The 168,056-nt window shown below is 65.7% G+C and carries 183 protein-coding genes and 2 pseudogenes; 92 read left to right on the forward strand and 93 right to left on the reverse strand.

Features of this window, described 5'->3' with window-relative positions:
- The 7 genes from dnaB to NS1_RS17005 form a co-directional block, all read left to right on the forward strand.
- Positions 1-1,243, forward strand: a 1,243-nt coding sequence (dnaB, locus tag NS1_RS16975; protein ID WP_062985788.1) for a replicative DNA helicase, incomplete at its 5' end; no start/stop codon positions are given.
- A 250-nt stretch (positions 1,244-1,493) separates the two neighbouring features.
- Positions 1,494-3,518: a cutinase family protein gene (locus NS1_RS16980; RefSeq protein WP_062985790.1), complete on the forward strand. Its 2,025-nt coding sequence runs from the start codon at positions 1,494-1,496 to the stop codon at positions 3,516-3,518.
- Positions 3,519-4,219: 701 nt separating this feature from the next.
- Positions 4,220-4,534, forward strand: coding sequence for an HNH endonuclease family protein (locus NS1_RS41695; protein WP_373864342.1), 315 nt, complete (start codon positions 4,220-4,222; stop codon positions 4,532-4,534).
- A gap of 683 nt (positions 4,535-5,217) precedes the next feature.
- Complete coding sequence (locus tag NS1_RS16990; RefSeq protein ID WP_157125251.1) at positions 5,218-6,882, forward strand: ParB/RepB/Spo0J family partition protein; 1,665 nt, start codon at positions 5,218-5,220, stop codon at positions 6,880-6,882.
- Positions 6,879-7,835: a ParA family protein gene (locus NS1_RS16995; RefSeq protein WP_084503786.1), complete on the forward strand. Its 957-nt coding sequence runs from the start codon at positions 6,879-6,881 to the stop codon at positions 7,833-7,835. The genes NS1_RS16990 and NS1_RS16995 overlap by 4 nt, the downstream gene beginning before the upstream one ends.
- The gene (locus NS1_RS17000; protein WP_062985796.1) at positions 7,832-8,317 is read left to right on the forward strand and encodes a hypothetical protein; all 486 of its coding nucleotides are present in this window, start codon (positions 7,832-7,834) and stop codon (positions 8,315-8,317) included. The genes NS1_RS16995 and NS1_RS17000 overlap by 4 nt, the downstream gene beginning before the upstream one ends.
- 38 nt (positions 8,318-8,355) lie before the next feature.
- Positions 8,356-9,729 (forward strand): hypothetical protein, encoded by a 1,374-nt coding sequence (locus NS1_RS17005; RefSeq protein WP_062985797.1) that lies wholly within the window; start codon positions 8,356-8,358, stop codon positions 9,727-9,729.
- 317 nt (positions 9,730-10,046) lie between these two features.
- On the opposite strand, the gene NS1_RS41700 is transcribed toward NS1_RS17005, so the two are convergent.
- Entirely contained in the window at positions 10,047-10,352 is a 306-nt protein-coding gene (locus tag NS1_RS41700; RefSeq protein WP_255284569.1) for a hypothetical protein, read from the reverse strand.
- Between the two features lie 15 nt (positions 10,353-10,367).
- Between NS1_RS41700 and NS1_RS17010 the strand changes: the two genes are divergently transcribed.
- On the forward strand, positions 10,368-12,029 hold the full coding sequence (locus NS1_RS17010; protein WP_255284570.1) for an ADP-ribosyltransferase: 1,662 nt from the start codon (positions 10,368-10,370) through the stop codon (positions 12,027-12,029).
- An 87-nt stretch (positions 12,030-12,116) separates the two neighbouring features.
- Entirely contained in the window at positions 12,117-12,287 is a 171-nt protein-coding gene (locus tag NS1_RS40835; protein WP_169812789.1) for a hypothetical protein, read from the forward strand.
- 249 nt (positions 12,288-12,536) lie between these two features.
- Here the strand turns inward: NS1_RS40835 and NS1_RS17015 are convergent, their stop codons facing one another.
- The gene (locus tag NS1_RS17015) at positions 12,537-13,451 is read right to left on the reverse strand and encodes an aminoglycoside phosphotransferase family protein (RefSeq protein ID WP_062985798.1); all 915 of its coding nucleotides are present in this window, start codon (positions 13,449-13,451) and stop codon (positions 12,537-12,539) included.
- Positions 13,448-14,854: a helix-turn-helix domain-containing protein gene (locus tag NS1_RS17020; RefSeq protein WP_218019936.1), complete on the reverse strand. Its 1,407-nt coding sequence runs from the start codon at positions 14,852-14,854 to the stop codon at positions 13,448-13,450. The genes NS1_RS17015 and NS1_RS17020 overlap by 4 nt, the downstream gene beginning before the upstream one ends.
- Before the next feature lie 288 nt (positions 14,855-15,142).
- On the opposite strand from NS1_RS17020, the gene NS1_RS17025 reads away from it, so the two are divergent.
- The 11 genes from NS1_RS17025 (at position 15,143) to NS1_RS17075 (ending at position 26,274) form a co-directional block, all read left to right on the forward strand.
- Positions 15,143-16,507 carry a nucleotide sugar dehydrogenase gene (locus tag NS1_RS17025; RefSeq protein ID WP_255284571.1) on the forward strand — a complete coding sequence of 455 codons (1,365 nt, stop codon included), beginning with the start codon at positions 15,143-15,145 and terminating at the stop codon, positions 16,505-16,507.
- A complete protein-coding gene (locus tag NS1_RS17030; RefSeq protein ID WP_255284572.1) occupies positions 16,504-17,475 on the forward strand; it encodes an NAD-dependent epimerase/dehydratase family protein in 972 nt (323 codons plus the stop codon). The genes NS1_RS17025 and NS1_RS17030 overlap by 4 nt, the downstream gene beginning before the upstream one ends.
- Positions 17,463-18,212 carry a polysaccharide deacetylase family protein gene (locus NS1_RS17035; protein WP_084503788.1) on the forward strand — a complete coding sequence of 250 codons (750 nt, stop codon included), beginning with the start codon at positions 17,463-17,465 and terminating at the stop codon, positions 18,210-18,212. Before NS1_RS17030 ends, NS1_RS17035 begins: the two co-directional genes overlap by 13 nt.
- Positions 18,209-19,435: a glycosyltransferase family protein gene (locus NS1_RS17040; RefSeq protein WP_062985804.1), complete on the forward strand. Its 1,227-nt coding sequence runs from the start codon at positions 18,209-18,211 to the stop codon at positions 19,433-19,435. The genes NS1_RS17035 and NS1_RS17040 overlap by 4 nt, the downstream gene beginning before the upstream one ends.
- Positions 19,432-20,619: an N-acetylglucosamine-6-phosphate deacetylase gene (locus NS1_RS17045; RefSeq protein ID WP_169812790.1), complete on the forward strand. Its 1,188-nt coding sequence runs from the start codon at positions 19,432-19,434 to the stop codon at positions 20,617-20,619. The genes NS1_RS17040 and NS1_RS17045 overlap by 4 nt, the downstream gene beginning before the upstream one ends.
- Positions 20,616-21,716, forward strand: coding sequence for a Gfo/Idh/MocA family protein (locus NS1_RS17050; protein ID WP_084503789.1), 1,101 nt, complete (start codon positions 20,616-20,618; stop codon positions 21,714-21,716). Before NS1_RS17045 ends, NS1_RS17050 begins: the two co-directional genes overlap by 4 nt.
- On the forward strand, positions 21,713-22,462 hold the full coding sequence (locus tag NS1_RS17055) for a 5-deoxy-glucuronate isomerase (protein ID WP_062985807.1): 750 nt from the start codon (positions 21,713-21,715) through the stop codon (positions 22,460-22,462). Before NS1_RS17050 ends, NS1_RS17055 begins: the two co-directional genes overlap by 4 nt.
- A 69-nt stretch (positions 22,463-22,531) precedes the next feature.
- Positions 22,532-23,299 carry an SDR family oxidoreductase gene (locus tag NS1_RS17060; RefSeq protein WP_062985811.1) on the forward strand — a complete coding sequence of 256 codons (768 nt, stop codon included), beginning with the start codon at positions 22,532-22,534 and terminating at the stop codon, positions 23,297-23,299.
- A gap of 61 nt (positions 23,300-23,360) precedes the next feature.
- Positions 23,361-24,482 (forward strand): glycosyltransferase, encoded by a 1,122-nt coding sequence (locus tag NS1_RS17065; RefSeq protein ID WP_062985812.1) that lies wholly within the window; start codon positions 23,361-23,363, stop codon positions 24,480-24,482.
- A gap of 116 nt (positions 24,483-24,598) precedes the next feature.
- Positions 24,599-25,642, forward strand: coding sequence for a phosphotransferase enzyme family protein (locus NS1_RS17070; RefSeq protein WP_062985813.1), 1,044 nt, complete (start codon positions 24,599-24,601; stop codon positions 25,640-25,642).
- A gap of 221 nt (positions 25,643-25,863) precedes the next feature.
- Positions 25,864-26,274 (forward strand): SGNH/GDSL hydrolase family protein, encoded by a 411-nt coding sequence (locus NS1_RS17075; RefSeq protein WP_062985814.1) that lies wholly within the window; start codon positions 25,864-25,866, stop codon positions 26,272-26,274.
- A gap of 308 nt (positions 26,275-26,582) precedes the next feature.
- On the opposite strand, the gene NS1_RS17080 is transcribed toward NS1_RS17075, so the two are convergent.
- The 6 genes from NS1_RS17080 to NS1_RS38600 all read right to left on the reverse strand — a co-directional run bounded on the left by NS1_RS17080 (position 26,583) and on the right by NS1_RS38600 (position 31,656).
- Positions 26,583-27,155, reverse strand: coding sequence for an Rv1733c family protein (locus NS1_RS17080; protein ID WP_062985816.1), 573 nt, complete (start codon positions 27,153-27,155; stop codon positions 26,583-26,585).
- A gap of 126 nt (positions 27,156-27,281) precedes the next feature.
- Positions 27,282-28,262 (reverse strand): TerC family protein, encoded by a 981-nt coding sequence (locus tag NS1_RS17085; RefSeq protein ID WP_062985817.1) that lies wholly within the window; start codon positions 28,260-28,262, stop codon positions 27,282-27,284.
- Between the two features lie 125 nt (positions 28,263-28,387).
- Positions 28,388-29,242: a DUF6671 family protein gene (locus NS1_RS17090; protein WP_062985818.1), complete on the reverse strand. Its 855-nt coding sequence runs from the start codon at positions 29,240-29,242 to the stop codon at positions 28,388-28,390.
- A complete protein-coding gene (locus NS1_RS17095; protein ID WP_084503791.1) occupies positions 29,239-29,550 on the reverse strand; it encodes a helix-turn-helix transcriptional regulator in 312 nt (103 codons plus the stop codon). The genes NS1_RS17090 and NS1_RS17095 overlap by 4 nt, the downstream gene beginning before the upstream one ends.
- Positions 29,551-29,650: 100 nt before the next feature.
- Positions 29,651-30,739 (reverse strand): L-threonylcarbamoyladenylate synthase, encoded by a 1,089-nt coding sequence (locus NS1_RS17100; protein WP_084503792.1) that lies wholly within the window; start codon positions 30,737-30,739, stop codon positions 29,651-29,653.
- A complete protein-coding gene (locus NS1_RS38600; protein WP_063816169.1) occupies positions 30,736-31,656 on the reverse strand; it encodes a helix-turn-helix transcriptional regulator in 921 nt (306 codons plus the stop codon). Before NS1_RS38600 ends, NS1_RS17100 begins: the two co-directional genes overlap by 4 nt.
- Positions 31,657-31,880: 224 nt before the next feature.
- Between NS1_RS38600 and NS1_RS17110 the strand changes: the two genes are divergently transcribed.
- From NS1_RS17110 to NS1_RS17130, 5 genes are all read left to right on the forward strand, one after another.
- Complete coding sequence (locus NS1_RS17110) at positions 31,881-33,467, forward strand: proton-conducting transporter transmembrane domain-containing protein (RefSeq protein WP_062985820.1); 1,587 nt, start codon at positions 31,881-31,883, stop codon at positions 33,465-33,467.
- Positions 33,464-36,034 (forward strand): DUF2309 domain-containing protein, encoded by a 2,571-nt coding sequence (locus NS1_RS17115; RefSeq protein ID WP_062985822.1) that lies wholly within the window; start codon positions 33,464-33,466, stop codon positions 36,032-36,034. Before NS1_RS17110 ends, NS1_RS17115 begins: the two co-directional genes overlap by 4 nt.
- 20 nt (positions 36,035-36,054) lie before the next feature.
- Positions 36,055-36,354: a P-II family nitrogen regulator gene (locus tag NS1_RS17120; protein WP_255284573.1), complete on the forward strand. Its 300-nt coding sequence runs from the start codon at positions 36,055-36,057 to the stop codon at positions 36,352-36,354.
- A gap of 186 nt (positions 36,355-36,540) precedes the next feature.
- Complete coding sequence (locus tag NS1_RS17125; protein WP_062985826.1) at positions 36,541-36,927, forward strand: ANTAR domain-containing protein; 387 nt, start codon at positions 36,541-36,543, stop codon at positions 36,925-36,927.
- Positions 36,928-37,220: 293 nt separating this feature from the next.
- Entirely contained in the window at positions 37,221-37,541 is a 321-nt protein-coding gene (locus NS1_RS17130) for a hypothetical protein (protein ID WP_157125253.1), read from the forward strand.
- Between the two features lie 44 nt (positions 37,542-37,585).
- Here NS1_RS17130 and NS1_RS40070 read toward each other — a convergent pair whose 3' ends face one another.
- The 5 genes from NS1_RS40070 to NS1_RS17150 all read right to left on the reverse strand — a co-directional run bounded on the left by NS1_RS40070 (position 37,586) and on the right by NS1_RS17150 (position 44,247).
- On the reverse strand, positions 37,586-37,729 hold the full coding sequence (locus NS1_RS40070) for a CBS domain-containing protein (RefSeq protein WP_157125254.1): 144 nt from the start codon (positions 37,727-37,729) through the stop codon (positions 37,586-37,588).
- A gap of 777 nt (positions 37,730-38,506) precedes the next feature.
- Positions 38,507-38,881, reverse strand: coding sequence for a hypothetical protein (locus NS1_RS17135; RefSeq protein ID WP_062985830.1), 375 nt, complete (start codon positions 38,879-38,881; stop codon positions 38,507-38,509).
- A gap of 46 nt (positions 38,882-38,927) precedes the next feature.
- Positions 38,928-41,078 carry a hypothetical protein gene (locus NS1_RS17140; RefSeq protein ID WP_062985832.1) on the reverse strand — a complete coding sequence of 717 codons (2,151 nt, stop codon included), beginning with the start codon at positions 41,076-41,078 and terminating at the stop codon, positions 38,928-38,930.
- Complete coding sequence (locus tag NS1_RS17145; protein ID WP_255284574.1) at positions 41,075-42,748, reverse strand: hypothetical protein; 1,674 nt, start codon at positions 42,746-42,748, stop codon at positions 41,075-41,077. The genes NS1_RS17140 and NS1_RS17145 overlap by 4 nt, the downstream gene beginning before the upstream one ends.
- 218 nt (positions 42,749-42,966) lie before the next feature.
- Positions 42,967-44,247: a site-specific integrase gene (locus tag NS1_RS17150; RefSeq protein WP_255284575.1), complete on the reverse strand. Its 1,281-nt coding sequence runs from the start codon at positions 44,245-44,247 to the stop codon at positions 42,967-42,969.
- A gap of 245 nt (positions 44,248-44,492) precedes the next feature.
- Here NS1_RS17150 and NS1_RS17155 point away from each other — a divergent pair, with 245 nt between their 5' ends.
- Entirely contained in the window at positions 44,493-44,963 is a 471-nt protein-coding gene (locus NS1_RS17155) for a DUF459 domain-containing protein (protein ID WP_062985836.1), read from the forward strand.
- Positions 44,964-45,035: 72 nt separating this feature from the next.
- Here the strand turns inward: NS1_RS17155 and NS1_RS17160 are convergent, their stop codons facing one another.
- The 6 genes from NS1_RS17160 to NS1_RS17190 all read right to left on the reverse strand — a co-directional run bounded on the left by NS1_RS17160 (position 45,036) and on the right by NS1_RS17190 (position 48,338).
- Entirely contained in the window at positions 45,036-45,623 is a 588-nt protein-coding gene (locus NS1_RS17160; RefSeq protein ID WP_062985838.1) for a GNAT family N-acetyltransferase, read from the reverse strand.
- A gap of 142 nt (positions 45,624-45,765) precedes the next feature.
- The gene (locus tag NS1_RS17165; RefSeq protein WP_157125256.1) at positions 45,766-46,122 is read right to left on the reverse strand and encodes a hypothetical protein; all 357 of its coding nucleotides are present in this window, start codon (positions 46,120-46,122) and stop codon (positions 45,766-45,768) included.
- A gap of 158 nt (positions 46,123-46,280) precedes the next feature.
- Positions 46,281-46,661, reverse strand: coding sequence for a hypothetical protein (locus NS1_RS17170; RefSeq protein WP_062985841.1), 381 nt, complete (start codon positions 46,659-46,661; stop codon positions 46,281-46,283).
- Positions 46,662-46,979: 318 nt separating this feature from the next.
- The gene (locus tag NS1_RS17180) at positions 46,980-47,420 is read right to left on the reverse strand and encodes a hypothetical protein (RefSeq protein ID WP_062985845.1); all 441 of its coding nucleotides are present in this window, start codon (positions 47,418-47,420) and stop codon (positions 46,980-46,982) included.
- 74 nt (positions 47,421-47,494) lie between these two features.
- Positions 47,495-47,929, reverse strand: coding sequence for a hypothetical protein (locus tag NS1_RS17185; protein ID WP_062985847.1), 435 nt, complete (start codon positions 47,927-47,929; stop codon positions 47,495-47,497).
- Entirely contained in the window at positions 47,919-48,338 is a 420-nt protein-coding gene (locus NS1_RS17190) for a DNA-directed RNA polymerase subunit beta (protein ID WP_157125257.1), read from the reverse strand. The genes NS1_RS17185 and NS1_RS17190 overlap by 11 nt, the downstream gene beginning before the upstream one ends.
- 261 nt (positions 48,339-48,599) lie before the next feature.
- Here NS1_RS17190 and NS1_RS17195 point away from each other — a divergent pair, with 261 nt between their 5' ends.
- Both NS1_RS17195 and NS1_RS17200 read left to right on the forward strand, forming a co-directional pair.
- Positions 48,600-49,913, forward strand: coding sequence for a helix-turn-helix domain-containing protein (locus NS1_RS17195; RefSeq protein ID WP_062985851.1), 1,314 nt, complete (start codon positions 48,600-48,602; stop codon positions 49,911-49,913).
- A complete protein-coding gene (locus NS1_RS17200; RefSeq protein WP_373864341.1) occupies positions 49,913-50,827 on the forward strand; it encodes a phosphotransferase family protein in 915 nt (304 codons plus the stop codon). The genes NS1_RS17195 and NS1_RS17200 overlap by 1 nt, the downstream gene beginning before the upstream one ends.
- A gap of 260 nt (positions 50,828-51,087) precedes the next feature.
- Here NS1_RS17200 and NS1_RS17205 read toward each other — a convergent pair whose 3' ends face one another.
- The 5 genes from NS1_RS17205 to NS1_RS17225 all read right to left on the reverse strand — a co-directional run bounded on the left by NS1_RS17205 (position 51,088) and on the right by NS1_RS17225 (position 53,816).
- Entirely contained in the window at positions 51,088-51,570 is a 483-nt protein-coding gene (locus tag NS1_RS17205) for a hypothetical protein (RefSeq protein WP_062985855.1), read from the reverse strand.
- A complete protein-coding gene (locus tag NS1_RS17210; protein ID WP_062985857.1) occupies positions 51,567-51,755 on the reverse strand; it encodes a hypothetical protein in 189 nt (62 codons plus the stop codon). The genes NS1_RS17205 and NS1_RS17210 overlap by 4 nt, the downstream gene beginning before the upstream one ends.
- Positions 51,755-52,705, reverse strand: coding sequence for a hypothetical protein (locus NS1_RS17215; RefSeq protein WP_157125259.1), 951 nt, complete (start codon positions 52,703-52,705; stop codon positions 51,755-51,757). The genes NS1_RS17210 and NS1_RS17215 overlap by 1 nt, the downstream gene beginning before the upstream one ends.
- Positions 52,698-52,910 (reverse strand): hypothetical protein, encoded by a 213-nt coding sequence (locus NS1_RS17220; RefSeq protein WP_062985861.1) that lies wholly within the window; start codon positions 52,908-52,910, stop codon positions 52,698-52,700. Before NS1_RS17220 ends, NS1_RS17215 begins: the two co-directional genes overlap by 8 nt.
- A 147-nt stretch (positions 52,911-53,057) precedes the next feature.
- Positions 53,058-53,816: a GntR family transcriptional regulator gene (locus NS1_RS17225; RefSeq protein WP_062985863.1), complete on the reverse strand. Its 759-nt coding sequence runs from the start codon at positions 53,814-53,816 to the stop codon at positions 53,058-53,060.
- A 103-nt stretch (positions 53,817-53,919) separates the two neighbouring features.
- On the opposite strand from NS1_RS17225, the gene NS1_RS17230 reads away from it, so the two are divergent.
- From NS1_RS17230 to NS1_RS17245, 3 genes are all read left to right on the forward strand, one after another.
- On the forward strand, positions 53,920-55,029 hold the full coding sequence (locus NS1_RS17230; RefSeq protein WP_062985865.1) for a DUF1152 domain-containing protein: 1,110 nt from the start codon (positions 53,920-53,922) through the stop codon (positions 55,027-55,029).
- 123 nt (positions 55,030-55,152) lie between these two features.
- On the forward strand, positions 55,153-56,217 hold the full coding sequence (locus tag NS1_RS41705) for an SLOG cluster 4 domain-containing protein (RefSeq protein ID WP_255284576.1): 1,065 nt from the start codon (positions 55,153-55,155) through the stop codon (positions 56,215-56,217).
- Positions 56,218-56,580: 363 nt separating this feature from the next.
- Positions 56,581-57,099 carry a hypothetical protein gene (locus NS1_RS17245; protein ID WP_157125260.1) on the forward strand — a complete coding sequence of 173 codons (519 nt, stop codon included), beginning with the start codon at positions 56,581-56,583 and terminating at the stop codon, positions 57,097-57,099.
- A 21-nt stretch (positions 57,100-57,120) separates the two neighbouring features.
- Here NS1_RS17245 and NS1_RS17250 read toward each other — a convergent pair whose 3' ends face one another.
- Positions 57,121-57,387, reverse strand: a complete 267-nt coding sequence (locus NS1_RS17250) for a hypothetical protein (RefSeq protein ID WP_062985869.1) — start codon at positions 57,385-57,387, stop codon at positions 57,121-57,123.
- Positions 57,388-57,669: 282 nt separating this feature from the next.
- Here NS1_RS17250 and NS1_RS17255 point away from each other — a divergent pair, with 282 nt between their 5' ends.
- The 5 genes from NS1_RS17255 to NS1_RS17275 are packed head-to-tail and all read left to right on the forward strand — an operon-like array spanning position 57,670 to position 65,592.
- Complete coding sequence (locus NS1_RS17255) at positions 57,670-60,927, forward strand: hypothetical protein (RefSeq protein WP_063816171.1); 3,258 nt, start codon at positions 57,670-57,672, stop codon at positions 60,925-60,927.
- Position 60,928: 1 nt separating this feature from the next.
- A complete protein-coding gene (locus NS1_RS17260; RefSeq protein ID WP_062985873.1) occupies positions 60,929-61,636 on the forward strand; it encodes a hypothetical protein in 708 nt (235 codons plus the stop codon).
- On the forward strand, positions 61,633-62,256 hold the full coding sequence (locus NS1_RS40840; RefSeq protein ID WP_062985875.1) for a hypothetical protein: 624 nt from the start codon (positions 61,633-61,635) through the stop codon (positions 62,254-62,256). Before NS1_RS17260 ends, NS1_RS40840 begins: the two co-directional genes overlap by 4 nt.
- The gene (gene polA / locus NS1_RS17270) at positions 62,253-64,880 is read left to right on the forward strand and encodes a DNA polymerase I (protein WP_062985877.1); all 2,628 of its coding nucleotides are present in this window, start codon (positions 62,253-62,255) and stop codon (positions 64,878-64,880) included. The genes NS1_RS40840 and polA overlap by 4 nt, the downstream gene beginning before the upstream one ends.
- Before the next feature lie 34 nt (positions 64,881-64,914).
- On the forward strand, positions 64,915-65,592 hold the full coding sequence (locus NS1_RS17275) for a hypothetical protein (protein WP_157125261.1): 678 nt from the start codon (positions 64,915-64,917) through the stop codon (positions 65,590-65,592).
- A gap of 5 nt (positions 65,593-65,597) precedes the next feature.
- Here the strand turns inward: NS1_RS17275 and NS1_RS17280 are convergent, their stop codons facing one another.
- On the reverse strand, positions 65,598-66,617 hold the full coding sequence (locus tag NS1_RS17280) for an ADP-ribosylglycohydrolase family protein (protein ID WP_084503795.1): 1,020 nt from the start codon (positions 66,615-66,617) through the stop codon (positions 65,598-65,600).
- A gap of 238 nt (positions 66,618-66,855) precedes the next feature.
- On the opposite strand from NS1_RS17280, the gene imuA' reads away from it, so the two are divergent.
- The 7 genes from imuA' to NS1_RS40080 all read left to right on the forward strand — a co-directional run bounded on the left by imuA' (position 66,856) and on the right by NS1_RS40080 (position 73,500).
- Positions 66,856-67,599 carry a DnaE2-dependent mutagenesis accessory factor ImuA' gene (imuA', locus tag NS1_RS17285; protein WP_157125262.1) on the forward strand — a complete coding sequence of 248 codons (744 nt, stop codon included), beginning with the start codon at positions 66,856-66,858 and terminating at the stop codon, positions 67,597-67,599.
- 164 nt (positions 67,600-67,763) lie between these two features.
- Complete coding sequence (locus NS1_RS40075) at positions 67,764-67,973, forward strand: hypothetical protein (protein WP_157125263.1); 210 nt, start codon at positions 67,764-67,766, stop codon at positions 67,971-67,973.
- Between the two features lie 590 nt (positions 67,974-68,563).
- Positions 68,564-69,181 (forward strand): DUF6088 family protein, encoded by a 618-nt coding sequence (locus NS1_RS17295; RefSeq protein ID WP_062985884.1) that lies wholly within the window; start codon positions 68,564-68,566, stop codon positions 69,179-69,181.
- On the forward strand, positions 69,181-70,188 hold the full coding sequence (locus NS1_RS17300; RefSeq protein ID WP_084503796.1) for a nucleotidyl transferase AbiEii/AbiGii toxin family protein: 1,008 nt from the start codon (positions 69,181-69,183) through the stop codon (positions 70,186-70,188). Before NS1_RS17295 ends, NS1_RS17300 begins: the two co-directional genes overlap by 1 nt.
- Positions 70,189-70,312: 124 nt before the next feature.
- Complete coding sequence (locus NS1_RS40845; protein WP_062985888.1) at positions 70,313-70,633, forward strand: hypothetical protein; 321 nt, start codon at positions 70,313-70,315, stop codon at positions 70,631-70,633.
- Positions 70,634-70,760: 127 nt separating this feature from the next.
- The gene (locus NS1_RS17310) at positions 70,761-71,708 is read left to right on the forward strand and encodes an ATP-dependent DNA ligase (RefSeq protein WP_255284579.1); all 948 of its coding nucleotides are present in this window, start codon (positions 70,761-70,763) and stop codon (positions 71,706-71,708) included.
- 238 nt (positions 71,709-71,946) lie between these two features.
- Positions 71,947-73,500: a nuclease-related domain-containing protein gene (locus NS1_RS40080; RefSeq protein ID WP_157125264.1), complete on the forward strand. Its 1,554-nt coding sequence runs from the start codon at positions 71,947-71,949 to the stop codon at positions 73,498-73,500.
- 39 nt (positions 73,501-73,539) lie between these two features.
- On the opposite strand, the gene NS1_RS17320 is transcribed toward NS1_RS40080, so the two are convergent.
- Positions 73,540-74,229, reverse strand: a complete 690-nt coding sequence (locus tag NS1_RS17320) for a hypothetical protein (protein ID WP_157125265.1) — start codon at positions 74,227-74,229, stop codon at positions 73,540-73,542.
- Between the two features lie 122 nt (positions 74,230-74,351).
- On the opposite strand from NS1_RS17320, the gene NS1_RS17325 reads away from it, so the two are divergent.
- Entirely contained in the window at positions 74,352-74,795 is a 444-nt protein-coding gene (locus tag NS1_RS17325) for a hypothetical protein (RefSeq protein WP_169812792.1), read from the forward strand.
- 182 nt (positions 74,796-74,977) lie between these two features.
- On the opposite strand, the gene NS1_RS17330 is transcribed toward NS1_RS17325, so the two are convergent.
- On the reverse strand, positions 74,978-75,430 hold the full coding sequence (locus NS1_RS17330) for a hypothetical protein (protein WP_062985898.1): 453 nt from the start codon (positions 75,428-75,430) through the stop codon (positions 74,978-74,980).
- A gap of 94 nt (positions 75,431-75,524) precedes the next feature.
- Here NS1_RS17330 and NS1_RS17335 point away from each other — a divergent pair, with 94 nt between their 5' ends.
- From NS1_RS17335 to NS1_RS17345, 3 genes are all read left to right on the forward strand, one after another.
- On the forward strand, positions 75,525-75,872 hold the full coding sequence (locus NS1_RS17335) for a PadR family transcriptional regulator (RefSeq protein ID WP_062985900.1): 348 nt from the start codon (positions 75,525-75,527) through the stop codon (positions 75,870-75,872).
- 70 nt (positions 75,873-75,942) lie between these two features.
- Positions 75,943-76,497, forward strand: coding sequence for a hypothetical protein (locus NS1_RS17340; protein ID WP_157125266.1), 555 nt, complete (start codon positions 75,943-75,945; stop codon positions 76,495-76,497).
- A gap of 90 nt (positions 76,498-76,587) precedes the next feature.
- Positions 76,588-77,082, forward strand: coding sequence for a hypothetical protein (locus tag NS1_RS17345; RefSeq protein WP_062985904.1), 495 nt, complete (start codon positions 76,588-76,590; stop codon positions 77,080-77,082).
- 105 nt (positions 77,083-77,187) lie between these two features.
- On the opposite strand, the gene NS1_RS17350 is transcribed toward NS1_RS17345, so the two are convergent.
- Positions 77,188-77,901 (reverse strand): hypothetical protein, encoded by a 714-nt coding sequence (locus NS1_RS17350; RefSeq protein WP_062985906.1) that lies wholly within the window; start codon positions 77,899-77,901, stop codon positions 77,188-77,190.
- Positions 77,902-78,006: 105 nt separating this feature from the next.
- Positions 78,007-78,582, reverse strand: a complete 576-nt coding sequence (locus NS1_RS17355; protein ID WP_084503798.1) for an NUDIX domain-containing protein — start codon at positions 78,580-78,582, stop codon at positions 78,007-78,009.
- A gap of 249 nt (positions 78,583-78,831) precedes the next feature.
- On the opposite strand from NS1_RS17355, the gene NS1_RS17360 reads away from it, so the two are divergent.
- Both NS1_RS17360 and NS1_RS17365 read left to right on the forward strand, forming a co-directional pair.
- On the forward strand, positions 78,832-79,218 hold the full coding sequence (locus NS1_RS17360; RefSeq protein ID WP_062985910.1) for a hypothetical protein: 387 nt from the start codon (positions 78,832-78,834) through the stop codon (positions 79,216-79,218).
- 112 nt (positions 79,219-79,330) lie between these two features.
- Positions 79,331-80,014: a cysteine hydrolase family protein gene (locus tag NS1_RS17365; protein ID WP_255284577.1), complete on the forward strand. Its 684-nt coding sequence runs from the start codon at positions 79,331-79,333 to the stop codon at positions 80,012-80,014.
- Here NS1_RS17365 and NS1_RS17370 read toward each other — a convergent pair.
- From NS1_RS17370 to NS1_RS17385, 4 genes are all read right to left on the reverse strand, one after another.
- The gene (locus tag NS1_RS17370; protein ID WP_157125267.1) at positions 79,963-80,538 is read right to left on the reverse strand and encodes an AAA family ATPase; all 576 of its coding nucleotides are present in this window, start codon (positions 80,536-80,538) and stop codon (positions 79,963-79,965) included. The two genes, NS1_RS17365 and NS1_RS17370, sit on opposite strands and share 52 nt — an antisense overlap.
- Before the next feature lie 387 nt (positions 80,539-80,925).
- On the reverse strand, positions 80,926-81,159 hold the full coding sequence (locus tag NS1_RS17375) for a hypothetical protein (RefSeq protein WP_062985916.1): 234 nt from the start codon (positions 81,157-81,159) through the stop codon (positions 80,926-80,928).
- A 58-nt stretch (positions 81,160-81,217) separates the two neighbouring features.
- Entirely contained in the window at positions 81,218-81,997 is a 780-nt protein-coding gene (locus tag NS1_RS17380; protein WP_157125268.1) for a hypothetical protein, read from the reverse strand.
- A 193-nt stretch (positions 81,998-82,190) separates the two neighbouring features.
- Positions 82,191-83,333, reverse strand: a complete 1,143-nt coding sequence (locus NS1_RS17385; RefSeq protein ID WP_062985920.1) for a methyltransferase domain-containing protein — start codon at positions 83,331-83,333, stop codon at positions 82,191-82,193.
- A 203-nt stretch (positions 83,334-83,536) separates the two neighbouring features.
- Here NS1_RS17385 and NS1_RS17390 point away from each other — a divergent pair, with 203 nt between their 5' ends.
- Complete coding sequence (locus tag NS1_RS17390) at positions 83,537-84,142, forward strand: DUF5753 domain-containing protein (RefSeq protein WP_062985922.1); 606 nt, start codon at positions 83,537-83,539, stop codon at positions 84,140-84,142.
- 122 nt (positions 84,143-84,264) lie between these two features.
- Here NS1_RS17390 and NS1_RS17395 read toward each other — a convergent pair whose 3' ends face one another.
- Positions 84,265-84,834, reverse strand: coding sequence for a GNAT family N-acetyltransferase (locus NS1_RS17395; protein ID WP_062985923.1), 570 nt, complete (start codon positions 84,832-84,834; stop codon positions 84,265-84,267).
- A gap of 534 nt (positions 84,835-85,368) precedes the next feature.
- Here NS1_RS17395 and NS1_RS17400 point away from each other — a divergent pair.
- Together NS1_RS17400 and NS1_RS17405 are read left to right on the forward strand one after the other, a co-directional pair.
- The gene (locus NS1_RS17400) at positions 85,369-85,761 is read left to right on the forward strand and encodes a hypothetical protein (RefSeq protein WP_062985924.1); all 393 of its coding nucleotides are present in this window, start codon (positions 85,369-85,371) and stop codon (positions 85,759-85,761) included.
- A gap of 70 nt (positions 85,762-85,831) precedes the next feature.
- Positions 85,832-86,236, forward strand: a complete 405-nt coding sequence (locus NS1_RS17405; RefSeq protein ID WP_062985925.1) for a hypothetical protein — start codon at positions 85,832-85,834, stop codon at positions 86,234-86,236.
- A 59-nt stretch (positions 86,237-86,295) separates the two neighbouring features.
- Here NS1_RS17405 and NS1_RS17410 read toward each other — a convergent pair whose 3' ends face one another.
- Positions 86,296-86,694 (reverse strand): helix-turn-helix domain-containing protein, encoded by a 399-nt coding sequence (locus NS1_RS17410; RefSeq protein WP_062985926.1) that lies wholly within the window; start codon positions 86,692-86,694, stop codon positions 86,296-86,298.
- Between the two features lie 273 nt (positions 86,695-86,967).
- Here NS1_RS17410 and NS1_RS17415 point away from each other — a divergent pair, with 273 nt between their 5' ends.
- From NS1_RS17415 to NS1_RS42645, 4 genes are all read left to right on the forward strand, one after another.
- A complete protein-coding gene (locus NS1_RS17415) occupies positions 86,968-87,432 on the forward strand; it encodes a hypothetical protein (protein WP_062985927.1) in 465 nt (154 codons plus the stop codon).
- 288 nt (positions 87,433-87,720) lie between these two features.
- Positions 87,721-88,620, forward strand: coding sequence for an endonuclease/exonuclease/phosphatase family protein (locus tag NS1_RS17420; RefSeq protein ID WP_062985929.1), 900 nt, complete (start codon positions 87,721-87,723; stop codon positions 88,618-88,620).
- 290 nt (positions 88,621-88,910) lie between these two features.
- On the forward strand, positions 88,911-89,759 hold the full coding sequence (locus tag NS1_RS17425; RefSeq protein WP_157125269.1) for a glycosyltransferase: 849 nt from the start codon (positions 88,911-88,913) through the stop codon (positions 89,757-89,759).
- Between the two features lie 187 nt (positions 89,760-89,946).
- Complete coding sequence (locus tag NS1_RS42645) at positions 89,947-90,798, forward strand: SAM-dependent methyltransferase (protein ID WP_218019937.1); 852 nt, start codon at positions 89,947-89,949, stop codon at positions 90,796-90,798.
- Positions 90,799-91,024: 226 nt separating this feature from the next.
- Here NS1_RS42645 and NS1_RS17435 read toward each other — a convergent pair whose 3' ends face one another.
- Positions 91,025-91,324 carry a hypothetical protein gene (locus NS1_RS17435; protein WP_062985933.1) on the reverse strand — a complete coding sequence of 100 codons (300 nt, stop codon included), beginning with the start codon at positions 91,322-91,324 and terminating at the stop codon, positions 91,025-91,027.
- 476 nt (positions 91,325-91,800) lie between these two features.
- Here NS1_RS17435 and NS1_RS17440 point away from each other — a divergent pair, with 476 nt between their 5' ends.
- Entirely contained in the window at positions 91,801-92,169 is a 369-nt protein-coding gene (locus NS1_RS17440) for a hypothetical protein (protein WP_157125270.1), read from the forward strand.
- Positions 92,170-92,210: 41 nt separating this feature from the next.
- Here NS1_RS17440 and NS1_RS17445 read toward each other — a convergent pair whose 3' ends face one another.
- Both NS1_RS17445 and NS1_RS17450 read right to left on the reverse strand, forming a co-directional pair.
- Positions 92,211-92,702, reverse strand: coding sequence for a hypothetical protein (locus NS1_RS17445; protein WP_062985937.1), 492 nt, complete (start codon positions 92,700-92,702; stop codon positions 92,211-92,213).
- Positions 92,703-92,950: 248 nt separating this feature from the next.
- Positions 92,951-93,370, reverse strand: a complete 420-nt coding sequence (locus NS1_RS17450; protein WP_157125271.1) for a hypothetical protein — start codon at positions 93,368-93,370, stop codon at positions 92,951-92,953.
- A 336-nt stretch (positions 93,371-93,706) separates the two neighbouring features.
- Here NS1_RS17450 and NS1_RS17455 point away from each other — a divergent pair, with 336 nt between their 5' ends.
- On the forward strand, positions 93,707-94,249 hold the full coding sequence (locus NS1_RS17455; RefSeq protein ID WP_062985946.1) for a hypothetical protein: 543 nt from the start codon (positions 93,707-93,709) through the stop codon (positions 94,247-94,249).
- Between the two features lie 126 nt (positions 94,250-94,375).
- Here the strand turns inward: NS1_RS17455 and NS1_RS17460 are convergent, their stop codons facing one another.
- The 8 genes from NS1_RS17460 to NS1_RS17495 form a co-directional block, all read right to left on the reverse strand.
- Entirely contained in the window at positions 94,376-94,822 is a 447-nt protein-coding gene (locus NS1_RS17460) for a hypothetical protein (RefSeq protein ID WP_062985948.1), read from the reverse strand.
- A 42-nt stretch (positions 94,823-94,864) separates the two neighbouring features.
- Positions 94,865-96,286: a hypothetical protein gene (locus NS1_RS17465; RefSeq protein WP_062985950.1), complete on the reverse strand. Its 1,422-nt coding sequence runs from the start codon at positions 96,284-96,286 to the stop codon at positions 94,865-94,867.
- Positions 96,287-96,548: 262 nt separating this feature from the next.
- Positions 96,549-97,079, reverse strand: a complete 531-nt coding sequence (locus tag NS1_RS17470) for a hypothetical protein (RefSeq protein ID WP_062985952.1) — start codon at positions 97,077-97,079, stop codon at positions 96,549-96,551.
- Between the two features lie 149 nt (positions 97,080-97,228).
- Complete coding sequence (locus tag NS1_RS17475; RefSeq protein WP_062985954.1) at positions 97,229-97,711, reverse strand: macro domain-containing protein; 483 nt, start codon at positions 97,709-97,711, stop codon at positions 97,229-97,231.
- Between the two features lie 65 nt (positions 97,712-97,776).
- Positions 97,777-99,180, reverse strand: a complete 1,404-nt coding sequence (locus NS1_RS17480; protein ID WP_062985956.1) for an NAD(P)/FAD-dependent oxidoreductase — start codon at positions 99,178-99,180, stop codon at positions 97,777-97,779.
- Positions 99,181-99,236: 56 nt separating this feature from the next.
- Positions 99,237-100,673, reverse strand: a complete 1,437-nt coding sequence (locus tag NS1_RS17485; protein WP_062985958.1) for a hypothetical protein — start codon at positions 100,671-100,673, stop codon at positions 99,237-99,239.
- A gap of 79 nt (positions 100,674-100,752) precedes the next feature.
- Positions 100,753-101,361 (reverse strand): GNAT family N-acetyltransferase, encoded by a 609-nt coding sequence (locus NS1_RS17490; RefSeq protein WP_157125272.1) that lies wholly within the window; start codon positions 101,359-101,361, stop codon positions 100,753-100,755.
- 87 nt (positions 101,362-101,448) lie between these two features.
- Positions 101,449-102,042, reverse strand: coding sequence for a hypothetical protein (locus NS1_RS17495; protein ID WP_218019938.1), 594 nt, complete (start codon positions 102,040-102,042; stop codon positions 101,449-101,451).
- Positions 102,043-102,778: 736 nt separating this feature from the next.
- On the opposite strand from NS1_RS17495, the gene NS1_RS17505 reads away from it, so the two are divergent.
- Positions 102,779-103,504 carry a hypothetical protein gene (locus tag NS1_RS17505; protein ID WP_062985964.1) on the forward strand — a complete coding sequence of 242 codons (726 nt, stop codon included), beginning with the start codon at positions 102,779-102,781 and terminating at the stop codon, positions 103,502-103,504.
- A gap of 60 nt (positions 103,505-103,564) precedes the next feature.
- Here the strand turns inward: NS1_RS17505 and NS1_RS42420 are convergent, their stop codons facing one another.
- Together NS1_RS42420 and NS1_RS17510 are read right to left on the reverse strand one after the other, a co-directional pair.
- Positions 103,565-103,822, reverse strand: coding sequence for a VOC family protein (locus NS1_RS42420; RefSeq protein ID WP_169812793.1), 258 nt, complete (start codon positions 103,820-103,822; stop codon positions 103,565-103,567).
- Between the two features lie 112 nt (positions 103,823-103,934).
- Entirely contained in the window at positions 103,935-105,728 is a 1,794-nt protein-coding gene (locus NS1_RS17510; protein WP_062985966.1) for a hypothetical protein, read from the reverse strand.
- A gap of 341 nt (positions 105,729-106,069) precedes the next feature.
- Between NS1_RS17510 and NS1_RS40085 the strand changes: the two genes are divergently transcribed.
- Positions 106,070-106,591, forward strand: coding sequence for a hypothetical protein (locus NS1_RS40085; protein WP_157125273.1), 522 nt, complete (start codon positions 106,070-106,072; stop codon positions 106,589-106,591).
- Between the two features lie 413 nt (positions 106,592-107,004).
- On the opposite strand, the gene NS1_RS17515 is transcribed toward NS1_RS40085, so the two are convergent.
- From NS1_RS17515 to NS1_RS17525, 3 genes are all read right to left on the reverse strand, one after another.
- Entirely contained in the window at positions 107,005-107,571 is a 567-nt protein-coding gene (locus NS1_RS17515; protein ID WP_062985968.1) for a P-loop nucleotide/nucleoside kinase family protein, read from the reverse strand.
- A gap of 166 nt (positions 107,572-107,737) precedes the next feature.
- Entirely contained in the window at positions 107,738-108,193 is a 456-nt protein-coding gene (locus NS1_RS17520; RefSeq protein WP_062985970.1) for a hypothetical protein, read from the reverse strand.
- A gap of 73 nt (positions 108,194-108,266) precedes the next feature.
- The gene (locus NS1_RS17525) at positions 108,267-108,452 is read right to left on the reverse strand and encodes a hypothetical protein (RefSeq protein WP_062985972.1); all 186 of its coding nucleotides are present in this window, start codon (positions 108,450-108,452) and stop codon (positions 108,267-108,269) included.
- Positions 108,453-108,766: 314 nt separating this feature from the next.
- Between NS1_RS17525 and NS1_RS42425 the strand changes: the two genes are divergently transcribed.
- From NS1_RS42425 to NS1_RS17535, 3 genes are all read left to right on the forward strand, one after another.
- Entirely contained in the window at positions 108,767-109,162 is a 396-nt protein-coding gene (locus NS1_RS42425; RefSeq protein WP_084503801.1) for an endonuclease domain-containing protein, read from the forward strand.
- 230 nt (positions 109,163-109,392) lie between these two features.
- Complete coding sequence (locus NS1_RS17530; RefSeq protein ID WP_062985974.1) at positions 109,393-110,256, forward strand: glycosyltransferase family 2 protein; 864 nt, start codon at positions 109,393-109,395, stop codon at positions 110,254-110,256.
- Between the two features lie 37 nt (positions 110,257-110,293).
- The gene (locus tag NS1_RS17535) at positions 110,294-110,686 is read left to right on the forward strand and encodes an inorganic diphosphatase (RefSeq protein ID WP_218019939.1); all 393 of its coding nucleotides are present in this window, start codon (positions 110,294-110,296) and stop codon (positions 110,684-110,686) included.
- 40 nt (positions 110,687-110,726) lie between these two features.
- Here NS1_RS17535 and NS1_RS17540 read toward each other — a convergent pair whose 3' ends face one another.
- Complete coding sequence (locus NS1_RS17540) at positions 110,727-112,526, reverse strand: helix-turn-helix transcriptional regulator (RefSeq protein ID WP_062985976.1); 1,800 nt, start codon at positions 112,524-112,526, stop codon at positions 110,727-110,729.
- 129 nt (positions 112,527-112,655) lie between these two features.
- On the opposite strand from NS1_RS17540, the gene NS1_RS17545 reads away from it, so the two are divergent.
- Positions 112,656-113,525 carry a class I SAM-dependent methyltransferase gene (locus NS1_RS17545; protein ID WP_084503802.1) on the forward strand — a complete coding sequence of 290 codons (870 nt, stop codon included), beginning with the start codon at positions 112,656-112,658 and terminating at the stop codon, positions 113,523-113,525.
- Positions 113,526-113,533: 8 nt separating this feature from the next.
- Complete coding sequence (locus NS1_RS17550; protein ID WP_218019940.1) at positions 113,534-114,064, forward strand: P-loop nucleotide/nucleoside kinase family protein; 531 nt, start codon at positions 113,534-113,536, stop codon at positions 114,062-114,064.
- Between the two features lie 198 nt (positions 114,065-114,262).
- Here the strand turns inward: NS1_RS17550 and NS1_RS17555 are convergent, their stop codons facing one another.
- Entirely contained in the window at positions 114,263-114,550 is a 288-nt protein-coding gene (locus NS1_RS17555) for a hypothetical protein (protein WP_062985982.1), read from the reverse strand.
- 172 nt (positions 114,551-114,722) lie between these two features.
- On the opposite strand from NS1_RS17555, the gene NS1_RS17560 reads away from it, so the two are divergent.
- Positions 114,723-115,229, forward strand: coding sequence for a GNAT family N-acetyltransferase (locus NS1_RS17560; protein WP_062985984.1), 507 nt, complete (start codon positions 114,723-114,725; stop codon positions 115,227-115,229).
- 24 nt (positions 115,230-115,253) lie between these two features.
- On the opposite strand, the gene NS1_RS17565 is transcribed toward NS1_RS17560, so the two are convergent.
- The 3 genes and pseudogenes from NS1_RS17565 to NS1_RS17570 form a co-directional block, all read right to left on the reverse strand.
- Complete coding sequence (locus NS1_RS17565; RefSeq protein WP_218019941.1) at positions 115,254-116,141, reverse strand: UDP-N-acetylglucosamine--N-acetylmuramyl-(pentapeptide) pyrophosphoryl-undecaprenol N-acetylglucosamine transferase; 888 nt, start codon at positions 116,139-116,141, stop codon at positions 115,254-115,256.
- A 115-nt stretch (positions 116,142-116,256) separates the two neighbouring features.
- Positions 116,257-116,529, reverse strand: a pseudogene (locus tag NS1_RS42430) (glycosyltransferase); the annotation flags it as partial.
- Between the two features lie 94 nt (positions 116,530-116,623).
- Complete coding sequence (locus tag NS1_RS17570) at positions 116,624-117,043, reverse strand: hypothetical protein (RefSeq protein ID WP_157125274.1); 420 nt, start codon at positions 117,041-117,043, stop codon at positions 116,624-116,626.
- A gap of 352 nt (positions 117,044-117,395) precedes the next feature.
- Between NS1_RS17570 and NS1_RS17575 the strand changes: the two genes are divergently transcribed.
- The 3 genes from NS1_RS17575 (at position 117,396) to NS1_RS17585 (ending at position 119,686) form a co-directional block, all read left to right on the forward strand.
- The gene (locus NS1_RS17575; RefSeq protein WP_169812794.1) at positions 117,396-117,800 is read left to right on the forward strand and encodes a VOC family protein; all 405 of its coding nucleotides are present in this window, start codon (positions 117,396-117,398) and stop codon (positions 117,798-117,800) included.
- Between the two features lie 318 nt (positions 117,801-118,118).
- Entirely contained in the window at positions 118,119-118,607 is a 489-nt protein-coding gene (locus NS1_RS17580) for a hypothetical protein (protein ID WP_157125275.1), read from the forward strand.
- 500 nt (positions 118,608-119,107) lie between these two features.
- Positions 119,108-119,686, forward strand: coding sequence for a GrpB family protein (locus tag NS1_RS17585; RefSeq protein ID WP_218019942.1), 579 nt, complete (start codon positions 119,108-119,110; stop codon positions 119,684-119,686).
- A 4-nt stretch (positions 119,687-119,690) separates the two neighbouring features.
- On the opposite strand, the gene NS1_RS17590 is transcribed toward NS1_RS17585, so the two are convergent.
- From NS1_RS17590 to NS1_RS17610, 4 genes are all read right to left on the reverse strand, one after another.
- Complete coding sequence (locus tag NS1_RS17590) at positions 119,691-120,473, reverse strand: glycosyltransferase family protein (RefSeq protein WP_062985994.1); 783 nt, start codon at positions 120,471-120,473, stop codon at positions 119,691-119,693.
- A 349-nt stretch (positions 120,474-120,822) separates the two neighbouring features.
- Positions 120,823-121,386, reverse strand: coding sequence for a hypothetical protein (locus tag NS1_RS17600; protein WP_062985998.1), 564 nt, complete (start codon positions 121,384-121,386; stop codon positions 120,823-120,825).
- Between the two features lie 94 nt (positions 121,387-121,480).
- The gene (locus NS1_RS17605; protein WP_062986000.1) at positions 121,481-121,882 is read right to left on the reverse strand and encodes a VOC family protein; all 402 of its coding nucleotides are present in this window, start codon (positions 121,880-121,882) and stop codon (positions 121,481-121,483) included.
- On the reverse strand, positions 121,879-122,229 hold the full coding sequence (locus NS1_RS17610) for a hypothetical protein (RefSeq protein ID WP_157125276.1): 351 nt from the start codon (positions 122,227-122,229) through the stop codon (positions 121,879-121,881). The genes NS1_RS17605 and NS1_RS17610 overlap by 4 nt, the downstream gene beginning before the upstream one ends.
- A 421-nt stretch (positions 122,230-122,650) precedes the next feature.
- Between NS1_RS17610 and NS1_RS17615 the strand changes: the two genes are divergently transcribed.
- The gene (locus tag NS1_RS17615; RefSeq protein WP_062986005.1) at positions 122,651-122,947 is read left to right on the forward strand and encodes a hypothetical protein; all 297 of its coding nucleotides are present in this window, start codon (positions 122,651-122,653) and stop codon (positions 122,945-122,947) included.
- A 1-nt stretch (position 122,948) separates the two neighbouring features.
- Here the strand turns inward: NS1_RS17615 and NS1_RS17620 are convergent, their stop codons facing one another.
- The 4 genes from NS1_RS17620 to NS1_RS17635 all read right to left on the reverse strand — a co-directional run bounded on the left by NS1_RS17620 (position 122,949) and on the right by NS1_RS17635 (position 126,875).
- Positions 122,949-123,968, reverse strand: a complete 1,020-nt coding sequence (locus NS1_RS17620) for a hypothetical protein (protein ID WP_062986007.1) — start codon at positions 123,966-123,968, stop codon at positions 122,949-122,951.
- Positions 123,969-124,091: 123 nt separating this feature from the next.
- A complete protein-coding gene (locus NS1_RS17625) occupies positions 124,092-124,457 on the reverse strand; it encodes a hypothetical protein (protein ID WP_062986009.1) in 366 nt (121 codons plus the stop codon).
- A gap of 74 nt (positions 124,458-124,531) precedes the next feature.
- Positions 124,532-125,071 carry a hypothetical protein gene (locus tag NS1_RS17630; protein WP_157125277.1) on the reverse strand — a complete coding sequence of 180 codons (540 nt, stop codon included), beginning with the start codon at positions 125,069-125,071 and terminating at the stop codon, positions 124,532-124,534.
- 82 nt (positions 125,072-125,153) lie between these two features.
- Positions 125,154-126,875 (reverse strand): ATP-binding protein, encoded by a 1,722-nt coding sequence (locus NS1_RS17635; protein ID WP_157125278.1) that lies wholly within the window; start codon positions 126,873-126,875, stop codon positions 125,154-125,156.
- Positions 126,876-127,352: 477 nt separating this feature from the next.
- Here NS1_RS17635 and NS1_RS17640 point away from each other — a divergent pair, with 477 nt between their 5' ends.
- Complete coding sequence (locus NS1_RS17640) at positions 127,353-127,952, forward strand: hypothetical protein (RefSeq protein ID WP_062986015.1); 600 nt, start codon at positions 127,353-127,355, stop codon at positions 127,950-127,952.
- A gap of 63 nt (positions 127,953-128,015) precedes the next feature.
- On the opposite strand, the gene NS1_RS17645 is transcribed toward NS1_RS17640, so the two are convergent.
- The 4 genes from NS1_RS17645 to NS1_RS17660 all read right to left on the reverse strand — a co-directional run bounded on the left by NS1_RS17645 (position 128,016) and on the right by NS1_RS17660 (position 130,567).
- Complete coding sequence (locus NS1_RS17645) at positions 128,016-128,243, reverse strand: hypothetical protein (protein WP_062986017.1); 228 nt, start codon at positions 128,241-128,243, stop codon at positions 128,016-128,018.
- A gap of 214 nt (positions 128,244-128,457) precedes the next feature.
- Positions 128,458-128,955, reverse strand: coding sequence for an HIT family protein (locus tag NS1_RS17650; protein ID WP_062986121.1), 498 nt, complete (start codon positions 128,953-128,955; stop codon positions 128,458-128,460).
- Positions 128,956-129,097: 142 nt separating this feature from the next.
- A complete protein-coding gene (gene pyrF / locus NS1_RS17655; protein ID WP_062986019.1) occupies positions 129,098-129,799 on the reverse strand; it encodes an orotidine-5'-phosphate decarboxylase in 702 nt (233 codons plus the stop codon).
- A gap of 12 nt (positions 129,800-129,811) precedes the next feature.
- Positions 129,812-130,567 (reverse strand): UTRA domain-containing protein, encoded by a 756-nt coding sequence (locus NS1_RS17660; protein WP_062986021.1) that lies wholly within the window; start codon positions 130,565-130,567, stop codon positions 129,812-129,814.
- A 216-nt stretch (positions 130,568-130,783) separates the two neighbouring features.
- On the opposite strand from NS1_RS17660, the gene NS1_RS17665 reads away from it, so the two are divergent.
- The 7 genes from NS1_RS17665 to NS1_RS17695 are packed head-to-tail and all read left to right on the forward strand — an operon-like array spanning position 130,784 to position 137,522.
- Positions 130,784-131,755 (forward strand): NAD-dependent epimerase/dehydratase family protein, encoded by a 972-nt coding sequence (locus tag NS1_RS17665; protein WP_084503804.1) that lies wholly within the window; start codon positions 130,784-130,786, stop codon positions 131,753-131,755.
- Positions 131,752-132,780 carry a phosphoenolpyruvate carboxykinase (ATP) gene (locus tag NS1_RS17670; RefSeq protein WP_062986032.1) on the forward strand — a complete coding sequence of 343 codons (1,029 nt, stop codon included), beginning with the start codon at positions 131,752-131,754 and terminating at the stop codon, positions 132,778-132,780. The genes NS1_RS17665 and NS1_RS17670 overlap by 4 nt, the downstream gene beginning before the upstream one ends.
- Positions 132,765-133,730, forward strand: coding sequence for a glycosyltransferase family 2 protein (locus NS1_RS17675; protein ID WP_062986034.1), 966 nt, complete (start codon positions 132,765-132,767; stop codon positions 133,728-133,730). The genes NS1_RS17670 and NS1_RS17675 overlap by 16 nt, the downstream gene beginning before the upstream one ends.
- Positions 133,711-134,583, forward strand: a complete 873-nt coding sequence (locus tag NS1_RS17680) for a phosphotransferase family protein (RefSeq protein WP_062986036.1) — start codon at positions 133,711-133,713, stop codon at positions 134,581-134,583. The genes NS1_RS17675 and NS1_RS17680 overlap by 20 nt, the downstream gene beginning before the upstream one ends.
- 6 nt (positions 134,584-134,589) lie before the next feature.
- Positions 134,590-135,735, forward strand: coding sequence for a glycosyltransferase family 4 protein (locus NS1_RS17685; protein ID WP_062986038.1), 1,146 nt, complete (start codon positions 134,590-134,592; stop codon positions 135,733-135,735).
- 3 nt (positions 135,736-135,738) lie between these two features.
- Positions 135,739-136,869, forward strand: a complete 1,131-nt coding sequence (locus NS1_RS17690) for a glycosyltransferase family 4 protein (RefSeq protein WP_062986040.1) — start codon at positions 135,739-135,741, stop codon at positions 136,867-136,869.
- Positions 136,866-137,522: a histidine phosphatase family protein gene (locus NS1_RS17695; protein ID WP_063816174.1), complete on the forward strand. Its 657-nt coding sequence runs from the start codon at positions 136,866-136,868 to the stop codon at positions 137,520-137,522. Before NS1_RS17690 ends, NS1_RS17695 begins: the two co-directional genes overlap by 4 nt.
- 127 nt (positions 137,523-137,649) lie before the next feature.
- Here the strand turns inward: NS1_RS17695 and NS1_RS17700 are convergent, their stop codons facing one another.
- A complete protein-coding gene (locus NS1_RS17700; protein WP_062986043.1) occupies positions 137,650-138,066 on the reverse strand; it encodes a nuclear transport factor 2 family protein in 417 nt (138 codons plus the stop codon).
- Positions 138,067-138,732: 666 nt separating this feature from the next.
- Here NS1_RS17700 and NS1_RS17705 point away from each other — a divergent pair.
- The 5 genes from NS1_RS17705 (at position 138,733) to NS1_RS17725 (ending at position 142,278) form a co-directional block, all read left to right on the forward strand.
- Positions 138,733-139,989 (forward strand): hypothetical protein, encoded by a 1,257-nt coding sequence (locus NS1_RS17705; protein ID WP_062986045.1) that lies wholly within the window; start codon positions 138,733-138,735, stop codon positions 139,987-139,989.
- Between the two features lie 184 nt (positions 139,990-140,173).
- Entirely contained in the window at positions 140,174-140,548 is a 375-nt protein-coding gene (locus NS1_RS17710) for a hypothetical protein (protein ID WP_157125279.1), read from the forward strand.
- A gap of 123 nt (positions 140,549-140,671) precedes the next feature.
- Positions 140,672-140,923, forward strand: coding sequence for a type II toxin-antitoxin system ParD family antitoxin (locus tag NS1_RS17715; RefSeq protein ID WP_062986123.1), 252 nt, complete (start codon positions 140,672-140,674; stop codon positions 140,921-140,923).
- On the forward strand, positions 140,920-141,213 hold the full coding sequence (locus tag NS1_RS17720) for a type II toxin-antitoxin system RelE/ParE family toxin (protein WP_062986049.1): 294 nt from the start codon (positions 140,920-140,922) through the stop codon (positions 141,211-141,213). Before NS1_RS17715 ends, NS1_RS17720 begins: the two co-directional genes overlap by 4 nt.
- 192 nt (positions 141,214-141,405) lie before the next feature.
- Entirely contained in the window at positions 141,406-142,278 is an 873-nt protein-coding gene (locus NS1_RS17725; RefSeq protein ID WP_157125280.1) for a hypothetical protein, read from the forward strand.
- Positions 142,279-142,325: 47 nt separating this feature from the next.
- Here NS1_RS17725 and NS1_RS17730 read toward each other — a convergent pair whose 3' ends face one another.
- Both NS1_RS17730 and NS1_RS17740 read right to left on the reverse strand, forming a co-directional pair.
- A complete protein-coding gene (locus NS1_RS17730; RefSeq protein ID WP_062986054.1) occupies positions 142,326-142,991 on the reverse strand; it encodes a hypothetical protein in 666 nt (221 codons plus the stop codon).
- A 222-nt stretch (positions 142,992-143,213) separates the two neighbouring features.
- Entirely contained in the window at positions 143,214-144,080 is an 867-nt protein-coding gene (locus NS1_RS17740) for a hypothetical protein (protein ID WP_062986058.1), read from the reverse strand.
- 228 nt (positions 144,081-144,308) lie between these two features.
- Here NS1_RS17740 and NS1_RS42435 point away from each other — a divergent pair.
- Positions 144,309-144,605 (forward strand): annotated as a pseudogene (locus NS1_RS42435) (DegT/DnrJ/EryC1/StrS family aminotransferase); the annotation flags it as partial.
- Here the strand turns inward: NS1_RS42435 and NS1_RS17745 are convergent.
- The 3 genes from NS1_RS17745 to NS1_RS17755 all read right to left on the reverse strand — a co-directional run bounded on the left by NS1_RS17745 (position 144,538) and on the right by NS1_RS17755 (position 147,109).
- The gene (locus NS1_RS17745) at positions 144,538-145,926 is read right to left on the reverse strand and encodes a hypothetical protein (protein ID WP_062986060.1); all 1,389 of its coding nucleotides are present in this window, start codon (positions 145,924-145,926) and stop codon (positions 144,538-144,540) included. The pseudogene NS1_RS42435 and the gene NS1_RS17745 sit on opposite strands and share 68 nt — an antisense overlap.
- Positions 145,927-146,151: 225 nt before the next feature.
- Entirely contained in the window at positions 146,152-146,436 is a 285-nt protein-coding gene (locus tag NS1_RS17750; protein WP_062986062.1) for a hypothetical protein, read from the reverse strand.
- A gap of 148 nt (positions 146,437-146,584) precedes the next feature.
- A complete protein-coding gene (locus NS1_RS17755) occupies positions 146,585-147,109 on the reverse strand; it encodes an NUDIX domain-containing protein (protein ID WP_084503809.1) in 525 nt (174 codons plus the stop codon).
- A 54-nt stretch (positions 147,110-147,163) separates the two neighbouring features.
- On the opposite strand from NS1_RS17755, the gene NS1_RS40095 reads away from it, so the two are divergent.
- Positions 147,164-147,328: a hypothetical protein gene (locus NS1_RS40095; RefSeq protein WP_157125281.1), complete on the forward strand. Its 165-nt coding sequence runs from the start codon at positions 147,164-147,166 to the stop codon at positions 147,326-147,328.
- A 237-nt stretch (positions 147,329-147,565) separates the two neighbouring features.
- Here the strand turns inward: NS1_RS40095 and NS1_RS17760 are convergent, their stop codons facing one another.
- The 4 genes from NS1_RS17760 to NS1_RS17775 all read right to left on the reverse strand — a co-directional run bounded on the left by NS1_RS17760 (position 147,566) and on the right by NS1_RS17775 (position 150,398).
- On the reverse strand, positions 147,566-148,588 hold the full coding sequence (locus NS1_RS17760; RefSeq protein ID WP_062986064.1) for a deazapurine DNA modification protein DpdA family protein: 1,023 nt from the start codon (positions 148,586-148,588) through the stop codon (positions 147,566-147,568).
- A 91-nt stretch (positions 148,589-148,679) separates the two neighbouring features.
- Positions 148,680-149,651: a hypothetical protein gene (locus tag NS1_RS17765; RefSeq protein WP_062986066.1), complete on the reverse strand. Its 972-nt coding sequence runs from the start codon at positions 149,649-149,651 to the stop codon at positions 148,680-148,682.
- Positions 149,652-149,822: 171 nt separating this feature from the next.
- Positions 149,823-150,155 carry a hypothetical protein gene (locus tag NS1_RS17770; RefSeq protein WP_062986068.1) on the reverse strand — a complete coding sequence of 111 codons (333 nt, stop codon included), beginning with the start codon at positions 150,153-150,155 and terminating at the stop codon, positions 149,823-149,825.
- Positions 150,156-150,188: 33 nt separating this feature from the next.
- Positions 150,189-150,398: a hypothetical protein gene (locus tag NS1_RS17775; RefSeq protein WP_062986069.1), complete on the reverse strand. Its 210-nt coding sequence runs from the start codon at positions 150,396-150,398 to the stop codon at positions 150,189-150,191.
- 250 nt (positions 150,399-150,648) lie between these two features.
- Here NS1_RS17775 and NS1_RS17780 point away from each other — a divergent pair, with 250 nt between their 5' ends.
- The 3 genes from NS1_RS17780 to NS1_RS17790 all read left to right on the forward strand — a co-directional run bounded on the left by NS1_RS17780 (position 150,649) and on the right by NS1_RS17790 (position 152,511).
- Positions 150,649-150,900 carry a hypothetical protein gene (locus NS1_RS17780; protein WP_062986071.1) on the forward strand — a complete coding sequence of 84 codons (252 nt, stop codon included), beginning with the start codon at positions 150,649-150,651 and terminating at the stop codon, positions 150,898-150,900.
- Positions 150,893-151,468: a hypothetical protein gene (locus NS1_RS17785; protein WP_062986072.1), complete on the forward strand. Its 576-nt coding sequence runs from the start codon at positions 150,893-150,895 to the stop codon at positions 151,466-151,468. Before NS1_RS17780 ends, NS1_RS17785 begins: the two co-directional genes overlap by 8 nt.
- A 266-nt stretch (positions 151,469-151,734) precedes the next feature.
- Complete coding sequence (locus tag NS1_RS17790) at positions 151,735-152,511, forward strand: HAD family hydrolase (protein ID WP_062986074.1); 777 nt, start codon at positions 151,735-151,737, stop codon at positions 152,509-152,511.
- A 153-nt stretch (positions 152,512-152,664) separates the two neighbouring features.
- Here the strand turns inward: NS1_RS17790 and istB are convergent, their stop codons facing one another.
- Positions 152,665-153,483, reverse strand: a complete 819-nt coding sequence (gene istB / locus NS1_RS17795; protein WP_062986076.1) for an IS21-like element helper ATPase IstB — start codon at positions 153,481-153,483, stop codon at positions 152,665-152,667.
- On the reverse strand, positions 153,483-154,727 hold the full coding sequence (gene istA / locus NS1_RS17800) for an IS21 family transposase (protein WP_062986078.1): 1,245 nt from the start codon (positions 154,725-154,727) through the stop codon (positions 153,483-153,485). Before istA ends, istB begins: the two co-directional genes overlap by 1 nt.
- Before the next feature lie 196 nt (positions 154,728-154,923).
- Between istA and NS1_RS17805 the strand changes: the two genes are divergently transcribed.
- Entirely contained in the window at positions 154,924-155,964 is a 1,041-nt protein-coding gene (locus tag NS1_RS17805) for an NAD-dependent epimerase/dehydratase family protein (RefSeq protein WP_062986125.1), read from the forward strand.
- Here the strand turns inward: NS1_RS17805 and NS1_RS17810 are convergent.
- Positions 155,961-156,398: a GNAT family N-acetyltransferase gene (locus tag NS1_RS17810; RefSeq protein ID WP_062986080.1), complete on the reverse strand. Its 438-nt coding sequence runs from the start codon at positions 156,396-156,398 to the stop codon at positions 155,961-155,963. The two genes, NS1_RS17805 and NS1_RS17810, sit on opposite strands and share 4 nt — an antisense overlap.
- A gap of 116 nt (positions 156,399-156,514) precedes the next feature.
- The gene (locus NS1_RS17815) at positions 156,515-157,912 is read right to left on the reverse strand and encodes an NsdA family TPR-like regulatory protein (protein ID WP_157125282.1); all 1,398 of its coding nucleotides are present in this window, start codon (positions 157,910-157,912) and stop codon (positions 156,515-156,517) included.
- Positions 157,913-158,500: 588 nt separating this feature from the next.
- Between NS1_RS17815 and NS1_RS17820 the strand changes: the two genes are divergently transcribed.
- The 3 genes from NS1_RS17820 to ybiA are packed head-to-tail and all read left to right on the forward strand — an operon-like array spanning position 158,501 to position 161,239.
- Positions 158,501-159,850, forward strand: coding sequence for a pyridoxal phosphate-dependent aminotransferase (locus tag NS1_RS17820; RefSeq protein ID WP_169812795.1), 1,350 nt, complete (start codon positions 158,501-158,503; stop codon positions 159,848-159,850).
- A gap of 25 nt (positions 159,851-159,875) precedes the next feature.
- Complete coding sequence (locus NS1_RS17825; protein ID WP_084503807.1) at positions 159,876-160,577, forward strand: phytanoyl-CoA dioxygenase family protein; 702 nt, start codon at positions 159,876-159,878, stop codon at positions 160,575-160,577.
- Positions 160,574-161,239: a riboflavin biosynthesis intermediates N-glycosidase gene (gene ybiA / locus NS1_RS38605; RefSeq protein WP_063816176.1), complete on the forward strand. Its 666-nt coding sequence runs from the start codon at positions 160,574-160,576 to the stop codon at positions 161,237-161,239. Before NS1_RS17825 ends, ybiA begins: the two co-directional genes overlap by 4 nt.
- A gap of 259 nt (positions 161,240-161,498) precedes the next feature.
- On the opposite strand, the gene NS1_RS17835 is transcribed toward ybiA, so the two are convergent.
- The 9 genes from NS1_RS17835 to NS1_RS17870 form a co-directional block, all read right to left on the reverse strand.
- Positions 161,499-162,824, reverse strand: coding sequence for a hypothetical protein (locus tag NS1_RS17835; protein WP_157125284.1), 1,326 nt, complete (start codon positions 162,822-162,824; stop codon positions 161,499-161,501).
- A 310-nt stretch (positions 162,825-163,134) separates the two neighbouring features.
- Complete coding sequence (locus NS1_RS17840; RefSeq protein ID WP_062986090.1) at positions 163,135-163,521, reverse strand: hypothetical protein; 387 nt, start codon at positions 163,519-163,521, stop codon at positions 163,135-163,137.
- Positions 163,522-163,614: 93 nt separating this feature from the next.
- Positions 163,615-164,238, reverse strand: coding sequence for a hypothetical protein (locus NS1_RS17845; protein WP_062986092.1), 624 nt, complete (start codon positions 164,236-164,238; stop codon positions 163,615-163,617).
- Between the two features lie 74 nt (positions 164,239-164,312).
- Positions 164,313-164,969, reverse strand: coding sequence for a hypothetical protein (locus NS1_RS17850; protein WP_062986094.1), 657 nt, complete (start codon positions 164,967-164,969; stop codon positions 164,313-164,315).
- Positions 164,966-165,574, reverse strand: a complete 609-nt coding sequence (locus tag NS1_RS17855; protein ID WP_062986097.1) for a hypothetical protein — start codon at positions 165,572-165,574, stop codon at positions 164,966-164,968. The genes NS1_RS17850 and NS1_RS17855 overlap by 4 nt, the downstream gene beginning before the upstream one ends.
- The gene (locus NS1_RS17860) at positions 165,571-166,647 is read right to left on the reverse strand and encodes a hypothetical protein (RefSeq protein WP_062986099.1); all 1,077 of its coding nucleotides are present in this window, start codon (positions 166,645-166,647) and stop codon (positions 165,571-165,573) included. Before NS1_RS17860 ends, NS1_RS17855 begins: the two co-directional genes overlap by 4 nt.
- A gap of 214 nt (positions 166,648-166,861) precedes the next feature.
- A complete protein-coding gene (locus NS1_RS40100) occupies positions 166,862-167,167 on the reverse strand; it encodes a hypothetical protein (protein WP_157125285.1) in 306 nt (101 codons plus the stop codon).
- Between the two features lie 20 nt (positions 167,168-167,187).
- Positions 167,188-167,385 carry a hypothetical protein gene (locus tag NS1_RS17865; protein WP_062986101.1) on the reverse strand — a complete coding sequence of 66 codons (198 nt, stop codon included), beginning with the start codon at positions 167,383-167,385 and terminating at the stop codon, positions 167,188-167,190.
- A 48-nt stretch (positions 167,386-167,433) separates the two neighbouring features.
- Entirely contained in the window at positions 167,434-167,874 is a 441-nt protein-coding gene (locus tag NS1_RS17870; RefSeq protein ID WP_062986103.1) for a DUF6573 family protein, read from the reverse strand.
- Positions 167,875-168,056: the final 182 nt, after the last annotated feature.

Here is a 168,056-nt window from a genome sequence, read left to right on the forward strand (position 1 = left end):
CGTGATCGAGGTGCTGCGCCCCGGCGACTTCTACCGCCCCGCGCACCAGGCCGTCTACGACACCATCCTCGACCTCTACAGCCGCGGCGAACCCGCCGACCCCGTCACCGTCTCGGCCGGTCTCGACCGCCGCGGCGAACTCAAGCGCATCGGCGGCCCGCCCTACCTGGTCACCCTCACCCAGACCGTCCCCACCGCGGCCAACGCCGGCTTCTACGCCGAGATCGTGGCCGAGAAGGCCATCCTGCGCCGCCTCGTCGAAGCGGGCACCCGCATCGTCCAGTTCGGCTACGCCGGCGCCGACGGCCAGGACGTCGCCGAGGTGGTCGACCGCGCCCAGGCCGAAATCTACGAAGTCACCGAACGCCGCACCACCGAGGACTTCACCCCGCTGGAAGAACTCCTCCAGCCCACCCTCGATCAACTCGACGTCATCGCCTCGCTCGGCGGACAATCTGCCGGCATCCCCACCGGCTTCACCGAACTCGACGAGCTCACCAATGGGTTGCATCCGGGCCAAATGATCATCGTTGCGGCTCGGCCTGGCCTGGGGAAATCCACCCTGGCAATGGATGTGTTGCGGAGCTGCTCAATCAAACACGGCCATGCCAGTGTCATCTTCTCGCTTGAGATGAGCCGGACCGAGATCGTCATGCGCCTGTTGTCGGCCGAGGCGAAAATCAAGCTCGCGGACATGCGTTCTGGTCGGATGAACGACACCGATTGGGTGCGACTCTCCCAGCGGATGAGTGAAGTCGCCGACGCGCCGCTGTTCGTCGACGACTCACCGAATCTCACACTGATGGAGATCCGAGCTAAGGCCCGTCGCCTCAAGCAGCGGCACGGTTTGAAGTTGGTCGTCGTGGATTACCTGCAGCTGATGAGCTCCGGCAAGAAGGTCGAGTCCCGCCAGCAGGAAGTCGCCGAATTCTCACGAGCACTCAAGCTTCTCGCCAAGGAGTTAGAGGTTCCCGTGATAGCGGTCAGCCAGCTGAACCGAGGGCCCGAACAGCGGATCGATAAGCGGCCAATGGTGGCTGACCTGCGCGAAAGCGGTGGGATTGAACAAGATGCGGACATGATCATCTTGCTACATCGGCCCGACGCATTCGACCGCGACGATCCGCGAATAGGAGAAGCGGACTTGATCGTGGGCAAGCACCGCAATGGGCCAACAGCCACGATCACCGTGGCCCATCAGCTGCAGTACAGCCGGTTTGTCGATCTCGCCAGAGGCGCTTGAGCCCCTGCCCGGTGGGGACATGTCATCGGCGCAGGTTACTGGGCGCTTTTCAACGTTCTGGCGCTGCTGGTCGTGTGACTCCGCGTCGTCGTGCGGATTGGTGGAGTCGGCCAGGCGAATAGATGTTTGAGTTGCCTGCCTCAAATTTCGCACACTGTCGACAAAACGTCCGCTACCAGGCGGATTCACCAGCCCACGAAGGTGGCGAGATGACCATCTTGTCAGCTCCGGCGAAGTTGAGGTGCACAACATGACCATCAAACGCTCGAAATCTGTTCGAGCGATCACAACGTTGGTGACCGCTACGGTCGCAACGGGTGTCGCGAGCGCGGCTCTCCCTGCAACAGCGTCAGCTCTGCCCACTGGGTGCGCCGATACCTTCAACCTCATCATTCCGGGCACCTGGGAGACCCGTGAGGACGCGAACCCCAGTGAGCCGGTAGGAATGACTGCCCCGATCGCGCAGGCGATCAAGAGCCAGCAGGGCGATCGCGCGGAGGTCTACAACCTGCCCTACATGGCCCGCGCCTTCGACAACGGCCACACCTACGCAGACTCCAAGAAGACCGCAGTCGATGGCGGGACGGCCGTGCTGCGCGACTACGCCGCAAAATGCCGTGGCACGCAATTCACGATCGTTGGCTACAGCCAAGGAGCCGATGCGGCCGGCGACATTGCCTCCGCTATCGGGAACGGTCGAGGCCCGGTATCAGCGGATCGCGTACTCGCTGTAGGCCTGATCTCCGATCCAGGAAACGGGACGAAGGGCGAAACGACAGTCGGGCCAAAGACCGCCAACTCTGGAATCGCTGACCCTCGCCCTGACGGCATGGGGGCGCTGTCCGGGAAAGTAGCGTCGATCTGCGCCTCCGAGGACCTGTACTGCGCGGCGAACAAGACATCGAATCCCGTCCTCGGTGCACTGGGCACAATCCTGAGCAAATCCCCGAGTACTGACTCCGGCACCGGCACCGGCACCACAGGCGGTGACTCCCCCGGAGTTGGCAACAACAACTCCAAGATCGCGACAGCTCTCACCTCCGACTTCTCGAAGGCGGATCTTCCCAACATGGGCTCAGCAGCCAGCGAACTCATCGCTGGTCTGACGCCACAAAACGGCACCATCGATCTCCAGAAAGTCGCCAAGTCGGCCAACACCCTGCTGGGCTCAATCACACCCCTCACCGATCTGCTGAGCTCCGGAGCAGGGTCCGCAGCCACTGGCCAACTGTCGACTGCTCCTGCCGGTAGCCCGGAGAATTCGGCCAACCAAGTCCTGACCGCCGCTGGGCAAAGCGACCTCTCCGGCGCACTGTCCACTGTCACCTCGATCGCGAACACCGCGGCCAACCTGATGGGGGCCAACACCAACACCCTGTCGACGAGCGCACCCGAAGCATCCCAACTCTCGTCGGCCTCCAACGGTCTGAGCACCCAGATCGCTCCACTGAGCTCCACACCCAGCGACGTACTCAGCTCGGCGAGTAGTGTCCTGAGCGTTCTCAAGCCGGCGACAGTGGTGAGCCAGGCACTCAACGTGGTCACCGGCGTCACCAGCCTCGACCTTGCGGGAATTCTGGCGAATCTGGTTCTCCTCCCCCAGAAGGTCGCAGCGCTCGACGCCCAGGGAGCCCACGACGTAGCCCGGAAGCTCAACACGCAATTCGAGCCCCTGGTCAAGATGGCCGCAAACGTCGACCTGGAGTGGATCTCCTCGATCCTGTCGATCATCCCGGACCCGACCGGCGGCTACATCCAGATCGCCGCACTGGTCGTATCCATCCTGTCCAAAGTCGACGTCGTCAAGCTCGCAAACCTCGTCGGACAGATCCAGGAAGTCGCCTGGTCCGTCATCGAAAAGCTCGCTCCCCCAGCGGGACAAGCGCCAGATCCCGTTGGCGCCGGCGCAGCGCTCACCGGGCTCCTGCCGATCGGGCTCGATCTGGCCAGCGTCGCAACGAACATGCTCACCGGCACAGCGAGTAAGACGCCGGTCGAACTGCTCGGCAAGCAGTCGAACTCCGCGGTTTCCACCATCACCAAGCAGGCCGAGAACTTCGATCTGTCCGGCCTCACGAACTCGGTCGCCTCAATGGCGCAGTCGCAGGGTGCCTCCGACCTCGCGACCCTGGTGAGCGAAGGCCTGACCGCAGCCAGCTTCTTCGCTGGTGGTTCACATACGAGCTACGGAAACCTTGTCGTTGACAACGCAGGCAGAACGGCGATCCAGTGGATGAGCGACTGGATCAACCTGCAGATCGGACGGTCGGTATGAGGGCCGCCCCACGAGCGCACAAGCCCACAGACCGGTGGACGTGGTGCGGTAGCTGCAACCATCGCGGCTACCTGACGAGGGCGGATGCGAGAGCTGCCCGAAAGCGATACCGGGGCAAGGGAATCTCGGTATTCGTGTGTCCAGGAAATCAATCACTGTTCCACGTCGGGCGTCGCGAGAACGCCGGGTGGCCGGTCGGCTCTGGATGCAGCCCAGCAGCAGCCAACGGTCGATGAACTCGGGCGCCGTGCAGGATGCTTGCCAGTTCGATCTCGGCCGAATTCGGCTGGAAGGGAAGAGCTCCGATGAAACCATCGTGGTGGGTAAGCGTAGTTGCAGGTTGCGCGCTGATGGCGGTAGTCGGCATCGAGGTGACCTCGGGCGCACCACCCCAGCCAGACGCCCCGACCATCTCTCCGAATTCGACTGCTGTGGTGGACATTCGCGAGCTGGTCGGATCACTGACAGTCGTCGACAAACTTGATGCGATCGGAGGGTATGAGCGCAGTTGCGCTGCGGGCAAAGGATGTTCATTCGGACAGTCGTGGACTGACGACTACGACGGTCCAGGCGCGCACAACGGGTGCGACACCCGCAATGATGTGCTGGCCGCTCAGCTCGAGGATGTCGTCCACAAACCCGGAAGCCGCGGCTGCAAGGTCTAATCCGGCACACTGCACGACCCCTACACCGGGGCAACGATCGCCTTCACGGGTGAAGAACCCAGTCAGGTCCAGATCGACCATGTATTCCCGCTCGCGCGAGCATGGAAGGCTGGGGCGTCCCGCTGGACAACCTCCCAGCGGGTAAGGTTCGCCAACGACATCGATCTGAACCTGCTTGCAGTGGCGGGCATAGCGAACCAGTCGAAGTCGGATCAAGGTCTCGACACCTGGGTGCCAAAGAACGCATCCTTCGCGTGCGAGTACGTCCGCCGGTACCTGAGCGTTGCCCAGCGCTACCAGTTGATGGTCACTCGCGCAGAAGTCGCCACCGCACTCGTCGGCTGTCCCTGAAAGATCGAATGTCACAGTGACGAAATAGGGTTCGATGCAGGTTCGCCCCCGTTACGAGGACGAAATCGACCCGCTGATGAGTACGAATGATGTTTGACCTGCCGTCGCCGTCCGGCGTACGTTGCGAGACAGGTCGCCGGGCTCCCCCCACTCGGTCGACTGGAAGTGCCCCCGCAGCAGCCTCTCCCCCCCAGGCTCCTCGGGGGCACTTCGATGTCCAGGGCTATTCCATTGGAATACCCTGCGGCTCACCCGCTTCGAAGCCGCAGGTCGTCGGGCTGAGTGCGGCGAGCTATTCCATTGGAATAGTCTGGACCGATCCGTCGCTTCGGGGTGGCCGTCGGGTGGCTCGGTGCGACTGAGCTATTCCAATGGAATAGCCCATAACCCGCCGCCGGTGAGCAGAGGTAGACGCGGCGTGTATGCGCGGTTTTGATCGGCGTGGTGAATATTCCATTGGAATACGGAGTGTCGCTCGAGGAGGCTGTACGTGTCGGCGGAAGCTCCCCTATGCTTCCATGCTGTAAGCGATCTCAGGCCTGCGCGCCGATCGCCACACGGGCCCTCCGCTATCGGACTGCTCGCCACGCTCGTAGGGCTCACACCTTGAACTCACCTACCAACAAGCTTGTATTCCAATGGAATACGTGTGACCATAGTATTATTAATGTCGCCTGCGGCTGGTGGGCGCAAACATGCTTCACTCCCAGGAGGTGCATATGGCACGCGGAAAATCCGGCAGTGCGGCGGCCGAGAAGGCGACGCAGACTGCCACAACCCGAACTGCCTCAGGCGGGGAAATGAAGTCCGCCGCAGGGCTCATTCAGGAAGCGCAGAAGCAAGCGGAGGCGATGAGCCCGCTGGAGGTCGCGGAGCTTCCTCGTATCGCGCTGGACCGTATCGGCCCTCACCCGCTCAACCCCGAACACCGGCACCTCGACGAATCCGAACTGACGGAGCTCGCCGCCAACATCGAACTCGTTGGCGTCTTGACTGCACCTCTGGTCGTGAGCCGGGCATCGATTCTGTCGTTCGAACCCGAGATGGCGGAGCTCATCCCGGAAGAACACGAAGTCATCCTCATCGACGGCCATCGCCGATGGGGCGCTTCGAAGTTGGCTGCGGGCGTCACTGACCTCCCGTACATCCTGCGCGAGGAGCTCGCTGACCCCGCGGTTGCAGCAGCGGTCTTCCTTGCCACGAACATCCTGGGGAAGCGCCTCTCGCCGATCGAAGAGGCCAGAGGGTATCTGCGCCTACAGACCTACGCCAAGATCAGCCAATCCGAGCTGGCGGCGACCGTCGGTTTCGGTCAGCCGCGGATCAGCAAGTCGATGCAGCTGCTGAAGCTGCCGAAAGTAGTTCAGGACGCAGTCGATGCACGCACGGTTAGTCCCCACGCCGCCCGGGAACTGCTCAGTCTCGCCGAGGACTCGCAGGAGTCAGTGTTCCTGGAGGCCATCGCCTCTTTGTCAGAGGAAGAGCGCGACCGGCCTGATCGTGTAGCAGAAGCTGTCCGGGTCTCGGTCAACAAGGCGACGGTCCGTGCGGAGAAGGAAGCCGCCGCCGCAGCAGCGCGGAAAGCGTTGGCCGAGGGCAGCATCGCCGAAATTGATCCCAAGGAACTATTCGGCGCCGATGCTTGGCAGCACGAGCTCAGAGACACCGAGCTCGACGAAGTACAGACCGCAGGCAAGCTCGCCGGAGCCGTCGTTCACGACACCGGGAGGGTGACCTACTACTCTCAAGACGCGGCTCCGCGGTTCCATGTGACCGAGGCAGAAGCCGAAGAAGCCGAAGAAGGCGTCGCCGACGTCGCCGATCATTCCAATGGAATAGTCAGCGAGCCCGAAGGCGGGGGAGAAGCGGGTTATTCCAATGGAATAGCCGACGTGCCCGCTCCGCACGATCCTGCTGACGTCGAGGCCATCGACCAGGCACTGCGGGCCGCCAAATCCGCCCACGAGGACCGGCTGGCCGCGATGCGTCGGCTGGTCGCCAAAGCGCCCGACAACGGCCTCCTCGCCGATGTGCTCGCCGACGCCGTCCTTGCTGCCCACTGGGTCGACTTCGAAGACGCCACAGAGTTCGCCGAAGGCGCCGGATACAACATCAGCGCCGAATCGATCGAGGCCACACTCGCGACCGCCAACCGCGCCGACATCCAACGCGTCGCGTTTGCCGCCGCGCTCGGCGCGCTCGAAGCCGAAGCCGCCCGTGACTACTACGCCACGAACGGACCCTGGCCGATGCCCGTCCAGCGCCACGTCAAACGGCTGGCCGCCCTCGGTCACTACACCCTCGCCGACTACGACCACGCGCATCTGAGTGATACGGAGAACCCATGAGCAGCAAAAGGCCCATCCGCTTGGTAGTCGTCGGAGCCGGCGGATCAAGCGGCAAGACCACTGAGTGCGTCAACCTTGGTTGCGCCCTGGCCCGCCGAGGCCTGACCGTGCGCTTCATCGACGGCGACCAGCAGGGCGACACCAGCAAATACCTGCACTACAACATGCCCGATTTCGTGCTCGGCGAAGTACTCGGAGGCGTGGAAGTCGTGGAGGATGCCGCGGCCCCGTCCGGACGACGAGCCCCCACACTGCGTGAAGCCGAGGTGCCGATCTATCGCGCGACCGAGGAAGAGGCCGCAGACAAGGGCGGAATCGCCCCGCAGACACCCGAACAGGAAATCTGGCTGCGGCGACTGACGCTCGTGCCTTCCGGGAGTGGCTCCACCGGCGCCACTTTGGGATCTGCCGTCACCGCAATCGACCGCGATCCGATGGGTGCCGAAAAGGCCCTTCGGGCCCTCGACCGAATCGATGAAGGCCGGCCGGACGACGAGATCCCGGATATCGAGATCTTCGACCTGCACGGCACTGTCACCACGATGACCTACCTAGCGCTCCGGTGGGCAGCTCGTGGCGCAAACAACGACGCTCAAGGCCGATCTGGAGCCTTCTGTGTGGTGACTCCCGACGACAAGTCGACAGGAGACCACCTCAAGGAAGCGATCGACCTCGTCGCGGAAGTAGCTGAGTTCGACAAGGTCGAGGTGCTCGGGATCATCCCGACACGCATCAGGCCGGCAACCCACGGCCGCTTCTACGTCGACATGTACGAGCGACTCTGCGAAAGCTACGGAGACCTGGTCACTCCGACTGTGCGTGAAGCAGTTACCGCGGCCGAATCCTATGCCGCACGCGAACCTCTGCTGCTTTGGGTTCCAGACTCTCCGGTCACACAGGACCAGGAGAACGTCGTCGACTGGATGGCCAAGAAGGGCGTGGTCGTCATTTGAGAGGCGACGAGGTGTTCGTAGACGCATCGAGAGGCGTCCTGCTGCAAAGTGAGATCGCTGCCGACCTCGCCCACGAGGTGATCGGCACCGTCACTGGCATGCAGGACGACATCGACAGCACCTACAGCCTCCGGCAGCTCGTCGAAGACGCGATCTCGGCCTACGGCGCAACCCTCGAGGATGCCTACAACCGGGGTGAACCATGGCCTGCTGCAATCAAACTGCGCCGCGGCGGCATCAACCCGAAAGCTCGAGCAGCTGGAGACGTTGAGCCGCTGCGATCGTGGATCGCTCCCCACATCCGCGGCCGCTGCTTCGGAACCGTCAACGCCATGAAGGCTCGACACCCCACCTACACCCTCAGGGACTTCCTCGAAACAGCTCTCAGCGACCACATCGCGGACCTGAAGCGACAGCACGGTCGGAACTGGATCCCCGCCGACCGGCTCCGGCGGGGCCCACCGCGAAAGCACACGAGCTGAAATCCACCCAAATTCCCAGTCGTAGAAGGCATCCGGTGATGACACACCCAACAGATCTGACCAGCGAAACCCCGGCTCAACCCGACAGCGTCGCCGCACTGGCACAGCAGATAGATCGCGCGCGCGGGCGCGTTGCGATCCAGTCCGACCCCGCGCTCATCGAGATGCTGACCGATGGCGAACTGAAGGCCGCGCAAGACGACGCCCAGAAGATCCGGCGCCGCCACCGTAGTCAGCAACGCCGAATCGCCACGGCGACAATCAAAGCCGAAAAGCGTGCCGCGATGGACCAGCTGCGGGCCGAGGCCGACGAACAGCGCATCCAATCCAAGATCCGAGCGTCCGAGCTTCGCGACCAACTGCGCGCTCAGCGCGCTCTAGCAGAGCACCAGCGCACCGCGAGTCCTCACGCACAGCTCGCCGACCTCTACACCCACCGGAGTAGGTCGGCGTGGGCTATGGCGGCGGTGGTCATCGCTGCCATGGTGATCTCGGCGACGAACGTTCAGCACAATCTGGCCCCGAACACCACCTGGGCCGACCCCAGTTGGTGGACTGCATATTTCATCGAGGCGCTCGTCTCTGTGTGCTTGGTCGTCCTGATGGTCGGCACACCGAAGGCGGCTCAGTGGGGGATCACAGATGGCCGGGGCAAGGTGATGGCGGCGGAGATCGGCCTTCTCGTGCTCACGATCCTTCTCAACACGTTTCCGTACATCCGCAACCCGGACCTCTTCGGCTTCGGCACGCACGCCGTGGCACCGACCATGATCGGTGTCGCCATCCTCATCCACCACGCGATGAGTCAGCGCTACAGCAAGGCCGTCGCGAAGGCTGCCGGCGAGCTCGACGGTGCCGCCGCCGCGACGAACCATCCGGAAGCGTCCAAGGTTGCGGGCCATTCCGGGCAAGCGATCGCGGAACACCCCATCGAGACCGCCGTAGTCGAATCGGAGCAGGTCGAGGTTTCGTCTCGACGCCGGAGTCCCACCTTGCGGACCGCTCGACGGGCTGTGCAACCACGTCGAGTTCCCTACCACCCTGCGCGCCGCAGTCGATCCCTCCAACTCACGCGCCAGGGCGCAGTGGGGGAGAAGCAGGTCGCCGAGGTCCTGAACCTGCGGGCCGATTCCGAACCGGCCCGGCCGGTCGAGCCTGCTGTCGTCCCGATCATCCGCGAAGTGGCATCGGCTTCGGGGACAGTTCGCGACTGGACCGAGGTCGCGCAGCGTCTCAGCTCGAGCGCCATCGGGCGGAACCCTGCGGTGGTCGCCGAGATCCTGCACCTGAGTTTCGACCGAGCGATGAACCCCACACAGGTCGCAGCCCAGGTCGGGATGCGGGAGCGCACCGTCTCGCGAATCGTCGATGACGCCCATCCCTACCGTCTGGCATCCGCACTCGCCAGCTAACACTGTGCGTCCCCCGACTCCAGATTCCCCGCAGAGGAGTCAGGCGTCGGGGGACGTGTCATTTATGCAGTTCAGCCGCCCGATTTGGCCGACAATGAGGCGATAGCCGACGAGCATCTTTGGTGGTCGCCCCTGTCAAGTGTTTCTATTCGGGCATGTGCCGCAGCAAACATACGGGCGGCCGCCGATGCCCGAACTGCGGAAGCGTAGCCGCCGCAATGAAGGCCAATGGCAACCGTCGGCTAGGCCGCCTCGCCCGCAAAAAGGTAGTAGACCACCTCAAGAACGAGGGATTGGTCGAGACCGCTGCCGCGGTCCTAGCCGCGCCGCCCAGCATGCTCCCAGAGCTGATGGCCGGCCTCGGCATCGATCCCAAGATCCTCGGCGACACCCCGATGCCGAGCGACCACGCCAATCCGCCCTCGGCGAAACTTCTCATTGCTCTCGCCCAGGCCGAGCGAGACAAACTCGCAGGCCCGAAGATCACGCCCGCCCAGGCCGCCGTCGAGGCCGCCGAAGTAGCGCTCGCGGCCGCCGAGCAAGAACGCTACGAAGCCCACAAGAAGGTCAACAGGCTCCGCAGCCACGCCCGCACCGCAGCCAAGGCTGCCGAAGCCGACCAAGCCGACCAGGCCAAGATGGAAGAGGCAGTCGCCAAGAAGGCCGCTGTCTACGTCGCCAAGGCTGAATACGCAGAGGCGGTTACGCGGAAAGAGCACGCTGAGGACGACCTCGCGGCCGCCAAATACGGACTGCGCGAAGACCTGGCCACCGACGCCGAACGCGACGCGTACCTCGCAACCCTGACTGACGACGATGTCGAGGCGATCGCACGATCGGTCAACCGCAGCCATGCCGCCGACGCCGCAGCCGCGCTGGGTGAATCCGGCCCTGTAGCCCTGGCCGGGACAGCCCGTGACACCACGGTCTACACGACAGCGAAACTGCCGCTCGAGACCGGCGACGGGGTCAACATCGTCGAGGGCCGCGTGCTCGATGGTGACACCGCCATCTACCGCCGGTACTCCGGCGACTTCATGGTGCTGCAGAAGAAGGGGGACGCCTACCATCCGGTGGCCTCGGCGGGCAGCAAACACGACGCCCTGACCAAAGCCAGCAGGATCCCGATCCTGTCACCGATCGCACAGCCCGGCGCCGACGCGGCGCCGATGCAGAAGCAGGCCTACGAGACGAAGGCCGACCTCATCCTCGAGCTCGCAGGAAAGGCCGCTAGTGGCAAAGCCACGACCCCTGAAGCGCAGCAGGCCATCATCGACGCCGGAATGTCCGAAGCGCAGACCAAGCTCGCCGACTCTGTCGGCGGCGGCCTGGTCCGCGCCGAAGTCTTCGACGGCGCAAAACGCCACAAGCGCGCCATGCGCGAAAAGGCCGCGAACGAAGCAGGGGAGAAGGCCCGCACGGCAGCGCTGGCGGCCGGCGCGACCAAATCGCAAGCCGATGCTGCCTACGCCAAGGCCCGCCGCAGCGCGCTCGGAACACCTACCCGCGGTGGCGGCACGATTCCGCACTTCGACCACGGAATCCCACCCGGCACGCTGGGGGAGGAGAAGTACAAGAATCTCGCGCGCAGCGGAATCCGCGCTTGGGGGAAGGAAACCTCCACCGACTACGCGGTCATCGGCCAGCGCGCGGGAAACCTCGCCGCATGGGGATTCAACACCAGCGGGGGACAGGTGAAGACCTCCAGCATCAGCACACTGACATCGTCGAACGCCGAATTCGTCCAGAAGGAGCTCACCGGCAAGGAAAGGTCCGCCCTGAGGACCTATACGGGCGGCAGCTATCGGTCGATCAATGCAGCGATCACCGGCCGCGACTCTTCGCCGGCGCCGAGCGTGAAGTCGACCGTCGCCCAACTGGAGTCGGCCTTCGACAAATTCGGTGAGAAGAACCCCAACATGACCCCTATGACCGTCATGCGAGGAACGAAGGTTCCCTCAGGATGGAAAGGCACGACCGACGAGTACCTCGACTCAGCATTCACGGTCGGGGCACGAGTGGAGATCGGCAAGGTCACGAGCTGCTCGACCCGGCAGCAGACGGCCGTCAACTTTGCTGGCCACCCGCCCTACATGATGGTGATCCGCACCCGAGACGGCTTGCCAGTGAAGTCGATCAGCCAGTACTCCGGCGAAGACGAAGTCGTGATTCCACCTGGCGCGAACCTGCGATGCGTCAAGGTCGAGAAGAACGGCGTCGCGGGCCGGCCGACGGTCTACCTCGTCGCAGAAGACCTCGTCGCAGAAGCGGAAGACCAGACGTACGCGGCCGCCGCATGACCCCGACCCTGCTGCATCCTGCGGAAATAGCATGTCCCTGGCCTATCGTGGTCAGCACGGGAATGACGGAATGAGAGGACGCTACCCATGGCCGAGCTGAGTGAGGACGAACTCGCTGAGATCCGACTGCGACTCGACGCAGGGATGAGCCCAGAAGCCATCGCCGCGTCAATCGCGCGCATGGCCGACCTCGACGAAGAAGACGAAATCGTCATTCGTGATGCCGCCATCGCACTCGCAAGCACCAACCACTCCTGAAGCCAGAACGCCGTGAGCCTGGGGGTCTGGTGATGAGGCTCCCGGTGCGTAGTGAATCCGCAGGGACATGCCATTTGCAAAGCTCATAGCCCTTTTTCGAGCACGGATGCCAGTCCGATATCTGTGCTGCGGGGTGGACGAGCAGGCAGTGGGCGATTGCGAGGCAGTGGGCGATTGCGAGGCTGCCTAGGATGCGAATCCCGGATTTCGTTCTCGCGCCCGACCCGCCGATCCGGCTCAACGACGTTTCTACCTATATGGCGACCAGCGGGCATTGTCGTTCCGTTGGAAGCTGGTAAAGCGGTGGCGCCATTGCTCGTTCAGAGACGGATTGGCGGACAGCACAGGGAGCACGCTCGTAACCAGTTGAAATTCCCGTAGGCGCCTCAGGATCGGGAACCCACTCCATGTGGTCACGTCTATTCCGTAGGTGTCGACGACCTGCTGATGGAAGTTGGTGGCGTAGTCCATTCGAAGATGCCCTACGGCGACGGGGGTGAGGTCCCATTCGGGAGGGCCGTGTGCCGCGCCGTCGAAGTCGCAGATGACCGCGCCTGCGCTGCTCTGAATCAGGTTGCCAGTGAAGGCGTCACCGTGAATCGGCCCGGGGGGCATCATCGGCTGCATGGATGCCAGGCCCTCGGAGAGCTCCTCGACCGTGTCGAGGAGGAACTGGTGGTCGACGGGGCTGAGGACGTCCTCCTCCTGGATTCGCTGGGAGATCGCGTGCAGAGGGTTCCACGATGGCAGTGGGTCGGATGGCGGTGGGAGTGCGTGGAGTTGGCGCAGGATCTCGCCGAGCTCGATGCCGTTGGGCGACGACGTGGTGGGCGAACCGGGAGTGACGGTGTGCCAGAAGGTGATGGTGTGCTCGCCCAGACGGAGCGGTTGTGGGAGGTCGTCGACGAGCCGGACCGCTGGGAGGTCATGTAGGGCCAGCCAGCGTGCGACGGTGATGACCTTGGGCACCCGTTGCCGGATGGCGGTCGAGCCTGGAATTCGGACGGTGATCGGGCTTGCGGTGAGGTTGTAGACCGCGTTGTTGGTGAACTTCGCCAGCGTCGCGCCGTCGGCGTCGAGGCCGACTTCCGTGCAGGCTGACTCCAGGACGGTGCGGGTCCAGTTTGCTGTTGGGGCAGTATCTTCCGAGGTCGGCTGTGTCATACCGACTCCTGCAACGTACGAATGGACTGGGCCAACTCGTGGAGGTCCGGTTCCCGTGCGGGTTCTAGGGCGAGGTCTTGTAGTGGTTTGAGTCGGTGGATGGTGCGCACGGACCGCACTGTAGATGCCGCGGTGACTGCTTGTCGTCCGGCCTGTAGGCCGAGCTCGGTCGCTCCGATGCGCAGATAGGCGCATCCCAGGGCTGTGGATTCAAAGCATCGACTTCGGGTCATCTCGGGCCCGCGCATGCTGATGGCGCGTGTGAGGTGGTCGATGCCGACCTGCATGTCGGCCGGTGTTGGCGAGGGTTGGGCGGTGAGCGCGACGCCGATCGAGGCGTTGAGGTCGGCGTCGCCGAAGAATTGGATCCAGGCTTGGACATTGTCGGGGGTGGAGCGGGTGAATTCGTCCTGGGCTCGGCCGAGGGATCGCTGCATCTGTGCGCGGTCGTCGAGCAGTGCGTAGGCCCATGCCTCGTTGGCGCACAGCATGGCCACGGTCAGCGGGCAGCCGGCGTTCTGTGCCTCCAGTTGGCCGAGCTGGAAGAACTTCAGCGCAACTCGATACATCGCCGGATCGGGCTTGTTGCTGTGGCTCGTCTCGCCGCCGCGGTGCAGGTGCAGGCGCCCGGCGCGGTAGAGCACGTTGGCGGCGAGGGAGTGATCGCCGACCTTGTGCGCGATCGTGTGGGCACGCTTGAAGTGCTTGCGGGCCGATCGGTAGAGCCCGAGGTCGAAGCTGGTCCACGCGGCGAGATTGTGCATGTCAGCCAGCGCTGAGCGCAGCTGCCGGTGGGTGGCTTCGGTACCGGAGGAGTTGAGCAGTTGCTGTGACCAGCGGACCTGGGCCGCGATGGCGTCGCGACAAGCCCCACCGCCGAACCGATAGTCCAGGGTGCGCATGGCCGCGGTCAGCGAGGTCATGCGCGCGATGTCGGTGCTCCCGATGCTCTCGGGCGCCGGCGCGGGCTCTGCGTCCGCATCGAGGGGTTGCCACCAGATGGCCGCGGTGTCGTCGTCGGTGCCCATCGTGACGTTGGCTGCGTGGGACAGCAGTTGCTTGATTTCCTCGCGCTCGGTGGCATCTGCGGTGCAGGCCGCAGCCGCCTGGTCGAGGCTGTAGGAGAGCGGATCGTCGAACGCCAAACCCATGTAGCCGCGCGGGACGCCGAGCCCGTCGGCGATCCGCACGAGGACGTCCCAGGCTTGGATCCGTCGGCCCTTGCGGATCACCTCGTAGACCTCGGACTGGTACAAGCCAGTCATCCGCGCGATCTGACGTTGGCCGATTCCGCTGCGCTGCAGCAGGTCGAACACCACCTTGAGATCGCGGGCAGCCAGGGCGCGGCGCATCTGCGGGGATTCCCAGGTCGCCGCCGCGACTTCACTTCGCTGTGGACTCAACGCGAGTGCTCCATCCTGATCGGTGGCCACCTGATCTCGACCACGTTCCCAGGTCCTCGGTCATATCTCCGGGAAATGCTCGGCACCAACGAAATTGACTAGTGCCGCCTGTCATCGAAGTGACGAGTCGAGCAGACCGGCGCCGCCGCTTACCTGCACCGGGCCAGCAGGTGAATCCTCGATGAACTAGCGAAAGCCACGGCTGGTCAAGACGTTTCGCGGAGCATCGGTGGGAGCCGAGTGCATGCGGTGACGGTGTGGTCAACCGCGTCGGGAAGGTGGCAATCCATGGTCCAGATCGTCTCGTGCACGCAACCAGAAACCGGTGAAATGGAGACCGATCCAGGAAAGCTCGCCGCGCCCGATCATAGCCAGCCAGAAGCGGGAGTTGCTGTGCGGCCCTTGCGGGTTGTGGTGGTAGGGCAGGGCTACGTCGGGCTGCCGCTGGCGCTGCATGCCGCCGATGTCGGCCACCACGTAATCGGCTTCGACACCGACCGAGCCAAGGTCGAGAACCTGAAATCGGGCCGCTCGCCGATCGAGGACATCGCCGACAACGCACTGGAATCAGCCCTGAGCAGCGGACGCTACAGGCCGTCATCGCGTCCGCGGGATCTGGTCGGCTTCGACATCGCGGTGATCGCCGTACCCACACCGCTGACAGACGGAGCACCTGATCTGTCCTTCGTCCGGAGCGCCGGGCATCTGGTGGGTGTCCACCTGCGTGCAGGCGCGCTCGTGGTGTTGGAGTCCACGAGCTACCCAGGCACCACTCAGATCCTGGGTGATGTGCTCGAGTCAGCGTCGGGCTTGAAGCGCGGAGTCGATTTCGGGTTGGGCTTCAGCCCCGAACGCATCGATCCGGGCAATCGGCACTGGACGGTAGCCACGACACCCAAAATCGTCTCCGGCATCGACGCAGTCTCGCTGGCCCGGGTCGCCGAGTTCTACAGCGGCCTGGTCGATCGGGTCGTGCTGGTGGACCGGTGCGAGGAAGCCGAGCTGGCCAAGCTGCTGGAGAACACCTTCCGGGCCGTGAACATCGCCGTGGTCAACGAGCTGGCCGAGATCGCTCGCCGGGCCGGTGTCGACTTCCGACGGGCGCTGGCCGCGGCAGCGACCAAGCCGTTCGGGTTCATGGCCTTCGATCCCGGCCCCGGCATCGGCGGGCACTGCCTGCCGGTCGATCCGATCTACCTGTCCTGGTGGGCCGCTCAGCACGGCGGTAGCCGGTCCGCGCTGATCGACCTGGCCGCTCAGATCAACAACAGTCGACCCGGCCAGGTCGTCGACCGGCTCACGCACACACTGCGCGCCCGCGACCGTGACCTGGCCGGTGCGCAGATCCTGCTGCTGGGGCTGGCCTACAAGCCGGGCAGCGGGGACATCCGCGAATCTCCCGCCATCGAGGTCGCCCGGTTGCTCACCGCGCGCGGAGCCCGCGTTGTGGCGTGCGACCCGTTCGTAGGGGACAGCGCGGCGGCGGGGATCGCCGTGACCGACGACGTGGGCCTCGAGCTGGCAGCTGCGGACGCGGTGGTGGTGCTGACCGACCACGATTGCTTCGACTACGACCAGATCGCCGCGGAGGCGGCGTTCGTGCTGGACTGCCGCGGCCGCCTGGCCGCGGGTGCGACCGTGGAGCAGCTGTGAAGCCCGGCCTGCGGGTCACGGTGACCGGCGGCGCCGGGTTCATCGGCTCGAACCTGGTCCACCGGCTGTTGCGGGACCCGGCGATCGGGGCGGTCACCGTCATCGACGACTGCTCGACCGGCACCGTGGAGAGCCTGGGCGCCGACCGGTCCGCGATCGACTTCCGCCTCGCCACCATCCTCGACGCTGATGCAGTCGCCGACGCGGTCGCCGGTGCCGATGCGGTTGTTCATCTCGCCGCGCTCGGGTCGGTGCCGCGTTCGATCCAGCACCCGCTGGCCAGCCACCACGCCAATGCCACTGGCACGCTGCAGGTCCTGGAAGCCTGCCGCCAGGTCGACGGTCCGCTGGTGATCGCGGCCTCGTCGTCATCGGTGTACGGGGCGAACCCTCAACTGCCACGCGTGGAGAGCTCTGCGGCGATGCCAGTGAGTCCGTACGCGGTGACCAAACTGGCGTCGGAGGCCTACCTCGGCGCCTACCACGCCAGCTTCGGGCTGCCGGTCCTGCCGCTACGGTTCTTCAACGTCTTCGGGCCAGGCCAGCGGGCCGGACACCCCTACGCCGCGGTCATTCCCCGCTTCATCGCCGCCATGCTGGCCCAGGAACCGATCCGGGTGCACGGTGACGGCACCCAGACCCGCGACTGGACCTTCGTCGACACCGTGTGCCAGGTGATCAGCGCCGCGATCGTCGACCAGGTGACCAGCCCGTGGCCGGTGAATCTGGCCTTCGGCACCCCGCATTCGGTCCTCGAGGTCGCCGAGGAGATCGCCGAACTCCTCGGGTGCGAACTCACTGTCGAGCACACCGCGCCCCGACCCGGCGACGTCGCCCATTCCCACGCCGATCCGACGCGACTGCGCGCGCTGTTTCCGTCCGTCACCACCTGCGGGTTGCGCGAGGGCCTGGAGCGCACCATCGCCTGGCATCACCAGCTGAGCGAGGTGAGTCGATGCACATCCTGATGTATCACCTCGTCGACGACGCGGTCACCGACCCGATGTCGGTGCCCCTGAACCGATTCCGCGCCCAGATGCAGCTGCTCGCCGAGCAGTACACGGTGCTGACCGAGACCGACCTGCATCGGATGCTCACCGCCGGTATGCAGCCGCCGGCCAGGTCGGTGCTGCTCACTTTCGACGACGGATACACCAACACGATCACCACGGTCCTGCCGGTCCTCGAACAGCACGGGCTGCCCGCGGTGATGGCCGTGTGCGGCGGGTACCTCACCACCGACCTACCGCGATCGACACCACATGTCGTCGAGCAGATGGCGGATCTGGTTGGGGTGCGCCGGTGGCTCGCGAGCGGGCGCACCGTCGCCGCACACGGCTACACCCACCAACGTCTCACCACCGCAACCGATCTCGGCCTCGCGTGGCAGGTCCTGGGTGACCGGGAAACGCTCACCGAGCTGCTCGGCGATCCACCGACCACCTTCGTCTACCCCTACGGCGCCTACGACCTGCGGGTGCAGCGCGTGGTGGCGCGCGTCTACCCGCTGGCGATGACGACCGACGAACACCACCGCGTCGACATCGGCCACCCCTACAGCCTGCCGCGCATCCAGGTCGACCCCAGTTGGAGCCTGCCCGCGTTCCAGGCCGCGCTCGATGCCGACACCGACCCGGCGACCGCCCAGCACAACGCCCGACGCGTCGACACCGCCGCCGGCAGAACCACAGGAGTACTCCGATGACCCTGCACCCGCGCACCGTCGCGCTGTACTGGCACAACGGCAGGTCCCTGGGCCACACCTCCGGAGCAGCCAAAGTCGCCCATCACCTGCTGCGATCACCGGGGGCGTACTCGATCGCGGGGATCACCGGCGCCTACCGGGGCCTGGACCTGTTGCCAGACGAGGTCGACCTCATCAAGATTCCCTCGTTCGCCAACTTCGACGACCCGAGCGGATGGAACCTACGCCCGCGCCTAGCCATCAGCGAAGCGACCCTGCACCAGGCCCGCGCCGACCTGATCACGACGTTCCTGCGCCACTACCGACCCGAAGTGCTGATCAGCGACCACATCCCGCGCGGCACCGACGACGAACTGGTACCCGCACTGGAAGCGCGATACCCCACGCACGCGGTGCTGAGCCTGCGCGGGGTGCTGTTCGACCGGGACAAGACCATGCGCAAGTATTTCGGTCCCCAACACCGTGGTCCCTGGGTGCTCGATCACTACTGCCAGTTCAACGTCCACATCCACCCGGAGGTGTTCGACCTCGCCGAGTATTACCGTCTCACCGGCGAAGCCGCACAACGGTTGCACTACACCGGATACCTCGCTGAACCGGTCTCCTACACCCGCGATCAGGCACGCACCCTGCTCGGTGTCGACGCTGATCAACGGTTGGTGGTCGCGGCCATGGGCGGGGGCCAGGGCGCGGGCGAGCTGTGGCAAGCGCTTTCGCGGGCGCTGACCACACGGCGTAGTGCGTTCGATCGGGCGCTGCTTGTCACCGGCCCCTACCTCGAACCGGCGGATCTGGCGGCGCTGCAACAGTATTGGTCTGACGACGACACGGTCGAGGTTCGCGCCTACGAGGCGGATCTGAAGCCGTGGATGCGGGCCGCGGACCTGTTCATCGGTGCCGCTGGCGCGAACATGCTCGGCGAAGTGCTCGCGACCGCCGTCAACACGATCGCGATTCCGCGCCAGATACGGGAGGTCGAACAGCAAGTCCACTCCGAGCGGCTGCACCAGCTCGGCATCCTGCGCAAAGTCGGCCTCGCCGAGGCGCTGACCGGGGCCCTCGACACCGAAGTCGCACGCGCCCTGCATGATCCGCTCGTCACCGATGGCACCCGCTACCTGTGGGACGGTGGCTCCTACGACCGCCATCTGCCCGGCTCCGACGCCGGGACACGATGCGCCTGCACGAGCTCGCCGCAGCGTGCGCCGATGGTGCAAGCATGAGGCCGCCCGGGTGCCTGATCGTGCGGTCGTCCAACCTCGTGCTGGCCGACCCCACGCACACCGCCCAAGGACAGATCGCGGTCTGCGAAGGGACCGTCACGGCGGACCCCACCGGCTGCGGCCACCACCCGCGCGTGCTCGAGGCCAACGAGAAACTGGTCGGGCCCGGCCTGGTCGACCTGCACCTGCACGGCGCTCTCGGGCACGACTTCACCGAACCCGACCCAGCGGCCTGGCGCCACATCCTCGATACCCACCTGCGAGCCGGAACGACCACCGCGCTGGCCACTCTGGCCAGCACCACCGCCCAGGCCACCGCCGCGGCCCTGGCCACTGCTGCTGATCTGCTCACCGACGACGACGCGACCACCCTGGCCGGGGTGCACCTGGAAGGACCCTGCCTGGCCGCCGACCAGCGCGGTGCCCACGACCTCGCCCATCTTCGGTCTCCGGCCAAGCTGCTCGCCGAGCTGACGCCGGTGCCGACCGCCCTGCAGATGGTGACCCTCGCACCGGAACTACCCGAGGCCGACACCGTGATCTCCTACCTCGTCGACCACGGCGTGCGGGTCTCGGTCGGCCACAGCCAGGCGACCCCGGCCCAGCTCCAGACCGCCCGGAACCGGGGAGCGACCCATCTCGCGCACCTGTGGAGTGGCCAATCCGCGCTCACCCGGCCCGGCGTACACCGGATGCCGGGCCTGCTCGAGGCGTCGCTGGCCTCCGACGAGTTCACCGCCGAACTCATCGCCGACGGCCATCATCTGCCCGCCGAGCTGCTGACCATCGCCCTACGCTGCCTCGGCCCGGAACGGCTGTGCCTGGTATCGGATGCGACTGCGGGGATGGGCCTGCCGACCGGGTACACGTTCCGCACCGGTGCGGCTACCGGGCGCGTGCACGACGGCTACGCCACCACGACCACGGCGAACAGCCTGTGCGGCAGCATCGTCGCGCTGTCGAGCACACTGGCGCGGATGCGGGCGCTGACCGGCGCCTCGGTCCGTGAGGTTCTGACGATGGCCACCGCGACTCCGGCCAAAGTCCTGGGCCGCTACCCGAGGATCGGGACACTACGGCCCGGGGCCCGCGCGAACCTCACCCTCTGGGACGCCGATCTGACCTTGGCGTCGGTCGTGCTCGACGGCCGACTCGTCGCCGACGATGCGGACGGCCCGCGATGAGCACGCCCATGCGGGTCGTGTTGATCGGGGCGGGCACTCGCGCCCGAAAGCTGTACTTGCCGTGGCTCAACGGTGCCTTCGGCGCGCGGGTCGCCGCCGCGGAACTGGTCGCCGTGATCGACCGAGATCAGCACACACTCGACCACGACGGCCACCGGTTCGCGGGCACCGTCGCCGGGCCCGCAGACATCGACCAGGTCCTCGTCGACACCGAACCCGACCTGGTCGTCATCGCCACACCGGATGCCGAGCACCGCCACTTCGTCGAGCGAGCCCTCGCGGCGCGGTGCGCGGCGCTGGTGGAGAAACCGTTGGCGACCACTATCGATGACGCGGTAGCCCTCGCTCACGCCGGAATGCAGGGCGGGGCAGTGCTGCTCGTCGCGCACAACCTGCGCTTCACCAACGTCCACACCCAGGTCCACCAGATGCTCGCCGACGGGCTGATCGGCACGGTGGCCGACGCCGAATTCCACTACCGGCTCAACGTCTCCCATTCGGCCAGCTACTTCCAGCGCTGGCACCGCCGCCGCGCGGCCTCTGGCGGGCTCGAGGTCACCAAGGCCTGCCACCACCTCGATCTGCTCGCCTGGTGGCTGCACGCACACCCGAGCACCGTCACCGCGACCCTGCAACACCGGCACTACAAGCCAGATGACCCAATGCTGCTGCCCGGCACCGACATCCACGACACGATCGCCGCCGACATCGCCTACGACACCGGCGCGTACGCGCGCTACACGCTCACCACCAACGCCGACGACGAGGGCTACACCTGCCACCTGTTCGGTACTGCGGGCACCCTCACGATCCACTACGACGCACACGCCGGCCCGCACCTGATCGACCTGCGCCCGCACAACGGCCCCGGTGCCCGCTACCAGATCCCGCGAGAACCGGGCACCCACGCCGGCGCCGACACCGCGATGCTGGCCGCCCTGCCCGCCGCCGTGACCGACCAGCACAGCATGGCCTTCGCCACCGCGGCCGACGCGGCGCGCGCGGTCGCCACCGGCGCCACCATGCACCCCGCCAGCCTCACCCACCACCCCCTGCCCATTCCAGATCCCACGACGACGTTCGGAGCATCGAGATGACCACCGCGCTGGCTCGCACACCCAACGGCCTGACACTGACCCGGCACCTGCTCACCGCAGGCGAGCACCTCGCCGTCGAGGACCGCCCCGACCAGGAAACGGCCCTGATCCTGATCGCCGGCCACATCACCACCCGAACCGGCGATGACACCCACATCGCCGAGCGCGCCGACCCCTTCACCGCGCCCGCCGTCGGCTGGTACTTCCCGGCCAGCACCGCGGCGTCGGTCACCGCCGGACCCGACGGCGCGGACCTGATCCAGGTCCACGCCCCGCTCGGCGACATCCGCACCACCGGGCCCGCTTCCCCCGTCACGGCGGTCACCCCGGAGACGCGCGGGCACCGCAGCTGGGAACGTGAAGTCACCACGCTGCTGGCACCTCCCCGAACCGGCGGATTGCTGCTCGGGGAGACCATCGCCCGCGACGGCCGCTGGTCGACGTATCCACCACATCGCCACTCGATCAGCGACCCGCCCCGTGAAACCGCGCTGCAGGAAGCCTTCGCGTTCCGGGTCCGCCCCGCCACCGGCTTCGGCGTGCTGCTCACCTACGACGACACCGTCGCCGACGCCTGCTCCACCGTCGTCCTCGACACCAGCATCGCCACGGTCACCCACGGCTACCACGCGATCGCCGCGGCTGGCGGCCACGACCTCTACTACCTGTGGGCCGCCCACGGCGACACCGATCACCACTTCGCCCTCCACACCGACCCCGCCCACGCCTGGCTGCTCGACACCTGAGCCTCGCGCCCGGCGCGGTTACCCGAGAACTCCCATCCGATCCCATCCGAACACTGAGGAAGGACACCCATGACCACCACCCAATCGCGGGGCCTGGCCGTCGTCACCGGCGCGAGCGTCGGCATCGGCGCGGCCACCGCCCACGCCCTGCACGCGGCCGGCTACACCGTGCTGGCGGCATCTCGACGCCTGAGCACCGAGAACCCCAGCGCCACCGGCATCACCAACCATCACCTCGACGTCACCGACGCCGACTCCGTCGCGGCGCTCGCCCGGACCGTCGCCGAGCACCCACTGCCGCTGACCCTGCTGGTCAACAACGCCGGAATCCCCACTCCCGCAGCTACGATCGCCGACAGCGACGTCGCAGACTGGCACGCCACCTACGACACCAACGTCGTGGGAAGCCTGCGGACCAGCCAGGCTCTGCTCCCGCAGCTCATCGACAACCGAGGGCACATCGTGTTCCTCGGCTCCACCGTCGGCCGTGTCGCCTACGAACGCGGCGCCGCCTACGCCGCCAGCAAACACGCCCTCGCCGCGATGGTGGGGACCCTGCGCCTGGAGCTCAACGGCGAACCCGTCCGGATCACCGAGGTCGCCCCCGGGATGATGCGCGGCGACGAGCGTGGCGGCGAGTTCATGCGCTCCCGATTCGGCAACGACCAGACCGCGATCGACGCGGTCTACCAGGGCGTCGAGAACCCCCTGGTTCCCGCCGACATCGCCGAGATCATCGTCTGGTGCGTCACGCGGCCCCCGCATGTCGACATCGATCTGCTCGAGGTCCGCCCCCTGGCCCAGGCCGCCCAGCACAAGGTCCACCGCACCGCCTGATCAACCCCGGCTGGGCCCAGCCCGCGGCGGCGGGCCCAGCCTCTCAGCAAGGAGAAATGCGATGTCCACCAACCGGATCGTCCTCATCCTGCGCCACTTCACCGTCGGCGGCCTGGAACGGGTACTGCTCTCGCACACCCGCGTCCTGCTCGACGCGGGATACGAGGTCACCGTCTGCGTGCTCGACCCCGGCCGCGACAACGCCCTCGTCGCCGAACTCCCCACCGCAGCCGAACTCGTCGTCGCGCCACGAAACCGGCTGCGCCGCAACCTGTTCCTGGCCGCACTGGTCCGCGACAAGGTCGTGGTGCTCGAATTCGGCGACGGACGGCTCTATCCGTCGATCCGGCCCGCTCTTCGACTGGCGCGCACCGTCATCCGGTTCTGCCACTCCGACTACTCCCACCTGCGCAGCCGTGGCAAGAACCGACTCGACCGAGCCCTCTCCCGCGGCGAAGACCACATCGTCGCAGTCGGAGGAAGGTCCACTCGGTTCCTCCTCGACGACGTCGGCATCCCGGCCGCCAAGGTCACCACCTTGACCAACGCGACCGAAACCCGCACTGCCGCTGTAGCGCCGCCGGGAGCGGCTTGGGCGCAGGACCGCTACATCGTTGCCGTGCAGAGCCTTTACCCCCACAAGGGCCACGACAGCCTCCTGCGTGCCTTCGCCCGCGCGATCGCCGACACCACGGCCCCTGCGCGCCTGGTCATCATCGGTGACGGCGATCAGACCATCGCGTTGCGCCAGCTCGCCGCGACACTCGACATCACCGATAGCGTCGTCTGGCTCGGTGCGGTCTGGCAACGCGACCTCGTCGACAGCGTGCTCGCCGGTGCGGCAGGCTTCGTCTCGATGTCCCGCTTCGAAGGCGTACCCATCTCGGTCCTCGAGGCCCGCCAACACGGATTGCCGCTGATCCTGACCGACATCCCCGGCCACCGTGACAGCGCAGGGGGCCGCGGTCGCGCCGAGTTCGTCGCGGTCGATGACATCGTCGCGTTCGCCTCCCTCATCCGAGAACTGCTCATTGACGCAGACGCTGCCATGGCAGCCCACCACCCGGATATCGACGCGCTCGCCCTGGAATGGGCCACCTACCGCGACCAGTTTCTGGGCATCATCGAACAGGCCAGCGGAACGAAGATGCCTGTTCAAGTGCCCCAGAGTTCCGTATTCTGATGGCCCTGCCTCTATGCGCCGCTGCGCCATCGAAATCTCGAATCGATCTGCGCCTCCAGGTGTAATCTGCCCCCGCCCGGCCTGACCATGCCGGAACCCAACCCCGTGAGGAAGCCGTGCCACCAACCACGTTCTCCGAGCTCAGCCACAGCGACCAGCTCCATGTTCTCGACGGATTGACCCGCGCCGCCCTGCCGATCCACTACGGCATCCCCGCAACCGCCGAACTGGAACTTCAGCAGTACGAGGACAACGCCGTCTGGCGGGTCACCCCCGCCGGAAGCGAGACCTCCTACGTCGCGCGCCTGTCCATCCGAGACGGCCGACCAGCCGACCAGCAGCGCAGCGAAATGGCCTGGCTGGAAAGCCTTTCCGCATCAGGGGGCGTCGCCGTTCCCGGTCCGGTGACCACGACCAGCGGCGACCATGTCGTGCCCGTCACGGTTCCCGGCCACGACCAGCCCGCTACGCTCGCGCTGCTGCACTGGGTACCCGGCACCGCCGAACCGCCCTACCAGCAGCCCGGAGTCGCCCAGCAGATGGGCGCGGCCACCGCACACCTGCACCGCAACGCCGCCACCATCGACATCCCCGACTTCGACCGGCCGACATGGGACTACGAAACAATCCTGCTCAAAGGGGCGGCTCTGACCGATCCCGACGCCACCGTGAACCTCGGAGACCGAGGCCGGGAGACCTTGCGCGCCGTCGCCGACCGGGTTACCCAGGTCCTCGCCGCAACCGACCCCTCAGAGCACACGCGAATCCACGGTGATCTGCACCGCGAGAACATGATCGGCTTGCCGACCGGCGGCGTCGGGGTCATCGACTTCGACGACTGCGGGTGGGGAAGTCCGATCCTCGACCTCGCGACCGTGCTCTCCTCGATCCACCGGATCGCCCACACCATTCCAGGCGCCTACGAAAAGTTCGCGCACGACTTCCTCGACGGCTATGCCGAGGTCTTCGCGCTGCCCGACGATCTCGACGACCTGCTCGAGCCGTACCTGATCCTGCGCGACTGCTTCGTGCTGAACTTCGTCAGCGGTGCCCTATCCAACGCCTCCGTCGCGGAGTGGGGACACGACCGGATCGCCGGCATCCTCTCCAACATGGACGCCTACTTGGCTGGCGAGCCCTATCCCGGTGGAATTGGGTGACATCCGGACATCCACCAGAAGCTGAGCACTGTCCCGGCGCGCCGATCACTCCCTGTGGCAGCGGGTTCAAGATGACGCCCAATGCTCTCGCCCCTGAGGCTGACCGCCCCAGGGGCGAGAGCAATGTAGCCCCACAGGTCACCGCGTGCCGTCACCCCGGATCACTCGACTCCGCCCAGCCTCGCCCTCAACTGCGGATCGGGTGGTTTGGCACCAGCCTCATGCAACATCTCGAGGCCCACAATCCGCGCCTGCACTTTCAGACCGACCTGCCCGAAATCGGCGAGACCATCGAGGTCACCGAGCACCGCCACCGCGGCTACGTCACCGCCCTGATCACTCACTGGCAGACCGTCTACCCCTGGGTCACCATCACCTCCGACAACCACGGCGAAGGCGGCGCGACCTCCCGCGACGTCCTGACCAACCTGCGTGCCGCCATCGACGACGGCAGCTGGTGGGACCTGGCCGTGCTCGGCGTCGGCATCAACGACGTCTGTTCTCTAGCGAAATTCATCTGTTGTTCATCTGATTACAGGCGGGGGCGACGCCCCCGGGTTGCACGGTCTTCTTCGACGAGCGGTCAGGCAACAGTTCCGAACATGGCTTGGGTCTGCGGCGCTGTCAGGTGACAGGTGTCACCTATTCGAGCAGCAGGCCCTTCCTGTTGGTCGGCGTATACAGCCGGCCACCGATCTTCATGCCGATCACCGTCAGCGAACAGCTTGCGGGAGCCATCCGGCAGAAATCCAGCCTGCCCCTCTGCCACATACCTGACGCAGTCCTTTTTTATTGTGATCCACCAGCTGCGTCACCTGAGCTGGCGACGGACATCTGCAACTGGGAGGTGGAGGGGCATGTTGCGTGGAAAAGGAACAGGCAGAACGAGATCCGGCGGTTCGCTTCGCGAGTGATCGCGACGATTCCGGAGACGGTGGGGTCATTGCTTGGTCGGGTGATTCAGTCGTTGCCATTCCACGGCCCAGGCGGTGTTTCGGCGGCGGTCGACAAGCAGTCTGCCGCACCAGATCAGCAGGGCTGCCGTGAACCAGACTCCGCAAAGGACCGCCACGCCGGCTCCGACGCCCTCGAGTACGGCGTCGCTGGTCTGCCGGGGCGGGTCGACCGAGGTGCCGTCAGCGCCGATCCATACCGAAACCCGTTCGCCGCGTTCGGCGGTGTGCGGTACGGAAGCGATGACGGTGTTGTCCTGCCCGTCGTGGTGCCACCGGACTGTGGCCTGGAACCGCCGCTCCGATTTCAGGTGTACCGGATCGTCGGTGATCGTCACGGTGGCCAGTGTTTTCGTCGCGATGTCCGTCAGGATCCGGGCTCGCATACCGCTGTACGCCGCAGTTCCCACCGCCCCAGCGATCGGTACGACGACGATGCTGACAGCCACCAGCAGAGCTACCGTGAGACTCTCGAATCGCAAATGCGCATGCATCAGCGGGTTGGCGTTCCACGGCCGCATCCGCCAGATGCGGATCGGTGCCGAAGGGTAGCCAGACATCTCGCTCACCCGCTTTCGGTGAACTGGCTGTCCTCACGCGATCACAATCGTTCTGCTTCGAGTATCCCATACCGGGTTGTTCGAACCGTGAATACGGCCGGTCACATCGGCAGGAGGGCGATCTCGTCAGTCCGGCTTTTCCGTGGCATTGAGCGCATCGGGCCGTGTGGGCTCTTCCGGAAGCGGTCGACGGATGCTGAGCACCACCGAGATCGTCAGCACGACCACGATGACTCCCAGGCTGACCAGCGACGGAATCTCCGGCACCGCGGTGCTGATCGTTTTGTGGGCGGCCTGGAGCATCAGCTTCACACCGATGAACGCCAGAATGATCGCAAGACCGGTCGACAGATAGTGGAAGCGCTCGAGCATCCCGGAGAGCAGGAAGTACAGGGCACGCAATCCGAGGATGGCGAAAGCGTTGCTGGAGTACACGATCAGCGGGTCGTCACTCACCGCCAGCACCGCGGGCACGCTGTCGACGGCGAATACGATATCGGCCGCCTCGATGGCGGCGACCACGACCAGCAGGGGTGTGGCTACCCATTTGCCAGCCGACCGGACGAAGAAGCGCGCGCCGGAATACTCCTCCTGGACCGGTATGACCTTACGTACGAGCCGCACCGCCATGCTCTTGCCCGGATCGTAGGTCTCTTCGTTATTTTTGAGAAGTTTGTAGGCGCTGTAGAGCAGGATCGCAGCGAATACGAACAGGACCACGGTGAACCGCTGCACCACGGCGACCCCGAGGAGCAGGAATATTCCGCGGAAGACTAACGCGCCCAGAACACCCAGGAAAAGCACCCGGTGCTGATACTCGCGGGGCACATTGAAGTACCCGAAGATCAAGGCGAAGACGAAGAGGTTGTCGACAGACAAGCTCTTCTCGAGCAGCCAGGCAGTAGTGAACTCCACCGAGGCGGTCGGACTCACCGACACCGCGACGAGCACGGCGAAGACCAGCGATAGACCGACCCACAGCACACTCCACCGGAGCGCTTCCTTGAAGCCGATCACGTGCGGACCGCGGTGCGCCACGAGATCGACCAGCAGACCGGCGATCACGGTCGCGCCGAACACCGCCCAGAGCCAAAGTGGAACGTCCATGAGTTTGTCTTCCTCGCGTCTATTGCTCGGTATGCAGTTCGGTCGTGCTCAACTCGCTCCGACTCGGGCTCGCGGCCCATCGGGTGCGCGCAAATAATCGGTGGCGGTGTGGATTCAGGTGGGTGTCAGGGGTTGCAGAAGGGGCAGCCCGCGGGGTCGGCGAGTTCGTGACGCTCGATTCTGGTGCGGTGTTCGCAGCGGGCGCAGCCGTGGATGTCGGTGGCTGGCTGCGGGGTGGCGGTGAAGCAGAACCTGCAGGGGAGGCCGGGTTCGGTGGCGACGCGACCGAACCCGGGGGCGCCGCAGCTCTGGCAGAACCGGTCGAGGCGTTCGGCCAGTTCGGTGGCCAGTCGGGCGATGCTGCGCATGCGGGTGGGGTTGAGGTGGGCGCGCATGTCGGTTTCGATGCGCGCGTGCCCGTCCGAGGACGCCGCCGCGCAGCAGGCGAGGGCCGCGGCGAGAGCGGAGCTGGTGCGGATGCCTTTGTAGAGTGGTTCGTCGGTTGGGGCGATGTTCGGCCGCACGATCACCGCGTGGCTGCCGAATTGGACGGATTGCAGGAACTGTGAGGTTTGTTCGTCGAGTTGATCGGTGACGGTGTGGTCGAAGTTGGTGTCACACTCGAGATGGTGCACGACGAGTTCGAGGCCGAGGTCCTCGTCGACGAAGGCGAGGATTTCCAGTCCTGCGGGGATGAATCCAGCGATGGGGTGGGGGCCGAAGGCGCCTTCGGAGGCCAGGCCACGGGGCAGTCCCAGGGCCTGCATGGCGAGGCGGGCTTTCCTCAGCGCTGTCTCGCGTGGTGGTGCCGGGCGTTCGATCTCGCCGGTGAAGGTGCCCAGTTGGTCGGTGTCGACCTCGGTGGCGACCTGGACCATCAGGCCGGGCCGTTCGGCCAGGGCGGCGGCCAGCACACGCTCCTTGCCGTGTTTGGTGGCCAGGGCGACGTCACGGTCGCGGTAGGGGTGTGGTGCGCTCATGCGCTACGGCCGGGGGCGGTCTTCGGCTCGGAGGTCAGGACGCTGAGGATTTCCCCTACCGCGTGGTCGCGTTCGAGGGGGTGCCGCAGTGGCAGTTCCTGGTTCAATCGGTAGCGGTTGCGGCGCCCGTCGCGGACGCGGTCGAGGTAGCCTGCCTGTTCCAGTTCGGCCACGATCCGCTGGGCCGCGCGTTCGGTGATGCCGACCGCGTCGGCGACGTCGCGTAGCCGCATCCCGGGGTCTTGCGCGATGCACAGCAAGACGTGCGCATGGTTGGTGAGAAACGTCCAGTCCGCCACCGTGATCACCCTACAATCTACGATCCCTGTTTGCCATTTTGTCTTACGTGAATTGATTTGCGCATGTGATTGGTCGCGCTCGCCTCGCGTCGTTGCCACGGCTCTTCTCCTACTCGGCGCATGTGCTGGTCGACGCGGTTCCCGTGGGGCGCGGGGCGGATGCGCGGGTGAGGCGGTCCGCGATGGCCAGACCGACACCCGCGCGGGTGGGGAGTGAGGCGATGACGACCTCGCAGCCGTGATGATCGAATTCGCGCAGGAGTCGATACAGATCGCGGGCGTAGTCGCCGATTGCCGTCGGCACCTCGATCACCAGCGCGCTGCCGGTGATGGTTGATGCCGTACTCGCGGGTGGTCGCAAGACTCCGACTCTCCGGCCGTGCGACTGCTGTCGATGGGCCTCGGCGACGACCTCGCTCTCCTCGACCAGGACCACGCGCGCGCGGGGGGCGTAATGCGACGGATGCTGCCCGGGTGCGCGGTGCCCGCGTGACGGTGTGGTTGTTCGGAGCGGCCGGCCCAGTGCCTGGGCGAGATCGTCCACCCCGACCGCGCCCGGGCGGAGCAGGATCGGCTCGTCGCCGGTGACGTCGATGATCGTCGATTCGATCCCGACCGGGCAGGGGCCGCCGTCGAGGATGAGGTCCACGGCGGGGCCGAGTTCGTCGGCGACGTGTTCGGCGCTGGTGCAGCTGAGGGCACCGAAACGGTTGGCCGACGGCGCCGCGATCGCCCCGCCGAATGCGGTGAGCAGGCGCTGGGCGACGGGATGATGCGGGACCCGCACCGCGACGGTGTCGCATCCACCGGTGACAACGGACGGAATGCGGGGACTACGCGGCAGGACCAGGGTGAGCGGGCCCGGCCAGAACCATTCGGCGAGCACCCGAGCGTAACCCGGAATACCGGTGACCCAGTCGCCGAGCTGGCCGGCGTCGGCGAGATGCACGATCAGCGGGTGTGTCACGGGCCGCCGCTTGACCTCGAAGACTCGGCGGACCGCCTCGGCGTTCTCAGCATCGGCACCGAGCCCGTACACGGTCTCGGTTGGGAAGACGACCAGACCGCCTCGGCGCAGAATCTCCGCAGCGCCGCGGACGCCCCCTGGCGCCTGGGCCGAAGCGGGCCGGGCGACGGTGGCCGCGCGGGAGATCGTCCCAGGGGTGGCGAGTGTCGGCGGTCGGGCTGTGTGCGTCATCGGTCGATCCCGGAGTAGGTGATCAGCCCCTGGATGCCCTGATCGTCGTCGACGACGAACCACCGATCGGCCACCAGACGCGGATGGCGGGCACGCAGATCCGCGACCTCGGCGGCCACGAACTTCGAGGGGCGGCTCGCGGCGAAGCTGGGGTAGAAGATGCCGCCCGAGCGCGACCCTCGCGGCTCGGAGGTAGCCGCGACGAACGTGTCGAGGACGTGCCGACGGGCCTGATCAGTGGTGTCGGTCGAACGCAGCAGGGGGCCGTCGATCCAGCACAGCGTCCACAGTCCCGACAGCGACACTGACCTGCGGACCCCAACCATGGCCTCACCCATGGCCGCCTGGGCCACCTCGCCGTGGGCCGCCGCGGGGGTGGCCGCGGGGGTGGCCGACTCGTAGTGCAGCCATTCGGGCAGTCCCTCCTCGAGGTCGCTGCGGACCCAGATACCCAGCAACGTGCTGTCGTGCCGACTGGCCGGCGAGAGACTCTCACGCAGGTGGTTCAGGTAGTCGTTCACCGCGGACACGGCCGCGTCAAGATCGTCGACGCTGCGCACCAGCAGCACCGTCCACGCCGATGTCGTGCCGACCAGCCGCGGCTCCAGTCGAGCCACCGAGGCCACGGACTCGTCATCTCCGGTGGGGTGGTCGAGCAGGTCGAGGACCTCGCCCACGGCGACGTCCCGATCCGTCCGTGGTCGGAACGGCAGCTCGCCGTTGAGGCGATAGCGATCGGTCAGACCGTCACGCTTGCGCTCGAGGTACCCCGCGCGTTCGAGTTCGGTGATTATGCGCCGGGTCGCCCGCTCGGTGATGCCGACCTCGTCGGCGATCTGGGGCACCCGCATCTGATCGTCGCGGGCGATGCACAGCAGCACCCGCCCGTGGTTGGTGAGAAACGTCCAGTCCGTCACGCATCGAACGCTACAACATGCGACAGTGATTTACCACATCGGAATACGTGTTTTAGATTTCGTGTATCTTGAATCGCGTTACGCCGTGATCGACGGCGTCCGATCGGGTTCCCCGACCGCTCCCGGCAATCCGGTGGCAACCGGGCCATGTTCGGTTGGTCGCCGGGAACAGGTGATCGCGTCGGTGAGTGATCAGCGGGTCGTCCGCTGGGAGGGAGAGGCCAGTGAGTGTGCTGCTGCTGGTATCGGTGCTACTGCCGGCGATGACCGGCCCGCTGTTGCTCGCGGGATGGCGCACCGGTCGCTGCGGTGTCGCGGTGACGGCGTTCGCTGCCGTGTCGGCTGTCGTGGTCGCCATGGAGGTGGCGGTGCGCGGCCCGGTCGCCGCGGTCATGACCACCGGCCCGGAGGGGTCGGCGGTGGCCGGGTTCTATGCCGACCGGGTGTCGGTGCTGTTATTGCTTCTGGTGCTGGGTGTCAGTGCCGTGGTGCAGGGTTTCGCCACGAGATACCTGCGCGGAGACGCTCGGGCGGACCGCTTCGCCGCGCTGACCGGGTTGCTCACCACGGCGACCGCGGCGATGGTCACCGCCGCCACGCTGATCGGGCTGGCCGTGGCCTGGTCGATAGTCGGCATCGGGCTGTGGTGGCTGTTGCGGGTGTACCGCGCCGATGCGTGGGTACCGGTGGCGGTCGCGCGGACCGCACGCATGGTGCTCGTCGGCGACATCGCGCTGTGGACGGCGGTGATCGTGGCCACCGTGCAGTGGGGGAACGTGGACCTGCGCGCTCTCGAGCTGCCGACGACGACATCGGCGGCGGGTCCGATCATCGCGGGAGCGCTCGTGATCGCGGCGGTGGCTCGCTCCGCGCTGGTCCCTATGGCGGGATGGCTTCCGGCCACCATCTCCGCGCCGACACCGCTGTCGGCTCTGCTGCACGCCGGCATCGTCAACGGGGGCGGCGTGCTGCTGCTGCGGTTGCACCCGATGATCGACTCCTACGCCACGGCGACGGGTCTGGCCTTCCTCGCCGGCGCGCTCACCGCCGTCTACGGCACCGCGCTCATGCTGACCCGGCCCGACGTGAAGTCCGCACTGGCCTACTCCACCGTCGGCCAGATGGGATTCATGGTGATGACATGCGCTCTCGGCGCCTACTCCGCCGCGCTGTTCCACCTGATCGCACACGGCATGTACAAGGCCACGCTCTTCCTGGGGTCCGGGTCCGCGGTCGGCGACCATCTCAGAGAACGCACCGCACCACCGCGACCACTGGGCAGCCCAGGTGTGCGGCGTGCCTTCGGAGCGCTCGCCCTCCTGGTGCCCACGGTGGCGCTCGCCGGTGCGGTGTGGCTGTGGGAATCGGTGTTCGGGCTCGCCCATTCCGGGACGGTGCTGCTGCTGGCGTTCGCGTGGGTGACGGGCACCCGCCTGGTGTGGGGCTGGGCCCGACGCGTGACGAAACCGGGGCCCGCCAGCGCGTTCATCGCGATGCTCATCGCGGTGATGGTCGCCTACCTCGGTGCGCTGTCGGTCTTCAGCACCTTTACCGAACCCACGCTGCGGGCCGCGGGCCCCGCGGTAATGAGCGCGTGGACGCTGATCCCGGTCCTCGCGGTGGTCGCGGCGCTCACCACCGTCCGGGTCACCACCGTCCCCGCTCTGACCTCGCTGCACAAGACCCTGTACGTGGCGTGTCTGAGTCTCGGTGATCTCGGTCCGCGCGCTCGCAGGACCACGTTCACCAAGGGCGCGCGTCGCGTCGTGCCCACCAGATCGTTCGTTCCCGTTGTGGTAGGAGAATCATGACACTCATCGTCGACTCGGTCCCCGTCGATCAGCGCGCGATCGAGCGCGCACAGCTGCGAGCCGAGATCAGTGTGGCCGCCCGCGTCCTCACCCCCGTGTGGCCGTTGAGCAGTTTCATCGCGGTCAACCCGCTCGGCGGGCTGGAACATCGCCCCTTCGACGACGCCCTCGCTCTCGCCGGTGACCTCTACGGCCTCCGAGGCACCCTCGGCGAGGCCGGGTTCCGCGCGGCCCACGCCACCGGCCGAATCACGAAGGCCGATCTGGGCGAGGCTCTCGAGCGCCGACTCCCGGACACCATTACCGCGGCACCGGTCGAGGTCGACGGACGCATTCACACTGCCGTCGAGATCCTTCTGGCCGACCTTGTCCGCGGATCGATCCCGCCACCCCCCGCCCGCCGGCTGCTCACTCTGAGTGAACGCGTGTGCGCGCGCACCGCGGCAGCGATCGACGCCCAAACCGTCAAATGGTGCTCGGCGTATCTGGATTCCGGCGAGGCCGGCTGGACACTGCCCGGCCGCGACCGGGGCTTCTACCCGGCCTGGGCCGATCTGGCGCCACGCGATCCCCGGCTCCCCGCAGCCGCTCGCCGCGCGCTGCGCGACCTGCCCTCCGATCCCGCTGATGCCGTCTCGCACGCACTGGCACGACTCGGTGTCGGACACGGTGGTGAACGCATCGCCTACCTGCGCGCGCACCTGACGCGGCTGCCGGGCTGGGCCGGCCACATCCTGTGGCACAGCAACACACCCGGCTCGGCAATCGACCTGGTCGACTATCTCGCCGTCCGGCTCAGCTACGAGGCGCACCTGCTCGACACCACCGAACTGCCCGCAAGGCCGGCCCCAGTTCCCGATCACCCATCGGACACGGCCACAGACCGTGCCCATCGCGTGGCACAGGCATTGGGCACGACCGGTCTCGATGCCGCCGCCGAGGCGTCGATCGTCCGGATTCTCGACCGTATGCCCGTCGATTCGCGGCCACTGGTGTGGCTGGACGCTTACGAGACGCACTATCGCCGCGGTCTGCTCGAGGAACTGGACAAACCCGTCCCCACCCCGGACCTCACCCGCGCCGGCGCGCAATTGGTGCTGTGTATCGATCCCCGCTCGGAAGGACTGCGCCGGCATCTCGAGGCGCTGGGCAACTACGACACGTTCGGATTCGCGGGGTTCTTCGCCGTGGCCAGCCGCATCCACGCCCTCGCCAACGGTGACCCCGCGATCGCGGCGCCGGCTCTGGTGACACCTCACATCGACCTGTACGAACAACCCGACCCGGCAGCGCTCGCCGCGGCGCAGCGCCACATCGCGGGACTGCACACCCTCGCAGCCACCACAGAGGCGGTCCACACCGCCAAAGCCGACCTGGCGGCACCGTTCGCCCTCGCCGAGATCCTCGGCTGGGCGAGCGGGCCCGTGGCCGCCGCGAAAACCATCGCACCCCGCCGCTACCGGCGATGGCGCACCCGCACCCGGACCCTGATCGCGCCCCCTGCCCGCACCGTGATCGACACCGCTGGTGGGCTCAGTCTCGTCCAGCGTGTGCAGATCGCCGAAACCGCCCTCACGGTCATGGGACTCACCAAGGGTTTCGCTCGGCTGGTGGTGTTCTGCGGACACGGCGCCAATACCGAGAACAATCCCTTCCATTCGGCGTTGGCCTGTGGCGCCTGCGGTGGCAACCCCGGCGGGCCGAACGCTCGCGCCGCCGTGGACATCCTCAATGACACCGAAGTGCGCGACAGGCTCGCCGGCCGCGGCATCGAGATTCCCGACGACAGCTGGTTCGTCGCCGCCGAGCATGACACCACCAGCGACCGCGTCACCATCCTCGACTGTTACCGGGTGCCCGATACACATCGGCACGACCTCGATCGGCTCACTGCCGACCTGGCCGAAGCCGGGCGTCGCCTCGCCGCCGAACGAGCCACCCTGCTTCCCGGCGCACCCGACCGGCCGAGCCCGCACACGGCGGCACGCCACGCCGGAACCCGTAGCGCGGACTGGGCACAGGTGTATCCCGAATGGGGCCTGGCCGGCAACGCGGCGTTCATCATCGGACCACGCGCCGTGTCCGCAGGGGTCGATCTGCACCGCCGCTGCTTTCTGCACTCCTACAACCCCGACGACGACCCGACCGCGACCGCGCTGGAAACGATCCTCACCGCACCGGTGATCGTCGCGCAATGGATCAACTGCCAGTACTATTTCTCCACCGTCGCCCCCGACATCTTCGGTGCCGGCACCAAAACAACCCACAACGTCGTCGGTGGAATCGGCGTTCTCACCGGCCCTTCCGGAGACCTGCGAACGGGCCTGCCCTGGCAATCGGTGGCAGTCGGGAACCGCCTCGTGCACGAACCGATGCGCCTGCTCGTCCTCGTCCACGCCCCACAGCAGCGAATCGACACCATCGTGGCCCGCAACCCCAAGGTGCGCGATCTCGTCGACAACCACTGGATCACCCTCCTCGCCCGCACCGACCAGAGCTCCCCCTGGCAACACCGCACCCGCGAGGGATGGAGTCCCTACCCCACCTCGAACGGAGTACAGCCATGACCCGCGCCAACCTCGCGAAAATGACCAGAATCGAGGTCATCGTCTCGGGAACCGACGCCCCCGACGTTCGCCGCCTCATCGAGCACTCCGGCGCCACCGGATACACCACCATCTCCGGTGTCTCCGGTCTGGGCCACAACGGATACCACGAAGGACGGCTGCTGTTCAACGAACAAGACACCCTCGCCCTGCTCATCACCGTCATCCCCGACCACCGCGCCGACGTCCTCATCGCCGGCCTCCGCCCCCTGCTCGAGAACTCCTCCGGAGTCATGTTCGTCACCGACACCTACGTCAGCCGACCCGACTACTTCACGTGAACGACCCGCCACGCGTTCGGTGGACCGCTGCGGTGGTGCGTCGCCAAGGGTCGGCCCACGGGCAGGGGACGAACTCTCCTACCACCACACCGACGAGTGCTGCATCCCGGTCGGCTCTCGCTCCCCGAACCGGCCGGATGACCAACCACTTCCGCTGAATCGAACAGAAACGGGTAAGACGAGACCATGTCAGACAGCCACCCTGAGCCGCACCCGCCCGAGGCAACCCGCGCCCCCGTCTCGCCGACCTCGGTTGCGGGCAGCCGGGAGTGGTTCCTGACACAGCAACGCACCCGCCCGGATGTGCCGTTGCCGGTCCTGGTCGAACGTGCGGCCGTGATCGAGCAAGCCATTGGTGTCCTGATGGTGGTTTATGGAGTGCCCGCCGCTGGCGCGGCGAGGTTGCTCACCTGGCGGATCCAGGACACAGGTTCGGATGCGCGAGCGTTCGCCACTCGTCTGATCGCCGAGCTACCCTCGCTCCCTGCACCCTTACCAGAGCAGCGGGCCGTGTTCGACCGGCTGCTGTTCACCGCACATCAGCTTCCTGGCGGCGACCAGCGCACGCGGTAGCGCTCCGACGCGGCCGAGAGCAGCTGTCCCCGAACGTGACCAGTGGTCGCGACCCCGAATCCAGCGACAAGCCCCCGACTCGGTGTTGTCCGCGAACCCTGCGGACGCGATGTCAGCGCAGAGGATCTCGCCTGCCCCGACAGGGCGATTACACGCAACCTAATTGGCGAAATAGAATTCGTAAGTTTACAATTCCCTGTATCGGGGGCGGTCGCCCACACCCCTCGACCGTGGTGGCGCCCCCGATGCCCACTACCGCAGCGCCGGTGCGCTGCCATCCGAAGGGGGCCGTCGTGGCTGCTGCCGTCGATTCCCCGGTCGTGCTGGCGCTGGATGTCACCGATCCCGGTGTGGAAGATGTCGATGCCCGGGTAGTGGCGGGCCTGGTACCCGACCGCGGAGTTCTGATCGTGGCGGTGCTGACACCTCCGGCGCGTGCCAGCCTGAACGCGCGACTGCTGGCGTGGCGCCAGGCCCAGCGCATCGACCGCGCCGACACGCTGGCCGCGCGACTGCGGGCGACCGCAGCCATGGGCGGGCGCGGGATCACGGTGAGCGCGGTCTCTCGGATCCTCAGCGGCAGCGCACCGACCGCGCAGTGCCGGAACCCCTGATTGCGGTTGATTGCCAGTGAGGCAGCACTGCCCCGGCGCGCCGTTCATAATGCCGCCGTGATGAAGTGCCGCATGAGGCGGGCGGCGGTGATGGCACCGAGCAGCTTCAGCTTCACGCCGTTGCTGTCGGGTTCGACGACGGCGACCAGGGGGCTGTGGGTGCCGGCCATCAGAATCGCAACCTCCATGGGGCGCGCGTTGGCCCCGACAACAGGCAGCGGATACCAGCGCCGGGGAGCCCACGGTCCGCCCGGCCAGACGCGCGGCGAGTTCGCCATCGTGGGCCTCGGTCACGACACCGGCCAGCACCGGGTCTTCGGCGCTGTAAGCGGGGAGGAGCTCCCGGAGCAGCTGGGAGCTGGGCGCGATGGCGTATGGCCGCCCGTCGGCATCGAGGACCAGCGGGACAACCAACGACTGGTCGGCCAGCATCCAGGCCGCGTCGATCGCCCTCTCGCCCGTGGTCACGGAGGGATAAGGCGCGGCGAGATTTCCGTGCGCGCATGGCGGGCTTCCTCTGGGCCTGTTGATAGATGTCGGGGATGCCGTCGGCGTCCTCGTCGCGTGTCTCCGCCTCCCACAGGCGGCGGTAGATGCCGTTGCGGCGCTTGATCAGAAGCGCTGCCACGGCCGCGGTGATGAGCGAGCCGAGCAGGACGGCGGTGACATCGGGTGACCTGGCGCACCACCTCCGGCGGCAGGACACGGCCACCAAGGTGGGAGGGCAGCCGTGGTAGACCAACACCAGCCGCACTCCGGTCTAGCAGCGCAGAATGAGCAGCCCTTCGATCGCCGCTACGCGATGCGCGCAGCAAGATGCTCTGGTCGATCTCCAGCGCCACCACCCGCGCCGTTGCTGCCTGCCAGGCTTGCTGTGCGAGCAGCTCGGCGGTGAACAGTGAGCGAGTCCAGCTCTCCGGTCCCGGCCCCGGGCAAGTGGAATCCTTCACAAGCAACCCCAGCTTCTAGAGCTCGGGGAAGGTGTCCGGGCGGCGGAAGGTGAGAATCTGCGCGCCGTTGGTGGAATGTCCAGTGAAGGCTGCATTCTCGCAGGCGAGCGTGTTGATCACTGTCGCGTACAACTGGAGTCGTTGTTCCAGGTCCGCGACCTGCTTGAGCAAGGCAGCGCGCTCGGCGCGAAGGCGAGGAACGTCGCTGCCGCATCGGCAGCTCACCGCTGGTTGGGACACGGTGGCTTTCACCCTGGCCTGGAACTGCTCCTTCAGATCGAGGTGCCGGTGCGTCAACTGCCAGCGTTTGACGCCGGCTTCGATCGCCAGTTGGGACACGCTGAGCCGTCCGGTAGCGCGGAGCGGAATGCCGGCGAGCAGGCGATCCATTGCCGCGATGATCGCTGCCCGGGTCGCGTGAGGTTCGGATACGGATTCAGACACCTGCGCTCCTCTCTCGTGGCGGTCGTTCGTGGATGTCGAGAATCGTTGCCAGACGGTGCAATTCGTATCGTTCGCGTTCGTGGCGGATCGGTGGAGCCAGCGGATCGGAGACCATGGTGGTGAGCGCGTCGTGGCGGGCGCGGATCACTGCGATGTCCCGGTCGGTGCGGGCGATGTTGCGGCATTTGGGTCGGCAGTCGTCGAGATCGGGAGTGACCAGCGGATCACCGGCGGTGCCGCGGATCTGGCAGGCGGCGTGTGCGGGGTCGAATACACAGGTCATGCCGTCGCCATGGTGGATTTGCAGCAGCGGGTTTCCGAGCAGGTCGCGGGTTTGGCGAATGTTGGTCAGTACGTGTCCGGCGAACTGGCCGTCCGCAGCGGTGACGCGCTGACGATACGCGTCGGCGGCCGGACCGCTGACGTGCTCGCCGTCATCGAGCGCGCGGTGATCGTCGGCGATATTCTCCAGCCGGTACAGCCAGTCCTCGAAGGCATAGTCGTCGGGGAACCCGGATTCGTAGGTTCCTGCGTATCCCTGCAACATTCGGGTATGCGCGTGCCCATACTGAATCGACGCGGCGATCAGGCCGCGGGGGCGTCGGCGGATGAACCACGCCAATGTTCTGCGGAATCGTGAGGCGTTCAACCCTCCGCTCGGGTCCTCAGGTATCGCATCGGTTCGGCCGCCGCGGCGGCATTCGTCGTTGACCCAGGTGACGAACCGGGTGATGTCACGGGCAATGGTGGTCGAGGTGCGGGCCTTGCCTTGGCGTTTGAGATTGTGCGTCCGCCGATCGGGTTGCAGCCACGTCGGGAACAGCAGAGGCTGCGGGTGCAACTGTTCGAGTACCCCGATCGCGCGGGCGACGATGTCGATGACCACCCAGGGAACGCGGCGCTGCTGCCCTGCCGGCAACTTGTTGCCGTCGGTGTCTACGGCGTTCTTGAAATACAGTCCCTGCATCAGCCACAGATCATTCGCCGCGTCGTATTCCAGGCATCCGCGCTGCAGATTCAAGACCTCGCCCGGTCGGGCACCCGAAAGGTAGGCGATCACGACGAAGCACGCGGTGCTCAACAGCCGCGCCATTTTCGGTGCCTCGTGATAGCTGATCGGGCGGTCTCGCCACGGCTGACCGTCGAGTAGCGCGGTGATCGGCGTATCGAGGTCGGCCTGGTCGGACACCTCGAGCCCCAACTCGAGGACCCTGCGCCCAGCGGCGGTCCTGCCCAGGGTATCGCCGACCGCGCCGATGATCAGACCGATATGGTGCCAGTCCACGACTGTGTCGCCGTTGTCGTCGAGTGTCCCCGGCAGGCATCCACCGTGGTTCCGCAACCGAGCGGCGTAGTCGTCCAACCGGCGGGGAACATCGCCGTGCGGCGGGCGAGCGCTGCGTCCGGTACGGGCTCGTTCCTGGGGTTCTTGCGCGTGCAGCGTCAGATGCTCGGAATACGCGGCGAGGATGTCGGCGGCGAAATCATCGACGAACCGGATCGCCCACCACAACAGATGCTGCATCGTGAGTTCGGCGATCCTCGGCGTCCGGTTCTCGATGTAATTGACTGTGCGACCGAAGATCTCGAACGATTCCTCACCATCCCACGGCGGCGAGGACGGCAACCGCATATCCTCCGGTAGAGCGGTGCGGTAGGACCACAACCGTTTGACTTCCATCAACCGCTGGTACTTCATTTGCAGTCGAATCGGCTCCTCGGCGAGGGCAAGCAGATAGTCGTCGAGCATCGGGTTGGTGACCTGTCCGAAGCTGGTCAGGCTTCGCTCGTTCATCCAAGCAAGAAGTGGCCGCAGCAGGCCGAGCGCTGCCATGACCGTGCGCACCGACGGTCGTGAGTTCCCGCCTCGCAGCCGCGCGGCACCGGTGTGGTTGAGCAGCTGCCAGAAGTAGATTTTCACCTCGTGTCGCAAGGGCGGCGGGATCGTCGCGAAGTTGATGCTGTGCGCGCAGAAATGGTCCTCGAAGATCGCCGGGTCGATGTCCCATCGGTCCTGCCCGAATCGCGACAGTCGGTCGGTGTTCGTTCCTGGCCGCAGCGGACGCGACATCAGCACCAGCGTGGATGGCTCCGGGTGCGCCACATTGGTGTCGGTCAGTGGCAGCGGATTGTGTGTGGTCATCGCAGATCGAGCTCTCTGCTCAGGAATCGGCTCACCAGGTCGCGCTCGGCGTCGGTGACGGCGGCGCGCGCGGTGGCGATTGCGGCGCTGTCGTGCTGGGCGAGCAGGTCCGAGAGTTGGGCGTGGGGGCGGGCGAAGCGCTGAGTCCACCGCAGCGGTGTGATCTCACTGCGGCGTGCGGTCAGGTGATCGTGGACGAGAACCTGCACGGGCAGGTGCCGGGGCAGCGCCCGTGCACAGGGACATTCCAAGCACAACATGAACGAGGCCCGGCACGGCTGCCCGGCAGGCGAGTGTGGACTGTTCGTATTGTCTGCGCAGGCAGCCAGCACGGTATCGAGCCGGCCGCCGATCATGCGCTCGAGAGTTCGGGCATTCACACCGTGAAGGGCAGCGACCGATTCCGGGTCGATGCGTGCTGCCTCGATCTGGGCTGCCGACAGGGTGGCCATCACGCCCCGCGTTCGGGCCTTGGCCACTTCTTCGGTCAGCGCCGCCGCCACTACGCGCTGGTATTCGCGCAGATTGCCGCGATTGCGAGCGAGATAGTCGGTGGCCAGCGTCTGCTCGGTATGTGCGACCGGCTTCTGGTGCAGTTCCAGGTAGGTCAGGCGTATCAGCTCCAGCGTCAGATGCAGCCGACTGGGCTCGGCATCGGGTCGGGGGGAATCCGCGATCAGGTCGTGCTGTGTCGCCCATTGCTGGATCTGCTGGGCGTTGGCAGTGAGCGGCCGGAACGAGCGACCGGACCGGGGCTGTCCTTGAATCGTGCTGCCCGCCTTGCTGGCCCATCGGACCAGCAGTCGGTCGGTGTCGATCATCTCGCGAGTGCGGGCGGTCAACTCGTGCAGCAGCACATAGACCCCGAAGGGGGTGTGCAGCCTGTCGCGGGTCGACAACTCACCGGGGTTCTCGGGGACGCTGATCCAGTCGGGGACCTCGCTGAGCGCGATGCTCATGTGTGCGAGAGACCCTCGGCGCGGTTTGACCGCGGAAACGATCGCGGTCGCCGTTGAGCCGGTGTGGCCGTCGGCGCGATGGTGCGCGGCCGGAGTACCGAGGATGACACTGGGGTTTTGGCCGGTCATCGCGGTCAGCAGAATCGCCGCTGCCAGACACTCCTTCGTCGACAGGTGTAGCCAGCACACCACGTCGTCGGTTCGCCCGAAGTTGTGGGTGACCCACTCGCGGACAACTTCCTTCCCGTCACCGTTGATGCGCCGGGGCACATCCCCATGCCGGTCCACCCAGTCCAGCAGCTGGGATCGGCGAAGTTGTTGCGGCGCAACATCACCGGCCCGGAACTGACGCAGCAGCTCCCGGTTACCACGTATTCTCACCGTCGCCGCCCGTAGGTCGGACCGGGCGCTGTCGGCGATCCGGCGCAACTCGTCGCGGCTGTAACTGCACTTGGCGACCGCGGGGTCGGCGCGACGCGGATTGCGTTCCTTGAGCTTGCCCGCGAGCTCGTCGCTGATGCCTTCGGCCCGGCGTAGCGTCTGCTTGAGGATGCCCAGTTCCTGCCCGGCGGTCCCGATCGTCAGGGACATTCGGTACCCGTCGATGTGGACCGGCGCGATGTCCCGTATCCGGATCGGCGGATGGGTCACCATGGACAGATGCTGAGCGAACCGGACAATCGCTCGGAAGCTGGCGATCATGGGGCTCATCGATGTCAGTCCCTGGCCCGGTGCCACCCGCTTGGCGAACGCTGCCGCAAACCCTGCTTGAATCTCACCCGACACCGGCAGGTCACCAAAGCCGAAGTCGCGATGACCGCCGTCTTGGGCATAAGCGCGGACCATCAACCCGTCCTCGCTTGCCAAGATGCCGCGCTCGGTCCTGGGAACCTCAATGGATGGCAGCGCCGCGTGGCGCCCGCGTCGATTCATCGATTCACCGCCAGTGGGTCGGTGCGCACCCGAGGATGGCTGGCGAATACCTCGGCCATGAATTTGCTGATCGGGAACCCTTCCGCGTGTGCGAGGAGCAGTTCGACATCGAGCGAGCGAAACGGTTCCAGGTACACGTTTTTCGTGGTCTCCACCGATCGATGACCAAGCATGGTTTGCACCAAATGCCATGTGTCGCCGAACTGTTCGCGAAAATCGCGAGCTTCGTCCTCGGTCAGGTCGTGGAGACGGCCGGCGGTGGCGAGCTTGCCAATCGAATACCACCGAAGCGCGAACGAGTGCCTGGCCATATGCGGCGAACACGTGAACCCACCCAACCCCATCGCGTGGATCCGCTCATTGGCGTCGGTGAAGGTGTGGTGCCAGCCGTGAGCGTCCCTGGGGAGCCCATCTTCGTTAAGCCATAACGAAAGTGGCGCTATGCCGTGCCCGGTTTCGACGAACAGTCGACGTCGGGCAGCGGGGCCGAGGTCGTTGAACGCCGTCCGGTTCGCCTGTACGGTCCTGTCAGTCGATCGGACGGATCCGCCCCGCGTCGTGTCGACTGTCACGATCTGGCGTGCGAGGATCGTGTCATAGCGACCCGCTGCCTGGGCGCGCCGGATCGCTCTGGCGCGTGCCCCCTCGATGTAGGCGAGAGTGGCGGTGAGGATGTTGCGGGGCATCCAGTACTTGTGGCCGTAGCCGCCCTTGCCGCAGCTGTCGGCGAGTCGGCAGGTGAAATACGCACGGCCAGCGGTGTTCTGGGGCAGTTCCGGAACGATCACGCTGGCCCACTCCGACAGGCGTAGACCGGTGCCGAGCAGGCCGTCTGCAAAGGCAGCGTTGCGTTGTTCGTTTCGACCTTTCCACGCCGGATCAGCCGCCGCTGTCAGGTCGTATCCGCGCAAGCCGAGGTCGCGCCAGCGAGCGAAGCCGGCCGGATCCAACCACTTCACCGACGCATGTCTTTTCGCACGTGGCGGCTCGGCGTCAGCGAACGGGTCGGTCACCTGATAGCGGGTCGCGGCCCACTTGTGGAACTTCTTGCAGGCTGCCAGATCCTTGGAGAACGTGGTGGCCTGGACCCGTCCAGCGTTCGCTGGATCAGTCATTCGCCAGAACTGAAATTCCTCGACGTCGTCTTCGCACGCCTCCCACCAGTGCCGCCCGTGGACGGTGAGGAAGTTGAGCCACAGGCAGACACCGCGGGCATAATCGCGGTTGGTCAGCTCCGACCGATTGCGCATCTTGGCCGATGCGAAGAAGGCGTTCACCCGGAGATCCGGGAAGCCGTCCGGACCGAGTAGAAATCGCACGCCCTCCCGTCCCCCATTCGCAGCCACCCACGAATCCAGATCCGGCACCAAGCCAGCGACTAGATCCGGCAATGGACCCCAATGGCGTTGCAGCTCATACCGATACACCCGCCACACGTCGGCACGACTCCGGGCGACTCCCACCTCTACGGCGCTCACGGCAACCACTACAACAGATAACAGAGACCGCGGGGCTATAGATCGTGTGGCGCCACCACCAAGGCCGACTCAGTGAAGCCGTTGACCTCGACGAATACGAGGCGAACCTGGCCACCCTGCTGGCACTGCTCGGTGAGCGGGCACGTCAGGTCCTGGTGATCGGGGAACCGCCGATGGGCTGGGAACCAGGCATCAACGTCCCCGCTGCCAATACCGAACTGCTCACATACAACGCCGCCGCCCGCCGCTCCGCGGAGTTCGCTGGCGCACACTACATCGACTTGTGGGACCAGATCGTCGACGCCGCAACCTGTTACGGGTGGCACCCGAACAATCCGGCCGCGCCTGCTCCCGGTGCTGTGAGTGTGTGGAGCGACGGGGTCCACCTATCCGAACACGGCGACGAGTTGCTGCGTAGGACCGTCGCCGACTACATCGCCGAACGCCGCCTGCTCGCGGACCTGCTCATCACCCGCGACCACGACGGCGCGGCATCTGACAACCTCGCCGACTAAAGAACGCCCGAAGTGTCCTGGATAGGCGCGGCGCCTATGTCGCAGACCCGTTGTGCCCCATTGTCGGTGGTGTCACCGGTCGGCCAGAAGTTCGCTCGATTGCACCGAGCCCGGATCGAGCCGCCGCATCATCACGACCTCAGTTAGCGCGGAGTTGTTCGCGTAGGGTCGGCGCTGCGCCGTCCGGGTATAGCCGTTGCGCTGGTAAAACCGCACGGCGCGGGTGTTGGTCTCTACGACATCGAGGCCGATCCAATCGACTCGCGCCTCATCGACTGCCCAGCGGTGAACGGTCGCAAGCAGCTGATCAGCCAGGCCCGAGCCGCGCGCACGGCGCCGGACATACGCACCCCAGACCATCGCCCATCGGGCACCATCAGGCACCGGTACCAGAAGCTCTGGCCGGTCACGTTCGGAGTCGATGAAGCCGCCCAGCATCCCCACAAACTCGCCCTGTTCGCTATCGGTGGCCACGGCAAGAATCTGGCGGCCGGGCGCGCAGCTGCGTGCAATGCGCGCTTCCCAGTCCGCCGGGTGAAGTGTTGCTGCCTGCTCGGCGGTCTCGCCGAAGGCACTCGGGTACTCGCGTAGGGCAGCCAACCGGACCGCGCGCAACCGCTCACCGTCACCGGTCTGGACACGTCGGATTTCCCAGGTCATGAGTCGAATCTAGGCCCGTCGGCAACGAGATATCGGCGACCGGTTACTTCGTCTTGGTCAACCGCGGATTGCGGGCGCGGGCTTCCGATTGTTTGGAGGTCCGGCCACCGGGTTCGGGGTAGGGAAGGGCGGCTGCACCCATTCAGCGTGATCTGCGGTGGATCAGGTCTGGTCCGGTCAGCACCGATGGCGTGAGGGTCGTTGTGGTGGGGATCCGCCAAGCACCCTCGGTGGCCTGTTCGAGTAGGAGGTCGTAGGCACGACCTAGTTCATTCACCTGCTCGCTGGCGAGCGCGAGTTCGCTGCTGCTCGGCCGGATGGGAGTCCGGTCCCCCAGGAGCAGGCACCAGCTCGCCAGTCGATCGACGATCCCGCCGACCGATTCCGCATACGCCGGTGCGGCCATTCGAGGCTTCGGAAGCGTGGCCAAGGCGAGTGCGTCCAGCGCTAATGCGCACATCCGCCGTCGCTGATCGACCCCGGCGACGTTGATTAGCATCAGCCGATCGCGGTGCAGCTCAGTCAATTCCGAGGCCAGCTCGATCGCCGAATCACACGTTGCGACACCAGTGCAGACCATCGGCAGTCCCCGGCACGCGTGTTCGAGGAGGACCGAGTCAGGCAGTCCGGAGAGGTTTGCTCGGCCGACCGTGAGATTCATCGAACGCGCCGTTCGCCGCGCGTTCCGCTACGCATCCGCTGGTGAACAGCGTCCTGCAGATGTCGATCGGGCCGGATGATGGAGTGCGGCCGACCGCCCCCACGCGGCCAGCACAACGGCGGATCCACCGTCCAGACTTCGACCGTTCGTCGCACGGTGTCCATCCAGCCCCGCAGGTGTCGCTCCGACGGCACCAGAACCACATCAGTCCTGGTGGAGTTCAGATGGGCCAGCAAGACGACCAGGTCGGTCACGACGTGGGTGTCGCGGGCAGACAGGTCCAGCTTCATCCGTCGTGCCAAGGCGCGCACGCTGTCCACCTCGGCCTGGACGCCCTGGCCCGAGAAATCCTGGCGGACAATCGCTATCGCCCTCATGAGGCGGCGCTTCTAACCGAACTCACCGACACCGACGGTGTCAGTGCCAGCGGAATTCTGGCCCAGGTCAGGGTGTCACCCGCCGGCGGCATCACACGGCCGTGCTCAGCGAACTCCGTCAGCGCATCAAAGTCGGCGCTCCAGCGCCGATGTATAGACGCGGAGGTCAGGAGGACGCCTGCGGCGACGGCAACGGTCAGCGATGCCCAGAGTGCAAACTTTCGGATCATGTGGACTGTCGAATCTCGTCGTTGGGTGGTTGGGGAGAAGCGAGCTGCGTTGGCGCGCAACAGGCTTGGGAACTGGGATCGGGGAGGTTCAGGACAGCGGGCGACGAGGCGTAGGTAGTCGACGCGCTCCAGTTGCGACTTCTTCGCGCAGGGCGTCGTAGGCGCCGAGCAGTTGGAAAAGTTCGAGTGCTTCGGGTAGTTCGGTGGTTCCATCACGGTGCGTGTCGATCTCGATCCACAGCAGAACCACGCGCGAGAGGACTGCACCGACGGATTCTGTGTGGTGGGGGGCGGACGAACCGACCGCGACGCTGCCGGACTCGATCCGCCGAGCTATCTCACAGTCGATCTGGAAGATGGTGTGCTCGACATCAGAGGCGACCGCGGTGACTGTCGCGGCGGCGACGGTCAGCACCGCCGGTGGTAGGCCCTCGGTAGCAAGGTCTGTCGCGGCAGCACGGTAGGCACGATGCTGGGCGTGCAACTGCTGCAGGGCGATGATCAACTCGGGGTGCCGATGGGGGAGCACAGCATGTGGAGTTGCGAGGGCTTCCAGAACTGTTTTCGGGCTCGGCAGAATTGGGCGCGTGTCGGATCGGGTCATCATCGAGTCCCAGCGTTGAAGCGTTCGTAGTGGATCGGTGTGTGGGTGACCAGGTCAGACCACTCATCGGCTAGTACGGCGACTGCTGTCCATGCTGCGTGGACTGCATCCCCTGCCGGATCTGTCGTAGCCAGCAACCGGCGCGCGCAGGCGCCGGCGCGAGTCAGTTCGTCGATGAGCGCGCCCACCGAGGCGGTCTCCGCGACGGCTACACCGACATTTGCCGCCACCCACAGATCGATAGCGTCGACCAAGACGCGACGCCGTCGTGCCGCGACCGCCTGTTTTCGCGAAGGCCACCGCTTGCGGTGAAGTTTCGCCAGCGCGCGAGCCAGTCGAGTGAGCGGATGTTCGAGTGCGGCGCCGCCGCCCACGGCGGCGATGTGGAGCTCGTGCCAGTCCGGTAGTACACCAGCGCTGTGGTCAGCTGACATTGTGTACACCGCCGGAATTCGGAGACGTGTCGCCACGTTTGGTGGTTCGACGGACGGAATCTACGACCACTAATCCCGAGGGTCTGAATGTGTCGCGCGGTTCTTCGACCCAATGCCGAAATTGGTCGAGCCGTGATGCAGGAAGCGCGATTTCCGCTCCGTTGCGCACCACCGAGACATTGAGCCGGAACAGTTCAGTGAAAAGCGGCGGGACGTCCTCATTGGGCAGATCGGCTCGTACGAGAAACGTCCATCGGCCTGATCGCTGATTGCCCACGATCGGACCGAGGGCAAAGCCGTGGTCTTTCATGTCGTTGGCGACGGCTTGGCCTCGATCGCCCGGCATCGTGATGCCCACGATCCGACCGGTCGTCAGCAAGATCCGTTCCGTTGCCGAGTCCAGTGCCACCGGCATTCCGCATGTCAGGCGGTAGAACCGGGAACTCTGCTCGGCGGCGCTGGTCTGTACTTGATGGTCCATCGGAGCCCCCTTACTTCAGTCGATTCGGCAGCGACGCCGCGAAATTCGTGCTTCGCGTTATCCGATCCGGGTAACTTTTCGGCTCGTCGCTTCAAATCAGTCTGCGGGGCGCTCTACGCTGGCCGTAGAGCTTCGATGCGGACATAAATCTGTCCGCATCGATCACCGAATCCCAAAGGGGATCAAGCGATGCCACAGCAGATGCGCCAGCTGACCGTCGAAACACCGCACCAGGTGTTCGGCGCCGAACTCCGGCACTGGCGCACTTTGCGCGGCCTCTCCCAGGCAGCGCTCGGGGCGATTACCTCCGACAGCGGCGCACTTATCGGCAAGGTCGAGAAGGCCGATCGAGTCGGCAACCTGCCATTCGCGCAGCGGATGGACTCGGCACTCAACACCGGCGGGGCACTCGAACGCATGTGGCGACGCATGGAACAGGCCGCCGCCAATCCAAGCACCGACACCGCCGATGCCGCCGAGGAGTTGCTGCCGAACAACCCATGGGCCACGCTGCCGGTGCCCGAGCTGCTGCGCGAATGGCAGGCCAGCGACGTCCCCGACATCGGCCAGAGCGGCACCAACAGACGACGCATCGGCCAGGCCGACATCGACATCATGTGGACGATGTGCAACGCGCTCACCGCCGCCGATCGACATCTCGGCGGCGGCTACGCCCGCGACACCCTCACAGCATTCCTGCGCAGCACAGTCGCTCCCGCACTACACGGCACATACGACGCATCGATCGCAACCGAATTGCACACCGTCAGCGCCCGCCTGGCCGACCTCGCAGGCTTCATGGCTTTCGATACGGCACGACAGACCGCAGCCCGCAAATGGTTCGGCACGGGTCTCGTACTGGCCAGGGCCGCTGGCAACGTGGCGCTCGGGGCACATATATTCGCCGACATGGCCATGCAGGCGCACCACACAGGCCGCCGATCCGACGCGGTCACGCTCGCCGAGACAGCCGTGAGTACTGCACGGCAGTCCGGTTCTCCCTCCACTGTTGCGCGCAGCAGTGCATTGCTCGCGCGCGCCCACGCCCTTGCCGGTGACCGTGCGGCGGCAGCACGGGCCTTGGCCGAGGCAGAACACCAGCTAGACCGCGCGCAACCTGCCGAAGAACCCGCGTGGATCCGGTTCTTCGGCGTCGAGCAACTAGCCGCCGAAGCCATGTACGTCGCGAGCGACGCAGGACAATTCGACCTTGTCCAGCACCATGCGCCCCTGGTCCTGGCCGCCACTGGCGATATGGAACGGCGCTACGTCCTCGCCTCATCAGCCTTAGCCAGTTCGCACATGGCCGACCCCTGCAACAGCGACGCCGACCACGCCGCGCAGATCCTCATCGAAGCAATACCCGCCGCCAGCACGGTGGTGAGCAGCCGTGGACTCGACGCGATCAACACCGTGCGCCGCCAGCTCGCCCCCCATTCATCGCGAGACCTGGTGCAGCAGGTGGAAAAGCAGTTCGCCGAGGTGATGGTGCCGATCGGATGATGACCGCACCCGCGAACCTTCACTCAACCCTTCACGCCGCCTGCACCGCGCGAGGCCTTAGCCCGGTCGGCGCGCACCTCATCCACCACTCCAGCAACGCTGTCTTCGTCCTGCCCGAACACCAAGCGGTGGCTCGAATCTCGACAGGAGCCGCGGACCTTCCGAGGGCCGTGCGAACTCGTGGGCTCACTGAGACGTTGTCCCAGCGTGGATTCGGCGCCACGGCACCGCTTCCCGAGGCCGAGCCGCTTGTCGTCGATGACCACGATGTCAGCTTCTGGAACTTCTACGCCCAGCCGACGGCGGCACCGGCGCCGACGTCACGAGAGCTAGGCAGGCTACTTCGCCGACTTCATTCCCTCGCTGTGCCCACTCAGATCGAACTTCCGCGCTGGGTACCTCTGGAGTCGCTGCATGCCGCCTTGACCGATCCGCGGACCTATTCCGAACACCTTCGCGCGTGCGAGCGTCAACGACTGCTCGAAATGGTCGAGGAAGTTCGTCTCGACATCGCGAGCATCGATTGGCCACTGGGCGAGGGCATGATCCACGGCGATGCCTGGGCAGGAAACCTGCTGTGGCACAACACCGGAGCTGCGCTCAATCCGATTCTGGGCGACTGGGACTGGGCTAGCATCGGTCCCCTCGAAGTCGACTTGATCCCCACGTGGCACGCAGCCATTCGATTCGGTCGCGACCGTGAATGGGTTGAGGCTTTCGTCGACGAGTACGGATACGACCTCACCGAATTCGGCCGCGGCTTCCGAGCCCTGCGCCGGATGCGTGACCTCGTTCAAGTGAGCGGCCCTCTCCGTCGCGCTGGTGCGTCTCCAGAGCATGCCGCGAGGCTTCGGCAGCGGGTCGAAGGCATCCTGTCCGGTGATGAGTGCGGAATATGGAGCCAGTACGCCTGACTTGTTGTCGGTGGGCGCCCGCAGGAACAGGCGCCCACCGTGCCACTGGGATGCTCGGCCGTCTCAAAGTGATCACCCGGGGTAGCGAGAGCGACGCTACTGCCGAGACCACGTCAGCGGTTGTCCAGTGGGACATGGGATGTGGGTCCTGGACGCTGGACATTGATGCGTAGAGGATCTCGCTGGTCGGCGTGAGCGGAAACCGAAATGTCCCGCGATGCGTGGGCGGCGGGGCAGCGTGTTGGACAGCGGTTGCGGAACTATCGACCGTTGACAGTTCGGACAAGCTCGGCCCAACTGACCGCTGCGGCATCGACTTCGGCCCACGCTGAGCGCTTCTCTGCGTCGGTGGCCGGGGTGGCAGGTGCTATTCGGTGATCGGCTGGCAGAGACAGGTGCTCGGCGCGCAAGTACGCGGCGGCGAGCGCGTCGATGGATTCGCCGGGAGATCGGAGGCCTGCTGCGGCGAGCGGACCGTCGAGGACGTGGAGTTCGGTCCAGTCGTCGATCGCACGGACCAGCTCGGCGCGGCGGACGGTGATCGCCGGGAGCCGGTCCGGGGTGATGACGGCTTGCCGATGCAAGGTCATCGTCTGGCTTGCCCACTGGCAGATCAGGTGATCACCGCGGTGATACCCGGCAGCGCCTTGGAAGGACTCGATGACGTCGGCCGCCGGCGGCAGCAGTGCGTAGGGCGCGGACGGCGTGGTGGTCGAGTTGGTGCCGAGGGCCGTCGAGGTCACAGGAACAGTCCTAGGCAGGGAAGTGTCTTCTGGTCGGCGTGGACGTGGTCGTCGACGACGACGACCGCCAGGCGGGCTCGGTTGGCTTCGTCAGCGAATTCCCTTGCTGCGGCGGCGGGTGCGCGGTAATCCAGCACAGGGAAGCCGTCGAAGGCCACGGCTAGGTGTAGCTCGGTCGCTTCCATCACCGCTGCCCCACGCTCATGTCGTAGTACTGGCGCACGGCCGCGCCAAGGCGGTCGTCGTGTGTGCTGTGGCTGGGGCCTAGAGCCAGTTCGCAGCGGGTGAGGGTGCCGGTTCCGGATGCGGCGGGCTCGCGCGTGAGGGAATGGGAGTGTTCGCCGCAGGCCGCGCGCAGCGCCTCGCTGATCGGCACCGTGCTGATGTCGCGGGTCTCCTCGACCTCGACGAGGAGCACGGCAGCGCCCGGTGGAACGATCAGCCGGATAAGTGCACGCTCGGAGAGGGTTTCGGTGTTGCCGCGCCAGTATTGTTCGACGTCGCCGACGACCTCGGCCAGTACGGTGGTGACGATCTCGATCAAGGCATGGAGTTCTGCGCGGCGCAGTGCTTCGGTGGCCGCGTGTTGTGCGGGGACGGTGGCGAGTCCGAACGGGGTGACCTTGTGCTCGAGGAGGAGTCCGGTCTGCAGGCCGGATGGTGCCACCGGATGGTGTCGAAATCGGTGCCCGGCGTCCTGGCCACCGGTGTCGAGCCACATCACCCGTGCGCCGAGGGTCGACAGCAGTTGCACGACGGTTTCGGGTTCGATGCCCAGGCCGTCGAAGTGGTCGAGGGAATGGACCAGGACCTTCGAGTTCGGTGTCGTGCGCACCGCCGCGATGAGCCGCCACAGCGCAACGCTCGGGGGCGGCATCGTGAGGATCTGCTGGAGGTCGATCCGGTTGTGCCGCGCGATCGACCGGATCAGCGCGACGAGATCCAGGCCGCAGTGGCGAGCGGCCTTGTCGATCAACGACCACAGGTAGCCGACCGGAGACGGCCGCTCGTAGTAGATGCGGTTGGCGATGGTCGTGTCGTAGATCGCGGCGACCTCGCGCATCCGGGCCTCGATTGCGGCCATTTCTCCTGCGGTCCGGGCAATTTGGATGTAGCCATAGACGGGTTCAGTCATCGTCGCCGTCCTCGGTCGCCGAGAGATAAGCGCTGGCGGCGACGAACGCGACGCACCCGTACGCGTGGGCAACGTGGCGTCGCAACAGCGCGCGGGCCGAGTGCCAGGTGAGTTGGTCCGGATCGGCCGCGCACTCGGCCATTCGGCCGCTCGCGGCGGCCGGACTGAGGGCTGCACTTCGGCTGTTGCCCATGACGGCGGTCATCGCGACCGCCCGGGAATCGGATTCATACGCACTGGCCCCTCCGGAGCGTCTGGGTACCGACAAGACGTCCAGCAGGGCGCCTCCTAGTGGACTATGCCACTTGAAAGGCTAGTGGCATAGGCCACTTGCGAGAAGTGTGGAAATTTTTCAGGAGTTCGGTCGGAGGGTGATCGGGTATTCCTGCCGGAACGCCCAGGTCCCCGGCGGATAGATCGCCTCGTCAACTTGTAAAGGCGTCTCGCCAGGCCCATAGGCCACCAGCCAGTACACCAGCACCGCCGAGCCTGCATCCAGCTCCAGGTCTGCGCACTCGGTCTCGGTCGCAAGCCGGGCACTGACCTGGTCGCGGGCGAAACTGGCGCGCAGATCGAGGGTTTCGGCTAGGTAGCGCAGCGTCCCGCCGCGGAGGCGTTCGGCCACCAGCAGCGATGGGGCTTTCTCCGCCAGATCGGCCGGAAACCAGCTCGTGGAGAACTCGATCGGTCCACGGTGCTCGTTGGTGATGACCCGGCACCGGCGCACGACCGCAGAGCCCGGCTCGACACCGAGTGCAAGGGCGACATCTTCGGGCGCTTCCACCACTCCGACGAATGGGAACTCGACGGTCTCTGCATCGCTGTACATCGTGCCGAGCGCTGCCGCGCGGTCGTAGCGCTCACGCGCGCGGGGCGCCGCCGAGACATCGCGAACGACCGTCCCTGAGCCCACCCGGGATTCGACGAGTTGCTGGCGGCGGAGAACGGTGACCGCGCTCGATGCTGTCGGGCGCGAGACTCCCCAGTGTTTGGCTAGTTCCCGTTCGGAGGGAATCTTGTCGCCCGGACGCAGGTCACCGCGCACTATCTGATCGCGCAGATCGTTGGCGATCTGCTGGTACGGCGGCGGCTGCTGCTTGATCTTCGACACTGGGCTCGTCTCCTCGGTCGTTCAAGTAGCCTATGTCCCGGATCGTAGGCATAGGCCACTAGCCACATTAGCCACTTTCAAGGCGAAGGACAGCAGGCGATAGATGAGAACCGCGGTGATGTTCGCAGCCGGGGGAGGTGGCGACGCTGTCACCGCCACCATGCTGGCCCGCGCGTTATCCAGCGAGATCACCGTCACGGCGATCATGAGCTGGTCATGGGACCGGCTGCTGGTCGACCCGCTGCCGGGCCCGCGCAGCGCCGACGACTTCCACGGGCTGATCGCCCATGGCGATGGACTCCACCAAGTTCCGTCCACCGCGACGTTGACCACAGGCGGAGAGTCCACCCTCCCACGGCTCGCAAGCCACCTGGACCCAATGCCGCTGCTGTTGGCTGATCCTCGGGCCGGCGCATTCGGACTCAGCCGACAACTCCAAAGGGCGGCCGACGTGTTCAGCGCCGACTTGATCGTGGTGGTCGATGCCGGCGGCGACATCTTGGCGGCCGGTGACGAACCTGGCCTCCGCAGTCCACTGGCTGATTCGCTGGCGCTGGCCGCAGCGGTGAGGTCGACGCTGCCGACCCATGTATTGGTCACTGGGTTGGGGCTCGACGGAGAACTGACCGTCGCCGAGCTCGATCAGCGGCTTGTCGACCTCGACGCACACGAACTGAGTTCGCTGGGTCCCAGGGAAGTGGTTGGCCTGGAGAGTATTTGGGCCTGGCATCCATCGGAGGCGAATGCCTTGCTGGCGCTGGCTGCATCGGGTTGGCGGGGACGAGTCGAGTCCCAACGCGAGACCACGATCTCCGTCGACTCCCAGTGCACCGCGGTATTCCGCGTGGACCCCGCCCGCCTCACCAGCAACTCCATCGCGAAGAGCCTGACCGACACAACCAGTCTCGACAGCGCAGAACAGGCGGTGCGACGGCTCCGCGGGTTCAGCGACATCGACATCGAACGCCGCCGACTCCATACCCGCAGTCAGCCGCAGCATCCAGGCGCGGAAGCCATCGCCCATCTGGATCTCTATGCGGCAGCCGCAGTGAACCGGGGCATCGATGCATTGACCACCCGTCGGGTTCTGGAGCTCAGCGCGGCGACTGATTCGCAGTCGACGCTAGCGTTGCGTCAGCTACTGGAACACCACCGGCCCAACAACTTTCGCCCGCCTCTCTATCTGACATCGAGTTCGGATCTGCGGCGGTAAAGCTGCTTGCGCAGATTTGAAACACCGCGTGCTCACGCTGCGCCGATTACCGTGGCCTCTGGCGGCCGAGCAGGAGCGGGCCGTTGACCGCGGCGAGGGATCAGCAGGCGAGGAGTGGCGAGGGTGGTCGCGAGGCAAGTGGCGGTCTGCGGACCGCGCGATTGCAAGGACATCGACGCCGAGCGCGCCGAAGAAGTCGGTCGCCTCCTCGCGGAAGCGGGTGTGACCGTGCTGTGCGGCGGCGGCCGCGGCGTGATGGCGGCGGTGGCCAGTGGTGCCACTGCCGCAGGAGGCGTTGTGGTCGGCATCCGACCCGACACCGACCGCGAAGCGATCTGCGACGGGCTGTCGGTGGTGATCTGGACGGGTATGGGCGAGGCTCGAAACTCGATCATCATCGAGTCCGCCGACGCAGTAATCGTCATCGGTGGCTCCCCGGGGACACTGTCCGAACTCGCCCTGGCCAACCGTCGCGGCGGAATACCGGTCGTCCAGCTAGGGGGCTGGGAAGTCCTCGAAGACGGAAAGCCTGTCGACCTCGGCGCGGTCGCCACCACCGCTGCCGAAGCTGTAGCCGCGGCCCTGGCCGGAAATGCTGCCACCAATATCGACTTGGCCGAGTTGCAGTTCCAGCGCTACGACGCGGCTGGCGCCCGAGCACACCGTGACCTCGTCGAGGACATTTTCCGCCGCAGCTACAGCGCCGAGATCGCCGCCGAGGTGGCATTCGAAGACCCGGACGCGTTCATGGCTCGATTCGACGCGTACACCTCAGGCGACAACGCAGCAGGATTCGATCTGATCATCGCCACACACGACGGAAAGGCAGTCGGCCAGACCTGGGGATGGCCACTGGGCCCGACAACACGGTGGTGGGAGGGCCTGCAACTCGACAACGCTGCCGCCGGCGACCATGATGCGTTCGTCGCGGAGAATTGGCGCCGAACCTTCGCCCTCAGCGAGATCATGGTCGACACCGCATACGCCCGCCGCGGCATCGGGAGATCCCTGCACAACGAGCTGCTGGTCAACCGCACCGAGCCACGTGGCACGCTCCTGGTCGACCCCAACAACTCTGGCCCGTACGCGGCGTACAGGTCGTGGGGGTGGCGCAAGGTCGGCACGCTGACCCCTCACTGGCCGAATTCGCCGACCTTCGACGTACTGATCCGTTCACTCAGCACGTAGACCCTTCGTGCATACCTTCGCCCATCGAATCGGGCAGGGGGGACGTGGCATCTGCGCTGTTCAGGGCATGATCCGCGTATGCAGGGGACTGCAGCGTCGGCTTCGGATGCGAAGGTCGGCTTCTTTCGCGGGTTGTGATGCGGATCGTGGCGCCGGCGGGATAGGTGCGCTCGCGTGCCGGAATCGGTACCTGGCAACGGAGAAGGTGCAAGCCTGGCTGCTCGGATCCGGGGTCATCGACGATCCATCGCAGGAAGCGGCTATCGGCGAGGCCTTGAGCTCCGGGGTAACCCTGCGTCGTCGACGCGTGCGCTCTCAATACCTGTGTTCGTCGCCGGTTCGCGGGTGAAGGAGACTCAGCGCGTGACAACCTTGCGCGAATTGCTCCAACGCGCCGCAGACCGCGGCTTGTCCACCCGAGCCATGGAAGCTGCCGTTGAACGGGTAGCGACGACATCCGGCACACGCATGCGGCTCAACCGAGGTACCGCCTCACAGATCCTGTCCGGCAAGTACAAGTCCAAGCCGTCAGACTCCACGATCCGTGCCATCGCCCACCTGGCCGGTGTGCCCGACCTGGTCGCGTTCGCAGCGGCCGATCAGCCAGCACCCGACACGCTCGCCTTCCGTGCCGAGATCCCCAGCGAAGCCGACAAGCTCTCACCCCGCCGTCGGCGGATCGCCATCGACGTGATCCGCAGCCTGATCGAGGCGCAACAGCTCGAGCACCAGTTAGCTGAGGGCATACGGATCACCGCAAGCATGTCGCCCGATGAAGCCCGTGCCGCCATGTACCGAGTAGCCGAGATCTTCCCCGGTCTGGTCGAGGTCGTCGAGCACCGCTCGGGTGGTCGCGATGTAGTGCTCGGCTTCGACAGGTGAAGACCGCAAGTGCGTTGGTGCCTATGTCCCAGGCGGCCGACCTACCGGCGGCCGATTGGCCCAGAATCTGTCGAAGGTGTGAGGGTCGAAGACTTCCGCGATGTCGCCGGGATTCAACGGCGTAGGCGGCGGATCGAAGCCTTCCGGGTTCTCATCGTGTGCCTTCTTGGCTGCCTGTAGGGCAAGGGTGATCGCGGCCCGGGAGACGTTGTAGCGACGCGCGAGACCCGCGCGGCTGAGTGGGATCCAGGCCTCCGGTGCAGGTGATGTGCTCTCGGGCTCGGTCATCGACTCTCCGAATTCTGGATCGAGGTGATCTTCAGCGTCTGACGGACGTGGACTGGTGGGGTCGTATAAGTACACATGACCGGGTTGCCCCGGCAGCGGAAAGGTGGGGCGGGTTCGACACTGGCCCCCACAACACGCTACCTAAATACTTAACATGTGTTTTGAATTTGATGTAGTGTTGCCCGTAGATGCTCCGCTTGCCGGCAGTGTCGGCGTAGGCCGATAGGTTCTCCGTAGCAGCGCATCTGACCAAAGATCCCCTCGACCGAATCGGACTGGACGATGACCACTCCGCACCACGCAGACGCCGACCAGCATGCTGTCCTGGTTGCTGCGGATCAGTCGCTCACCCCATCGGGATGTCGCCTTACTGGACCGGTAGACAGCGCGGAGAAGCTCGGCGAGCTCATCGCCTGGGTGCGCCGCCGGGGCGGCCTCCAGCCCATTGGCACCCAGCTTCCTCAGGTATGGATCCTCGACGTCGAGGCGTGCGCTGCCCTCGATTGGGCACCAGCTGGCGAAAACGCGCCCTTGTCCCGTACCGACCTAACGCGGCGGGTCGCGGCCTCTGCTGCCGCCCTCATCGAGCGTGGATGGGCATTGTCTGGTGCGGGATCGCGAGTCCGACTCGCGCACAAGGACATCGGTGAGTTCGATGTCATCATCGCTCCTTTCGCTGACGTTCTCATGCCGCCTGAAGCCTCGGCGGGCGAAGTTGGCCGCATCTTGTCGCAGTGGGCAGCGCGATTCGGTGTCCTGCCCGGTATGGACGGGGCCGAGTGCGGCGCGGCGATCGAGAACCGCATCCGCCGAGCCAAGACCAAGGGGTTGGTGGTGCGCGATCCCGGTGCCGTGCCTTCCATCGTGGGCGATCTGGCCACAGGTGCCGGGCCCGCGTGGTCGCGGCCTCTTCTCGTGGAGGACATCGACGATCCAGGGGCTGAGTTCCTGGTCGAGCTCAACCAGCTTGCCGGACCGCTGGCCTCCGCGGGAATGCTCGCCCTCCCTGCTGGGGATCCGACGGTGGTATCGGCCGATCATGCCCGTGAGCTCGCGGCCGGCCGCAAACTCCCAGCAGCGTTGTGGCAGATCACCTTGCCTCCAGCCAATGGCTTGCAGCTTCCCGAGAAGCTTCCGCTGCCCGACCCACGCATGCGTGCCGACGAACCCGTCACGGTCTGGGTCACCACGTCAGGACTGATTGGGCTTTCCAGCCGGATCTCCGATGGCGGGACCGGCCTGGACATCGCTCAGCTGGGCATCAACGCCGCGGTGACCTGGCCGGAGCAGGGCCGGGCGCTGGCCGCATGGACCGACGAACTGCGCGACGCCCGCCACGCGTGGGTCGATGACGTCGCGCTTCTCGACTTCGTTGATGCGACCTGGAGTGGGTATCTCGCCCACCTGGCTTACCGGGAGTGCTGGCACGACAAGGGCGGGATGCAGCACCTGCAGCCGGTTTGGCTCGCCGCGATCGTGGAGGAAACGCGATTCCGCGGACGCCGCGCGGCGATGGGAATCGCCGACCGCTACCGGGTGTGGCCATTGATGGTTGACGACGTCGCCACCACGTTGGTGTATGCCGTCGCGCCCGGACAGGACCTCTCCGAGCCAGCGGGCCGACTCGGCAAGCTGAACATGACGGTCCGAGTCGACCTGCCCGACGAAACAATCATGGAATTGTTCCTCGCCGAAGACCGGACCGACACGGTCATCACCGCATTGCTCGGCCACGACGATCCGAGCCCCACGCCCGCGCCAACTCACTCAGCCGCTAGGCCCGAGCCTCAGCTCGATGAGTCCACATCTCCCGCGGCGACCGAGACGGTCTCAGACGACAAGGGGACATGTCATCAGGCCATGTCAGAGGCGGTTTCTAGTTCGGTCGAACCGGATATCGCAGCTGCGGAACCGGTTCCGGGAACTGGAGGGGCAGCCGAGTCGGCATCGGCCCGGCCGGTGAAGACGATGCGCCGCCCGGAACCTGCGGATGCGGAGTGCTGCTCCGGTCCAGCTGCCGTCCTCGATGTCGACGGTGCGTGGCTCGGCGACGGAACCCGTATCGACCTCCCCGCTGAGATCGCGCATGTCGGGGACCTGGCGCGGTTTGCGCAGACGCTGCGCCTCGGGCACCGTATCTCACCCACATTCACAGAATCCGGGCAGATCTGGATCACAAACGAACTGGCAGAACAGTTCGGAATTGACGTTGATGCAGTCGGTGCCCGACGCACGCGCGCTGACGACCTGCGCAAGCTCACCGCCGACCTGCCGTTCTTCACCGGCGCCAGGGAAGCGGGTTGGAAGTTCGGCGGTCAGCGCGATGACGCAACTTCAGGACTGAGCGGCTGGACCCGCGTGTGGCACGACGACGTGCCGACGGTCTGGGTTGTGTTCCTGGCCGGGTTGACCGACGACCCCGACACCGACGACCCGGATATGCCTGTCCTGGAAGGTAACCCCGAACCAGCCGTACTGGCCCGTCGCCTCAAGCGGCTCGCCGATACCCTCGGCTACCCGTACAAGATCTCCGGGCCGACCACCGGCATGGACCTCGTCTTCGAAGCTCGACCGAGCACCTATGGTCCGAAGGAATGGCGCGAGAAGATCTGGGCACCTTCCACATTCGATCCGCCCGCAGGCGCGGGGATGATCGCCAACGACATCGAATGGACTCGGACCCCCACTCCGGAAGAGTCGACGAGGCGCTGGGTCCACGCCTACGATCGCGGCGGTTCCTACACCGCGGGCCTTCCCGGGCTGGAACTGCCGATCGGAGCACCGGTCCACCACGACGAGTGGGAGTTCGATCCGCGAGTGCCGGCCTACATCTTGACCCGCATTCCGCCCGCGCAGACCTGGCTGCTCCCGCACGTGCTCAGCCCGTCCGGTCGCGACTTCGGCGACAGCCCGCAATGGGTGTGCACCCCGCAGTTCGAACGTGCCCTCGCCCTAGGCTATGAGCTGCCGATCTACGAAGCCTGGGTGTGGCCCGAGCACGGTCGCATCCTGCGTGACTGGGCGAACAGGTTCTCCCGAGCCGCGAAAGAACTCGATACTGACGACGCCGATGATCAAGCAGTGCGCAAGCACGCCAAGATGATCCGCGTGCGCGGGTACGGGATGATCGGAAGCCAGCAGCTCATCGGAGACGACGGGAAGCCGCGCTCGCCCTACAGCCGCGAGAAGTGGCTCATGGGAGTCTCCAAGACCACCGCGAACATCGTCTACGCGCTCAACAACATCCTCGAACAGACCGGCGAAGCGCCGCTTGCCATCACCAAGGACACCATCGTCTTCGCCTCGAACGATCCGAACCCGCTCATAGCCTGGCCGATGGCAGAGATCGACACCGCCGCCGCAGCCGAGAACCCGAAACACCGTGCAACATTGGGCCGTGCCTTCGGACAGTGGAAGCCTGAAGCATCCGGCCTCCTCGCTGACCAGCTCAAATTCTTCGACGGCGGCCCCTACAAAGGCAAGCGCAAGCTGACCCGCTACGCAGACTGGAACGCCACTAGCGACGAAGGGGAGATCTGAGATGACCATCTCGCCGATGAAAATTGTCCGTTTGGGTGGCGGCTCGGCAGTGCGCGGCACCGTCGACATCAAGGCTGTCGCCGAGGGGGCCGACGTCTCGCAAAAAGCGGTGAAAGCAGCGGTTAAAGACCTCAAGGTCGAGGGCGTATCGGCCGTCTTCAAAGGGCTCTCCGGGCGCGAAGCCGCCGACGCCACCGGCAAGACGGGCTCTGACATCCGCGCAGCCCTGCTCGCCGCCTACGGGCCAGGACCTCGAGGCGGTCTGGTCAATGTGGCCGTGGCAGCGAAAGGCGAAGGAAAGTCGGCATCGACCATCAAGCGGTGGATCGCAGGAAAGGCCGAACCCAAACCAGACAACCTCAACCACCTGCTCGCCGCCGCACGCAAGGCCGCATCGACCAAGTCGGGCCGCACCACAGTGGTCAACGCACGCCTCGCCACACCGGCCGGCGCGAAAATGAAGAAATACGGCGCACGCCTCATCGTGTCCGGGATCCAAGGCCGCGAAGGCTACGAGCGGGACCGTACAGTCACCTGGGACCTCCCGCCAGATCTCGCCGAGGATGCGATGAAGGCCTTCGAGAAGGGCGGCGACGTCGGGCTGGCCGACTTCATGGCCGACTACGCCAACACCGACAACTACTCAAACCTCGACGACTGGAACGTCTTCAGCTTCGACCACGTTGCCCTCGACGAGAAGGCGAAATGAGCACCAACTCGACCTGGACTCGCGCCCGCCTGGTCGCTGCGCTCGCCGACTGCTACGGCCGCACCCCCCGCGGCGCAGTCGACACCAAAGCCGTCGCAGCCGACTTCGGCGTGACGCCCCGCACGGTTCGCAAATGGATGCACGGCGCCGATGCTGCCCTTGCAGCAATCCCTGCCGACCGGCTCCGCACCCTCACCACAGGGGGAGCCCGAACCGAACGCGAAGCCGACGGCAAAGCCGCGTACGCCCGCGAAGCCCTCGCCGCGATCGCGCTGCCGAAAGAGCGTGGCATCAAACAGCAATGGCGGGACCAAGGCTGGCTCGATACCCACTTCGTATTGCTCGTCCACCTCCACGGGCGTCCCTGGCATCAACTGATCCTCACCAAGCAGGGCAACGCCGCAGACCAAGCCCGCCGCCGCGGCGAGGTCCTCGACCAGACCGCGGTGCCCAACAAGTTCGCTGGCGATGTCCTCATCCACGCCGCGATGCAACGCCAAGCACCCTGGGCGATACGCCCATCCAAAGCGCAGCTCGCGGTCGGCCGCGGCCAGGTATGGACTGCCGACGCACCCGAGCTGAACCTGTCCGCACTCGCAGTCGACCTGGATGTGCGATGACCACCGCGCCCACACGAACAACCAGCACGCTGCTTGTCGACGTGCCCACTGTCCTGAGCTTCGCCTACCGCAGCATGCCGCTGACAGGAGCCACCACCGCTACCGGCCAACCGACCAACGCCATCTCCGGATTCCTCTCCGCCATCGTTGATCTGATCAACATCGAGCGCCCGACCCACGCCGCCGTTGTTCTCGACGGGCCGGGATCCAGCCGACGAGCTACACAGGTTCCGTCCTACCGCCCGCACCTCGCGCCCGCCGATCTGGCAGCTCAGCAACAGATCCTGCGTGAACTGCTTCAACTGCTGAATGTGCCCGTGCTCGAGGCACCCCCCGGGTATGAAGCGGCGGACCTGATCGCCTCCCTCGCAGGAGCAGCGCAGAGCCCCGTGCTCATCCTCAGCACCGATGAACGAATCCTTCAATGCGTCACCGACACAATCACTCTCATCCGCCCGAGACTGGACCGTGACCCCGAACGGTTGACCCCGACCGAGGTTCATATCCGGCTCGGGATCGATGCCGGCAGTGTTGTCGACTACCTGGCGCTGCGCGGAGACAAACCGCGAGGTCTCGCGCCAGTCCCGGGCGTAGGGGAGCGCTCCGCGAAGACCTGGCTGTCCGGCGCGGGGACCCTCGACGCACTTCTCGCTGAGGACCAGCCCCGCCGTGGCGGCCTGGATCTGCGTAACCACGCCACCAAACTGCTCACCTACCGCCAGGTGCTGCGCCTGGACCCCACGCTGGCCGGACACGGCTCCAATGACCTGCGCCTGGCCCCGCCCACTACGGCGCGTCAGGAAATCGTGCAACGCTTCGACGAGCTGGCCATGCCATCCCAGGGCGCAGCCGCACTGAAAGCCTTCGCCGGCTCGGACACGGACTCGCCGAGCACCCACCGCATTCCCGCCGACCACCTCACGTCATGGCTCACCGACCACGCGCGCAGCCGCGGTCGCCACAGCTTTGCGATCCAGGCAGCTCCCGTCGGGGAGGCCGTCGCCATCACCACGCCCACCGGCACAACCGGCTACTTCGACCTGGCCCAGGCCAGCGCCGGAGACCGCGATGCGCTCGCCGCCTGGCTTTGCGACACCGCCGTCACCAAGGCCGTACATGACCTCAAATCCATGATCCACGCCCTCCGCGCTGAAAGCTGGCCCATCGACGGCGTACAGATCGACACCGCGCTCGCTGCGTACCTTCTCGCGCCCAACGCCGCCGACTACACCCTCGGCGCGGCCGCCGCTCGCCACCTCGAAGACGTCAACCCCTCGACCCTGAACACCACCGATAACCTGTTCAGCCCGCCCCAGGGCGGATCCCCCGCCGCGGCCGCCGCCCAGGTGACTGCGAGACTCGCCGACACGCTGCTGGCCGAGCTCGCACATCGGGGGATGGCCGAGCTCGCGGCCACCATCGAACTGCCCGTTGCCGCGATTCTCTCCGACATCGAACACCGCGGCATCGCGGTCGATCGGCCTCACCTGATCGTGCTTCGCGCCGAGTTCGCCGCCGCCGCGGCCGCCGCCACCGCCGCCGCGGTCGAGATCCTGGGCCGCCCGATCAACCTCGGCTCGACACCGCAACTCCAGCAGGCGCTGTTCACCGACCTAGGACTGCCGCGCACCCGCAAGATCAGAAGCGGGTACAGCACAGCCGCTGACGAGCTGACCAAACTGCTCGACACGACCGAGCACCCGTTCCTGCAGAAGGTCCTTGACCACCGCGCCGCGGCCAAACTCGGCGCCATCATCGACGGCCTGCTCAAGCACATCGAGACCGACGGCCGGATCCACACCACCCTGTCGCAGACCACCGTGGAAACCGGGCGCCTGTCCTCCCTCTCCCCGAACCTGCAGAACATCCCGATCCGCAGTGCTGCAGGCCTGCGAATCCGCGAAGCCTTCGTCCCTGGGCCCGGATTCGATTACCTCCTCGCTGCCGACTACAGCCAGATCGAGATGCGGATCATGGCCCACGCATCCGGCGACCAGCACCTGATCGACGCATTCACCAGTGGCGAGGACATGCACCGCTTCACCGCTGCCCTCGCCTTCGGCATCCCCCTCGACGAGGTCACCGATACCCAACGAAGCCGCGCCAAAGCCATCTCCTACGGCCTTGCCTACGGTCAGCAAGTACGCGGCCTCGCCACCGAACTGAACATCCCGATCGCTGAGGCTCGAGAGCACTACATTGCCTACTTCGCCCGCTTCGGCGCCGTGCGCGACTACCTCGATGCTCTCGTCGAGAAAGCGCGACGTACTGGATACACCGAGACTTTGTTCGGGCGTCGCCGCTACCTACCAGATCTCAACGGCGACAACCCTCGCGCCACCGACGCCGCCGAGCGTGCCGCGCTGAATGCCCCGATCCAGGGCACTGCCGCCGACATCATCAAAACTGCGATGACCACCGTCGAGACCGCGATCCGGTCGGCAGGGCTGCGCGCGCGGATGATCCTGCAGATCCACGACGAACTGTTGTTTGAGGTGCCCGCAGACGAAGTCGACAGGCTCAGTGCCCTCCTGCGCGAAGTCATGCCGCGAGCAGCGAAATTCGCTGTCCCGCTTGATGTGACAGTCGGAGTCGGTCGCACCTGGGCCGCAGCCCACGGCTGAATCGCCATGAGCCATACGTGAGATGCTCGCTGGCATGGATGACCTGGCCCCTCGACCAGTCGATCACCGCGGCTTCTTCAGCGAGGTCCGGGCACATCGCGCCAAACATCTAGGCAAAGTCGGGCCGTTCCTGCATCGATGGAGTGCACGTCAGCGTGCGATCAAGGCCAGCCGACCGGACACACGCAATGCGTTGGCGCAAGATGCGACACGGTTACCGAGCGCGACCGAGCGGGTCGCCATCGCGAAGATTCTTGCCTGCGCGGTGACCGCATCGGTGGGCACAGTGCTGGTCGATGGCGATGCCCGATGGCTGCTGGCCGCACTCGGTTTCGCCGGAATAGCCCTTGTGCTCATGCAGCTGTTTCGATACACGATGTGGCGTGGTGATCGCGATGGTGGCGCCTTCCTGGCGCTGGCGCCGCATCATGGGGCGGTGCTGGTAATGGACTACGTGCGCTGGCCCTACCGCGGCTGCACACATGATCACGCGGTCGAGCTCGGAAACGATCTACTCTCCCTCGCACGAGAGCACGCCACGGTGCTGCTCGCCCTGACCTCGGTCGATGCGGTCGCCATGCACTACAAGAGGTCAGGGTTCCGTGAGCTCACTGTGGCCGAACAACATCGCTATCGGTTTCGGCATCGGCGCGGCCTGATATTCGATCCCTGTACGGCGTCGCAGGCTGAAGGGCCAGGCCAATGGCCATGATCTATTCATCCCGGCTGTCGTACCTGACGGTGCACAAGGCGCACTCCCAAGGCGGCCAGGTCGTCACCGCATAGCCCCGGATACCCGTGAACGATCCTGCGCCAGCGCGCTGGCACCGCCGACGCCCCATACCGCGCCCCGAGTAGTGCACCTGCGATCGCAGCGGTTGTGTCGGTGTCGCCACCGGCTCGGACCGCCAGCTCCAAAGCGCCGGGCAGGGTGTCGGCGTGGGTGATCGCCCACCACGCAGTCTGGAGTGCGTGGACGACCCAGCCGTTGCGGGGAAAAGCGGAGGCGCACTCGGCGGTCTCGGCCTGATCCAACAGCGGCTCCCAGTAGTTCGCGTCGACAACTGAGAGCGCGTCACCGACGCCGTCGAAGTTGCCGTGCAGCACCGCATGCCGGATCGCGAGCGACCATATCGTGCATGCTTCGGCGGCGCGCTCATCGTCGTGCGTAAGGCTGCTGACCAGTACGGCGGCGGCCGCACAAGTTTCAGCATCATCGAGGTAGACCAGGCCGATGGGTGCGGTGCGCATCAAAGAGCCGTTGCCGCCCTTGCGGCCGCTGATCTTGCCTGCGCGCGCCCACATCTGCCCAGCGCTCTTACTGCGTGCGCTCAGGACTTGGCGGGTTTGTCGACCGATGTCTCGTGGTTTGGAGTCCCACCAGGTGATGAACTGCGCCGCAACACCATTGAGCGCCTGGATGTCATGAAGGTTGCCGAACTCGTCGGCGGCGAGCGCAACGGCGACCATCATCGAGGTGTCGTCGGTCCATTCGCCTGGTGCCCATTTGAAGACTCCGCCACCGACCATGTCGATCTTGGTCCGGGGAGTGGGGTGAGTGAACTCGTAGCCTGCGCCGAGGGCGTCGCCCACCGCGGTACCGAGAAGAGCGCCCGCTGCTCTGTCAGCTAGCGGCGAAGTGGGATTCCGGTCAGCTGCGGTACCCCGCAGTTGCTGGGTGAGCCAGGTGTATCCGCGCGCGACGGCGCTGAGTGGGAGCGTCAGTGCAGTCTGCATTTGGTACTCCTGAATTGAGAGAGGGGGCCGGTGCGCGAGAATCCGCGATGATTCCCACTTGCACACGTCGTTGTGGCTGGCCTGGCCGATGTTGGACTGCTGCAGCCCGATAACTATATCGCCTATAGGCGATATAATGCAACATGTGGACGGTCTGAACTCGCCGTCTACCGGTTGATTTGGACCGAGCCGCGGCGGGTGAGGCCCGCAGTCGAACGTATGTGCGAAAATGGTGGACATGATCAAGGTGGAGGTCGCCGACCTGGCCGGGCTCTCCCGGGAACAGGCCGCCGCCTTCGTTCGCCGCCGGACAGCCGCGGAGCCAGAAGAGGACCAGTCGCGACCGAAGCTGCCCACGATCGACGCGCTGAACCGCGTGCTTCCCGGCGGCGGGCTGGACCGAGGCGCCGTGGTGTCCTACGCAGGCTCTTCCTCGCCGCTGCTCGGCATGCTCGCGGCCGCTACCGCCGCTGGCGAGTACACCGCCTTGATCAACACCCCGGACCGCCATGGAGCAGTCCGATCTCTGCATGCCTTCTATGAACTCGGGGGAGCGCTCAGCAGGTTGTTCGCCGTGAACTGCCCCACCGACGACGACCGGTTGATCACGGTCCTGCACAACCTCATGGACGGCGTGTCCTTGGTGGTCAGCGAACTACATCCGCGGCTGCTTCCGCCGTCTAGAGCGAAGATCCTGTTCGCCAGAGCGGCAAGCCGCCGATGCACTCTCGTCCTGCTCGGTCCCGAACACAGGATCGGCGGCGTCGATCTGCGCTTGTCCGCGTCCTGTGTCGGCTTGGAGGGTCTAGGACCTGGACGTGGCCGCATCACCGCCCAGACCTTTCGCATCGAAGCGACCGGGCGCGACGGAAGAACCAGGTCCGGCGACTTCCGCAAGGGGCCTCGGCCCGGAGGGCGCATGGACTGGGAATGGGTGGAGCCCTCAGCTGAGGTCATCGGCCTGTCGACGCGGGCGGGCTGATGGCGATGTCTCACTGGAACACCCCCGAGCACACCGCGGTACAGCCAGTTGCGCCGCCGGTCGGTCTCCGCGTCTTTCCCGCCCGGATCTGGCCACCAGCAAAATTGCGATGGGCAGCCGGGCTCGCGATGTGGAAAAAGGCACTCGGGGCAAAATTGGATCCAGTGCCTGGTGAGCTCATCGAACTGGTCACTACCCAGTCGGGGGATGTGCTCGGCTGCGTGAAATTCCAGATCGAAGTCGACCACTCCGCGAGAACAGAAGTCATGCTGCTCCCGCTGTCGGATCTGTACGAGCCGGCCACCGAGGCCGACCGTGCCCGGCTGCTGGCGCTACTGGCACCGTACGACCTCGGCTGGACATCGAGGCGGTGACGGAATGCGGCCGAGTACCCGAGGGTGGGGATCTGCGCGACCAGTAACCGACCGATCCTGCAGTGTGGGGACATGCCGTTTCGGCTGGTCAAGTCGGGTGGCGGCGAACATTTCGGTCGACGCGAAGAGCCGCTGCGTCGATGTCGGTGCGAAGTCATAGGCTGCAAATATGACTACCTGCGGTGACATTTTCGACGCACGGACAATCTCGGTTCGCGATCGGGTTCGGATCCGCCTCGTCGGCGCCGCGGCGAAGTGGAATAGGCGGCCCGACTTCGAACCGCACCATCGTGAAGATGAGCGACTGTTCGCAGCCCACGTGCCCGAAGCCGGCTACGGCAGCCCCGTGCCGGGAATGCGGAAAGGCGTGGGAGTGCGTGACCATCACGCTGCTCCTCGACCCGTTGCGAGGCGTGCCAGCGGTATAACGAGCGATGGCCTGGCAACACTGTCGTGGTGAACTGTGACTGTGAGTCCGATACTTTGTTAAGTGCGTTCTGACTATTCTGGCAGCTCATAGCATGATTGTGATGGTTGATACGGATCGCTCGACTCGTATTCGTGACATCTTTTCGGTACGCTTTGTTGTCATGAGGTCAGCAGTAGGTGCCGCCGCCAAGGCGTTGGAGTCCTACCCGGCCGGGAGCTTCGTTCACACGAGTCGCCTGCCGGGGACCACTGCTGCCGCCGCGTCGGCGATCAAACGCGCGCACCAGCGCGGTGAGCTGGTCCCAATCCGCCGAGGTCTGTACTTCAAGGGTGTCCCGACTCGCTACGGATTGACGCGCCCTACTGCCGAGGCTGTCGCCGCCGAGGTGTTGGGCAAGACCGGCGCGGGACCGACTGGGTTTTCCGCGGCCCGCGCGCTCGGGCTGACCACGCAGGTCCCGGCCAAACCGACCATGGTGGTGACCGGCGCCGTTCCGACGTCGATCCCAGGAGTGGAGGTGTCCAAGCGCAACAATTTGCGCCGAGCGACTCTGCGCCCGCTCGAGATCGCGGTCCTCGAACTGTTGCGCGGCGACTGGGAGACCACCGTGGACGAAGGCTGGACCGCACTGAGCGCCGCCGTGGGCAAGGCGGTAGCCGCTGGCAAGCTGCGTTGGCGTGCGCTCTCGTCCGCAGCCGAGGGGGAGCGCTCTCCGACGTTGCGGGACAACTTGATCCGACTGGGTGAGGACTTGCGGGTATCGGGCATGCTTGCCTGATGCCTGCGCTGCGTGAGCACCCTGATGACCTGGCCGCGCTGATCGCCGCCTCGGCTGAGCAGTTAGGTCTAGACCAGTCGTTTTTGGAAAAAGACTTTTGGGCCATGGAAGTCCTGCGGGCGACGACCTTCCCGGTGGAGGTGGTCGGTCAAACCGGCAGCGGTGAGCTGACAGTCATCTTCAAAGGCGGAACGTCGCTGTCTCGCGTCTACAGGCTGATCGAACGGTTCTCCGAGGACGTCGACCTGCTCGTCATCTTCCCCGATGTCGGTGCTGGTGCCGGCACCCGTGACAAGGCGCTCAAGCGTGTCCGTGACGGGGTCACCGAACACCTCGGGATCGGCAAGGACGCGACCGAGGCCAAGGAGTCGACAGCCGGCGTCAAGAGGAATGTGCGCTACCGCTATCCGGCACGCGTGATGCCCTCGGCAGCGGCCGAGCGGGCCATCACTGAGGGTGTACTTCTGGAGATGGGCACGCGCGGGGGCACTTTTCCCACGCACCGGCGCGAGATTCGTTCCCTGATCGCCGATTTCGCGATCGAGGTCTTCGGTGACACTCCGGACACGTGGGAGGAGTTCGCGCCGTTCGCGGTCGAGGTCCTCGCACCGGAGCGCACGCTGTTCGAAAAGCTGGCCGCCCTGCACGATGGTGCTTCGCGTGCCCCGGACGAGAAGGCCATCGCTGCGCTGCAGCGCAACGCACGCCACCTCTACGACATCCACTGCCTGCTCGCCAACGCCGAGGTGGTCGCCGCGCTCGAGGACCTGGGGCCCGACGGCATCGCGCGGTTGTGCGCCGATGTCGACGAGCACAGCGAAAGCGCCGGCTTCAGCTACACACCACGACCCGCGGACGGATTCGGGCACAGCCCCCTGCTGGACACAGCCGCGCACAGCCCGGCGCTGACTGCGGGATATCGCCGTGCGATGCAGCTGGTCTACGGCGCGCAACCATCGCTGCATCAATGCCTGGAGACGATCCGTACCCACGCGCACCTGCTCTAAGGAGCCGGCTTCGTCGACTCAGGGAATGCGAGGGACGTGTCATCGGCGCAGGTCGTGACGGTGATCAGTGGTGAGGTGTCGGTGGCGCGTGCGACGATGGGAGTTCATCGACGAGGGGGGTCCAGTGGCTGATTTGCGGAGTCGTCTGCAGGCGTTGATCGACGACATCAAACACGCACCGTCGGCGCCGTCGATCGAGGTACTCGAAGAGTTCACGCGTCGGCGCAAAGAGCTCGACGCCGAGCTGCTGCGCACAACGTTGTCTCCTCGGACAAAAATCGCGGCCGATGTGGCTCGCGCAGCGGCCGAGCGCGCACAACACGCCGCGCAGCATCCGACGATCCTTGATCCGGCTCCGAGGTCGACCAGCGCGCTGGCGCGACACTCCACGGGGAACGCCTTCGCCGCGGCAATCGACCGCTCAGACGACGGCTACGATCGGTAACCATCCTTATGTAGTCCACACTTCAGGGCATGGTGGACATGTCATATTGGCAGTTCAGAGACATTTTCCTTCGCGCGAACACTGGATTGCTAACTATATGCTGTGGTTTGTGCAGATGCCGCCGCCGATGTTGGCGTCATCCGGGCCGGCCCCAACGGACGGCCCGCGCTGGGCGGTGGAGTGGAAGTGGGATGGTGCCCGGTGCACAGCACGGGCGTCCGGGGGAGTCGCCACGATGATGAGCCGCAACGCGAACGCATTGCACTCGGCCTTTCCGGAGATCGCCCGCGCGGTGGTCACCGCGGCCGCGGGACGCGAGATCATCGTCGACGGCGAGCTCGTCGCCCCCGACCCCGAGACCGGGGCGCCGAACTTCGGCCGGCTGAGTCGTCGACTGGGTGTGGTGCGGCCGAGCCGCTCGCTGATGGCCGAGGTCCCGACTCGCCTGTATGTCTTTGACCTGCTCGGCCTGGACGGCGAAGATCTGCGCGGGCTGGCCTATCAGAAGCGGCGCGAGCTACTGGCTCAGCTCGACCTGGACGCGAACTCCGAGGTGATCGTCGTCCCGCCGTACTACACCGATGTGCCGGTGGCGACCATGCTCGAGGTCGCCGCCCAGAACGGGGTCGAAGGTGTGGTCGTCAAAAGGCTGGATTCTTCATACAAGGCTGGTAGATCGGCGCTGTGGCGGAAGGTTCCGCTGCGTAAGTCGACCGAGGTGATCATCGTCGGATGGCTGCGAAACAGCAGGGGCGGTGCGGAATTCGGATCTCTTCTCGTCGCCGCCCACGATCCCGACGGTGACTTGATCCTGCTGGGGGCCGTCGGTTCAGGATTCAGTCGCGACGCCCGCCGCGCGCTGCAACGTCAACTCGACGAGCTCGCCATCGACGAGTCCCCACTCCAGGGCCCGGTCCCTCGAACGATCGCGACGACCGCGTCGTGGGTGACCCCACGGCTTGTCGGCGACGTCCACTACCGCGAGCGCACTGTCGCAGGGTTGCGCCACCCATCGTGGCGAGGCCTGAGATTCGACAAGGATCTGACGAGCGTCACCGCGCCCCCGATCGGATAGCCGAAGCCGGAAAGGGGTGATGACCAGGGAGGATGACACGTCCCGATCGGGCATTTCGTTGTGCGCCCGACGTTTTCGTCGTCGAGGTGGCACCGATCCGACGAGCTCGCCTGATCAGCGGCGGCCGGTGGTTCCCGCGTTGGTGTCCGTACTGTTGTTGGCGGACTTCGGCTTCGTGTCGGTGGGCACCCCTACCCTGGTCAGGTCAGGGGAGCTCATCGTCGAATAAGGGGTCAACGTGCGGGCCGTGGTGGAGGGCGAATTCGGTTCAGGCGCTGAGCGGGCGGTGTTTCGGCGGCTGAAGGAGATCGACGGCCCGGCGGTCGTGGTGTTCAACGTCTTGGCCCACAAGAAGCAGAATATGGACCCGGTACAGATCGACGCGGTGCTGTGGACACCCCAGCGATGCGTGGCGATCGAGGTGAAAGGCTTCACCGAGCCGCGCGGTGGCGCGCTGACGGCGACATCGAACGGTCCCTGGAAACTCGACGGCACACCGGCGCCGGTGCATCGCCTCAAGTCCCACCCCAACGCCTTCCAGCAGGTTCATGCCCAGGCAATATCCTTGTCGGGCGCGCTGGGGTGGCGAATGGACCGGGAGGAGTTCGTCAACGGCCTGGTCGTGCTGGTGGCCCGCACCGGGCACGAGGTGCGCGTCGAGGTGAACGAGCCACTGAAGGGCACCCAGCTGGTGATCGCCTCCGACGAGGACGGTTCGGCGCTGGCCGCCGCGGTGACGGGGTTGTCGAAAGGCCGTGCGTGCTGGTCGGCGGGACAGGTCGTGCAGGCATTGCGGGCACTGAACATCGGCGCCGAGATCGACGAGGCCGCTTTGCTCGCCGACGGGTTCCCTGCCGAGCCCGACCCGCCCACGCCGTCTCGGTCGCCGAGGCGCCGAACTACCGTGCCGCACAGCGCACGACCTGGCCGACCTACTCCCCGCACCAAGGTCGCCCATGCAGCGCGGACCGCACCGGTGGCAGCCGGGAATGCGCTTCGGACAACCAGTCTCGCCGACGAAATGTCGACGGCCACCGTCGCGCCGGCGCTTGCGCCGACCGAAGCCGAACCTGTCGTCGGCAGCCAGACAGTCGACGAATGGGACTTCTCCACACCAGCAGACTGGGGCATCGAGGAACCAGCCCCCGCCGCCGAGCCAGATCCTGTTGTGCCCGACGAAGGTCCGACACGGCACAAGTGGTGGCAACGAATTCGGCTACCCCGGCGATCTACACGCTCGCCGCGGCCGCGCCGTCGGTTCCGGCTCCGTGGACCGTTCTGGTTGTTGGGCTGGCTGATCGGGTGGGTCTGGGCCAGGATCAGCAACGTCGTCGGGGCGGTGGCGGTGTTTCTCCTGGGCGCCGGCGTGCTGGGCGGGGTGCTTTTCGTGTTCGGCAATGCGGTGGCGGGGGTGTTCCCGTCGAGCACGGCACAAGTTCCGCTGGCCCCGGTGTCGATGATGACCGTCGACGGCAATATCGGTTGCGTGATCGGCACCGACGGCCAGGGAGATTTCGCGCGCTGCGACGTCGCGGACTTCAACTACCCGGTCCCCGCGTTGCCGAGTGGCTGTGCGCCGCAGGATTTCGGCCACACGGTCGTCCTACGAACGGGCCAGGAACCGACTTATGTGTGCGCGCAGGATTTCCTGCTGGCGACGGCGTTGCCGACGGGTGAGTCGATGACCTCGGGCAAGTTCTCCTGCAAACGGGTCGAGGCGGGGGCGATCTCGTGCCGCGAACGTGGCGGAAGCCAGTTCACCATCTCGCGAACCGAGTTCCGGATCCGGTGATCACCACCGTGCCGCGCGACCGCCCGCGCCGGAACCGGCTTACTCGCCGAGGTCTGCGTCGTGCTGAGCGGCGAGCTGGTCGCGGCGAGGCAGAGAAGGAGGGGCGCTCCGCGAGATTCCGGTGCGCTGTGGTTGCGGCCAGCTAGGGATATTCGTCGGATGAACGCCCGACTCCAACATTGCTTGCTCTGCCAGGTCCTCTACGAACTGGACGAAACCTTCGACGCCCATCAGCCGCATCGACCAGCCGTCCTGGACTTTCCACAGTGTTTCGCTGGTGTTCGTGGCACCGCGCGGATCGCTTCCGTGGCTGAGGAGATCGCGGAGACTCTTCATGTCGGAGAGGTAGAACTTGAGGCGTTGGCCGCGGAGAAAGGCCCATTCCGACCGGTTCCCAGGCCCGGTTGATTGTTGGCGAGCACGGCCCTCCCAGAGATTCGTCCGGAACCGTTGGGCCGGCCAGCGCACGTCGAGCTCTCGCTGGATCTTGTCGAGATTGAGCGGTAGTGCTCTGCCGTTCGTGCGGGTCGAGTATCCGGTGAGTTGGGTGAAGAAGTTCTCGATCGGCGCATAGGCCAAGAGGAACGCGCCATAGCGAAGGCTCGTATAGATCGGTGCGCTTGACTTGTTCACTCGATGGACATCGAGGATGTCGCACGGCATGCGGAGGCGAAGGGCGAGTTCGATCCCTGCGTCTTCAGCAAGGTCCGGCAGTGACCGCTCAGGCATGGCTGTGTTTCCTTCACGTGGGCTGTTCGCGGCCCACGATTGCTTTGGGCGACGAGACTCGGCGACGTGGCACAGGCAGGCAGAGGAAGACCTCTCGGTTGCGCTCCGCCCACAGGTGCCACGTGGAGTATGCCCTGAGCTGCAACGGAATTCGCAACACGTGCTGCATGCTGGTCGACATGGTTGATGATGTTGATGATGGCCGCGTGCGGGGTGTGTTCATTGTCGAAGGCTTCCGTCCGGACGCGGCGTTGCCGGATCTGGACATCGTGGTGAAGTCGATCAAGCGGACTGAGGTCGACACCCCAGCTCCTGACCAGCCGAAAATCTGGACATTGTTCGATTTCGAGGCAGCCGATTCAGCTGGTGAGAGGCTGGCAGATCTGTTTGCCTGGTCGCTACGTCCAGGCCCTTGGTATGTCGATTTCCACAGCGCGGAAACGACTTTCGTGGCCTTCGCCGGGCGTGTGTTCACCTACGCTCGCGGCGATGTCGACGGCCGTGCGCGGGCCGCTGAGCATGGCCGGGCGGTCGGTGTGCCCGAGAGCCAGCTCGATTGGCGCTGAAGGTTCGCTCAAGCTGGCACGGATCGTCATTTTTCCTTCGGTTCCGGCTGCGCCACGACTGATTGTCGGCCGGGTCGCATTGGCACAGGGGACGTGTCATCGGTGCAGGTCGAGGTGTGTTTCGACATCCAACTCGATCCAATTGGATCGAGTTGCATCGATTGCAGCCGCTGCGATTCCGCCTAGCTGCCGTCGGTGGTACGGACGTATTTCCGACCGCAGGGGGTGCAGTCGTAGCGGCGCACGAACAGCTCGGAGAAGCCTTCCCCGCGGAAGGCGATGGTGCCCGAGGTCGGAGGATTGCCGCAGCTGGGGCACTGGTCGTAGTCGTCGGGCATGTAGGTGATCGGGCGCGGCTCGGTCTCGACGTAGGTGGTGGCGCAGCCGCCGCAGGTCAGGTTGAAGCGCCGTGAGGCGGTGGGCAGCGTGCGTGGTTGTTCGGTGCCGGAGATCGGGGGGTGGCCACAGCAGGGGCAGTTGATGGCGGGAAGGTCGGCGGGATCCAGCGAGATCGGCGCGGGTCGCGGTGGCAGGGAGGAGAAGTCGGCGTAGGCCGGAGAGATCGGGTTGGTCGGGCGGCGGCGCAGTCGGGCCCAGGCGCGGGCGGCGCTGCGGGTGAGGGTGGTGGCGTTCATGGTGGCCGTCTTCCTCGAGAAGGTGTGCCTGCTGGTGTTGTCGCCGGCAGGCGGTGCTAAGTAGATTACTACCTAGATATGTAGATTACTACCTATGGCGGCGATGCGGATGACGTTCTCGATGGTGCAGGTGGCGGTCTCGGTGATGGACGCACCCGCCGCGCAGCACTACGGGTACGCGTTGCGGCGCCAGACGGGGCTGGCTACGGGTGTGCTGTATCCGATCTTGGGGCGCATGGCCGAGGCTGGATGGCTCACGGTCACCGACGAACCTGTCGCCGACGCCGACGGCGACCGGCCACTGCGCCGGTACTACACCGTCACCGACGACGGGCGGCGCGAGCTCACCGCGGTGTTGGAAAAGGCGCGCGTCGATCGGCGGTTCGAGTCGCTGTTCAGGACGCCCTCAGCGGGGACCGATGCGAAATCCGGACAGCTCTGATCCACAAGGGCTGGGTCTTCGCCAGCAATCCGGGAAGCAGAGCCCGGGGACATGAATCTTGGAGGTGTTGATGCGGGATCCGCAGACGCAGGAGTCGGGAGCGGTTGCGCCGTTGCGCGTGTGGTGGCGGTGGTGGCGTCCGGTCGATGCGGGGCCCGCGGTCATCGTGTTCGCCGAAGAGCCGGCAGGGATTCGGTGGGAGGTGAAAATTCGCCAGCTCTACACCGCCTCGCGCGCCGGGTCAGGCACTGACCTGTACGTGGCCGATGAGGGATACCGCGCGTTCTCAGAGTTCCCCGGCCTGTTCGCCGCGCTGGCATCCCAACGTCCGGCCACCCTCGACGCGGTGCTGGAGTTGCTGGTCAGGCTCGGCGTCGAAGAAGAGGTCACGCAACCGGACTCCTCCGACCAGTACGACGGTCGTGCGCTGGTGGGGTCGACCGCCATGCTCACCGACGCCGAGGGCTGGCCCTGCGTAAACACACAGCTTCGTGGGGACGGCGTCACCGACACGTTGACCATCGAGATGGAGACGGTGTCGAGGGTGCGGAACGGGCCGATGCGGGTTGTCCTCGACGGGAACGTGCTGTGCGAGCGTCATGCTTCTCCACTCGGCGGCGGCTGAATCATGGTTCCCGGCTGCCGAGTTCACAGTGCAGCACGGTCAGCCGTGTCGTCGAGGCAGTAGCGCGATCCTGGCTGTCACAGTGGGGCCATGGCATATGTCGTTCCGGGGAGCCAGGACCGCTTGGTGTGGAGCTTCCACGTGGCCAGCGACAAGCCCGTGTTCGACGAGGTCCCGGGCCCGGGCATCGAGGCCCCACCTGCGTGGGTGGACGCGGTCGTCGCGGTCGCGCGCGACCTGGGTTGCTTGCGCTACGGCCGCGAGGTCGAGCTGAATCCTCTGGTGTGGGAGCTGGGCATCGGCGCCGAGTACACGGTGACCCTCGGCTGGAAGACCTCCCGGGGTCTGGGCGGATTCACGGTGGGCGAGGGCATGCCGATGGACGCCGCGTTCTGCGCCGCCGCGGTGTGGGTCGCGGACACCGCTCAGACCGAGTTGGCCGGATACGAGTTCGTCCAGTGGCCGTGTCGAGGCCGCCACCTGCTCAAGCCCCGACAGGTTGACGGGACACCTGTGTGGGTTGATCCCCGCAACGACCACGTGATCTGCGCGATCGGCGAACTGTGTCAGGGACCGAGGTGGTGAACGTCGTCAGACGAGCTGCTCGCTCAGTGTCTGCGGGGCGGTGAACGATTCGCCGGCCGCTGGCTCAAGAGCTGATGAGATGAGGGGACGTGTCATCGGTGCTGGTCAGGGTTTCGATGCATGGTCGGTGAAGTAGCGGTCGATGTCAGTGCCGAGTGCCAGTGCGAACATTCTGGCCCCGCGCTCGGCGCCGGTGGGCAGATCGCCGCGGGCGATACGGGCGCAGGCGGCGTCGTAGAGGGCGGTGATGGTGGTGTCGTGCAGCGCGGCGATGGCTTCGAGATCGGCGATGCTGGCGCAGGTGTCGTGCTGGCTGGCTTCCTCGATGTCGCCGTAGCGGCCGCCGGGGATGCCGAGCTGGTCGGCGATGGTCATACGGTTCAGGCCGGCGTTGATGCGCAGCAGCGCGATCTCCATGCCGAGCGCGGTAGCCAGCCGCGACGTGCGAATGAAGTGGGCTCGGCGGGCCTGCTTGCGATCTCGGCGCGGCGCGCGCGGCAGACGCCGAAGGAATCCACCGCGCCAACTCAAGGGTTCTAGTCCATCGCGGCGCGCATCGAAATTGGCCAACGTGACGATGCCGGCGAAGAAGAGCACGATGCATGCGGTGGCGAGGACGATAGAGACGGCGCCGTGGGGCTGTGTAACCGCGGCCCAGGCAAGCACGGTGGTGCCGGTGATGGCGCAGGCCGATCGGAACGGGCGCGAACGCGCGGACGCCCATGCGGTGCCCAGGAGGAGATTTCCGACGAAGAGTGCGCCGATCAAAACGATCGTGATGTCGTCGCCGCGCCAGAACCGGCCGAGTTCGTCGAGCATGCTCTACCCCTAACTGTCTCGTTGCTGTTGAAGCCGCAACGCGAGTTAACCCAGCGTAGTTCGGGTGTTAGCCAGTTCGCTGGCGAATTCCTCGAACCAGCGCGGCTACTTCGATTCCGCAGATGCACTGCGGTTCTCGAGGTCGGCCGACTCGGGTTCGGCATGCGACAACGACCAGGTGTGGCCGAGCCCCTGGTCGGCAAGCTGATCGATGTGGGGAAAGATCCAGGCAGCCAAGCACACGGTGTCGTCGAACATCTCCAGCTCGTCGAGGTCGTCGGGCCCGAACCAGCCGAAGGGGTGTTCCGGAGTCCTGACGTGCTCGACGGAGTCGGCGATGGCCACGTACTGGTGGTCGAGGTGCCGATGGGGCTCCGCGAGATGGTTGTCGCCGGGCACGTCGGTCAGGGTGGTCCACCACGGCTCGTCGGTCACCACGTGCAGTGGATATCCCTGCGGTAGTGGCACAGTCGGTCGACGCAACAGCCGGACCCGCAACCCGGTCTCCTCGAGTACCTCGCGCACCGCCGCTTCGGCGGGTACTTCGAATTCCTCGACATGGCCGCCGGCGATCATCGTGCGCTTCAGCCGCGGGTGCTGTATCAATCCCAGGCGCCACCCGGTAGTGAAGCGGCCGAACACGAAAGTCGACGCCGTCGCATGCACTTTCAGAGGGGTCATCGGCTCAACCTATTTCGCGACAACGGCGGTCGCAGCCAGAACCGGGATCGCATCAGGGTGGACGCCTTCGAGGTGGTCGGCGTGCCGAGTTCCGAGCTCACGCGGGTGCCGGTTGTGGGACGCTGGTGTGGGGGATCGGGGTGCCCGGCCTCGCGGGGATGTAGCTGGTGTCTTGCACTTGTTCGCATCGAAAGATGTTGAAGGCACCGAATATTCGAGCATTCGACGACCTTGCCACCGGAGGACTGCATGCCCGTTACCCGTAACGCCGCCGCTCGCGCTGTGTGGAAGATCGTCGACGGGCAGGCGCACATCATGTTCGTCGACGACTCCGCTTCCGCAGTCCCGGCCCGGCGGTGGCCGGACGTGCCGCTGCCATCGTGCGCCCCAGGGCATCTGGCGTTCGACCCGCAGGACTATCCCAGCCTCACCCGTGCGCGTGGGCTGGCGCCGGAGTACGCCTCGCTCTGGGATGGCGTCGCGCGGGAACTGGCCGCCCGGCGGGGCGCTGCCGGGTCCGCGGCCCGCACCCACAACGCGTTCTTCGGTTTGCCGCTCACCGAGCAGGCGCCAACGGATGGTAGCCCGGTGGGATCACAGGACGAGGGACGTGTCATCACCATAGGTCAGCAGTGATGATCACCCAATTCTGTTCTGCATCAGCCCATTTGGGCATAGCGTGGTGACTGACGAACATCGGTGACAGCGCGCTGGCCGGTGACGCGCCCGAATGGGGGAGGGGACTGCTGTGTCTGACAACACCGCACTGCTGATGGTCGATATGCAGAACGGGTACTTGCGACAAGACCTGCGAGATCCGCTGGGGTGGCCGCCGATCTGGCGGCTTCCGGACATCGTCGATGAGTGCGCCCAACTGCTGGCTGCCGCGCGCGAGAGCGGCATACCGGTGGTGTACTCGCAGCAATCGCCCAGTCCTGCCGGGGAACTCGCAGCGAACCCCAGGGCTGCCCAACATCACCGGCTGCGTGATTCGGGCGTACCGGCGTTGACCGCTGCCGAGCGCCAGTGGAACGCCGAGATCATGGATGCGGTGGCACCCCAGACCGGCGATGTCGTACTGGCCAAGACGCGGCACAGCTTCTTCGCCTATACCGAGCTGTCGCCGGTGCTGCGGAGTCTGCGCGTGCAGCGGTTGATCGTCGCGGGCCTGCAGACCAACGTGTGCATCGAAGCGACAGTTCGAGCGGGACTCGAGCACAACTTCTCTGTCGCGGTCGCCGAAGACGCGGTCAGCACCGACGGACCCGACCTGCACTTCGCGTCTCTCAATGCGATGCGGGTGATCTATGTCGAGGTCGACGGTTGGCGGGAACTGATCCGGCCAGGCGCACCCTGGGATCGCGCGTACACGACCCCCAACTATGGCAGGAACCCCGAATACTGGTCTGACCCTGCGTTTGTCGAACGTTGAGTCTGCACGGTGCGGGCTAGGCAAAGATCCGAGCAGATGCGACCGACGGCGGAGGCCAAGGTCCAGGTCTCGTCGAAACGCGTTTCGTCGACGAAGGGCAGTGGATTCCAGCAGTGGAACCACGACCGCATGCTGTCGAGCCCGAACTCGGTGGCTTGTGGCCGCATCTGATGACGGCGTCCGGTTTCGGCGAACGACAGATCCCACGCATAGAAGTGTGACTGTGTCGCGTGGTGGCGCAGCCGCTCGAGCATCGCCGCGTAGCGATCGGCGTGGAGGATGCCTTCGACCACGACGGTCAGGCCGCGCTCCAGGCAGGCCGTGGCGATGGTCTCGATCAGCGTCACGTTGAACGCGCCTGGAGCATCGGGTTCGCGGAGGATGGTGCGGCGCACGACGTCTTGGCCGACCACGGCGCACCGGCCTTTCCCGACCCGTTCTTGCACCTGCCGGGCGGCAGCGGACTTCCCCGATCCTGAGTTGCCGCGCAGGACCACCAGCTGCGCCCCGGTCTCCTCGGTCATGTCCGCCATCATGGCCCATGCGCGAGGGTGGCTGGTCAGCTTTCGGCCCGCTGGCGCTCCCGGACTCGACCGGGGCCGAGTGCCGCGACCGCGGTGACCGTTCGCCCTCGTCGGGGTAGGACAGTGCGATGGGGGACGTGTCGTTTCTGCTGTTCACGGCGGCGATCGACCGTAGGCGGCGTCGGTGTTGAAGGTGTCTGGTCTTGAGGAGCCGGCTGATGTGGGGATGCTGCCAGCGGACTCCACCGCCGGGCGGAGGGATCCGTTCGCTGTTGAGCGTCTCGGCGATCTGGCGCAGGCTCTTCGAGTGGTCGTCGCGCAGGGCCAGGACGCGGTCGACGACCTCGGGCGAGCATTGTGGCGGGCGCCCGACCGGCCTCAGGCCGGTCACCGGTGCTTCCCGGCGACAAACCGTGCCAGAGCGGCGAGTGCGGTGATCAGAGACTGCAGTGTCTGCTCGGCGCGGCGACTGCGCGCGGTGTCGGCGAACAAGGCGACTGGTACGACCAGCAGAAGCAGCAGCGAGATGATCGTCACCGGCACCGCGATCAGAGCGGTGACGAGGACGACGCGCGGCGCCGCGACGAGGGGTGCGAGCACATCGATGACGGTGGCGTTCAAGGGTTCTCCTGCGGAGTTGTGCAGGATCGCCCGACGTGACCGACCGAGGGGGAGCTGGTCAGACGTGGGTGAGTCCTGCAGGTGATCGAGGGGTGGCGATCGACCTGCAGGTGTTGGGTCCGCGGCTGAGACGCGGGCGGGCGGCGACGATGTGCCCGGGTGGGTCGGTGTCGCCGTGATGGTGATTGTGATGGTGGCGTTGGCGTGCGGTGGCGCTGGATCTCAGGAGGGCTTCGCGTAGCCGGTTGCGGGTGCTCCTGAGTAGTTCGGTCAGACCGTAGATCTGGATCCCGGCTCTGATGGTGCGCTGTGCTGCGCGTTCGAGTTCGAGCGCGAGGAGTATCAGCGCACGGATCTGGTCTCGATTGCGTTTGATCGCGACTATCCGTTTTGCCCAGGAGGAGATTTCGTCCACGACTCCCTCGAGCCCGAGCATCCTCGCCGAGGACATCCACCGAACCGAGGACGTGTTGGCGGTGACGAAGGCCGGGACCAGACCATGGTTGGACCGAGCCGCGGTGCCAGCGAGCAGTTCGGTGGGCAGGGTGGCCCACCGTTGGGCGAGGGGGATGGTCGGGACGTTCCAGTGGGCTGCGTAGTTCGGTGCGGGCGCGAACTGCGCGGTGATGTTGCCCATCCACTCCGGCGCGGGGCAGATGTCGCCGAGGACCGATTGCAGGATGTTGTGATTGTTGGTGGCCAGCAGGGCCTGGAAGTCGTCGTCGTCGGCGAGTTGAGCGCCCAGTCGCGCGGCGAATTCAGGTCCCAGAAGATCGGTGGATCCACCCAGCGCGTCCTGGCCCGTCGGGGCCTGGGTCTGCGTGGGATCGGTGGTCATGAGGGTGACGATATCTGGCGTGCCGCTGAGTCCGCTAATGGTCATTCCCCGGCTGTGTTCCGGAGCGAGGGGACGTGTCATCGTTGCAGTTCAGCGGTGACACGCGGTCGGTTAGCATCAGGACTGCGCTGTCGGAAAGTAGCCAGTTCACCTCGGACACGGCCTCGGCGACCACTGCCCCGCTTTCGCTGACTCAGGTCTTCGGTGTGGCGATGAGTTGGAAGAACCTCGCGGTGTGGATGTAGGGCGCGCGGGTGGCCATCGCCAGTTCGAGTCGTTCGAGTTGGACGAAGAACCGCGGGTCGTTCTTGACAGCGTCGTCGACGAGCAGGTCGCAGACGCTGCGGATTCCGCAGTGCGCCCGCAGATGCAGTCCTGCCTCGGCGAGGTCGTGGGTGACCGAACCGGCGTAGCAGGCACGGGTTTCGGTGCCGTAGGTGACGGTGTGGCGAGTCGGGCTGTCAAGCTGGCGCAGCGCTACGTCGAGGTCGAGGTTGCGCACCGCGGTGAGTAGAGGATCGGCGTCGGCGTTCGGCGCGATGACCGACACCACCCCGCCCGAGGCCACCATCGAGGCCAGCACGGCGATCAGCGTTTTCGGATCGGGCACGTACTGGAGCAGGTTGTGGCAGAGCACGACATCGAACTCGTTGTGCGCGAACTGCTGGGCCAGCTCGTCGACGCTGAGTAGTCGTGTGCTGATCCGGTCGCCGACGCCATGCTTCTCGGCGAGGGCACGCGCATCAGCCAAAGCCGACTCGGAGATGTCGGCGATGGTCACGTGGTGCCCGCGGGCCGCGAGCTCGACCGCATCCAGACCATTGCCGCCGGCGACGTCGAGTACCCGGCTGCCGGGTTGGAGATGGGGCGTCAGGTTCGCGGCGGCGATGCTGTAGCGGAGCCTGCCCCACGGGGTTGTCTGCCACTGTTGGAAGGTCGCCAGCTTTGCGTCGAACAAGGTGTCGGCCAAAGTGGATCCCGCGATCGGTGCCTGCGCCGTAGGAAGAGGGGGCATCCTGTCACCGCCGTGGTGTTGGGGCGGGTGTGCGTCCTCGGCTCGAGGTGGCCCCAGCAGTGCTTCGGGGGTCTCGGCGGGGAACATCCTGGCGAGCACCCGCAGCGATTCCGTTGCCGGACGGCTGGTCTCGCCACTGATCCAGCGGGTCGCCTGACGCGTGGATACTTGTGTTGCGCTGCCTCCGACACCGGCGTTGCCCGCAGCGGCCAATTCCAGCGAACTCCGGTTGAACACCCTCACGAAGTCGCTCGTCGACCAACGCCGCTTGCGCAACACCTGATCCAGCCGTGTCCTCGGACCATCCCCGTCGACCAACACCGATGCCCTCCTCGAACTTTCAGACCTCCGCCGACACCGGGGACCCCGGAGTGTGGCCAGCCTACGGAGCGCCGGCACGGTGCAGATGGCCGAACAACCACGATGTCTCACGATGTCTCGAATTGGCTCGAAATGGCCGACGATGTCGCCGAACGCCACTCCACAATCGAGCGGGAACACTCACCGCACGAAGGGAATTCGCCATGACCTACACCTACACGAGCTTCTCCACCACTGGTCAAGACGGCCTTTCGGACCTGCAACACAGTCTGATCGACCTCGAGCACGCCACGGAGCTGCAACGCGACTGGAGTCCCCACATCGTGCACGGCCTCCTCCAGACCCCTGCCTACGCCCGCGCGATCCTGTCCACCTGCATCGCGATTCTCGAAGTCCCCGACGACACCGAGGAAACTGTCACCAAGCGGCTCGCGAGGCAGCGGGTGCTCGACGTTCCCGGCAAGCGCTTCCGGTTTCTGTTGGGCGAGGAGGCGTTGCTCCGCACTGTCGGCAGTCCCGCGATCATGGCTGAGCAGATCCAGGTCCTGCTCGACACCCTCACCGACCGCGAGCACGTCGAGATCGGCATCGTTCCGGTCGCCGCGCGGTTTGTTTCGCCCGCCTCGGGATTCATTCTCAGCGACGATCGCCTCTGCGACGTCGAAACCGCTACCGGGCAGTTGACTGTCACCGCCGCCGTCGACATCGCCACCGCGGCCCGCCATTTCGACGCGCTCGCCACCGTCGCAGCCTTTGGGCAGGACGCCCGCACCATTCTGGAACGCGCCCTGGCAACCCACATCGCCTAGCGCCGCGGCCCTTCTGGCGAATTCGGGACGAGCCTCAGCGGGGGCAGAATCCTGGTCCCACCCAACGTTCCGCGCACCTATGTCCTGACGACGGCGTCTCTGGTGGCTTGCGTGGTGGTATGTCAATCGGTGCGGAGGCGGGCGTGCAGGTGCATATCGTGGCGGCCGTCGTGGTGGCGGCCTGCACCACGAAGTGTGCCCTCGAGAGGGAAACCACACTTGGCGGCGACCCGGCAGGAGGCCGGGTTGCGGACCGAGTGGGTGAGCTCGATCCGGTCGAATCCGATGTCGTCGAATGCCCAGCGGATCAGTGTATTTGCGGCGCGAGGTGCGATAGCGCGGCCACGCCAGGCGGGCAGGGTCCAGTAGGCGAGTTCGGTGACGCCCTCGGAGAGGTCGGAATGCCGAAGTCCGATGCGCCCGGCGACTTCGCCGTTGCTGGTGACGGTCCATTGGCCGTTGCCGGCGGACCAGGCCGATCGCCACGAGAGGATCCATTGACGAACCTGGTCGACGGACTCGGCGGTCCGTACATGCCATTGGCGGATCGCGGGGTCTTGGAATGCTGTGAACACGGTGGGTGCGTCGTGGTCGCTCCAGGGCCGTAGTGCCAGCCCGCCGGTGCTGAGCAGCGTGGGCTGGTCGGTGGCGAATGTGTCGGGATCGACCACTGTCGACATCAACTCGGGCATTCCAGCATTGTCCGCCCATGTAGGCGCCGGTGTGGTGCGGTTGGAGTCGCCGATTCTGCCTCGATCCCGTTGTTGTCCACGTGGGTGCCCAAACCCCTTCTATTCCAATGGAATAGCTGAGGTTTGCTGCTCTTTCCGAGGGTTCGTCGGGTCTGCTGAAGCTGTTGCTGGGCCTCATCGGGTGTCGGCGGGTGAGTGTGGATGCGCGGGCGAGGATCATCAGGTCCGCGAGGGGGCGGCAGAGAGCCGGAGCGTCGCCTCGAGCAGATCACCACTGGCTTCGAAAAATCTCACTGCTGTCGCGTCGATCTCGGCTGGTTCGATCTCTGCTCTGATCTCGACAATGCGGCGATGGGTCAGGGCGTCGGGTCGTCATGTTGATGATCATCGTTCACCGCATCATCATCACCGGATCTGCCATGCACGGCCAGCGGATCAACGTCCAGGGACTGATCAGACCGGCGCGCGCTGCCTTGCCCCGCTCCTGGTTAGGCTGACCCCGAACAATTCACGGGTGCGAGGGGGTGCGAGGCTATGGCTGGGGATTTCGACGACATCGATCACGGGACACTGCCCGAAATCACGGCGTTTCTCCACGGCGCGATCACAGGCGATGTCAGCTCCGACCCGGAGGCTGTGCGGGCGATGGTCGCCGAGCTGGACAACACCATCAGCGGACTGACCACGCTGATGACGACGATGATCGACGCCGAACACCAAGCTCTCGCCACCGCCGCTGCGACGGGTGCCGAACTCGCGCGCGAGTACGCCACGACGGCGCGGACGGGCCGAGCTGAGCTCGGCAAAAACATCCTGGCCACGATGCAACTCCAGATCGCCTTCCTGCGCAGCGCCGACCTGCTCGACGAAGCTGACACGACAGCATTGCACCGTGACCAGTTCGCCGCCCGGATGCGGGAGATGTGACCGTAGCGAGGAGATGCCTGCGCTCCGAGGGCTAAGGCGAGCGAGTTGTCCTCACGATCAGAGAGCGGATATGACCACCAGCTTCACGCACCCAATTTTGGCTGATGTCACCGTCTACCCCGATGGTGCCGGGGTTCTATCCCCACGGCGTGAACACGAGATCGAGCACGACCCCGAGGCGCCGACGAAGCTCGGCCTCTGGATCGACGTCGACCTCGGGCTGCTGTCGCAGTCGATCAGCGTCGACCTCGACCTGCCGACTTTGGCGAAATTCGTTCGCCGGATCGAGAATCGTGGGCGCCTGCGTCCCGGCGAACACGTGCTGGATCTGACCACGAACGGCCCGACGCGGGGCGTAGTCCAGAAGGTCGTCGATGACGATCTCGTCGAGGTCGACGCGGGCTTCGGTGTATATCGCGTCGACGTCGGGCACTTGCACCGCCTGTATCGCACAGAGGAAGAGCAGCCGGAGTAACTGCTGGTTTCAGCGGCCGTCGGTCGTTATGTCGTTCAGGCTCAATTACGTTGATTGAGTCAGCCCTTCGAACAGAGACCCGATGTCAATCCCCAGGCGTCAGCGATCCGGAAGACGTTGTCGATCGAGATGTTCTTGCCTCCCTCAACTGCACCGTAGAAACTGCGATGCAGGCCAGCGGCCTGGGCCACCTCTCGCTGGGTCAGGCCGGCGACGTCAGCTACCTGCGCGGCGGCACGGGTGAGGTGAACGTCGACGATGTCGATTTCGGGGCTGTCGCGTCCTATCTCGGCGACGGCTGGCAGAACATGATGATCGACGTTGTCGCGGGCAACAGCGACCCGTGCCGTCCGCCTGGCTGCCCGCAATTGGATCGGATCGCCGCTCTCGTCGCCGCCGAAGACGGTCCGGACTGGGTCCCGTTGAAGCGCACCGCTATCGCCATTCTGGTAGCTCACACGCCACGAGCAGCGGCAAAGACCTCTACGACACGCTGGCACTCGGCGAGCGCCGTGCAGTGTGGGATGACCGAAGCGGAATCGACCAGAACTAGGCCGCAATACCTGGCCGAGGCAGTGCGGATCGAGACGACATCAGCAGCGTGGCGCCCACCAACACCTGCAGGGAACATGTGGTTCGACAGTGTTGTCGCGCAGAGGATATCGGTCGGCAGTACCGTGCGAGGGGGCGGACGACGACGCTGATCGGTACCAAATGTAGGGAGCGAGATCATGGCGTTGCAGCGAGCGCGGGCCGTGGCGGTGAGCCTTGGGCTGGACGTAGGCATCCTGCTCCTGCGCGCCGACCACGACGACCGAATCAGCCAAGTACGCAAGATGTTCGGAGAGGGCGGCCTGATCGAGCAACTCGATCTGCGGTCTGTGTCGGTACCACTACAGGCTTCGTTCGCGGCACCGCTCACGCGATGGAAGGCGCAGTACGTCCCGGAGTTCAGGCAGGTGCAGGTCTTCCACCCGGATGGCGAGCTGATCTTCGACGGGGAAATGCTCGCGCAGGACTGGTGGTTCGATGTAGCCGAGCGCGAAGACGGCAACGGCGTGGTCCTGATCTTGCCAATCGGGCAGGCGGCCACGCTGGCCGAGATGCGAGCGGCGATGGACGCAGGTGAGGCGGTGTGGGCTCGGGTACAATGGCAGGAGCTCGACGAAACAGCAGCACCCGCCCGAAAACCATAGGGCGCAACGCATGTGATGGCGAACTCACGCGGATCGGTGCGCCTGAGTTGGCTGCGGCGGGCAGGCGTCGATTTTGCACCCCGGAAGCCGCCGGATTATCAATCCGCAAACGGGCACCCCAACTCGTCACCGCCCGACCTAGCACTTGAGCTGCCCGTATGCCCTTCGACCTCGGCGAAAGTGCAGTGGCGCTCTCGTAGCCCGGATTCACCGATCAACGAATCCCGTTCGCGCCGTAGGCATCCAGATTCGACCTCTTCCGTACGCAGCCCTCGATAGTCTCGGTGTGTGACCGAAACTCGCGACCGTTTCACCTTGATCACTGTCAACGCCTGGGATCTATATGCCGCGACTGGCGAGTCTTCAGAGGCCCGCTATCGCGCTCTAGAAGAGTGGCTGGCGCGGCAGGATGCGGACGCGGTCGGGATTTCCGAGATCATTGCCGACGGTGAGGGCCGTGAAGCCAAGGCTGCCGGAGCGGAAGCGGGGCTTCGGCGGCTAGCGAAAGCAACCGGTATGGAATGCGAGATCGCGGGCGAACCGATCGTCGCTACGGGCGGCATCGTGCACCACACAGGGCTTTTGTACCGAAGCTGCCCAGAGATCCGGCCGCGACCTGGCAGTATCCACCGGTTGGAGCGCGAGATGGCGGGGATGTGGCACTGCGCCGTTTCCGCTATTTTCGAGTTCAACGGGCGGCCACTGCGCGTGATGTCGCTACAGCTCTCGCCTTTCGACCCAGCTTGGCGGGCTGCTGACGCATTGCAGATCCTGCGAACGGTGAACAAGGGAGATGTCCCCGCCGTGATCGGCGGCGATTTTAACTGTGTGAGCCTGACCGACCCAGATCCATACGCCGGGGTCGAATGGCACCCAGACCACGTCTATCAGCTCGACATCGACGGGCAGCTAGATCGACATGCGGCTATTCGACTCGAACGGCAAGGCCGGATGCGGGACTGCGCGGAGCTGGCCGGTGTCGAACTGGAAGCCACGACCGGGCACGCCGCAGTCGATCACCATCCGCCGCGGCGGATCGACCGATGGCTGGCCACCCACCAACTCCCCGCCGCGGTGGTGGCGGGATATCGGGTTACTCCACTTGGGGATCTGCTCCACGCCGACGACTATCTGACCGACCATCGCCCTGTGACGCTGGAGATCAACGCGAACGCAATCCCGCTGTAGCGGAAGCTCATTCGGAAAACAGCTGGGTGACGTTGCGCGCGCTCGTTTGACATCGCTCGGGCCCGTCGCGAGACGACGAGGGATTGTTGTCGCCAGTGGGCCGGGCCGGCGCGTTGAAGCCCGGCTGTCGGCCAGCCGGTGTGAAGGGCGTCGAGGACGTCCAGCAGCGTCCGTCACCGCTCCGACAGCAGGCGCCGACCGGCGTTCGCGGCCACTGCACCGCACCTTGGCTATCGCGGCGATAGGGTATCGGTGTGGGGAAAAGCGACGACGACGAATTTCATGCGCGCATGGAGCAGCAACTGCAGTTGCTCGCCTACGAAGTCGACTTCGGTCTGATCCGCCGCTCACGGCGAGGACAAGATTCCGCTCCGGCTCAGCAAACCCCACCGCGGCAGATCAGCATCATCACCGCAGTCGCCGAAGCCGACCGCCACTTTCTGCGCCAGCTCTACTCCAGCATCCGGGGCCAAGATCTTGGCCCCGGATGGGCATGGACTTGGGAAGTCCAACTCGACGGCGGCCCCCGCCCCACAGAGCCCCTTTTCGCGCGGGAGTTCACGGAACCGGATCCGCGGGTGCGGATGGAGTGGCAACCCAGGGCTGGTCTGCCCTACGCGCGCAACGCCGCTCTTGCCCGCGCGCACGGCACCGCGGACTATATTCGGGCCGTCGATGCCGATGATCTACTCACTCCTACCGCGCTGGGCGACGCCATCGCGATCCTCGAGGCCGACGCGACCCTCGGCTGGACAACGTCGTCGATCTTCGATCTCGATGTCGATCAGCGACTACGGCTCGTGCCCAACGAGCCACCGCAGGGTCGACTGGTCGCCGGAGACACCATGGCCGGCTGGCTCGCACACCCGGCCGCCCTGGCTGTGGAGCCATCGACGGTGACTGTGCGCACTGAACTTCTCGTCGAAGTCGGTGGCTGGCCCGCGCTACCAGCGCTGGTCGACCTTGGTCTGCTCGCCGCGCTCGACGCCACCACCGATGGCTACTACCTGCGTCGACAGGGATTGATGCGGCGCGCGCACCCGGGGCAGATGTCGCGCGCCCTTGAATACCCTGGTCAAGTCGAACAGGCTCGGCCGGTGATTGAGCAGCGATACAACACCATGGCTCGCCTGCGATAGCCGACCGATCCGTTGACCAACTGACAGTTCCTCGTGAGGCTGGTCTCGGATATCCGCTATACCCGCACGAACCGAAACCGTTGTGCCTGCTCTGAGATCATCTGTCCTACACGCCTTCTCGTGAATCTGATGCCGGAATGCGGTATGCCTGCTGGGTACAGATCCCCACGTAGGAGGAGATTTCGCCGTGTCCGAGGGCTCTATCGACCTGCGCACCGACGTGGCGCATTCGGCTCGCATGTATGACTATTTCCTCGGCGGGAAGGATTCCTACGAGGTAGACCGGATCGCTGCTGAACAGGCGTTGCAGCAGTTTCCCTCGGTGCGATTGACCGCCCGTACCAACCGCGACTTCATGCGTCACGCCACGGGATACCTTGTCGAGCAGGGTATCCGGCAGTTCCTCGACATCGGTACCGGCATCCCGACGTCGCCGAATCTTCACGAGGTCGCCCAGGCGCACGCCCCGGAGTCGAGGGTCGTCTACGTCGACAACGACCCGTTGGTGCTCGCGCACGCGCGAGCCCTGCTGGTCAGCGCACCCGAGGGCAGCACCGCCTACGTGCAGGCCGACGCGGCGGACCCGGCCGCCATCCTCGCCAGCCCGGAGTTGACGGAGACGCTGGACTTGTCGAAGCCGGTGGCGGTATCGCTGATGGCGTTGCTGCATTTCGTACCCGGCGACGTCTACGACATCGTCAACACCTTGATGGCGCCGTTGGCGCCGGGCTCGTATCTGGCGATGTCGCATGTGACCACCGATTTCGACGACGGTGATGCCGATCCCGACGGCATGGCTCGACTGCTGCAGGGTCTACGCCGATCGGGGGATCGCGGTACGTCCACGTACGCGCGAGGAAGTGGGAAGGTTCTTCGACGGGCTCGAGCTCGTGTCACCAGGAGTCGAGGTGATTCACCGGTGGCGCAACGCTGGCATCGAGCCCCCGGTCAGCATGGACAAGAAGATCTCGCTCTACGGCGCGGTGGGCCGCAAGGTGTGAGCTGGCCCGGCGCTCTTCGTTGCCGGTACCGCGAGTGAGTTCCCCGGCGGCCTATGCGATAGGGACGTGTCGTCGCCCCTGGTCAGGGCAAGTTCCTTGAATTTCTGTGATGCCCTTCGGCGCTGTGCTGGTGTGTGGGTCGATCATCGGGCTCATCAGAGCGGTCCAGGGATCGGGGTGCGCGTGCTCGTCGACGGGTAGGAGCCCCGCAGTCCATTACAAGGGGATCGCGGCGGTGGTGTCGGTGGTTCCGCGTCCAATATTTCAGCCGGTCGCGGGGATGTGCTCGACGACGTCGGGTGGGAATTCGTCGATCTCCACGCGGGTGCGCACAGGGTCATCGCCCCAGGAGCTGTAGAAAGAGAACGAACTGTCGGAGTGGTCGGTGTCGCGCAACCATGCGTTGACCTGGTTCAGCTTCTCTCTCGCGGCCACCAGCTCGGGCCACTCGCGTGCCCACTGGACCGGGCCGGGCACGTCCCAATGGTGGTAGGTCGCGGCCCCGTCGGTGGTGAGCCAGTGCGGAGCCCACTCTTTCAGTTTGCCGTTGAGCTGATATTGCATGTCCTGACGCGGCCATTGACCAGTCGTACTTGCCAGGAGTGGGTGTCGCGCGGGCGCTGGCGTGCTCGACCACTGTGCGACGGTACGAACCAGCCAGGGATAGATGAGCGGGTGGTGGATGTCGTGGCCGCTGCTACAGCTCGCCGTCGCGAGGTGTCCTTCGATGCCTGGGTGAGGTCCCGAGTGCAAGTCCCAGCGGTCGCTGGCCTCGCAGGTGGGGCAGGTGAGTTGGTGGCCGAGCCAGTATATGGCTCGCACTGAAATAGACACCGCCGGTGCGTGATTCAGGTCAGCCACGTTCATCTGGTCAGCCTATGCCAACCAGACCCGCGCAGTAGCGTGTTGTCCGCGGTGATCGAGCTGGCCAGCCACGGTTCTCCCGTCGCGGTCATTACGCGTGGTTGTGGTCGGACGTGACCCGGAGAATTGCGGACAGTGCGATGAGGCGGGCCCTATCGTTGTCGGGCATGGCGGCTATGACGATTTCGCTCGATGACACGCTCCTGGCACAGGTTCGGCACTCGGCTGGAGAGGACATCTCGGGCTGGATCGCGAAAGCATGCCGATCACGCCTGCTGGCTGAGGCGTGCCGGGCCGAATCCGACTGGGAGCGCGAACATCCGGAAGAGGCAGCCAAGGCCCGCACCGAACTTGCCCGGCAGTACCTGGAGGTCGAGGCCGAGCAGCACGCTCGACAATTGGCGGAACAGGCGTGGCAACGACGCGGGGGTGATGGGGAAGGGCCGAGCGCTCAAGACCGAGAAGACGCCGAAGTCTCCGCGCGCGCTCTACTGGAACAAGCCGAGCGCCAACTCATCGATCGGGACGGTGAACAGCGGGATTGAGCGCACCGGAGTGACTGGCATCCGGTCGTCGTCGCCGCCGGCTACTGATTGCTGCGGTCCTCGGCGGCCGCGATCTCGTGTTGCACCAGGGCGTAGCAGTGCGTGCTCACCAGAAGGGCGGCCCAGAACGTGAGTGGGACCGCCAGTAAGACGACGACATTCGCGAACATCGCCGCCGCCGAGAGGTGGCCGATGGTGTTGACGAGGGTGGCCACGGCAACCAGAACGGAGACAGCGGCACCGATCGCGGCTACCTTGCCGGTTTGGGCCATCTCGCGGTCGACCGAGATGTCGTGGGTGTAGGCGCAGACGCCCAATACTCCGGCGCCGAACAGCGCGACGCCGAAGCCGCTCATGTAGTCGGAGATGTCGGCGTCGGCGGGGACGCTCCAGCAGATGCTCGCACCCAGCCAGGCCATCTGCGCGATGATCGTCGCGACCAGGATCCGGAGCGACAATCGTCGCTGGAGCACGATCTCACCGATAGCCTCGGTGGTGCTCGCGGTGGCAAGGCGGTGGTGGGATAGGAACATTCCTCGAGCCTTCGTCTGGATGGTGCTGGCGCGCTGGGGTTTCGAGAAACTATGGACTGCAATCGTAGTGGAGACATCTGCATCGCTGCTCGTAGTTGGCTCGGGGAACCAACCCGATTACAAAATGAAGCAGTCGAAACCGGTCCGACTAGGCCAGGATCAAAAGGCAGCTGCTTGGCGGTCGCCGGGCCACGAGGGCCAAGTCGATAGGACGCGGCCTCGCTGACCTGGTCCCAGAGGTCGGCCCGTCAGGTTGGTTGGATATTTCCTGCGCGGGCTTCGCCGGTGTACAGAGCGGTGGCGGTGCGGCTGGCGGCGTGGCGTTGGGCGGGCGTCATCTGATGGCATAGCGCGGTGAGGGCCGGGCGGTCGTTGTGGACGAAGGTCAGTGCAGCGCGCCGGAACTCGATTGGCACAGGACTGCGCTCGGCGGCGATGTCGACGAGGTCGTTCGGGAGTCCGCCGAGGGTCCCGATGACCGCTGTGCAGGCGAGTTCGAGCAGATGCTCTGTGGTGGAAGAGTTTTCGCTGAGCTCGGCCAGCATCGTCTCTTCGCAGGTTCGGCACTGATCGAGTGCGGCGCCGAAGACCTTGCCGAGCAGGTTGCCGTCGATGTCGTCGTGGTGCTCGGGGAGCCATCGGGCGCCGTCGTGGATGTGGTCGCGCATGGTGGTGATGGTGGCATCGTTGCGCGGGCGAGGTATCTGATTCCGTCCGAATGAAGGTTGCCCTGTCGTGAGCTCGGGGAGTTCGTCGTCACCGGTCCTCTGATGTGGTGACGCTGGACACATCGCCGACAGGGTGTTCGCCATGACTGGGATGCAGATCGCCCGCTCGCCGCCGGGACAGCGCTGTGAACGGGCCTTACCTGCATAGATCGGTGCCGGTCAGAGATATTTTGTGGATTGCTACCAGTGTGCTGGAGTGTGCAACGGGTCGAAGGGAGTCGGCCCGTTGACAGGCCTGCTCGCCGTGCGCGGGCGGGCCGCTGAAAGGGAATTCTTGTGATCATCACGACCTGGGGGCAGCGCGCCATGGTGCTCGCGCTGCCGATCGCCATCGGAACGGCCGCCGCGGGGATCGCCTCGGCCGCACCCTCGGAACTGGCGCCGGTGCAGGCATCGGCCGCGGCGATCGACCAGCCGGAACCTGTGCTGCCTGGTCTGCCCACCCTGCCCGTGCTGCCTGGCGTGCCGGAGCCGTTCGTCGACGGCCGCCCGACCAGCGATGCCGTGACCTTCGGCGTGATCGAGGGCACGTTGCTCGGTGGCGGGTTCGGTGGCGCCGCGGGTGCTGCGGTCGCTGCTGTGCCGTTCATCGCGACCTCGGCCGCTGCCGGTCTCATCGGTGGCGCGATCGGCTGCACCGTCGCCCCGGGTCCGGGCTGCGTGGTCGGCGGTGCGATCGGTCTCGGCGTCGGTATGGCCGCTGGTGGGGTGCTGTTCCTGCTTCCCGCTACCGCGGCGGGCGTCGCGTTGGGCGCGGCGGCTGGTGGCGTCGCTGGTGCGTACGCGGGCGCGTACGCGGATTCGGTCCTGCCGAAGTGATCCCGGCTCCGCGCTGGTTGTGGCGGGGTTCGAATGCAGCGCCGTCGGCGAGCGCGCCGGATCCTGCCTTGGCAGGGACGTGTCGTTTCGGCTGGTAGAAGCGGTATTCGGGCTGGCTTCGGCGATCTATGGCGCCGGGGTGGGTTCGATCTCGTCGGGGGACGCTGAACCGGGGTAGTGGTAGTGGCCTTTGCTGATGCGGGTCAGTCGTGACCGGTCCACCCAGTAGCCGAGGGCGTTGCTGACTTTTGCTGGTGTGACCAGGCGCCCCCGCGTGTCGAGGCGGTCGGTCACGTCGGTGGCGGTGAATTGCTCGCCGGGCAGATGAGGTGCCAGATTGCGCGGCGCAGGGGCAGTTGCGCGAACACTGGGTCGATCTCGTGTGTCGTGAGGGGGGTCGTCGGCTTCTGTGATCAGGTCACGGCACGCTTGCACGAGCTGGACTGGGGCGGTGACCTCCAGGCCGAGGTTGCGGCCATGGCGCAGGGCGGCCAGCAACGCTTCGAGGTCGTCAGCTAGGGCGTCGACCTCGGAGCGCGCCGTCATCGCGCTGTGCGGAGCCGTCGTTGTCATGGGCACAGGCTAGTCCGGCTGTGGCGCATCGAAGTCGGCGATTCAGCCCTGCTGTTGGGCCTGCTGGTCGAGATCGTCGGGACGGATGTGGACATGACACGGGGAGGTCGGCGTGGCTTGGGTTTCCTCGATGTCTTCGGGGCCGGGCAGGCCGGCGGCCATTCGGTGTAGCTGTGCGATGTCGGCGCGGGCTTGAGTGGGCAGGTGGTCGTGTGCCGCTGTCCAGGCCACTTCCTCGAGGGGTATCGGGGGACGGCCGAGCAGTGCGAGCGTGGTGAAGCAGTCCGTCGCCCATGTCCACTGCCGATTGTTGAATTGGTAGGCGGGCTGGTGCAGCCAGTAGCTGTACCAGCGTTCGCAGTCGTCGGCGCTGGGCGATGACCACGGGTCGGGCAGCGGCAGTTCCGGGATGCGGTAGGCCATGCGGTGAAGCCCGCGGCTGGTGTTACGCCAGGCGAGGATTCGGCGGTGACGCAGTGGCGCCAGAAGTTCGCCGAGTGTGGCGGGGCTGATGGCTTGGGCGGCGGCGTGGCGTTCGTCTTCGGGCAGCCAGGTCAGTTCGGCAGGGTCGTCGAGCTGGTGGGACCAACAGACGTTGTGATCGTGCAGGGTGGTGCCGCTGGCGATGTCGGTGACGATGACCCGGGACACGGTGGCGTCGATGACGTTGATCAGCACGGCACGGGGGTCGGTGGTGAGGGCGCGAGCCCAGTCGATCGCGCCGGTCTGCATGGTCTGCAGGCGGGTGTTCCACCAGTCGTCTGCCGCAAGGGGGTAGCAGGATGGGCAGTAGTGGTTGCCGTCGCGTAGTTGCTGGAACGGGCGCGGTGATTGTTCACGGCAGCGTGAGCAGGTGCGGGCGGCGATCCAGACGGCGTGGCGAGCTGGCGTAAGCGCGCGGAGCGCGACCGCGTCGTCGATGGTGTAGAGGTCGTAGTAGTCGCGGCGGATGAACAACTCGGCGATCGGTGCCTGGTCTTCGGCGGGACGGGACCGGTATTGCTGGCGCAGCATGGTACGGGTGGCCAGCGCCGCGGCCGGGAGGTCGCCGTAGCGGTAGAGCGGCAATCCGCGCGCACCGCGGGTGAGCCGTCGTGAGGGTAGATGCCGCCGATCGACGTCGGCGGGCATCGGGGAAATGGTCCAGCGGCGGGCATCGAGGTAGGTGACTTCGGCCGGGGCCAGCCCGGTGTGGCCGGTGGTGACCGCGACGCGCAGGATGTCGGTGCCGGGGCGCACGCCGTCGGGAGGCAGGACGACACCGCGCAGTTGGTGGATCCCGTTGTCGAAGGCGACTTCCACGCCGTGCAGGGGAGTCCAGTCGATCCCCGCCGGGTTGCGTGGTGGGGCATCGGCGTTGCGTGGGGTGTCGTAGCGGGTGAGGGCTTGCAGGGCGCGTTGGTAGGAGCCGCCGTAGCGGGCGGCGCGGCGGCGGGCGGCGTCTCGCAGGTAGGTGTTGGTCATGATCGGTGGCCTTGTCCCCGCGAACATCCCACGCCCTGTTCGCGGTACCACGATCGAGACTCCGACGAGGACAACTACCGGTGCAGGTCAACGCTTTTCGCCGCGGTTCGAGCGAACCTTCCTCCCCACGAGTTGCGGCGTGGGACGCGAACTCGACGGGAGCAGCCACGCGCGAAGCGGCTGACGGATTCGCACTCTAGCCGGTGGTACCGACAGGAAACCAACGACCGCGTCGGCGCCCGAATCTTCGAGCGCCGCCGGTCTACAGCCGACCTCGGCGGCCGGCCAGCTCGACGATGAACAACGGCACCTCGAGGTGTCGGGGCCAGTCGATTTCGGTCAGCTCCGGGTCGGTGGTCAGCAGCAGCATCGTGTTGACCGCGCCGGTTTCGGCGTAGCGCTCGAGCTGTTCGTGGATCTTCTCGGCGTAGTGCCAGCTGCCTTCGGCTTTGACCTCGATCCCGACCGTGTGCTGATCGTCGAAGACTGCCAGGTAGTCGATTCGGCTTCCTTGTGCCTGGGATGTTCCTTCTGACAGCTGGTACTCGTGGTGGAGGGTGAGGTCGTTGTCCACACCGGCGTCGGCCCATGCTTGTTGGACGAGTTCGTGCAATTCTTCCTCGTGGCTGTACCGGCCGAGGTCGCGGTCGTCGAGGAACGGGTCGACGAACGGCCTGATGTAGTTGTTCCAGATCGGTGAGGAATTGGCCTGACCGGGGGACATGCCGAACACGTGGATGAAGTGCTTGTCGAAGTAGTCTTGGTCGTTGTTCTGGCCTGGATGCTGTCCCATGTCGATCCTCCGGTGGCGTGTCGTTTCTGTTGGTCGCGCTGGATTCAGCATGAACCTGGGGACCGACAAACTCGGCACGTTCTGTTGTGCAGTGCGAGGTCGAGCTGCACGGGGTGTTCTGGTGGCGCACACAGGCATTCGTCTGAGTGTCAGGGCCAGTCGTAGACGGTGACCGCGACGCCGTTGCCGCACAGCCTGTCGGTGATCAGCGGCTCGATCTGGTCCCAGACTCCTCCGGCCAGGCCTGTGCCGATCCGTGGCATGTGGACTGTCGCGCCGAGGGTGCTCGCGGTGGAGGAGAGGCTGGACAGGCAGCGGCCGAGGGCATCGTAGCGGATCGGTGCGGTCGTGGCGCGCGAGGTCCGGATGCCGTGCTGCCCGATCATGTTGGCGACGTGGAGATCGTCGTCGACAGCGACGAGTTGGACGGCGCCGAGGGCGAAGTCATTGGCGATGCGGTCGCGGTGCCAACGCCGATAGGACTGTTCTGATTCTGGCCACCGATGCGATATGGCGGTGACGAACCCGCGGCCCCAGCGTCCGGCGTCATTGACGATGTGGGCGATGATCTTCGGCCCGTCACCGGTGGGTGTGGTGGCGTCCTCGGTGATGTAGCTGATCGGTAGGGACATGGGGGAGCCTCCTCGTCGTCGGCGCGTGACGGTAGCAGCGGGTACCGACAACGAGAGGTAGCAGATCAGCTCGATCCGCCGCCGGTGAGCAGTTCCCAGTGGAGACGGCTCGGACCGGTCGGTCCCGAGACGTTGGGATGGGTGGCGAGCCAACGCAGGACACGCTGTTCGACTTCAGGGTCGGCATAGGCGACATCGGGGAGTTCCATCAGATGACGTACGCGTGCGTGCGCGCGCATCACCTGGGGGTCGTCCCTCGCGCACCAGGGCGCTGCTGCCGCGACTGCTGCGGAACGGTCGTCGGGCTGCTGCTCGGCGCTCCCGCCGAGGCGGGCCTCGTTCAGTGCGTCCGTGCGGACCTGATGTTCGAACCAGGGAAGCAGTGTCTTGCTGTTCCAGCGGTGATGCGCCACGGCGAGGTCGGTGTCGGAGACGTGATCGACGTGGTCGGCCACCCATTGTGCTGACAGCAGTGCCTGTGGAATGCCCAGTCCGAGGGTGGGGTTGGTGTGCATCGCGGCGTCACCGACGGTGAGCAGACCGGTGACGATCGGCTCACCGTCGGCGACAAGGCAGGTGGTGCGGTTGTCCAATCCGGCCATGGCGTGCACGTCGCTGACAGGGTCGCTGTCGAGATCGAGCCACTCGCGGCAGCCGGGAAATCGTCGCGCGACGGCTTCGAACGTCGCAGGGTCACGCAGCGCGGCCCTCGTGGGATCGCGAGTTGAGACCAGCAGGTGAACCGCGAAGATGCCGTTGTCGCTGGGGAATACGCCGCCGCGCGCGAATGGCGTCGACGAGCCGGTGACCGCGGGTTCGGGCTGGCGGACATCGTTGGGGCGGCGCCGGTACCACCGGCAGAAGTAGGCGATGTTGGTGCGGTGGCTTCGCGTTTCCGGTGCGCGCACACCAGCTTCGACCAGCCATCTCGGGATCGGCGAACGCCGTCCCGCGGCGTCGATGACCAGATCCGCAGGCACCACCGTGTGATCGCAGACGACACCGGTGACGCGTAGCGCGCGGGTTGCGCGGTCGATTCGTAGCCCGGACGGTGTTGCTCCGTGCGAGGTCCGGACGCGGTGTTGGTGGCCTACCGCGACGGCGAGTGCGTGCTCGACGACGATGCGGCGGGCGCGCACCGTCACCAGATCCTCATCACCTGGCTTCGGTACCGGTCGGTGCGGAAACGGGTCGAAGGCGTGGTGTTCTTGTGCGCCGAGCTCGATCATCGCGGCGTAGACGTCGGGAGCTCGAGCGCGCAGCACCGTGCGCACCGGGGCGTGCAACGTATGCGGTTGCACGGCCTGAGGCACGCTGGGGCGCCGCCAACCGAAGAAGTCTTCGTCGAGATCCACTCCGGCGCTTCGGCGTTCCTTTTCCAGCACCGTGATGTCGTGGCCGCGCCGTCCCAGGAACAGCGCGACGGCAAGCCCCGCGATCCCACCACCAACAACGACGACCTTCGCCATGCTGAGCTCCCCTCACCTGGGCCGGTTCTGAAGTTGAACGCCTGTGCGGGGCTGGGTTACCGCTGTTGGTGGGCGGTGTCGAGCTGGTCGCGGGCGAAGGTGGTGTTGTGGGGCCAGTCGGTGGTCAGCAGTTTCTCGAGTCCGGGGCTGTCGCTGGTGAACCGCTCGGGGGCGGGGGCGGTGATGTCGTCGAGCAAGTCGGCGATGAGCTGGGCGAGGGTGCTGGTGCCGCTGCCTCGATAGCCCCAGTTGATTCCCGGGGCGTCGCGGCGCGGGACGAAGTGGATGGTTCCGTCGGCCAGGCGGACCCAGATCGGTTTGTCGAGGGTGAGCGCGGCCAGCGCGCTGGTCGTCGGCAGTCGATGGGGGACGGCGGCAACGATGTCGCCCGAGGCCAGGCGGACTGCGGGCGCGTCGGTGGCCGGGTCGGTCAGGTAGTCGGTGATCGTGGCTTCTTCGCCGGGGGCCAGATGCCCGTAGAGGATTTGGAAGCCGGCGCTGGGGGCGGTGGGGAGTAGGCGGGCAGCCCATTCGACGCCGAGTCCAGCGCTGGGGTCGACACGTTCGGCGGCGGTGTACGGGAATCCGTCGGTGTGTCCGGAGGCGAGGACCGCGAGAACGGCCTCGTGAGCGAGGGTGTCGGTGCGCGCGGTGACGCTGAGCCACCCGTCGCGCAGCACGACGTCGTTGAGCTCGACGGGTTCGGGTGCCGGCGGATTGGTCGCGGCCAAGACAGTCCACTGCGCCCTGTTCGGGTCTGCGGCCATCTCCTTGACCGTCTCGGCGACGTCGTTGCTCGCGCGGCACAACGAGCCATGGGCGAGATTGACCAGCACGGCGTGGGCGGTGGTGGTGTCGGGCAAGGTGTCGGCCAGCCGCAACAGCGGCGCCGGGTCCGGTTGCGCGCCGGTGACCGACACGATGGCCGTCGGATCGCCGGGTTGCCACTGGCGCATCGCGGCTGTGTCGCGGAGTCCGTCGGGCCAATATGGTGCCCGTCCGCCCAGGAGCAACGCGAGCTCCGGCCAGACCGGTTTGACGGACTCGAGGATGGTGCCGTGCTCGTCGTGGACCGCCAACGTCGGCCCGCGGAACCCGAAGTCCGAGCGGATCCGGATCACCCGCGGCACCTGCGGGACCAGGGTGGATGCTTCGGCGGCCAGTCGGTCGCCCCAGAGCGTGAGCACGGTGGGCCACAGCAGCCGCAGCACGATGCCGTGCACCGACCAGTCTTGGACCACTGCGTCCTTGATCTCACGTGCTTGCTGGTAGACCGCGTCTCCGCGTGGCCAATATTGCAACGGCACCACGGCGGCGGCGTCGGGGGCGTGTGCAGCCAGCCATGCCCATACCTGATCCGCGTGCCAGCGGGGCTGTCCGTCGGCGTCGCGGTGGCTGTCGGGGAATCCCGGTTCGCGCAGCCATCGCCGATCGGCGCCGAATTCCTGGCTCAGCTCGTCGTAGTTCAGTTTGTCGATCTCCCACTGCGACATGGGGCGGCCCTCCTGTTCGACTGTGCCGAATGGGTGTTTCGGCAATGGATTTCGCTGTCACCAGCCTGGTTGTGGAGCTTCACCAGGCGCTGGGTTCGGGCCGTCGGGGCCTTCGTCGGCCTGTCGGGTTGTCGTTGCTGTCGGTGTTCGCCCAGGTCGCGCCGCCGCGCCAGAATGGAGCCATGTGCTCGCAGGTGTGATCGGGTTCGGTGTCGGCGTAGTCCTCGCCGGTGCGTTCGGCCATCAGCAGCCAGAACGACTTCGCCGTGGGCATATGGCGGCTGGTGAGCCAGGTGTAGCCGGGGATCTGCTTGCGTATGTCGGCCAGCACGCGGGTTGCGATGCCTTGTCCCTGCAGGCTCGGGTTCACGTCGAGGTTGCCGATGAAGGCGCGGCGGCAGTGGTGGCAAATCAAATAGCTGACCTTCCCGACCGGCCAGCCGTCTCGGTCGCGGTGGTACAGCGTGATCGAGCGGACGTCGGTGGCGGCACCTGCGGTGATCGGCGGGCCGAAGGCCTCGAACCTGATGGTGCGCAGGGTTTTCCATCGTCGGTATCGTCTCTGCGGGTTCAGCGCCCGCAAAAACGGGTGGGATGGAGGTGGCCGCAGGTACTGCGCGTACACATCCTCGGCCTGCTCATCGACGTCTGCAGAATCGCTGTCGGTGTGTTCACCCACCATAGTCATTGGCCCCCTTCGGCATTGCGCCGATTGTGCCCTCGGTCACCGACAGGTTCTGCTCATCCGCATCTTCTCGGGGAGCACGGCTGAGTTCTACGTGCGCGGCCTGACGTTTCTGAGCCTGTTCACATCGCGCTGGCTCATCCCGAGCTCAACGTTCGGGCCATCGATGTGCCGGTACGGGTATTTCGCAATGAGGGCGGCAGCGATGAGGTCACCGTTGGACACGTAGGAGCCGATCGCTCTCTGCACCACGTGTTTCATGTCGTAGGAGCCGATGGGGGTGGATTTGATCGGGCGGATGTTGTCTCGCAGCAAGGCCGCGATGTTCATGATCGCGGCCTCGTGGTTGGTGAGTGCGCGTCGTTCCTCCTCGAGCGCAGCGCGGTGCTGCGCGAGGGTGCTACCCGGCTCGCGGTACACGCCGATACCGGAGCAGTTGAGCGCTGGGTTCTGTTCCATCACCTTCGCCAAGGTCAGCATCGGCCCGAGGGCCGCGGAGTTGATCTGCGGGATGGAAGGCGGCGTCGTCGCCGGGCGCCGCCGGACGGGCTCGCCGCGGCGGCGACGGCAGCGTGCGTGGTCGCACCGGGAGCCGTCGGGGATTTCACGAACGGTCAATCGCGACAGCGCGCCGGCCGCTCTCATCCCTTCGAGCACGCCGGGCAGATGCTCGCGCTTGGTCACCGAGTAACCGCTCAAATTCCCGATCCATAGATCTCGTTCCTCGGTGGGCCGGTCCTGCAGTGCCCCGCAAGCCTTTCGAACCACATCATCGAGCTCCCACCACCGTGGGCCGGAGCTGACCGTGACCGCCATTAGCGGGCCGTGCTCGGCAGCGATACCTGTCCAGAATTTGCAATAGGTCCACGTCGTCCAGGGCCGCAGCGGCGGAAGGAGCTGCGAAGAGCTGGAAGGTATTTCGGTCCCGGCTGGGGCGGCGGGGATGTTGAGTTGGCGGCGCGCGACCATGTACGGGGTATCAGTCTGGGCCTGGTGGCTGCGGACCTTGGCCTTGGTGCGGCGGTTGCGAGTCATCGTGAGCTCCGTCTCGCGGGATGTCCCACGCCCGATCCCGCCGGGGTACTTGGATGACCTGGCGTTGTCGCTGCTGCTACGCGATTCGGGCGGGAACCTTGTCTTCGCTGCCGCGGGCGGGCGTGGGCCGTCGCGGCTCGGAGCGGGCACGCGTAACCGTGCCGCAGAGAAGTTTACCGCGGACGCGTCAGCGCGAGGTCGTGGACAGCTACAGTATTGGATGCAGTAGCGCCCGCCTGATTCCGAGCCGATCCGAGCCCCGCGTGCTCCCGGCTACGATCCGGAACAAGGTCCGCCCTTCGGGCGCGGATCGCGCCGAGAGACGCTGTTGGCCAGTCATATTCACCTGGCGGGGGACGCGGGACGCTGCCGGAGAGATGGTCTGATGACTTCCAACGCGCGCCGCAAACAACGTGCCCGATCCCGCAAAGCGGCCCTGAACCTGTCCTATGCGGCCGCCCGGCACATGGTGGTCGGCACACCGGATGAGCTGACGTTGTGCCCGGCCTGGTGTGTCGAGCACCGATTTCACGAAGGTGATGGGCTGGATCCGGCCGACACCGGATTTGCCGTCCACAACGGGGTCTCGGTCCCGGTCGGCCGCTCCGAAGCGGGTGGGGACACCGCGATCCAGCTCAGTGCGACGATCGACGCGCTCCCGGCGACAAGCACGATCGATGTCGTGGTGCATGCCGGAGTCGAGGGCGACCTGTGGTGGACCTTGTCCGAGGCCGCGGTTGTGCACGCCGCACTGGGCGAGTTGATCGACGCGGCCGACGAGCCGCTGGATGCCTCTGGATGTCCGAGCTGGTGTATTCGCCACACAGTCATCGACGCGGATCGCCTCGACCCTGCGAGCGTGGAGTCGCTCCTTCACGCGAGCGCGCCGATCCCGGTGCCTTCGATCCACGTGGGCGAGCTCGCCGCGCACGTCGAGACCGATGTCGACACCGCTGGCCGTCGAGTCGACGAGATTCTCATTACCGCCGGTGAATTCGCGCCGGTGGTGTGGCTGCTCGACGCCGCCCGTACCGCGCACTCGGTGTTCGCCGCTGCACTGCTCACCGCGTCGACCGATCCGCGGTTGCCGCCGGCGGCAATCCCCAGCTGAGCCGATGCCGCCGGACGGCAGGTCAAGGCGCGCCTGCCGTCTCGGCGAGACCGGCTACTGTCACGCTGGCCGGTCAGATAGTAGTGCCGCGAATTCTGCGTGGAGCACGCAGAATTCGTTCTTCCAGGGATCCTGGAGGACCCAGAATTCCAACCCGCGTTCTTGCTGGTGATCGACGCTCACGGCACCGAGCGCTTCGAGTCTGGCGTGTCCTCGGCGTCGGCATCGTCGGTCTCGATGTCGAGGTGCATCCGGGATTTGGACGACTTGGGGGTCGGTGGTCGCTTGGAGCAGTATCCGGACGTCGGTGTCAGGCATCTGGAGTCGGCGGTATATCCGTTGGCTCTGCTCGATGTTCGTTTCCTCGGTGGCGCCGAGGGCTCGGCATCAGAACCGCGTCGCACAGTCGAGGTCGTCGAACATCGATCGCCTATATGTGCGGGTCGTCTTCGACAGCGTCGTCCGGTCGGCTGAGAAGCAAAAAGCTCAACCGGCGGAAGAGTACCTCCCCGACTGCGAGTGATTCGCCGCCACCGACAACGAGTGGGTCGGCGAGCATAGCTGTTGCGGCCAGGACCGACAGTGCCGCATTCCTCATGCCGACAGTCGGCGCGATCTGCGTGAAGAGATCACGCAGATCGCCCGCTCCACGAGCGACCACCGTCGCTTCGAACACCCATACCGGGCCATCTTCAGGGGAAGCCACGATGGCATCGAGGGCGGTAAGAACCTCGTCGGGATTCCAAGTGTCAGGGTGGGCGTGCAGCCACGCGAGAGTCTGTGCGCGTTCGTCGTCATGCACGCTCGGGGCGAGGGGCTCGTCGACCGACGTCTCGTCTACGGGCGCGGGTAGGTTCACCACGACCTGCAGGCACGTTGTTCGCAACGGGTCGCTATCGAGAATGGTGAAGAACAGCGTGCGAGTCATCGCGGCGAGTCCGTGACCGACACCGGAGACCTCGTCGAACGGATTGATCTCCCACCCAGGCTCGGAGACTGCGCGCTTGGCAAGGGACTCCAACCGGTTGACCGCGTGCGTACTCATGTTCTCTCGCCGAGCCTGCGGATTCTTCTGCGCAGCCACGGCAGCTATGCGGGCGGATTTCCACACGAGGCTGTAGATCTCGCCCAGGGACCTGTGCTCGACGAGTCTTTCGATCGCGGCCCACATTCTGGCTTGCTGGTTCACCGGGACTGCGGGCAGATTGTGCTCTTTGAGCTGATCGTTGAGGTAGCGCGCTGCTTCAGCGGCGAGGAGCTCGGCAACCACATCCAGCAGTTCGATGCGACGATCTGTGGTCATGGTGGCGGGGTTGAGCGCAGCCACAAGCTGGGCATCAAGGCGTTGCGCGGCGGCTTCTGGGCTGCTTCCGCCGGGCACGTAGAAGAAGACCTTGGTCGGATAGTACGAGCCGGTGAGTTGCGGTGTCGGCAACGTGTCGAGATCACCATTGGCAATCCGCCGTGCGGCATCGAAACTCTCGTGCACCCATACAAACGCGGCCGCAGGGCTAGAAGCCGCGATGCGTACCAGGTCCGTGTCCACCAAGTCCCCCAGGAGCTCGACAACCTTGTGTCGGTCGGGGTGCCAGGGCTCTGGCCAATCTGCGACCGGCTCGATCGGCGCGGTGCTGGGGGCGTACCGCAGCAGTGCCAACGCGGCGATCTGTTCTCGCACTCCAGTATCGGGTAGCAGCCGTTCGGGCGAGGGGAACGCTGCCCCGTATTGCTCGTCGAGAACCTCTTGTTGGATCTGGTGCCACCGATCGCGCGCGTCGTCGCGCACTTGTGCGGCCTGTCTTTTGATCCTGGCCGCGTCTCTTCCTGCTTTGCGTGCGGGGTCGATGACCGTTTGGATCGCACGCAGCAGCGAGGGAGTGCACTCGACGCAGTCGGGTGGGTTGCCGATGCACAGTTGCGCGAACGCGGATCGAGACGTGAGGCTGAGCGGCCCAGCGCATCCGGGGCATGTTCGCCCCGGAACGACTGCTCGCACCCCTGCTGCGGCGACGGAGTGGGGCTGCTGACCCCACTCTTGGGTGTCGATATCGCGGACCTTCTCACTCCATATCGGCGTCCCGAATTCTTCGGCGAACCCGTCTATGGACCAGTAGCGTTCGCCGATCGTCACGAGCTCCGGATCGGCCACATCGTCGGGAATGACGGTGGGGACGAGAGCCGACAGAGCTTCGATGCCAGTCCGCGATTCGGAAGTCTCGGTCACGCGGGAGATTCTATGTCTCGCTACAGCATTCACGTTGGCGCATCCACTGCTCCCTGCGATCGGTTCCCTGGCCCTTGCCCCGATGCACCCCAGAAGGCGGCCCTGCGGTAGCTGCCGGGAGACCGTGTAGGGCCAGGGAACCTCGTACTGACATCGCATGCGCCTGTTCGAGGACCGCCAGACGCAGCTCCGTGGATTGCCGGCCGCCTCATCGACGGCGAAACGGCGGTCCGGTCAACCGTTCGGTTCTGAGCGCCGAACCCGGGCATCGTCTGAGGAGGCATCGGATCGATCTGGCGATTCGAAACGAGGTTTCGGCGCTCGGCCTTTACGGTGCGAGGATGTCCCGTCGCAAACCAACTATTCCAGAACGCGCGCAGTTGGCCCGCGCCGCAGTGGAGTACATCGCGCACCATGTCGAGCGGGAACCTGACCAGGAGCCCTACGATCTGGCGTTCCGTGGGCTAGGCAAGATCGGATGGCTGCACTCGCAAAGTCGGGACGGGATCGCCGCCTATGCCGCCGGGTGCTGGATCAAGGGCGAGGAACCCTATGCCGGTATGACCCCGGCCGATCTAGATGACGCCGAACGGGGTCGACAAGCACAGTCGCGGCACGGCCACCGCGTCGCTGCCCAGCACAACAAGGAACTCGAAGCAGCCATCGACACCCGTGATCACACCAGCGTGCGTTGTGTTGGAGCCACAAAGTCTGGTCGTCCGTGCAACATCGGGGCGCTTCCCGGACGAAACCTTTGCCATATCCATGCGCCCGAGCTGCAATGCGGTGCGTTGAAACCCAACGGGCAGCGCTGCGCGATTGCAACCGGCGGCCGCGGTTCGTGCGCCGCGCACGGTCGCTGACTTCGTTCTCGCTGGGCCGCTGACGTTGAACATGCCAGGGGAGGGGTCGGTGCCCTCGCTGATAGCACACGTCCTGACCGGGCGGTCCTTCCCGATGTTCGGCGAATAGACGATGGCCGAGATAGATGCGGCGGCGGCCGCAGTCGACCTGCATCTGGGCGGGTGCGATTGCGGCCGTCCCAACCTCGATCGAAGAGCAGTTCAGCATGGTGCTCGATCAACGCGTCAGATGTTGGCGCTGGTTCGAGCGAATCATCAACGTAGTCAGCGTGTCTGAGTGGTTTGTTGGCATCGCCACGACGGTGAGCGAGATGGAACGTGAGTGCCCACCGCGCTCCAGATCGCGCCCACCCAGAGCTATAGCGACCACAGGGCCGTGCGCCGCCGCTGGGTGACCTGCCTCCTCGGAAAGTTCAGTTCGCGACGACGTGGTCGACGACGGCCGGGCCTTGCTGTGCCAACCCCGAGTCCAGCACCGCGGTGCGGTAGTCGTCCCAGGCCGTGAGCTTGGGCTGATCTCGGTCGGCGCCGCGCTCGACCATGCGCTCTCGGATCCGGGCGGTGTCGGTGTTCACCCACGCCGTCCGGATCTCGACATCAGTAGTCTCGGTGACTGATCGGATGTAGTCGGAGAGGAGCACGCCGCTGTCCGCGGCGGCTCGGACGTGCCCCAGGAACGGGGCATCGACGAGGACCGGGCAGCGAGCCCCGACCCTTACCGCGTGACTCAGCAGAGCCGAGTAGACGTGTGGGGCGACGACCCGGCGGTAGAGGTCGCTGTCGCGGTCGAAGGGGCTGCCGTTCAATTCCGACATCACCGATTCCTCGAGCCGCGGCGCGAAGGTATCTTTGTCCAGCACGACAGGATCCACCAGGTCGGCCAGAAACCGTGTCGCCGTGGATTTTCCCGATGCCGGGAACCCGCAGATGATCGTCACCCCGCTTGTCGCCACCGTCGCGAGCTGCCGCAGCGAGGTCAACGCAATCGACGAAAACGGTAGAGGCCGTGGAGCATTCGCAGGAATTGTCATCCGACCATGTTGCCCCGGCAGCGCGCGTGAGTCGCGGCAAACACTCGTTGACGGCAATGAGAGGTGCCACTTCACTGTTTGATGGATGGGTTGCGGATCGGATGCCGCCGTCACGTCAAGGTCGCTGCTCGGCCTCGTACAGCTTGCGCGCGTTGGCCGCTGCGGCCTGGAATTCAGGGGAGAAGCGCAGGCACTGTTCGAGCAGGGCCTTCATAGGCTCGGTGATGGTGAGTTCGGTGAATCGAGCGACCAGCTCGGCGGGGCGGTATTTCCATTGGCCGTCACGGACCTCGATGAACAGGGCGGTGAGTTCGGGGGTTGGGTTGATGCGAGCGAAGAGGGCGATGTCGTCGAGCGGGAGCTCCTCGCGGTCCAGCGCGGTGAGGATCGGCGGCCACAGGAACAGCTCCGAGATAGGGACCGTGTCGGAGCCGAGCCATTCCATGGCTGTTTCCGGCGCCATCAGGTGTTCGAACCAGGGTCGCAGGTCCCACAGTCCTCGGGATTGGTCCCAGATGTCTTGGTAGTGCTGGCGTGCGTCTGCGATCGGGTCGATTGCGGTCTCGCTCAAATCCTGTGCCTCCTTGGTATGTGGCAGCCGGGGTCGGCGGCCGTGTGGGGCAAGCAGTTGGTTGCGGTTGTTGTCAGGACTGGCGTTTCCAGGCCGGTCGTGACCTGAGTGTCTCGGCGGCGATGGTCGATTTGCCGCGTTCGCCATTGGGGCGCTCGTAGACCACGGTGTTGTCGGGTTGGATGTACCAGGCGCCGCCGGCCACCGGGGGGTCGGCGGTTTCGACGTAGACCTCGGCGCCGGTGATGTCGATGTCCACGTCTTGCTCCTACCGCTCGTGGCAGGTCCTGTGCCTGCGCACATATGAGGTTATCGAACGTATGAGCGGCCACTGGGCGGCGCGTCCAGTGTGATCAGGGCTACGGCTTCGGCGGTAGTTCGTCGGTGTTCGGGCGTAGGTTCCGGCCAGTGACACCTGAATTCGTAAACCAAGTTCTTGCGGCGTGGTCGCTGGTCCGGGCGGACCTGGAAGCGCAGTGTGATCGGGGAGTCGGTTGCACCGGCCGCGCGGCCGTCGGGACACCGGCTTGCTACCGGCACCTGAGTAAGCAAGAGCGAGAGACAGCGAAGCTCATGCGGGAGGGAGCACGGGTTTTCGTCGATCGGTGGCTACCCGCGCTGTGGCCTGCATGCTGGTTCTGGTCGGTGCCTGACGGCGGATACTGGGCAACTCCGACAGCGATCTACCAATGGCAGGACGGCCGGTGTGCGATCTGCGCGGAACCCTGGGACAAGGGCGGGCACTGGGGCATGGTGCTCGACCACGACCATAAAACCGGGCTTGTACGTGGTTGGCTTTGCCGCAATTGCAATGCAGCCGAGGGCCATTCGACCGTGGACGGCCGAAGGTTGAACTATCGCAACCGACCACCCACCACGATCCTCGGCGTGTGCCGCTTGTACAGCAAACGCGAGTCCAAGACCCGGCACGTGCCAGGGCCCGGACAGCTGACCCTCGGAGATCTGTAGACACTCCACCCCGCACGCCGAACTCGCTCCCGAATTTGCCAGGCAGGCCAGACCCCGGGCGGTCTTGCCCAGCCGTGGCGCGGGCGTCCGGATATGCCCGCAGCCCGGTGACAGCCGCGTCGATACTGTGCCCGGTCACTGTGTTGCGCACGCCCGAGGGCTTCGAAACTGGTACGGTCCGCCGCGGCCCCCAGGACCTTCGCCAGCGACATCGAGGAGATTTGCCACCGATGAGCAGCATCGACCTCATCATCCTCACCTTCAACAGCGCAGACCTGCTGCCCGCGTCGGTCGAATCGGTGCGGACCCAATCAGTGCACGCCGACGTCACGATCACCGTCATCGACAACGCCTCCACCGACGACACCCTCGCTGTCGCCCGTGCCCTGGGTATCGAGCCGATCGCCAACCCGACCAATATCGGGTTCGCTGCCGCGGTCAATCAGGCCGCCGCACGAGGCGCCGGCGACTACGTCGCCCTGCTCAATCCCGACGCCGTGCTCGGCGATGCGAAGTGTCTCGAAGCGATGCGCGAGACCCTCGACGATCACCAGATCGGTGAAGTCGGCACCCGCATCATTACCGACGGCAAGCCCTACCCCAACGGCCGCCGATTCCCGTCGACGGCCACCGCCGCCCGCCACGCGATCATGGGTGCCTTGCGCCCGGGAAATGCCGCGAGCCGCGAGTATTTCGGTGAGGCATTCGGCAACCCCGATGCCGACCAGGTCGTGGACTGGGTTTCAGGCTGCTGTTTGATGATTCGCCGACCCTTATGGGAGGAGATGGGCGGCTTCGACACCGCGTACTGGATGTATCTCGAAGACGCTGATCTCGCCTGGCGTCTGCATCAGCGTGGCTACCGAACCGTGCTTTCCGGTCCTGCGTGGGTTACCCACCACGGCGGTCGATCGAGTCGCTTCCGCCGCAACAAGTCGCTGTGGCAACACCACCGCAGCGCGGTAATCTTCTACGCCCGCACGCGCACCGGCTGGAAGCGGGTCCTGCTACCGGCTGCGATCGGCTTTCTCGGTGCCCGACTGGCAGCATTGATTGCCCTCAACACCATCCGGAGGTTCACCGTCAGCCGGTGATGCCAGGTCTGTCCGACCCGCCGCTATGCTCGGGGCGATGAGCAGCGGCGCCGACGATTCTCCTACCAGCAACGATTCCGTGTCGTTGCAGATGGCCCGACGCTTTCTGGGTCGGTCGGTGGAATTGACGATCGACCGGCCACTAAATAGCCGCCATCCAGTTCACGGCTTTCGCTACGAGGCCAACTATGGGTTCGTCGCTGGGACCATGGCACCTGATGGTGATGAGCTCGATGGCTACTTCCTCGGCGAGACCGAACCGCTCGAGACCGCGTCCGGGGTTTGTGTGGCAGTGATCCACCGCACCGGAGATGACGACGACAAGCTGGTTGTCGTGCCCGAAGGCACCGATCTGGACGACGAAAGCATCTCCGCGGCAATCGCATTCCAGGAGATATCAGGGTGCTACATCATCGTCAGGTCACGGTGAGCGCGGCCGAGGTGACCGACGATCTGGCGCTGTTCGGGGGTTAGTTTTCGGTGTCGCTGCGGGTGCGCAGTTCAGCCAGGTCGATGCGGAGATGATCGGTGGGGCGTTCGGTTTCGAGGTCGAGCCAGCGACTCAGTGCATGCCGCCGGTCGTATTCGAGTTCGTCGTCGTGGAGTTCGCCGTGGTGGTGGGTAACGTTGGCGAGGATGGACGCGGCGAGGTGGCCGGGCGAGGAGCCGCCGTAGCCGAACTGCCAACCGTTGTGGCGGTTGGTGTTGCCGCGGGGAAGCAGGTGCAGTCCGTCCGGGGCTTCGAGGAAGACCGCGATCGCGCCGGGTTTGTCCTCGTTGTCGGCGATGATGCGCGTCGCGCGGTGCCAGAGTTCGCTGTCGCAATGGTCGGGCCATTCGGCGGCGATTGTCTCGGGCCTGTGTGGTCGTTGGGCGATGAGGTTGCCGTCGAGGTCAAGGCCGAATCGTGCGGTTTCACCGCCGATGAGCGAGGCGGCGAGTTTGCGGTGCCGGCGGCCGCGGCGTGCTCCTGCTGGTTCCCAGCTGATTTGGTCGAGGAAGCGTTGGCCGACCTGTCCGCGCACGTCGGCGACGAGGGGCTCGGGAATCGACGGCATGGGTGCTTCGATCCTTTCGGCACGCAAAGTAAAGATCACCGCGTCGACGGCGCGGCTGATCGCGTCATGGAGTTGTGGGTCGGGGTTGTCGGCGAATTCATCGGTGTCCTCGGCCCACTGGCGCAGTTCGGTCAGCGCGGTGGGGAGTTGGGCGATGGTTAGCGGCGCTCCGGCGGCTTCGATCGCGGCTTGGTCGGCGTCGGTGAGCTCGACAGCGGTCATGGCCACGGCCAGATGGTCCTCGTCGAGGTCGAGCGGGAGATTGCGTGCGCGGTCGCGTATTTCGCGCGCCAGCCATGTTCGGTCCTGGGGGCGGGAATGCCGGAATCCGGCGTCGCGCCCACGGAGCAGGTCTGCCAGCGCGCGCTCACCGAATCGGGCGGTCTGTGCCCGGTCGTTAGGTTTGCGGGCCAGTAGATGAAGGGCATCGGCGTAGAGGCGGAACTCGTAGGGGTCGACGAGGAATGGCACCGGTCCGCTCGGTCCGGTCGCTCGGGCGTGCTGCCATCGGTCGACGGTTTCGATCGTGTAGGACTCGCCGGGAAAGGTTTCCAGCGGTGCCCCGATGAGCCGGTCGACTTCGTGCAGGGAGTCGAGGGGATGGAAGCTCGGGTCATCGGGTTCCCATGCGGTGCTGGCGCTGACCGTGGGTCGTCGCAGAAAATTGCGCGCTGTGCTGGTGCGGGGGATCGCGGTGCGTAGGACGGCGTTTTCGATGCGGGGGCGTTGGTGTTCGGTGCGTTGGATGTAGACGATCCAGACCGCGTCGCGGCCCCGTCCGGCCAACACGGTTTGGTTGAGTTGGGCGGCGATGTCACGGATGTCGTTGTAGAGCATGTTCGTGCTGGCGTGCAGGGTCGAGAGCACGACGACGGTCCGTTCGGTCTCGCCGACGTGGCCGGAGAACACGCGCACGTGCTGCCAGGTGACGCTGCCCGGCCAGCCGGTGGGGCGGTCGATGAGCAGGTCGACGGTGCGGCGCAGTGGTTGTTCGGCGTCGGGCAGCAGTGAGGCGACCAGGGTGATCTCGCGGCCCGCCGCGACATCGCGGTAGACCTCGATATCGGCGCGCCGGTGCAGATGGATTCGTGCGTTGATCCGAATCGGCTGTGCGAGTCGGCCTTCTTGGACGAGCTGTTTGACGCGCTGGTGAGTGCAGCCGATCCTCTCGGCGGCGTCTTGCGCGGTCATCAGATCGGTCGACATCGTCATATCAGCAATAGAAGCAAATGAACTAGCAACATTGCAAGCGTTTATGCAAAGTTGCTTTCGGTCTCGGCCTCTGCGGCTCCTTCGGTAAACCCAAGGGATCCGATCACGACCGTAAGGAATGATGACAATATGTCCGGGACCTCGTCGTCTGCGTCGACTCCGCCGAGCTGGCCTGTGCAGCCCGGCTACCGCGAGGATCTGTTTCGCGGGACGGCGGAGTACTACTCCCAGTACCGCCCCGCTTACCCTGTGTCCCTGTTCGAGGACCTACTCGCTCGGACAGGGCAAGGCGGTGGCCTCCTCATCGACCTTGCCTGCGGCACAGGCGAAATCGCGATTCCGCTGCACGATCGGTTCACCCATGTCCAGGCGGTTGACCTCGAGCCCGACATGGTCGAGGTCGGTCGCCGCAAAGCCGTCGAATCGGGCGCGACCAATATCGACTGGAGCGTCGGCAGAGCCGAGGATCCGGTGGTCACCGCCCCGGCGCAGTTGGTCACGATCGGCAATGCCTTCCATCGCCTCGACCGAGGCCTGATCGCCGAACGCGCCGGTCAGTGGCTGGATCCAGGTGGTTGTCTGGCGATTGTGGGCAGCAGTACACCGTGGAGTGGAACCGAACCGTGGCAAGCGATCGCCGTCGACGTGGTGGCTCGATGGTCCGGCGAACCGGGACGCCCGGCGAGTACGTCGCCAGCGGCCGTCGACAGCAGCGTCTCTCCGCGGCGCACCCACGAAGAGATCCTCAGGGAGGCCGGGTTCCTCGACGTCACCGAGGACCAGTTCCCGACACCGCACGTGTGGACGGTGGACGAGTTCCTCGGATTTCTGTGGTCGACCTCTTACGCCACCCAGATTCGCCAGGACCCCGCTCTCGCAGAACAATTCGAGAAGGATCTTCGAGCACAGTTGCTCGACTTCGAGCCTTCCGGACAGCTGCAGGAGTCGATCGCGCACTACTACATCCTCGGCCGCACCCCAGACCCGTCGCGCACGTGATCGCCGTCGTGAGCGGTCCACCTGGATCGGGCAAGTCCACGCTCGCCCACGCCCTTGCCGAGCGCGTCGGCATCCCGGCGATCATCCGCGACGAGATCAAACAAGGCATGGTCGCAGCCACCGTGCCTCGCGACGGTGACTTCGACGACCTCGACATTCCCGTCCTCCACGTGTTCTTCGATGTGCTGACCGTGCTGGCCCGTGGTGGTGTCAGCGCGGTCGCCGAAGCGGCGTTCCAGGACAAGCTCTGGCGTCCTGCTCTCATCGGTTTGGCCGAGCTCGCGCAGATCCGCATCATCCACTGCACCGCGCCACAGCACGTGCTCTACGACCGGATCACCTACCGTGTCGAGCACGATCCGCATCGGCGCGCACACAACGACACCGGCCTCATCGCCGAGATCGCCACCGGCACCCGCTCCGCCGACTCGTTCGTGCCGGTGAAAATGGATGTCGAGCAGATGACCGTCGACACCACCGACGGATACAACCCAGGCTTGGACGCTATCGCGCGATTTGTCACTACGCCCGGTCGATGACCTGATCCGCTGATCACCGGCCTGTGATCAGCGGTGGGTGCCGGGCGTCACGTGGAAGGACAGGCAAAGCCTGGCCCGGCCGACCTACGACCGGGACCGACCTTCCTCGATTGCGCTGGTCCCCAACTCAATTGGGGCGTCGATCACGCTACCCGCCCGCGTGACCAGCGCAAACAACCTTGTGCGGGCGTGTCGGGTCTACTGGTCGCCGGTGAGGCGATCCATCTCGTCGGCGCCGTCGTTGCAGCACGGCCCGCAGAACAGGCGCAGCTCCTGGGGTGTGGATGGGTCGGGAATGTTGTACCGGGCACGGTCACCGTTCGCGCCGGGCCGCAGACTCCACCCGCACTCCGTGCAGGCGAGCGTGGTGTTGTCTGGTTCGAGCCATTCCGGCGGCGCGGTGGATTTCTTCACCGCCATCCCGTCGGTCACCGGCTGGTAGTAGGCGAAGACCTGCCCGTTTCCGGGCGTTGGTGCAGTGCTCACGCGATCCTCCTTCGGCTGTACGCCGCCGCCGCGTCGGTCCGGTGTGGCCGGGCGGGGTGACGCTGAAAGTGCAGGCTACACAGGGGGTTCGAGGCTCTAGAGTCGAGAAACTAGAGGTCACCGTGCCGAAATTGGGTTGCGCGCGCTGGCTCGCCGACTCAGCATCGAACCCATGACCACCGCCGAGCACTTGATCGTGCGCCCGCTCGGGCCAGGTGACGAGCCAGCCTTTCTCGAACTCCGGTCGGCGATCACACAGGACGGCACTGTCTTCGCCAAGGACTACCGGCCAGGTATGGCCTGGTCGGAGTACCTTCTCGTCCAGGACAATGCGCGTGCAGGGGAGGGCTTGGCCGAAGGCGCGGTGCCGTATACGTTCCTCGTCGCTGACCTCGGTGGCGGCGTGCTGGTGGGCAGCAGCGATATCCGCCACCGGCTTACCGAGCAACTGGCCCGGTGGGGCGGGCACGTCGGCTATATCGTCGCTCCCCGCTACCGCAGACTCGGGCACGGGACAGAAATACTTCGCCAAACACTAAGACTGGCAACAGATCTCGGCATCAATCCGGCACTTCTGACCTGTCGTATCGACAACGTTGGTTCGCGCGGGGTCATTCAGGCGTGTGGTGGCACTGTGTGCGCCGAAAGTGACGATGGCATCTGTTCCTACTGGATCTGACCCGACGCCGTACAGTCCGCGCGGCTAGGTGACCGGTTCGTCAGTCGCGACGGCACCGACCAGCCGGGCCAGCCGCGCTCCCGCGTCCGGGCGCCCGAGCTCCCGTGCGGCCTTGCCCAGCCGGGCACGGGCGTCCGGATCTGCCAGCAGCCCGGTGACAGCCGCGCCGAGACTGTGCCCGGTCACGGTGCCCGAGACCGTGATTGCGGCACCGGCCTGCTCGAGCAGTCGCGCTGCTTTCGCCTGCTCCCCACCTGCCGACGATGCCAGCGGTACCAGGACCGCGGGCTTACCCAGTGCGGTCAGCTCAGCGATCGTGCCCGCACCGGCGCGGCACACCACGACATCAGCCAGCGCCAACGCGTCGGCCATCCCGGCTCCGTCGACGAAGTCGGTGACGAAGTAGCGCCCAGCCAGATCGCCGGGCAACCCCGTCGCGGTGCTCTGCAACGCCGGAAAATCGGCGGCACCGGCCTGGTGAATCATGTTGGCCTGTCCCAGCAGCGACTCCAGTGCCTCGGCGACGGCAGTGTTGATCTGCCGAGCGCCTTGGGCGCCCCCGGTCACCAGGACCGTCGGCAGCTCGCGGTCGAACTCGTTCCCGAACCGCTCGAGCGCCGCCTGGCCGCTGCCGGCGAGCACGGACTCGCGGACTGGGTTGCCGGTGACCACCACGCCGGCTGCGGCCCGAGGCCCCAGTGCCGCGACTGTCGCCTCCGAGGTCACCGCCACCTTTGTCGCGGCCCGCGCGAGCACCCTGTTGGCTAGGCCCAACCCGACGGTCTGTTCATGCACCACCAGCGGAATCCGCAGCACGCGAGCGGCCACCCCGACCGGGACAGCGACATAGCCGCCGGTGGTCAGCACGACGTCGGGGGCGAATGCGCGCAATCGGCGCACGGCTTGGGCCACCCCCGATCGGTACCCGCGCCATGTCGGTGGCGTTGGCGCGGGTGAGCATCCGCAGCGGGTTGCGGTCCCGGCGCAGTTTCCCCACGGCCACTGCGCTGAAGTCGATGTTGTCGTCGGCCGCGGTCCGCTGCTCGAGCGAGTCCGCCTGACCGAGCCACAGCACATGCGCTGGGTCGGATCCGGCTCGTAATTCGCGCGCCACAGCGAGCGCGGGGAACACGTGCCCTCCGGTACCACCACCTGCGATCGCTACCCGCAACGTTGCCGCCTTCCCACGATCGACCGAGACAGTGCGATCAAGTCTGCCACCGTCCGATGCCCCTCCCGCGGTGTCACAGAGTTCTTCGCGGTTGCCGTGGCCAAGCAGTGAGCGGTCCGGGCTTCTCATCGTGGTTCGAACCTCGAACGGCGGATCGCCGTGGTGGCGGCGCTTGCGCTTGCGACGGGGTCTGGCGATCAGCGGCCTGATCTCGACGGCCTGCCTACTCTCCTACATGATCACCGTGGTCGCCGGGGGTGCGCGAGTCGGTTGGTGTCGCGCGGCCCGGCTTGGTCCCGCTGGACAGGCGGTTCACCGCTGGGTGTTGGCCCGACCGGCGTCGCGTTTGCCGATCGGACACGTTGTTGCGTGTGGCCGCCCGTGTCGGGCCGCGGTACCAGAACAACGCCATGTGCTCGCAGGTGTGCGCTGGTTCGGTGTCGGCGTAGTCCTCGCCGGTGCGCTCGGCGATCAACTGCCAGAACGACTTCGCGCCGGGCATGTGACGGTTGGTGAGCCAGGTGTAGCCGGGGATCTGTTTGCGGATATGGGCCAGCACGCCGGTGGCGACGCTCTGCCCCTGCAAACCTGGGTTCACGTCGATGTTGCCGACAAAAGCGCGGCGGCATGGATGGCAGATCAAGTAGTTGATTTTCCCGGCTGGCCAGTCGCCCAGGTCGCGGTGGTACAGGGTGATCGAGCGAATGTCGGTGGCTGCGCCCTCGGTGATCAGCGGGCCGTAAGGCTGATACCTGATGGCACGCTGGGTCTTCCATCGGTGGTAGACCCGCCGCGGGTTCAGCGTCCGCAGGAACGGGTGGGGTGGACGCGGGCGAAGGTATCCCGCATAGGGTCCGCAGTCTGATCGTCGGCGTCGGCGGGATCGTCGGTGGATCGTGCACCATAGTCTGTGGCCCCCTTCGGCATTGCGCTGATTGTGCCGTCGACCACCGACAGGTTCTGCTTATCCGCACGTTCTCGGAAGGGATTTGCTCGTGCCCAAGTTGCATCACCTGGCCCTTACGATCGACCTCGACAAGTCGGCACCGTTCTACGCCGCGGTCTTGCCCCTGCTGGGCTACGCGCTCGAATACTGCGGTGACAGGCTGCAGGTCTGGAAGGGCTCGGCGTTGTCACCGGAGGTTTTGCTCTACGCGGTCGAAGGCGAGGACAGCCGCCCCCACACTCACGGTCGTCCCGGGTTGCAGCATCTCGCAGTCGAGGTCGAGGACCGCGGCATTGTCGAGCAGGTCCACCAGGTGGTCGTGGCCGGCGGGTTTCCCGTTGTTCACGAACCCCGGGAATATTCGGACTATTCGAAGGGATATTGGGCGGTGTTCGTGACCGACTTCGACGGCAATCGGTGGGAAGTCGCGCACATCCCGTCGCTCACGGATTGATCATCGGGGCACGCCCACGCGACATAGCAAACCGCCGCGGCATCGGGCAGGTTTCACCGAACGCGTGTAGGCCTCTGGTCTACAATCGGAGAGGATTTCAACCTGCTTCGGCTGGATCCAACGCGGTTCGACCGCACTTCGCTTCACCTTCGCGGGCGTTCGCGCCCGCCCTTCATTGCCCAGGACTTCGCGCCGGGTTCATTCGCGTCAAACAGGGCTTGCAATTTCGCAGGCTCTATTGGCCGATCAATGGACTGACTCCCATCGAGGACGTGGTCCCACTGTCTATGCGACCAACCAGCTGTGAAGGAACACGCGATGACCTCTGAATCGACTACCGACCAATTCCTCGATCACGCGACGGCAGCGCGCCTGGTCGGCCGACATCCGGCCAACGTCGGCACCGACATCCTCGGCGTCAGCCCTGACGAGAACGGTCGGTACTCGCGCCACAAACTGATCGCAGCGAGAGGCCGGCGCCGCAACATCATGAAGGCGCGAAACCGTCGCTTGGCCCGCCAGATCGGCAACGCCGACTACAGCTGGTATTACGCCGAGAAGCGGCGGGAGGAGTTCCGGCACGCTCAGATCCTCACCGAGCGCATCACCACGGACTGTGTCCGGGTGGTCCAGGGCGGCCGCGAGGGCGCGATCTGGCGTGTCGACCTCCCGAAAGGGTTCACCTGGGGGCTGACATGGGATCCCGCCGCTAACCCGTTCACCGCGCCGATGTTCTCCCATGGCACGACATGGCAGGAGGCGCTGCAGCCGTGGGTCGACCACTGCGCCTCCATTGACAGACGATGAGCGGTCAGCAGATTCATTCCCGCGCCAGCGAGAGCGGTGGGGGACATGTCGTTGTCGCTGGTAGCGGCCCGCGTGAAGGGAATCTGCTGTCCGTCTGAATTCCACCGAGACGCGCCGATGTGGGCCCCATGGTCGCATTGGATGTTCGGCACTGGCCGCCGCCGCGGCCGACCCACAGTGCCCGCCCGCTGCACTCCTCGGCTGAGCCGGCCAGTTCGAGCGCCCTGCGACGATAGGGTGGGTCGAATTGGCTAGGGAGGCAACGAACATGCACACGCCCCGACGCGCCGAGCTGGCGCATGCGTTGTTGTTCGGCGCACTGGCCGACGGTGGCGTTCGTGGTGCCGTACATGCTGCGCAATCCGGTTCAATGACCGTTGCTGTGCTGATCGCGGTGGTGCCAATAGCGTTCTTCTTCGTGGCGAGGAGGGCACGCGAACTGCGTGGTCCAGTGACAGTTCCGGCCGCGGTTGAGCCCCGCTGGTAGGCCGGGTCCGGCGGTGCTGGTGGACTACGACCCGCACTGGCCGGTGCGCGCCGGGCGGCTGCTCGTAGAGGTGCGGGCCGCGCTGGCCGGGCTCGATCCCGACGGGGTGTTGGTGGCCGAGCATATCGGTTCGACCGCGGTGCCGGATCTGGTGGCGAAGCCGATTGTTGATCTGCAGGTGCAGTTGCCGGTGCTGGCACCGCTGACCGTCCTGTCCGAGGTGCTGGCGCCGACGGGGTTCGTGTCGGCGTTCGGTGCCAGGCCGGACTCACCTGGTGTGCACCACGATATTCCGCGGCCCGGCATGCCCGCGGAGCCAAGCTTGTACGACAAGCGGCTGTTCCATTCACCGTCAGAAGCGGCGATTCTGCACATCCGCCGGCTGGATTCCCCGTTCGCCGAATGGGTGCTGCTGTTGCGGGACTGGTTGTGTGCGCACCCGGCTGAGGCCGCCCGCTACGGGGCCCACAAGCGCATCCTCGCGGAGCGATTTGGCGGTGATGTCGACTACGACGACTACACCCGCGCCAAGACCCTGTTCTTCGACGAGATCGAGCCGGACGTCCGTCGCTGGTCACGCGGCCTGGCGTGATCGCTCACCGCGGCGGTGGTGAGCCCGGCGTCCAGGCGCCCAGCAGTGCCGCGCGTTCGGCCAGCAGTCCCCGCAGCGCGGCGACGTCGGCGCCGAAGTCAGGGGCGCGGGTCATCTGCTGATCGTGGTGGCGCCGGATCAGCCCGACCCGGTCGAGGTGGTAGCCGGGGCTCACGGCGTCAGCGGCCAGGAGCAGACCCTGGTCCTCGGAGACTTCGAGCCCCATCCATCCTCCCAGCGCGATCACCAGTTCCCGGCGAAGAGTGAGGGTTGAGGGGTGAATCCGTTGGGCGCGCGGGTCGGCGCTCCAGCTGGCAGCGAGTGACCTGCGCTCGCTACGGCCCGGGGGCGGCTCCTGGTCGTAGGCGTGGTGGCTGCCATCGGGGTGCAGGTCCAACAGTGGGCAGGTCGTCCACCCGACATCGGGGTGGACGGTGAGGATCTCGATCGCGGCGGCGAGGGAGTCGCTGACGAGCATGTCATCGACGTCGAGGGTGCGAATCAGGGCGCCATGGGCGCGTGCCAGCGCGGTGGTGCGAGCGACACCCGGCCCGCCGCGGCGCCGTGAGAAGCCGATCGACACTCGGGGGTCGTCCCGGACGACGTCGGGCAGGCTGGTCAGGTCGTCGGCGTCGCCGTGGATGACCCACTGCCATTGCCACATCGGGGGAAGTTGCTGGTCCACCAGGGAGCGGTAGGCGGCCGCGAGGTGTTGCGGATCCGGCCGGTGCGCGGCGGTGACGACGGAAATCGTCTGGTGCGCGGCGCTGACAGCGATGCCGTTCATCGGCCGCTCGCGCTGGTCGTTGTGCCGCAGCTGTGGATCTGGCTGCTGCCTGGAGGAGGTCGGTCGTCGGTGCCCAAGGTCGTGAGTGTCGACGGGCCACAGGAACAGTCCGAGACCTGGCTGATTCTGGTTCCGAGTTCGTCCTCGACGGCTGCTTCGTGCATCCGATGAAGTACCCGAACGAGTCCCGCAGGTCCCACAGACCGGCGGGACTGGTCCCACAGCGCTTGGTAGTGCCGCCGCGCGCCTGCGATCGGGTCGAGAGTGGTCTCGCTCAAGCCCTGTACCTCTCTCTCTGGTGCGCGGTGAACCCCTGATTGTGCGAGCCGACGTCACCGGCCCACGACGACTAGTTACTGGGCCGCTGCTTGTGCAAGTACAGCTCGACGAGGGGCCTCAGCAGTGCCAGCTCCTGCTCGAGTTCCTTGATGCGACCGATCAAATCGATATCGGAGCGGCTGACGAGGTCGGACAACCGTTCGATCTCGACGTCCTTTTCGGCCAAGGTCTCAAGCAGCGGCGCGGTGGCCTCAGATCGCACGGCATCGATGTCGATAGGCTCGGCGGCGAGAGCTTCAGTAGGCATTGGCGCGGCGGTGACGTTTTCGACATCGCGCAGCCCCGGTGTGGTGACGGGGCTGTCGGCGCGAACAGCATTCCGGTACTTGCGCTTGGGCTTGTCGACGGATTTGGTGCGTTTGGCGGGCGCTTCGACCACTCTGGCAGCCTCACCCCAATTGCGGACGGTGGAGGGCGATGGGCCACCACCAACATGGTTGGCGAACTGTGCCGCGGTGGCTGAGATTGCCGCGTTCGCGCTGTCGGCGCCCTGGAGGTGTTGCTGTAGAGCTTCCAGGACAGTGACTTTGAACTGTTGGTCGTATCGGGGGGCGGAGGTGCCTTTGGGGGCCATAGGGATTCTCTCCTTCAGAGTTCAGCGGTACCGGTAAATGTAGAGTGCCAGGACCAGACTCTGGCAGGCTGTCGTCGAAATCCGGTGCGATCAGCTAGGCCCATGTGGGCCGCTGGGACAGCAGCGTCGGGAATTCGGTGGGCAGCACGCAAAATTCGTTGCGCCAGGGGTCTTGGAGGACCCAGAATTCGAATCCGCGCTCGCGCTGGTGGTCGTAGCGAACGGCTCCGAGTGCTTCGAGTCTGCGGACTTCGGCGTCGAGGTCGTCGGTTTCGATATCGAGGTGCATGCGGGATTTGGCCGATTTGCAGTCCGTGGTCGCCTGCAGCAGCAGCCGGACCTCGGTGTCGGGCAGCCGTAGTCGACGGTAGATACGTTGGCTGTTGTCGCTGATCGTCTCCTCGGTGGCGGCGAGGGCTTGGCACCAGAACGTGGTGGCGCGGTCGAGGTCGTCGACGTCGATCACGATGTGGCACAGGCGGCTGCGGTGGGTCACGGCATCCAACGTATGCGGCGGCCAGGGCGGTCGCCGAGGTTGATCAGTTGGTAGGCAGTCTGGGGGGTGGTCACGGCACCCGTTGACGTGCGGATGTTGTAGACCCACAGGTCGGCGAGGTCATCATCTTTGCCCCACCACCGTCGAGCCGATTCCACGGTAGCGGGTTCGGGGGCGAGGTCGGCGCCGCCTGTCCAGGTGGGCATGCGGGGGTCGTTGCGGCCGGCCGGGATCACGCGCTGGCCCTCGCTGAACAGTGGTTGTTCGCCTCGGTCGTCGGGGAACTCGGGCAGCGGCGGTAGTGGGGTGACCAGGGTGGGATCGACGGTGAGGGGCTGATTAGCCACGATCAGTCGCAGCGCTCGCCACAGGCCGGTGGTACAGGATTCGCACAGCCACGCTTTCGCACTCGAGAACTTCCCGCCCGATGCCCGGAACATCCGTACGTCGTCGAGACTTCCACACCGCTCGCACCACTTGCGCCGGTCTTGCGGTGCCGGAACTGCTGCCGGGCTGTCGTCCATATCGACTGTGCTCCAGGTTGTTTCGGCCGTGGTCTTGATTTGGCTACCTGATCACCGTAATCGACACCGTCGCCCACCTCATCGAGTGCAACGGCTCGTGATGACTGCGAGCAACTCGATATCGAGCTCACGCTGCTGCATCTGCTCGGTCCCCGCCGCCTTGTGCGGCAAGGGAATTGCCACTATTCGCTGCAAACCTCCCACCAGAATTCCCATCCGCCCATGAAGGTCATACCCTGCCTGCATGGCAGCAGGCATGACCATCATCGGCTACGCGATTCTCAACGGGCGCCTGATCGAGGCGGAGGTCCTCGACGAGCTGCGACAGCTAGGCGATTCAGCAGACGGGTTGTACGGCGCGCTCTTTGTCTACGAGCACGACGACAACGGCACGACGAAGAAGTTCACGTTCTTCACCGCGGACGCAGCATATGCTGAGATGCTGACCAAGGAGGCCGGACGCGTGGAGCTGGATCCGGAGATGCTGCGTACTAAATTCCCTGCGTACCAGCCTGATTGGGTCATCACCACCGGCAGTTGAGTCACAGTCCCAGCTCGCGGGCATGAACCACTCGCGCCGTTGATCGGTGTCCGAGCGCGGCTTTCAGCAACACTGCGAAACCGAAGAACAGATGGCTTAGCCCTGCGATCGACACCATGCAGGCGTAGGTGTGGTACGCCTTGTCGCCAGGGTCCTTGGTCAGATCCACGAGCGCGTCTCGACGAGTTCCGAAATGGATTGTCCCGCCATAGTTGTAGGTCAGGATCAACTCCTCGGGACGGATTCCTCGAAAGCTCACCGGGTCGTTCTCGGTCGCGTTCGTCACTTTGCGGCACACCAGCGTATTCAGGGTGTGGTTCATCAAATCAGCACGGGCTTGCGACCACTGTGTGAGAACCACGCGCACATTCTCTTGCTGATCGGAGGGCAGCTTCGCGAGCGATTGGAACAGTCGCCCTTTGATCTTGTCGAACGATGCCTCTTCCTGGCCCGATTGCAGCTGACGAAACGACACTGAGGCGGCCACGAACGCCTCCTTGTTCGGCAAGTTCGCCTCGACGGTCCAATCTTGACCGTCTCGCATCCGCACGATCAGCTGGTCGTCGTGGGCAATCGCGGAAAACCCTGCCAACTCCTCACACGTCTGGATGAAGTGCTCCATCAGCCGCCGGTCATCCGCTGAAATCGTCATGGCCGGAAACGCGGCGGGATCTGGCAACTCGAACAGGTAGGTCAGCTTCTCCCAATGGTGAGTAATCGCCTTACCGCTATCAGTCGAGTGCTCCACCAACGGTGCAGGAAACCGAAGTGGCACAGGATGCACCGTCGACTCGAGGGGTACAAAGTCGAATAGCGCCGTTCCCCGCAACCAATCTTGCCGAATTCCAGTGCACTTCACCGCCAGTGTGATCGGCCCCGATTCGAACGTCATGATGTTGCCTACCTCGGGGACAACACCTTCGTCATCTACCGCTGGCCGTGTGACGGTCGTCGTCGATCGAGCGTTCTTGCGCGCCGCCGCGGCCATCGACCGCCGCTGCTTGCGATTCGGGGTGCTCATCGGTCTCCCTCGTTGCCCGGCTGTCTTTCGTGCCGACTATTCACCGCGAACAGCGGTTACGAACATTCTGTCGCCGGGAACGCCGATCGACCCGAATGTGGTTGTCGCGCCGGATCGCTGTGCTCAGGGGGTTGGTTGCCAGTGGAGTTCGAGGTGTTTGTGTCCACGCAGGCGTTCGAGCCAGGTGGGCTTGACGATGATGTGGATGTCGGAAGTGAGGACGGCGTCGCGATGCGTGCGCAGAGCTTGGTCGATCGCGCCTTTGGTGGCCTCGTCGCCGTCCATGTCGCTGTGGGCGACTGTTCTACCGGTGTCGCGCAGATGCGAGCCTTCGGCGTCGACCTGGGCGAGCCCGAGGGCCACTTCGGCTGCCTGCTGGTGCGACAGGTTGTCAGGATGCAGGAGGGGCTGCCCGAAGGTGTTCAGGGCGAATTGATTCCCCACCTGATAGGCGCGGTGGGTGAGGACGAGAGTGAAGACGTTGCTCATGGCTGTTGATTCCGTTCGCCGGTGTTGGGTCGGGTGGGTGCGCGGGATCGGTGTTGCGACTGGGCACGACTGGGCTACTGCTCCCCGAAGGGGCTGTCGAGCAGTAACTGCCAGCCGTCGGTGTCGGGTTCGGGTCGCCCGGCTGCGGCCCACTGGGCGTGTTGTTCGCCCCATTTCCACGGCTTGTCGAAGTAGTCGATGACGTCGGTGGTGGTGGTGAGCCAGTCGGCGGCGGTGAGGATGTGGGCGAAGCCGACGAGGGTGCTGTGGTCGGCGTACCAGGTGGTGGGGGCTTCTAGTACTGCGGTCAGGGGGATCTCCAAGGTGTGGTTGGGGTTCTTCGTGCGCCCGCGGCGAAGCGGGCTGAGCTGTCCACCCCAGACGAGGTCGGCGGGGTAGAGGCTCTCGCCGGTGCGGCCAGAGCCGCGGCCGACGGATTCGATGCCCCAGCGGTTGAGGGTGTCGCGGGCGGTGCGGGCGTTCTTCACGCCGAGGACGATGGCCGCTTCGGTGGCAGTGAGCAGCGACTTGGCGAGGAAGTGGTCGCAGTCGGTGATGCCGCGCTCGCGCAAAGTGTTTCGGGCTTCGGTGTGGTCGAAGTGTGCGGCGCTCATGTAGCAACAGTACTGCATTATGCAGTACTGCACAATGCAGTATTTGTGGATGGTCGGCGGTGGGTGCGATGACGCGCCGTAGTCAGCGGGTCGGGGGCGCCGCCGTGGAGTGGTCGAGGAAGAAGACCTGGTTGGCGCGAATGGTGTCGCCGTCGACGTCGATGAGTCCGTTGGTGCGTAGCTTGGACAGGTAGGTGCCGAACGTTCCGCCGGTGGGTTCGAGTTCGGCGTGGGCGGCCAGTTCGGCGCGGGTGATGGTTTCGGGCCAGCGGTCGATAACGACGTTGAGCATGGTGCGTGCACCGGCACGCAGGACCGATTCCCATTGTGTGCGGATCTCGGCGCTGGTCATGGGGGTGCTGGTGGCGGCTTTCCCGACGTGGGCGAGGCCGCGGTCGTTGAGGCACACCAGTTTTCCGTAGAGATCGATGAGCCCAGCTCGGCGCAAGGTGGAGAAGTAGGTGTTGAAAGTGCCGCCGCTGGCCTTGAGCCCTGCCAAGCTCGCCAGCTGGGCGCGGGTGATCTGGAGCGGGTACTGGCGGGCCAGCACGTCGAGCATCTTGCGCGCGCCGGCCTTCAACGCACCGGTCTCGGTCCGATCCTCGACCACGATGGCCGCGGGCTGGTGACCGTTGCCGACTGCGTCCGGTGCGGGAGTGGGCGCAACGGGTGAGGTGATGGGCGATGCGGTGGGCAGTGTCTGGGGTGTGACCGAGGTCAGGGTGCTGCGGATCATCGTGGTGAGGGCTTCGAGCTGGTCGGCGGTCTCGGCCAGCAGTGCGCGGTCGGCGTCGCCGAGGACGGGGACCTCGATGCGCTCGACGCGGGGTGGGCGCGCCCGTAGGTCGTCGAGTTTGTTCTGCAGGTGCCGGATTCGCTGCTGCAACTGTGGGCTGGCGGCGGTGTCGGGTGCGGTGGGGGCGCCCAGATGGTCGCGTACTCGGTCGAGATCGGCGGCGTCGACAGGGGCGAATGAGGTGGGCTGGATCTGGACTCGACCTTGCTTCGGTGTCGCCGAGGAGTCGAAGGTGTGGCGGCGCCGGACTTGGATGTTGGTCAGGATGTCGAGCCAGCCTGGTGACCACACCCAGGCGGTGCCGACGGGCAGGGAGGGCAGGCTGGCTTTTACCTGGTTCGCTTGCTCGGGCTCGGCGTGCACGCGCACCCATTCGTCGATCGCGCCGATGTCGTGGGTGCCGGTCATACGTAACGCGATCAGCATTTCGGCCTGGGACAAAATGTCCTTGTGCAGCGTGGCGGCGCGCTGGGTGATGCTGGTTGTGCCGATCCCTTTGGCGCGGCCGCGGCGCTGGATGTCGTCGTAGGCGCCGAGCAGCCGGGCTTGGCCGGCGGTCGCACGTTGTGGGGCGAACAGGTCGGCTTCGTCGATGATGATGTGCAGCGGTTCGCGATTGCGACGAAACAGGTGTTCGAAATATTCGGTCACCCAGTGCCGCTGCTGGGTTTTCGAGAACCGCGACAGGTCCACAACGAGTGGAAGAGGTTTCTCGACGATCAGGTCAGCGACAGCGATACCGGAATCGGGCGGCAGGTCGAGGTCTGCGTGGTCACCGCCGAGGATGGTGACCGGCAACCCGGGTCCGTCGCCGTCGGCGGCTGATCGCAGTCCCCACCACACCCCGAGGGGGTCGATCACGCATACCGGCAAGCCAGCACCGATCATCTCCTCGGCCAGCACCGACGCGGCGTAGGTTTTCCCCGCACCGCGTTTGGCCAGCACGACCAGCGTTTCGGTCACCATTTCCGGTGGCAAGGAGAAGTTCTCCGCGATCTGCAAAGCCACGTTCCGCACCTCCTCAACCGGCCCGACGTGTTGGGGATCAACGCAGCCCAGCTCGACGCGATCTCCCGCACATACCCGTCCATTGTCGCACAAATACGCAGGTAGAACGCTATTTATTTCAGCAACCCACAGCCTGTGTGCCTAGCGCGCGGCTTGCCGCGTCCAATGCCGTCCCGCAATTTTCATGTCTCCAGCCTGACTGGTGTAGCAGGCGCAGCAGCAGGCGTCAGCGGTCACGGCGCAGGCGCGCGACACCGATGACGACTGTTGAAGTAGGCGCAGAGCTGTCTGGCCGGCGTCCGCGGAAATCGTTCGCAGTCGGTGTTCGGCACCGAGCCCGCGCGTCCCCGGCTATCGACTTCCGCGCCAAGTCCAGTCGTCGTGCTGCAGGGTTCGGACGGAACGGGGTTGGTGTCGGACCTGCCCCGTAGTCTCTGGCTGCTGTGTTGACCACGAGGTTGAAAGAGGGCGCGCGCTGTGACGGATTACCTGGAGTTTGACACGGCTGTCGATTGGCCCGCTCGCATAGATGGCGACGGGGTCCTTGCCGAGGCAGTCGTTGCGGCGTATGGGAAGCAGCAGGATTTCAGTGGTTGTAGCTGGATCGGCGGTCGGAACCCGGTCGACGTTCGCTGGTCCGACATCACTGTCGATTGCAAACGAGCCTTTCTGAAAGAGACATGGGGGCCGACCGGGATTAAGGTGCCGAGTCTCGGGTTCATGGGCGCGGGTCGTGATGTGGAGGCACGCGTTGAGTATGTGACGCATTACGCGCTGGTGTACTTCCATGGGTATTCCCGATTTGACATCGCCGCGGACGGTGTCGTGACGGCCACGACGCAAAAGCCCACGATCTATTTGGTCCCGGCCGATGGCATCAACGCACACTTTCGTCCGGAGTTTCTGAAGGACGGTTCGCGAGAGGGCAAGGGCAAGAACCTATTCGTGTCGCTCGACCATGTCGACAGGTGGCGAGTGTTCGGGCCTGTAGTCGGCTCTGTGCGTATCGCAGGCGGATCGGATCAAGTGCAGGCGGATACATCTAGCCGATTGGACGACGAGACCATTTCGAGCTGATGTAGCGCGTCAGCGACGCGGTCGCGGGCTTGTTCTCTTAGCTCGCCCGCCGCGAGTGATTCGTCAGGTCGGCTGTTCGCCGCTGAACAATTTACGCGCTTGTGAGTCGATGTCGGCGTCGCGTTCTTCGTTCTGTTCGGTCATTCGAACCAGAATGTTGTTTTCCGGGCCGTTACGGTCGTACAGCAGCGACTCTACAAGCGCGAGCTTGACCCGCTCACGTGCTTCGAATCGATCGAATTCGCCGACGGTTTCCCGATGCTTCTCACACCACGCGTCGAGGTCCTCCATAATGCGGTGGTCATCCCAATGTGGTAGCAACGACGAACTCCTTCTGGTGCGGGCCGCATCAACCCTACCGTTAGGTCTTTAGTGGTTTGCGACACGCCTTTGCAGCGATGCCCGGCGACGAACTTCTCATTGGTGGACTTCCAATGTGGACCGGGTGCAGCAACGTGGTGGCCGAGGATTCGGTCTGGGCAATTGGCAGGTGGCTCTGGACGTTTCAGCGCTCAGCTACTACTTCTTGAAGTGCAGTCGATATGGCTGCCCGCAGCGGGTCGTGCCTGGATCCGAGTCGGTGTTCGGGTGCCTCGCGGTCAAGTCCGTAGAGCGCGACCGGGCCTATTCGTAGGTGGTCGGGTTCCCACTGGTAGCGGGCGTGGATGTGGCCGTGTAGGTGTTGCCACTGGTTGCCTTGGACTTCGTAGTTGATGCGGAGAAAGTCTGGGTCTGTGGCTCGGCATGCGCGCTCGACTGCTTCGCCGAGGAGCACCAGGTCTTGTATGAAGGTGAGGCGGTCGGCCCGCGGTAGTTCGGTGAGCTGGTCAGCGTTTCCGTCGTGCATGAGTATGCAGTACCCGGGCAGGTGCTGGGTGCTGCCCATGACTGCCCAGCCGCTGCGCATCCGGCCGATCACGGTTGGGTTGGTGCCCCGCCGCGCGGCGCCGATCGGATCCTCGAGGTAGTCGATCGACTCGCTGTTTGACTCGATTTCTGGCATACCGGCTTCCCCGTTCCTGGTGTCGCGCGAGCCCAACGCCGTGCCGTGGCTTGAACTTTGGCAGAATTTCGAAGCCATGCTGATCGTCGAGCGCTCGACGATCAGCATGGCTCGATCAGCTCGATCAGCTCGATCAGCTCGATCAGCTCGCCTGTGCGACTTCTGAGGCGATGGTCTTCGCTGCTTCGGCGGGGTCATCTGCGCCGGTGATTGCCCGGCCAAGGACGAGAATGCTTGCGCCACTGCGAATCGCTTCGGTCGGTGTTGCGACGCGCTGTTGGTCGTGGACTGCGCCACCGGCCGGGCGGATTCCGGGAACGACGGTCAGGATCTCGGGTGCCGTGGCGCGGATGACGGACAGGTCGCTGGCCGCGCAGACGACGCCACCGCAGTTTGCTGCGACAGCGGCGGCCAGTCGCTCGTTGAGCAGTTCCGGTGATGCGTCGGGCGCGCTGGTCAGCACGGTGACCGCGAGCACGGTCGGCGCTGCAAACCCGGCGTTGCTCGCGCCTTCGCTCAGTCCCTTCACTGCAGCTTCGAGCATGGCAGTTCCGCCGCCTGCGTGCACGGTCAGGAATTGGACGCCGAGGGCCCCGAGAACGGTGCTGGCTCCGTAGACGGTGTTGGGGATGTCGTGCAGTTTGACGTCGAGGAAGACGTCCATGCCGATGTCCTGGATGGCGCGCACGGCGTCGCGTCCGGCCGCGCTGAATAGTTGGAGTCCGACTTTGGCGACGCCGATGTCGGGTTGCACAGCTTTGGCGATGGACACCGCGGTGTCCAGATCGCTGGTGTCCAGGGCGATAGCCAGCCGGTTTCTGACCGCGGTGGTGGAGGTGGACATCGGGGTCTCCTTCTATTCGTTGTCGAGCGGTGCTTCGTATGTGTCGAAGGTGATGACGCCGCCTTGAGCGGGTCGAACGTTGATGACGGCTTCGAGCGGTTCGCCTGTGGCGCCGTAGGTTCCGTGGATGTGTTCGATGACGATGTTGTTCGCGTCGATGCCGAACAGTTCCTGCTCGGAGGTGGTGGCGTGTCGGGCTCGGATCTCGTTGGCGGTTCGCGTCACGGTGTGCCCGGCGTCTTCGATGAGGGCGACGACCTGAATGCGGTCGGCGGTTTCGAGTTCGGGAGCGGCTGCGGCGATCGCTTCCGGGAAGAACAGGATCGTGTCCTCGGTCGCGACGTCGTCGATGAAGGTGCGGCTGTTGCGGCGCATAACCCGTGCGCCTTCTTTGACGCCGAGCAGGTGCGCGATCTGCAGTGGGGCGGGTGCCCATTCGCGGCTGACGGTGTCCTTGCGGACGTTGCCGCTGACGTCACCGGCGAAGACCAGTCCGCGCGCGGCGCGGGCACGGGCATAGCGACCGTTCATCGGCCACCGAGTGCCGCGCAGTTCGGGCGGGGTGGGGACCGCTCGTAGCCCGGGCCGAGCGATCACCAAGCCTTCGGCGACCAGTTGTTGCACAGCTCGTCCGGCGGTCTTCATGTTGACGTCGAAGCGTTCAGCGACCTCGCCGTTGCCTGGAAGTGGCGCGGCGTCGTAGTCGCCGGCGAGCACTTCGGCTCGCAGCGTGTCTGCGATCGAGAGGTATTCGGGCTTTTTGGGCATAGCAAAGACGCTACCGGATTGCTAGTGGATATCCGCAAGCCCCCCACCACCTAGTACCTATCCACCTGGTGGACAACCCCTAGATTGGTGGGTACCGTGTGAGATCCAGGTAGCCCGTGCACAGCTTCCGAGCACCGCACATCGAGGCAACGACATGCGCGTTCACCCGCGCGGTTCGCTTTGTCCCGGGCTGTCTCAGGGTGGGAGGAGAGCCGAATGCGCACACTGCCAAGGATCATCAGGCCGCAGAGTCCCGCGAAGATGTCGACCCTCGACCGACGAGTGTTGGTGACCGGCGGGAGCGGGTTCATCGGCTCGGCAGTGGTCGACCTGCTGAGCGAGGTCGGTGCGGAGGTAATGTCAGTCGACCTCGTAGGGCCGCCACCAGGGCGCCGGTCGCCGCCGCGCATGGAGTTGTGCGATGTCCGCTCGGGGCGATTCGTTGATCTCATTCGAGACTTCGCCCCGCACATCGTCATTCACCTCGCAGCCCAGGTACTGGTCTCGGCGGCTATCCGCCACCCTGAAACCGACGCCGAGGTCAACGTGTGCGGCACGATCGCCGTCGCCGAGGCCGCAGCGGAAGCCGGTGTCGAGCTGCTGGTCTTCGCAGCGTCGTCGGCGATCTACGGTGCGACAACCGATCTTCCGGTCTCCGAGGAACACCGGCCGGTGCCGACCAATCCGTACGGCATGAGCAAGGCCGCCGCGCTCAGCTACGTCGAGTGGTTCTCGGACCAGGACAGATTGCCATCAACATCGCTGATTCTGGGAAATGTCTACGGGCCTGGCCAAGCTCCAGACCGGGCAGGAGTGATCAGCCGCTTCCTCGCCGATACCGCCGCCAGTCAGCCATCTGTATTGCACGGCAACGGATTCCCGACCAGAGACTTCGTCCACGTGCAGGATGTCGCCGCAGCAGTCGTACACGCGTGCGTGTCCGCGCCGGCGGGCCGGGTGAACATCGGCAGCGGCATCGAGACCAGTGTGGCCGAAATTCACTCGATGGTTCGCGATGTCACCGAACGCGAGGCGGCACCGAGTTCGGTGAGTTCGGTTCCAGGCGGCATCGAGCGGATGTGCCTGCGGATCGACAAGGCCGCAGCAGTTTTGGACTGGGCGCCTCGGATCGGCTTGGCCGAGGGAATAGCTGGACTGGCCCGATCAGCGATGGGAGCAGACGCATGAGCAGTAGCACCTGGCGCACGTTCGGTATCGACCTGGGAACGGTCACGGTTGCCCTCGAAACCGACCACGTCGACTTGGTCCGGTATTTGCGCGAGTTCTATCAGGTCACCGGCGGTGGCCCAGCCGAGTACCCGGCGGCCTGGACGATTCGCGCCAGGTCACGGACGCCGGAGCCGGACATGGCGTTGACACCGTGGAAGGTCGGCTACCGGGCCGACCCAGCGGGCCGGGTATTGACGATCCACTCGACAAACGAACGCGACCTGGCGATCACGACCCGTAAGGCGATCCGGGAGCTGCTGCTCGACTATTGCGAGGCCCGCCGCTACACCATGCTGCACGCGTCGGCGGTCGCCGACGACAACAGGGTGATCCTCGTGATCGGCGACAAGGGCAGCGGCAAAACCACCCTGGCGCTCAATGCCGCGCTGACACGGGGATACCAGTACCTGTCCAACGATCATCTGATCCTCTACCGCGGCACCGACGGTCTGGTCATCACGTCGCTACCCACGCCGATCCCGATCAAGATCGGCACCTATCTCGACTACGAGGATCGACTCGGTGAGCCATGGGAGAACGAGGGAGTCGACATCGACGCTTTCCGCAAGATGCCTCGGCTCGCACGGTACGGGCGCGACCGCAGGCTGCTGTTCACCTTCGCGCGCCTCGGACAGCCCAACCCGGTGCACACCGCTTTGGGGCAACGCGACGTCACCGTGGTGCTCGCTGGCTACGGGCCCAATGGTGACGTGAGTGTTCCAGCGCACGTGGGAGATCCGGCAGCGGCGCTGTGGCCGCATGTCCGGTTCGACTGGGTTTTCGATCCGGACCTCAACACCCGCTATCTTCCCCGCCGTGAACGGAGTCGCGACGACTACGCCCACGACTCCCGGGGTCTGTTGACTGACCTCGCAGCCTGCTCGCGGATCGTGCAGTGGCGCCATCGCGGCCAGCTGGGCCCGTTGTTGGACTGGCTCGCCGACGAGTCCGATTCGGGGGTGACGGCATGGACCCGATCGTGAGCGTGATCGTGCCGACGCTCGACCGGCCCGCCGAGGTGGGGCAGGCGTTGGCGAGCATCGCCGCCCAACGCGGAGTCGACCTGCACGAAATCGAAGTCATCGTGGTCAACGATGGAGGCTCCCCGGTCGAGGACGTGGTGCAGGATGCCCGCGACCGGGGATTGGCGACCCAGTTGATCAGCCATCCCCATCGCCGTGGCCTTCCGTGCGCCCGCAACACCGGCATCGAGCGCGCGCGCGGAAGCTATGTCGCGTTTCTCGACGACGACGACCTCTTCCTGCCCGACCACCTCTCTACCGCCCTGGCCGCCCTGGAATCGGGAATCGACGCGGTCGCCACCACGTGCCTGGTCGCCGAACATCGAATCCACCCGAGCACCGCGATCGGGCCCATACTTGCGGCCACGACCCCGTGGGATGCTGCGTTCGACCCGGTGTTGTTGGAGGCGTGCAACCTGTTTCCCGTCCATGCCGCGGTCCTGCGGTCGCCCCGCGCCGGGACGGCCCGCTTCGATCCAGGGTTGCCCGCGATCGAGGACTGGGATTTCTGGCTGCGGTTGACCCGCGAGCACGGCTACCGCATCGCGCGATGCGCAGCGCCGACGGTGATCTACCACCGGCTCCCTGCGACGGGCAGCATGATCGGCGCGGTAGCCGACAACGCCGCCGCGATGGCGCGCTTCGGCGCGCTGGTCCGCCGGATGTGGAACCGATGGCCGACCAGCACAGACAGATCCCACCGATTCCGGCTCTACACCTCCATCATGTACTGGCAGGTGCTCGGCCAGCTCACTGCCGGTGGACTGCTGAACCCGCACTACTACCAGCAGTCGATCCATGCGCTCGCCCATGCCTGGCGCGAACCCGACGCCGAGACCGATCTGATCGAGCGATTGACCGACATCATCACAGCGACCGGGGAGGATGCCGATGAGCGGCGCACCGCTTGATCTCGATACCGCCACTGCAAAACTCACCGAGGAACTCGGCGCGGATGTCACGGCCGGTCGCGTTCTGCGCGCCACCGACAAATCCCTGCTGGTCGTCGGCGACTATCATGGCCGAGCGGCCGTCATCAAGGTGTGCCTGACCGATGAGACGTTCTGGCACAACAAATTCGGCCACGAGATCGGCATCTACCGGGCGTTCGAGATATTTCCGCCCCCGACGCGGGTACCGGAACTGATCCACGCCGCGAACGGCCGGGTCATTGTCATCGAACACATCCCCGGCCGCGTCGTGGACACTGAGAGATACCCAATCGACCCGATCACCCCGGCGGTATTCGACGCGACCGTGAACACCCTGCTCGGATTCGGCGCATGGAACCCACCACCGGGAGCACTGTCGCCTGTGTTCGACTACCCGGATCGGGTCGAGCGCTACCACCGGATCGGGATCTTCGACGATGACGACCGAATCGCACTTCATCGACTGATCGCCGCCGTCGGACCCATCGACGCGGTCGCGCACGGCGACCCACTGCCGTCGAACCTGCTGATCACCGAAGACGGCAGCTGTGTCCCAGTCGATTTCGAGTTCACCGGGCTCTTCGCGGCAGGGTTCGACCTCGCAATGCTCCACACCCTGCTGGCAAGCACACCCGGCGCACAATCGAGCATCGAAGCGATCGTGGCCGAGACCGACATCGAGACACCGTTCTTGCTGAACCAGGCAATGGTGCTCTCGCGCGAACTACGTCTGCACACCGAGCTCGACGACGGCGAGTTCCGCACCTCCAGGCTGGCGTTGATCGAACCGCAATGGGAGGCGGTTCGCGCCAGCCTCCACGATCGGCGGTAGACGACGATGCACATCGCGATCGTCCACCGAGACCTGCACTCGATCGGGCGCGGGGGCATCTGCACTCTCTACCGTGCGCTGGCCCCTCTTCTACGCGACGCCGGTCACGAGGTCACTCTGATCACCCAACACACGCCACATCCATTGTTCGAGACCGGTATTCGCATTGTGACGTTGCCGCGCACCGAGGAGCTGACCGCCCACCGCCGGGCGGTGTCCGAGGCATTGGTGGCGCTGCGGCCGGATGTGGTGGAGTCCTCGTCCTGGGAAGCTGAAACTCTCGAATACCTGGGCCTTCCCGCTCAGGACAGGGCACCGGTCCTGATCCGCGGCGATCTGCCGGCCGCCACCATGCGCGCGTGGCCGCGCCTGATCACCACCGAGCACGAACTGCTACGCGTCGCCGACATCGTCGTGGCGGTCAGCGAATTCGCCGCCGCAGATCTCGCCGCCGCCTACGGCATTGCCCGACCGCGCGTGATCGCCAACGGCGTCGACCGGAAACGGTTCCGAGCCGGGCCGATCTGCCCACCTACCAGCGGAGAGCGGATCACTCTCGGGTCCGAGGGCCGCATCACTACCAGTCGTCGGCTGGACGACGAACTCACTGCGCCGCCACCCTGGACCGATCCGCCAGGTCGGCGACACCGATTGGTGTGGGTCGGCAAGACCACGCCGATGAAAGGCTGGGATCACCTCGAACGGCTCGCCCGCGAGCTCGCCGACTGCGCCCACATCACCGTTCTGCTCGGCCACGCCCCGGCGCTGACACCGATCACCCTGACCGGCACCGAAACTAACGTGACGATCCTGCGCGATCTGTCCGATGCCGACCTGCCCAGCTTCTACCGCGCTGCGGACTACCTGCTGTCGACCTCGAGGTGGGAAGGCTTCGGTCTGGCCATCGCCGAGGCGCTCGCTTGCGGCACACCAGTCCTGCTACCTGCTGACCTGGGCACCGCCCCGGAACTGCTCGCCGCCGGCGGCGGATACACCTATCGCACCGGACAAGACATTCGTGCTCGCCTCAACCAACTCGCGCAGCCCAGCGGCGTCCTCCCGGCCGCACTCGAATGGGGCAGGTCCGCATCGCAAACCCTCGCGACCTACCAGACGTTGCACTCACACCGGACAACGCAATCGAAAGCATGACCAATGCGAGTCTTGATTCTCGGCCCGAACCATCCGGGAGGCAGCCTGCCGCCCTACCTCGACGCCCTCACCACCGGGCTGCGCGAGATCGGTGTCCTGGTCGACCGACACGGTTCGACCGCCATTCCCTATGACCAGGACAGTCAACGATTCTGGTCGATCGAGCGCATCGTGGCCTCGGCCCGTGCACTGGCCGACCAGATCGACCCCGCAGCCTATGACGTGGTGGCACTGCACGCGGGAAACCTCGAGATCGACCATCTCGTCGCCGCCTTCTGGCCCCGCCGTTCGCGGCCCCCGATCGTCTACCACATCCACACTCTCGACCCGACCCTGTTTCGTGACCATGTGCCCCATGCGCGGTGGCACCGCGTTGTGCGAGAACAGATTACGGGCGCGGACGGGTACGTCTACTTCGGCCAGCACGCCGAAGCCCGACTGGCTGTCACCAGTCCCGCCCTGTGTAGTGGTCAGGTCGCCTGGCTGCCTACCACGATCCCTGATGGCACGCTGCCGAGCCCATCTCCAGCCCTCGCCGCCGCTTTACACGTGCCGCACGGGCTGCCCGTAATCAGCCTCTACGGGTTCGCGGCCCCATGGAAGGACGCCGGGCTGCTCACCGCAGCTCTTCGGTTGATGCGCCAGCCCGTCAGGGTCGTTGTGGCGGGCCAATTCTGGGATGACGCCACCGCACCTACCGCTGCTGTTTCACCCGGCAAGCCCGTGCGAATCGGTGTCACCGAGTTCACCGTCGTCGCCGAGTACGTCGACGCCGCCGGTCGCGCTGCCCTGATTCGCGCCAGTGCCGCCGGGGTGTTCCCCTACCGGGACCACCCGAGCTTTCAAGGCAGCGGAGCCATCGCCGACTACCTCGCTCACAATGTGCCCGTCATCGCCACCGATGTCGCCAACATGGCCGAACTCATTGGCGACGCGGGCTACGTCGTTCCCGCCAACGACCCCGTCGCGCTCGCAGCAGCGCTCGACATGATCGTCACGAAGGGATCGACCGCCACAGAATTCGCCGACCAAGCCTGCCGACGAGCGCACCGGTTCAGCGCCGCCGCGCACGCCACGCGCTGCGTTCGGCTCTATCAGCAGGTCATCGACCGCGGAATGTGCAGGTCTTCATGAGCTTCGCCCGACTCATCCTGGTCCGCCACGGTCAGGCGCACTGCAACGTCGCTGCCATTGTCGGCGGGCCACGGGGCTGCACCGGTCTCACCGACCTCGGCCGCGACCAGGCAGCCCGGCTTGCCGCAAGGCTGCGCGCCGAGCACGCCATCGAGCCGATCACCGCCGCCTACACGAGCCCGCTGCCCAGAACCCGAGAAACCGCCGACATCATCGCCGAGCAGCTCGGGTTGCCGATCAGCGTCGAGACCGACCTGAGAGAGCCCGATTACGCGCAGGCCGACGGGAGACCCTGGACCAGCGTCGTCGCGGACTTCGGCGATAGTCCTGCGCTTCGGCCCCACCGGCCGATCGCGCCCGGCGCGGAAACCTGGGCGGCCTTCCTGGACCGTGCCCGCGCTGCTCTCGCCGCGATCCTCGAACGGCATCCCGAAGGCACCGTCTTAGTCATAGCCCACGGCGAAACAATCACTGCCGCAACGTATCTGTTCCTCAACCTGTCCACCGCGACCCGCGCAACGGCGGCGTTCGCTGCCCACAACGGCGGCATCACGATCTGGGAGAAGCAACCATTGGCTTGGACTCGCCCTGACGACGGCTACCGATGGACCCTGCTGCAACACAACGACACTGGCCACCTCAGCGAGACGTAGGAGCGCACTTGAACACCAGGCCTGCGTGGTCCGGGCACGACGGCCTGGTGGCGTGGACCACGAACACCGGGCCGGATGGGTCTCGCTGCGATGGAGCTTGTGGCGTCGGCCGCTGAGTCCCGTGTCGTCACGGAGCGAACGATTCGGAGGCAGGTGCTGGGGTGCCCTGGTGGTAGTACATTCGCCATTCGGCGGCCGCGTTGTTTTTGCGCCACAGCGAGCATCGCAGAACGTGTCGCCCGTCGCGATGGGTTTCGTAGGTCAGGTGTACGAGGCCAGGGGCCAGCAGAACACCACGAAGAGCGGAAACCTCGACCTGTTCGTTGTTGTTCGCGCCTGTCATCGTCGGCAGCTCGGCCAGCATGTGGGAACGATCCCACTGTCGACCTGACGCGCCGACCTCCACGAATTCCGGATCTAGCAGCGCTTCGGCACGTTCGCGCGAGCGCCGAACCGCTGGGTCGAGGAGTTGCATTTCCGCTGCAACAGCTTCTCGCACGGCGTCTTCGGCGGTGCAGACGGGCGGAATCGGGCGGTCGGTCATCGGCCTACCGCTTGTGCAAGTTCGCCGCGCACCCGGGCGAGCGGAGAAGTCGTTGTGGTGCGCCGGTGGCGGCGCGTGGTCGGCCTGGGGCGGTCCCAGTAGCGTCTCGGGGGTTTCGGCCGGGAACATCTCTCCCAGGACCCGCAGCGATTGCTTCGCCGGAAGGCTCGTCGCGCGATCCTAGCTGGGACCTCCGAAGAGGTCGTCGGGCTGTACATCGCCGACAGAGTACGCGCCACAACCGAGCCGCCCCACCGGATTTCATCCCGGTCGGCCACCGCGCGTTCGGTGGCCGAACTCGAAACGCTTCTACAAGGTGGCTACCACGGACATACGGTGGTCACCGTGTCCGGCTGGACCTGTTGATTTCCCCACGCCCGTCGTTCACGCCGGTCACCCTATCGCCGTAGCGGCTACCCCCTGGCCGCTACGGCGACGAACGCGCCGCGCTCGCCGCGCTCGGCGTGTGGCCGGTGTGTTGCGATAGAGTGCGCGGCGGGGCTGACCGCGTCGGCCCGTGCCGTGCCCGACATTGACGCCCACGCCGTCACCGGGTGAGATTTCACGGTCAAGGTCTGTGATCGCGCGGAACAAACTGGACTCGTCGTGCCCAATAACGAACTTGGCGCCGAGCGTGGGAGAACGTGCCGGACAAGGACATTGGCGATGACACGCGACTACTGGCGCAAGAAGGCGGTTCGCGAACACGCCGCCTCGACCGGCAGAACCTACCTCGACGCGGCCCACACCCTCGACAATTCAGCAGGCAGTGTTCGTTTGGCGAGCGACCTCTACGAGGAGTTGGCCGCCGGGTTGCGGGCGGCGGGGTGGCCCGTCCAGATCGAACCCGTCCCCCAAGCGATGGGGCTTCACTTGTATGCCGGGCCCGCCACGATCTCTGTCGAACGCGCCACCGAGCCCGATTACGTGAGCGGCGATGAGCACCCCGACGACCCGGACCTGTTCGACTTGACCACGCCCCTGCGTGTCCTGGTCTGGGCGCCGCTGGTTACCGACTACGACGAAGAACTCGGCCGCGTGGCGGGACTCGATGCCCACCACATCGTCAACAGCAGTGACGTGGCGGGCATCATCGACGAGATCGACCGTGTGGTTGGCCAAGCCCGCCAGCGAGACCATACCCAGACCCGTGCCGAGACCGAGTGCGGGATATGCGGGGACCGCTACCCGGCGTCGGCCCTGTTCGAACCTGGCGACAGTGCGGTGCGGACATGCCCGGCGTGTGTGTTCGACGGCGATTTGTTCAGGGCGCATCCGGCCAAACTCGCCTTCCAGATCGACCAGGCCGACTCGGTCAGTGTGGCCGTGGAGGCAGGTTGGGCCGGCCCGCGAGCCCTACTCGGTTGTCTCGGCGGCCGCGATTTCCATACGTGGCTGACCAGGCAGTGGCGGATGTCGGGATCGTTGTTCGAGCCGCGGGAGTGCTGGGGCGATCCCGGCGCGATGTGGATCTGGTTGCCCCCAGCCGATCAGCGCCCTGCGGCGTTGGCTGAACTCGGGTGCGGAGCACACCTGGCCCGGATCTGCGAAGCCATCGACCGAGCCCACCCGCACCTGCGTGCCCTGACCCGCGCCCACTGCGCCGAGGAAATGAGCGGATATGGCGAGGAGTGTGAGGAGCTCGATGCGGTTGCCCTGGAGCGGGTGTGGCGGGCCGCGATTGCGTACGCGGTCGCTTTCCTTACCCACAGCGCGCAGCGCCCGTCCCATCGTGGCCCGTGGCATGTGATGGAGTCATTCGAATTGGCGCCGTGGATCGACATGCTCGACTGCGACCTCGATGATCTCGACGTGGAATTTGTGTTGACTGCGGCTATTCCGACCATCCGTGACGCACTCGATCCGCGCAATCATCTAGGCGACGCTGTAGTTTCGGCGGTTCCACGGCGCGAGCTATCGTGAACACTTGGTGGCGGTGAAAGTGGCAGATGCCAGGCGCGAGATCGGCGAGCATGTCAGTGCTCTCATCGTGAACGCGTTCACCCGCCAGGTCGAGCGCGAGCGGAAGCGAAATCGCTCTCTGGCCCGGATCCAGCCGTTCACGGCAAACCCTGGCCATGATCCATCGCGGGTTCCGCCGGTACCGATGACCGTCATCGCTAACCGTGAGTCGTTCACCGGTGAGGCCAGCTCGATCTTCACCTGGAAGGCCGAGACCGGCGAAACCCCGTACCTGATCTACCTCGTCACCCGCCGTTGGCTCACCCATGTCGTGCGTCCTGGCTACGCGGTGCTGGGCGCCTACCCGGTGCTCGACATCCTCGAGACCGCCGACGACGGACTGCCCAGCCTGATCAAGGCCGTCGAACTGTCCGGATATTTCGACTCCGGCATGCACGGCTGGCGAGCGTGGGGCACCGACATCACGTGCGCCGTGGCCTGGGATGGTGACGATCCGATCGTGGAGCCGTTAGACGCGGACGGAAATCCTCGCAGTGTCCAGCGGTTCGGGACGCTGTAGGACCCACCCGCGCACTGCGCGTTGCATCTGCCCGATCTGTCGACCTGACGGCCCGACAACCCGGCCGTGCGGCTGCTGCCTCACCCCCAGACAGTGATACCAAAGATTGGTATCATGCAGTTCATGGGCAAGAACACCTCGTTCAGCTTGGACGAACACTACAGTCGGTTCATCGCCGCCGAGGTCGCCTCGGGCCGGTATGGATCGGCCAGTGACGTCGTCCGTTCCGCGCTGCGGATGCTCGAGAACCATGAGACTCAGCTGGCCGCGTTGCGTGGCGCGCTCATCGACGGCGAGAGCAGCGGCCCGTCGACCGCTTTCGACTTCGATTCCTTCATCGCGAGCAAACGCGCCGACGCCTCTGGGCACCGGTGACCGAGTATCTTCTCTCCCCGGCCGCCCAGCAAGATGTCGCGGCGATCTGGGAATTCACCTGTGAGCGTTGGGACGCCGATCAGGCCGAGACCTACGTGCGCGAGCTCCAACACGTCATCGAGCGCGCCGCGGCGAACCCCCGTATCGGTCAGCCGTGCGATGAGATCCGGGCCGGATACCGCAAACTCCCCGCCGGCTCGCACACCGTCTATTACCGGCTCACCGCCGAAGGGATCGTCGACGTCGTGCGCATTCTGCACCAACGCATGGACATCGACCGACACCTGTAACCGAACCAAGACCGTGCCCGGTCGGCGTGCCGGACGGCGCATGCTCGGCGACCTTCCTGGCGTTTACCGCGGTAAACACGATCCTGATCCTGGTCTTGGTCTTAGCGCTGGTTGGGCGCGGTTCCGGGCCTTGAGCGTTAGGACGACCAGGCGGACTCTGGAAGCAGAGAACCCGATCAGTGGCGGTGCGAGATGCCGAACAAACGACCTCGGGGACCCCAACCGGGTTGGCGGCCCCACCGAGAAACCCTGCGGGTGCTCGGCGCGGTCGACGATGTCGTGGACCGCTACCGCGATCACCTGCCGCTGTCGGTGCGGCAACTGTTCTACGTGCTGCTCGGCGACGGTGTCGTGGACAAGACCGAGCAGGACTATAAGCGGTTGTGCGAGTACCTGGCCATGGCGCGACGCGCGGGCCGGATCGCATGGACGGTGATCCGGGACGACACCCAGATCGCGGTCGCGGCCCCGACCGCCTACACAGGGCCCGGCGACTTCTGGGACCAGGTCGACGCGGCCGCGGCGACCTACCGCCTCGACCGCCAGGCCGGACAGCCGGTCGTCCTCGAGTTGTGGTGCGAGACCGCGGGGATGGTGCCGCAGTTGGCTCGCATCGGCGCGGGCTACGGGATCGGCTGCTTTTCCGGTGGCGGGTTCGACGGCTTGACCGGCAAACACGACGCCGCGGTCCGCGCGGGAACCCGCACTGTGCCCACCCGGGTTCTGCACGTCGGTGACCGTGATCCCAGCGGGGAGCACATGTTCACCGCGCTGGCCGAGGACGTGCGCGCGTTCGCCGCGTCCGAGGGTGCGGTGGTGGAGTTCGAGCGGGTCGCGGTCACCGAGGAACAGGTCCGCACCTACCGGCTGCCGACCGCGCCGGCCAAGGCCAGCGACCACCGGTCCTTCACCGGGACCACCACCCAGGCCGAGGCCTTGGCGCCGGATGTCCTGGCCGCGATCGTGCACGCCCGGATCCACGCCCACCGTGACCCCGAGATCGGTCGGCAGGTCTTGGGCCGGGAACGCATCGAACGCGACCGCATCCGCCATGAGCTCAGGTGACCGAATCCGTCTGCGACCGCGACGATTAATTCATGGAGGGTCCGGGTTCAGCGCGGAAAGCCGGACTCCTTGGCCAATGCCATGATTCGTTCCTCGGTTGGTTCGTAGACGCCGCCGAAGGTGAGTGCATCGAAGTACTGTTCGAGCTGGTCGTGCCGCGCTTCTTGTGCTGCGGGCAGGGTTTCGCAGACGAGCCGCGCTTTGCGGGGATCGTCGTCATACAACGCTGAGACCAGGTCCGCGGCGTGGACGGTGTCCGTGGCGATCTGGCGCAGGCCAGGAGGCACGGAGCCGTCAGCTGAGATGGCGTGCAGCAGATCTTTCAGCGCGGAGGCGGTGTCTCGCGCCGCTCGTCGAAGCTGGGTTCGCGCCGCCGGGGTGAGGCCGTCAGGCATGGACAGTCCGGGCGGCAGCGTCTGATCTTCGGCGTAGCAGTAGCGGCGGGCGACCGTTGGTCCGACACCGTTGTCGAGGTGATCGGGTGCGTCGTCGCCGATTTCGACGACGTGCCAGTGCTGGCGTTCCTCGGCCTCGTCCTCGGTTGTCCGGTAGAGCAGGGACGCTCCCACGCCGATCGCGGTGAAGGCGTTCATCGCGTGGGCGAACCGGATAGGGACGGGAAGATTCGGGAGCTGCCGGAGCTGGTCGGCGTGGGAGTTCACCCAGGCGATCGTGTGTTGGGCGTCGGCGTCGAACACTTCGGCGGGATTCATGGTCGGCTAACCTACCGACAAAGCTGCTACGAACTCAGCAGAAACACCGGTGACCAGGGTGCGACCATCGACCATCAGTTGGCCGTAGATGCGTTTGCGGGCGTGCACGGGCGCCGGGCAGGCTGGCCCGCAGTAGGGGTGGCGCGGATTCGCGCCGCGCGCGAGGGCAGTACCGCAGAGGATCGGCAGCACCGCCGGGAACCGCGACGGGTCACACATCGATTATCCAGTGAGGGAGGGCCCGACCCGATAACTGGTTTCCGTTGCGCCGTGATCGCGCAGCCCGCGGATCGTCGGGTGCCACCAATAGGTACCGACATGTTTGCCGAGGAGCGGGGCTTCGGTTGTGAACGTCTTGAAGTGGCCCCGGACGACATGGAGCGGAATCGCAGCGCCAGCAGATTCGCGGGCCTGGGTGAGGTTGCGAGGTTGGCTTGTGCTGGGCAACTGGATGACGTGGTGGGAGAGCTGATTGGGCTTTTTGGCGGTGCCCCGCGCAGAGTTCGATGAACGCGCCCGCCGGGGGCCGGGTGCGATCTCGGTGACCTGAATGTTTCGGCAGTTCATGAATCCGATCGCCGCGCACGCAGGCAACGCCCACGACCGTGCTTGGCCGGCTAGGCGGCTATTCGGGTCGACGTTGTTGGCGACACTCAGCGCTCTGCCGTGCTCGTCGACTGAGATGAACGTCCACACCGGGGTGTACTGGGCAACAGTCTTCTTGGCGCGGAGCACGACGATGGTCAGCTCCTGCACGGCCCCAGCAGGAGCGTTGGCATGCGGTTCGTCAGCGGTGACCCAGGCCGCGAAACACGTACCGTCCGTGGCAGACCAGTCTGGGAACGACCACTCGATCCACATCGAGTCAAACGGAGGCCGTAGCGGACCGACAAGGTCCAAGGGATTGTGGTCGGCCTCGGAGGCCCACTGGTCGAGGTCGCCTGCCATCCATGCGGCGCAGTCGTGTGCCGCCACCCGGACGCTGTCGCGGGCCGCGCGGCGGAAGTCACGAAACGTCAGCGGTGCGGTGGTCGGCACAGTTGACTCCACACGGATGTCGCGTTGGTTGAGCCGCTCGAACAGCTGCATGCCAAACCGCCTTCCTCTTCGGCAATGGAGTCTAGGCCCGCACCATGATCGCCGCCGCGCATCATGCCGGTCACGCTATCGCCGAGCCGGTGGGCGCTGACCGCGACCCCGAACACGCTGGCGTCGACGGTGTTCGGCGCGTGTGGGGGATAGAGTGAGCGGCGGGGCTGACCGCGTCGGCCCGAGCCGTGCCCGGCATTCGGCGCAGCATTCCTCGATTACCGCGTCGACGGATCCGGCCTGCCCTATCACCTGTCAGCCGTCCACGCCGCTGTCGGCCGGGTCCAGCTGGCTCACTTCGATCGGGTCGTGGCGCTGCGGACCGCGCTGTGGCGCAACTACGCTCGCGCGCTCGCCGCCCACGAGGGGTGGCGCTCGTCGACGTCGATATCGACCACTCGGTGCCGTTCAATCTGGTCGTCCGTACGGTGGGGCAGTAAGTTCGGTGGGTTGTGGATTAGCGTTTGTGCGTTCGGCGCCGTCGCTCGACACGACTGTGTTCTTCCTCGTCGCAGAGTCGGTTGATCTCGACTTCGATCTGCTCGGCGGTGTGCCCCTGGAAGGTGAGCTGCTTTCGGTTCGCTTCCAGCCAGTTCGACAGGGCATTTGCGTAAACTCTTCCGCGTTGATGTGCCCGGAGCACGGAGTGCGACGCCTGGATCAAGTGATTGGCTTCGTCCGCTAATGCGGCACCTTGTTCCGATTCGCTGACGCCGGCAAGCCGTACGCGCCAGCGGGCAGCGGCCTCCCATACCGTGTAGACCTCGGTCCATTGCTCAGGGCTGAGTTGAATTCCACAGATCCGGCGGATACAGCGATCAATCTGTGCTTGTGCGCGGTTGGTCAGGAACTGTGCACAGACGGGTTCGATCGGCTCGATTTCTGCCAGGTGAGATTGGTGCGCCGGATAGTCACTGGGGTCGGGGTCGACGAGGAGGGCATCGAATACGGTGAGTCCTTCGGCCGATACCGGGAGTCCTTCGGTGCGCAGCGCTGTGGCAATGATTTCTGCGTTAGCCCAGGCGTCATCGGCGGCGTCGTGCAGTAGTGCCTTGTTCCCGATGCCCCATTCGCGATGTGCGAGTGCACGTAGTCGTGCTTGATCGCTGGTGAACAGGTCCAGCCGAATGGCAACGTCTTGAAGTCGTCCACCCTGGTATTCGATGACTGTTCCGAACGCCTCTTGCGCGAGTTGCTGTTGACGACACTTTTCGAGGTACTCGTCCTCGAAACCTAGATCGTAGTATTCGATGTCACTCTCACTGTATTTGTCCTTTTCGAACAGCTCTCGTCTCAGCATTTCTGTCGGAGAGCCGTAGCGGCCTTCCCAGTACTTGTAGTGGCGGGCCACGGCAAGGCCGTCTATCCACCTGTGGTTGGTGGTCGGGAGGTTGGGGTCAGTGAGATGTAGCAGGAGCTTGAGCACGGCCTTGTCGTAGCCGGCGTTGTAGGCGGTGAGGGTCTTCCCGGTGAGCCGGGGACCGAGTTCTGCCCAGACCTGCCGGAATGGTTCAGGTTCCGGGCGCCGGAACTCAGCCTGATCGAAGGGGTCGGGCAGGGGGGAGAATCCGAACAGCCGGTTGTGATGTTCGATCTCGGAGCTGATGTCCCACCGGCCTCGAAGCTGCTCGACTTCGGTCTCGGACCGCATGGAGTGGACTGCTTGGAGGTCTTCTTCGCAGGATGTGGTCCATTCTTCCCAGGATCCTTGGTAGAGCGGAGTGCGGAACCGGATCAGCGCTGGGGAGCCCACGGTGCAGTCGGGGCCGATTTCGCATATGCCGAGGTATCCCACCGGTGTCGCGGGACCACCTGGCTCGATGTCGATAGACACGATGCCGGTCACGACTTCCTCCGTTCGTTGCAGTGAGGTGCAGCTGTTTCGGCGTTGCGACACGAAGTCTCCTCGGAGCCACCGACATTCAACGCTGGGAAAGAACGAAGGGCAGTGCCTTCGCACGCGACCCGACGATGAGCCGGGATCAGATTCGCGGGGGACGTGTCATGAGTCCTGGTCAGTCCGTCTTTCCGTACGGGTCGGAGGTAGATCGTCACGGTCGTCTCCGTTCGGTCAGGCCGTCCAGCTCGCGATTGCTGTTGTGGGAGCGGTGGTTTCGGCGGTAGCGATGATGTCGGCCATCGGCAGGTCTTGGCGGAAGCGGTGCCCGATGCGGGCTTCGACCGCGGCGTAGTCGGCAGCGAGCTCGGGGCGCAGTTGCGCGGCGCGGATCAGTGCCGTCGTGGCTGAAGGGGCCGAGTCGGCGGCGGGCGGGTGATTCCTGCGCGCGCATGCCCATGACCGACAGCACGCGTACGGGCCGCTCGACCAGGCCGCCGTCGCGGAGATCGCCGACAAGCCGGGTGAGCACGGTGCGCAGGGGGCCGCGCTTGAAATCCGAAGTGCACCAGCGGCGTTTGGCGTCGGGCCAGAGGCCGCGTTCGGCGACGCGGTCGAGCAGGTCGGTGCACAGACAGACAGCGGGGCATGTAGGTGTGGGTGTATGTCAGAAGCGGAATTGGATGCCGACCTGCTGTCCAACGCGGGCAGACCCGCTCGCGATGTTGGTGGTGCGAGTCCTCGTGAGATGTCCGACCTGCGCCATTGCATCGGCGAGAATCTGGGCGTGATCGAACGCGAGACGGTCAGATTGCCGAAGTGCGTTCGAGGCCATGACCCACTCGGCGGTGCGTGCGTCGTCTCCGGCGGTGGGGGTGGGCATGTGGTCGAGCACAGCCACGAATGCAACCCCGATGTACCTGCCCCGCGGGTCGCGCTCGGGGTCGTCGTACACACCTACCTGCTCGAGCTGGGCGATGTCGATCCCGGTATCCTCGGTCAGCTCGCGGAACGCGGCAGCCTGGAACGTCTCCCGGCTATCGACATGGCCGCCGGGCAGAGCCCACCGACCCTGAAACGGGTCCTTCCCGCGCTCGATCAGCAAAACGTGCAGCGCGCCGGTGGTCGGGTGCTCGGCCAGCAGCACGACATCGGCGGCGAGGTGGACGTTTTCGGCGGTGTTGTAGTTCATCTCAGGATTTCCTTTCAAGGGACTGTCGGGGAAGTTGTCGTAGAGGTAGGCCACATGTGCCCGGCGCTCGGCCTCGCCGGCCTCGTCGGGGTGTTCGGTTCGGTGTGGGTGATGGCGACGAGCGACCCGGGTGGGCCGCCGCTGGCTCTGTCAACGACGGAAGGGTTGCAGATGATCGGTTATCAGCTTGTCGAGGAGTCGGTTCCCGAACTGCCGTGACGTGATCGCAGGGCTGCGGCGCGGTTTCGTCGACTCAGTTGCTGCTGTCGTGCGTCTTCCTCGGGGCAGGAGGAGGCGAGGCGTTCGACGGCGTTGCCGATGTTGTAATCGATGATCTGCCGGGCCAGCTCGGCGGCCGTTCCCGGTCCGCCGGGAGTCCGGACGATCAGCTGGTCGTCGGTGTATTCATCCGGTGTGTTGGCCCTTCTCGTCGATGATTTCGAGGTCGGCAGGTGGTCAGATCGGCGCGGTGATAGCTCGGGACCCAGGCCGCGGCCGGGCGACGGCGCGGCATTGCGTGGCCGGGTCGCTGGCGACGACCGTCGGCGCCGTGGTGGTGCGCGCGGCTGCGGTGGCGGCTGCGTGGCGGACGGCGTCGAGGGCGCGTTCGCGGTAGGCGCGTGCCCAGCGGATGCAGTTGCGGCAGTCGGTCGGGGTGCGCGTGCCGGTGACGGGGTCAGGGCGGGTGGTGTGGGTGCAGCCGGGTAGCCGGATGTGTTGGCGGCGCGCGGTATAGGACCACCCTTGGGTGTCGCTGCTGGACAACTGATGTCCGATGAGGCGCAGTGCTCCCAAGGAGAGGCCGAAGCCGTGCAGTCGCATGCCGAGTGGGGCGAGGGTTTCGACGACCTCGGCGACGGCGTGCTGGGAGCCGCGGCGGCACACGCTGCCGATGCCGACGGTCTCCCCGGTCATCGAGACTCCGGCTTGGAGGTACATCAGGTAGTGGTCGACATAGTCGTCGGGGTGCCAGCCTTGAAGGGTGCGCAGCCACGGCACGTGCGGGAACTGTTCGGCCACGGTCGCGCCGGTGCGCGCCAGGCACTGTGCTTCGCAGGGCAGGTCCTGTATGCCGACGAAGTCGGGTGGTCCGATGCTGTCGATGAGCCGGGTCCACAGGGCGCCGTAGTCGTCGGGGTGGGCGGTCCAGGGGTGCCCGTTGGGGTTGGCGGAGAGGATGAGGGCGGCGTAGGCGCCGCTGTCACCGGCCCACGGCGCGCCGCCGGTCATCCGGATGGGGAACCTTTCACCCCGGCCGCGGTAGCGGGCGAGCGCGGCCGCGGACAAGAACAGTGGCACCCCAGAGGTGTTGAGGTGGTGGGGGTGGCCGGTGCCCAGATAGAACGTCATCCGCCGCGCCGGATCGAGATCGTCGTGGCTGCGGGTCCACGGGGTCGGCGAGTGCTCGGCGACGGACGCCGCGGCAAGCCACACGGGGGACATGTCATCACCGCTGGTCAAGGTGGCTTCTGTGTGCATCGCGGCGGCCTCCGGCGGTGTCAGGTTGGGTAGGTGGGGGTGAAAGGGGCGGGGCCGCAGTAGGTTTCGGCCCCGCCCGTCCTCGGCGTGCTCAGAGCTCGTCGTGCTCGTCGGGCCAGAAGCCGTCCTCGTCCTCGTCCTCGTCCCCGTCGTCGCCGTCGTCCTCGGCGGGAACGCGGATGCGGACGGTGGTGGATTCGCGGTCGGCGCGGAACTTGTAGTCCTCCCAGAACGCGCTGGTGTGGTCCTCGCTGATGGTGACGGTGGCGCGGTGGCCGTCCCAGGTCCGCAGCTCGGTGCTGAGCTCGGCGAGGGCCTCGGTGCCGTTGGCGCGCAGTTCTTTCCAGGTCTGGGCGTAGCGGGCCAGGATGCCGGTGCGCGGGACGCCCCCGATCGCCCAGATCCAGACGCGGGGTTCGGCGTGCGGGCAGGTCTGCTGGTGGGGCACCCAGACGTGGGAGATCAGGTGGCGTGCTTCGGCAGGGCAGTCGCACTCGGGCTGGCCGGTGTCGGGTGTCAGGGCCGCGACCAGCCCATGGATCTGGGTGAGTGCGTCGACGTCGAGTCCGACGTGTGCTCGAGCGGTCTCCAGCAGGGCTCGGTAGAGATTGTGCTGGTCGGGGTTGTACTGCGGGGTGGGAGCGGGTGCCTCGTCGCCGCCGAGGTCCAGGGCTTCGATGAGCCGATCGAGGTAGGCGAGGTCGCGGGCGGTCGCGGCGTCGGAGTCGCCGACGATGAATGGTTCGCCGTCGTGCTCGATCTGGATCGCGCGCAGCGCGGCCAGGACAGCGGCGTCGCGGCCCTCGCATGGAGCGGGCGCCCGGGGCGGGGCCTGCCCGGCGAACGGGTCACCCAGTTCCTCGTGGACCTGGTTGAACTCGTCGGGAGTGAGCAGGGAGTCGAGCACGGTGCCAAGGACGTTGCGCAGGCTGCTGTTCGGCAGGGCGCGGTCGGCGAGCCGGTCGAGATGGTCGTTGGTGATGGTGTGTCCGGCGAGCTGGGTCAAGGTGCCGTAGGGGATGAGGATGTCGTTGCCGTGACGGCGGATATCGATGGTGGGCATGCGGATCTCCTTGGGGTGCGGTGTGGGAACGCGGTGCCGGGCGGTGCTATGACCGAGTGCGGGCAGGGTGGCCAGGACGGTGTGAGCGCGGTGGGCGCACCGGCGGGTGCGTGGGGTTGGGGCTCTAGTGGTCAGTTCCGCGTCCGGTCTGGCCGGGCGCGAGGCAAACAACTAGCGCGGCAGCGTTGTGGGGGTGGTTTCGCGCCACCAGGTGGCCATGGCGTTGCCTTGGATGGTCCAGCGGTGCTCGTCGTCGTGACCGGTGCGGCGGGTGATGAACTGCGCTGCGCTGTTGACGATTCCGTCGGCGTCGTTCGCGCGGGCGTCGTCGACCAGCTCGCTCCAGTTGTCGATGCGCGCGCAGGTGCGGAACACGGTGCCGGTGGGCAGGGAGATGGTGTCGATGGGGCGGTCGATCACAAGTCGCGGGCGGTCGTCGACGAGGACGTCGCCGGGGCGCAGTCGATCGGTGCCGACCTTTTCGAGGGTGGTGTCGTTGTTCACCTGGAATCCCTTCTGCTGTGTGGGGTTCGGCGGTCAGGAGGTGTAGTCGGGGTGGCGCTCGAACAGCCAGTCGGTGCCCAGGGTGGGCTGGATGCCCCACAGATCGGCCTCGGCGGTGTCGTCGCGGCGGTTGTGGCAGGCGGTGTCGCCGGTGCCGACGTGGACCGGGGCGGTGGGGAACGCGCCGCGTCCGGCGGGGCGGAGCCGGTCGGTGCAGTGGAGGCAGGCGACGGTGGTGGTCATGGTGTTCTCCGATGTCAGAGTCGTGTGAACCAGTCCAGTAGTTCAAGACTGTCTTGAAACAGTGAACTGATCGTATAGCCTCGACATCGACATTTCAAGACTGCCTTGAAGTATGTTGTGGGGAAGGCTGCGTCGCAGTGAGGCCCCGAACCCGTACCGGACGCGGCGCCGTGAGCTGACGATGAATCCTGTGTTGTGGCCAATGATCCCGGCGGCCGGTGATCTGTCGGGTACCTGAAACGAGGATGACGTGGAGTCCGAAGATGAGCTGGTGGCCGAGTTCAAGGCGGCGCATGCGGAGACGGTCCGACTCGACAAGAAGCTCGCCGCCGCTCGCGAGCGCCGGCGCGCAGCGGGAGTGAAGCTGCGGGCGTCGGGCAGGGGAACGTCGTGGATGGCGCGCTTGGTCGGCGTCACCCCCCAGGCTGTCGATGGCTTCCTGAACTACCACGTCCGCCAGGCCCGCAAGAAGCGCGATGAGCGTGAGGAGCGCGATGTCTGACTCGCTGCTGGTCGACGCCCATCCCGATGAGCCAGACCCGGGCACGATCGCACAGAGGAGCGCGATGTCGGTGCCCCGGTTGCTGTGCCGTTCCCGCGATGGTGTCGCGGTGACCTACGACCCCGTCGGCTCGCACGCGGCAACCCATTTCGCTGATACGCCTGGCTTGCTGGAGGCGACCGCGCTGGTGCTGGGCCGAATGTCTATCGTGGGTGGGCCGCGCGTGAACACGTCCGATGCCGGCTACATCGTGGGGACCTCGGATCTGGTGCCCATCCGATCAGGTGACCGGATCGTCTACGCCCAGCGGACGGGCCGCGACGTGTATTCGGTGTTCAACTGCTCGCGCGATCCGTGGCCTTGCTCGCTGGTCACCACGGTGCTCGAAGAGCCTGACGAAAAGGGGGCGCGCTTGCTGCGCACCGCGTGGGTCGGGACGGCGGCGCCGCCTTTCCCCGGAGATCAGTGTTCATCGCCGGAGAGCCTGGACTTCTGGTCTCAGAATGCACTGGCGTGGGGAAACCAACAGGTCCGGCCAGGCACGGTTACCACCGTGTGTCCGTGGTAACCGCCTCGTAGACGCGTCACGGAGTTTCGACCGCGGAACGGTGGCGTTGGGCGAGGGCGTGCAGCGCCTGAGCAGTTTTCGAGCCGATCTGCCCTTCACAACCAGAGAGCATCAGTCATGTCTGATTCATTCACCCTGGCGCCCGACCCACGTGGGCTGGGGGGGCGGGCTCGTGAATCGACGGTGCACGGGCATGGCGCACAATGTAGGTGCCCCCGCCAGCAGTCGGCCCTGCTCCGAGCCACAACTTTTGCAGGAGGAACGTAGTGGTCAGCGATTTGCCTGTCGTGATCTTTGATCTCGATGACACGTTGATCGCCGACGTAGCTGCCCGAGATGCGGCCGTGCGGCAGATCGCCGACCTGCTCGACGCTCCCTCTCTCGGACCGACGATCCTCGAGAACGCGCGACGATGCTGGCGGGGCACACATTGTCGGCAACTGCCCGCGATGACTGGTGTCAGTTCTTGGGAAGCGTTGTGGACCGATTTCGGTACTGAACGGGCCGATATCGCCGATGAAGGGCAGCGGTATCGGCTGCGGGTCTGGCAGGAAACGCTCGATGGTCTCGGTCGCCGTACCGATATCACCGCCGAGGAACTCGACGTCCAGTACGCGCGGATCCGGCGTTCCTCGGTCGTGCCGGTCAGCGGAGCCGTTGACGTGCTGTCCAGACTCGCTGCCACACATCAGCTTTGGTTGGCAACCCACGGGTCGTCGTCACTGCAGAGGGAAAAGTTGTCGTTGCTCGGCATGACCGATCTGTTCGGCGAGGTTTTCATCTCCGGCGAGATCGGTAGCACCAAGGCTTCACCACCCGTCGTGAATCTCATCCAGAAGCGGCTGCGCCGCAACGGCTTGTCGGTGTGTGGCGTGATTGGGGACAGCATCGAGTCCGACATGGCGTTGGCGCGCGCGGGCAGCTGGCCTGGTATTCACCTCTGCTCTGGGCAGTTGGAGGAATCCTGTCGCCGAGCCGTCCCCGACGCCACGCATATCAACGACCTCGCACAGGTCCTGCTGCCCTGCGCAGATTCTCGGTGAAAGACTGGGCGATCAGCCGCTCGACGACGTGGGGGTGATGGTCGTCGTGTGTGCCCCTCTGATGCGCCATCCCGAGTAATGTCAACAGCACGCCAATCCGGACCACCTGACGGCAAATGAATCTGGACCACCCCGTCGGCTGGGTTGATGGTTTCAGTCTTCAGTTGTGCCGGCCGTAGGGACGCGGCCGAGGTCGCGGTCCTTTAGCCGGTAGCTATCGCCCTTGAGGGCGATGACCTCGGCGTGATGGACGAGGCGGTCGATCATGGCCGCGGCGACGACGTCGTCGCCGAAGACCTCGCCCCACCGACCGAAGACCTTGTTGCTCGTCACGATCAGCGAGGCGCGTTCGTAACGCGAGGACACCAGCTGGAAGAACAGGTTCGCGGCCTCGTTCTCGAACGGGATATAGCCCACCTCGTCGACCACCAACAACGGGTAACGGCCGAGCTTGATCAACTCGGCCTGTAGCCGGCCCGCGTGGTGAGCTTCGGCCAGACGGGCGACCCATTCGGCCGCGGTCGCGAACGCGACCCGGTGCCCGGCCTGACACGCGCGGATCGCCAACCCGATCGCCAAGTGGGTCTTCCCCGTTCCGGGCGGGCCGAGGAAGACCACGTTCTCCTTCGCGGTGACGAAATCCAAAGTCCCCAGATGGGCGATCACGTCGCGTTTCAATCCGCGGGAATGCCCGAAATCGAACTCTTCCAACGACTTCCTATAGGGAAACCGAGCGGATCGAATCCGGCCTTCGCCGCCGTGGGACTCACGGGCCGAGACTTCGCGCTGCAGACAGGCGACCAGGAACTCTTCGTGGGTCCAGTTCTCGGCGCGAGCGCGTTCAGGCAACCGTTGCGCGGCCTCGCGCAACGACGGTGCTTTCAACGCCCGGGTCAGGAAGTTCAACTCGGCAGTGAAATCCCTTGTCGTGGTGGAGGTTTTCGTGGTTGAGGATCGGGCTCTCGCGGGCATCACGCCACCCCGCCTTCGATATCGATGATGCCCAGTGCGGTGTCGTAGTCGGTCAAGCACCGTTGTTCGACTTGTGGTTCGGCGCCGGGACGAACGACACCGATTCGACTGCGTCGCAACATCTTCGCCGCCTCGACATGGTCAGGATCGGAGAGAGTTTGATGCCAAGCCCAGATCCGTTCGTGGTCGGCGACGACCCGGCCCTCGCAGAACACCCGCACCCGGCCCAGATCGGCGAGGATCTCGATCCGCCGCCCGATCACCGAGGGATGCACTGAATAGTCGTTGGAATCGAACCGAATGTAGTGATCACGCGGGAGCCGCGCGGATCGCCGCCACCCGGTCTGCGGCGCGACCGGCGGCAACGCGAGCATGGCTTGGCGATCCGCGGCGATCCGGTCGGTCGGCGCGCATCCCAGCGCGCGACGCGGTCTGGCATTGACCAACTTCAACCATTCGGCGAGTTGGTTGTTGAAATCGGCTGGGCTGGTGAATGTTCGGCCCGGAAGAAAGGATCGTTCCAGGTAGTCGTGGGCTCGTTCGATCATGCCTTTGGCTTCCGGATCGGCTGGCTTGCAGACGATGACCTTCGTGCCCAATGTCCCGCGGAAGGCCTGGCAGTCGGTGGTCAGTTCGCTGCGACCACCGCGCCAACGGCCGATCGCTCCCTCACCATCCCAGACCAAAACCTTGGGGACCGAACCTAATCCGTGAATGTGCGCCCACCACCCAGCGAAGAGGTCTTCGGCATGCCGGGTCGGGATCAGCATCGCCATCAGCCAGCGCGAGTAGCCGGACACCATCGTCAACACCGGTAGCTGTTTCGGGCTGCGGATTTGCCCGAACCCGACGGGCACCTCGATCGGCGGGAACCAGAAATCGCACTGGGCGATCTCACCGGCGATATAAGCGGTCCGCGACGCCGGATCGGGCGGCAGATACGCCGGCCGCAGCTCAGCGACCCGGCTCGAGAGCACCCGGATCGAATGGGTCCAGCCGATCCGTTCGGCGATCACCGTGGCCGGCATGCTCGGATATGTCTTGAGTAACTCGCGGATCTGCGGCTCGACCGCGTCGACGATCGAGCCTTTGGCCGGGCGCTGGTATTTCGGCGGTCTGTCCGATGCCAGGGCCCGCTTCACGGTGTTGCGGGACACGCCCAACATCCGGGCGACCGCCTGGATCGGTATGCCCTCTGACCTGTGTAAACGACGAATCTCAGCCCAATCCTCCACAGCAAGCATCCCTTCGGTCCTCCCTGGCTCGGATAGAGCCAGGGTCACCGACCAGGTGATACATTTTGAGTTGCCGCGCGGTGGTCAGTTTTCACGTGCTGCCGACAAGTAACTTGTGCTGCCTCGAAGCGACAGCATGCCGGATATCATCGACTCGACGGTCCAGACGGCGGGTCTGTGTCGTGTTGTCGGGGGCGGTACAAGCATGCGGATCCTGATACTCGGTGGTTCATGGTTCCTCGGCAGCGCGGTCTTGGAGGAAGCTTTGCTGCGCGGGCACGAGCCGACAGTGTTCAATCGGGGTCGATCACGGTGCCCACCGGCGCCTGCGGTTCACATCCGCGGCGATTGGGAGAACGAGCAGGCCCTCGCCCAGCTGGGTGCTGCGGGACCCTGGGATGCGGTGATCGATGTGGCGGGCGTGATTCCCCGCATAGTGCGGCGCTGTGCGGCAGTGCTGGCCAGTCGGGTCGATCGCTATGTGTTCGTATCGACGGTTTCGGCATATCGGCGGTGGCCATATGCGCCTGTGACGGAGGAATCGCCACTGTGGGCGGGCGTGTCGCCAGACCATGATCCCGGAACGAGGATCTGGGATCCGGATGCCTACGGCCCGTTGAAGGTGGGATGCGAGCGCGCCATCGGCAGCGAGGTCGGCATGGATCGCCTATCGATTGTCCGGCCGCATGTGATTCTCGGGCCACGGGAGTATGTCGGCCGATTGTCGTGGTGGCTGTCGCGCATCGCTCGCGGGGGCCAGGTGTTGGTGCCGGGGCCGCCCGATCGCAGCATTCAGCCTGTTGATGTTCGAGATGCGGCACGTTTCATTGTCGATCGAGCCGAGTCGTCACACTGCGGCGTGTACAACATCGCTTCGCCGCGGGGGAGGGAGTCCTTCGGGGACTTCGTCGAGTCGTGCAGGGTGTCGACTGGATCAGAAGCGACGCCGGTCTGGGTCGACGAGACCTGGCTGGAGGCTGAGGGGGTGCGGCAGTGGACCGAGCTTCCGATGTGGCGGGCGCTGCCCACGGCATGGGCGATGGCAACCGATCGGGCCGAAGCGGTGGGATTGCGTTGCCGTCCTTTGTCGGAAACCGTTGCTGATACTTGGGCGTGGATGCAGGCAGGCGGCGAGGCTATCGCGCATTCACGGGCCGCCGAGCACGGCATCGCCACCGATCGCGAGACGCAGTTGCTGGCCGAATGGCGACGGTCATACAGCGGGTGGCAGCACGGATCCGACTAGCGACCGATGGTCCTGGATACCGCTTTCGCGAAGGCGCGGTTGAAGTCTGGTCGCCCCGGAACATAGGAAGGAACAAGGACGTACCCGACCGACGTGTAGAGAGCAATCGCGGCGCGGTTGTACGATCCCGTCTCCAGCAGGACCCGTTCAGCACCAGATTCTGCCGCGAACCGCTCGAGGCTGGTGAGGAGTCGGCGCGCGAGCCCCTCTCGGCGATGATCCGGAACGACGAACATCTTTCGGATCTCGCTCTCGCCCTGTCTCCGCGGCCGCGCGCGAATTCCGCCGCAGGCCACTGGTTGTCCGGACTTCGTGTAGGCGACGATGAACATCCCGCTGGGCGGTTCGTATTGCGAGGGTTCGTCCAAGCCTGGCGGGTCTTCGAAGCCCACCATCTCTTGCCGCTCATCGGCGTATGCGCGCAACAGCAGCACGGAGTCGGGGTGGTCGAACCTTCGCCGGGCAAACGCAGCGACAGCGGCGGAGTGGGGCCGGAGAGCATGCGACATAGTCCGATTCTCCATGTTGCCGGTTGCCGCGCACTCGATACTCAGCGCAACCCGCCGAGAGCATGCTCGAGTTCTGGAAGGAACTCAGCAACCACCCTGGACCGACTGCGTTGCTTCAGTGACTTGTGCAGTCCGCGGAGTTTGGTGGCGCAGCGGCGCGACTGGACGGCCGGGACCAGGGTGGTCGCGACACGGGCGGCAGCGACGACGCCGTCGAGATCCTTGAGCAGCAGATGCGCCTGCGCTAGTTGGCAGCCGTGCAAGACCGCTGAGCGTTCATATCCGGGGCCGAGGTTGAGGTGAGCGCGGGGCGAGAGCAGATCGGCTGCCTGGCGTAGCAGCTTGCGTTGGTGGAGCTCTGTGCGCTGGGCCAGCGTGACCAGACTGTATCCGGCTTCGGCGTTGAGCTGTTCTGGCGTGAGGTAGTACAGGTAAGGCTGAGTGTGGTCCTGACGGGCCGAGGTCAACAGTTCCTGGGCGCGGTCACTGGCTGTCTGGAATGCGCCGATATCGCCCGCCGCAGCCAGAGCTGTCGCCCGGCGCCCTTCGAGCCGAGCTCTGCCGAAGAGGCTGGTCGTAGAGAGCCTGGACGCAGCGTCGGTGATCGCCAGCGCCGCAGTGCCCGCCTTGGCTTCGGAGGCGATGTAGGCGAGCATGCCTGCCTGGTTGACGGCGCGATCGTCATCTCGCGCAGCCCTGGCGATCCGAATGCCCAGGACGAGATATCGCTGGGCGACCTCGGTGTCGCCGGCATCGAATTGCATCCACCCGGCCAGCTGAGCGAGATCGGAAACCGAGGTCATGAGAGTCTTGCCGACTTCGGGCTCGTAACTGCCGCACCGCAGCAGGTCGAGCACAGTCGACAGTTCGCGTGAGACGTAGCGCAGGCTCAGTGCACCACCGCCTTGACAGTCGTCGAGCTGACGCAGCTCGGCGACGTGATTGGCGATGAGGCCCGCCTGGGCATGGTGTATCAGGTCGCGGTCACGAGTGGAGCCGTGAGACTCGGCAGGGTCGCGCAACGCCGAAATCGCTGCCACCGACAGATCGGCGGTGCTGATCTGCAGGGGGCGAGAACCCGCGGCGAGCTGGTCGAGCGACCTGATTGCGTCGTCGAGAGTCCCGTCGCTGGGGAGCCGTTCGCTGCGGGCAAGGCGTTCGCCACGTGCATGGCCAGGCCAGAGCTGTTCTGCGCCAACGTAGCGGCCAAGACGGGCACTGAGTACGGTAGCGACGACTTCGGCAATGCCGTTGTGCGGGAAGTAGTTGCGCTGGACCCATGGATAGGCGGTGGTCGGGTGAATGCGTTCGCCGCTACGACCGTGTCGCTCGAGCCAGCTGTTGACCGCACTCGTCAGGTCACGAGGGTTCCAGTCGGCTTCGTCTAGCGCGCCACGCAGCGACTGCATGTGTGCGGGGCCGGCCTGTTTCTGCGGCACATCACGACGGTATCTGCGATGGAGATGCCTCGAGGCCGCGTCTGCAATGTTCACGAACTTCACGGCCCGGTCGGCAGGGTTCACGAGGTTCACGTCCGTATCCCGTTCCGACGCAGTGAGGTCCGGAGCTTTACTGGGATGGCAACGCCTGGATGGTTCGCTAGCTAGCCACCCTCGTCGCATTCGAAGGCTGGCCCAGTCAGTCCTATGGCGTTGTCGGACAACGTATTCCGGGGAGGAGTTCAAGTTGACGAGGACCGCTTCTATACCGGACCTGCCACGCCGAGCGCATTCCGGAAGGGTGCGTGCGCGGCACTACAGCGACCACCACGCCGCAATATTCGCCTGTTCCGTCGATTGGTGAACACCGTCCGTTTCCGGATGGCAATACAGCCAACGTGTGACCACATCAGCCGCGCATCTCTCTTTCGAAACTGAACTGCTATAGATCAAACACCGCAGAGAGTTCCGCGTTTCTCGTTGCATTACAACACCTTCCAGTAGCAGCACGTACCCGGCAGCGCATCAGCCGAAGCAGCTATGTGGACAGTCAGTTGAAGGTGTTTCCTAAATTTCGGGAGGTTCGAAGTGCCGTTCAGTTACTCTCCACCGACTGGCGACCTCGGTGGGGGAATCAACCCTCATGTGGTGGCAGGCCGCACAGCTGGATACTTCGAGAAACTGCATCTCGTTGCGCTCCGTCACCATATGAAAGCATGGTCGACTCGATCCGATGCCCGGTTCCTGGACTTCGGCACTGACTACACATATCCGTTCTACGCCGACTATTCGCCAACCGTCGAGGCACTGGCGGCGCTGGGTGATGACAGGAAGTCAGCCCGCCATTACCCGTCATCGTATGGAACCGACCTGTTGCGGAAAGAAGTTACAGCGTTCATCAATCGGCAGTTCGGCGTGACGGTGCGCGCCGATACCGAGGTCATGATCTCCCCAGGGGCGTCGCAGATCTTCGACGCGGTGTCGCGCACCTATGCGGGCCGCTACGTACTTCTGCCGGAGTTGGCTCTGCCAACAGTGAACACCATCGCGACCGGCAACGGCGCCGAGGTGGTTCGAGTTCCGTTCGACGAGTGCGGGCGTCCGTCGATCAATGAGATCTCCCGCCTCGTAACCAAGCTCGGGCGCGAGAACATTCGCTTCCTCTATGTGAACTCGCCGATGAACCCCACCGGAGTCGTATTGCGCCATGACTACTTCGGCGAGCTGGTTGACTTGGCGCGTCGTGACCGGTTCGCGGTGATCCACGATCATGACAGCTGGTTCACCAGCCACGATGGGAGGCGAGCACCGAACATCCTCGAGGTCGAGGGCGCCACCGAGGTCGCGATCACCGTGTTGTCGGTCAGCAAAGAACTGGGTTTGCCGGGACTGCGTGTCGGCGCGGTGGCCGGCGCATCGGAGCTGATCAATATGATCCGAATCCACAACTCGGAGTTCTGCGTGATGATCCCCGAATTCGTGCAGAACGCAGCGGCCACAGCGTTGAAGATGTCGAGCGATCCATCGATCCGCGAACACGTTCAACGGCGGATCTCGGACTCGCTGCAGACCACACTGAAAGAGCTGAAGGGGTTGGGCTGGCCGCACGATGCCATCTGGCCACCGGTAGCGGGCTACAAATTCATGTTCACACCCCCGAAGGCGTTCGGCGATTACGACGTCGAGGGCGTGAGCGGTGTAGAGCTGTTCGACTTCTTCCTGGCCAGCGAAGCGGGCGTGAAGCTGTCGACCTCGCGTTCGTTCAACGCCGATCGACGCCATGCCATGCGGATGGTGTTGATGCAGAACGCCAGCGAGGTGCGCGAGGCGTTCGAGCGTATGGAAAGGGCGGGGATCTCCTATTCGATGCCGGTCCCCGACCAACTCCACGACAGCTTCGTGAAGTTCGCTCAGTCCCTGGATTTCTGGGACCTGTAAGAGCAAACAAGGAGATCGAAATAGTATGTCCAATAGTATATTTGACGTCGAACGGTACCGCCGTGACGGGTCCACGATCGCAGTGAACTTGCTCGATCCGCACACTCTGGCGGCGGTCCTGAGCCAAGCCGAAGGCGTGATAGCGCATGCTGCGGAGCTGGAGCAGAGCATCGGCGACTTCAATTTGGAAGCGCCCGGGGGCGGCTACCTCGAAATGACGCAGGCGCACGCGACCGCCTATCGAGGTGTCCTGCGCAAGGTCTCGAACTATGTCGATCATTCACCTGCGGCGCTACAGGTCAGCCGCGACCTGGTCGGTGCCGCAGCGGAGCTGCTGGATGGTCGAGTCCGGCTCGTGCACTCGATTCTGTGGTGCAAGCCTGCGCGGGGTGTCGGCTCGGCCAAGCCGCCGCATCAGGATGCGCCATACCTAGCTGGCGACCCAGGCGACTACGTCACTATGTGGATAGCTCTGGATCTGTGCACTCCGGAAAACGGCTGCCTGTACATGATGGCCGGCAGCCATGCGACAGGGCTGCGCGAGCACCACTCGGCCGAGCTGCAGGTGGGTTCAGATACGTGGAGCCAAGATGACGCCCAGGCGGTCGTCCTCGACCCTGGCGGGGCGGTTGCGTTCCACCCGCTCACCTTGCACGCCTCGGCGGTGAACCGCAGTGATCGCCCGCGGCGAGCCTTGATGCTGCGGTACCAGCGGGTGATCGAGTGAGTGACAACGCGATTCGGTTTCACCGCCTGAGCGACGAGTACGCAGACCTGACCAACTTCGCTCGGTTCCCGATAGTGCTTGCCGGACGTGTGTGGCCGAGCACCGAGCATTGGTTCCAAGCCAACAAGTTCACCTCGGCCAGGATTCAGGAAACCATCCGCAACGCACCCTCGCCGCAGGTCGCCGCCAAATTGGGCAGGGATCGGTCGGTGCCGATCCGACCGGACTGGCAGACCGCACGTATCGAGGTGATGCGGCTGGGGATGTGGGCCAAATTCACCCAGCACCCCCGCGCACGAAGAAAGCTGCTCGGCACGGGCAATGCCCCGCTGGTCGAGGACACCCGAGGCGACCGTTTCTGGGGCGCTGGTGCCGATGGTGCGGGGCGCAACATCAACGGCCGCCTTCTCGAAGGTATTCGTGACGAACTGAACCGACAGCCGGTGCGTTGGCGTGGGGAGGGCGACGAGCCATCACAGGGGTGGGTGCTGTTCGGCAATGGGCTGCTGGTCGTTCCGCCGCACCGGCAGGCGCGGGCCCGCGGGACTTCGCCATTCGGGGAAGTGCATGTGCTACCGGAGTATCAGCCGGGCGGCGACGCGCGGGTGATCGAGGTCGAGTGGGTCCAAGGACCGGTCACGAACTCAACGGAGGTGTCGTAGAGGCGCATCCGACCCGAGACCGCGCTAGCTCGGTCGTTGCGACGGGTTGGACTCGCCTGGTGCGAGGCCGTTGAGCCCGAAGCTTATCGGTACTGCGGTTGGCCGTTCGATCCCGATGGTGAGTTCGAAGGTCTCATCGACCAGATCGTTCCGGGCCTGATCTCACCGGATGGCGCGAGGCCGGCGCCGTAGCCGTCTCGGCGGTCCCGCCCGGCACCGCATCAGGGCCCATTGCCAAGGGGGAGGCGGCATTTCGGTGCTACGCGGCGATCAGATGGTGTCGTTCGGCACGCCGCCGAGCGTGCGTGGCTGCGCGCCAGTGCCGTTCGAATCCGGCGCGCTTCTTGAAGCCGACCCCGGCCGGTGCGGCGACGAAGAAATGCTCGGCGTGGTGGTCGTCTGGGTGGGTACCGTCGCGCACGACCCGGCGCGCGATGCCGTCGTCGCCGAGCACGGTGGTGCCGGGCAAGGTGTTCAGCCACGCGAGCATGTCGGTGCGGGAGCCGTGCCCGAGCGCGCGCACGGCCCGCCACCGCACGCCCTTCTTGGCCGGGTCGCGAGCGGGCTTGGTGAGGCGGCGCAGCTCGTAGACCGCGTGCTTGCCCTCGGCGAGCGCGGCGCCGAACTGGTCGAGCACCACGTCCAGGCCGCCGTCGGCGCGCACGTGGTCGATGGCGCGTTTGCCCGCGATCAGGCCCTGCCGCTCGTTCAGCGCCAAGGCGATGTGCTCGAGCCACAGCATCCGCGCCCCGGCCGCGGGGTGGCGCCGGTACCGGTCGAAGGTCGCCGCACGACCGGCCATGGTGGCCAGGCTGTACGGGCAGAACACGCAGGCGGACTTTTGCCATTGTCGCCCAGTGGTTTTCAGCAAATATGACTCGACGGTCGGGCGGTCCCAGCCCCAGTCGAGTAGCGGGTATTCCCCGGTCCGGGCCGCGGTGTTGTAGCGGGTGTCCTTGAGCGCGCGCCCACTCTCGGTGGCCTCGAACCCGATCAGGTGCCGGTACGGGTGCCCGCCGGTGATGGCGGCAATCGTCGGATCGAGGATCTCGCCCTTGGCATGCACCGAACACAACCGGGCGCCGCCGGTCTGGGGAATGGTGCCCGCGGCGATCATCTCGTCCGAGAGCCGGTACTCGCCGCTGAAGTGCAGGACCCGCGGTGTGCGGGTGTCGGAGAAGACCCGCACACCGCGCCCGTCACGGAAGACCTTGCGCCGCCGGCGCCCGACCTGGATCGTGCGAACCCGGTGGCGGGCCAGGATGGGCAGCACGACCTCGGAGGCATCGAGCCCGGTCTGGGTCCACTCGTCGCCGACCATCGCCACGACGACGGCGATCTCGTCGAGCCGGCACCCCAGCAGCGCGGGGTTGGCAATCATGCGATGCAACAGCGCGGTCGAGTCAGCGCCCAAACCCCACGAAGCGACCACGCGCGGCGGCGGTTCGGTGAGGTCAAGCTGGGCGAGCAGTTCGGCCGATACCGACACCGGCCGCGGCGTCCGCGGCGTCCGCGGCGCCGGCCGCATAGCGACCGTGGTGGGGGACGTGTCATCAGTGCAGTTCAAGAGCATGTTTTCAGACATGACAAAGGCACTCCTTTCGGTGCTGGACGGGGGTGTTCAACCGCGGCCTGCGCCTCGTGATCAAAGAGGGATCTGGCTGTGCGAATCCGGCGGTGCTGCTCCGGAGAGGTTGTGCAGGGTTCGACGCGACCTGATCAGGCCACGATGCGCCCAGCCGGGGAATCCTCTTCTCGGGCAGCGACATTCACGACGAACCGTGAGTCGAAGTAGTCGGTTGTGATGTCGTCGATCTCGCCAGATTGCGTCCGGATCTCGGGCGCGGTCGGCGGCTTGAGGGTCGTAGGGTGCGCCGGGCGATCAGCGCGGCGGGTTAGGTTGTGGCGCCGGGATCGGTGTTCGTGGCGTCGGCGACGGTGATCGTGCGGTAGCAGTCGATGGTGTATTGGCCCTCGTGGATGGTGTGTTGGCGGGCGAAGAGATCGACCATGATCGCGTCGAGATCGGCGAGGTCAGGCTGGGGGAGGGTCTCGAAGATGCTGCGTGCCAGCAGGTATGGGGTGAGTCCTGCGTAGGCGTGCGGCGGTCTGAGAATCGCCAAGCATGCGTCATCGCTCCTCACCCACCGCCAGTCACCGAACGCCGTAGGTCGTCGGGGGTCGTAGGGGTCGTTGCCGGGCAGCTCGGCGAGCGCGGCCTGCAACCTGGTGTAGGCGTCGGCGGGAAGCACGTAGGGGGCGGGGGTGTGGGAGTTGTTCATCGGAGTCCTTTCGAGGGCGGCGTTGGGTTGCGGTGACCGGCGGGTTCGCGGCGTGTCCGGGCCGGTCACCGCTGTCGTCGATCTGCGCTCAGCTCAGGGGCGTTCGGCGTCTTCGCCGGTGAGATGTTCGGCGATCTCGGCCTCGGACAGGTGGCGCAGGAGTAGTCGAATCTGCGCGGTGAGGCCGTCGTTGTTGGCCTGCGATGGTTCGAGGCTGGCGGTGTCATGGACGAGGTCGTAGAGGTCGTCGGAATCCACCCCGTGGCGCTCGGCGAGCGCGGCAAGCCGGCCCACGGTCTCCTCGGCGCCGTCGTCGACACTCGTACTGGCAGCCGGAGCGAGGGACGTGTCATCTCCCCTGGTAGAGGGAGGATTCGAGGGTTTCTGAGGGGTGAGTAGTTCGCGGTGGGTGATCGCGGCGGCCGTCGCGGCGTGGTGCATGGGCGCGGTGACGGCGTGCCCGTGGGCGTGCGGCCGCGCTTGGCCCGGCGCGATCTCGGCGGTGATCGCGACTCGTTCGGCGAAGGTCTCCTCGCCGAACTCGCTCGTCGCGAGGTACGCGTACAGCCGCAGCAGCGCGCCGTGCTCATCGCGGACCCATTCTGCGGTGTCGCCGGGCGCGGGAACCTCGGCTACCGGGGTCCAGATGTCACCGGTGAGCTCGGTCAAGGCCGCGGCATAGCCGGCGATCCAGGTCGGGGAAAGAAGTGAAGGCATCGCGGTGCTCCTATCGGGGTGGGACGTGTCATTTGCACTGGTAGAAGGCGGGTTTCGCGCAGCGCGCGCTGAGATCAACTCGGCGGCGACGGCGGTGAGGTCTCGCCGTGGAAGAAGCAGTTCGCGCCGGTGATCAGTCGCTCGGCCTCGGCCACGGTGAGCGCGCGGTGGTTTTCCAGGTATCCGCGTGCGGAGGCCGAGCGCAGCCGGTAGCGGCCCGGCGAGGTGTTGTGCCAGTCCAGGTACAGGGCGGTCTGGACGTCGCAGTCGTGCGGGTACCACAGCACGGTGAGTGAGACCGAGGGGTTGCCGTCGTAGTGGTCGCAGCGGTGACCGACCATGTAGGACCGGCGGTGGTGGTTGGCGAGCTCGATCAGCTTGGCCATGGCCCGCGGCGCGACGAACGATTCCACGGCTCCCGGTGCGTCCGCAGGCGTTGCGCGAGCCCTGTTCGGGGTGGTGATCAGTTCGAAGGTGCTGTCGTCGGAGGCGGGGATGATGGTGCCGCCGGTGAGGCGCACGGCCCACCACGGAGTCAGATCCGGCGCGAGTTCGGCGGTCACCCGTGCGATCTCCACGCGCCCGGCTAAGCCGATCTCGTGGGCGATCACGTCGCCGGGGCGCAGATCCCGGATCCCGACCACCCGACCGAGGACGGTGGGGGACGTGTCGTTTTCGCTGGTCACAGGGTCGATTTCGGTGGGCTGGATGTTGGTGAGGGTGTCGGTCATGGCCGGTCTCCTTCGGTGTCGGAGGGTTGGTTGGGCTGGTCGACGTCGTGGTCGCGGTACCAGGTCAGGAAGTCGACGCCGTGGTCCTGGGCGAGGTCGACCGTCAGGGTCTGCTCGTAGAGGTCGACGGCGATCCCCTCGGGGGCCTGCGGGCCGGTGTGGCCCTGGGCGATCAGCCAGTCGGCGAGCAACGCCAGCACCGTTCCGGAGGCGACCAGGCCGGGCGCGGTGAGAGTCAACGTCAGCTCCGTGCTGTGTTGCGCGCCGAAAGTGACCTCGGTGCCCGGTGCGGCGGCAGTGAGCCGGTCGACGAGGGCTTGGTAGTCGGGCAGTGCGGCGGCCACGGCACGCAGGTTCGCCAGGGTGGCGGCTTGGTCAGCGAGGTGGCGGCGCAGCAGGCCCTTCGCGTGGTCACGGATCGCGGCGTCGGGGATGTACCGGATCGCGCGCACCGTGCGCTCTTTCGGAATCTGGGCGCTGATGTAGCCGGAGATCCGCTGGTGGTCGAACTCGTCGCGAATGGTGACGGAGGTGAGGTTGAGGACCGGTTCGAGGTGCACGGTCCAGCCTTCGGGTAGGCCGGTCCGGGAGTCGACAGCGATCATGAGGCCCTCCTCGGGGTGGCGATCTGGGTCAAGTTCAGCAAGAAGGGGCCGTGCCCGTTGTCGGTGACGAGTCCGGCCAGGCGCGGGTTCAGATTCCAGGTCCACGGGAAGATCTCGGTCATGGCGTCTTTGGCGATATCGCCGTCGAGGACAGAGCCGGTCGCGTCACGCAGCGCTTTCGCGATCAGGCCGCCTTGATCCCAGTCGAGTTCGAGGGTGTGCGCGGCGGGCACCGTGTTGGTCAGGTACTCGGCGATCCGTTGCAGCGACAAGGTGTTGATCCGTGCGTCGTCTCGCTTGGGTGCGGCGATGGCTTCTGCGAGTTGCTGGTCGAGGCGCTCGGCGCGCGACGGGGCCGCCGTCCCGCGCGGGGTGGGGGACGTGTCATCGGACCTGTTCAGGCGGTTTTCTCGGGCGAGGCTGTGGCGGCCGTCGCCCCCGGCGATGTCGATGGCGTCGGTGTCGATTCCACCGATCCAGCTGGCTGGGCTGCCGGGGTGGGCGGGTGCGTGGTCTGGGGTGTCGGTGAGCCAGTCCGAGAGGTCGCCGTCGAGGTAGTAGAGCTGGCCGTGCGGGCTCAGGATGCGGAAGTCGGAGTCGCCGCCGAAGCCGAAATTGTCGACGTAATTCCACAGGCACACGACGGCCAGGCCGGAAGCAGCGCTGATCTGGCCGAGCACCGAGGTGATCTGGTCGCTGTCGTAGCCGTCGACCAACCGTGACCGCAGCTCGGCCGGGGCACTGCACGTCGTGGGCGCGCTGGCGATGTCGAGCCACCGCGCCACTGCCGAGAGGTCGCCGAAGATGTGGCGGTCGCGGCCCTCGGCCTGCTCGAGGTAGTCGCGGCGCTCGTCGTTCCAGTTGTAGGAGAGGACGCTCCGGAGCGCGTTGGCGACGGTCGTGTCCGGGACTTTGCGCTGATAACTCGCGAGAAGGCCCTCGGCTTCGCGGGCGAGCTCGACGGCGGCGGCGTGTTCGTCGTCGCCTAAGCCGTCTGTGCAGGCGCGCTCGAAGTCGGTGAGAGCCTGTTCCATGTCGGCGATTTCGGTGGTCTGGGTGGGGTGATTGCTCATAGCTGTCTCCTGAGCTGTGTTGGGATTGGCTGCTCGTGCCGCATGGGCTGGTGAGATGCCGTCGCACCTCGCGACGGGTGGCCGCATGTATCTCGGGTTATGAGGGGTGTGCTCGCCGCCGACGAAAGTCAGCGAGGTCGATGTGTTCGCCGGTAGGTCTTGTTGCCAGCGCTGTGCCCGTGATCGGAATCGAACCGACCGGAAACCGTTCGGGCTATGAAAGGGTCACGGTCTCTCTGCCGATGATTACTGCATTCGGGTGCGTGGAACCGTTCGTCTTCGTGTCGCTGTAGACCGCAAGGTTTACGCGTTCGTTTGGTTCGTACCAGCGGTTTTCCGTGTGCTCTCGATTGATTTCGTCCTGTTGGAGGTTGTCGGAGCGGGGCGTATAGACAGTCAAAACAAGTAAGCCTTGGCGGTTGGTGGTTATTTCGACAATGTCTTTTCCGTCATTGGTGGACATTCCTTCCGCCACGTCACTAGCTGGAAGGGAGTAATAGATCTGCTCGTACGTTGTCACCGGGTCCTCATTTCTTCGGGTTAGAGGTCAAGTTCTATGGCGTCGCGGTTGAATTCGGTGTCTTCGGCCTCGAAACCGAAGCGGTCTACTTCTACGAATCCGCCGAGTTCGGATACCTCGTTGGTTAGGTTGTAGTCATCGAGTTCGAAATCGTCGGGTACGTTAACTTCGACCTCGAATTGCACTGATTCTTCCCATCGGAGCGTGATGGTCTTCATTGCGCGAAGTGTCCTTATCCTTTGTGCCTGGCTAGATTCGGAAACGGGCTACCGGTCGAGCGGCGCGGTGATGGTGAAGACTGGCTCGCCTTCGTCTCCGGGGCCGATCTCGATGGCGAGCTCGGTAAGGGTGGGTTCTGTGGCATCGGTATCGGCAATGCGCAGCACGGTGAAGGTGATTCGGTCTATGTCGCGGTGAGCGGGTGTGCGGCGCTGCCGTAGTGAGATCCGGATGGCGCGCATGGCGTTCATCAGGACGTCCCATGCTCGGCCGGTTTCGTCCTGCGCGCCTGAGTCGTGCGGCCACGCGACGGCGTCAGCCCAAGCGTGCGCGGCGATGTGCACGGGCTTGAGAAATCCGGCCTCTCTGGCGAGGTCGCTGAGATCGTGGAGCGTGCCATCGGCGAGGGCATCAGCGCGGGTGTAGGAGGAGATCACGGGGCCGAAGATGTCGGTGAGGCTGACGGCTTGGTTGTTTTGGTCTCTCATACCAATGACTATACCGCCAATAGGCGATAAGGTTAGAACGGAGTTAGTAACAATTAGATAACGCACGGATGGGATTGGTTGCTGGTCACCGGTGTATGTGTGCTGTTGTACAACAACGGATTTGGCGTGTTGCTGTTTGAATTCTGTTGTAGAACAACGGTATTGGGTGTGATTGTGTTGTT

It is taken from the genome of Nocardia salmonicida NBRC 13393 (genome assembly GCF_001613085.1).
Taxonomy (GTDB): Bacteria; Actinomycetota; Actinomycetes; order Mycobacteriales; family Mycobacteriaceae; genus Nocardia; species Nocardia salmonicida.

Excerpts from the sequence above, each read along its gene's own strand:
- NS1_RS16980 (WP_062985790.1), top strand. The coding sequence starts at position 1,494 with ATGACCATCAAACGCTCGAAATCTGTTCGAGCGATCACAACGTTGGTG.
- NS1_RS16995 (WP_084503786.1), top strand. The coding sequence starts at position 6,879 with ATGAGCAGCAAAAGGCCCATCCGCTTGGTAGTCGTCGGAGCCGGCGGA.
- NS1_RS17005 (WP_062985797.1), top strand. The coding sequence starts at position 8,356 with ATGACACACCCAACAGATCTGACCAGCGAAACCCCGGCTCAACCCGAC.
- NS1_RS17010 (WP_255284570.1), top strand. The coding sequence starts at position 10,368 with ATGGAAGAGGCAGTCGCCAAGAAGGCCGCTGTCTACGTCGCCAAGGCT.
- NS1_RS40835 (WP_169812789.1), top strand. The coding sequence starts at position 12,117 with ATGGCCGAGCTGAGTGAGGACGAACTCGCTGAGATCCGACTGCGACTC.
- NS1_RS17015 (WP_062985798.1), bottom strand. The coding sequence starts at position 13,451 with ATGACACAGCCGACCTCGGAAGATACTGCCCCAACAGCAAACTGGACC.
- NS1_RS17025 (WP_255284571.1), top strand. The coding sequence starts at position 15,143 with ATGGTCCAGATCGTCTCGTGCACGCAACCAGAAACCGGTGAAATGGAG.
- NS1_RS17035 (WP_084503788.1), top strand. The coding sequence starts at position 17,463 with ATGCACATCCTGATGTATCACCTCGTCGACGACGCGGTCACCGACCCG.
- NS1_RS17040 (WP_062985804.1), top strand. The coding sequence starts at position 18,209 with ATGACCCTGCACCCGCGCACCGTCGCGCTGTACTGGCACAACGGCAGG.
- NS1_RS17045 (WP_169812790.1), top strand. The coding sequence starts at position 19,432 with ATGAGGCCGCCCGGGTGCCTGATCGTGCGGTCGTCCAACCTCGTGCTG.
- NS1_RS17050 (WP_084503789.1), top strand. The coding sequence starts at position 20,616 with ATGAGCACGCCCATGCGGGTCGTGTTGATCGGGGCGGGCACTCGCGCC.
- NS1_RS17055 (WP_062985807.1), top strand. The coding sequence starts at position 21,713 with ATGACCACCGCGCTGGCTCGCACACCCAACGGCCTGACACTGACCCGG.
- NS1_RS17060 (WP_062985811.1), top strand. The coding sequence starts at position 22,532 with ATGACCACCACCCAATCGCGGGGCCTGGCCGTCGTCACCGGCGCGAGC.
- NS1_RS17065 (WP_062985812.1), top strand. The coding sequence starts at position 23,361 with ATGTCCACCAACCGGATCGTCCTCATCCTGCGCCACTTCACCGTCGGC.
- NS1_RS17075 (WP_062985814.1), top strand. The coding sequence starts at position 25,864 with ATGCAACATCTCGAGGCCCACAATCCGCGCCTGCACTTTCAGACCGAC.
- NS1_RS17080 (WP_062985816.1), bottom strand. The coding sequence starts at position 27,155 with ATGTCTGGCTACCCTTCGGCACCGATCCGCATCTGGCGGATGCGGCCG.
- NS1_RS17085 (WP_062985817.1), bottom strand. The coding sequence starts at position 28,262 with ATGGACGTTCCACTTTGGCTCTGGGCGGTGTTCGGCGCGACCGTGATC.
- NS1_RS17090 (WP_062985818.1), bottom strand. The coding sequence starts at position 29,242 with ATGAGCGCACCACACCCCTACCGCGACCGTGACGTCGCCCTGGCCACC.
- NS1_RS17100 (WP_084503792.1), bottom strand. The coding sequence starts at position 30,739 with ATGACGCACACAGCCCGACCGCCGACACTCGCCACCCCTGGGACGATC.
- NS1_RS17115 (WP_062985822.1), top strand. The coding sequence starts at position 33,464 with ATGACACTCATCGTCGACTCGGTCCCCGTCGATCAGCGCGCGATCGAG.
- NS1_RS17120 (WP_255284573.1), top strand. The coding sequence starts at position 36,055 with ATGACCAGAATCGAGGTCATCGTCTCGGGAACCGACGCCCCCGACGTT.
- NS1_RS17125 (WP_062985826.1), top strand. The coding sequence starts at position 36,541 with ATGTCAGACAGCCACCCTGAGCCGCACCCGCCCGAGGCAACCCGCGCC.
- NS1_RS40070 (WP_157125254.1), bottom strand. The coding sequence starts at position 37,729 with ATGGAGGTTGCGATTCTGATGGCCGGCACCCACAGCCCCCTGGTCGCC.
- NS1_RS17135 (WP_062985830.1), bottom strand. The coding sequence starts at position 38,881 with ATGGATCGCCTGCTCGCCGGCATTCCGCTCCGCGCTACCGGACGGCTC.
- NS1_RS17140 (WP_062985832.1), bottom strand. The coding sequence starts at position 41,078 with ATGACCACACACAATCCGCTGCCACTGACCGACACCAATGTGGCGCAC.
- NS1_RS17145 (WP_255284574.1), bottom strand. The coding sequence starts at position 42,748 with ATGAGCCCCATGATCGCCAGCTTCCGAGCGATTGTCCGGTTCGCTCAG.
- NS1_RS17160 (WP_062985838.1), bottom strand. The coding sequence starts at position 45,623 with ATGACCTGGGAAATCCGACGTGTCCAGACCGGTGACGGTGAGCGGTTG.
- NS1_RS17165 (WP_157125256.1), bottom strand. The coding sequence starts at position 46,122 with ATGCTAATCAACGTCGCCGGGGTCGATCAGCGACGGCGGATGTGCGCA.
- NS1_RS17170 (WP_062985841.1), bottom strand. The coding sequence starts at position 46,661 with ATGAGGGCGATAGCGATTGTCCGCCAGGATTTCTCGGGCCAGGGCGTC.
- NS1_RS17185 (WP_062985847.1), bottom strand. The coding sequence starts at position 47,929 with ATGTCAGCTGACCACAGCGCTGGTGTACTACCGGACTGGCACGAGCTC.
- NS1_RS17195 (WP_062985851.1), top strand. The coding sequence starts at position 48,600 with ATGCCACAGCAGATGCGCCAGCTGACCGTCGAAACACCGCACCAGGTG.
- NS1_RS17200 (WP_373864341.1), top strand. The coding sequence starts at position 49,913 with ATGACCGCACCCGCGAACCTTCACTCAACCCTTCACGCCGCCTGCACC.
- NS1_RS17210 (WP_062985857.1), bottom strand. The coding sequence starts at position 51,755 with ATGGAAGCGACCGAGCTACACCTAGCCGTGGCCTTCGACGGCTTCCCT.
- NS1_RS17215 (WP_157125259.1), bottom strand. The coding sequence starts at position 52,705 with ATGACTGAACCCGTCTATGGCTACATCCAAATTGCCCGGACCGCAGGA.
- NS1_RS17220 (WP_062985861.1), bottom strand. The coding sequence starts at position 52,910 with ATGACCGCCGTCATGGGCAACAGCCGAAGTGCAGCCCTCAGTCCGGCC.
- NS1_RS17230 (WP_062985865.1), top strand. The coding sequence starts at position 53,920 with ATGAGAACCGCGGTGATGTTCGCAGCCGGGGGAGGTGGCGACGCTGTC.
- NS1_RS17250 (WP_062985869.1), bottom strand. The coding sequence starts at position 57,387 with ATGACCGAGCCCGAGAGCACATCACCTGCACCGGAGGCCTGGATCCCA.
- NS1_RS17255 (WP_063816171.1), top strand. The coding sequence starts at position 57,670 with ATGACCACTCCGCACCACGCAGACGCCGACCAGCATGCTGTCCTGGTT.
- NS1_RS17260 (WP_062985873.1), top strand. The coding sequence starts at position 60,929 with ATGACCATCTCGCCGATGAAAATTGTCCGTTTGGGTGGCGGCTCGGCA.
- NS1_RS40840 (WP_062985875.1), top strand. The coding sequence starts at position 61,633 with ATGAGCACCAACTCGACCTGGACTCGCGCCCGCCTGGTCGCTGCGCTC.
- polA (WP_062985877.1), top strand. The coding sequence starts at position 62,253 with ATGACCACCGCGCCCACACGAACAACCAGCACGCTGCTTGTCGACGTG.
- NS1_RS17275 (WP_157125261.1), top strand. The coding sequence starts at position 64,915 with ATGGATGACCTGGCCCCTCGACCAGTCGATCACCGCGGCTTCTTCAGC.
- NS1_RS17280 (WP_084503795.1), bottom strand. The coding sequence starts at position 66,617 with ATGCAGACTGCACTGACGCTCCCACTCAGCGCCGTCGCGCGCGGATAC.
- imuA' (WP_157125262.1), top strand. The coding sequence starts at position 66,856 with ATGATCAAGGTGGAGGTCGCCGACCTGGCCGGGCTCTCCCGGGAACAG.
- NS1_RS17295 (WP_062985884.1), top strand. The coding sequence starts at position 68,564 with ATGAGGTCAGCAGTAGGTGCCGCCGCCAAGGCGTTGGAGTCCTACCCG.
- NS1_RS17300 (WP_084503796.1), top strand. The coding sequence starts at position 69,181 with ATGCCTGCGCTGCGTGAGCACCCTGATGACCTGGCCGCGCTGATCGCC.
- NS1_RS17310 (WP_255284579.1), top strand. The coding sequence starts at position 70,761 with ATGTTGGCGTCATCCGGGCCGGCCCCAACGGACGGCCCGCGCTGGGCG.
- NS1_RS17320 (WP_157125265.1), bottom strand. The coding sequence starts at position 74,229 with ATGCCTGAGCGGTCACTGCCGGACCTTGCTGAAGACGCAGGGATCGAA.
- NS1_RS17330 (WP_062985898.1), bottom strand. The coding sequence starts at position 75,430 with ATGAACGCCACCACCCTCACCCGCAGCGCCGCCCGCGCCTGGGCCCGA.
- NS1_RS17335 (WP_062985900.1), top strand. The coding sequence starts at position 75,525 with ATGGCGGCGATGCGGATGACGTTCTCGATGGTGCAGGTGGCGGTCTCG.
- NS1_RS17340 (WP_157125266.1), top strand. The coding sequence starts at position 75,943 with ATGCGGGATCCGCAGACGCAGGAGTCGGGAGCGGTTGCGCCGTTGCGC.
- NS1_RS17345 (WP_062985904.1), top strand. The coding sequence starts at position 76,588 with ATGGCATATGTCGTTCCGGGGAGCCAGGACCGCTTGGTGTGGAGCTTC.
- NS1_RS17350 (WP_062985906.1), bottom strand. The coding sequence starts at position 77,901 with ATGCTCGACGAACTCGGCCGGTTCTGGCGCGGCGACGACATCACGATC.
- NS1_RS17355 (WP_084503798.1), bottom strand. The coding sequence starts at position 78,582 with ATGACCCCTCTGAAAGTGCATGCGACGGCGTCGACTTTCGTGTTCGGC.
- NS1_RS17360 (WP_062985910.1), top strand. The coding sequence starts at position 78,832 with ATGCCCGTTACCCGTAACGCCGCCGCTCGCGCTGTGTGGAAGATCGTC.
- NS1_RS17370 (WP_157125267.1), bottom strand. The coding sequence starts at position 80,538 with ATGACCGAGGAGACCGGGGCGCAGCTGGTGGTCCTGCGCGGCAACTCA.
- NS1_RS17380 (WP_157125268.1), bottom strand. The coding sequence starts at position 81,997 with ATGACCACCGATCCCACGCAGACCCAGGCCCCGACGGGCCAGGACGCG.
- NS1_RS17390 (WP_062985922.1), top strand. The coding sequence starts at position 83,537 with ATGACCTACACCTACACGAGCTTCTCCACCACTGGTCAAGACGGCCTT.
- NS1_RS17395 (WP_062985923.1), bottom strand. The coding sequence starts at position 84,834 with ATGCCCGAGTTGATGTCGACAGTGGTCGATCCCGACACATTCGCCACC.
- NS1_RS17400 (WP_062985924.1), top strand. The coding sequence starts at position 85,369 with ATGGCTGGGGATTTCGACGACATCGATCACGGGACACTGCCCGAAATC.
- NS1_RS17405 (WP_062985925.1), top strand. The coding sequence starts at position 85,832 with ATGACCACCAGCTTCACGCACCCAATTTTGGCTGATGTCACCGTCTAC.
- NS1_RS17415 (WP_062985927.1), top strand. The coding sequence starts at position 86,968 with ATGGCGTTGCAGCGAGCGCGGGCCGTGGCGGTGAGCCTTGGGCTGGAC.
- NS1_RS17425 (WP_157125269.1), top strand. The coding sequence starts at position 88,911 with ATGGAGCAGCAACTGCAGTTGCTCGCCTACGAAGTCGACTTCGGTCTG.
- NS1_RS17435 (WP_062985933.1), bottom strand. The coding sequence starts at position 91,324 with ATGCAATATCAGCTCAACGGCAAACTGAAAGAGTGGGCTCCGCACTGG.
- NS1_RS17440 (WP_157125270.1), top strand. The coding sequence starts at position 91,801 with ATGACGATTTCGCTCGATGACACGCTCCTGGCACAGGTTCGGCACTCG.
- NS1_RS17445 (WP_062985937.1), bottom strand. The coding sequence starts at position 92,702 with ATGTTCCTATCCCACCACCGCCTTGCCACCGCGAGCACCACCGAGGCT.
- NS1_RS17450 (WP_157125271.1), bottom strand. The coding sequence starts at position 93,370 with ATGCGCGACCACATCCACGACGGCGCCCGATGGCTCCCCGAGCACCAC.
- NS1_RS17460 (WP_062985948.1), bottom strand. The coding sequence starts at position 94,822 with ATGACAACGACGGCTCCGCACAGCGCGATGACGGCGCGCTCCGAGGTC.
- NS1_RS17465 (WP_062985950.1), bottom strand. The coding sequence starts at position 96,286 with ATGACCAACACCTACCTGCGAGACGCCGCCCGCCGCCGCGCCGCCCGC.
- NS1_RS17470 (WP_062985952.1), bottom strand. The coding sequence starts at position 97,079 with ATGGGACAGCATCCAGGCCAGAACAACGACCAAGACTACTTCGACAAG.
- NS1_RS17475 (WP_062985954.1), bottom strand. The coding sequence starts at position 97,711 with ATGTCCCTACCGATCAGCTACATCACCGAGGACGCCACCACACCCACC.
- NS1_RS17480 (WP_062985956.1), bottom strand. The coding sequence starts at position 99,180 with ATGGCGAAGGTCGTCGTTGTTGGTGGTGGGATCGCGGGGCTTGCCGTC.
- NS1_RS17485 (WP_062985958.1), bottom strand. The coding sequence starts at position 100,673 with ATGTCGCAGTGGGAGATCGACAAACTGAACTACGACGAGCTGAGCCAG.
- NS1_RS17490 (WP_157125272.1), bottom strand. The coding sequence starts at position 101,361 with ATGACTATGGTGGGTGAACACACCGACAGCGATTCTGCAGACGTCGAT.
- NS1_RS17505 (WP_062985964.1), top strand. The coding sequence starts at position 102,779 with ATGACTTCCAACGCGCGCCGCAAACAACGTGCCCGATCCCGCAAAGCG.
- NS1_RS42420 (WP_169812793.1), bottom strand. The coding sequence starts at position 103,822 with ATGCCTGACACCGACGTCCGGATACTGCTCCAAGCGACCACCGACCCC.
- NS1_RS40085 (WP_157125273.1), top strand. The coding sequence starts at position 106,070 with ATGTCCCGTCGCAAACCAACTATTCCAGAACGCGCGCAGTTGGCCCGC.
- NS1_RS42425 (WP_084503801.1), top strand. The coding sequence starts at position 108,767 with ATGCGGGAGGGAGCACGGGTTTTCGTCGATCGGTGGCTACCCGCGCTG.
- NS1_RS17530 (WP_062985974.1), top strand. The coding sequence starts at position 109,393 with ATGAGCAGCATCGACCTCATCATCCTCACCTTCAACAGCGCAGACCTG.
- NS1_RS17535 (WP_218019939.1), top strand. The coding sequence starts at position 110,294 with ATGAGCAGCGGCGCCGACGATTCTCCTACCAGCAACGATTCCGTGTCG.
- NS1_RS17540 (WP_062985976.1), bottom strand. The coding sequence starts at position 112,526 with ATGACGATGTCGACCGATCTGATGACCGCGCAAGACGCCGCCGAGAGG.
- NS1_RS17545 (WP_084503802.1), top strand. The coding sequence starts at position 112,656 with ATGTCCGGGACCTCGTCGTCTGCGTCGACTCCGCCGAGCTGGCCTGTG.
- NS1_RS17560 (WP_062985984.1), top strand. The coding sequence starts at position 114,723 with ATGACCACCGCCGAGCACTTGATCGTGCGCCCGCTCGGGCCAGGTGAC.
- NS1_RS17580 (WP_157125275.1), top strand. The coding sequence starts at position 118,119 with ATGACCTCTGAATCGACTACCGACCAATTCCTCGATCACGCGACGGCA.
- NS1_RS17590 (WP_062985994.1), bottom strand. The coding sequence starts at position 120,473 with ATGAACGGCATCGCTGTCAGCGCCGCGCACCAGACGATTTCCGTCGTC.
- NS1_RS17600 (WP_062985998.1), bottom strand. The coding sequence starts at position 121,386 with ATGGCCCCCAAAGGCACCTCCGCCCCCCGATACGACCAACAGTTCAAA.
- NS1_RS17615 (WP_062986005.1), top strand. The coding sequence starts at position 122,651 with ATGGCAGCAGGCATGACCATCATCGGCTACGCGATTCTCAACGGGCGC.
- NS1_RS17620 (WP_062986007.1), bottom strand. The coding sequence starts at position 123,968 with ATGAGCACCCCGAATCGCAAGCAGCGGCGGTCGATGGCCGCGGCGGCG.
- NS1_RS17625 (WP_062986009.1), bottom strand. The coding sequence starts at position 124,457 with ATGAGCAACGTCTTCACTCTCGTCCTCACCCACCGCGCCTATCAGGTG.
- NS1_RS17630 (WP_157125277.1), bottom strand. The coding sequence starts at position 125,071 with ATGAGCGCCGCACACTTCGACCACACCGAAGCCCGAAACACTTTGCGC.
- NS1_RS17645 (WP_062986017.1), bottom strand. The coding sequence starts at position 128,243 with ATGGAGGACCTCGACGCGTGGTGTGAGAAGCATCGGGAAACCGTCGGC.
- NS1_RS17650 (WP_062986121.1), bottom strand. The coding sequence starts at position 128,955 with ATGCCAGAAATCGAGTCAAACAGCGAGTCGATCGACTACCTCGAGGAT.
- pyrF (WP_062986019.1), bottom strand. The coding sequence starts at position 129,799 with ATGTCCACCTCCACCACCGCGGTCAGAAACCGGCTGGCTATCGCCCTG.
- NS1_RS17660 (WP_062986021.1), bottom strand. The coding sequence starts at position 130,567 with ATGCCCAAAAAGCCCGAATACCTCTCGATCGCAGACACGCTGCGAGCC.
- NS1_RS17665 (WP_084503804.1), top strand. The coding sequence starts at position 130,784 with ATGCGCACACTGCCAAGGATCATCAGGCCGCAGAGTCCCGCGAAGATG.
- NS1_RS17670 (WP_062986032.1), top strand. The coding sequence starts at position 131,752 with ATGAGCAGTAGCACCTGGCGCACGTTCGGTATCGACCTGGGAACGGTC.
- NS1_RS17675 (WP_062986034.1), top strand. The coding sequence starts at position 132,765 with ATGGACCCGATCGTGAGCGTGATCGTGCCGACGCTCGACCGGCCCGCC.
- NS1_RS17680 (WP_062986036.1), top strand. The coding sequence starts at position 133,711 with ATGAGCGGCGCACCGCTTGATCTCGATACCGCCACTGCAAAACTCACC.
- NS1_RS17685 (WP_062986038.1), top strand. The coding sequence starts at position 134,590 with ATGCACATCGCGATCGTCCACCGAGACCTGCACTCGATCGGGCGCGGG.
- NS1_RS17690 (WP_062986040.1), top strand. The coding sequence starts at position 135,739 with ATGCGAGTCTTGATTCTCGGCCCGAACCATCCGGGAGGCAGCCTGCCG.
- NS1_RS17695 (WP_063816174.1), top strand. The coding sequence starts at position 136,866 with ATGAGCTTCGCCCGACTCATCCTGGTCCGCCACGGTCAGGCGCACTGC.
- NS1_RS17700 (WP_062986043.1), bottom strand. The coding sequence starts at position 138,066 with ATGACCGACCGCCCGATTCCGCCCGTCTGCACCGCCGAAGACGCCGTG.
- NS1_RS17705 (WP_062986045.1), top strand. The coding sequence starts at position 138,733 with ATGACACGCGACTACTGGCGCAAGAAGGCGGTTCGCGAACACGCCGCC.
- NS1_RS17710 (WP_157125279.1), top strand. The coding sequence starts at position 140,174 with ATGACCGTCATCGCTAACCGTGAGTCGTTCACCGGTGAGGCCAGCTCG.
- NS1_RS17715 (WP_062986123.1), top strand. The coding sequence starts at position 140,672 with ATGGGCAAGAACACCTCGTTCAGCTTGGACGAACACTACAGTCGGTTC.
- NS1_RS17725 (WP_157125280.1), top strand. The coding sequence starts at position 141,406 with ATGCCGAACAAACGACCTCGGGGACCCCAACCGGGTTGGCGGCCCCAC.
- NS1_RS17730 (WP_062986054.1), bottom strand. The coding sequence starts at position 142,991 with ATGAATCCCGCCGAAGTGTTCGACGCCGACGCCCAACACACGATCGCC.
- NS1_RS17740 (WP_062986058.1), bottom strand. The coding sequence starts at position 144,080 with ATGCAGCTGTTCGAGCGGCTCAACCAACGCGACATCCGTGTGGAGTCA.
- NS1_RS17755 (WP_084503809.1), bottom strand. The coding sequence starts at position 147,109 with ATGAACTACAACACCGCCGAAAACGTCCACCTCGCCGCCGATGTCGTG.
- NS1_RS40095 (WP_157125281.1), top strand. The coding sequence starts at position 147,164 with ATGTGCCCGGCGCTCGGCCTCGCCGGCCTCGTCGGGGTGTTCGGTTCG.
- NS1_RS17760 (WP_062986064.1), bottom strand. The coding sequence starts at position 148,588 with ATGCACACAGAAGCCACCTTGACCAGCGGTGATGACATGTCCCCCGTG.
- NS1_RS17765 (WP_062986066.1), bottom strand. The coding sequence starts at position 149,651 with ATGCCCACCATCGATATCCGCCGTCACGGCAACGACATCCTCATCCCC.
- NS1_RS17775 (WP_062986069.1), bottom strand. The coding sequence starts at position 150,398 with ATGACCACCACCGTCGCCTGCCTCCACTGCACCGACCGGCTCCGCCCC.
- NS1_RS17785 (WP_062986072.1), top strand. The coding sequence starts at position 150,893 with ATGTCTGACTCGCTGCTGGTCGACGCCCATCCCGATGAGCCAGACCCG.
- istB (WP_062986076.1), bottom strand. The coding sequence starts at position 153,483 with ATGCCCGCGAGAGCCCGATCCTCAACCACGAAAACCTCCACCACGACA.
- istA (WP_062986078.1), bottom strand. The coding sequence starts at position 154,727 with ATGCTTGCTGTGGAGGATTGGGCTGAGATTCGTCGTTTACACAGGTCA.
- NS1_RS17805 (WP_062986125.1), top strand. The coding sequence starts at position 154,924 with ATGCGGATCCTGATACTCGGTGGTTCATGGTTCCTCGGCAGCGCGGTC.
- NS1_RS17825 (WP_084503807.1), top strand. The coding sequence starts at position 159,876 with ATGTCCAATAGTATATTTGACGTCGAACGGTACCGCCGTGACGGGTCC.
- NS1_RS17835 (WP_157125284.1), bottom strand. The coding sequence starts at position 162,824 with ATGTCTGAAAACATGCTCTTGAACTGCACTGATGACACGTCCCCCACC.
- NS1_RS17840 (WP_062986090.1), bottom strand. The coding sequence starts at position 163,521 with ATGAACAACTCCCACACCCCCGCCCCCTACGTGCTTCCCGCCGACGCC.
- NS1_RS17845 (WP_062986092.1), bottom strand. The coding sequence starts at position 164,238 with ATGCCTTCACTTCTTTCCCCGACCTGGATCGCCGGCTATGCCGCGGCC.
- NS1_RS17850 (WP_062986094.1), bottom strand. The coding sequence starts at position 164,969 with ATGACCGACACCCTCACCAACATCCAGCCCACCGAAATCGACCCTGTG.
- NS1_RS17855 (WP_062986097.1), bottom strand. The coding sequence starts at position 165,574 with ATGATCGCTGTCGACTCCCGGACCGGCCTACCCGAAGGCTGGACCGTG.
- NS1_RS17860 (WP_062986099.1), bottom strand. The coding sequence starts at position 166,647 with ATGAGCAATCACCCCACCCAGACCACCGAAATCGCCGACATGGAACAG.
- NS1_RS17865 (WP_062986101.1), bottom strand. The coding sequence starts at position 167,385 with ATGAAGACCATCACGCTCCGATGGGAAGAATCAGTGCAATTCGAGGTC.
- NS1_RS17870 (WP_062986103.1), bottom strand. The coding sequence starts at position 167,874 with ATGAGAGACCAAAACAACCAAGCCGTCAGCCTCACCGACATCTTCGGC.